At 57.6% G+C, this 230,686-nt stretch carries 198 protein-coding genes, 1 tRNA gene and 5 pseudogenes (1 of these 204 cut by a window edge); 118 read left to right on the top strand and 86 right to left on the bottom strand.

What is annotated here, in order from left to right:
- The 14 genes from ACR0FB_RS04295 to ACR0FB_RS04230 form a co-directional block, all read left to right on the top strand.
- On the top strand, positions 1-513 hold the 3' portion of the coding sequence (locus ACR0FB_RS04295) for an ABC transporter substrate-binding protein (RefSeq protein ID WP_171723789.1). 846 nt of this gene lie to the left of the window's left edge; 513 of the gene's 1,359 nt are visible here — the last part of the coding sequence; the start codon falls outside the window, past its left edge; its stop codon occupies positions 511-513.
- A gap of 55 nt (positions 514-568) precedes the next feature.
- A complete protein-coding gene (locus ACR0FB_RS04290; RefSeq protein WP_171723788.1) occupies positions 569-1,576 on the top strand; it encodes a carbohydrate ABC transporter permease in 1,008 nt (335 codons plus the stop codon).
- A gap of 3 nt (positions 1,577-1,579) precedes the next feature.
- Positions 1,580-2,728, top strand: coding sequence for a carbohydrate ABC transporter permease (locus ACR0FB_RS04285; RefSeq protein WP_480620194.1), 1,149 nt, complete (start codon positions 1,580-1,582; stop codon positions 2,726-2,728).
- 9 nt (positions 2,729-2,737) lie between these two features.
- Positions 2,738-4,393 carry an alpha-glucosidase gene (locus ACR0FB_RS04280; protein WP_480620193.1) on the top strand — a complete coding sequence of 552 codons (1,656 nt, stop codon included), beginning with the start codon at positions 2,738-2,740 and terminating at the stop codon, positions 4,391-4,393.
- A 3-nt stretch (positions 4,394-4,396) separates the two neighbouring features.
- Entirely contained in the window at positions 4,397-5,479 is a 1,083-nt protein-coding gene (locus tag ACR0FB_RS04275) for an ABC transporter ATP-binding protein (RefSeq protein WP_480620192.1), read from the top strand.
- Between the two features lie 71 nt (positions 5,480-5,550).
- Entirely contained in the window at positions 5,551-6,300 is a 750-nt protein-coding gene (locus ACR0FB_RS04270) for a sugar phosphate isomerase/epimerase family protein (RefSeq protein WP_480620190.1), read from the top strand.
- Positions 6,300-7,346, top strand: a complete 1,047-nt coding sequence (locus ACR0FB_RS04265; RefSeq protein WP_480620189.1) for a LacI family DNA-binding transcriptional regulator — start codon at positions 6,300-6,302, stop codon at positions 7,344-7,346. The genes ACR0FB_RS04270 and ACR0FB_RS04265 overlap by 1 nt, the downstream gene beginning before the upstream one ends.
- Before the next feature lie 22 nt (positions 7,347-7,368).
- The gene (locus tag ACR0FB_RS04260; protein WP_209833898.1) at positions 7,369-8,118 is read left to right on the top strand and encodes a basic amino acid ABC transporter substrate-binding protein; all 750 of its coding nucleotides are present in this window, start codon (positions 7,369-7,371) and stop codon (positions 8,116-8,118) included.
- 64 nt (positions 8,119-8,182) lie between these two features.
- Complete coding sequence (locus ACR0FB_RS04255) at positions 8,183-9,829, top strand: amino acid ABC transporter permease (RefSeq protein ID WP_480620187.1); 1,647 nt, start codon at positions 8,183-8,185, stop codon at positions 9,827-9,829.
- Positions 9,826-11,790: a beta-galactosidase gene (locus ACR0FB_RS04250; RefSeq protein ID WP_480620185.1), complete on the top strand. Its 1,965-nt coding sequence runs from the start codon at positions 9,826-9,828 to the stop codon at positions 11,788-11,790. Before ACR0FB_RS04255 ends, ACR0FB_RS04250 begins: the two co-directional genes overlap by 4 nt.
- 147 nt (positions 11,791-11,937) lie before the next feature.
- Positions 11,938-13,062, top strand: coding sequence for an extracellular solute-binding protein (locus ACR0FB_RS04245; RefSeq protein WP_480620183.1), 1,125 nt, complete (start codon positions 11,938-11,940; stop codon positions 13,060-13,062).
- A gap of 116 nt (positions 13,063-13,178) precedes the next feature.
- A complete protein-coding gene (locus ACR0FB_RS04240; RefSeq protein WP_171636122.1) occupies positions 13,179-14,291 on the top strand; it encodes an ABC transporter ATP-binding protein in 1,113 nt (370 codons plus the stop codon).
- Between the two features lie 12 nt (positions 14,292-14,303).
- Positions 14,304-15,224 carry an ABC transporter permease gene (locus ACR0FB_RS04235; RefSeq protein WP_171119259.1) on the top strand — a complete coding sequence of 307 codons (921 nt, stop codon included), beginning with the start codon at positions 14,304-14,306 and terminating at the stop codon, positions 15,222-15,224.
- On the top strand, positions 15,221-16,492 hold the full coding sequence (locus ACR0FB_RS04230; RefSeq protein ID WP_209833903.1) for an ABC transporter permease: 1,272 nt from the start codon (positions 15,221-15,223) through the stop codon (positions 16,490-16,492). The genes ACR0FB_RS04235 and ACR0FB_RS04230 overlap by 4 nt, the downstream gene beginning before the upstream one ends.
- A gap of 40 nt (positions 16,493-16,532) precedes the next feature.
- Here the strand turns inward: ACR0FB_RS04230 and ACR0FB_RS04225 are convergent, their stop codons facing one another.
- From ACR0FB_RS04225 to ACR0FB_RS04180, 10 genes are all read right to left on the bottom strand, one after another.
- A complete protein-coding gene (locus tag ACR0FB_RS04225; protein ID WP_171723779.1) occupies positions 16,533-18,449 on the bottom strand; it encodes a beta-galactosidase in 1,917 nt (638 codons plus the stop codon).
- Positions 18,446-19,306 carry an SMP-30/gluconolactonase/LRE family protein gene (locus ACR0FB_RS04220; RefSeq protein WP_480620180.1) on the bottom strand — a complete coding sequence of 287 codons (861 nt, stop codon included), beginning with the start codon at positions 19,304-19,306 and terminating at the stop codon, positions 18,446-18,448. The genes ACR0FB_RS04225 and ACR0FB_RS04220 overlap by 4 nt, the downstream gene beginning before the upstream one ends.
- Positions 19,303-19,908, bottom strand: coding sequence for a 2-dehydro-3-deoxy-6-phosphogalactonate aldolase (locus tag ACR0FB_RS04215; RefSeq protein ID WP_480620179.1), 606 nt, complete (start codon positions 19,906-19,908; stop codon positions 19,303-19,305). The genes ACR0FB_RS04220 and ACR0FB_RS04215 overlap by 4 nt, the downstream gene beginning before the upstream one ends.
- The gene (locus ACR0FB_RS04210) at positions 19,905-20,798 is read right to left on the bottom strand and encodes a 2-dehydro-3-deoxygalactonokinase (RefSeq protein WP_480620177.1); all 894 of its coding nucleotides are present in this window, start codon (positions 20,796-20,798) and stop codon (positions 19,905-19,907) included. Before ACR0FB_RS04210 ends, ACR0FB_RS04215 begins: the two co-directional genes overlap by 4 nt.
- A gap of 4 nt (positions 20,799-20,802) precedes the next feature.
- Positions 20,803-21,567 (bottom strand): SDR family NAD(P)-dependent oxidoreductase, encoded by a 765-nt coding sequence (locus tag ACR0FB_RS04205; RefSeq protein ID WP_171636111.1) that lies wholly within the window; start codon positions 21,565-21,567, stop codon positions 20,803-20,805.
- Positions 21,567-23,273, bottom strand: a complete 1,707-nt coding sequence (locus ACR0FB_RS04200) for an IlvD/Edd family dehydratase (protein ID WP_480620175.1) — start codon at positions 23,271-23,273, stop codon at positions 21,567-21,569. Before ACR0FB_RS04200 ends, ACR0FB_RS04205 begins: the two co-directional genes overlap by 1 nt.
- 58 nt (positions 23,274-23,331) lie before the next feature.
- Complete coding sequence (melA, locus tag ACR0FB_RS04195) at positions 23,332-24,672, bottom strand: alpha-galactosidase (RefSeq protein ID WP_480620173.1); 1,341 nt, start codon at positions 24,670-24,672, stop codon at positions 23,332-23,334.
- Positions 24,669-25,517, bottom strand: coding sequence for a carbohydrate ABC transporter permease (locus tag ACR0FB_RS04190; protein WP_480620171.1), 849 nt, complete (start codon positions 25,515-25,517; stop codon positions 24,669-24,671). Before ACR0FB_RS04190 ends, melA begins: the two co-directional genes overlap by 4 nt.
- Position 25,518: 1 nt before the next feature.
- Positions 25,519-26,445, bottom strand: a complete 927-nt coding sequence (locus ACR0FB_RS04185; RefSeq protein ID WP_171636104.1) for a carbohydrate ABC transporter permease — start codon at positions 26,443-26,445, stop codon at positions 25,519-25,521.
- A 92-nt stretch (positions 26,446-26,537) separates the two neighbouring features.
- On the bottom strand, positions 26,538-27,797 hold the full coding sequence (locus ACR0FB_RS04180) for an ABC transporter substrate-binding protein (RefSeq protein WP_480620169.1): 1,260 nt from the start codon (positions 27,795-27,797) through the stop codon (positions 26,538-26,540).
- 141 nt (positions 27,798-27,938) lie between these two features.
- Here ACR0FB_RS04180 and ACR0FB_RS04175 point away from each other — a divergent pair, with 141 nt between their 5' ends.
- The 3 genes from ACR0FB_RS04175 (at position 27,939) to ACR0FB_RS04165 (ending at position 32,332) form a co-directional block, all read left to right on the top strand.
- Complete coding sequence (locus tag ACR0FB_RS04175) at positions 27,939-28,745, top strand: IclR family transcriptional regulator (protein WP_480620167.1); 807 nt, start codon at positions 27,939-27,941, stop codon at positions 28,743-28,745.
- Positions 28,742-29,800, top strand: coding sequence for an ABC transporter ATP-binding protein (locus ACR0FB_RS04170; protein WP_480620165.1), 1,059 nt, complete (start codon positions 28,742-28,744; stop codon positions 29,798-29,800). The genes ACR0FB_RS04175 and ACR0FB_RS04170 overlap by 4 nt, the downstream gene beginning before the upstream one ends.
- Positions 29,801-30,118: 318 nt before the next feature.
- Positions 30,119-32,332 carry an NADP-dependent isocitrate dehydrogenase gene (locus tag ACR0FB_RS04165; RefSeq protein ID WP_480620163.1) on the top strand — a complete coding sequence of 738 codons (2,214 nt, stop codon included), beginning with the start codon at positions 30,119-30,121 and terminating at the stop codon, positions 32,330-32,332.
- Positions 32,333-32,917: 585 nt separating this feature from the next.
- Here the strand turns inward: ACR0FB_RS04165 and ACR0FB_RS04160 are convergent.
- The 13 genes from ACR0FB_RS04160 to ACR0FB_RS04100 all read right to left on the bottom strand — a co-directional run bounded on the left by ACR0FB_RS04160 (position 32,918) and on the right by ACR0FB_RS04100 (position 50,078).
- On the bottom strand, positions 32,918-33,880 hold the full coding sequence (locus ACR0FB_RS04160) for a glycosyltransferase family 2 protein (RefSeq protein ID WP_480620161.1): 963 nt from the start codon (positions 33,878-33,880) through the stop codon (positions 32,918-32,920).
- Between the two features lie 265 nt (positions 33,881-34,145).
- Entirely contained in the window at positions 34,146-35,255 is a 1,110-nt protein-coding gene (locus ACR0FB_RS04155) for a LysM peptidoglycan-binding domain-containing protein (protein ID WP_171723770.1), read from the bottom strand.
- A 44-nt stretch (positions 35,256-35,299) separates the two neighbouring features.
- Complete coding sequence (locus tag ACR0FB_RS04150; RefSeq protein ID WP_171636090.1) at positions 35,300-36,562, bottom strand: transporter substrate-binding domain-containing protein; 1,263 nt, start codon at positions 36,560-36,562, stop codon at positions 35,300-35,302.
- A 21-nt stretch (positions 36,563-36,583) separates the two neighbouring features.
- Entirely contained in the window at positions 36,584-37,366 is a 783-nt protein-coding gene (locus ACR0FB_RS04145; RefSeq protein ID WP_171723769.1) for a PP2C family protein-serine/threonine phosphatase, read from the bottom strand.
- 3 nt (positions 37,367-37,369) lie between these two features.
- Positions 37,370-38,407 (bottom strand): FHA domain-containing protein, encoded by a 1,038-nt coding sequence (locus tag ACR0FB_RS04140; RefSeq protein ID WP_209833918.1) that lies wholly within the window; start codon positions 38,405-38,407, stop codon positions 37,370-37,372.
- Between the two features lie 201 nt (positions 38,408-38,608).
- Positions 38,609-40,795, bottom strand: a complete 2,187-nt coding sequence (locus ACR0FB_RS04135) for a serine/threonine protein kinase (RefSeq protein ID WP_480620159.1) — start codon at positions 40,793-40,795, stop codon at positions 38,609-38,611.
- A 341-nt stretch (positions 40,796-41,136) separates the two neighbouring features.
- Positions 41,137-42,423, bottom strand: a complete 1,287-nt coding sequence (locus tag ACR0FB_RS04130) for a dynamin family protein (RefSeq protein WP_209833922.1) — start codon at positions 42,421-42,423, stop codon at positions 41,137-41,139.
- Positions 42,420-44,462: a dynamin family protein gene (locus ACR0FB_RS04125; RefSeq protein ID WP_171723765.1), complete on the bottom strand. Its 2,043-nt coding sequence runs from the start codon at positions 44,460-44,462 to the stop codon at positions 42,420-42,422. The genes ACR0FB_RS04130 and ACR0FB_RS04125 overlap by 4 nt, the downstream gene beginning before the upstream one ends.
- A gap of 68 nt (positions 44,463-44,530) precedes the next feature.
- A complete protein-coding gene (locus ACR0FB_RS04120) occupies positions 44,531-45,403 on the bottom strand; it encodes a hypothetical protein (RefSeq protein ID WP_480620157.1) in 873 nt (290 codons plus the stop codon).
- Positions 45,404-45,426: 23 nt separating this feature from the next.
- Entirely contained in the window at positions 45,427-45,828 is a 402-nt protein-coding gene (locus tag ACR0FB_RS04115; RefSeq protein ID WP_171636075.1) for a hypothetical protein, read from the bottom strand.
- A 52-nt stretch (positions 45,829-45,880) separates the two neighbouring features.
- Positions 45,881-47,632 (bottom strand): dynamin family protein, encoded by a 1,752-nt coding sequence (locus ACR0FB_RS04110; protein ID WP_480620155.1) that lies wholly within the window; start codon positions 47,630-47,632, stop codon positions 45,881-45,883.
- Between the two features lie 8 nt (positions 47,633-47,640).
- On the bottom strand, positions 47,641-49,653 hold the full coding sequence (locus ACR0FB_RS04105; RefSeq protein ID WP_171636071.1) for a dynamin family protein: 2,013 nt from the start codon (positions 49,651-49,653) through the stop codon (positions 47,641-47,643).
- Positions 49,654-49,655: 2 nt separating this feature from the next.
- Complete coding sequence (locus tag ACR0FB_RS04100) at positions 49,656-50,078, bottom strand: hypothetical protein (protein ID WP_209834092.1); 423 nt, start codon at positions 50,076-50,078, stop codon at positions 49,656-49,658.
- An 833-nt stretch (positions 50,079-50,911) separates the two neighbouring features.
- Here ACR0FB_RS04100 and ACR0FB_RS04095 point away from each other — a divergent pair.
- From ACR0FB_RS04095 to ACR0FB_RS04085, 3 genes and pseudogenes are all read left to right on the top strand, one after another.
- Positions 50,912-50,996, top strand: a tRNA-Leu gene (locus ACR0FB_RS04095).
- A gap of 114 nt (positions 50,997-51,110) precedes the next feature.
- Positions 51,111-52,136: pseudogene (locus ACR0FB_RS04090) on the top strand (IS30 family transposase).
- Positions 52,137-52,536: 400 nt separating this feature from the next.
- Positions 52,537-53,328, top strand: a complete 792-nt coding sequence (locus tag ACR0FB_RS04085) for an inositol monophosphatase family protein (RefSeq protein WP_209833936.1) — start codon at positions 52,537-52,539, stop codon at positions 53,326-53,328.
- Between the two features lie 3 nt (positions 53,329-53,331).
- Here ACR0FB_RS04085 and ACR0FB_RS04080 read toward each other — a convergent pair whose 3' ends face one another.
- The 5 genes from ACR0FB_RS04080 to ACR0FB_RS04060 are packed head-to-tail and all read right to left on the bottom strand — an operon-like array spanning position 53,332 to position 58,689.
- Positions 53,332-53,898, bottom strand: coding sequence for a histidine phosphatase family protein (locus ACR0FB_RS04080; RefSeq protein ID WP_171636067.1), 567 nt, complete (start codon positions 53,896-53,898; stop codon positions 53,332-53,334).
- A complete protein-coding gene (locus ACR0FB_RS04075) occupies positions 53,899-54,969 on the bottom strand; it encodes an ABC transporter ATP-binding protein (protein WP_171723761.1) in 1,071 nt (356 codons plus the stop codon).
- Positions 54,966-57,182, bottom strand: coding sequence for an ABC transporter permease (locus tag ACR0FB_RS04070; RefSeq protein WP_209833942.1), 2,217 nt, complete (start codon positions 57,180-57,182; stop codon positions 54,966-54,968). Before ACR0FB_RS04070 ends, ACR0FB_RS04075 begins: the two co-directional genes overlap by 4 nt.
- Positions 57,183-58,208 carry an ABC transporter substrate-binding protein gene (locus ACR0FB_RS04065; RefSeq protein ID WP_171723759.1) on the bottom strand — a complete coding sequence of 342 codons (1,026 nt, stop codon included), beginning with the start codon at positions 58,206-58,208 and terminating at the stop codon, positions 57,183-57,185.
- 58 nt (positions 58,209-58,266) lie between these two features.
- Complete coding sequence (locus ACR0FB_RS04060) at positions 58,267-58,689, bottom strand: NUDIX hydrolase (protein ID WP_253285020.1); 423 nt, start codon at positions 58,687-58,689, stop codon at positions 58,267-58,269.
- A 286-nt stretch (positions 58,690-58,975) separates the two neighbouring features.
- Between ACR0FB_RS04060 and ACR0FB_RS04055 the strand changes: the two genes are divergently transcribed.
- The 6 genes from ACR0FB_RS04055 to ACR0FB_RS04030 are packed head-to-tail and all read left to right on the top strand — an operon-like array spanning position 58,976 to position 64,202.
- Positions 58,976-59,785 carry a DeoR/GlpR family DNA-binding transcription regulator gene (locus tag ACR0FB_RS04055; protein ID WP_480620152.1) on the top strand — a complete coding sequence of 270 codons (810 nt, stop codon included), beginning with the start codon at positions 58,976-58,978 and terminating at the stop codon, positions 59,783-59,785.
- 58 nt (positions 59,786-59,843) lie between these two features.
- On the top strand, positions 59,844-60,818 hold the full coding sequence (gene phnD / locus ACR0FB_RS04050; protein ID WP_171636055.1) for a phosphate/phosphite/phosphonate ABC transporter substrate-binding protein: 975 nt from the start codon (positions 59,844-59,846) through the stop codon (positions 60,816-60,818).
- A 60-nt stretch (positions 60,819-60,878) separates the two neighbouring features.
- Positions 60,879-61,673, top strand: coding sequence for a phosphonate ABC transporter ATP-binding protein (phnC, locus tag ACR0FB_RS04045; RefSeq protein ID WP_170651922.1), 795 nt, complete (start codon positions 60,879-60,881; stop codon positions 61,671-61,673).
- Positions 61,670-62,485, top strand: coding sequence for a phosphonate ABC transporter, permease protein PhnE (gene phnE, locus ACR0FB_RS04040; RefSeq protein ID WP_210092898.1), 816 nt, complete (start codon positions 61,670-61,672; stop codon positions 62,483-62,485). The genes phnC and phnE (ACR0FB_RS04040) overlap by 4 nt, the downstream gene beginning before the upstream one ends.
- The gene (gene phnE, locus ACR0FB_RS04035; protein ID WP_171120783.1) at positions 62,485-63,300 is read left to right on the top strand and encodes a phosphonate ABC transporter, permease protein PhnE; all 816 of its coding nucleotides are present in this window, start codon (positions 62,485-62,487) and stop codon (positions 63,298-63,300) included. Before phnE (ACR0FB_RS04040) ends, phnE (ACR0FB_RS04035) begins: the two co-directional genes overlap by 1 nt.
- Positions 63,264-64,202, top strand: a complete 939-nt coding sequence (locus tag ACR0FB_RS04030; RefSeq protein WP_480620150.1) for an HAD-IIA family hydrolase — start codon at positions 63,264-63,266, stop codon at positions 64,200-64,202. The genes phnE (ACR0FB_RS04035) and ACR0FB_RS04030 overlap by 37 nt, the downstream gene beginning before the upstream one ends.
- A 530-nt stretch (positions 64,203-64,732) precedes the next feature.
- Here the strand turns inward: ACR0FB_RS04030 and ACR0FB_RS04025 are convergent.
- Both ACR0FB_RS04025 and ACR0FB_RS04020 read right to left on the bottom strand, forming a co-directional pair.
- The gene (locus ACR0FB_RS04025) at positions 64,733-65,911 is read right to left on the bottom strand and encodes an acyl-CoA dehydrogenase family protein (RefSeq protein ID WP_171723752.1); all 1,179 of its coding nucleotides are present in this window, start codon (positions 65,909-65,911) and stop codon (positions 64,733-64,735) included.
- A 193-nt stretch (positions 65,912-66,104) separates the two neighbouring features.
- Positions 66,105-67,124, bottom strand: a complete 1,020-nt coding sequence (locus ACR0FB_RS04020; protein WP_480620456.1) for an AraC family transcriptional regulator — start codon at positions 67,122-67,124, stop codon at positions 66,105-66,107.
- A gap of 397 nt (positions 67,125-67,521) precedes the next feature.
- Here ACR0FB_RS04020 and ACR0FB_RS04015 point away from each other — a divergent pair, with 397 nt between their 5' ends.
- From ACR0FB_RS04015 to ACR0FB_RS03990, 6 genes are read left to right on the top strand one after another with little or no spacing between them, the layout of a single operon-like run.
- On the top strand, positions 67,522-68,814 hold the full coding sequence (locus ACR0FB_RS04015; protein ID WP_171723751.1) for an amidohydrolase family protein: 1,293 nt from the start codon (positions 67,522-67,524) through the stop codon (positions 68,812-68,814).
- Between the two features lie 48 nt (positions 68,815-68,862).
- Positions 68,863-69,846 carry a BMP family protein gene (locus ACR0FB_RS04010; protein ID WP_209833956.1) on the top strand — a complete coding sequence of 328 codons (984 nt, stop codon included), beginning with the start codon at positions 68,863-68,865 and terminating at the stop codon, positions 69,844-69,846.
- 16 nt (positions 69,847-69,862) lie between these two features.
- Positions 69,863-71,221, top strand: a complete 1,359-nt coding sequence (locus tag ACR0FB_RS04005) for an amidase (protein WP_480620148.1) — start codon at positions 69,863-69,865, stop codon at positions 71,219-71,221.
- Positions 71,218-72,738 (top strand): ABC transporter ATP-binding protein, encoded by a 1,521-nt coding sequence (locus ACR0FB_RS04000; RefSeq protein ID WP_480491235.1) that lies wholly within the window; start codon positions 71,218-71,220, stop codon positions 72,736-72,738. The genes ACR0FB_RS04005 and ACR0FB_RS04000 overlap by 4 nt, the downstream gene beginning before the upstream one ends.
- Positions 72,728-73,771 carry an ABC transporter permease gene (locus ACR0FB_RS03995; protein ID WP_480620146.1) on the top strand — a complete coding sequence of 348 codons (1,044 nt, stop codon included), beginning with the start codon at positions 72,728-72,730 and terminating at the stop codon, positions 73,769-73,771. The genes ACR0FB_RS04000 and ACR0FB_RS03995 overlap by 11 nt, the downstream gene beginning before the upstream one ends.
- On the top strand, positions 73,768-74,709 hold the full coding sequence (locus ACR0FB_RS03990; RefSeq protein ID WP_480620144.1) for an ABC transporter permease: 942 nt from the start codon (positions 73,768-73,770) through the stop codon (positions 74,707-74,709). Before ACR0FB_RS03995 ends, ACR0FB_RS03990 begins: the two co-directional genes overlap by 4 nt.
- 255 nt (positions 74,710-74,964) lie before the next feature.
- On the opposite strand, the gene ACR0FB_RS03985 is transcribed toward ACR0FB_RS03990, so the two are convergent.
- The 4 genes from ACR0FB_RS03985 to ACR0FB_RS03970 form a co-directional block, all read right to left on the bottom strand.
- Positions 74,965-75,780 (bottom strand): hypothetical protein, encoded by an 816-nt coding sequence (locus tag ACR0FB_RS03985; RefSeq protein WP_480620142.1) that lies wholly within the window; start codon positions 75,778-75,780, stop codon positions 74,965-74,967.
- 156 nt (positions 75,781-75,936) lie between these two features.
- On the bottom strand, positions 75,937-76,827 hold the full coding sequence (locus ACR0FB_RS03980; RefSeq protein ID WP_480620140.1) for a cation diffusion facilitator family transporter: 891 nt from the start codon (positions 76,825-76,827) through the stop codon (positions 75,937-75,939).
- A gap of 164 nt (positions 76,828-76,991) precedes the next feature.
- The gene (locus ACR0FB_RS03975; protein WP_480620138.1) at positions 76,992-77,900 is read right to left on the bottom strand and encodes a c-type cytochrome; all 909 of its coding nucleotides are present in this window, start codon (positions 77,898-77,900) and stop codon (positions 76,992-76,994) included.
- A gap of 13 nt (positions 77,901-77,913) precedes the next feature.
- A complete protein-coding gene (locus ACR0FB_RS03970; protein WP_171636035.1) occupies positions 77,914-78,381 on the bottom strand; it encodes a c-type cytochrome in 468 nt (155 codons plus the stop codon).
- Between the two features lie 86 nt (positions 78,382-78,467).
- On the opposite strand from ACR0FB_RS03970, the gene ACR0FB_RS03965 reads away from it, so the two are divergent.
- The 3 genes from ACR0FB_RS03965 to ACR0FB_RS03955 all read left to right on the top strand — a co-directional run bounded on the left by ACR0FB_RS03965 (position 78,468) and on the right by ACR0FB_RS03955 (position 81,612).
- Positions 78,468-79,313 carry a LysR family transcriptional regulator gene (locus ACR0FB_RS03965; protein ID WP_171723745.1) on the top strand — a complete coding sequence of 282 codons (846 nt, stop codon included), beginning with the start codon at positions 78,468-78,470 and terminating at the stop codon, positions 79,311-79,313.
- A 251-nt stretch (positions 79,314-79,564) separates the two neighbouring features.
- Positions 79,565-80,968 (top strand): sensor histidine kinase, encoded by a 1,404-nt coding sequence (locus ACR0FB_RS03960; RefSeq protein WP_480620136.1) that lies wholly within the window; start codon positions 79,565-79,567, stop codon positions 80,966-80,968.
- Positions 80,965-81,612, top strand: coding sequence for a response regulator (locus ACR0FB_RS03955; protein WP_171636032.1), 648 nt, complete (start codon positions 80,965-80,967; stop codon positions 81,610-81,612). The genes ACR0FB_RS03960 and ACR0FB_RS03955 overlap by 4 nt, the downstream gene beginning before the upstream one ends.
- 237 nt (positions 81,613-81,849) lie before the next feature.
- On the opposite strand, the gene ACR0FB_RS03950 is transcribed toward ACR0FB_RS03955, so the two are convergent.
- A complete protein-coding gene (locus ACR0FB_RS03950; RefSeq protein ID WP_480620134.1) occupies positions 81,850-82,773 on the bottom strand; it encodes a LysR family transcriptional regulator in 924 nt (307 codons plus the stop codon).
- A 117-nt stretch (positions 82,774-82,890) separates the two neighbouring features.
- On the opposite strand from ACR0FB_RS03950, the gene ACR0FB_RS03945 reads away from it, so the two are divergent.
- From ACR0FB_RS03945 to ACR0FB_RS03935, 3 genes are read left to right on the top strand one after another with little or no spacing between them, the layout of a single operon-like run.
- Positions 82,891-83,517, top strand: coding sequence for a pyridoxamine 5'-phosphate oxidase family protein (locus tag ACR0FB_RS03945; protein WP_171636030.1), 627 nt, complete (start codon positions 82,891-82,893; stop codon positions 83,515-83,517).
- A 59-nt stretch (positions 83,518-83,576) separates the two neighbouring features.
- Positions 83,577-84,557 (top strand): alpha/beta fold hydrolase, encoded by a 981-nt coding sequence (locus ACR0FB_RS03940; RefSeq protein WP_480620132.1) that lies wholly within the window; start codon positions 83,577-83,579, stop codon positions 84,555-84,557.
- A 55-nt stretch (positions 84,558-84,612) separates the two neighbouring features.
- The gene (locus ACR0FB_RS03935; RefSeq protein WP_480620130.1) at positions 84,613-85,524 is read left to right on the top strand and encodes a PhzF family phenazine biosynthesis protein; all 912 of its coding nucleotides are present in this window, start codon (positions 84,613-84,615) and stop codon (positions 85,522-85,524) included.
- Between the two features lie 177 nt (positions 85,525-85,701).
- On the opposite strand, the gene ACR0FB_RS03930 is transcribed toward ACR0FB_RS03935, so the two are convergent.
- Positions 85,702-86,922, bottom strand: coding sequence for an adenylate/guanylate cyclase domain-containing protein (locus ACR0FB_RS03930; RefSeq protein WP_480620128.1), 1,221 nt, complete (start codon positions 86,920-86,922; stop codon positions 85,702-85,704).
- A 348-nt stretch (positions 86,923-87,270) separates the two neighbouring features.
- Between ACR0FB_RS03930 and ACR0FB_RS03925 the strand changes: the two genes are divergently transcribed.
- The 9 genes and pseudogenes from ACR0FB_RS03925 (at position 87,271) to ACR0FB_RS03885 (ending at position 98,177) form a co-directional block, all read left to right on the top strand.
- On the top strand, positions 87,271-88,296 hold the full coding sequence (locus ACR0FB_RS03925) for a LacI family DNA-binding transcriptional regulator (protein ID WP_480620126.1): 1,026 nt from the start codon (positions 87,271-87,273) through the stop codon (positions 88,294-88,296).
- Between the two features lie 94 nt (positions 88,297-88,390).
- Positions 88,391-89,695, top strand: a complete 1,305-nt coding sequence (locus ACR0FB_RS03920; protein WP_480620124.1) for an ABC transporter substrate-binding protein — start codon at positions 88,391-88,393, stop codon at positions 89,693-89,695.
- A 109-nt stretch (positions 89,696-89,804) separates the two neighbouring features.
- Positions 89,805-90,671 (top strand): carbohydrate ABC transporter permease, encoded by an 867-nt coding sequence (locus tag ACR0FB_RS03915; protein WP_171636017.1) that lies wholly within the window; start codon positions 89,805-89,807, stop codon positions 90,669-90,671.
- 12 nt (positions 90,672-90,683) lie between these two features.
- The gene (locus ACR0FB_RS03910; protein WP_152460301.1) at positions 90,684-91,514 is read left to right on the top strand and encodes a carbohydrate ABC transporter permease; all 831 of its coding nucleotides are present in this window, start codon (positions 90,684-90,686) and stop codon (positions 91,512-91,514) included.
- A 12-nt stretch (positions 91,515-91,526) separates the two neighbouring features.
- Entirely contained in the window at positions 91,527-92,531 is a 1,005-nt protein-coding gene (locus tag ACR0FB_RS03905) for an ABC transporter ATP-binding protein (RefSeq protein ID WP_152460302.1), read from the top strand.
- Positions 92,528-93,301 carry an L-iditol 2-dehydrogenase gene (locus ACR0FB_RS03900; RefSeq protein ID WP_480620122.1) on the top strand — a complete coding sequence of 258 codons (774 nt, stop codon included), beginning with the start codon at positions 92,528-92,530 and terminating at the stop codon, positions 93,299-93,301. The genes ACR0FB_RS03905 and ACR0FB_RS03900 overlap by 4 nt, the downstream gene beginning before the upstream one ends.
- Complete coding sequence (locus tag ACR0FB_RS03895) at positions 93,301-94,800, top strand: mannitol dehydrogenase family protein (RefSeq protein WP_480620120.1); 1,500 nt, start codon at positions 93,301-93,303, stop codon at positions 94,798-94,800. Before ACR0FB_RS03900 ends, ACR0FB_RS03895 begins: the two co-directional genes overlap by 1 nt.
- Positions 94,801-95,276: 476 nt before the next feature.
- A pseudogene (locus ACR0FB_RS03890) lies at positions 95,277-95,717 on the top strand (matrixin family metalloprotease); the annotation flags it as partial.
- 30 nt (positions 95,718-95,747) lie between these two features.
- Entirely contained in the window at positions 95,748-98,177 is a 2,430-nt protein-coding gene (locus ACR0FB_RS03885) for a M10 family metallopeptidase C-terminal domain-containing protein (protein ID WP_480686166.1), read from the top strand.
- Between the two features lie 365 nt (positions 98,178-98,542).
- Here ACR0FB_RS03885 and ACR0FB_RS03880 read toward each other — a convergent pair whose 3' ends face one another.
- Positions 98,543-99,175: a GntR family transcriptional regulator gene (locus ACR0FB_RS03880; protein WP_480491265.1), complete on the bottom strand. Its 633-nt coding sequence runs from the start codon at positions 99,173-99,175 to the stop codon at positions 98,543-98,545.
- 188 nt (positions 99,176-99,363) lie between these two features.
- On the opposite strand from ACR0FB_RS03880, the gene ACR0FB_RS03875 reads away from it, so the two are divergent.
- From ACR0FB_RS03875 to ACR0FB_RS03865, 3 genes are all read left to right on the top strand, one after another.
- Positions 99,364-100,365: an AbrB family transcriptional regulator gene (locus tag ACR0FB_RS03875; RefSeq protein WP_348539730.1), complete on the top strand. Its 1,002-nt coding sequence runs from the start codon at positions 99,364-99,366 to the stop codon at positions 100,363-100,365.
- A gap of 211 nt (positions 100,366-100,576) precedes the next feature.
- Positions 100,577-102,316: a type I secretion system permease/ATPase gene (locus ACR0FB_RS03870; protein ID WP_480620118.1), complete on the top strand. Its 1,740-nt coding sequence runs from the start codon at positions 100,577-100,579 to the stop codon at positions 102,314-102,316.
- On the top strand, positions 102,316-103,632 hold the full coding sequence (locus ACR0FB_RS03865) for an HlyD family type I secretion periplasmic adaptor subunit (protein WP_480620116.1): 1,317 nt from the start codon (positions 102,316-102,318) through the stop codon (positions 103,630-103,632). The genes ACR0FB_RS03870 and ACR0FB_RS03865 overlap by 1 nt, the downstream gene beginning before the upstream one ends.
- 11 nt (positions 103,633-103,643) lie before the next feature.
- On the opposite strand, the gene ACR0FB_RS03860 is transcribed toward ACR0FB_RS03865, so the two are convergent.
- The 3 genes from ACR0FB_RS03860 to ACR0FB_RS03850 are packed head-to-tail and all read right to left on the bottom strand — an operon-like array spanning position 103,644 to position 106,655.
- Positions 103,644-104,651, bottom strand: a complete 1,008-nt coding sequence (locus ACR0FB_RS03860) for an ABC transporter substrate-binding protein (RefSeq protein ID WP_171723733.1) — start codon at positions 104,649-104,651, stop codon at positions 103,644-103,646.
- On the bottom strand, positions 104,630-105,997 hold the full coding sequence (locus ACR0FB_RS03855; protein WP_480620114.1) for a sensor histidine kinase: 1,368 nt from the start codon (positions 105,995-105,997) through the stop codon (positions 104,630-104,632). Before ACR0FB_RS03855 ends, ACR0FB_RS03860 begins: the two co-directional genes overlap by 22 nt.
- Positions 105,987-106,655 (bottom strand): response regulator transcription factor, encoded by a 669-nt coding sequence (locus tag ACR0FB_RS03850; RefSeq protein WP_171636003.1) that lies wholly within the window; start codon positions 106,653-106,655, stop codon positions 105,987-105,989. Before ACR0FB_RS03850 ends, ACR0FB_RS03855 begins: the two co-directional genes overlap by 11 nt.
- Before the next feature lie 107 nt (positions 106,656-106,762).
- On the opposite strand from ACR0FB_RS03850, the gene ACR0FB_RS03845 reads away from it, so the two are divergent.
- The 5 genes from ACR0FB_RS03845 (at position 106,763) to ACR0FB_RS03825 (ending at position 111,746) form a co-directional block, all read left to right on the top strand.
- Entirely contained in the window at positions 106,763-107,743 is a 981-nt protein-coding gene (locus ACR0FB_RS03845; RefSeq protein WP_171636000.1) for a Bug family tripartite tricarboxylate transporter substrate binding protein, read from the top strand.
- 66 nt (positions 107,744-107,809) lie between these two features.
- Positions 107,810-108,292, top strand: coding sequence for a tripartite tricarboxylate transporter TctB family protein (locus ACR0FB_RS03840; protein WP_152460311.1), 483 nt, complete (start codon positions 107,810-107,812; stop codon positions 108,290-108,292).
- Between the two features lies 1 nt (position 108,293).
- Positions 108,294-109,805, top strand: a complete 1,512-nt coding sequence (locus ACR0FB_RS03835) for a tripartite tricarboxylate transporter permease (RefSeq protein WP_171635998.1) — start codon at positions 108,294-108,296, stop codon at positions 109,803-109,805.
- Positions 109,798-110,982, top strand: coding sequence for a CaiB/BaiF CoA transferase family protein (locus tag ACR0FB_RS03830; RefSeq protein ID WP_480620112.1), 1,185 nt, complete (start codon positions 109,798-109,800; stop codon positions 110,980-110,982). Before ACR0FB_RS03835 ends, ACR0FB_RS03830 begins: the two co-directional genes overlap by 8 nt.
- On the top strand, positions 110,979-111,746 hold the full coding sequence (locus ACR0FB_RS03825) for a citryl-CoA lyase (protein ID WP_171635993.1): 768 nt from the start codon (positions 110,979-110,981) through the stop codon (positions 111,744-111,746). Before ACR0FB_RS03830 ends, ACR0FB_RS03825 begins: the two co-directional genes overlap by 4 nt.
- Before the next feature lie 4 nt (positions 111,747-111,750).
- Here the strand turns inward: ACR0FB_RS03825 and ACR0FB_RS03820 are convergent, their stop codons facing one another.
- The 7 genes from ACR0FB_RS03820 to ACR0FB_RS03790 all read right to left on the bottom strand — a co-directional run bounded on the left by ACR0FB_RS03820 (position 111,751) and on the right by ACR0FB_RS03790 (position 122,176).
- A complete protein-coding gene (locus ACR0FB_RS03820) occupies positions 111,751-112,947 on the bottom strand; it encodes an acetate/propionate family kinase (RefSeq protein ID WP_171635991.1) in 1,197 nt (398 codons plus the stop codon).
- Complete coding sequence (locus ACR0FB_RS03815; RefSeq protein ID WP_480620110.1) at positions 112,944-114,341, bottom strand: bifunctional enoyl-CoA hydratase/phosphate acetyltransferase; 1,398 nt, start codon at positions 114,339-114,341, stop codon at positions 112,944-112,946. Before ACR0FB_RS03815 ends, ACR0FB_RS03820 begins: the two co-directional genes overlap by 4 nt.
- Before the next feature lie 172 nt (positions 114,342-114,513).
- A complete protein-coding gene (locus tag ACR0FB_RS03810) occupies positions 114,514-116,691 on the bottom strand; it encodes a Tex family protein (protein ID WP_480620109.1) in 2,178 nt (725 codons plus the stop codon).
- Between the two features lie 163 nt (positions 116,692-116,854).
- A complete protein-coding gene (locus ACR0FB_RS03805; RefSeq protein ID WP_480620107.1) occupies positions 116,855-117,595 on the bottom strand; it encodes an aspartate/glutamate racemase family protein in 741 nt (246 codons plus the stop codon).
- 39 nt (positions 117,596-117,634) lie between these two features.
- Entirely contained in the window at positions 117,635-118,873 is a 1,239-nt protein-coding gene (locus tag ACR0FB_RS03800) for an NAD(P)/FAD-dependent oxidoreductase (protein WP_171635983.1), read from the bottom strand.
- Position 118,874: 1 nt separating this feature from the next.
- Complete coding sequence (locus ACR0FB_RS03795) at positions 118,875-121,088, bottom strand: TRAP transporter permease (protein WP_480620105.1); 2,214 nt, start codon at positions 121,086-121,088, stop codon at positions 118,875-118,877.
- A gap of 80 nt (positions 121,089-121,168) precedes the next feature.
- Complete coding sequence (locus ACR0FB_RS03790; protein ID WP_171635979.1) at positions 121,169-122,176, bottom strand: TAXI family TRAP transporter solute-binding subunit; 1,008 nt, start codon at positions 122,174-122,176, stop codon at positions 121,169-121,171.
- Positions 122,177-122,320: 144 nt separating this feature from the next.
- Between ACR0FB_RS03790 and ACR0FB_RS03785 the strand changes: the two genes are divergently transcribed.
- A complete protein-coding gene (locus ACR0FB_RS03785; RefSeq protein WP_253283270.1) occupies positions 122,321-123,250 on the top strand; it encodes a LysR family transcriptional regulator in 930 nt (309 codons plus the stop codon).
- Positions 123,251-123,294: 44 nt separating this feature from the next.
- On the opposite strand, the gene ACR0FB_RS03780 is transcribed toward ACR0FB_RS03785, so the two are convergent.
- From ACR0FB_RS03780 to ACR0FB_RS03745, 8 genes and pseudogenes are all read right to left on the bottom strand, one after another.
- Positions 123,295-125,508: a hybrid sensor histidine kinase/response regulator gene (locus ACR0FB_RS03780; protein ID WP_209833994.1), complete on the bottom strand. Its 2,214-nt coding sequence runs from the start codon at positions 125,506-125,508 to the stop codon at positions 123,295-123,297.
- 3 nt (positions 125,509-125,511) lie between these two features.
- On the bottom strand, positions 125,512-126,681 hold the full coding sequence (locus ACR0FB_RS03775; RefSeq protein ID WP_171723722.1) for an FIST N-terminal domain-containing protein: 1,170 nt from the start codon (positions 126,679-126,681) through the stop codon (positions 125,512-125,514).
- Between the two features lie 46 nt (positions 126,682-126,727).
- Positions 126,728-127,411, bottom strand: coding sequence for a response regulator (locus ACR0FB_RS03770; RefSeq protein ID WP_480620103.1), 684 nt, complete (start codon positions 127,409-127,411; stop codon positions 126,728-126,730).
- Positions 127,412-127,553: 142 nt separating this feature from the next.
- A pseudogene (locus ACR0FB_RS03765) lies at positions 127,554-129,309 on the bottom strand (PQQ-dependent methanol/ethanol family dehydrogenase).
- Positions 129,310-129,732: 423 nt separating this feature from the next.
- Positions 129,733-130,323: pseudogene (locus ACR0FB_RS03760) on the bottom strand (YVTN family beta-propeller repeat protein); the annotation flags it as partial.
- Positions 130,320-130,490 (bottom strand): hypothetical protein, encoded by a 171-nt coding sequence (locus ACR0FB_RS03755; protein ID WP_480620101.1) that lies wholly within the window; start codon positions 130,488-130,490, stop codon positions 130,320-130,322. The gene ACR0FB_RS03755 and the pseudogene ACR0FB_RS03760, both read right to left, overlap by 4 nt.
- A 25-nt stretch (positions 130,491-130,515) precedes the next feature.
- Positions 130,516-131,058: a type 1 periplasmic-binding domain-containing protein gene (locus tag ACR0FB_RS03750; protein WP_480620099.1), complete on the bottom strand. Its 543-nt coding sequence runs from the start codon at positions 131,056-131,058 to the stop codon at positions 130,516-130,518.
- A 22-nt stretch (positions 131,059-131,080) separates the two neighbouring features.
- Positions 131,081-131,377 carry a hypothetical protein gene (locus tag ACR0FB_RS03745; RefSeq protein WP_480620097.1) on the bottom strand — a complete coding sequence of 99 codons (297 nt, stop codon included), beginning with the start codon at positions 131,375-131,377 and terminating at the stop codon, positions 131,081-131,083.
- A 316-nt stretch (positions 131,378-131,693) separates the two neighbouring features.
- Between ACR0FB_RS03745 and ACR0FB_RS03740 the strand changes: the two genes are divergently transcribed.
- The 6 genes from ACR0FB_RS03740 (at position 131,694) to ACR0FB_RS03715 (ending at position 136,918) form a co-directional block, all read left to right on the top strand.
- Positions 131,694-131,870, top strand: coding sequence for a hypothetical protein (locus tag ACR0FB_RS03740; protein ID WP_480620095.1), 177 nt, complete (start codon positions 131,694-131,696; stop codon positions 131,868-131,870).
- Positions 131,871-131,959: 89 nt separating this feature from the next.
- Entirely contained in the window at positions 131,960-132,481 is a 522-nt protein-coding gene (locus ACR0FB_RS03735; RefSeq protein ID WP_480620093.1) for a transporter substrate-binding domain-containing protein, read from the top strand.
- Positions 132,482-132,553: 72 nt separating this feature from the next.
- The gene (locus tag ACR0FB_RS03730) at positions 132,554-133,078 is read left to right on the top strand and encodes an SRPBCC family protein (protein WP_209834000.1); all 525 of its coding nucleotides are present in this window, start codon (positions 132,554-132,556) and stop codon (positions 133,076-133,078) included.
- Positions 133,079-133,106: 28 nt separating this feature from the next.
- Complete coding sequence (locus ACR0FB_RS03725; RefSeq protein ID WP_152460328.1) at positions 133,107-133,589, top strand: (2Fe-2S)-binding protein; 483 nt, start codon at positions 133,107-133,109, stop codon at positions 133,587-133,589.
- A gap of 80 nt (positions 133,590-133,669) precedes the next feature.
- Positions 133,670-136,030, top strand: a complete 2,361-nt coding sequence (locus tag ACR0FB_RS03720; RefSeq protein WP_480620091.1) for a xanthine dehydrogenase family protein molybdopterin-binding subunit — start codon at positions 133,670-133,672, stop codon at positions 136,028-136,030.
- 96 nt (positions 136,031-136,126) lie between these two features.
- Positions 136,127-136,918 carry an FAD binding domain-containing protein gene (locus ACR0FB_RS03715; RefSeq protein ID WP_210092870.1) on the top strand — a complete coding sequence of 264 codons (792 nt, stop codon included), beginning with the start codon at positions 136,127-136,129 and terminating at the stop codon, positions 136,916-136,918.
- Positions 136,919-136,966: 48 nt separating this feature from the next.
- Here the strand turns inward: ACR0FB_RS03715 and ACR0FB_RS03710 are convergent, their stop codons facing one another.
- The 7 genes from ACR0FB_RS03710 to ACR0FB_RS03680 form a co-directional block, all read right to left on the bottom strand.
- Positions 136,967-137,845 (bottom strand): FAD:protein FMN transferase, encoded by an 879-nt coding sequence (locus ACR0FB_RS03710; protein WP_480620089.1) that lies wholly within the window; start codon positions 137,843-137,845, stop codon positions 136,967-136,969.
- A complete protein-coding gene (locus ACR0FB_RS03705) occupies positions 137,842-138,297 on the bottom strand; it encodes a hypothetical protein (protein ID WP_480620087.1) in 456 nt (151 codons plus the stop codon). The genes ACR0FB_RS03710 and ACR0FB_RS03705 overlap by 4 nt, the downstream gene beginning before the upstream one ends.
- Positions 138,298-138,310: 13 nt before the next feature.
- Positions 138,311-138,643, bottom strand: a complete 333-nt coding sequence (locus ACR0FB_RS03700) for a 4Fe-4S binding protein (RefSeq protein WP_480620085.1) — start codon at positions 138,641-138,643, stop codon at positions 138,311-138,313.
- Positions 138,644-138,652: 9 nt separating this feature from the next.
- On the bottom strand, positions 138,653-139,417 hold the full coding sequence (locus ACR0FB_RS03695) for a hypothetical protein (protein ID WP_480620083.1): 765 nt from the start codon (positions 139,415-139,417) through the stop codon (positions 138,653-138,655).
- A gap of 174 nt (positions 139,418-139,591) precedes the next feature.
- Positions 139,592-139,903, bottom strand: coding sequence for a hypothetical protein (locus ACR0FB_RS03690; RefSeq protein ID WP_480620081.1), 312 nt, complete (start codon positions 139,901-139,903; stop codon positions 139,592-139,594).
- Positions 139,904-140,256: 353 nt separating this feature from the next.
- Positions 140,257-142,083: a BCCT family transporter gene (locus ACR0FB_RS03685; RefSeq protein WP_171723715.1), complete on the bottom strand. Its 1,827-nt coding sequence runs from the start codon at positions 142,081-142,083 to the stop codon at positions 140,257-140,259.
- Positions 142,084-142,508: 425 nt separating this feature from the next.
- Positions 142,509-143,453, bottom strand: a complete 945-nt coding sequence (locus tag ACR0FB_RS03680; RefSeq protein WP_480620079.1) for a PDR/VanB family oxidoreductase — start codon at positions 143,451-143,453, stop codon at positions 142,509-142,511.
- A 140-nt stretch (positions 143,454-143,593) separates the two neighbouring features.
- Between ACR0FB_RS03680 and ACR0FB_RS03675 the strand changes: the two genes are divergently transcribed.
- The 4 genes from ACR0FB_RS03675 (at position 143,594) to ACR0FB_RS03660 (ending at position 147,333) form a co-directional block, all read left to right on the top strand.
- Complete coding sequence (locus ACR0FB_RS03675; RefSeq protein ID WP_480620077.1) at positions 143,594-144,499, top strand: LysR substrate-binding domain-containing protein; 906 nt, start codon at positions 143,594-143,596, stop codon at positions 144,497-144,499.
- Positions 144,500-144,602: 103 nt separating this feature from the next.
- Positions 144,603-145,760: an aromatic ring-hydroxylating oxygenase subunit alpha gene (locus ACR0FB_RS03670; protein ID WP_480620075.1), complete on the top strand. Its 1,158-nt coding sequence runs from the start codon at positions 144,603-144,605 to the stop codon at positions 145,758-145,760.
- A 256-nt stretch (positions 145,761-146,016) separates the two neighbouring features.
- Positions 146,017-146,256, top strand: a complete 240-nt coding sequence (locus ACR0FB_RS03665) for a hypothetical protein (protein ID WP_171119331.1) — start codon at positions 146,017-146,019, stop codon at positions 146,254-146,256.
- A gap of 45 nt (positions 146,257-146,301) precedes the next feature.
- Positions 146,302-147,333 carry a GlxA family transcriptional regulator gene (locus ACR0FB_RS03660; protein WP_480620073.1) on the top strand — a complete coding sequence of 344 codons (1,032 nt, stop codon included), beginning with the start codon at positions 146,302-146,304 and terminating at the stop codon, positions 147,331-147,333.
- On the opposite strand, the gene ACR0FB_RS03655 is transcribed toward ACR0FB_RS03660, so the two are convergent.
- The 9 genes from ACR0FB_RS03655 to ACR0FB_RS03615 all read right to left on the bottom strand — a co-directional run bounded on the left by ACR0FB_RS03655 (position 147,292) and on the right by ACR0FB_RS03615 (position 157,727).
- The gene (locus tag ACR0FB_RS03655; RefSeq protein ID WP_480620071.1) at positions 147,292-147,855 is read right to left on the bottom strand and encodes a sarcosine oxidase subunit gamma; all 564 of its coding nucleotides are present in this window, start codon (positions 147,853-147,855) and stop codon (positions 147,292-147,294) included. The genes ACR0FB_RS03660 and ACR0FB_RS03655 overlap by 42 nt on opposite strands.
- Positions 147,848-150,802: a sarcosine oxidase subunit alpha family protein gene (locus tag ACR0FB_RS03650; RefSeq protein ID WP_480620069.1), complete on the bottom strand. Its 2,955-nt coding sequence runs from the start codon at positions 150,800-150,802 to the stop codon at positions 147,848-147,850. Before ACR0FB_RS03650 ends, ACR0FB_RS03655 begins: the two co-directional genes overlap by 8 nt.
- Positions 150,799-151,086 carry a sarcosine oxidase subunit delta gene (locus tag ACR0FB_RS03645; protein WP_152460339.1) on the bottom strand — a complete coding sequence of 96 codons (288 nt, stop codon included), beginning with the start codon at positions 151,084-151,086 and terminating at the stop codon, positions 150,799-150,801. The genes ACR0FB_RS03650 and ACR0FB_RS03645 overlap by 4 nt, the downstream gene beginning before the upstream one ends.
- 12 nt (positions 151,087-151,098) lie before the next feature.
- A complete protein-coding gene (locus ACR0FB_RS03640) occupies positions 151,099-152,349 on the bottom strand; it encodes a sarcosine oxidase subunit beta family protein (protein ID WP_171723708.1) in 1,251 nt (416 codons plus the stop codon).
- A 213-nt stretch (positions 152,350-152,562) separates the two neighbouring features.
- The gene (locus ACR0FB_RS03635) at positions 152,563-153,807 is read right to left on the bottom strand and encodes a molybdopterin molybdotransferase MoeA (RefSeq protein ID WP_480620067.1); all 1,245 of its coding nucleotides are present in this window, start codon (positions 153,805-153,807) and stop codon (positions 152,563-152,565) included.
- A complete protein-coding gene (locus ACR0FB_RS03630; protein ID WP_171723706.1) occupies positions 153,800-154,147 on the bottom strand; it encodes a hypothetical protein in 348 nt (115 codons plus the stop codon). The genes ACR0FB_RS03635 and ACR0FB_RS03630 overlap by 8 nt, the downstream gene beginning before the upstream one ends.
- 326 nt (positions 154,148-154,473) lie before the next feature.
- Positions 154,474-155,904: an NAD-dependent succinate-semialdehyde dehydrogenase gene (locus ACR0FB_RS03625; protein ID WP_480620065.1), complete on the bottom strand. Its 1,431-nt coding sequence runs from the start codon at positions 155,902-155,904 to the stop codon at positions 154,474-154,476.
- Positions 155,905-155,985: 81 nt separating this feature from the next.
- Positions 155,986-156,951 (bottom strand): LysR substrate-binding domain-containing protein, encoded by a 966-nt coding sequence (locus tag ACR0FB_RS03620; protein WP_171635933.1) that lies wholly within the window; start codon positions 156,949-156,951, stop codon positions 155,986-155,988.
- 2 nt (positions 156,952-156,953) lie between these two features.
- Positions 156,954-157,727: an aspartate dehydrogenase gene (locus ACR0FB_RS03615; protein WP_210092861.1), complete on the bottom strand. Its 774-nt coding sequence runs from the start codon at positions 157,725-157,727 to the stop codon at positions 156,954-156,956.
- A gap of 146 nt (positions 157,728-157,873) precedes the next feature.
- Here ACR0FB_RS03615 and ACR0FB_RS03610 point away from each other — a divergent pair, with 146 nt between their 5' ends.
- The 8 genes from ACR0FB_RS03610 (at position 157,874) to ACR0FB_RS03575 (ending at position 166,888) form a co-directional block, all read left to right on the top strand.
- Positions 157,874-158,827, top strand: a complete 954-nt coding sequence (locus ACR0FB_RS03610; protein ID WP_480620063.1) for a dihydrodipicolinate synthase family protein — start codon at positions 157,874-157,876, stop codon at positions 158,825-158,827.
- A 105-nt stretch (positions 158,828-158,932) separates the two neighbouring features.
- Complete coding sequence (locus tag ACR0FB_RS03605) at positions 158,933-159,475, top strand: 3-hydroxyanthranilate 3,4-dioxygenase (RefSeq protein ID WP_152460347.1); 543 nt, start codon at positions 158,933-158,935, stop codon at positions 159,473-159,475.
- A gap of 23 nt (positions 159,476-159,498) precedes the next feature.
- The gene (locus ACR0FB_RS03600; RefSeq protein WP_480620061.1) at positions 159,499-160,473 is read left to right on the top strand and encodes a TRAP transporter substrate-binding protein; all 975 of its coding nucleotides are present in this window, start codon (positions 159,499-159,501) and stop codon (positions 160,471-160,473) included.
- A 63-nt stretch (positions 160,474-160,536) separates the two neighbouring features.
- Entirely contained in the window at positions 160,537-161,070 is a 534-nt protein-coding gene (locus tag ACR0FB_RS03595; RefSeq protein ID WP_209834020.1) for a TRAP transporter small permease, read from the top strand.
- Positions 161,067-162,326 carry a TRAP transporter large permease gene (locus tag ACR0FB_RS03590; protein WP_171364398.1) on the top strand — a complete coding sequence of 420 codons (1,260 nt, stop codon included), beginning with the start codon at positions 161,067-161,069 and terminating at the stop codon, positions 162,324-162,326. Before ACR0FB_RS03595 ends, ACR0FB_RS03590 begins: the two co-directional genes overlap by 4 nt.
- Positions 162,327-162,446: 120 nt before the next feature.
- Entirely contained in the window at positions 162,447-162,995 is a 549-nt protein-coding gene (locus ACR0FB_RS03585; RefSeq protein ID WP_171723701.1) for a thioredoxin family protein, read from the top strand.
- Between the two features lie 3 nt (positions 162,996-162,998).
- Complete coding sequence (locus ACR0FB_RS03580) at positions 162,999-163,376, top strand: VOC family protein (RefSeq protein ID WP_171635920.1); 378 nt, start codon at positions 162,999-163,001, stop codon at positions 163,374-163,376.
- A 191-nt stretch (positions 163,377-163,567) separates the two neighbouring features.
- Positions 163,568-166,888 (top strand): ATP-binding protein, encoded by a 3,321-nt coding sequence (locus ACR0FB_RS03575; protein ID WP_480620059.1) that lies wholly within the window; start codon positions 163,568-163,570, stop codon positions 166,886-166,888.
- 85 nt (positions 166,889-166,973) lie between these two features.
- Here the strand turns inward: ACR0FB_RS03575 and ACR0FB_RS03570 are convergent, their stop codons facing one another.
- A complete protein-coding gene (locus tag ACR0FB_RS03570; RefSeq protein ID WP_480620057.1) occupies positions 166,974-167,981 on the bottom strand; it encodes a D-cysteine desulfhydrase family protein in 1,008 nt (335 codons plus the stop codon).
- A 205-nt stretch (positions 167,982-168,186) separates the two neighbouring features.
- Positions 168,187-168,879, bottom strand: coding sequence for a Crp/Fnr family transcriptional regulator (locus tag ACR0FB_RS03565; protein WP_171635915.1), 693 nt, complete (start codon positions 168,877-168,879; stop codon positions 168,187-168,189).
- A gap of 187 nt (positions 168,880-169,066) precedes the next feature.
- On the opposite strand from ACR0FB_RS03565, the gene hemA reads away from it, so the two are divergent.
- A complete protein-coding gene (gene hemA, locus ACR0FB_RS03560) occupies positions 169,067-170,290 on the top strand; it encodes a 5-aminolevulinate synthase (RefSeq protein WP_480620055.1) in 1,224 nt (407 codons plus the stop codon).
- A gap of 53 nt (positions 170,291-170,343) precedes the next feature.
- Here hemA and ACR0FB_RS03555 read toward each other — a convergent pair whose 3' ends face one another.
- Genes ACR0FB_RS03555 through ACR0FB_RS03530 form a run of 6 tightly spaced genes read right to left on the bottom strand, consistent with a single transcriptional unit; the run spans position 170,344 to position 175,760 of the window.
- The gene (locus tag ACR0FB_RS03555) at positions 170,344-170,631 is read right to left on the bottom strand and encodes a cytochrome C oxidase subunit IV family protein (protein ID WP_480620053.1); all 288 of its coding nucleotides are present in this window, start codon (positions 170,629-170,631) and stop codon (positions 170,344-170,346) included.
- 4 nt (positions 170,632-170,635) lie between these two features.
- A complete protein-coding gene (locus ACR0FB_RS03550) occupies positions 170,636-171,184 on the bottom strand; it encodes a cytochrome c oxidase subunit 3 (RefSeq protein ID WP_480491317.1) in 549 nt (182 codons plus the stop codon).
- Positions 171,181-173,103, bottom strand: coding sequence for a nitric oxide reductase activation protein NorD (locus ACR0FB_RS03545; RefSeq protein WP_480620051.1), 1,923 nt, complete (start codon positions 173,101-173,103; stop codon positions 171,181-171,183). Before ACR0FB_RS03545 ends, ACR0FB_RS03550 begins: the two co-directional genes overlap by 4 nt.
- Before the next feature lie 8 nt (positions 173,104-173,111).
- On the bottom strand, positions 173,112-173,921 hold the full coding sequence (locus ACR0FB_RS03540) for a CbbQ/NirQ/NorQ/GpvN family protein (protein ID WP_371732252.1): 810 nt from the start codon (positions 173,919-173,921) through the stop codon (positions 173,112-173,114).
- A gap of 5 nt (positions 173,922-173,926) precedes the next feature.
- Positions 173,927-175,294 (bottom strand): cbb3-type cytochrome c oxidase subunit I, encoded by a 1,368-nt coding sequence (locus ACR0FB_RS03535; protein WP_152460361.1) that lies wholly within the window; start codon positions 175,292-175,294, stop codon positions 173,927-173,929.
- A 16-nt stretch (positions 175,295-175,310) separates the two neighbouring features.
- Positions 175,311-175,760, bottom strand: a complete 450-nt coding sequence (locus ACR0FB_RS03530; RefSeq protein ID WP_152460362.1) for a c-type cytochrome — start codon at positions 175,758-175,760, stop codon at positions 175,311-175,313.
- A gap of 267 nt (positions 175,761-176,027) precedes the next feature.
- Between ACR0FB_RS03530 and ACR0FB_RS03525 the strand changes: the two genes are divergently transcribed.
- Positions 176,028-177,140 carry a Hint domain-containing protein gene (locus ACR0FB_RS03525; protein ID WP_253285008.1) on the top strand — a complete coding sequence of 371 codons (1,113 nt, stop codon included), beginning with the start codon at positions 176,028-176,030 and terminating at the stop codon, positions 177,138-177,140.
- An 18-nt stretch (positions 177,141-177,158) separates the two neighbouring features.
- Here the strand turns inward: ACR0FB_RS03525 and ACR0FB_RS03520 are convergent, their stop codons facing one another.
- Positions 177,159-178,355, bottom strand: a complete 1,197-nt coding sequence (locus tag ACR0FB_RS03520) for an NnrS family protein (protein WP_209834035.1) — start codon at positions 178,353-178,355, stop codon at positions 177,159-177,161.
- 245 nt (positions 178,356-178,600) lie between these two features.
- On the opposite strand from ACR0FB_RS03520, the gene ACR0FB_RS03515 reads away from it, so the two are divergent.
- The 28 genes from ACR0FB_RS03515 to ACR0FB_RS03380 all read left to right on the top strand — a co-directional run bounded on the left by ACR0FB_RS03515 (position 178,601) and on the right by ACR0FB_RS03380 (position 205,639).
- Complete coding sequence (locus ACR0FB_RS03515; protein ID WP_171635900.1) at positions 178,601-180,277, top strand: cytochrome D1 domain-containing protein; 1,677 nt, start codon at positions 178,601-178,603, stop codon at positions 180,275-180,277.
- A 124-nt stretch (positions 180,278-180,401) separates the two neighbouring features.
- Positions 180,402-182,186 (top strand): NapC/NirT family cytochrome c, encoded by a 1,785-nt coding sequence (locus tag ACR0FB_RS03510; RefSeq protein WP_480620049.1) that lies wholly within the window; start codon positions 180,402-180,404, stop codon positions 182,184-182,186.
- Between the two features lie 55 nt (positions 182,187-182,241).
- The gene (locus ACR0FB_RS03505; RefSeq protein WP_171635896.1) at positions 182,242-182,643 is read left to right on the top strand and encodes a cupredoxin domain-containing protein; all 402 of its coding nucleotides are present in this window, start codon (positions 182,242-182,244) and stop codon (positions 182,641-182,643) included.
- A 198-nt stretch (positions 182,644-182,841) separates the two neighbouring features.
- Positions 182,842-183,603: a uroporphyrinogen-III C-methyltransferase gene (gene cobA / locus ACR0FB_RS03500; RefSeq protein ID WP_171228836.1), complete on the top strand. Its 762-nt coding sequence runs from the start codon at positions 182,842-182,844 to the stop codon at positions 183,601-183,603.
- Positions 183,596-183,979 carry a c-type cytochrome gene (locus ACR0FB_RS03495; protein ID WP_171723690.1) on the top strand — a complete coding sequence of 128 codons (384 nt, stop codon included), beginning with the start codon at positions 183,596-183,598 and terminating at the stop codon, positions 183,977-183,979. Before cobA ends, ACR0FB_RS03495 begins: the two co-directional genes overlap by 8 nt.
- Complete coding sequence (locus ACR0FB_RS03490) at positions 183,976-185,121, top strand: cytochrome D1 domain-containing protein (RefSeq protein ID WP_209834039.1); 1,146 nt, start codon at positions 183,976-183,978, stop codon at positions 185,119-185,121. The genes ACR0FB_RS03495 and ACR0FB_RS03490 overlap by 4 nt, the downstream gene beginning before the upstream one ends.
- 3 nt (positions 185,122-185,124) lie before the next feature.
- Entirely contained in the window at positions 185,125-186,114 is a 990-nt protein-coding gene (gene ahbB, locus ACR0FB_RS03485) for a siroheme decarboxylase subunit beta (protein ID WP_171635890.1), read from the top strand.
- Positions 186,111-186,560: an Lrp/AsnC family transcriptional regulator gene (locus ACR0FB_RS03480; RefSeq protein ID WP_171635888.1), complete on the top strand. Its 450-nt coding sequence runs from the start codon at positions 186,111-186,113 to the stop codon at positions 186,558-186,560. Before ahbB (ACR0FB_RS03485) ends, ACR0FB_RS03480 begins: the two co-directional genes overlap by 4 nt.
- Positions 186,557-187,039 carry a siroheme decarboxylase subunit beta gene (ahbB, locus tag ACR0FB_RS03475; protein WP_171723688.1) on the top strand — a complete coding sequence of 161 codons (483 nt, stop codon included), beginning with the start codon at positions 186,557-186,559 and terminating at the stop codon, positions 187,037-187,039. The genes ACR0FB_RS03480 and ahbB (ACR0FB_RS03475) overlap by 4 nt, the downstream gene beginning before the upstream one ends.
- A gap of 3 nt (positions 187,040-187,042) precedes the next feature.
- Positions 187,043-188,257, top strand: a complete 1,215-nt coding sequence (gene nirJ, locus ACR0FB_RS03470) for a heme d1 biosynthesis radical SAM protein NirJ (RefSeq protein WP_171635883.1) — start codon at positions 187,043-187,045, stop codon at positions 188,255-188,257.
- Complete coding sequence (locus ACR0FB_RS03465) at positions 188,232-189,785, top strand: nitrite reductase (RefSeq protein WP_171635881.1); 1,554 nt, start codon at positions 188,232-188,234, stop codon at positions 189,783-189,785. Before nirJ ends, ACR0FB_RS03465 begins: the two co-directional genes overlap by 26 nt.
- Entirely contained in the window at positions 189,742-190,005 is a 264-nt protein-coding gene (locus tag ACR0FB_RS03460; RefSeq protein WP_171169778.1) for a hypothetical protein, read from the top strand. The genes ACR0FB_RS03465 and ACR0FB_RS03460 overlap by 44 nt, the downstream gene beginning before the upstream one ends.
- A gap of 89 nt (positions 190,006-190,094) precedes the next feature.
- The gene (locus ACR0FB_RS03455; RefSeq protein ID WP_216600140.1) at positions 190,095-190,559 is read left to right on the top strand and encodes a DUF2946 family protein; all 465 of its coding nucleotides are present in this window, start codon (positions 190,095-190,097) and stop codon (positions 190,557-190,559) included.
- A 44-nt stretch (positions 190,560-190,603) separates the two neighbouring features.
- Positions 190,604-192,727 (top strand): NosR/NirI family protein, encoded by a 2,124-nt coding sequence (locus tag ACR0FB_RS03450; RefSeq protein ID WP_245218076.1) that lies wholly within the window; start codon positions 190,604-190,606, stop codon positions 192,725-192,727.
- A gap of 14 nt (positions 192,728-192,741) precedes the next feature.
- A complete protein-coding gene (gene nosZ, locus ACR0FB_RS03445) occupies positions 192,742-194,649 on the top strand; it encodes a TAT-dependent nitrous-oxide reductase (RefSeq protein WP_171723686.1) in 1,908 nt (635 codons plus the stop codon).
- Positions 194,650-194,652: 3 nt separating this feature from the next.
- Positions 194,653-195,909 (top strand): nitrous oxide reductase family maturation protein NosD, encoded by a 1,257-nt coding sequence (locus tag ACR0FB_RS03440; RefSeq protein ID WP_171635875.1) that lies wholly within the window; start codon positions 194,653-194,655, stop codon positions 195,907-195,909.
- On the top strand, positions 195,899-196,792 hold the full coding sequence (locus ACR0FB_RS03435) for an ABC transporter ATP-binding protein (RefSeq protein ID WP_480620047.1): 894 nt from the start codon (positions 195,899-195,901) through the stop codon (positions 196,790-196,792). Before ACR0FB_RS03440 ends, ACR0FB_RS03435 begins: the two co-directional genes overlap by 11 nt.
- Positions 196,789-197,610: an ABC transporter permease gene (locus tag ACR0FB_RS03430; RefSeq protein ID WP_480620045.1), complete on the top strand. Its 822-nt coding sequence runs from the start codon at positions 196,789-196,791 to the stop codon at positions 197,608-197,610. Before ACR0FB_RS03435 ends, ACR0FB_RS03430 begins: the two co-directional genes overlap by 4 nt.
- Positions 197,607-198,122 (top strand): nitrous oxide reductase accessory protein NosL, encoded by a 516-nt coding sequence (locus tag ACR0FB_RS03425; protein ID WP_209834050.1) that lies wholly within the window; start codon positions 197,607-197,609, stop codon positions 198,120-198,122. The genes ACR0FB_RS03430 and ACR0FB_RS03425 overlap by 4 nt, the downstream gene beginning before the upstream one ends.
- Positions 198,119-199,015, top strand: coding sequence for an FAD:protein FMN transferase (locus tag ACR0FB_RS03420; RefSeq protein ID WP_480620043.1), 897 nt, complete (start codon positions 198,119-198,121; stop codon positions 199,013-199,015). Before ACR0FB_RS03425 ends, ACR0FB_RS03420 begins: the two co-directional genes overlap by 4 nt.
- A 129-nt stretch (positions 199,016-199,144) precedes the next feature.
- A complete protein-coding gene (napF, locus tag ACR0FB_RS03415; RefSeq protein ID WP_171635864.1) occupies positions 199,145-199,660 on the top strand; it encodes a ferredoxin-type protein NapF in 516 nt (171 codons plus the stop codon).
- Entirely contained in the window at positions 199,657-199,950 is a 294-nt protein-coding gene (locus ACR0FB_RS03410) for a chaperone NapD (RefSeq protein ID WP_171723681.1), read from the top strand. The genes napF and ACR0FB_RS03410 overlap by 4 nt, the downstream gene beginning before the upstream one ends.
- Entirely contained in the window at positions 199,947-202,439 is a 2,493-nt protein-coding gene (gene napA, locus ACR0FB_RS03405; RefSeq protein ID WP_171723680.1) for a nitrate reductase catalytic subunit NapA, read from the top strand. Before ACR0FB_RS03410 ends, napA begins: the two co-directional genes overlap by 4 nt.
- A gap of 27 nt (positions 202,440-202,466) precedes the next feature.
- A complete protein-coding gene (gene napG, locus ACR0FB_RS03400) occupies positions 202,467-203,285 on the top strand; it encodes a ferredoxin-type protein NapG (protein ID WP_480620041.1) in 819 nt (272 codons plus the stop codon).
- Positions 203,282-204,199: a quinol dehydrogenase ferredoxin subunit NapH gene (gene napH, locus ACR0FB_RS03395; protein WP_480620039.1), complete on the top strand. Its 918-nt coding sequence runs from the start codon at positions 203,282-203,284 to the stop codon at positions 204,197-204,199. Before napG ends, napH begins: the two co-directional genes overlap by 4 nt.
- Positions 204,200-204,211: 12 nt before the next feature.
- Positions 204,212-204,649, top strand: a complete 438-nt coding sequence (locus ACR0FB_RS03390; protein WP_480620037.1) for a nitrate reductase cytochrome c-type subunit — start codon at positions 204,212-204,214, stop codon at positions 204,647-204,649.
- 29 nt (positions 204,650-204,678) lie between these two features.
- Positions 204,679-205,368: a NapC/NirT family cytochrome c gene (locus tag ACR0FB_RS03385; RefSeq protein WP_210092839.1), complete on the top strand. Its 690-nt coding sequence runs from the start codon at positions 204,679-204,681 to the stop codon at positions 205,366-205,368.
- 13 nt (positions 205,369-205,381) lie between these two features.
- On the top strand, positions 205,382-205,639 hold the full coding sequence (locus tag ACR0FB_RS03380; RefSeq protein ID WP_152460390.1) for a hypothetical protein: 258 nt from the start codon (positions 205,382-205,384) through the stop codon (positions 205,637-205,639).
- A 69-nt stretch (positions 205,640-205,708) separates the two neighbouring features.
- Here ACR0FB_RS03380 and ACR0FB_RS03375 read toward each other — a convergent pair whose 3' ends face one another.
- The gene (locus ACR0FB_RS03375) at positions 205,709-206,491 is read right to left on the bottom strand and encodes a DeoR/GlpR family DNA-binding transcription regulator (RefSeq protein WP_480620035.1); all 783 of its coding nucleotides are present in this window, start codon (positions 206,489-206,491) and stop codon (positions 205,709-205,711) included.
- A gap of 150 nt (positions 206,492-206,641) precedes the next feature.
- Between ACR0FB_RS03375 and ACR0FB_RS03370 the strand changes: the two genes are divergently transcribed.
- The 7 genes from ACR0FB_RS03370 to ACR0FB_RS03340 all read left to right on the top strand — a co-directional run bounded on the left by ACR0FB_RS03370 (position 206,642) and on the right by ACR0FB_RS03340 (position 218,696).
- Entirely contained in the window at positions 206,642-209,065 is a 2,424-nt protein-coding gene (locus ACR0FB_RS03370) for a GcvT family protein (RefSeq protein ID WP_480620033.1), read from the top strand.
- Between the two features lie 11 nt (positions 209,066-209,076).
- Positions 209,077-210,009, top strand: coding sequence for a choline/ethanolamine kinase family protein (locus ACR0FB_RS03365; RefSeq protein ID WP_171723674.1), 933 nt, complete (start codon positions 209,077-209,079; stop codon positions 210,007-210,009).
- Between the two features lie 522 nt (positions 210,010-210,531).
- Positions 210,532-213,732, top strand: a complete 3,201-nt coding sequence (locus ACR0FB_RS03360) for an adenylate/guanylate cyclase domain-containing protein (RefSeq protein ID WP_171635853.1) — start codon at positions 210,532-210,534, stop codon at positions 213,730-213,732.
- A 52-nt stretch (positions 213,733-213,784) separates the two neighbouring features.
- Entirely contained in the window at positions 213,785-214,666 is an 882-nt protein-coding gene (locus ACR0FB_RS03355; protein ID WP_210092833.1) for an encapsulin, read from the top strand.
- Positions 214,667-214,680: 14 nt separating this feature from the next.
- Positions 214,681-215,505 (top strand): DUF3237 domain-containing protein, encoded by an 825-nt coding sequence (locus ACR0FB_RS03350; protein WP_480620031.1) that lies wholly within the window; start codon positions 214,681-214,683, stop codon positions 215,503-215,505.
- Positions 215,498-217,621 (top strand): hydroxysqualene dehydroxylase, encoded by a 2,124-nt coding sequence (locus ACR0FB_RS03345; RefSeq protein WP_171635849.1) that lies wholly within the window; start codon positions 215,498-215,500, stop codon positions 217,619-217,621. Before ACR0FB_RS03350 ends, ACR0FB_RS03345 begins: the two co-directional genes overlap by 8 nt.
- Positions 217,622-217,625: 4 nt before the next feature.
- Complete coding sequence (locus tag ACR0FB_RS03340) at positions 217,626-218,696, top strand: polyprenyl synthetase family protein (RefSeq protein WP_216600139.1); 1,071 nt, start codon at positions 217,626-217,628, stop codon at positions 218,694-218,696.
- Here the strand turns inward: ACR0FB_RS03340 and ACR0FB_RS03335 are convergent.
- From ACR0FB_RS03335 to ACR0FB_RS03320, 4 genes are all read right to left on the bottom strand, one after another.
- Positions 218,687-219,157 carry a hypothetical protein gene (locus ACR0FB_RS03335; RefSeq protein WP_480491346.1) on the bottom strand — a complete coding sequence of 157 codons (471 nt, stop codon included), beginning with the start codon at positions 219,155-219,157 and terminating at the stop codon, positions 218,687-218,689. The two genes, ACR0FB_RS03340 and ACR0FB_RS03335, sit on opposite strands and share 10 nt — an antisense overlap.
- Before the next feature lie 72 nt (positions 219,158-219,229).
- Positions 219,230-220,009 (bottom strand): carnitinyl-CoA dehydratase, encoded by a 780-nt coding sequence (locus tag ACR0FB_RS03330; RefSeq protein ID WP_171635845.1) that lies wholly within the window; start codon positions 220,007-220,009, stop codon positions 219,230-219,232.
- 3 nt (positions 220,010-220,012) lie between these two features.
- The gene (locus ACR0FB_RS03325) at positions 220,013-222,028 is read right to left on the bottom strand and encodes an acetate--CoA ligase family protein (protein WP_480620029.1); all 2,016 of its coding nucleotides are present in this window, start codon (positions 222,026-222,028) and stop codon (positions 220,013-220,015) included.
- A gap of 2 nt (positions 222,029-222,030) precedes the next feature.
- The gene (locus tag ACR0FB_RS03320) at positions 222,031-223,191 is read right to left on the bottom strand and encodes an acyl-CoA dehydrogenase family protein (protein WP_152460401.1); all 1,161 of its coding nucleotides are present in this window, start codon (positions 223,189-223,191) and stop codon (positions 222,031-222,033) included.
- A gap of 80 nt (positions 223,192-223,271) precedes the next feature.
- On the opposite strand from ACR0FB_RS03320, the gene ACR0FB_RS03315 reads away from it, so the two are divergent.
- Positions 223,272-224,219, top strand: a complete 948-nt coding sequence (locus ACR0FB_RS03315) for a GlxA family transcriptional regulator (RefSeq protein ID WP_480620028.1) — start codon at positions 223,272-223,274, stop codon at positions 224,217-224,219.
- A gap of 54 nt (positions 224,220-224,273) precedes the next feature.
- Here ACR0FB_RS03315 and ACR0FB_RS03310 read toward each other — a convergent pair whose 3' ends face one another.
- Complete coding sequence (locus ACR0FB_RS03310; RefSeq protein WP_171635839.1) at positions 224,274-224,876, bottom strand: helix-turn-helix domain-containing protein; 603 nt, start codon at positions 224,874-224,876, stop codon at positions 224,274-224,276.
- 147 nt (positions 224,877-225,023) lie between these two features.
- Between ACR0FB_RS03310 and glyA the strand changes: the two genes are divergently transcribed.
- The 6 genes and pseudogenes from glyA to gcvT form a co-directional block, all read left to right on the top strand.
- Positions 225,024-226,277, top strand: a complete 1,254-nt coding sequence (gene glyA, locus ACR0FB_RS03305) for a serine hydroxymethyltransferase (RefSeq protein ID WP_480620026.1) — start codon at positions 225,024-225,026, stop codon at positions 226,275-226,277.
- An 11-nt stretch (positions 226,278-226,288) separates the two neighbouring features.
- Positions 226,289-227,671: a dihydrolipoyl dehydrogenase gene (gene lpdA / locus ACR0FB_RS03300; protein WP_210092827.1), complete on the top strand. Its 1,383-nt coding sequence runs from the start codon at positions 226,289-226,291 to the stop codon at positions 227,669-227,671.
- A gap of 13 nt (positions 227,672-227,684) precedes the next feature.
- Positions 227,685-228,629 (top strand): lipoyl synthase, encoded by a 945-nt coding sequence (lipA, locus tag ACR0FB_RS03295; RefSeq protein WP_480620025.1) that lies wholly within the window; start codon positions 227,685-227,687, stop codon positions 228,627-228,629.
- Positions 228,630-228,653: 24 nt separating this feature from the next.
- Complete coding sequence (locus ACR0FB_RS03290) at positions 228,654-230,027, top strand: alanine/glycine:cation symporter family protein (RefSeq protein ID WP_171119391.1); 1,374 nt, start codon at positions 228,654-228,656, stop codon at positions 230,025-230,027.
- A gap of 78 nt (positions 230,028-230,105) precedes the next feature.
- Positions 230,106-230,528 (top strand): universal stress protein, encoded by a 423-nt coding sequence (locus ACR0FB_RS03285; RefSeq protein ID WP_171723662.1) that lies wholly within the window; start codon positions 230,106-230,108, stop codon positions 230,526-230,528.
- Between the two features lie 16 nt (positions 230,529-230,544).
- Positions 230,545-230,686: pseudogene (gcvT, locus tag ACR0FB_RS03280) on the top strand (glycine cleavage system aminomethyltransferase GcvT); the annotation flags it as partial.

The following is a 230,686-nucleotide window of genomic DNA, read 5'->3' as shown; positions in this document are numbered from 1 at the left end:
GATTTCCGTGACAGCCCCAAAGGTCTTTTCGATAGCCCGCCCGCTTGCATGATGCATCGTCAGGCTTCGTTTATTCCCGCCTATTTTCCGGAAGGCACCGAATTGGGGGTGGATGCTGATTTCTTCTACTTCCCGGCTTATGCCGAAAAAGACCTGGGGACACCGGTACTTGGGGCAGGGACATTGTTCACAATCACCAACCCAAACCCTGCTGCCGAAGCCTTTCTGGAGTTCCTCAAGACACCTTTCGCCCATGAGATCATGATGTCGCAGGACGGTTTCCTGACGCCACATCTGGGTGCGGACCCGGCGAACTATTCGAATGATTCACAGCGGGGACAGGGTGAAATTCTGACCAACGCAACGACCTTCCGCTTTGACGGGTCCGACCTGATGCCCGGTGCAGTCGGGGCAGGTACGTTCTGGACCGGGATGGTCGATTACTCGTCGGGTGCAAAAGATGCAGCCACCGTGGCACGTGAAATCCAGGCCTCCTGGGACGCAATCAAGTGACCAACTCATGGGGCGGTCCTGAGGCCGCCCCGTTTGCCAAACGGATGGGCGTATCATGACACCCGCATTACAAGGCCTGCTGACGATCGCCATCGGCGTGTCGGGTTGCGTGGGCTACTTCTATCTTTCCAACCAGTTTCTGGACAAAGTCCTGTTTCCGCCGCGCGGGCCAAAGGCGGGCCGAAACATCAACCGTGCGAACTTGATCCGCCCGTGGTTGTTTCTGTTCCCGGCGCTTGCTGCATTGGGGCTGTATCTGGCGTATCCGGTGGTTGAAACCTTGCGCCTTTCGCTTACGGAACGCGTGCCCGGTGGCGGATACCGTTGGGTTGGCCTGGACAACTATACCCAAATGGCGGCGGAGCCGAAGTTTTGGGAAGCCATGCGCAACAACATGTTCTGGCTGATCGTCGTGCCGGCCATGTCAACGGCTTTTGGTCTTCTCGTGGCGCAACTGACCGACCGCATCCGCTGGGGCAACTTTGCCAAATCCCTGATTTTCATGCCGATGGCCATTTCATTTGTTGGTGCATCGGTGATCTGGAAACTGGTTTATGATGCGCGACCAGCGGAACAGGACCAGATAGGCATCCTGAACGCGCTGTACATCTTCTTCGGCGGAACCGAACCCAACACTTGGTTAACAATCCCCTTCTGGAACAGTTTCTTTCTGATGGTTGTCCTGATCTGGATACAGACGGGTTTCGCGATGGTCATCCTGTCGGCGGCCTTGCGCGGTATTCCCGAAGAAACCATCGAGGCGGCCATTTTGGATGGGGCCAATCCCTTTCAGATCTTCTTCAAGATCAAGGTACCGCAGATCAAAACCACGATCCTTGTTGTTTGGACGACGATCACGATCACCGTTCTCAAAGTGTTCGACATCGTCTTTGCCATGACGAACGGCCAGTGGGAGACGCAGGTGCTGGCAAACTACATGTACGACAAGCTTTTCCGGGCCAATGACTGGGGCGTCGGATCCGCCTCGGCCATGGTGATCATGTTGCTTGTTACGCCGATCCTCGTCTGGAACGTGCGCAACGCGCGCAAGGAGATGGAGTAAGCCATGAGCGATATCGCCGGAACCAAACCCGCGCTCAGATGGGTGGTGCATCTGTCAGTCATCTTCCTGGTGGCTATTTGGGTCATTCCTACGCTTGGCTTGTTGATTTCGTCCTTTCGGACGGCAGATCAGATTTCGTCCAGCGGCTGGTGGCGGTCGCTGTTTCCCTCTGAACAAAACCTGACGCTTCGCAGTGCCGCGCCCGAGACGCAGGTGCTGGAAAACGGACTGTATGTCATTCAGGGGGCGTTGTTCGGCGAAGATGAGCAAGCAACGATTTCCAGATGGGGGATCAGTTCGCGCGAGGTTGATGCATTTGAACCGGGCCAAACAGCCGAGCTGCGCCGAGGTGGTACGATCACGGTGGATGCGGCGGGCAACTATCGTATGGAAAACACCGAGGAATTCACCGGGAAACGTGGTGCGCGCATCTTCGTAACAGCGGAACTGCCACCCGAGTTCACTTTGGAAAACTACCGAAAGGTTCTTCTGGATCAAAGCAGTACGGACAGCATGGCCAAGGCGTTCTTCAACACGCTGACGGTGACCATCCCTGCAACAATCATCCCGATTCTGGTTGCCGCCTTTGCGGCTTATGCGCTGGCGTGGATGGAGTTTCCCGGGCGCGCCCTGCTGATTGCGGCCGTTGTTGGCCTTTTGGTCGTTCCGCTTCAATTGGCCTTGATCCCGTTGCTGAAATTTCACCTCAATATCGGGATCGGCAAAGGCTATCTGGGAGTCTGGCTTGCGCATACAGGCTTTGGGATGCCCCTGGCGATTTACCTGCTGCGCAACTACATGGCCGGATTGCCGCGTGATCTGATCGAAAACGCCCGCGTCGATGGCGCCACAGAGTTTCAGATCTTTACCAAACTGATCCTGCCACTCAGCTTCCCGGCGCTGGCGTCTTTCGCGATTTTCCAGTTCCTGTGGACATGGAATGACCTGCTTGTTGCCAAGGTTTTCCTGATCGACGCGACCGGCCAGACAACCGTGATGACGAACCGCATCGTCGAACTGCTGGGTACACGTGGCGGCAATTGGGAAATCCTTGCCACCGCTGCCTTTGTCTCGATCTTCGTGCCGCTGGTCGTCTTCTTCGCAATGCAAAAATACCTGGTCCGGGGCCTGCTGGCCGGATCTGTCAAATAGAGGCGTCTGATGAACGTGCAGAACAACCCTGAACAATGCAAAGCAACGAAACTGTCTTCGGACTGGTGGCGCGGTGGTGTGATCTATCAGATCTACCCACGCAGTTTTCAGGACAGCAACGGGGATGGGATCGGTGATTTGAAGGGCATCACTGCGCGACTGGATTACATCGCCTCGCTGGGCGTTGATGCAATCTGGATCTCGCCGTTTTTCAAATCGCCGATGAAGGATTTTGGTTACGACGTCAGCGATTATCGCGACGTCGACCCCATGTTCGGAACGCTTGAGGACTTCAAAGAGCTTCTGGATCAGGCGCATGCCAAAGGGTTGAAGATCATGATCGATCTGGTTCTGTCGCACACGTCGGACCAGCACCCTTGGTTCAGCGAAAGCCGCAGCAGCCGTGAAAACCCGAAATCCGATTGGTATGTGTGGGCTGACCCCAAGCCGGATGGCACGCCACCAAACAACTGGCTTTCGATCTTCGGCGGCTCGGCCTGGCAATGGGATGCCCGACGGCTGCAATATTATCTGCACAACTTCTTGACATCGCAGCCGGATCTGAATTTCCACTGCCCGAATGTTCAGGATGCGTTGCTGGACGTGGCGCGGTTCTGGCTTGATCTGGGAGTGGATGGCTTTCGGCTGGATACCATCAATTTCTATTTCCACGACAAGGCGCTGCGCGACAATCCTGCGCTGCCGATGGATCAACGCAACGCCACGATCGCACCGGCCGTGAACCCCTACAACCATCAGGACCACCTGTTTTCAAAAAGCCAGCCCGAGAACATCGCCTTCCTCGAAAGACTGCGGGCCTTGACGGACGAATATGAAGGCCGGGCTTGTCTGGGCGAGGTCGGAGATGCGCAGCGTGGGCTCGAGATCATGGGCGAATACACATCCGGGGATAAGCGGATGCACATGTGCTATGCCTTCGAGTTCCTGGAAAAACGTGCATTGACGGCCACTTACACCAAGCACGTTTTCGACCAGTTGGAAGCGAAGGCAGGTGACGCATGGCCATGTTGGGCATTTTCCAACCACGACGTGCAGCGTCACGTCTCGCGCTGGAATCTGGATGACGCCGCAACCCGCCAGCACGCGGTTCTCATGATGTGCCTGCGCGGCTCTGCCTGCCTTTATCAGGGCGAAGAACTGGGCCTGCACGAAGCGGATGTGCCGTTCGAGAAACTGCAAGACCCCTACGGCATCGAGTTCTGGCCCGAATACAAGGGCCGCGATGGCTGCCGCACACCGATGGTTTGGGCGGCACAAGATGAACAATCGGGTTTCAGCACAGCAGAGCCCTGGCTGCCGGTAAGCGCACAGCAGGCCGGGCAGGCGGTGGACCGATTGGAGGCGAATCCAGGCTCGATGTTGAACCACTACCGTCGCGCCATTGCCTTGCGGCATGCGCATCCTGCTTTGGCAACGGGGGCGCAGACCGGCATGACGGAAACGGGTTCGATTCTGTCTTTTATGCGTGAGGATTCGCATAAGCAGATATTCTGCGCGTTCAATCTGGGCACGGATTCTGCCGCGTTCAAGCTGCCCGAAGGCAGTTGGCGGGTCATGGGTCAGGACCTGGGCGGTGTCGAAGGAAGCGGCAACGTTGTCCTGAACGCGGCGCAGTTCATCCTGATGTACAGGAAAAAGGGATAAAGCATGTCTGAACTCAACCTTACGGATGTCGCCAAGTCCTATGGCCCTGTCGATGTTTTGAAGAGCATCAACCTCGACATCGAACAAGGCGAATTGATCGTTTTTGTCGGTCCTTCCGGATGCGGCAAGTCCACCCTGCTGCGGATGATTGCCGGGTTGGAGAAGATTACAGGCGGCACGCTGGAAATCGAAGGGCAGGTCATGAACGATGTTCCGCCTGCACAGCGGGGCATCGCGATGGTGTTTCAAAGCTATGCCTTGTATCCCCACATGACCGTTCGCGAGAACATGGCCTTTGCCCTGAAAATCGCGAAGATGCCCACGGCCGAGATTGATGCTGCCGTAGACCGTGCCGCTCAAATCCTTCAGCTGGAACCATTCCTGGACCGCCTGCCAAAAGCTCTTTCCGGAGGGCAGCGTCAACGGGTTGCCATCGGGCGCGCGATCGTACGTGACCCAAAGGTGTATCTGTTCGACGAACCCCTCTCGAACCTCGACGCGGCACTTCGGGTGGCCACGCGGATCGAGATCGCGCGTCTGAAAGAGGCCATGCCTGACAGCACCATGATCTACGTGACCCACGATCAGGTCGAGGCGATGACACTGGCCAGTCGGATCGTGGTATTGGCCAACAAGGGCATCGCGCAGGTCGGGACACCGCTTGAACTGTATGAGGCGCCTGACAACGAGTTTGTTGCGCAGTTCATCGGTTCGCCGTCCATGAACCTGTTGTCCGGCACAATCACCGGAACCGGCGAAACGACCACCGTTGAACTGTCATCAGGCGGGATTGCAAGATCCGCGGTTCCAACTGAAGACAATGACCTTGGGAAAAAGGTCAATATCGGGGTGCGCCCCGAAGATTTGGCGATGACGGAAGACTCCGCGATTCTGTCCGGCAAGGTGGATTTCACCGAAGCCCTGGGCGAAGTCACGCTGCTGTATTTTGAGAAAGCCGATGGTGCGGATGCAGTCATTGCAAAGCTGCCGGGGGTTCAGCGGAACCTGCGCGGCCAGACGGTCTCGGTCACGGCCTCACCGGACAAGGTGCATCTGTTCCACAATGGATTGTCCATGCGCAAATAGCAGCGAAACGCAGTTCTTGACAGAATTGCGTTTTGTGTTTCACCATAATTGAAACGTTTCAATGGTGAAAAATGCGGGTATCGGCGCAGCTTTACACGGTTCGGCAATACGGTGACCTCTCGGACCAACTGAAGTTGGTTTCCGCTTGCGGGTTTTCGGATATCGAAACTACCGGTCTGCATGACATGACACCGCAAGAGATGGCACGCATCGTCCATCAATCAGGTCTTAACCTTCGTTCTGCACATTTTGATTGGGAGGAGTTCCACGAGCGTTTCGACGAGATCGTTGAAGTACTGCACCTTTTGGAATGCCAGGTGGCGGTCATGCCTTGGCTGGCGCCACAGGTGCGGCCCGGCACTGTCGAGGGATGGAAGGCAGTGTCGGGCCAGTTGTCCGATTGGGCAGAACAACTAGGAGATCACGGCGTCAGTTTGGCCTATCACAACCACGACTTTGATCTGTTCGGCGCGCCGGGAAAAACACCTCTTGAACTGATTCTGGCGCAAGAAAACATCTATTGGCAGCCCGATATCGGTTGGATTGTCGCGGCCGGTCAGGACGTGGCTGACCTGCTGGTGCGCCATGCGGATCGCATCCTGTCGGTTCATGCAAAGGACGTGGATCCGCAGGGCGGATCAGGCGACAGGCGCTGGCGCAATCCGGGTGAGGGTGTTGTCGATTGGGACGCCACGATACGAGCCCTTTCAAGCACCAAGTGCACCGACCTTTTCGTCGAGCATGATGAAACCGCCGATCACAGGCGCACCTTGCAAATGGGGCGGTTGTTTTTGACTGAACGGCTTGGGGGTATCGGCTGATGGCGCGGGCAACGATCAAATCGATCGCCCGTATGACAGGCTATTCAGTAGGCACGGTTTCAAACGCCCTGCGCGGCGCTTCGTCGGTTAAACGGGAAACGCGGGAAGAGATCCAAAAGGCGGCGTCCGAGCTTGGGTATCGGGTCAATCTGGACGGCCTGAAGCTGCGCACCAATAAATCCTACAGGATTGCGGTATTGGTCAGCGTTTCGGGCAGCGCCGCTGAAGAGTGGGAGGGTGTGGAGTTCACCCGGATCCTGGCCGGAATATCCGACGCGGTTCAAGGGTCACGCTATGAGTTGAGTGTCTTCAGTGTACGAGATGTTAAAGCCGCATTGCAGACCCTGCATTCCATTGTACAGGAAGGGTTGGCAGACGGCGTAATCTTTTCGGGAACTCGGGTGAATGACCCGCGTATCGCCTATCTGCAAGATGAGGGATTTCCGTTTGTCACATACGGGATGAGTGACAGTGCCCAACCACATCCTTACGTGGATCTCGACAGTCAGGCTGCGGCTTTTGATGCAACGGCCCGGCTGCTGGCATTGGGGCACAAACGGATAGCGCTTATCAACCCGCCGGATGACCTGATCTATGCCCGTCAACGACTTCAGGGATACTCTGATGCTTTGTCGGCAGGTGGCATGGAGTTTGACCCGGCCCTTGTTCTTCCCGGCCCGACCACGGCGAAGACCGGGCAAAGGGCCTTTGCGGCGCTCATGCGAATGCACAACCGGCCAAGCGCCATCATTTGCGCCAACGAGGCGATGACCCTTGGCGCATTGTCCGCCGCCGCCGATATGGGCGTTCAGGTCGGCAGGGATGTCGTCGTCATTTCAAACGACGATCTGAAACTCAGCCAGTATTTCGTCCCCCCACCCAGCACCTATTATTTGCCAATCGGCGAGACCAGCCGCCTGCTGGGTGAATTCATGCTAAAAACACTGGACGGCGTTGATCCGTCGGAAACGCAAAAAAAGATCAGGGCCACATTGATCGAGCGGCAACCTGACACCCCGGCGCCGGGTATGGCGCAGACCAACTGAGCCAACAGAGGAGAAACCGAACATGTTCAAAAACCTATTTGCCGTTGCAACGCTTGCAATGCTGACAGCGCCTGCGGCCTTTGCCGCCGATCTGGAAGGTCGCGTTCTCAAGATCGGAACGGATGCGACCTATCCCCCGATGGAAACCGTCGACGAAACAACTGGCGAAATCGTAGGCTTTGATGTCGATGTGATGAATGCAATCTGTGAAAAGATCAATTGCGTTCCGAATTTCGTAAACACCGCTTGGGACGGCATCTTTGCGGCGCTTCAACAGGGTGAGTTCGACCTGGTCATCTCGGGCGTATCGATCACGCCCGAACGTGAAGAAACTATGGACTTTTCCGAACCGTACATCGTTGTCAGTCAGGCCATTTTGCTGCAAGTCGACAACGCGGATTTGACGCTTGAGGATTTCAAAGCGGGTGGCCAGAAACTGGCGGCACAAACCGCGACGACCAACGCCCAACTGGCGGAAGAGCTTGTAGGGCGCGAGAATGTCAGCCTCTACGACAATTTCTCGGCGGCTATCCTGGCGCTTCAGAACGCAGATGTACAAGGGGTGATCATCGATGGCACCTCTGCCGCGGCCTACGAGCAGGAGTTTGCTGGAGAACTGACCGTAGGCATCACAGGCCTGCAATCCGATCCATTGGGAATCGTGTTTCAGGAAGGTGACCCGACGGTGGATGCAATCAATGCCGGTCTTGCCGCCATTCAGGAAGACGGCACGCTGGACGCGCTGAAGGCCAAATACTGGGGCACAAACTGATCCTCCAAGCCCTTCTGGGCCCGGCGGCAGTCGTTGCCGGGCCATGTTTCAGCGGAGAAGTTCCATGTCGCGTCTCAGCACGATCCGCCCGAGCAATCTTGTATTGCTCGCAGCCGCTCCCTTCATCGTCTATCTGTTCGCCACGTCCTCGAAATATCTGCGATCTCTGATTGCAATTCTGGGGATCGGCAACAATGCAAGGCCGATTTTCGTCGGCTTTCTGCTGATCGTCTCGGTTGCAATCCTTGGATATCTCTGCGCCCGGTATGCACGTTTTGCCAATCACGCCCCCGGCTGGTTGCGCGCTTCGGCCCTTGCGGCGCTGCCCGCGTCAATTGCGCTTTTGGTCATAAGCTTTTTATCTCCACAGCTTTTGATGCCCTTCGCGGAATCCGTTTTCTTTCATACGCTCAGCGAGAACACATCAACCCTGATCGACCGGTCCAGTCAGACGTGGGTGTTGTATCCCGAAATCGTGACCCAGATTCAAACAGGACTGCAAGTTCTTCTGGCCGCATACACAGCTGTTGTCGCCTTGAGCCTGCTGTCGGCGCGGTTGCAACCCCCTTGGCGCAGGCGCGTTCTTTTGGGTCTGGAATGCCTTACAGGTGCGGTTTTGTTCTATCTGATGTTCATGGCCCACTGGCAGTTCGCGACGGGCGTTGCCATTACGTTTCGCGCAGCCATCTTCGCCTATATCTTCTCGGCCATTCTGGGCTTGATCTGGGTGGGGCTGCAATCGTTCAAACCACGGGCGCGCACCACGATTCTGTATGGTTCCATCAGCCTGTCATTGCTTGCGATATCAGCCTTTTTCTTCATGCAGCCGCAGGTCAGTTACGTTCTGGTCGGAAGCACCGAAGGGCGCATTGCCATTGTGCGCGGTACACCACAGGCGCAGGCTGACATCATCCGGTTTGGAGAGTTCGACGGTGCCGGCGAACAACAATACCGCATACGCAGCGCCACTGATGCAGCGGCCGCTCTGGAGCAGATTGAAACCGTCGACAGCGTTTCCGGAGCGTTTGTTCCCGTGGATGCTCATTCACAAGGCTATCCGGTTCTGTGGCAGACCAGTTTCTTGCCTGACAAATACCGGAATCCCGCACTGGCTTTTGCTGTTTTCGGCTTTCTGCTGCTGACGCTGACCATTGGCGGCGCACAGCACAAGCTGCATCCTTTGGCGGTCGGGGCCGAATTTTTCGTGGACACGATACGCGGCATTCCGATGTTGGTGATCATTCTTTACATTGGCCTGCCCTTGGCGGGCGCGGTCAAGGATGCCACGGGGGGCGGCATTGATATGTCCAACATGACACGCGGGATCATCGCGATTTCGGTCGGGTATTCGGCCTATATGGCCGAAATATTCCGATCTGGGATCGAGGCCATCCCGAAAGGGCAACTGGAAGCAGGCAGTTCGCTGGGCTTGTCGCGCTGGCAGACGGCGCGGCTGATCGTTCTGCCGCAAGCCCTGCGGATCGTCACCCCGCCATTGGGCAACGAATTCATCGCGATGATCAAGGATACCTCGTTGCTGTCCATCCTGTCCGTCCGCGACATGACCCAAAGGATGCGAGAGTTTCAGGCAGCAAGCTTTCTGCCCTTTGCGCCATTCAATACGGCAGCAATTCTGTATGTGGTACTCACCCTCTGTTGCGCAAGCTTCCTGAAATGGATCGAACGGCGCACGGCAAAGGACAACCGATGAGCAAACTGGAGCTTGGGGTTTGCTACTACCCCGAACAATGGGACCCGTCCCAGTGGCGCAGTGACGCCGCGCGGATGGTCGAGTTGGGTTTGGATTGGGTTCGAATCGCCGAGTTCACCTGGGGTCTGATTGAACCGGAACGCGGCCGGTTTCATTGGGACTGGTTGGATGACGTCATCGAGATTCTGGGGCGGGCCGGCCTGCGGGTCATGATGTCGACTCCAACGGCTGCGCCTCCCAAATGGCTGATTGATGAGCACCCCGAAATTCTGCCGGTTGGCCCGGACGGCCGGGTCAGGGGTTATGGTTCCCGCAGACATTATTGTTTTTCCAGTGACGTGTACCTGGCCGAGGCGCAAAGGATCGCCACGGAATATGCCGCCAGGTATGGCCAGAACCCGCATGTCCATGCCTGGCAGATCGACAATGAATACAATGACCACGACACCGTTCTCAGCTATTCCGATGCCGCACGGGCGGGCTTTCGGCGCTGGCTGGCAAAACGATACGGCACAATTGACGCATTGAACGAGGCCTGGGGGACTGTGTTCTGGGGGAGCCTTTATTCCGGCTTTGACCAGATTGAACTGCCCAATGGTCTGGTCGCTACACCCAACCCCACCCATGCCCTTGATTTCAGGCGCTATTCCTCGGACCGGGTGCGGTTGTTCAACAAGACACAGGTGGACGTGCTGCGCGAACATGCGCCGGGTCGAGATATCACGCACAACTTCATGGCCGGCAGTTTCGAATTCGATCACCACGCAGTGGCCGCCGATCTGGATATCGTCGGCTTTGACAGCTACCCGCTGGGTAATCTGATGGGCTCAACCCTGTCAGAGAAGGAAAAGCGCCGTTATCTGCGAACCGGCGCGCCTGATTATCAGGGATTTCATTGTGACCTGTATCGCAGTCAGGGGCGGGGGCGGGTATGGGTGTTGGAACAGCAGCCGGGGCCGGTGGACTGGGCGGCACAAAACCCTTCCCCAGCCGAAGGGATGGTTCGGCTTTGGACCTGGGCCGCATATGCACACGGCGCGCAAGCTGTGATGTTCTTTCGATGGCGACAGGCAAAGTTCGCGCAGGAGCAATACCATACAGCCTTGCTGCGCTCGGATGGCAGTGTGGATCAAGCCGCGCTCGAACTGGCTCAAATTGTGAAGGATCGTGAAAACCTTCCGCCGACGACGCGCGGAAAAGCCTCGGTGGCGATGATGCTGGATTACGCTTCGATCTGGGCGGCCGATATTCTGCCGCATGATGATGACTTCCCCAATTTCCATATCTTCCGTGAATGGTACACTGCCTTGCGCAGTCTGGGGGTGGACATTGATTTTGTGGGTCCCCAGGATGGTTTGGAAGGTTACGCCCTGATCGTGCTGCCGCAAAGCATGATCGTGACCCCGGATCTGGCCGCAAGACTTGAGGCTTCGGGGGCAAAGCTTTTGATTGGTGCCCGGTCCGGCAGCAAGACGGCTCAAATGCAGACGCCTTCAAATCTGGCGCCGGGTGCGTTGGCGGATCTGACCGGCGTCCGTGTCGTCCGTGTCGAATCGCTGCCGGATATTGCAAGAGAATCCGTGCTGTTGCAGAACGGTCAGCTTTTTGACTTTGCCGGTTGGCGCGAAATCATCGAGACCGAGGCAAATGTCCTGGCGCGCTTCAAAAGTGCCTATTGCGACGCCAGCCCAGCGGTTGTCCGGTCGGATCGTGCGACATATCTGGCCATGGTGCCCTGCGGTGCGCTCTTGCACGAGATTATGCGCGATGTCTTGGAATGGGCAGGGCTGAAGCCTCTGGACTGCGATCCAGACTTACGTGTAACCCGCTTCGGTACGTTGCATTTTGCCTTCAATTTTGGTGACATGTCCAAACCCCTGCCTGGTGGTGGGTCACGACGAATTTTGATCGGCTCTGATCCGGTCGGCGCGCACGAATTCACAGTCTGGCAGGTAAACTAACGCCCTGAGATTCAACCAAAACGTGTCAAAAACAAAAACTGGATATAAGATTTCCGCAAACTGTCACTTTTGGACTGACGAACGGGCACAGAAAGTCCTATGAATATAAAGACAAAAATAAACTCATCCAACAACGGGAGATCACCTATGGCTAAACATTCGTCACTTTCGAGACGCTCTGTGTTGAAAGGCGCAGGTGCTGCGGCACTTGCGGCACCCCTTTACAGCAAGAGCGCTCTGGCGTCGTCGGGCGAAATCAACATTCTGATGTGGTCGGACTACCTGCCGCCCAGTTTCATCGAAGAGTTTGAGACTCTGACCGGAATCAAGGTGAACTATACCGGCATCGGCTCGAACGAAGAGATCATCAACAAGATGAAGGCCACCAAGGGCCAGGGTTTTGATATCGTTTCACCGACCAACAACCGGTCGTTGCAGTGGGAACCGCTGGAGCTGCTCCAGCCCTTCGACATGAACAAGGTTCCGATCGATCTGGTGAACCCGGCCATGGCAAAGATTGGTACTGATGCGTGGAACTTTGGCGATTCAGGTGCGCACTGGCTTCCGCATATCTGGGGTACAGAAGGTATTGCTTATCGTACTGACCTGTGGCTGCCGGATGGTGATGCGCCGTCCTATGGCGACGTGTGGTCGGAAGCGAACGCTGGCAAAACCATGGGCCGCGCGCATTCCATGATGCTGGGCGCCGGCCTTTATATGGAACGCGTTGGCGAGATGGAGCCGGGTTCGGTCTGGGCGGCATATGGTGATGAAGACACCATGCGCAAGGTTTGGGGCCAGATCACCGACTGGTGCATTGCACGCAAGGACCGCATCAAGCTGATCTGGAACGACGCCGACACACAGAAGAACGGTCTTCTGAACGAAGGCGTTGTCGTTGGCCAAACTTGGGACGGCCCACCCCTTGCACTGAAATCCGCAGGTGAGCCGGTGCACTATCAGGCACCCGTCGAAGGTGCGATGGCTTGGGTGGATGGTATGTCCATGCCGACTGGTGCCGCGAATATCGATCAGGTTTACGCCTTTATCGACTTTGCCTATCAGGCCAAGCCGGCCGGTGTCGCCATTGACAGTCATGGCTACAACTCGCCGGTATTAGGGGCCGACCAGTATTCCGGCGACACCTACAAGAAGAACTTTGCCGAGGCCTATCCGGGCGACTCGCTGGCCAACCTCAATCCGTGGCCTGCAGAAGCGCCGTGGTATGCTGAAACCCGGACCGAGTTCGTCAACAAGTTCAAAAGCGCTTAAGCGTTCCGAACCTTCGCCCTCCGCATCCTGCGGGGGGCACCCATCTGCGCGCCGTCCCGGCGTGGCGGACGCTAATACTGTGTGGTGACAACACGCACCTCAGGGAGAAACCAAAAATGAGTGCAGGGGTCGGAGTCGATCTGGAAAACCTGTGGATCCGTTTCGGTGACTTCGTCGCCGTGCGCGATGCAAACGTCAACATCAACGGGGGAGATTTCTTTTCTTTCCTCGGGCCATCGGGCTGCGGAAAAACAACCATTCTGAGGGCAGTGTCCGGCTTTCTTGAACCAAGCGAAGGCAACGTCCTGATTGGTGGCAACAATATGCGTGGCATCGGGCCCAACAAGCGCCCGACGGCGCTGATCTTTCAGAACCTCGCATTGTTCCCGCTGATGAAGGTCTGGGAAAACATCACGTTTTCCATGGAAATCAAAGGGGCCAGTGCTGCCGAACGCCGCAGGCGCGCCGATGAGCTTCTGGACATGATTGCGTTACCGGGGCAGGGGGACAAACTGCCAAGTGAACTGTCAGGTGGTCAACGTCAGCGTGTTGCTATTGCCCGTGCTCTGTGCGCCGAACCGGACGTGCTGTTGCTGGATGAGCCTCTGTCGGCACTTGACCTGAAGCTGCGCCAGCACATGCGGACCGAGTTGCGTGAAATTCAACAGCGTGTCGGCATTACTTTCATCTACATCACGCACGATCAGGGTGAAGCGCTGACCATGTCGGACAATATCGCCGTCATGCGTGCCGGTGTGATTGATCAAATTGCCGACGGGAAGACGATTTACAACGATCCCAACACGGCTTTTGCGGCTTCATTCGTTGGCGAAAACAATGTGTTCCGCGGTAAAATCAAGCAAGTGATGGGCAAGGAAGCTTTGATCTCGACCAACCGTTCGGGGGATCTGGTGGCAAGGATTTCGACGGCCAATCAGGGCAAGATGAAAGAAGGTGATGACGCGATGATGTTCATCCGCCCTGAGGCCTTTGCAATTGCCCCCGATGGCGCAACGGGCGATCACTTCGTCACCGCCCGGGTCAATCATGAAGAGTTCGAAGGCAACGTCTTCAACATCTTCACCGAAGGCGAAGGCGGAAAGGAAATCAAGGTCTCGATCCCCAACCATGGGCAATCCTTCGAGGACCACACCGGACAGAACATCACGCTGGAATACGAGACGCATAATGCCGTCGTCGTTCCCGCGGGTGAGCTGGCTGCGGAATAAGGGGAACAGTTCATGCCCCGATTTCTGAAAGAATTCTTCAATCGCAACGGCACCGGTATGGGTTTGGCGATCCTAGGTCTGGTTTTGTTCTGGACAATCGGCCTTATTATCCTGCCGCAGCTGTCGATGCTGGATTTCTCGTTCCGTCCAAACCTGCCCCCACCAGAAATTGGCGGGCCGAAGGACGTCTATACGCTGGAGAACTACAAGTACCTGATATACGGCCCCGAAGGTGGCAGTCAGGATTACAACACGGTTGACCTGCGGGTGTTCTTCCGCACCCTCGTGGCGGCCGTTTGCGTCACGATTTTCAACCTGATCATCTGCTATCCGATCGCCTACTATCTGGGGCAGTCCGAAGGCAGCCATATCCGCATCTTCGCGATCATGCTGATCATCCCTTACTGGATCAACGAAATCCTGCGCGCCTTTGCGTTGCGCATTATCTTCGGTGAAACCGGTGTTCTGAACACGCTGTTCGTGGGACTGGGGGTCTGGGATACGCCGTTCGACTTCATCCGAAACGATATCGCACTCTATGCCGGGCTGGGCTATGCCTATATTCTGCTGATGATCTTCCCAATGTATAACGTCATAGAAAGCCTGGACAAAAATCAGATCGAAGCCGCGCGCGACCTTGGCGCGCCGTGGTGGCGGATACATTGGCGTGTGGTCATTCCTTATGCCAAGCCAGGGATCAGTTCGGGCTGTACGATGGTGTTCATGCTGTCTGCGGGCGCGCTGGCGGCACCGCAAATCCTGGGCGGGCCGTCGTCGCTGTGGTTCACACAGCTGATCTATCAGCAGTTCAACGATAACAACGACTGGCCGCAAGGGGCTGCTTATGCGATCGTCCTGCTGGTGACCTGTATCCTGTTCGTGCTGGCCATGATGCGCCTGTTCAAAGTGAACATGGGGGATATCGGGAAATGAACAATTCCTTTCTCCGCATAAGCATCTGGGTCTATCTGGCGATCTTCTTCCTGTATCTGCTTGGCCCGCTTGTGATCATGTCGATCACCGCGTTCAACTCGTCCGGCTTCCCGCGGATGAGCCCGTGGGAATGCCTGACCTTCCAGTGGTTTGGCGAGTTGTTTCAGGATCAGCGCATCCTGAACGGTATCAAGAACTCACTGATCATCGGGATCGGCACGGTCATCCTGTCAGTGGCCATGGGTCTGGCGGGCGCATTGATGCTGACCCAGATCTGGCCAAAGCTGCGGGCGACTTACTATACGATCATTATCGCTCCGATCCTGATCCCGGGTGTTGTTCTGGGTATCTCGACGCTGGTGTTCTGGGATCGTATCAACCGGATGCTGGGACTGGGGGCGGACAGCTTCCTGTCAAATGGCATTTTTCTGACGGTGATCGGCCAATCCACCTTTATCGCCAGCTACTGCATGCTGGTGTTGGTGGCACGCTTGCAGCGCTACGACGTGGCCCTGACCGAGGCGGCACTGGACCTTGGGGCCAGCCACGCCCAGGCCTTCCGCAAGATCCTGTTGCCGTTCATGCGTCCGGCGATTGCATCGGCAGCGGTGTTGGCGTTCCTCGCATCGTTCGAAAACTACAACACCACCACCTTTACCTTCGGTGAATACCCGACGTTGACGATCGAGCTGGCCCAAAAAGTCCGGTATGGCATCACACCCGCGATCTCGGCGCTGGCCTTCATCATCGTGGCGCTGACAGTGTTCTTCGCTCTGCTGAACGAAGCCAAGCTGAAACGTCAGGAACTGGTGGCAGCGGCGCGCAAGAACGCGACGGTTGAGGAACTGGCCGGCAAGATCAAACTGCCCAGCTTCTTTTCCGGCAACATGGCAGCGGTTCTGTTGGTTGTATTTGCCGTCGCAACGATCACAGTTGTCGGCACTGCGGCCACCTACAATCCGGCGCAGTGTATCGCCGATATTCGCGAGCAGAAGCAGCTGGAAGCGGAACAGCGTATTCAGGAGTTGCGTAAACAGCGTGAAGAACGCCGCAAGCAACGCGAAGCTGAAGAAGCGGAACAGGGCGGTGCGCAATCCACCCCGAAACCGACGAACAACAGCGGCTTTGGCAATGTTTTCGCTCCGAACTCTTTAGGGGGCGAGGAAAGCGAAGGCGCTGATAGTGGGCCTGAATCCGAAAACGCTCCGTCCAATAACAGTGGTTTCGGCGGGGTGTTTGACCCCAATAGCCTGCAAAACGACGAATAGCGGCGCAGGTTCGTAGCCTCGGCATCCGCCCGGACTGACCTCAGGTTTGTTCGGGCGGATTGCGTTTCAGGATTTTGACGTCACAACCTTCGACGGTGAGCCCGTTCCAATCCACCGGTCCTGCGTTGTAGTTGATCAGGAAGGCATGATCGGCCGTCTCGCGCAGTCGCAGGCCTTGCGGCATCCTGCGCAATGTCAAATCGGCTTCTTCCGCCGCCATGGCTATAACGCGGTCCCAAAGGTCTGCATCGGGGAAGCCGGCCAAGTACCAGATTCCGTCCCCTGCCTTGAGAGCAGGTGTTCCGTCTTCGAAACTCAGCAAGTCTTTGGCCGTTCCTGACAATCGGTCGATCCAATGCCGCGCCGCGCCGCCACCCTTGACCGCGCGTTCAACCGTGGGCGGCAGAGTTTCGACCAGATCAACATCGCAATCGATCCTTCTCAGACCGGGTCTGCCCTTTTCAGGAATTTGAAAATCGCGGGTGATCGCGCCGCCGCGCGGTCCCAGAATGGCAAGATCGCATCTCTCTGCCAAACGTTGTTCCAAATCAGGATCCATTGTGGCCAAACCGGGCGCAAAGATCACCGAGTAATCACCGGGAATGTCCTTCGCCGAAACAAAGTCTACCGAAAGACCGGCCCGTCGCAGCGCGCGGTAAGCCGAAAAAACCAATCGGAAATAATCAAATCCCGCGCCTTGTGGTTGTGTGGTCCACGCCCAGTCCGAGGCGTAATCAAACAGAATGGCCACTTTGGCCTGTATCTGTTGCACCGCGCCCAACGTGTTCAGGTCATCTGCGGTCTGGCGGGCCTCTGCCAGTGCAGCAGCAGGGTGATTGTTCGATGTCAGCAAGCCCGCATGCATTTGCTCTTGCGCAAACGGGGCTTGCCGCCATCGGAAATAACTCACCACCTCGGCACCATGAGCCACGGCTTCCACGGACCAAAGACGCACCATTCCGGGCAGGGGCGCCGGATTATACGGTGCCCAATTCACCGGGCCGGGTTGTTGTTCCATCACCCACCAACGGCCGCGCCCGACCGCCCGGTAGAGATCATGGTGAAACGCCTGCATGTCCGGATCACCCTGTTGCAAAAAGGCGGTCTTGTGCGCGTCGTCGGCATCCAGCCGGTCCGACAGAAAACCGATCGGATAACTGTCCCAGGTGGCGATATCCAGATCCGCGCCAACCTTGAAATGGTCGAAGTCCAGAATACGGCCCATGTAATTGTGCAAAAGCGGCGCATCAGTCAACGGGCGCAGCGCATCCACCTGTGCTTTGTTGAAAGCCGCGACCTGATCCGAACTGAAGCGCCGGAATGCCAGTACATGAGCCGGGTTCGGCTCGGTCACCGTTTGATTGGGCAGGTCGATTTCGCTGAAGTTGCGATATTCCATCGACCAGAACACATTGCCCCACGCCTGGTTCAGCGTTTCAATTGTTCCGTACCGTTCGGCCAGCCAATGGCGAAATGCCTGTTGAGCAGCTGCGCTGTAGCTGAGAGTGGTGTCGTGACACCCGTATTCATTGTCAATCTGCCACGCGACGACATGCGGGTTCCTACCGAACCGTTCACCCAATATGCGTGCGATGCGGGTAGATTCGTCGATATAGCCTTGATGGCTAAAGCAGTAATGCCGCCGTGATCCGAACTTGCGCGGGTTGCCGTTTTCATCGGCGGCCAGCATATCCGGGTGTTTGTCCAGCATCCAGCGCGGCGGTGTTGCGGTTGGCGTGCCCAGCACGACCTTCAATCCGGCTGCTCCGAGTGTCTCAATCGCGCGATCTAGCCATTCGAATTGAAAAACGCCGGATTGCGGCTCGATGCGGCTCCACGCGAACTCGCCAATGCGCACCCATGTCAGGCCTGTTTCGACCATTTGCGCGGCATCGTCTGCCCACATCGCCTCTGGCCAATGTTCAGGATAATAACAAACGCCCAGTTCCGGCTTCATAAGATGACCTTGTGTTCTGCCTGACCCTGACCTGCATTTCGCGCGGCAAAGGTCATGCCGTTGGTCGGTTGGCTGTCTATTGTTTCTGCGTTCAATCCCTGACGGGCCGTTGTGCAGAAAAGCGTATTCAGTTCATCGCCCCCGAAAGCGGGACATGACGTATGGGATGCGTCAAATGCAACGGCCTTCAGAAACATGCCGTCGGCCTTGTATACCGCAATTCGGCTGGCACCCCATTGTGCAATCCAGATATTCCCCTGGGCATCGATGACCGCGCCATCCGGGTTCAGACCTTCTTTGCGCAAATCCAGAAAAACTGCGCTGTCGCCTTCCGGCCACCCGGTTTCGGCGTTCAGACGCCAGCGCCTGACTTGTTTCGTTGCGGTGTCGCAGAAATAGGCCACCGAACGATCGGGGGCAAAACAGATCGCGTTGGAGATTGTCACATCCGGAACCAATCGTCTCAACTCGCCTTTCCAGAAGCGATAGATTGATCCGGCCCCGGGTTCTGCCTGCTTGCCCATTGTGCCGATCCAAAACCCACCCCACGGATCGGCGCGGCCATCGTTTGAACGGGTCACGGGGTTGTCGGCTTCCAGAGGCGTGATCAAGTTCCGCTTTCCGGATTGCAAATCGAGACGCCACAGCCCCGTTTCCGACGCCATAAGAAGCGTATCGCGATCCACCCAGCCCGCGGCCGAAACATGTTCATCGAAGCTCCAGCTTTTGGGCATTCCCCGCTCGCGGGTCATCAGAAGTTTGCCTATGATATCGAACCAGAAAAGCTGACGTCTTTCAGGATGCCACAACGGGCCTTCGCCCAACTCGCAGGGGCGGTCGTCAAAGATAGTGCTCATCCGGCGGCCTCGTCATAGGCCGTAACGATATGCCGGGCGCGCTCGGCGATTTCGGCGACATCCATTCCGGGTTTGTAAAGTGCAGAGCCTATCCCAAAGCCATCTGCGCCCGCTTTGATCCATTGCCCGAAATTTTCGGGTCCGGCACCGCCAACGGCAAAAACAAGCGAGCCTATGGGCAAAACCGGACGTAAGGCGGCCAAACCCGCCGGACCAGCCATCACCCCCGGGAACAGCTTCAAACCGGTGGCCCCGGCCTTGAGGGCTGCAAAGGCTTCGGTTGGGGTGTAAACCCCCGGCCAGCTTTGCAGGCCCAACGCGACGGAACGCTTGATGACCTCGGCGTCATAGTTGGGCGATACGATCAACTTGCCTCCGGTGGCCGACACAGCGTCCACCTGATCGACTGTCAAAACAGTGCCCGCGCCGATCAGGGCCTGGTTTCCAAACGCATCAACCAAAGTGCCGATACTGTCGAGCGGATCCGGAGAATTGAGCGGCACTTCGATCCGGTCGATGCCGGCATCGATAATGGCGCGGCCAACGGCTTTGGCTTCGTGTGGTTGCAATCCACGCAATATGGCGATGATGGGACGGCTCATGCGGTTTGCCTTGTCATGTTTCGGGCCAGCGCAAGCCCGGCCAGAGTTGCCTCGGTGGCGTTTGCGGTTTCCACGAATGCGCCTTGCCGTTGCAAGGCTGTTGCATATGTCTGCGATACGCCTTCTGCTCCGATAATGGCCAGTTGCTGCCCTAGCCAATAGGGCCGTGTCGCGGCCAGTTCGGCCCCGATCAACAATCCGGAAAGGCGCGCGCGTGCGGTGGCTTTGGCCTGACCTTGCAGCAAGTCCGCCGCTCGCAAGTTAAAAAGACGCGCAGCCAATTGTTCGGGCTTTGATAACGTATCCGCAACCGCCTCGGCGAAAGCGTCTTCGTCCCAGCCCGGGCCTACAGAGTGCCGCAGCACGGACTGACCACATAGCAGGTCGAACAACTCACCCGTCATGAAGGTACGAAAGCTTACAACCTCGCCAGCGCTTACCTGAACCCATTTCGTGTGGGTTCCGGGCAGGCAGATAACGCCGTCCCAACTCTGGCGCGCGCCCAGAAATCCGGCAATCTGGGTTTCCTCACCCCGCATCACATCCGGCGGAGTTGTCTGTTTCAGACCGGGTATGACAAAGGCCCGAATGCGCGGGTCTGATCCGGGTACGCGGATAGGGACATCCGGCAAGGGGTCCGACGGCACGGTCGAATAAGGGGCTTCCACCCAGCCCTGTCGTGCGCCGACCATTCCGCAAGCGACCACATCCACCGGCGCGCCGGGCAACCAGTTTTCGATCAAATCCAGCAGGGCGGCTTGAAACCCGTCAGGCCCGACATGCGCCATGCCCTTGTCGGATTGCGCATGGTCCAGCGCAGTCGAACCCTGCATGGCCCAGGCCCGTAAATGAGATGTTCCCCAGTCGACGGCGATCCATTCAGTGTTCATAACATTACCCCGAAACCACAACACCGCCATCAACAGCCATACATTGCCCGGTCATCGCATGGCTGGCCTTGGACGCCAGAAAAAGTGTTGGTGCTATCATATCCTCGGGCTTCAGGTGCTCTTTCAGACATTGCCGGTCCAAATGCGCCGCCAGATCCTCGGGCGTGGCCCATTTATCCAACTGTTTTTGCGTCAGAACCCAGCCGGGGGCCAGAGCGTTGACGCGGATTTTCCTCGGCCCCAGTTCTCGTGCCAATGACCGTGTCATCCCTGTAATCCCGGCATTCGAGGTCGTATAGATCGGATAGCCAGCATTGCCCATCATGTAACTGATCGAGCTGAAATTGATGATCGACCCGCCATCTTTCATTTGCCGGGCGGCTTCCTGACACGCGAAATAATAGGCTTTCAGGTTCACCTCGATCATCCAGTCCCAGAATTCCGTCGTGGTTTCCTCAAGCGTATGACGTTGATCGTTGGCTGCATTGTTCACCAAGACGTTCAAAGGACCATGAGCCTCGGCAGCTTTGGCCATCGTCGCGTGCAGTAGTTCGGTATCCGTCATGTCGCCTTGCAGGAACAGCGGCGCGCGGCCGTGCTTGTCGCGCATCTCTTCGACAAAACCGCTGGCATCCGACCGACCAATGAAGGCCACATTGGCCCCCTGTGCCATGAATCCATCTGTCAGCGCCGCACCAACGCCCGAGCCGCCGCCGGTGATATAGACGGAGGCCCCGTTGAGATCGTGGAATGTAGCTGGTTGGGTCATCAGTGGCTCTCTCTGGTCACGAGGCGCGTGTCTTTGCCAACAAGGAAATCCAGATCCGCCCCCTGATCCGCTTGCAGCACGTGGTCGATGTAAAGTTTTGCATATCCGCGTGTGTAGTGCGGATCATCCGGTTGCCACGCGGCGCGGCGGGCGTTCAGTTCGTTTTCGTCCACAAGCAGTTCCAGTTCGCCGCTGCTGGCTGAAACACGGATGCGGTCTCCGCTTTTGACCAGCGCCAGCGTGCCACCCGCCTGTGCTTCGGGGCTGACATGCAAAATGACGGTGCCATAAGCTGTTCCCGACATGCGGGCATCCGAGATCCGAATCATGTCTCGCACACCCTCTTTCACCAATTTCGCCGGAATTGGCATGTTGCCGACCTCGGGCATGCCCGGATACCCCTTGGGGCCACACCCTTTGAGCACCAGAATGCTCTTGGCTGTGACCGGCAGGTCTTCACGGTCGATATTGGCCTTCAGATCTTCGATGTTGTCGAACACAAAAGCCTCGCCCTCGGTTTCAAGAAGCGCGTCAGTGGCCGCCGAAGGCTTGACGATTGCCCCATTCGGCGCAAGGTTGCCGCGCAGGACTCGCAGGCCCGCAGCGGGCTTTACAGGATCATCGAAGGGACGGATGACGTCCGAGTTGTAACACTCGGCCCCTTCGTAATGTGCTGAGATATCCTTGTTCAGAACCGTCTTTGCCGGGCGCAGGAACGATTTGAGTTCATTCAGTACAACCGGCATGCCGCCTGCGTAGCAGAAGTCTTCCATCAGGTATTTGCCCGACGGCATGCAGTTGACCAGCAGCGGTATTTCGGATCCGATTTCAAAGTCTTTCAGGGTCAGGTCAACCCCGACACGCCCCGCCAGCGCCAGCAGGTGAACCACAGCGTTGGTCGAGCCTCCTACGGCGGCATTGGCGAGGATGGCGTTCTCGAACGCCTCTTTGGTCAGGATGTCCGAGGGCTTGAGGTCTTCGTCGACCATCTCGACGATGCGACGGCCGGTCATGTGCGCCAGCGCCATGCGGCGGGCGTCGACCGCCGGAAGCGCGGCATTGGTGGGCAGGCTCATGCCCATCGCCTCGACCAGCGACGCCATGGTGGATGCGGTGCCCATGGTCATGCAGACGCCAGCGCTGCGCGACATGCCGGATTCGGCGTTCATGAAATCCTGCAAGGTCATTTCGCCGGCCCGAACCGCTTCGGAAAACTTCCAGACGTCGGTGCCGGACCCGATATCCTGTCCGCGGTATTTACCGTTCAGCATCGGGCCTGAGCTGACGACGATCGAAGGCAGATCGACTGACGCGGCCCCCATCAGTTGCCCCGGCGTGGTCTTGTCGCAGCCGCCCAGCAGAACGACCCCGTCAATACCATAGGCGCGGATCGATTCTTCGACATCCATGGCCAGCAGGTTGCGGAACAGCATCGCGGTGGGTTTCATCTGGGTTTCACCCAGCGACATGACGGGGAATTCTACCGGAAAGCCTCCCGCCTCCCATACGCCGCGTTTTACGCCCTCGGCCAGGTCGCGCAGGCCCGAGTTGCAGGGGGTCAGTTCCGACCAGGTGTTGCAGATGCCAATTATGGGTCGTCCGTCAAAAGCGTGGTCGGGAAAGCCCTGGTTTTTCATCCACGACCGGTGGATGAAGCCATCCTTGTCGAGTTTTCCATACCAATGCTGTGAGCGGCGTTTTGTCATGTCTGGCTTTGTTTTTCTTGGCTGAAGTTGGATCTGAGTATTTGTAAAATGATGAAGATCAGGCGGCGCGGGCCGGTCGGCACCAGTCGGGTAGCCAATCGTTATGGGCCGTCAGCAGATCCGTGACAAGGTTTCGGATCTGGCGTAGGTCCAGTTCGGAGGCGGTGTGCGGATCCATCATCGCGGCGTGATAAATATATTCGGGGTTCTGTTCTGTCAGGGCCCGAACAGTCAGTTCCTGTACGTTGATCTGGGTGCGCATCAGGGCAATCAACTGCGGCGGGATGTCGGTCACGACAGAAGGCTGTACGCCGTTGCTGTCGACCAGGCAGGGGGTTTCGACCGCCGCGCCCATGGGCAGTTGCGGGATCTGGCCGGTGTTGGGCAGGTTGCCATAGGCCATGTAGGGCGTGTTCGTTGCGATCGCGTTCATCAGGTCGGCGGCGAATTCGTGGCTGCGCGTGACATCGATATTGCGCCCGTCGGTCAGGGTCTTGGCCTGTTCCTTCCACATCTCGACCTGCTCGACGCAGCGGGTGGGGTATTCGTCCAGTGGGATCGAGAATTCCTCGATCAGGTCCTGTCGCCCGTCCTTGATGAACCACGGCACGTATTCGGCCAGGTGTTCCGAGCTTTCCGTGCAGAAATAGCCCAGGTGATCCATCACCTCGTACCGCACCTTGTTGGGGCAGCGCGGCATCAGCAGCGGTGCCTTCGGGAATTTCCCCGCGTGATAGCCCCGTCGCAGTGCCGGATACAGGTCGCGGCCCTGATGTTCCAGTTTCAGAAAGAATGCCACGTGATTGACGCCCGCGACTTTGTAGCGGAACTCATCCTTTGGCAGATCCAGATCATGGGCCAGTTCCTCGACCGTATTTTGAACCGAGTGGCAAAGGCCCACATGTTTCAGGGAAGGGAAGCGTTCGGCCAGTGCCCAGGTGTTGATGGCCATCGGATTTACATATTGCAGCAATGTCGCGTTCGGACAGAGTTGCATCATGTCCCCTGCGACATCCCAAAGCACCGGAACCGTGCGCAGGCCCCGCATGATTCCTCCGACGCCCAGCGTATCAGCGATGGTTTGACGCAAGCCATACTGCTTGGGGATCTCGAAATCGGTGATCGTACAGGGCTTGTACCCCCCGACCTGAAAGGCGGTGATGACGAAATCGGCCCCGTCCAGCGCCGCACGGCGGTCGGTATGGGTCGAGACAGTCGCCCCGGCCCCGACCGAGCGGATCATGGAGCGCGCAACTGCTTCGCTTTCCGCAAGGCGCTGGGGGTCGATATCCATAAGCGCAAAGTGACTGTCGGCCAGCGCAGGGGTCAACAGAGCATCTCCAACGATGTTCTGCATGAAAATTGTGGACCCGGCACCGATAAAGGTAATTTTGGTCATTTCACAGCTCCGAGGGTCAAACCCGCAATGAAGTGTTTCTGCATCAGGAAGAACATGGCCACCGGTGGCAGAGCCGCCACGATGGAGCCCGCGCTCATCAATTGATAAGCGGCGCGGAATTGTGCGTTGAAACTGGTGATTCCGGCAGTTACAGGCTGGCTTTCCGCGCCTTGCGTCAGGACGACGGCCCAGAAATAGTCGTTCCAGATGAAGGTGAAGATCAGCACGCTGAGCGCGGCGATCGCGGGCTTCATCAGCGGCAGGACCACGTACCAGAAGATGCGCCATTCGCTGATGCCTTCGACCCGTGCTGCCTCGATCAGTTCAAAGGGCAGGGCGCGGATGAAGTTGCGCATAAACAGGGTGCAGAACCCGGTCTGGAAGGCGATGTGAAACAGGACCAGCCCGGTCTTGGTGTTGTAGAGCCCAAGTTGCAGGGTCAGATCCCGAACCGGCACCATCAGGATCTGAAAGGGCACGAAATTCCCAGCCACGAACATGAAAAAGATCCAGAGGTTCGACTTGAACTTGTAAATGCCAAGCGCGAAGCCGGTCATGCAGCTGAGCGCCACCGCTCCGATCACGGTAGGGACGGTGATCATGAATGAATTCAGCAGGTATCGGGGCATGTCCGAATTAAAGAACACCTGACCATAGTTGAAGGCGCCTTCAAAGCTGGACGGCATTCCCCAGTAATTCGCGTTGGTGAAGTCAGCAGCGGGTTTTACCGAGAAAAGAGCAACCGCCAGCAGGGGACCCAGCCACAACAGAAGGGCCAATGGAAGCATGGCTTGATACGTGATCTGCGCCGCGCGGGGTCGTTTTTCGATGGGTTTGGGAAACATCTCAGCGCCCCTTCTCTTCACGGTACATCGACCACAGGAAGTAGGCGATGAAGCACAACATGATCAGGAATAGGATCACGGCGATGGCCGCGCCATAACCCATGCGGAAGCCATATTCGGACAGGGCGACCTCGAACATGTAATAGGCCAGCACGCGGGAGGATCCGAAAGGTCCGCCTTGTGTCATGATCGAGATCAGGTCGAATGACCGTAATGCGCCGATGATGGTCACGACAAACGCGATAAAGGTTGCGGGCCGCAATTGTGGGATGATGATGTGCCAAAGCATCTTCCAACCCTTGGCCCCGTCCAGGCGTCCCGCTTCGATCTGTTCCGGGTCCACAGCGTTCAGGCCGGTGAGGTACAGGATCATGCAATAGGCGGTTTGTGGCCAGAGGCCGGCGAAGATGATGCCGTAGGTCACAAAGCGCTCATCGCCAAGCACGTTCAGGGGACCAAGGCCGAAGAGGTCGAGGAATTCGTTCAGCAACCCGAAGGTCGGATCGTAGAACCAGGTGAACACCAGCCCCACCACGACCTGAGAAATCACGAAAGGAAAGAAAAACAGGGACTTATACAGGCGGATGCCCCAAACTGTCTGATTCAGGAACAGAGCGATGAACAAACCTGCCGGAATCGCGGCCAGGTACAGGATCAGCCAGATCAGATTGTTCTTCATCGAGATGTAGAAAGCATCCCGGTCTACCCATTCCCAATAGAGGTCTTCGTAGTTGCGAAAGCCGACGTATTCCGCAGCGCCCAGGCCGTCCCACTCGTAAAGCGACAGGTTGAAGGACTGGAATACCGGGATAATCACATAGACCAAGAAGAACAGCATCCCGGGGGCCAGAAACAGCCAGGGTGCGATGCGTTGTTGATTGCGATGGAACCAGCTTTCCTGTTCTGAGGCGTCGGCTGCAACTGTCATTGGAAACTCGGGTCTGTTGGAGCAAGGCGGGTCGGAACCCGCCCTACGATTCAAAGGAGCGTGGGCCGGGCTTTGGCCCGACCCTTGCCTGATCAGTTATCGTAAATACGCTCGCGCGCGCGTTCGAGTTTGGCCAGTATCCGGTCCAAGTTGTCGGGTTTGACCATGAATTCCTGGAAACCTTCCATGGACACTTTGGCCATTTCCGCAGGCGCGTCGCGGTCCCAGAACTGGGCTACCCCACCGGGGCTGTTGGACGAAAGCATTTCAAAGCCCTGTTGCAGGAACTTGTCGTCATCCACAGCGGATTGCGCGTTGACCGGCAATTGGCCGAGATTCGCGCCGTTGTTGATTTCGGTCTGTTCATCAGCGGAGACCACAAAACGCAGGAATTCGCGCGCAGCTTCCTTGTTCGAAGCATTGGCCGGGATGTGGAACGTGTCGGTCGGGGCGTCTTCGGCCAGCTCAACATCGGGATTGATCGCGACGAACTGGTAGAAATCCAGCTGGTCATCTGTCAGGCCCGCATCGCGAAGCGGTGCCACTGCGAAGTTGCCCATCAGATAGGCCGCTGCCTCACCATTGACCATGAAGGGCAGGGCTTCCTGCCAGCTATATGTCTGGTGATTGTCGATGAAGGCGCCCATGTCGATCAACTGTTTCCAGTTGGCGAAAGTCTCTTTTACCCGGTCATCTTCCCAGCTGACTTCGCCGTTGGCAAGCTGCTGGTGGAAGTCGAAACTATTCGTTCGCATGTTCAGATAGTCAAACCAGCCACCGGCGGTCCAAAGGAACTTGGTGCCAATGGTATAGCAGGCGCGTCCCGAATCGACGATTTTCTGGCAGTTGGACAGTTCTTCTTCCCAGGTTGTCGGCTCGCTCAAACCCAGTTCATCAAAGATATCTTTGCGGTAGTAAACACCCCACTGATAGTAGGTATAGGGTACGCCCCATTGCTTGCCGTCTATTGTCAACGCGCCCTTGGTCGAAGCGAGGTTTTCGGCGATCTCAGGCTCTGCCCACAAGTCCGACACATCCTCGAACAGACCCGCCTCGACATATGGTTTCATACGGTTGGCCGCGTACCACGTGGCCACGTCCGGGGTGTCAGCCGTCAGGAAGTTCCGGATCTGCGTTTTATAGGCTTCGCGGTCGATGACGGTTGTTTCGATTTCCAACCCCGGATGCTGTGCCCCGAACCGTTCGATCATCGCCTCCATTGTCGCGCGTGGCGCCGGGTTCGATGTGTCCAGAAAGATCCGCAGCTCTCCGGTGAGTTCCGCAGCTGCTGGTGCCGCCATCGCGACACCAAGCGCCAGCGCAGCCGTCGTGCGCTTGAAAGTTGAATACATAGTTTCCTCCCTGTTTCTCTCCAATAAGGTTCCAAATAGTGAAACCTTGTTTTATATATTGAAAACTACACATCGACTCGGTTACTGTTGTCAAGACCCTCGTGAGGATGGCGAGGGAAAATCGGAGGAGAATGATGGCCCGTGTCAGGTGACGGAACTATAGGCAAAGCATGTGATGTGCTGGATCACGTGGCATCGTTCGAGCGCCCCGTTCGATTCGCTGAACTTTTGGAAAGCAGCGATTTTCCAAAGGCGACCCTGTATCGATTTCTGCAATCCCTCACCAACCAGGGAATGCTGTCATATGACCGCGACAGGCAGACCTATGCGCCCGGGATGCGACTGGTCCGGTTGGCCCATGCGGCATGGACGCAAAGCTCATTGGCCCCGATAGCGCGGCCTTTTCTGGATGCCCTCAGTCAAGAAACCGGTGAAACCGTGCATCTGGCGCAGCTTGATTCCAGTCAGGTTCTTTACGTCGACAAACGCAACGCCGCACAACCAATCGAGATGTTCTCTCAGGCTGGTAAAGTTGGCCCGGCCTACTGCACAGGGGTCGGCAAGGCGATGCTGGCATTTTTGGACGAAGATGCGTTGAACAGGGCGGCGTCGCAGCAAAGCTATCACCGCTTCACCAACAAAACTCTGACATCCGAAAAGATGTTGCGGGCTGATCTTGACAGAATTCGCAGCCGGGGATTTGCCATCGATGATGAAGAGCACGAGCCTGGCATCATATGCATCGCCTGCCCAGTTCTGACGTCGAACGGGCGGATGCTTGGGGCGATTTCGATAACTGGGTCCACCGAACGAATGGATTTCGATCAACTCGAAGCCTGGGTGCCGCGCCTGCGGCGTGTGGCTGAACAAATCGGAACCGAGGCACAAGCCTGGCGGTTTCCCGAAACAGGCCCAGGTTCGAAAAACGACAGGATGCTAATGACATGACAGGTGTAACTCTGAATCGGGCAATCAAACGGTACGGTCAGACACAGGTCATTCATGGGATCGACCTGCAAATCGAAGATGGCGAGTTCTGCGTTTTTGTAGGGCCTTCGGGGTGCGGAAAATCCACGTTGTTGCGGATGATTGCCGGGTTGGAAGAAACCTCGGAAGGTGAGATTCACATCGGATCGCGCGAGGTGACACATATGGACCCGGCCAAGCGCGGCGTGGCCATGGTGTTCCAGACCTATGCGCTCTACCCGCATATGTCAGTGGCCGAAAATATGGGATTTGGCCTGCGCATGAATGGTGTCCCAAAAGCCGAGATCGACCAGAAGGTGCAGGAGGCTTCGAGCATTCTGAAGCTTGATCCCTATCTCAAGCGCAAACCCAAGGCCCTGTCCGGGGGGCAACGGCAAAGGGTTGCAATCGGGCGGGCGATTGTACGCGGGCCCGAGGTTTTTCTGTTCGACGAACCCCTGTCCAACCTGGACGCCGAATTGCGTGTCGAGATGCGCGTCGAAATCGCGCGTCTGCATCAGGAAATCGGCGCAACCATGATCTATGTGACCCATGATCAGGTCGAAGCCATGACGATGGCCGACAAGATTGTGGTGCTGCGCGATGGCCGGATCGAACAGGTCGGCGCCCCGATGGATCTGTACCGTGATCCTGACAACCGGTTTGTTGCAGGTTTCATCGGTTCGCCCGCGATGAACTTTCTTGATTGCGAATATACTGACGGCCATGTCACCCATCCCGCTTTGGGCCAGCCATTGCCGGTCTCGGCAACTGTTCCTGCCGGAACGGGCAAGGTGACGTTGGGGATGCGCCCTGAACATATTCACATCGACCGGTCTGCCGACACCTGCACTGTGGACCTGACCGAAGCGCTTGGGGGTGTATCCTACTCGTATTTGCTGACGCCAAATGGGGACAAACTGATTGTGGAAGAGCGGGATGACCAGCGCAGCAAAACCGGCGACCGGATTGGCATATCCATTCAACCTGACCGTGCCATGGTATTTGATCCCAAGACAGGGCAGAGATTTCGGTAATCCTTGGCCGCAACCCGAAAAAATTCGTGGGACCAGCCGGGCAGCTTCATGGAAAACATGTGGCGTGACCTGAAGGGAAACGCCAAAGACAGCCGGGTGAAACGTTGAGCTGATGACATCAAAAGCCATCCAAGCCCAGCCCGTGGCAAAACGCGCGGGCACAGATGATTGATTCCCAGCGTAACGTGATTTAAGGGAGGCCCTGTCAAAACAGAGTCACCCAGGGGCGGTATCGTGATCGCGCCCCTCCCGCGCCACGCTGAAGTGGCTTCAACTCTTGGATCGCACGCCCCGAAAGGCTTAAAAAGGTAAAAGAATATGGCAGATAAATCGAACTTCGACATATTGTATACCATTGTAGACGAAGCGCCCGAACTGGCCAGCGCCTCGTTCCTGCCCATCATTCGCAAGTTCGCTTCGGCTGCTGGCGTCAGCGTGGGCACCAAGGACATTTCACTGGCCGGGCGCATTCTGGCAGCCTTCCCCGAAAACCTGACGGATGAGCAGCGTGTCTCGGACGATCTGGCAGCATTGGGTGAGCTGGTAAAAACCCCGGACGCCAATGTGATCAAGCTGCCGAACATCTCGGCATCGGTTCCGCAACTGGTGGCCGCCATAGAAGAGTTGCAGTCGCAAGGCTATGATATCCCGGCCTATCCCGAAGAACCTTCGACCGACGAAGAAAAGGCGATCCGTGCGCGTTATGATGCCATCAAAGGCTCGGCCGTGAACCCGGTTCTGCGTGAAGGTAACAGTGACCGCCGTGCGGCGCGGGCTGTCAAAAACTATGCCCGCAACAACCCGCATTCCATGGGCGAATGGACCTCGGACAGCAAAACCAAAGTCTCGTCCATGTCGGGCAACGATTTTTACGCCAATGAGAAATCGTCCACCATCACCGCTGCCCAAGCGGGCGATGCAAGGATCGAGTTTGTCAGCAAAGACGGCAGTGTGACTGTCCTTAAGGACGCGTGGCCGCTGGACGAAGGCACCGTGGCTGATGCGACCTTCATGTCAGTCAAAGCACTGTCATCCTTTCTTGCAGAGGCCATCGAGGACACCAGGAAAGACGGCACAATGTTCTCGTTGCACCTGAAAGCCACGATGATGAAGGTCTCGGACCCAATCATCTTTGGCTATGCGGTCAAGGTCTGGTTGGCGCCGGTTTTCGACAAATTCGGTGCGGAACTGGATGCGCTGGGTGTGAATCCGAACTCGGGTCTTGGCGATTTGCTTGAGCGGGTACAAAACAATGCCGAGATCGTCGCCGCAATAAACGCGATCAAGTCTGATCGTCCATCCATGTATATGGTGGATAGCGACAAGGGCATCACCAACCTGCATGTTCCTTCCGATGTGATCATTGATGCTTCGATGCCAGCGGTGATCCGCGCGGGCGGCAAGGGTTGGGATGAGACCGGTGCCAAGGGTGATACAAATTGCGTCATCCCCGACCGGTGCTATGCAACTGTTTATGATGAAAGCATCAAGTTCTTCAAAGCCAATGGTGCATTGAATCCCGCCACTGCCGGTGCGGTCGCAAATGTTGGCCTTATGGCGCAGAAGGCCGAGGAATACGGCAGCCACCCGACCACCTTCGAGGCGCCCGCCGACGGCTCAATGCGCATCGTTCTGGCCAATGGCGAGGCCCTGCTTTCGCACGAGGTCGAAAAGGGTGACATCTGGCGGGCCTGCACCGTCAAGAAGGCGCCGATCGAGAACTGGATACAGTTGGCGATGGACCGTCAGCGCCTGACCGGATCCGAGGCGATCTTCTGGCTGGATGCGAACCGTGCCCACGACGCAGAGCTGATCAAATATGTCGAATCGGCGCTCGAGGCTGCGGGCGTGGCTGACAAGTTCCAGATCATGGCCCCGCGCGAGGCAACGCGCCAGACGCTGGAAACCATCACCGCCGGAAAGGACAGCATCGCCATCACCGGCAACGTGCTGCGTGACTATCTGACCGACCTGTTCCCGATTCTCGAACTGGGCACCTCGGCCAAGATGCTGTCGATCGTCAAGCTTATGAATGGCGGCGGCCTGTTCGAAACCGGGGCAGGGGGCTCGGCACCGAAACACGTGCAGCAATTGGTCGAGGAAAATCACCTGCGCTGGGATTCGATGGGTGAATTCTGCGCGCTTGGGGAATCACTGAACTTCCTGGCCGACGCCAAAGGAAACGCGAAGGCAGGTGTTCTTGGCGCTGCGGCAGAGGCCGCAACTCAGGGCATTTTGGACAACAACCGGTCGCCAAGTCGAAAAGTCGGCGAACCGGACAACCGCGACAGCCACTACTGGTTCGCGCGCTACTGGGCCCAAGCCTTGGCTGCCCAATCTGACGATGCCGATCTGGCAGCTGAAATGGCACCACTTGCAAAAGCGCTGGCAGAGAAAGAAGAGCAGATCTTGTCGGAACTGGCCGCAGTCCAAGGACCGTCGGTGGATTTGGGCGGGTACTATCACACTGACCCGGTCAAAACCGCCGCTGTGATGCGCCCCAGCGCTACGCTGAACGCAATCATCGGCTGATCGCCGTCGAACAGGCGGGCGAGTTTCGTCCGACATCAAAACACGAAGGGACCGCCTTTGTGCGGTCCTTTTCATGGAACGCGGGATTGCCCAAAGACCCGCCCCGAACCTTACGCCTGACGATCTGTAGCTTGCTGTGGCTGCGCCGTTAAAACCAACCTTGTCAGGTCCTATGAACGACTTGCGCAATGTGTGCCCGGTAAACATCTGCGCATCACGTTGGGTTCCAGCGCTTGGGCCGTCCGGACACCAGGCGCAAATTTCGATCGCTTTCCTGAAACTGCGAACAGGTGCGAACAGGGCGGTCAGCAAGGATCGAAAGATCCTGATTTTTGGAAAAATTTAAGATTTACGGGATTCCCCCAATAGCGCCGGTTTTCAGTCCGCGTTAGGTATTTGGGGACAAAGAATTTCACTGGTGAGGCCTTAGGGCTATATCACTCACTCAGAAAAATGGCCAGCATTTGGGGTGCTGGCCATTTGCGTATCTGGTTCACCAAATCCTTGAACAAACCAGCGTGTTCAGACGCTTACGCGCGAACAGGCCGTTCATTTGCCTAGCATTGAACTGGGGGTTGATTTTAATCAGCCAAATCGACGGGTTTGAGCCTCGACAAGCGATGGCTTGAGTTGGTCAACGCCTGACGCAGCTACACCTTTGTGCTGCAAATATGACAGACGACGTGCTTCCCTCCGGGCAAGAGCCAGAGATTCCAGAATCAAAGCGCAGACGATGGACAGCATTGTCGCAACAAAACCGGATACTGCGACGACGACAGACGGAATTCTATCGACAAGCCCTGTTTCCAAAAATTCCCGGAATACGGATGCAAACACAAAGAGCGAAGGCAAAAACATCAACACGGCCAATGACAGGAAAAACGCAACGGGCTTTTCATCCTTGATCAACAAGCCGATCATTTTGAGAATCCGCCACCCGTCGGAAAACGTCGCCAGCTTAGAGTTCGAATCCGGCAGGCGTGACGAATACCTTGTTTGAACCTCACCGATTGGCATGCGCATCTGCATCGCATGAACTGTTAGCTCTGTTTCAATCTCGAACCCGTTTGATACTGCGGGGAAGCTTTTGACAAAGCGTCTGCTGAAAACGCGGTAACCCGAAAGCAGGTCGTTGATTTTGCTGTTGAAGAAGAATTTCACTAGCCAACTGAACAACGCGTTGCCAAATTTGTGGCCGCGCCGATAGGCTTCAGTTTCTTCATTCACACGGGCGCCGTTGACCATATCCAGATTCTGCGAAACGAGCATGTCGATCAATTCCGGCGCCGCCGCGCTGTCATAGGTCGCATCCCCGTCAGCCATAACGTAGACATCCGCATCAACGTCGGCAAACATTCGACGGACCACGTTGCCTTTGCCCTGGTATGTTTCGGAATAGACCCGCGCGCCTGCCTCAAGCGCGACCTTGACGGAGTCGTCGGTGGAATTGTTGTCATATACGTAAATCGTTGCGTCGGGCAGGGCCGCGCGGAATTGCCGAACGGTTTCACCTATGGCAACGGCCTCGTTGTAGCAGGGCAAGATCACTGCAACGTCCAAATCCGATCTGGTCGCGGACGACGGTGAGTTATTCTGAATATTGAAGGCGCCCTGTATCATATGCAAATCACGCTCTTTCATTGGCATCAATTGAATGATGATCGTGCTTGGGGTTGAAGGTGCTGCGTATTTGAGGCTGTTATGAAGCAGATAAGAGGCCAAAATTTGTCATTCTGAAAAACCTCGTGTTTGACGCTGACAAAAAAGGGGCCGATTGAAGAACCGGCCCCAAAGTTTCAGCTGAACCGAGGGATCAGTTCGACGCTGCCATCAGTTTTTCGTTGTGCTCGCGCAGCGTGTCGGAGACGATCGCATACCATTCCCCGGTTTCGCGCATCTCGTTCAGGCCTTTGTTCAGCATCGCCAGGTATTGCTTGCCGAACGGATTGCTGCGGTGGCTGATAAAGCGCAGCGAGGAAAGCGAGGTCACGTACGGGTTCTCAACCAGGTCGTTTTGGTTCAGGCCCATTTCAACCATTGTGTCCGAGAACAGCTGAACTTCAAAGGTTGCAACATCTGCGGTGCCGGTCAGGACCGCGTCAAGGCATTCGCGTGCGGTGATCGGCTGCATCAGCGTCATGGTTTCACCGTTGTGCAGACCTTCCTGTTCCAGATCATGGATGAACCAGCCATCCATACGGCAGATCGTGGCGCCCTTCAGCTCTTCAAAGGTTGTCGCATTCGCATACTGGCTTTCCGGAATGGTGTAGAACCCGACGACAATGTCGTAGACCGGAACAGATGAATCGAACTGGGTGCAGCGCACCTCGGTTTCCCAGGACCATTCGTAGGTGCGGTTGGTGCAATCCGGCATGTTCCACGCCATGGACACGTCAAAGGCGCCAAGAGGCAGAAGAGTTTCCAAGTGCGAGTTCCAATCATCCACGAAGCTTACGGAATAGTCGCGCGCGTTGCCGCCACGCTGCAAAGCCGTGGTGCCCAGACGGGTGATTGCTCCGCCGCCGTTCAGCGATTCATCGGCGAAAGGTGCCCAGCCATTGCCGGTCACCAGCTTGATCGGTGGCTGGTAGACGCTCGAACGTTTGACGCTGGCCGCGCGTTGTTCTTCAGCTGCGATGATTTCCTGCGCGCTCTGACCATTGGGCAGGCTACCGTCCTCACAGGGAAGGGCCAGAACCAGACCTGGCTCCAGAGCGTTGGGGTTGGTGATTTCGTTCCGGTTCGCGTTAAAGATCGGCTGATAGTTCGACGTGCCGTAGGCTGCGATTGCAATGGTCGCCATGGTGTCGCCGTCTTGGACGGTATAGTTGGTGCAAGCTTCCTGTGCTGCAGCGGCACCTGCGCACAGAGCGGTAATAGCAGTTGCTGAAAGCGCTACCTTTTTCATCTTCTCGTTAAACATGTCCACTTCCTCCAGACTTTAGTTTGTCAGGCCAGATCGGGGCCTTATCCATTTTCCATTTGATGACGCAGGGCGGTTGACACGATGTCGCGCCATTCGCCTGATTGCTGCATGATTGCCAGACCCTGATTCAGCGTCTCAAGGATCGCTTCCCCATCAGGATTATCTTTGTGGGTCATGACGTTGAGCGACTTGATGGCCGCAAGGTTGGGGTTTTCGATAATCCGGTGCTTGTACCCAAGCCGTTCAATTGCCTCGGCTGCCAGATGTGCCTCGATGGCGACGATATCTGCGGTGCCTTCCATCAAAGCGTGAAAGCAATCATCCGGTGACGTTGGCCGCAGAAGTTTGATGACCGGTTCGTACAGGCTTACAGCGTCCATGTGAGACAAAGACCAACCCTCTGGCCGGCAGATCGTTGCACCGGCAAAATCGGCATAGGTCAATGTCTCCTCATAGCCGGAACCTTCGCGGGCGAAGAACGTATCCACGACCTCGTAGAACGGGTTTGAGAAATTGTAGGTCTCGCACCGATTGCGATCATCTTCCGACAGCGCAACGGCCTCTTCGCAATTGGGGCGCGACCAGGGGAAGGTGGCGTCAAATGCGAGTGTCGGCATCAACAGGTCCAGATGCGAAGACCAGTCATTCACGAACTGAATCTTGTAGGCCTGTTCGGGAGCGGCACGAAACATCGCTGTCTCAACCAGATGGGTATAGAGCCCCCGATTGGGCAGAGATTCATCGGTGAACGGAGCGTAGTTACCGCCAGTGATCAACAGCAATTGACGGTCCCGGATTTCGGGCCGTTCACCCGTTCCGGCATTTCGGATCAAAGCGGCAGCTTCGGCACGGGCGGCTTCGATCTCTTCCTTGGCAGCAGCGCGTGCTGCAACGACCGCCTCTTCACTCGCGTTCTTTGCCTCGGCTTCCGCTGCCGCAACGCGGGCTTCCGCTTCGGCCACGGCTTTCTCGGCGCGTTCTTCTGCGGCTTTTACCAGCTCTGCCGCCATTTCGGCGGCCAGCCGCTCTGCCTCGGTGTCAGCAAGCGCCGGAGCACGCCCGACATCTTCCAGACAGGGCAGTTCCAGAACGTCGCCGACGCGGATGATATTGGGGTTGGAACCGATAACATCCCGGTTCGCGTCGAAAATGATGCGAAAGTCCTCGGTCGCATACACTTCGATTGCCAATTCCCGTAAGCTATCGCCGCGTTGAATTTCATAACTTGAACACGCCTCTTGCGCAGATGCCGCGCCCGTGGCGGCAGCAAGGGCAAGGCTTGATATGAGTAAGTGCTTTATCATGGGTCCTGTTGCTTTGCCTGTTTAGGTTCTTGTGAGTTTCGCCACTGCGATAGAAAGATTGTCCTGATCCGGGTCACCCTTGGCCTGCACAGCCGTCAGCAATGCTTCGGCAATGTCTTGAGCCAGCCCCTGTTGATGATCCCGCAGAATGGCTTGAATTTCGGTGTCGCTGATGTACTGCAACCCATCACTTCCAAGGATCAGGACATCGGCGGGCGACACGATCAATGGATCTTCCGGGCAATCCACTTTGGGAATGGCCCCGCCTGTAACCACGGACGTTAATTGATTGCTGTCCATGTCCCGGGCCACCGCTTCGGTGATCTCGCCCGAAGCCACTTTCGACGCAATCACGGGTGCCATCGAGTGGTCTTCGTTGACCTGCGTCAACGCTCCGTCCCGAAACAGGTAAAGAGGGCTGTCGCCGATCGAAATCCAGAACACACGCCGCCCCAGAAGAAGGACACCCAACATGGTTGATCCCATGTTGAAGCCATGACCCCTGGCCTCGGTGTAGTTGGCGATCGCGGCATTGGCTTGCATGGCGGCCAAAGGAAGCGCATCTATCGCGGATCCTTCGTTCAGGGTTTCTGCCTCAAGTTCTGCGTCCAGCGCGTCGCGCCATGCAGCCACTACCATTTCCGAAGCTATTTCACCCGCCTCATGGCCGCCCATACCGTCCGCAATCACAACATAGCCCGCGTCCGACGCGTCAAACATGCGGGCTGCAATCGCGTCTTCCTGCGTTTCCCGCTGACCCTGGTTCAGGATCAGCGCAACATCATATGCCGGAGTTGCCAGCATTTATCAGGAATCCCGCCAATCAAAACCGTCGTCGCAGAAAGCCATGAACCGGATCGAGGTTTCGCTGATGCGGATCAGGTCTCCGTTGGACAGGGCCACGGTGCTGAGAACAGGTTTGCCGTTCAGGCGTACAAGATTGGCCTTGCCGCCATGGCCCAAGTAACACTTCCGGTCTTCGGGGTCATAGGCGATGACTGCATGGTTCGAGCGCGAAATGCCGGTATCGCCAAAATCCAACTGAATGGCCTGGTCATCGTTGCGCCCGATTTGCATCAGGCCTTCGGTGAGCGTAATGCTTGAACCTCGTCCCGGACCGGCTGTTACAACCAGCCAGCCCACCGGGAATGTCTCTTGCGCCGCTTCTGCTTTTGCTACGGGTTCGGAGGATTCGATCAGGTCCTGAACATGCGTGTCGGCGCGCTCAAATCCCAGAAATGTCGTTTTGACCCGTGAACGGCGATCCTCGACCGGGGCAGGGGCTGTTTCAACCTGCTCAATCACCGGCTCAACCGTGTCTTCGACCTGCTTCTCTTCTGGGGCCGGAGCTTCGGCAACCTCAACCTCGCCGACTTCTGGCTCGGTAGGTTCGGACACGACCTCAGCCGTTGCTTCCTCTGGCGAAGTCTCGGCGGGTGTTTCCGTCACATGCAGGGTGACAACCTGCTCGACCTCAACCAGTTCTTCGACATTTTCTTCCACCAGAACGTTTTTCAGAGCGTCGCCCTCTTCCAAGTTGTCTTCTTCCGAACTGTCTTCGGCAAAGATCGACTCCTCGGGTTCGGCCACTGCCTCCGGCTCGGCCTCGTCAAACTCGGGCATCTTTTCTTCGGGGATCAGTTCATCCGTTTCCTCATAGGATTCGGATGTCATGTTTCCACCGGCCAATGCGGCGCGCAAAGCGTTGAAATCCGCAATGGGTTCCTGCTTTTCTTCTTCGCTTACAGCACCGTCCACTGTGGCCGGTTTCTCGGCAACGTCTTCTTCTTTGGATTTGCCGGCACCTTCGAGAAGCCGGCTCAGAGGGCTTTTGTATTTGAACATGGTGTCGACACCTTCAAGTTAGTGACGCAGATAAGCCGCGTCGTAAGCTGCTACTGTTCCCTGCACGTCAGCGCAGAGCCACTCAATGGATACCCATGGGAACTGGTACATTCTGCGGCGGGCCGGTTCCCGCCAGGGTGGCACACCTTGATACCACCTTCAGCAAACACACACTGGCAGATCACTATCGAACCGGTCAGATTACTCCTGTGCAAGTTGCATGATTGCGGCCGTCTCGGCCCCATTGCGCAACACTGTCAGATTTGCCTCAGGCTGCTCGCTTGAAACGAGTGCGGCCAGCATCTCATCAAGGCTTTCCGAGCCGTCAAATGTGATGCCGGAATGGCTTTCATTCAGAAGGACATCGTCTTTTTGCAGGCTTACTGCCGCGTCAGCCGGAACTGCGTTCACCGTGGTTTGCCATCCGCTATTGCCATCGGCGCTCACGGTAAAGGTGTAACCATTTTCTAAACCAACGGATCGTATGGCGGGAAGGGCCAACAAACCATTTTGCGCCCGGGTCTGACCCAGCGGGCGATAGCGGGCAGCAACCCTTGTGTACCCATCGGCATCAACCTTCAGGTTATCCAGAACCTGCGCCGCAAAAGGTACATCCTGGCGGACCGGGCTGCCATTCAGGGTATAGATGACAGCGCCACGCTGTACCCAATCGCCGATCACGCTCATGTCCTGATTGGCGTCCACCCCCGTAACTGCAATGGTGGCTCCGGTCGAGCCGCGGCGGCGGGATGTCTGGAAGGGGATATCGACATCCCAATGCGCAAACGCCACCTGCTGTTCCGCCGGAACACCAGCGTTGGCGATTGCATCAGTCGCAGGTGTCTCGATCTCAGACACTGCTGCAATATCAGTCACTTCTTCCGACTGTGCCGGAATTTCGGAACGTTCAGTGTCTACGGAGGCTGTTTCTGTGGCAGCTGGCTCCGCAGGTACTGATTGTGCCTGCTCGACAGGCTCTTCCGGTTTGGGTTCGGGTGCAACGGCCACTTCGGGTTCGGGATCGGTGGCCTCTGTGACAGAAGGATCGGTAACGGGCGCCTCTGTCTCAGCGGACTGTGTGTCTGCCATGGGCTGCGCGACCGGTATTTCTGCCTGGTCTTCTGTCTTGTCGGCGGACATCACAAAGAAACCACCTGCGGCCAACGCAACTGCAACAACAGCCGCGCCTGCAATCAGCTTGCCGCTGCCGCCGGACCCGCTCTGAACCACTGTATCGACAGCGACCGGGGTTTCCTCTTTCTTTGAGATTTTGGTCAGATCGCTATCTTTTTTGTCTTCGTTGCCAAGAACGATGTCCGAGTTTCCGGCCAGTAGGGCCGTAACTACGGCTTCGGCGTTCTCGCTTTCGGCCTTGATCCGGGCCTTTTCTTCCTCTTTGTCTTTGCGATCCATGCCGACAATCACGGACACGGGCCGATAGGCGAATGTGTCGAACATGACGCCAGGGCCGCGGAACATGCGCAACCAATCCAATGCAGATTGAAGACGATCCGTGGCGTGAACTTCCATCGCCTTGTCAATCGCTTCGAGGAACCCGTCTGGGTATCCTTCGAAACGACCGGTCAATGGCGTGTAGGGGTCATCCTGCCCGTTGTTGAACGCGTTCAGGCGGCTCTGGCCGTCGATGGGGCGTTCACCGCTGATGGCGTGATAAAGCGTGGCGGCCAGAACATAAAGGTCGCTGCTGGGCCCTTGATCCGCGCCCCGCACATAGAATTCGTGCGGAGAGTATCCATCCTTGATCACGCGCAGTGTCAGCAATGCTGCCGATTTGTTCGCCGCTTGCTCGCGTGCGGCGCCAAAATCGATCAGGACGGGGTCTCCGTTTTCATCAATCAGAATGTTGTCCGGCGAAATGTCCCGATGCAACATGCCGCTCTGGTGAATGAAAGACACCGCGGACAACATTTTTTCGGTGACCTGAACGATGAAATCAGGGCCGCCGTCATTCTCCGGGTTTTCCACGTAATCCAGCAGGTCGCACCCACGGATGAGATCCATTGCGATATATGCGGTGTCATTGTCTTCGAACACCTGATGCACATCTACGATATTGGGATGTACCAGACGCGCATGATTGCGTGCCTCCTGAATAAAGAGGTCAATGATCGAGCGCAGGTCGTCCTTGAAGGACGGGTCGTTTGGTTCGACCAGATCACCGTTGCGGCGGCACAGCGCTCCGGGGAAGCACTCTTTGATAACGACGTCGCGCTCCAGGCTGTCGCGCGCCAGGTAAGTGATCCCAAATCCGCCGTTGCTGAGATAGCGGAGGATTTCATACTGCCCGCGCAACAGCTTTGCGCCTGGCTGCAATCCTTCAATTTTCGGTTCGTCGTGCGTCGCGCCGACAGCCTGGTTGTGGCTCATTTCAATCCGCCCGTTCTATTCATTTTGCGGCTTAGAAAAACCGGGCCGACAGCCCACGAACTCACAACCAAAAACAACCGCAGGACACTTGAGAACGGTTAGACGTTTCAAATTTGACTTTATTGGGGCCGCCTGATGGCTTCACTATGGATCGTTTTTCGCGTGATGGCATATGTTGTGCCTAATGGTATGTGCGGATCTATATATAGACAATGGGTATGGGCTGATTGAAAACTTAAACCCGAAATCAAGCGTGTTGGTCCACGAATTCGAAACAATAAAGGGCCGATTCCTCGGCCCTTCGAATCGCTGCAATGCAGCTCAATCTTGACGGGAAAGCGTCAGGTTCCGGTTTTCGGCTGCGCCGCTGCGACCGTGCTGCCAGCCCATGCAAGGTTGTCGCCCAGCTGCGCCAGAATGCTGATTGCGTCCTTCAATGGTGCGTCCCCGCTTTCGAATTGCAGCAACAGAAGCAAATCTGTCGCCTTTTCAAATTCTGCGGGAATCCAATCAGCTTCGGGGTCGATTTCGCCACCTTGTTCCAGCCGTTCCGCAAAATCTTCGACGATCTCCTGACAGCTGCTCAGAAACGCGGCCGGTTCGATATCAGAGGTTTCACGTAGATCTTCATAGATGCTTGCTATTGCGGCCAGCCAGTCCTCGAGAATGGGGTTGTTCAACGGGGGCAGGGCAGACCCAAGCGTTGACTGCATCGATGTGGTGTCATTCGAAACAGGTTCTGGCTCTGCGCCCTTCAGCGCCTCAAGATAGGGCAGGAAGTCCTGCTGCAAATCTTTCCGCGCAGCCTCGAGATCGCCACGGCGCCGGTCGGATGCCGCTTCCAGCACGTGTTCCGCAAGGTTCTGCCCGCCGCAGGTTTCCCAAAGCGCAAAGTCGGGCTCTGGCTCCTGCGCCATGGCACGCACGGCGACCGGCGTACCAATTGGGACAACGGCGCGGAACATTCCTTCTTTTTCCTTGTTCAGACGCGCAAGGACGCGGTCCAGGGCACCCTGCACCGGTGGCAGATCAGCATGTGTTACGGCGAGCAGGCTGTTGGCCCGAAGCTCCGGGGGCACCTGAGACCACAAGTGACGCTCGGTCTCGCGCCAGGCATTGGTTCCATTTGTGCACCAGATGGCACAATCGACGAATTTCAGCAGATCCAAAGTCGGCTTGTAGGTATCATCCAGAGCACCCGAGCCCGGAAGATCAAACAGCGATATTTCCTTGAGGGCCGGAGTATTGATACCGACCGATATGAAATCGGGCTCTTCCTGGGCCGCTTTTTCCAGCACTATGCCGGAGTATGTCTTTGGTTCCCTGTTCCACCAACCGACAGTCGTTTCGGGCGCATCCGCGTAGGCGACGATCACAAGCGGCAATTTCAGATGCTGCGGGCCGGTTGGCAGAATGTCCGCGCCAGCCAGCATGTTCGCCAGACTTGACTTGCCTGCGCCGAATTCCCCGGCGAAACCGATATTGACCGCGTTTGACAGACGTTCAGCGTGGGACAGAGCCCGCGCACGCATATCCTCCAACGCCTCGTCAGGCGTCAGGTTTTCAGTTGCGGTCAGGAAGCGCTCCAGTTGGCGTACTTCCTTTTCAGTTCCGGGAAATTCAATCATTCCGCAGCCTCTGCTTGTCTTTCATCCGCATCGGGTGTTCCAAAAACCGTCTCCAGCTCAGCTGCAATGCGACGTGCTTTGTCGAAGGCACCTTGCGCTTCCGCCTGGGCGTTCAGTTCTCCTGAGTTGGAACGGTGCTCAAGATGACCGGCCAGAAGGGCCATATAGTGGTCCAGAACCGTATTCAGCCGTTCCAACAGATCGTCGCGGGTCGTGTCGATCAGGTCATCCCCGATCAGCTCGAACTCCTGCACGATCAGCCGTTCTGCACGCGCCACAACGCTATTGCGCGAGATCAGACGCGACAGCCAGTTTACACGCAATTCAACGGTAATGCCACGGGTCAGGGCGGTGGTGTCCGGCCGGAACCAACGTACAGCACTGGTGTTCATGCGATTGTCGACCGGCTCTTGCCATCCCGGCAATGCCCGCAAGGCGGCATTGCAATGCATGTCGATCGCGTAAAGCTCGCTGAGCATGCGCTGCCGAACAACTTGCGATGCCCCCTGTACCAGTTCACGCATACGCTCGCGCAATGGCGTAAAATTAAGCTCGGTCTCTCCGCCTTTTGCCAGCAGAGGCGACTGGCCGTCCGGCCCGCGCACAACGATAGCCACCGATTCCGAGACAGTGTCATCCATGACCCCGCGCAGATTCGACAGGACATCATCCATGTCACGCGTGATCTCTTGCGTTTTTTCAGCAATCAGTTTCCGCAGGTCGCCAAGTGTCTTGTCGCTTTCATCGGTATTTCGGACATCCAAGCCGTCTTCATCTTGCAGCGCCCGCAAACGAACCTGAGAGCGCTCAAGCTCCCCGCGTGCGAAGCTGTCGAGATGTTGCCAGGCCATACGCAACTGTTCGTTGATCGGTCCGTCCGTCAAAGCCTGAGTGACATGACGGCGCAGATCGGGCAGGCCGGACGCAATCATTGCGGCAAAGCGCAGAACCGCTTCGCGGCTGATCGGTCCCGGGCCTTGTTTGATCTCGGCCACACCGTTGAGATATTGCTGCATCTGTTCCGGGTGGGCGCGCAGCCATGCCAGAACGTGGTCGTGGTTCACTCCGGTTTCATCACCGGTCAGAGCATAGTGCGCCCATTGCGCGCTGCCCATCAGGACATCGATGTTCGAGTTGCCGAGCGCCTTTTCCAACCCCTCCAATACATCCAGACGAACCTTGGCCGCGTCTTCGGCCCCGCCGCCCAGTTCATCCACACGGTTGATGAAGACGACGATCTGCCCGAGTTCCAGCGCTTGCATCAACCGGAACAGTTTCAGATCCGCGCGCGACAATGCCTGATGCGCGGACAGAACCACCACAAAGAAATCGGATTCCTTCAGATACTGTCGTGAAATTTCTTCACGGATCAGCAGGGGGTCATTTACACCGGGCGTGTCGGTGACCGTCAGCGGAAACGGAAAATGGCCCAAGTCAAAATAAACCTCGGCCTTGCGAGTGATGTCGCTGTAAAGGCCGCGATCGCTTCCGGGGTCCAAAGCCCCGTCCTCGGACGGATCATCCCCGGCACAGACATATCTGGCGAGGTCATCTGACGTCAGTTCGTCCAGATCGTGCTGTTGGCCCAGCAGCTGTTCATAGCTGTCACCCAGACGCCGACGCGCCCGGACCTTCATGGCCTCGACCTGTTCTTCGATCATTTCGCGCTTATAGCTGTCCTCGTCATCGGGAAACATGTTGCGCAGTTCTTCACCTTCGGCGATCAGCGATTGCCATTGGTAATTGTCGAAGAAGTGGAATTCGGCACCTTGGGTTCTGCGGGAAGGGTGCCCGAAATGCATGTCGGTTATAACAGTTGTCCAGGGGTTTACATCCGAAGGCAAATACTCTGCCTGACCGGTGAAGCCGTTGATTAGACGGGATTTTCCAGCCTTGATTTGCCCGACAAACGCAATTGACGGTTTCAGATTGCTAAGATCACCAATGATGCGCGAAATGAATTGGCGCGTTTCATCATTGCTTGCCCCGTTCATTTCTTCTGCTATGCGAATAAGTTCGCGGCGATGTGTTTCACTCATTACTCATTACCCTGATTACAATAATAAACAGATTGAAGTAGTCGAAAATTTGAATTCAACGGAGGCAATCATTTCTCGGCCTCCTGCAAAGAGGTCCACAGGTTGACGACCGCCCCCAGTTTGCGGGCTTCGTGGATGGCGACCGCGATCTGACCTTGGTCACTCAAGACGGCCAGACCAGCCCCTTTCCCGCCCGATGGCCGCATGACAATCAGTTGCGGGTCTTCACTCTCATGCTGAGAGTCGCCATCCCAGCCGGCAAGATCAGCCACAAAACGGGCCAGCGTGTCCTGGTCGGGATGCATCGGCTCAGATGGCTTGCAAACGCCTTCCAAAAGAGGTGCGGCTTCGTCCGAATTGTCCACGAACACACGACCCGAGGCAAAGCGGCTCGACGCTTCAAAAAAACGTTGGGCAAGTGTTTCCGCTGCATCGGGTGTTGCCTCGGCGGATGGAAAGTCATCAACAGGTTTCTCAGCACTCGGGACGACGGAAACAATCGGCTCGGACGGAAGCTCAATGGCAGCGCAGGCTTTCTCGATTTCACTGAAGGTGATACCCACGTCATCCACTTCAAGCGCTGTGTCCGGTCTGCCCGACGTCAGTTCAAGCGGAGCAGGCGAACCGGAGATGCCGGAGACCAATCCGGCTAGTTTCTCGATCAGTTCGGCGCGTGATTCCGTTTCAAAGTCCGGAACCTCACCTGCCGGAACCTTAAAAACATCCGTGATCCGGGAGCTGTTCACCTCGATTGCCAGACAATCCCCGTTTGCGGCGGTAAATTCCAACCGGCGCGGCAATACTGTGCCGCGGATTGCCCGCAATACCGCAGAACGGCGCGCGGCCGCTGTTTCCCCAGCGATCCGCACGGTCGGAGACAGCCGTGCGACCGAGGTCCGCCTGATATCTTCAAGCAGGTCGAGAATGTCCGTGTCCATCATGCCGTGACCCCCTCTGGTCCCGTTCAAACCGCGGCCGCGACCGGCCCCAGACTGAGATGTGATTTGGTAAGCGCCAGTCCGACATTCGCACTGTTGCGACAGATATAGCAGACCACATGATCAGGATATTCCTTGGTCCGCAGAAAGATGTTCAGCCTGTCCTTGGAAAAAACGGCGACTTCCCCGAAGCCAGCGTTTTCTTCGTCTGCACTGCCGGCCTGACGCAAGAGCGCTTCAAAGGCTGCAACCCCGCGCCCCTGAAACAGATTGGCCACAGCCACCGCCAAAACATCCAACGAATCCGCGCAGTCGGAATCAGAAACAGAGCTGCCCAAAAGCATCCCCGTCTCCATGTCGATATACCCGGCTGCTATACAGTCGGGTATCGTTTCCATGGCGGAGTTCAGTGCGGTTTGAATAGACATCTAATCCATTGTTTTCATTTATGAGTTTCTCATTACTTCGATTCGGACACCCTTACAACACATGCCATTCAGCACCGCTGTTTTCTTTGGCTTTCGGAATGGATCGAAGTGCCTCTTTGGTTTGCCTTTCGTTGTGTTCAATGGCGATCTGATCAAACTCGGCCAGAAAGGCCTTGAATACGTTCTTCAGCCCTGCTGCATCCTGCGGCAAGTCTTCATTTCTTGAAACCTCGTGCCACATATCCGACGCGCTGAGAGGCGATCCGACCGCAACTTCGTGCAGGTCACCTAGCGCGGCAACGTTTCTTTCAACTGCGTCAACCTGTTCGGTGGTGGCAGCTTCGATCAAACCGCTGGTTTCGGGTTCCGGCTCATACTCATCCGCAGTGTTGCCGGTTTGCGCGGCCATCAATGCCGTAATCGAGGATACAGAAACTTCTATGCCGCGATCTTCAGCCAAACCGGCCTGCTCGGATTCCTCTTCTGCGCCATCCGGCACGATCGGGGTCTCTCGCATCGAAGTGTTCAGCGAGGCAAGCACGTCATCGGAATTGTCAACAGCCGCAAGAGGTGCGGGGCTGATTTCCGCATCATCCAGAGCGCCCGTGTCGTCATCCAATTCGTCCTCCAGATCGGCGTCAACGGACAGCTCGAATTCGTCTTCGTCATCCTCAAGGCCCGCGACATTCGTCAATTCCAGCGGGTCGTTCGAGGTGTCTTTGAAAAAGGAACGCAGATCATCGCTTGTGTCGGGTTCAACGGGCAGCGGAACCGGCTCTGATGTCATCTCTGCGCGCAGCCGTTCAGCCTCTTCGGCATCGATCCGAACCCGCTCGGCCTCATCCGAGCGCCGCTCGACCCGGGCAGGTCGTACCGGGAAGCTGGTCACAACTGTTTCGCCTACAGCGTTCGATTGCCCGGCGGCCTCCAACGGGTTCACCAACCTCAAGGGTGTGGCTTCGTCTTTGGCTGTCGGCTCGTTTGATGAACGGGCAGGGCGCAAAGGTTTGACTTTGGGTGCGTCGGCTTGGCCCTTGTCGATCTGGTATCGAGCCAGCTGATCGGCACGGTTGTCCATAATCTGTTCCGTGATCTCCAGGAAACTGTCGATCATCTTGCCGCCGCCGCTGCGCGACCACATCTCGGCATCGCCTGTCTTGTCCCGGGCCGTGATCGCGTCGCGGGCCGAAAACAAAATGGACCGATTGAACAGGTGACCAGCTTCGCGGTTAACGCGGCGCAGTACTTTTTGACGGTCTTTGAGGCTCAGGGCATCTGCCCGCGTCACCAAAAGCAAAGAGTTGTGTTGCAACCTCTCGGGTAGGGAAACCCATGTCGCGCGTTCGGTTTCGCGCCAGGCTTGTGTCGCGTGGGTACACCACAAAACGCCGTTTGCCTGACCCACCGCGCGTTGCCACACATCCGTCGAGATCTTGGGGTCCGAAATGCCGGGTGTGTCAATCAGGTCGACAGCTTCCAGAATATCGGCCTCAAGGAAGATGCGGATGAACTGTGCGTCATTGACGCCAACGGTTTCAAGCTGATCCAGTTCGATCAGTTCAGTACTTCCGTCATGGCGTTTGATATAGGGCGCCTGATTGCCCCAGCTAAACCAGACCGGTGGCAACTGGGTTGCCGTCACCTGCGTCGGCAAGGTCTGCGTTCGCAGCAAAAAGTTCATCAACGTGGATTTGCCGGCGCTGAACTCGCCCATCAGGGCGAAAACCGGTTTGCGACGGGACCACTGCTCGATGCGTTCCCATGCCTTCGGAGAAACAAAGCGTGTTTGTGTATCTTTTGCCATTTTTCTACTTATGCCGCTTCGTTGCTTAGATCTTTCAGTATGTCACCCAGAATCTCGTCCTTGGATTTCTGTGGCTGCAAGCCCGCCATCGCCGCCGCAGTCTGACCCGGGTTCTTGTCGGCAGAAGACGAGATGCTCAGCAGAGTTTCCTTCTGCTCGCGCAGGAAATCCGTCAGGATCGCGCGAACGTTTTCCAGAACCGCCGCGATCTGGTTTTCCTCGATATCCTTGGTGATCGAATTTGCCTCGGACGCGATCAACCGCGTGTAATCCGCCGCATATGCCTCAAACCCCTTTCGGCGTTGCCACCAACGTCGCCACCAGGTGCTTTGCAAGTCCAGTGCGATCGTCCGGCCGATGCCGAGAGGCGGTGGAACACGGGGAACAATGGGCGCTTCGATGCTGAATTCGCCCAGATGGTTGCCGAGTATCTTATGATAAAGCGCTTCAACATCCGCAGCAGCGGTTGCGTACAACGCCCCGGCATCTTTTCGCATGGCGCGGGCGAAACTGAAATAGGCAGCTTTTTGCAACGTCCGCAAACCTGCTGGATCGTATTGCCATGTGCCTTGTTCGCCATTTTTTTCAAGATGCGCGATCAGAGAGTCCGTCGCGCGTTTGACGAAATTGTCCTCGGCTGACTTCAGACGCTCCAACACCTTGTCGCGCAGCGCATTTGTCAACTCGGCGACTTTCTTTTCGTATTCGGCTGACACCGTGTTAACCGCCTCTTCGGGCGATACGCCGTCAAGATCCCGTGCAACGCCTTCACCTTCGGAAAGATTCCTGGCAACCGCAGTCGCGCGGATCTGACTGGCAATGTTTCGCGCCCGATGGCGGACGCGGTCCATCAGTCGCGCTCCGGCACCTTCTGCAATGCGCTCATTCATGGCCAGTAGCAGATCGGGCAGACCGGACAGCGCCCAGATTTTATCGAGCGAGGCCGCCTGATCACCGAAACCGGCGGCCAGGTAGAACGTATTCAAAGCCTGGCGCGACTCTTCTGTCAGAATATCCGGGTTCCCGGTCAACGCCGCTTCGGCCCACAGCGCACTGCCAAAAACGACGCTGGTATTTGTGTCGATATTGTTCTGTTTCAGCGTGTCCTGAATGCGGTCACGGATCTCTGGCACCTGGCTCACAGGATCGGACAGCTCGTCGATCCGGTTGACGAACAGGATGATCTGCCGGTTCTCGAACTGCGCGATAATGCGCATCAGGGCCATGTCCATTGTCGTCAGGGCCTGGCTTGCCGCCAATACCACAACGCAGACTTCGGATCCGCGCAGGCTGCGCAGAGTGATTTGTTCGCGCACCATGAACGTATCGTTCACACCCGGTGTGTCGCACAGTTTCAGTGCGATGGGGTATTGCGGAATGTCCATATACAGCTCGGCTGATTTGGTGACATCTGCAAACCGGCCCGTTTTGGGATCAATATCGGGATCGTCTTCATCGCCCAGGCAGACATAACGCTGAATCAGTTCCTCATCGAAATGATCATACTGATGGCTTTGACCCAGGATCAGGTCGAAATGTTTGCCAAGACGTTCCTCTGACTTGGCCTTCATCTCACCAATCTGGCGGCGGATGTCTTCCATCTCGTCATCTGCGCCGGCGCGATTGGCCAATTCGCCAAGACGACCGCCACCGACCATCAGGTTGTCCCATTCTTCCTGCTCGAAGAACGTGAACTTGGCCTTTGTGTCACCGGGCGGGCGCGTGTTGATGTTCAACGTCGTAACCACCGACGTCCAAGGGTTGACGTCTGACGGAAGCAGGCCGGGATGCCCGGCAAGAATATTGACGATCGAGGATTTTCCGGCCTTGACCTGGCCCACCATCGTGACACTAGCGGTAAAGTTCTCCATCCGGGTCTTGAGGGTCGCCAGCCGTGCCGAGGAGCGCGCATCAGCCACCTCAGTCAGTTGATCAATCTGAGCCGTCAGTGAAGCCATGGTCGCCGTCATCGGTGCCAGTGCTTCGTTGCCCACAGACAAAAGGTGATCGTTGCGCGCCATACTTAACCTCCGGTTCCCGTTGCAGCAATTTCGGGTTCGTGAGCGACACGCCCCGCCGGAATGCTTGTCAGAGTGTCGATCCGCGCGATCAGGTCCAATGCATTGCCCAGAATTTCAGCTTCGGCCCGAGGTGAAATGGTCTCGTACGATTTGGAATCTGCCAGAACTTCGATCGAGCTGAAGCGGTCGCCGTTCTTGAGGCACGCAACACGGCGCCCGGTCGGGAAACCTTCGGATTTTGCGGCGGGCAACGGCATGCGTGCGTTCGCAAGCAGGTAATGTTCACCGGAATGCGTTCGAAGCGAAATGCCAAAGCCTGTATTCGGATGGTCGCGATTCAGAGTTTTGAGCTCACCAAGGAAACTCTCACGAGCGAAGAAGACGGCTTCTTGCTCGGCGGCAGCGGAGGGATTCAAATCGGTCACAGCAGAAAGCCTTGTATTGGAGTTGAGCAAAAAAAACTCGTACCGGCGCCAAAGTGGCAAAAAGACTCATTAACTCCTGATAAACAACAAGTACCTTCAAGGCGGTGTTATTTTGGCGCGAATAAGATTTTTTAGCGGTTGAATTGTGGCGGCAATGTGGTCGATCTCTCATAAGAATGCCTCAACCGACGCGAGTATCTCGATGAGGCAGATCAGACCGAGAAACGTCCGGCAAGCTTGTATGCATGCATAGTCGGCGCAGCCAAATGACGCGAAGGTGACGTCTTTTCAGGTGCATTCGAAAGATTTGGAGGTCGAAAACCTTTTGATTTCATACTTTCGAATAAAAACAGATATTTATGTTTCGTTGCTTTACCGAAAACACCGGATCTGGAGGATGTAACCATGTTCCGTGTCAGATCCAGTAACACAGTCTGCGACAGTTTTCCGGATCAGACTGCATCAACTCTGGTCCGTTGTGCCTTGATTCTCCATCAAGTCTGGCGGCACAAGTTCCGACTTGTAGTTCTGGCGTCTATTCAACGTTAGCGCGTTTTTAATGGCTTGATTGTGCCAGGCGTCAACCTGAGAACCAAAAGTCGAAAAGCAGCGTCATATAGCTGCTTGCAAACCGGTTGCAGGTAGGGTTTCAGACGCCTCTGGTTTCGCGACCGTTGCGTTGCTTGCGGTATCAACCAGGCCGAAAACAGGTTGCAGTTTTCAACCAGGCAGCCCGGCAAGTCACAAACTTTCTATTCCTCGAATTTTCCCTCTCGCACTCCGATGCAAGCTTTGTTATTGACCGCTTCATTCCAGCGCAAACGCGCTTGGTTGCGGGTGTGGCGAAATTGGTAGACGCACCAGATTTAGGTTCTGGCGCCGCAAGGCGTGGGGGTTCAAGTCCCTCCACCCGCACCATATGAATTTACCATAATCATCATTATACGAATTATAATTGCGCCCGGGTGCGCGCTACTTCCAAGTGCGACGCCTATTAGAAACCAATGGGTTATCTAATGAGGAGGTCATGGCGTGAGGACAGTGTATTTGCAACTCAGCATCGAAGAGCGCCGTAGAATTGAGCGCTGGAGGCAGGCGGAAGTTCCTGTTCGAGAAATGGCACGTGTGTTGAAGTGCTCGAAAGCCACCATCCATCGAGAGATCAAGCGAAACTTCTTCTCGGATCCTTGTCTGCCGAAATGCGATAGCTACTACGGCGCGTCTGCGCATCGGAAAGCTGCGGATCGGCGCGTCCGGCAACGTAAACTGATCCGCCATCCCGAGTTGCGCAAGCGTGTCGTCGAGCGGCTAAAGAATGGCTGGACGCCTGAGCAGATCGGCAACCGAATGATCTATGAAGGCGCAAAGCTACGCGTCTGTCAGGAAACGATCTACCGCTACATCAATTCCGGAGAAGGCATGGCCGACGAGCTCTGGTGGTATCTGCACGAGCATCGAATGTTTCGTCGGCCACGCCGCGCCAGAAAGCGCCAGCCCCCCAAGTTTGACTGTGATGTCAGCATCCTGTTTCGCCCGGATGACGTGGCGCATCGACGTCAGTACGGTCACTGGGAGGGAGATTTGATGCTGTTCAAACAGGCTCTTGGCTAGTCAAATGTCACGTCACTGGTCGAACGCGTCAGCCGGTTTACGGTGCTGCTGAAGAACCCGAACAAGCGCACGAGGCCCGTGATGGGCAAGATCATGAAGGCGGTGGGCAACCTGCCCCATCTGGTACGGAAATCCATCACCTTCGATCGCGGCACCGAGTTTGTCTCGTGGCCCAATTTGCAGGCCGAGATCGGAACGCAGACTTGGTTTTGCAAGCCGTCCTCACCCTTGCAGAAAAGCACGGACGAAAACACCAACCGCCGCGTTCAAAGATGGCCGCCAAGGAAGCGGGACATTATGGCCCTCACTGATCATGACTTGAAGGTGATCAGTGACCGCCTCAATGCGACGCCCAGAAAATGCCTGGGCTGGAAGACGCCCGCCGAGGTGTTCCGGGAAAAGATGATGGAAGAAATGGGCCGAGCCCCCTACCCTCAAAGGCAATAGGAGTCGCAGTTCAGGTATCGCTCACAGTCTTCGGATGTCGGAGTACGTAAGAGTGAGATCGAGCGACTGAGTCTCGTCTCACCTTGATTTCAACACCTCAAGATTCTTGCGCTTTTTGAATGTTTCGACGGTTTAAGCGCTTCAAGTCCACGTCAAACGGAAAGCCAGCAAACCTCTTCGCAACCTGGAAACCGGCGCAGAGTGTCTTACTTGAGCATAGTTGATCGGTAGAATCCCCTGCTCCGGCACTCTGGGCGCGAGGGAGATGGAATACACCAGCAACTGAAAGTTTGCGGAGTCAACAATGCCCCTGAAATAAACAAAAAGACTATCTGTCTTGCCTGGCCTTGGCTCGCCTGCAATGTTGCTGGGCAACTCTCCAACCGAAAAAGGAGCTCCTATGTCTCGACTTTCAGACCGCAGAGACTTTGCCACCGAAATCTGCGAGCAGGCTGGGGTAATGGCCAAAAAGTTCTTTGCAGATCGGGTCAATCTTGTCGTTGATCAAAAAGGCGCTCAGGACTGGGTCAGCGAGGCGGACAGGAGCGTCGAAACCTTCATTCGTCAAAAGATCTCGGAGGCTTGGCCCAAAGATGGCATTTACGGTGAAGAACATGGCGCGGTAGCGGGAGAGAGTGGCTTTGACTGGGTTATTGACCCAATTGATGGAACCACGAATTTCGTGAACGGTATTCCAGCGTGGACCATTGTTCTGGCTGGTGTCACCAACGGCCAAACGGAGATTGGCGTGATCCATGATCCAAGCGTGGATGAGACTTTTGTCGCAACGCGCGGAGAAACAGCAACACTTAACGGATCACCGATATGGGTCGCTTCAGGAGTGCCTTTGCGCGACGGAACCGTGGCCGTAGGATACTCGAACCGGATTGAAAGCCGTCATGTTTTACCCGTGATCGAGAATCTGATCGAGCACGGGGCGATGTTTCACAGAAATGCCAGCGGAGCGCTTTCGTTGGCCTACGTCGCTGCCGGACGCCTTTTGGGTTACGTTGAGGAACACATGAATGCTTGGGATTGTCTGGCTGGGCAATTGCTGGTCGCGGAAGCGGGCGGCGTTGTCGAGGATCAGAACGCCGATGCGATGATCCGAGACGGTGGGCGCGTGATCGCAGGCACGCCAGATGTGTTCGAGACGTTACGTGAGATCGCAGAGAACGCATGGAGCGCTTAACGTCTAAGTCAAAGAGACCCAACCTGAATCAGGTTTGAGTGTCGCTAGATCAGCCTGCCAGAAATGGCCTTGTGAGGGCTGGTCATACTTGCGGTCTATCGAACAATCCGAAAGTGCGCACCAAAGCAATGTGCCTACTGCCCCGTGTGTCGTGATTGCAAGATCCCCGGCATCATGCGTCTGGATTATCTCTGTTACTGCGCGATGAATGCGTCTCTGCGCCTCGACAGCTGTTTCCCAACCGCGATAGCTCGTATCCGGCTGCGCAAAGAAAGCATCGGCGGCGGCCTCGAAATCGTCCCGAGGCAAGTAACCGGTTGCGCTGCGGTCGTTCTCACCAAGACCCCAGTTGCAATTTACGGGTAACGCTTGTGGTGCAGCAAGAATCTCACCTGTTTCGCGGGCCTTCCGCTCGCCACTGGTCCATATCTGCGTCACGTTGGATAAGACTTCACTGGATGCAAATTCGGTAGCGCGTTTGCGGCCCACAGCGTTCAATCCCCACTCAGTTATCGGGACGGCCGGATCGACAGAGACCTCGGGGTGCGAGATGATAATGAGTTTCGGCATTTAATCCGGCAAAAGAACGGGGCCTTTGTCAGCAAAGCCCATTTTGGTTTTTGTGCCGGGATCAAGCGGCGTATCGACGTCATCGTGTACAGCAAAAACCTGACCGAATGCACCGGTCAGCGTATATTCCATCCGAACGCCAACATAGGTCGCCTTGGCCACCGTGGCTGGGATGCCTTGGTCTGAACCGATGACCAGACGCGAGGGGCGCACAGCGATGGTTGCAGGTCCTTCGGACAATCCGCGACGTGGTAGCGTGTGGCGGTAACCTTCTATTTCTATCGTTGCCGCGTCGCCGTTGATTTCGACGATTTGGCACTCCAAAAGATTTGCCTCGCCTATGAAATCGGCAACAAATCGGTCGTTCGGGGCATCGTAAAGCTGGCGGGGTGTGCCCATTTGGGCGATTGCTGCGTTGCGCATGACGACAATCTCATCCGAGACCGCCAGTGCCTCTTCCTGATCGTGGGTCACGTAGACAACTGTCAAACCAAGTTCTTGCTGGATTGCCCGAATATCCTCTCGCACCTGACGGCGAAGCTTGGCATCGAGGTTGGACAACGGCTCGTCGAACAGCAGAACCTGCGGCTCAAGAACCAGCGCGCGGGCGACTGCAACACGCTGTTGTTGACCCCCCGACAGTTCAGAGGGAAGACGGTTGTCGAACCCCTGAAGACCAACAAGTTCCAATCCATTCAGAGCGCGGCTGCGGGCTTCATCCTTTGCAAAACCCGAGAAGGTGAGGCCATACATCACGTTTTCCAGCACGCTCATGTGAGGGAAAAGCGCGTATGACTGGAACACCATGGATACGTCACGGTCGGTGGCAGGCAATTTGGTCACGTCCCGATCTCCGATCAGGATCTTGCCCGAGCTTGCCATTTCCAACCCGGCAATCATGCGCAGAGTCGTTGTTTTCCCACAGCCTGACGGGCCAAGCAGTGTGACGAGCTTTCCCGCCTCGACGTTCAGGTTGATGTTGTCGACAGCGACGACATCCTTGCCGAACACTTTCGACACGTTCTCAAAGCGTACCGGGGCAGCCTTGGAACCGATTTTGGTGTCGGTCATGGCGATGTCTCCGTTCCGTGCTGCGTGCGTCGGCCAATTTGGACCCGACCGACGAGAAGTTGCAATAAGCCGACCGCCGCGAGCATCACGAAGATCAGCGTCGTCGAATAGGCGATCGCAAGGCCATAGTCGTTGTTCTCGACCCGACCGATGATGTAGCTGGTCGCCATGTCATATTCTGCACTGACCAGAAAGATGACAGCCGAGATCGCCGTCATGGCGCGCACAAAGCTGTATACAAGCGCGGCAAGTATCGCAGGGCGCAACAGCGGCAGAATGATGTTTCGGAACGTCTGCCACGAGTTCGCACCAAGGGTCAGCGAGGATTCATCAAGGCTGCGGTCAAGCTGCGACATGCTCGCGATCCCCGCACGAACGCCGACCGGCATATTGCGGAAGATGAAGCTGACCACGAGAATGACACCCGTACCCGTGATTTCAATCGGCGGAACGTTGAAGGCCAGGATGTAGCTGACGCCGATCACTGTCCCGGGGATGGCGAAGGACAGCATTGTTCCAAATTCGAAAGCGTTCTTGCCTGCAAAACTTTGTCTTGTCAGCAGATAGGCGGTCACCAGGCCAACGGCGGCAGTCAACGGGGCAGCAATGGCCGCGATGGTTATGGTGGTCCAGAAACTGTCCCAAGCTGCCCCGGTCCAGCGAATACCCTCTTCTTCGAAGCGGACCGAGAATGCAGTGATATAGTGTTTGATCGTCAGCGAGTTATCGACGCCCCACAGCTCGACAACACTGCCGTAAATGATCATCGCGTAGACAACAATTGTGAACAGCGCCCAACCCAGAGCGACGAGCAGTACCGGAACAGAAAGGCCAGTGGGCATCAGTGGATGGACGCCGGCATCCCCTTTGCCGGTGACGGTTGTGTAGCTTTTCTTCCCCAGCCAGACACGCTGCGCGTAAAAGGCGGAAAGAGTAAAGAACAGCAGCACCATGGCCAGAACCGCAGCCCTGCCTTGATCGTACTGAGCGCCGACGATGGCAAAGAATATCTCGGTCGAAAGCACGTCGAAATTCCCGCCCAATACAAGCGGGTTTCCGAAATCGGCCATGCTTTCGATGAAGCCCAGAAGAAATGCGTTCGCAAGACCAGGCCGCATCAGGGGCAAGGAAACCGTCTTGAATGTCTGCCATCTGCTGGCGCGGAGCGTTTGCGCCGCTTCTTCCATCGACGGAGAGACGCCTTCAACCACACCAATCAGAACAAGAAACGCAATTGGTGTAAACGCGAGTGTCTGCGCAATCAGGATGCCCGGCATTCCATACAGCCAGCGTGTCGGTTGCGTGCCGAACAGTTCGGCAAAGAACCGGGTGACAGAGCCGGACAGGCCAAAAAGCAGGATCAGCGCCAGGCCGATCACGAATGGCGGGGTGATTATTGGCAGAACGGTCAGAGCCCGCAGCGCGCGCTTGTAGCGAAAGCCTGAGCGCGTCACGACAAGTGCAAAGCAAAGACCCAGGACCGTGGTGATGACGCCAACGAGGATGGCAAGGAACAGTGAATTCCAGGCGGCGCCACAACGCGCGCCCTGAAAACAACCCAGACCCCACAGTCGATCATCGAAAAACTTCGAGAAGAAGACCGCGATGGAATACGCGCCGTCTTCGGTGATGAAGGCAGCGAAAAGCATCTTCGCGATGGGAAAAAAGACAAACACGGAGACAATTGTAATAACGCCTCCGATGGCGCTTACGACAAAGACGTCACCGTTAATGGCACCCCTTGCCGCAATCCCCTGAGTAAGCAGGAACAGAAAGCTCGAGGCGCATATCATCGCGCCATAGCCCATGCCGAACTGACGGTCGCCAAGCTCGCCAAACATCGCCTCCAACCAATGAAAGTTGAAACCTCTGATGCCAATGCTGAACCCCTGAGCGATCAGCCAGCCAAAGCCAAGCGCCCCTGACAGGATCAGTATGCGGGCGTAAACTGGATCAGATTTGGTGCGCTTCAACACCAGAAGCGGCAGGGCCAGTGCGATCAAAAGCGGCGCGAGCCAAAGTTTTTCACCCTGCCCAATCAGAAACGCAGCGGGGGCGTAATCCTCATCGAATGGATAGCCGTCCAAAAGCCACCCGAATGACCAAAGGCCACCGTCGACCATATACCAAGGCAACAGGCAGAATCCGACCCACCCGGCCGTGATCCAGAAGATCAGAACCGGATGGGTCGTTTTTGAAGTCCGGTCAGTCATTTACTGCGGCAGAGTCGAAACTTCTTCGTCCCATTTCTGCAGCAGACGCTTCCGTTCGTCCGAGGACCCATACTTTTTGAAGTCATAATCAATCAGCTTGATCTGACTCATGTCTGGCGCGCTCTCCGAAGTTTTTGCGTTCTTGTTCGATGGCACCTGGAACGCGTTGACCTGCAAAGCAAGGTTCTGAGCTTCGGGCGAAAGAGCCCAATCATAGAACTTCTTCGCTTCTTCTTCGTTGCGGGCTCCGTCAATAATCGACATCGAGCCAATCTCGTATCCCGTACCTTCGCATGGCGCGACGACCTTGATCGGGAACCCGGAAACGGCCTGTTTCACGGCGTCATGCATGAAGACGATACCAATTGTGTTCTCGCCGCGACCGGCGGCCTTGATCGGCGCCGATCCGGATTTGGTGTACTGATTGATGTTCGAATGCAGGCCCTTCATGAACTCAAAGCCTTCATCCTCGCCGAAGATCTGCACCATCGACGCCAGCGTGGTGTAGGCCGTACCTGATGAGTTCGGATTCGCCATCTGAACGTGGCCCTTGTATTCGGGCTTCAGCAGGTCTTTCCAACAGGCCGGTTCGGGCAGGTTGTTTGCAGCGATAAGATCGGCATTGTAGCCGTAGCCAAGTGCGCCCGAATAGATGCCGATCGTTCTGTTACCCGCGCTTTCTGCCTGGGATATCGCCCAATCATGAAGCTGATCGCGCATTGGCGAAATGTATTCCATCGTCAGGCCCTCTTCGGCGGCCTGCAAATGCGGATCACCCGTACCGCCCCACCAAACGTCCCCTTTCGGATTCGAGCTTTCGGCGCGTATTTGTGCAAAGGTTTCCCCTGACGACTTCCGGGTCATGTTGACGTCGATGCCCGTCGCATCTTCAAAGCTGCGCGCCATCAGTTGGCACCAGTCTTCTTGCGCCGAACAATAAAATGTCAGTTTGTCGGCCTGTGCCGCCGACAGTGACGCAGCCAGGGCGATCACCGATCCAACCGTGGTGGATATCAATTTACTCATTTTCTTCCTCCCTTTGAGCTTGATGCGTCCGGGTTTCCCGGTTCTTTCATGCCCTTCCTCATGCAGCCTGTCGAAGTTTCTTTATGACAATTTTGACTTCTGGATTGTCTGTCAGATTGTTAAGCAAATCTGACAGGTCGCTTTCTTGAACCAACTTTGCGGCCTTTGCCGGTGAAAACCAGTGACGCGTACGTTCACCTTTTTCCTTCCAGCGTCGCTTCAGCTTTTCGACGACCATCGGATAAAGGGTGACGCGGCAGCGAACGCTGCTTTGCCCCTCGTATCGTTTATCATAGAAAAAATGACCGATTGGCCGTTTCGATATGGTGCCGACGGCGCCTGCTTCTTCTTGCGCTTCGATTTCAGCGGCTTGCCATGGTTTTTTGCCGTCCATCAGCCATCCTTTCGGGATAACCCACCGGCCGGTATCCCGCGAAGTGACCATAAGAACGCGCAACTTGCCAGCCTTGTCCCAGCGCATCGGAAGCGCCGCAATCTGATCTGCCGTTTCGCTGTCACTCATGCCGCCTCTCAATGCCACACGATCAAGAACCAAAAGGAAGCAGTCTTATTGGCAAGTTGGCCGGTCAACGCTTTGCCTTGGCTCGTATTCTGAATTTGATCAGCCTGTGCATCTTTGCTTTGCGCTTCGAAATACTTGTGTTCGCTCGAATTCTCACAACGTTCCGAGGGTTATGCAACAAAAAATATTGCATTATGACCGAAAGCCCACAAAAGTGGATTTCGAAACCTAGTCGGGTCGTCGGATGTCCAAAACTAAAACGCGCGGCAAAATGTCTGAAAAGAGCCACAGCCGGGTAAAGAAATCCGACCGGCGCCAGCAGATATTGCTGGAACTGAAGCTGCGCCCGCACGTTCGCATCAACGAACTGGCGCAGCGGTTCAACGTCTCCACCGAGACGGTACGCAGAGACTTCGATGCTCTGTCGAATGATGGCTTGATAGCGCGGGCACACGGGGGGGCATCGGCCGCCGCGCAAGGGCACTATCCGGGTTTGGATGAGCGAACAAACGCTCAGGTTGAGGAGCGTGAACGAATTGGCGCCACAGCGGCAGAAGTGATCCAGAGCGGTGAAACGGTCATGATCGATTCCGGCTCGACCACAATCGAAATGGCACGTGCACTGGCTTATATTGGCACACCTTGCACCGTAATCACCAATTCCATTCCCGTAGCCATGACCCTTGGCCATGGGGCTGCACAAGTGCTGTTATGCCCGGGGGAATACTTGGCAACCGAGTCTGCAACGATCGGAACCGAGACGCTGGAGTTTCTGTCCCGTTTCAACGTCGACAGGTGCATGATCGGTTCCTCTGGGTTTTCGACCGATGGACCTTCAGAAACAGTGCGCGGCTTTGCGGCAATAAAGAGGGCAATGCTGTCGCGAGCCGAGAAACGGCACCTTCTTGTCGATTCCGGGAAATTCGGCCGGAAAGGCCTGTCTCAAGTAGGGGACCTTGACGACCTGGATTCGATAATCACCGACAAAAAACCAACAGGAGAATTGCGTAACGCCATTGAAAGCGCCCGGGTCGACGTTCTCGTCGCCGGGTAGATATGAAATGACTGATTAACAGCGGATAAAAAGCACCGCACTTGACTGGGAGGAAAACATGAAGATCGATATCAAACTATTGCTTGGGGCATCTGCAATCGCGCTCATGTCGATAAGTGGAACGGCGTCGGCGCAGGATTGTCCACGCGGTGACTTGGACGAGCGTTTTTGTGATGCCGACGGGGATTTGATCGCGGATATCCCCACAGATCCTTCCGAGCAGATAGATCCCGACACTTTGATTTTTGCCTATACGCCGGTTGAAGATCCCGCCGTATACAAAACCGCGTGGTCAGATTTTCTTGACCATTTGAAAGCAGAAACTGGCAAGGACGTCGTCTTTTTCCCTGTTCAAAACAACGCGGCCCAGATCGAGGCGATGCGTTCGGGGCGTTTGCACATTGCAGGCTTCAACACCGGTTCCAACCCACTGGCGGTAAACTGCGCCGGGTTCCGCCCCTTCACAATCATGGCTTCGAAGGACGGAAATTTTGGTTACGAGATGGAGATCATCACCTATCCAGGTTCGGGCATCGAAAAGGTCGAAGACATCAAGGGGAAACAACTGGCTTTCACATCGCCTACATCCAACTCGGGATTCAAAGCGCCCTCGGCGATCCTGAAAAGCGATTTTGATCTTCTGCCCGAACGCGATTTCGAACCTGTCTACTCGGGCAAGCACGACAACTCGATCCTGGGTGTCGCCAACAAGGATTACCTGGCGGCATCCATCGCGAATTCGGTAAAATCCCGGATGATCTCGCGCGATGTGATCAAGGAAGATGATGTCGTTACGATCTACAAGTCGCAGACCTTCCCGACCACAGGGTTTGGCACCGTTTACAACCTGACGCCCGAGTTGCAGGAAAAAATCCGCAATGCGTTTTTTAGTTTCGAATGGGAAGGCACGACACTGGAGGCGGAGTTCTCAAAATCGAACGAAGGCCAATTCCTTGAGATGACCTATCAGGAATTCTGGGACGTCATTCGTAAAATTGACGCGGCAAATGGCGTCTCTTACGCCTGCCAGTAATTTTTGGCTCATCCGGCGGGCCTGAAAGGGCCCGCTGTTCACCCTAATCTGGGACATTTCATGCTGCGTCTTCAAAAGCTGACGAAAACATACAAGACCGGAGATCAGGCGCTGAAGGCCATCGATCTTGAGGTTCCAAAAGGACAGGTTCTGGCGTTGATCGGGCCCTCGGGCGCGGGCAAATCGACCATGATCCGTTGCATCAACCGCTTGGTTGAACCTTCAAGCGGCGGTGTCCTTCTGGATGAGGTTGACCTGACCAAGCTCGGATCGGGCGCGCTTCGGAAAGCACGCCGCGAAATGGGTATGATCTTTCAGGAATATGCGTTGGTCGAACGCCTCACGGTGATGGAAAACGTATTGTCCGGCAGGCTGGGATACGTGGGATTCTGGCGCAGTTTCCTGCGGCGGTATCCGCAGTCGGATGTGGACGAAGCCTTCCGCTTGCTCGATCGGGTCGGGTTGTTACACATGGCTGACAAGCGGGCAGATGAGCTATCTGGTGGTCAACGCCAAAGGGTGGGCATTTGTCGAGCATTGATTCAAAACCCGAAACTGTTGCTGGTTGATGAGCCAACCGCGTCGCTGGACCCAAAGACCAGCCGTCAAATCATGCGGCTGATCACCGAGTTATGTCAGGAACGCGGATTGGCGGCCATCATCAATATCCATGATGTGGCGCTCGCTCAGATGTTTGTTCCCCGTGTTGTGGGACTCCGATTTGGCGAAATTGTGTATGATGGGCTTCCCACCGGCCTTACCCCTGAGAAGCTGACCGAGATCTATGGGGAAGAGGACTGGGAGGCAACCATCGAAAAAGTGGACGAAGATGAAGATGTCGAGGCCGCAGAATGAGCCATCGAGAATTGGACGACATGCTGGGAAAAGGCTGGCGTAAGCCTGCCTTTGTCAAGAACCCAGTGCTCCGCTGGGCATTGCTCCTTGGATTTCTCGCCTACCTGATCGCAGCCTTTATGACCATCGAAGTCGATTGGGGTCGTGTCTATGAAGGGTTGGATCGCGGTTGGGCGTTTGTGCTTGCATTCACCAGCCCAGACTTCATTTCACGGTGGTCAGATATTTGGAGCGGCCTTCTGGAAAGTATCGTGATGACAGTGGCCGCGTCGGTCGTGGGTATCCTGATATCGATCCCGATTGGGCTGGGGGCTGCCCGCAACATCGCGCCATTGCCAGTCTATATGATTTGCCGAGGTATTGTTGCGATAAGCCGGGCATTGCAAGAGATCATCGTTGCCATATTGCTTGTGGCGATCTTCGGCTTTGGCCCGTTGGCCGGATTTCTGACGCTTTCCTTCGCCACCATAGGGTTTCTTTCGAAACTTCTGGCCGAAGATATCGAAGCCATGGACAAGGTTCAGGCCGAGGCGATCAAGGCCTCTGGAGCGCGTTGGCCACAATGGATCAACTATGGAGTTCAGCCGCAAGTGATGCCGCGACTTGTGGGCCTTTCCATGTATCGGATCGACATCAACTTCCGGGAAAGCGCGATCCTCGGGCTTGTGGGGGCTGGTGGAATTGGTGCGACTTTGAACACCGCATTCGACCGCTATGAATACGACACCGCGGCGGCCATTCTCATTCTGATTATCGGCATCGTGATGGCTCTGGAATACCTTTCGGGAATTATTCGAGCGAGGGTTCAATAATGCCGATACTTGAACGCGACGATGCGCAAATCTGGCGTCGCCGGACAACCGGTCAGAGCTTGGTTCGTTGGTTCGGCTGGCTGTTGGGCGTGGCGATCTTTGTTTACTGCTGGCAGCTGATCTCGGAATCGACCACTTGGTTTTTCGTCTGGGACGCGCCCCGCATCGCCAATGATATCTGGACACGGGCAACGCCCCCTAAATGGGAGTACATCACCCAACTGGGCCGCCCGATTTGGGACACGCTAAATATCGCCACATTGGGAACAATCATTGCCCTGTGCATGGCAGTGCCCGTCGCCTTTTTGGCGGCCCGTAACACAACGCCATCGGCCTTGTTCATCCGGCCGATTGCCCTGTTGGTCATTGTCTCGACTCGCTCTATCAACTCGTTGATCTGGGCGCTTCTTCTGATCGCAATTATTGGTCCCGGAGTTTTCGCCGGTGTCATAGCAATCGCCATTCGTTCAATCGGGTTTTGCGCAAAGCTTCTTTACGAAGCGATCGAGGAGATTGATCACACGCAGGTCGAAGCAATCACGGCAACCGGTGCTTCACGCTGGCAGGTCATGGCCTATGGGATCGTACCGCAAATCCTGCCCGCGTTTGCAGGCATTGCTGTTTTCCGTTGGGATATCAACATCCGCGAATCCACGGTGCTCGGGCTGGTTGGAGCCGGAGGTATCGGGTTGCAATTGTCGGCTTCGCTCAACGTTCTGGCTTGGCCACAAGTCAGCCTGATCCTGATTGTCATTCTCGTCGCGGTTATGATCAGTGAATGGGTTTCGGCGAAAGTACGAGGGGCCATCATTTGACCGGTTTCTCTGTGCAAGAAGCTTTTGACGCCTACGAGGCTGTGCGACATCGCCTGCCGCAAACCAGATCTACCGAATTGAGCTATCGCCAGGCGGACACGCTGGAGGACATAGCTCATGAGTTTGACGTGTTCCTCCTCGATGCTTTCGGGGTTCTCAATATTGGTGATACGGCGATCCCGGATACGCCAGATCGGGTCAGGTCGCTGACAGCCGCCGGCAAACGTGTTCTGGTCGTGTCGAATGCCGCCGGGTTTCCCCACGCAACTCTTATGGAGAAGTACAACAGGCTTGGTTACGATTTTGCACCACAAGACGTGATCACCAGCCGGGCCACGTTGTTGTCTGAACTGAACGGCCAAAGTGATTTGCATTGGGGATTGATGGCGGCCCCCAGTGCCGGCCTTCGCGATCTGGAGGGGCTGAAACTGTCCTACCTGGAGGATGACCCGAAGCCCTACGAAACCGTCGACGGGTTCTTGTTGATCGGGTCAGCGGTTTGGAATGAAGCGCGACAAGCCATGTTGGAGGCCACTTTGCAAGAGCGTCCCCGCCCGGTATTGGTCGGCAACCCTGACATTGTCGCTCCGCGCGAGTACGGTTTTTCCAAGGAACCCGGTCTTTACGCGCACCGGCTGGCAGACCGGACAGGCGTCGCCCCTCAGTTCTTTGGAAAGCCTTTCGCCAATATCTATGATATTGCTTTCCAACGTCTCGGACACATCGACAAGTCCCGGGTTCTGATGGTTGGCGACAGCCTTCACACCGACATACTGGGCGCACGAGAAGCAGGCATAGCTTCCGCACTCATCTCGGGATACGGTTTCTTCGCAGGGCATGATGTTGAAGCAGCGATCATGAAGGCAGGGATAGCACCGAACTTTGTTTTAAACCGGCCTTGATGTCAGGGCGTTCCGCTTAGATACGTTTTCCTGTTAACTCGAACATCCGGTGAATCTGCGTTGCGAACATGCCGCCGAAGTGCATGAAGCGCCGCGTGTGAACGGCGGCTTTGGAAAACCATCCTCAAAAACTGAGCTCTGAGCTCATGTCCGGCTTGGGCCGCATTCCGACCTGTGCAAAGCCCGCTTTATGCGCAAGGCCGTCGTCGGCTTAACGGAGCATGTCTGCCTTGAAAGGCTTCCGGTTCGTCAGATTGCAATGTTCCGTAATCGCGATTGGCATGTTTCGGGCTGGATGGAGAGGTCGGGATTATTGATGCGCCCGACTCCCCTGCCCCCACCTTTCACCGTCCCACATGTCAGTGTCGTCAGAAAGCAAAACTTCATACGCTTTGCGCGACCTTGTTCATGGCGAGTTAGCACCACGGTCAACCATTCAGGCAACCGGCCGCAATAATGCGGTACCTTTTGATCTTGCTGATGTCTGCGCAGAATCTCAGATTTGCGCCCATCGAACCGGTGCGGGACATTCAGTCGGTCTCGCCAAAACCTTTCGGTACCGGCAGATCAGGCAGAGTTGCCGCGCGTTTTTGCAAGGCCCGCCCGATGACCACACGGCTGATTTCTGTCGTCCCGTCCACGATCCGCAGCATTTGCGCGAGGCGGGACAAGCGATCCAGGCCGTAGGGTTGCAACAGCCCTGCACCACCCAGGACCTGCGTACAGGTGTTCGCAGCCTTTACTGCGGCATCTGGCACAAACCGTTTGGCATGAGCGGCCATCAAGGGGCCTTCGGGCGTGCCAAGGGAGTCTGCTGCCTTTCGGTAGAGAAGCTTTGAGGCTTCAAGGTCGGTTGCAACCTCGCCCAGCATCCACTGGATCCCGTCCAGATCAAGGTTCCTGCCGCCAAACATCTTGCGGTTCTTGGAATAGGACAACGCCGTATCCAACGCAGATTGCATCAATCCACAGCATCCTGAGGCAATCGAAACACGGGCAATGTCGATGGCCATGAGCGCGCCTTGAAGACCCTGACCAATGGGTAGGATGATGTTGGTTTCATCGACCACGACCTTGTCCATGTACATTTCGGCCAGGGGCAGGAAGTTGTAGGACGGGGTATCGTAAAGCGGCCCAAAGCTGAGGCCCGGTGCGTCGGCGGGAATGGCGATCATCGCCATGTCCTTGTGGCCGGGTGTGTCGCTGGTCTTGACCACAGTGAAATAGATGTCCGCCTCGGTCGCGAGGCTAACCCATGCCTTCGCGCCGCTGATCGTCCATGTGCCGTCGTCATTGACCACGGCGCGTGAATACATGTTTGTTGCGTCCGATCCGGATTGTGGTTCGGTCAGTGCAAAGTTCGCCAGCTTGCGACCAGATGTCAGGTCCCGCGCCCACTTTTCCTTGAAGGCATCTGTGCCATAACCGCAGCCCGCGAAGGTGCAGATGTTATGCATCGACAGGGCAAAGGCATAGGCACCATCGCCCCGTCCCAGTTGTTCATAGACCTGAATGCCTTGCGCCAGCGGCAAGCCCTGACCGCCAAACTCTTCGGGGGCGTAGAGGCCCGCCAGGCCAGCGGCTCCGGCCTTGTCCGAAGCATCGCGCGGCCACTTCTTCGCGGCGTTCCAGGCATCCACATTGGGCAGGATCACCTGCACGGCGTGGTCGCGTGCGGCTTGGAGTATGGTGTCGAGTTTGTCTGACATTGGCGGATCCTTTCACGACGGTCATTCTCAGATGGCGCCACAACCGGGAAGCCATGGATTAGCGGAACGATGAGTTTTTGAGGGCAAAACTTCCGAAAAGAAGTTTTTCTACAGCAAGATCTAGCGATCCTGCCCGCTGGGGACCATCTCGTGCAATGACAGATCATTGTCCAAAAGTGACAAGTCGGGCGCCCTACATTTGCACCCTGCGGTATGAGCTTGGCGTGCTTCCGGTCCAGCGCTGAAAGGCCCGGTGGAAATTGGCCGCCGACGAAAATCCGACATCATGTGCGATGGCTTCAACGCTTTTGCGACCCGCCTGAAGATCACGGATAGCGATATCACGCCGCAGGGCATCCTTGATGGCCTGAAACGATGTACCATCCGCATGCAGCCTGCGGATCAGGGTGCGGGGGGTCATGTGCATCGCGGATGCCGTCTGGGTCAGGGTTGCCGCGTCCCATCCCGATTGGACCAGATAGGTGCGCACCCGCAGCGATTGGGTGTGCTCTCGCGAACTGGTGAAGATCCAGTCTCGGGGCGCGTTTTGCAAAAATCTGTCAAGGTCATTTGTGCTGCGCGCCTGCACCGGACCCAACGCATTCGGATCGAACGAAATCGCGGTGGCACCTTGGCCGAACCGTAGCGGTGCCGGAAAGATGACCGCGTAATCCTGATCAAAGTCGGGGCGCTCAAACACGAAATCGACAGCCTTGACCGGAACTTCGTGCCCCGCCAGCCAAGACATGAGCCCGTGGGCAAGTTTGAGTATCAGCATGTGCCCGAACCGCTGAACTTGAGCCGCGCCCCGTGGCTTCAGCGTAAGCACCAACATGTTATCGGCGTCATCCAGATCAAACTGGTAGTCATCCAGCAACAAGTTCCAGAAGGTCGAAAAGCGATAAAGTGCCGATGAAAGAGACGTGGCTTCCCGGACTGTCGTCAAAAGATGTTGCAGGGCTCTCGGCCGGATTGGGCGGCTCCAAAGCCCCATCATCTCATCACCGGTCTCAACTGCGGCAAGTTGATAGAGACACACGATTTGATCCAGCGTGACGCGACCATGAGGGTGACGCGTATCCGCGACCAAACCCGACCGGGCGAGAAGCGATGCCATCTGAACCTCGGGACATAGCGTACGCAATGCCGTCAGCCAGTCATCGATAAACTGGCTGGAAACCGTGGAAAGGATCGTTGGCGCGACATTGGTCATGACGTGCAAGGAGGTATCACCAATTCCGGTCGAGATGAAACACGGCGAATGTAGGTTGCGGATTGGCAATGTCTTCACCAATCAACGCTCCGGTTGAGCTTTTTTCAGTGGGCTGTCGCCCCTGTTCGCCGCACCGGTCATCAAATATTGCTGTGCGGTGGCGGGCAGAGCTTTTGTTTGCATCGGCAAGCAATCTTGCGGTTGTATTGGGCGCTCTTTTGGCTCGGGGCGTTCATTGCCCCAAATCCCGGGCTGTAGACGGCCAAAGTTTAATCAGTCGGGCTTTGATAATGAGCAGCTGAGAAGCCGTCACAGGCACCAATTCCAAAACATCGCAAAAATAAATAGCAATTTTTTTGAATACTTTTACCATGTGGTCAAATTAGGGGGCAGATGAATGTTTGACATCATCATCAGAAAGGCCAGCTTGCCGGATGGCCGCGAACCGGTGGATATTGCGATCAACGGCGACCGTGTTGCAGAAATTGCCGCTGACATCATGGGTGAGGCGCGCGAAGAAATTGATGCAACGGGCCGCCTAGTTTCACCTCCGTTCGTCGACCCGCACTTCCATATGGACGCCACCCTTAGCCTCGGGTCGCCACGTATGAATGTTTCGGGCACGCTTTTGGAGGGCATCGCGCTTTGGGGAGAACTAAAGCCCCTTCTGACGCCCGAAGCGGTGATCGAGCGGGCCATGCGATATTGCGATCTGGCCGTGTCGCAGGGATTGCTGGCCATCCGTTCGCATGTGGATGTTTCGTCAACTCCGTTGGTGGGTGTCGAAGCTTTGCTGGAAGTGCGCAAGCTTGTTGCCCCCTATATTGACCTGCAATTGGTGGCATTCCCGCAAGATGGCCTCTATCGATCAGAACATGCCGAAAAGAACCTGATCCGGGCGCTCGATATGGGGGTCGATGTGGTGGGCGGTATCCCGCATTTTGAACGCACGATGTCGGAAGGCGCTCGATCGGTCACGAGGCTGGCCGAGATTGCCGCGGATCGCGACCTGATGCTGGACCTGCACTGTGATGAAAGTGACGATCCGATGTCGCGCCATGTGGAAACCCTCGCCTATGAGACCACACGCCTTGGGCTCGGGGGTCGTGTGACTGCAAGCCACGTCACGGCGATGCATTCATACGACAATTACTATGCCTCGAAGCTTGTTCCGCTGATCGCGGAAAGCGGCATGAACGTCGTACCGAACCCGCTTATCAATATCACGCTGCAAGGCCGCTCGGACACTTATCCGCGCCGCCGTGGCCTGACCCGCGTACCAGAATTGCGTGCAGCAGGTGTGAACGTTTCCTTCGGGCAGGATTGCACCATGGATCCATGGTATTCTCTTGGGTCCGCCGACATGCTGGAAGTGGCCCATATGGGCGTGCATGCGGTGCCGATGACATCCCGCGAAGCGATGGAATGGGCTTTCACATCCGTTACCCAGAACGGTGCCAAGACCATGGGTCTGCCTGACCCGACAATTCGCAAAGGCGGCCCAGCCAACATGGTTGTGCTGCAAGCGCGTGACCCGATTGAAGCTGTTCGTATGAAAGCCACACGTCTTGCCGTCATCAAAAACGGCAAGGTGCTGGCGCGTACCGAACCAAGACTGGCCGCGCTTTCCTTGCCCAGCCGCCCCTCGACCCTGGATCCCGCGGATTACGCGCCCAGGCCCAATATTTAGGAAGCCCAAGAACAAGAATAGTTGCCACCAACAGAAGAGGATACTCCGATGAAACTCACCACTACACGTCGTCAACTGATGGTCGGCGCCGCGGCCATGCTGGCCCTGCCGGCTTATATCCGCCGCGCCAATGCACAATCTGCAACCCGCGTCGCTGGCGTGCATATGTCTCCGGTCGAAAATGCATGGAACAGCCGGATCCACGTGGCGATGCAGGAAGCCGCCGAGGCTGGCCTGATCGAATATGAGTTTTCAGAGGGTGTGGCTCCGACCGACTATCCCCGTGCGATGCGCGAATACGCCGAAGGCGGCGCGCAAATCATTTGGGGCGAGTCTTACGCGGTGGAACGCGAAGCACGCGAAGTGGCGGGTGATTACCCCGATACCGCGTTTTTGATGGGGTCCTCCGGCGGACCGGAGGGCGACAATTTTGGCGTCTTCGGCACCCGCAACCACGAGGCGGCCTATCTGGCCGGAATGCTTGCCGGCCAAATGTCGGAAAGCAATGTTTTTGGTTCCGTCGGCGGTTATCCGATCCCCGAGGTGAACCTCCTGATCAATGCTTTCCGGATGGGCGTCAGTGAAGTGAACCCTGACGCCACTTTCCTTAACGGTTTCATCGGAGCATGGTTTGATCCGGCTCGCGCGCAGGAAGCCGCGATTGCCCAGATCGACGCGGGCGCGGACATCCTGTTTGGTGAACGCATTGGCACCGCTGACGCCGCTCAGGCGCGCGGCGTGAAGGCCATCGGTTCACTGATAGATTATACACCGCGCTATCCCGGCACGGTCTTTGCCAACGCGATATGGAACTATGGGCCAACCATCGAAGCCATCGTGGCGGATGTTCAGGCCGGCAATCCCACCGGGCGCAATTATACCGAATATTCCTTCATGGCTCATGGCGGCAATGAGCTGATCTATGTCGCCGACGAAGTGCCTGCCGACGCCGTCCCTGCGATGGAGGCCAAACAGGCCGCGATCCAATCCGGCGAATGGGACGTTCCGATCGACGAAAGCGAGCCCTCCTGATCCCGGCGGCTTTGACGTGACCGATGCCACGGCTCTTGCTGCTGCCGTTTCTGCGGGGCAGATCACTGCCACCGATGCGATGGAAGCAAGCCTTTCCGCCTGCCACGCGCAGGCGGATCTGGGCGCAGTGGTGTTCCTGGACGAAGACATGGCCCGCGCCGGCGCGAGGGCGGCAGATGCAGCGCCATCTGATCGACGTGGGCCCTTTCACGGGGTTCCGTTCCTGGTCAAAGACCTCGGCGGTTCCGCCAAGGGACTGCCCGCTGCTGCCGGGTCCGCGGCAATCCGCGCGCAAGGGCGAAAATCCGAAAGTGACAGCTGCCTGTTGCAGGATTTGCGCCAGACCGGCCTGATCCCTTTTGGTGTCTCGGCAACACCGCCATTCGGCCTTTCCCTGACATGCGAACCAGATGGCATGGCTGCGGCCCGCAATCCGTGGAATCCCGCGTTGACGCCCGGTGGCTCATCTGGCGGCGCCGCGGCTGCGGTTGCAGGCGGCATCGTCGCTATTGCTCATGCCACGGATGCGGCCGGATCTATCAGAGTCCCAGCCGCGTGCTGCGGCTTGACCGGGCTCAAGCCGTCTCGTGGTGCGGTGCCCGGGGGCCCTGATTTCGCCAATCACCTGATGGGGATAGCGTCAGAACTGGTTCTGGCGCGGTCCCTACGCGATGTGGAAACCGCCTTTCAAGCCGTAGCCCAGCCCATGGCCCCGGTACATCCGGCGGACCACCCCCGCATTGCATTGGCACTGCCCGAGCGTTGCGGAACTGACCAGTGCAAAGCCGCCAAGGATGCGGCTGACGCTCTGCGCGATGCAGGCTGCGAGGTGCATGACATTTGTACCCCGGACGAGATGGGGGCCGAGGCTCATGCAATTGCCCGAACGATACTGGCTGTTTCGCTGGCCGAGTGGCTCATTGCACTCAGGATATCTGATGACCAGGTTCCACCGCTTGCCGCTGCCATGGCTGCCGAGGGCCGTGCCACATCCGCCACCGCGCTTTTTGCGACCTCAAGACAGCTTGCGCGCCTGACATATCGTGCTCGCAAGATTTTCAGTTCTGTGGATGCTGTCCTGATGCCGATCCTATCGCTTGCGCCGCCTGTTATCGGCACTTTGGACCTTTCTGGCGCCTCCGCGGATGAACACATGGCGCGGTTGGAGGCCTTTGCCCCAAACGCAGCACTTGCCAATGTCGCGGGCTTGCCGGCTTTGGCATTGCCCTTTGGAATGGCAAGTGGCCTGCCAATCGGTGTGCAACTGATGGGACCACCCGGCTCGGATCTTGCGTTGCTGAAACTTGGCGCTCTGATCGAGGCGCGTGCGCCCGAACTTACCTTTCCGTCTCCAATCGCAGGCCTGCCCACATGAACAAGGTTCTGGAACTTCACGGCATAACAAAGCGTTTTGGAACGCTTACCGCCAATGATGATGTGACCCTGTCATTGGCCCAGGGTGAAATCCTTGCATTGTTGGGTGAAAATGGCGCGGGTAAGACGACGCTGATGAACATCCTGTTCGGCCATTACGCAGCCGACGAAGGCTCTGTCAGGGTGTTTGGCAAAGCGTTGCCTCCGGGTCTGCCCCGCGCAGCGATCGAGGTGGGTGTGGGCATGGTACACCAGCACTTTACGCTTGCGGGCAACCTCACGGTTCTTGAAAACGTCATGCTTGGTTCAGAACCCCTGACACGCGCACGGTCCGCACGTGGCGAGGCGCGCGCAAAGTTGTTGCAGATCGCGGATCGGTTTGGTCTGCCCGTGAACCCCGACGACAGGATCAAGTCCCTTTCCGTGGGTGAACGTCAACGCGTCGAAATTCTGAAAGCGCTGTACCGAGACGCGCGCATACTGATCCTGGATGAACCCACGGCCGTTCTGGCCCGACCCGAAGCAATGCGCCTGTTCGAGACGCTGCGCGACATGACGAAAGAGGGTCTGTCGCTTATCTTCATCAGTCACAAACTGCATGAGGTCATGGCGGCCTCTGACCGTGTGGCCGTTCTTCGTGGCGGTAGGTTGGTCGCGGAACGCAGGACCTCTGAAACCACCCCCGGAGAGTTGGCGGAATTGATGGTTGGCCGCAAAGTGGAACGGCCCGTTCGTCAAGACCACGAGATTGGCGCGCCGGTTCTGGTCGCAAACGATGTGCGCGTGGAAAAAGACGGTGAATTGCGGCTGGATGACGTGTCATTCACTGTCCACGCTGGCGAGATCCTTGGTATCGTCGGCGTATCAGGCAATGGTCAGGCCTCGCTTGGCGGGCTGTTGTCTGGGCTGATCCACCCTGGCGCCGGGAAGTTGACACTGCTGAACAAGGATATCGGCCATCTGGGCCCGCGCGGCATGATCCAAGCTGGCGCAGGCAGGGTACCGGAAGACCGCCATGCAGAAGGTGTCGTGGGTGAATTGAGCCTGTGGGAAAATGCAGTTCTTGAACGTCTGCGCACACTAGAGTTTTCGCGCCGAGGCTTTGTCCGACAACGCGCTGCCCGAGAATACACCGCAGGGCTTATCGAACGATTTGATATCCGAGGGGCCAGTCCCGACACGCGCACACGGCTGCTGTCTGGCGGCAACATGCAAAAGCTGATCCTGGGGCGAGTCCTGACCAACGGACCGCGTTTCGTGCTCGCCAACCAGCCGACGCGGGGCCTTGATGAAGGGGCAATTGCCGCAGTTCATGCCGAGCTTCTGGCCGCACGGGCCGAGGGTGCTGCGATCCTGCTAATTTCGGAGGAACTGGAAGAAGCCGTAGCTCTTTCAGACCGGATACAGGCCATCGTAAAGGGTCGATTGTCGAAACCGATATCCGCTGATGAGGCTGACCCGCAACGCCTTGGCCTGATGATGGCAGGTGTCTGGAAGGAAGATGATGATGCGGCTTGAACGACGCACATATGTACCGCTGTACCTTGTGGTCATTGCTCCGCTGGCCGCGATCTTTACCGCGTTGTTATTGGCTGCGGGTCTAATCGCAGCGGCAGGTGTGAACCCGCTGACTGCCTATGGTGAAATGCTGACCGGCGCGCTTGGTTCGCGCCTTTCGATCACCGAGATGCTGACCCGCGCCACGCCGCTGATATTTACCGGGCTTGCCGCGGCCGTCGCCTTTCGGGCGCGTCTTTGGAACATCGGCGGCGAGGGGCAGTTCTTCGTCGGCGCGCTGATTACCGCGTGGATCGGGCATTCTCTCGGGGTTTCCGGATGGATCGGGATTCCGATTTTGATGCTGGCGGGCATGGCGGCGGGTGCGGCCCTGTTGGCGGGCCCCGCTTATTTGCGCCTGCGTTTCGGGGTGGATGAGGTGGTGACGACCCTACTGCTCAACTTCATTGTGATCCTTTTCGTCGGCCTCATGATCGAGGGTCCGATGCGCGATCCGATGGCCTTTGGCTGGCCTTCCTCAGTGCCCGTGAGCGGAGTGTACCGCCTGCCGGATCTTATTCCCCGCACACGCCTTCATATCGGGTTGCTTTTTGCCATCGCGGCAGCAGGTGTTGTTTGGCTGATCCTGGCCCGCACGGTTTTTGGTGCTGAAACACGCGCCGCAGGCTTGAACGCCAGTGCCGCCGCCTTTGCCGGAATTTCCCTTCCAAAAACGATCATGGGTGTGGCCCTGCTGTCAGGCGCTTTGGCAGGGCTGGCAGGTTCCGTCGAAGTCATGGGTGTTACAGCCGGGGTCACGACAACCATGAGCCCCGGATTCGGCTATGCCGGCATCGTCGTCGCAATGCTGGCCGCATTGCATCCGGCGGGTGTGGTCGCCGCCGCGGTTTTCGTCGCCACCGTTTTTGTCGGGGCCGATGCCATGAGCCGCGCAACCGGCGTTCCCAGCTTCATTGCCGACGTGATCGTGGCGCTCTGCCTGCTCACCATGATCGTGGCCCTTCTTTTCACAACTTACCGGGTGCGCCGATGAGTGATGCAATTGACCTGCTGCTGAATACCAGCCTCTGGGCGTCCGTGCTGCGTATCGCAACGCCGCTTATTTTCGGAGTCCTCGGCGCGTTGCTCTGTGAACGTTCGGGTGTTCTCAATCTGGGGATCGAGGGGATTATGACCATGGGCGCGATGAGCGGTTGGCTTGCCGTCTACATGGGCGCGCCTTTGCTGGTTGGCCTGATGATAGCGGCACTTTGCGGCTCAATGTTGGGATTGCTGCACGCCATGCTAACGGTCCCGCTTGGATTGTCGCAACATGTCTCGGGGCTTGGCATCACGCTGTTTGCATCCGCGCTGGCCTACTACCTTTACCGGTTGCTTGTCGAAGTGGGCGATCTGCCCCCGACGATAGTACCTTTCCAGCCACTCGATGTTCCGGGTGTTTCCGATATCCCCATTTTGGGTCCGATCCTGTTTTCCCAGGCTCTGCCGACCTACCTCGCTCTGTTTGCGGTGGCTGTGATGGCCTACGCCCTTGCCCGGACACCGCTGGGGCTGGCCATTCGCATGACCGGTGAAAACCCGCACGCGGTTGAGGCGCAGGGGCTGAACCCCATTCGCATTCGCATTGGTGCAGTGGTTGTCGGATCAGCGTTGATGGCAGTGGGTGGCGCGTTCCTTACGACAACGGCGTTCAACAGTTTTTTCCCGGGCATGGTTCAAGGACGCGGGTGGATCTGCATCGCACTGGTTGTGTTCGCAAGTTGGCGGCCTGGCAAGGCGTTGATCGGTGCCGTGCTGTTTGCTTTTTTCGATGCATACCAGTTGCGGCTGCAAACGGCGATTGAAGGCGTGCCATATCAACTCTTCCTGATGGCGCCCTATGTGCTTTCCATCGTCGCGCTCGTTCTTGTGGCCCGCAGGGCCGAGGTGCCTGCCGCGCTGATGGCACCCTATCGGCGCGGTGAACGTTAGGATCAGGGTTCACAACCAGAGGATGACTGGTCGTTGCAAACGCGAAAGGGCAGGAAATACATGACACATCGCCAATAGCGGATTGCGGAATTGCAGCCTGTGCCTTTCATGTTGGGTGGGACCTTGAGCCAACACCTTGGGCAAGAAGCCATTGTTCCCAATGCAGTACGCCGATATCCGCTGGCAATAACGTAAATGAAAGGCGGCTTCTGACAATGAGAGGCCGCCATTTGTCTTTCGTTCTGACGTAGTTGCCTAGTTGCCTGCCGACTGCAATCTCCGACGGTCAGCGGCGGTTGCATTTCTCTCAACGACAGTCCGGTTGTATGGGTCTTTCAACTCATAACGGCCAAACTCGATCTCTTCTTTCCAGCCATTGGCATAGTTCACTTCGATATTATTGCCCTGACGTTCAACTTTCGTCGGGCGGCTTCCCGCAGTACCTCCTTGGCCGGACGAGCGCACGTTGTCGATGGAGATACCATCTGCCAATGACCGGAGCCTTGAGACATCGGCGCCTGTCGCCAGCCGTTCTTCCACAGTGCGGTTCTGAGCATTCTTCCTTTCATACCGACCGTTTTCGATTTCTTCCTTGGTTCCATCGGCATAGCGCACTTCGATGCCGTTGGCGTTCGTCTCAACCTTCGTTATGCCGGCAGAGCGCGATGACCCGCCGCCTAACCGGGATTGATCCTTTTTGCCGCTGCCTCGATTTGAACGCTTCGAGTCATCATCGTCGTCATCGTCATCGTCGTCGCGACCACCTTTGCCGGATCCGGAATTGTCGTCCCGATCATCGTCGCGGTCATCGTCCCTGTCGTCGTCGCGATCACCACCGCGACCACTGTTGCCCGACCCCGAGTTGTCGTCCCGTTCGCCGCCACGATCATCCCCTCGGTCGTCATCGCCTCCATCCCCGTCTTTTCCGCTGCCACTTTTGGCAAAGGCATAGGCTGGTTCAAGGTGCAGGCGACCTTCCGCGTCAAACTTCGGCACGTAAGGCGTCGCGGCAATCAACGAAGCCAGTGCTGCTGTGCTGAGAAGCTGGCCCAGTTTTCCTTGAAGTTTCATTTTTTCGCCTCCGGTTCTGTTCGACCCAACTCATGGTGTCGGTGACAGGTTATCCGGGGCTTTGCGTCCCAACATCGGGCTTAGGTCTGATGGATTGCGGGCCGAACGTCCCCGCCAAAACCACGACTTCGGTCGTAGTCGATTGCACCAAGTGGTTTAAGAAACCTGGTTCGGTTGTGCTCCGTTACCCTTCAGCTCGTCATCGGGTTCGAGATGAATGACAAAAACAGAACCCGGATAAAGACGTTCCAATGCGTGTTCGATTTCATTGCAGATGTCATGGGCTGCGCTGACCGGCATTGCGCCGTCCACAACAAGGTGAAACTCGACGAAGATGACATTCGCGGATCTGCGCCCCTTGAGGTCGTGGTATTCCAGCGCAGCGCCCCGATTGTTTTCAATGGTGCTGGAAACAACCTGCAAGTCATGTTCAGAAAGGCTCACATCCATCAGGCCGTCAACGGACGCACGAATGACTTTCCAACCTTCCCACAGGATGTTCAGCGCGACCAGAATTGCAAGGATCGGGTCAAGGACAAGCCAGCCGGTGACAAGTGCAAGTGTGAGCCCCGCGATGACACCAACTGACGTCATGACATCTGTAAAAATGTGCCGCGCGCTTGCCTCCAATGCAGGTGAACCCTCGCGCCTGCCGACTTTAAGCAACAGGTAGGCCCATGCGCCATTCACGCCCGTTGCAATGACATTGACGGCGATTCCAAGAAAAGGCGCATCCTCAAGATGTGGATAGGGAAGGGCCAGCACGGCCTCTCTGATGATCAAGAACGCCGCCAACACAATCAATGCGCCCTCGACGACAGCGGAAAGATACTCGGCTTTCTTGTGGCCAAAGGGGTGGTTTTCATCAGGGGGCTTGTTTGCGACCCGAACCGCAAAATAAGCCAGCAGGGCCGCTGCGACATTGACGGTGGATTCCATCGCGTCCGACAACAACGCCACCGAACCTGTCAGCCACCAGGCCAGCAGCTTCAGGGCCAGTACCGCCAGGGATATCGGAATGGACCAAAGCGCGATTTTTTGTGTCATTTGGCCACGACCCTCAATCAATCCTGAACAGAAACGCGGGCGTGTGCTGCGTTCCGGTGCCCAGAACGTAAAACAGGAGTTTGGCGAAAAGGGAATAGGCCTTGCGGCTTCGTGCTGACGGCTGGCAAGGACATCTGGCATCGGCCGCATGGCGCCAAAGAGGGTTACTCTGACGGCGAGTCTGTCGGTGACGCGGGCACGGCCTTGAGATAGGCCGCAATCGCCAGACGGTCGTCATCCGTAAGGCGGGATGTGTTTTCGATGACTTCGACCATCTCACCACCCGCGCTATCATAATCCGGCGTGAAACCGGATTTCAGATACTCGGCAATATCAGCCTCGGACCAATCCAGTTGGGCAGAAGTCAGCCCGGGGATGCGTCCCTTTCCGCTGGGGTTTGGTGCACCTGTCAGCCAGAGATCGCGTTTCAGGCCCCCTAGCCCGTTACGCGGCGTGTGACATTCTGCGCAATGTCCCAACGCCTCTACCAGGTATCGGCCTTGAATTTGCTGGTCAGTCAGATCGCCTTCCACAACCCAGCACGGTTTCAGATACAACAGCTTCCACCCGCCCAGCCCGCGTCGAATATTGAAAGGAAAGCCAACCTCGTGCGCTGCGCTTTGGCTTGGAACCGCCGGCAGAGTGCCGAGGAAGGCATGCAGTGAAACAACGTCCTCGGCTGACATGTTGGCGTAGGACGTATAGGGAAATGCGGGGAAATAGTGCTGTCCTTCGGGCCCGGTCCCGTGAAGCAGAGCATTGGCCAGATCTAATGAGGACCACGATCCGATGCCGGCAACCGGGTCACTGGATATGTTCGGGGCTACGAAGGTGCCGAAATCCGACGCAAACCGACGACCGCCAGCGAGTACCAGCTTTTCCTCACCCGTTGCGTTCGGAGCAGAATGACAGGACGCGCATCCAGCCGCGTAAAACACTGCCTCACCTCGACTGAGATCAGGGACAATCCCGTTCAGTTGTGTCTGGTCAACTGTTTTCGGACGGGTCAGCACCAAACCGACCAGCCCGACCAGTACAGCGATACCTGCGGCGAAAATGAACAAACGCCGCATGGCCAGCGCTCCTTTAGTCTTTCGGTGCCCTGTAAGCCTTATGACATGCCGAGCATGATCCGCCCAGATCACCCATCGCCGCCTTAAGGGCATCAACATCCTGGCCTGCCGCCGCCTGCATCGCAACGGCGGCTTCCGCCATGGCCTGACCTTTTGCGCTTACATCCGGAAAGTTCTCCCAGATGGCTGGCAAGGCCCGGGTGGACGGGTCGGACGCATTGTCGGATCCGGCAGGCCACATCGCAGATTGATCGATCTGCGTCAGAACAACCAGGTTATTTGCGGCCCGTGTTGCTGCCTCGGCATCATATTCAATCTCTCCCTTGGCCATGCCGCCCAACGTGCCAAGATTGAAGGCATAGAGCTGCATGATTGAGGTCCGAGCCTTCACCGCAGGATTTTCGCTTTCATGGGCGATGGCTGATCCAATAACGGCTACCGACAACAAACCTGCCGCAACGGCCGGGATTTTCTTGATCATTGTGCGTCTCCCTGTTCAATGCGTCGAATACTAGCCTGAACATTTTTTCTTGTAATTGTTTGTTATTTGTTGCTCCTTGTTAATTTATGCACAACCAAAACTGGGATGATCTTCGATACGCGCTGGCCGTAAGGAAACACGGATCACTGAATGCGGCTGCCGGGGCGCTTGGTGTCACTCATGCAACGGTGCTGCGCAGAGTCGCCGCGCTTGAAGACCGTTTTGGATGCGTGATCTTTCAAAAACACCCGTCAGGGTACACTGCCCTACCCGAGGCCAGAGCTATTCTTTCGGCGATGGAAAGCGTTGAAGAGGCCGTACTTTCCGTAGAGCGGGCAATTGTGGGGGCAAACCGGTCCCCTGCGGGTCAGGTCCGCATTGCGTCTACGGACAGCCTTTGTCAGTTTGTATTGCCCCAAATTCTGACTGAGATATCGCGGCTTTATCCCGATTTGGAGCTGACTTTGTTAAGCGGCAACAGCCATCATGATCTGTCAAGGTTGACCGCGGACATCGCAGTGCGACCCTCGATCAAACTTGAAGAAGGGCTTGTCAGCGAACGTGCGGGAACATTGTCATTCGGCGTTTTTGACGACGGTTCCCCAAACCGAAAATGGATGAGGCTTGATGGAGCGTTGAGCCGCTCGCTTCCCGCCAAATGGCTGGCCGAACATGTCAGCGCCGATGAAATGACCAACGGGGCAGACAGCTTTTTGGTGCTTCAACAGATGGCAGCATCCGGGGTGGGCAAAACGATCCTGCCCTCGTTTATTGGGAACGCGGATCCTAGGCTTCATCGGTCGTCAGAAATTGATCCCAGAATAGATGTCCCGCTGTGGGTGGCGGCTCTGGACGAGATAGCGCGCACTCCGAGATTTGCCATCGTGCAAAGAGCTTTGGTTGAACGCCTTTCCATTGTTCTGCCGGGGTGACAAATCAAAAATCTCGCCCGTAGGTATGGCTCCTCCAAGGACGGCTTTGGGCCGATGCGCTGATCGTCTGGACGGAGTTTTGAGCGAGCTCCGTGTACTTCCTGCAAGGCCACGCGTGCTTTCTGTCTGCCGCCTGCGCGATTGCGCGACCGAGGGTTCTGACATGATCCGAGTTCCGAATCCGAACGCTGGTGAGTTCAGACCAAGGTCGGTGGCGCGGTCAGGGAATGTCGTTCATAGTTGATCACGAAATGAGACCCGAGATTTCTGATCTGTCAGTTCGCAATTGGTCATTGTCGCGCGTTTTTCTTGCGGCTTGCATTGTCGTGATGGGAACGGCCATCGCGATAGTTGGCGCATGGGTGTCAAATCGGATCGAGAATGCAGTTGTCCAAAATTCTGCCAATTCCGCAGCGCTGTATATGGAGAGCATCGTATCCCCTCTCAGCCAGGAACTTGCATACGGGGATCGTCTTTCCGATCAAGCAAGGCGGGCGCTGGACGAAATATTCATGACCCAGCCGATGCGGGACCGCATTGTGTCTTTCAAGTTTTGGAAACAAGGCGGCGTGATCGCGCACGCGTCGGATCCAACCATCATTGGACGCCGTTTCGACCCGACTGATGATCTGAGCCGAGCCTGGAGCGGAGCGATTTCGGGTTCTTTCGAAGATCTCGACCATGCCGAAAGCGCCGCAGAAGCAGCACTTGGGATCCCGCTACTTGAAGTGTACAGCCCGATCCGCGAACTCTGGTCAGGCGAAATTATTGCAGTTGCAGAGTTTTACGAGAAAGCCGAACAGCTGGAAGTTGATATGGCCAAAGCCCGCCGGACAAGCTGGCTGGTCGTCGGGTCAGCATTTGCAGCAAGCACAATCGTGCTGTTTTCCATCGTGGCAATCGGTGACAACACCATTCGACGTCAGGGGCGCCTGTTGGAGCGGCGTCTGAAAGAGAGTGAGCAGATGGCAGAGCAGAACGCCAGGCTGCGGTCGCGCGTGGTCGAAGCGTCGGAACGATATGCCACGCAAACAGACCGGTTTCTGAAGAAGCTTGGTTCCGAGCTTCACGACGGTCCCGCTCAATATCTGTCCCTCGCGGCCCTCAGGTTGGAGGCGGCGTTCTCGGACAGGCATGAAAAGCCTGCTGAGGCCGAGGAGATTCAACAGTCTTTGCAGAAGTCCCTGGCCGAAATTCGCGCGTTGTCGCGGGGGTTGTCCGCTCCGGACATCGACAATCTGGCGCTGATTGATGTGGTGAAAAGAGCGATAGAAGATCACTCGGAACACAGCCCGTTACGGCCGGATGTTTCACTTCAGGGAAGCCAGACGATCGAGTTGTCCGTGTCCGACAAGCTGTGTGTTTTCCGGTTCCTTCAGGAAACGCTTTCCAACGCCGCCAGGTATGCTCCGAATTCTCGATGCACGGTCATTTGCGAGGCGCATAACGATCGGGTCGTCATTCATGTCAACGATGACGGGCCCGGATTTGACCCCTCGGACGGAAAAGTACTGCGTGACGATGGAGGCCAGGGGCTCTTGGGTTTGCGAGATCGGGTTGAGAGTATCGGCGGCAGGTTCGAAGTCAGGTCAAGCCCTGGCAAAGGTACCTCTGTCACAATGATACTATTTCCCAGAAAGATGAGTACGTCATGACAACATCTGTCGTAATAGCGGATGATCACCCGATTTTCAGGGACGGTTTGCACCGGACATTGGACGAAGCCGATGGGTTCGAAGTTCTCGCTGCCGGCTCGAGCGCGGATGAGGCAATTTCACTTGTCAGCATTCATCAACCTGACATCGCCATCCTCGATCTTTCGATGCCCGGGGGCGGCATAAATGCGACGCGAAAAATCGCGGCCATGGCAAACCCGCCATTTATCGCGATATTGACGGTCTCGGAAAACAACAGTGACGTTGCGGATGCTTTGGAAGCAGGGGCAATCGGCTACATCGTCAAAGGTGTGACGGCTAGCGAACTGACGGCCTCACTGCGCAGCATCGCCGCAGGTGAAGGATTCGTGTCACCCGGGTTGGCCTCGCGCGTGCTGCTTCAGATCAACAGAGAGGCAGAAGCTTCCAAAGACAGTGATGTTCTGGATGATCTCACACATCGCGAGGAAGAAATACTTCGACGTGTGGCGAAGGGGATGAGCAATCGGGAGATCGCAGATCAACTGGATCTTCAGGAAAAAACCGTAAAGCACTACATGACGGCAATCCTCTCCAAGCTCCACGCCCGAAACCGGGTCGAGGCCGCGCTGATCGCGCACGATGCCTGGGGCAAGACCGACTAAACCATGGGTCAAACGTGATTGCATGCTCAATGCTGGCCCTATCGCTTCGAAAAGCGTGTGCACCCGGGATCTGAGATTTCAGTTTCGTGCCGGCAAATCTAGTTGGTGGCAAGCTTTGTTGCACATGTTCGCCCTTGCGCTGTACCACCTCAAAGCGCATGCCCAAAGTGATCTGTCGGTCAGGGCCTTGGCGACCCTGGCCGCGACCGGATGGTGTGGTTCGGCAGATCTTTTGGCCTAACTCTCAGGCCTGTGCCGGAATCCATGCAAATAGGGGTCGGATTTGAGACGCTTGGCCGCAAAATCGACAAAAGCGCGCACTTTTGCAGACACGGTGCGGCCCTCTTGATGCACAAGATGGATGGGGATTTCGGGTGGTTCATACGAATTCAGAACGGTCCTGAGCCGCCCGTCCGCAACGTAGGGTGCAACCTGATAGGATAAAAGCCGCCCGATGCCATGCCCTTGCAGCGCCAGCTCGATCACCGCGTCATTGGTGTTCATGCTGATGCGTGGATTCACGCGCTTTGTCACGACCGTTTCGCTTTTTTGAAAATGCCATTGGGCCGAGGCGTGCAGGGCGGTTGAGTTTATGATCGCGTGATTGGCCAGGTCGTCGGGTGTGTCTGGTTCGCCGCGCGCATCAAGATATGCCGGAGCGGCAAACACGACCTGCCTCACCGCGCCACATCTCACCGCCATCAGGCTTGAATCTGCAAGGTTTCCAATCCTGATCCCGACGTCGAGGCCTTCATCCACCAGATTGACCACGCGGTCCACATAGAGAGTGCGCGCAGAGAGCTTTGGATGCAGTTCCAGAAATTCACCCAGAATCGGAGTGACGAACATGCGGCCGAACAACACCGATGCGGTCACGCTGAGTTCCCCGGTCGGTTCGGCATAGGATCCGACGGCGGCACGCTCTGCCTCCTCGAGATCCACCAGAATGCGTCTGGCATCTTCAAAGAACCTTCGCCCGCTGTCCGTCAGCATGACTGATCGCGTGGTGCGCACAAAAAGACGAAGCCCCAGGCTGTCCTCCAGCATGGAGACCAGTCGGGTTACCGTTGGTGGCGACATATTGAGGTGGCGCGCTGCGGCCGCGAAGCCTTTCAGCTCGGCCACCTTCACAAAAACGCTCAGAGCGTGAAATCTATCCAAACTACTATTCCATATTTTGGAATAATATATTGCCAATTAGGGATATTCTGCAACACCAAGGCTTGGACTAGCTTCACCTCAACCCCAGGGCTCTGCCCGGCTGAGATGGAGAATTCAATGTCACGTCCTTTTGCAGAAATCACTTTTACGCCTTCCGTACGTGCAACACAGGCCAAGAACAAATCGGCTGAAGGTTATGCAAAGTTTCTGGCCGGCGCTGTTCAGGAAGACCTCATCAGCCCGGTCGAGGCCAGCTTCATCGCACAAAGGGACGGCTTCTATCAGGCGACCGTCTCTGAAACCGGCTGGCCTTATGTTCAATTCCGCGGCGGACCGGCAGGCTTTCTGAAAGTGCTGGATGAACGGACGCTGGCCTACGCAGATTTTCGCGGCAACCGGCAATATCTGAGCGCAGGTAACCTGCTGAACAACGACCGCATTTCTCTGATCCTGATGGACTATCCCAACCGGAGACGCCTCAAGATCTGGGGCCGGGCGAAACTTGTTGATGGCGCGGATGATCCGGCCCTGACGCAACGTTTGAGTGACCCGAATTACAGGGGCCACCCGGAGCGGGCCATTGTGATCAAGCTTGAAGCGATGGACTGGAACTGCCCGCAGCACATCCCCCAACGCCTGACCCTGGAAGAGTTTGAAGAGCATATGGCACCGCTTCGCGATGAACTGGCGGAACTGAAAGCTCAAAACACAGAGCACAAAGAAAAGCCCGGCCAGAAACGCTGACCGATGCTGAACCCCGCGCGTTCAGACGCGCCCCCAAAACCCCAAGAAAGGAAATACCCATGTCGCGCAATGTGAAATCCATCCTGAGCGCAAGTCTTCTCGCGCTTACCATCGCGGTGCCATTAACTCCGGCCCCTGCAATCGCAAGTGAGACCGGCATTGAAGCCACCCAAGCGGTAAATTTCCGCGCAGAAAAAATCGGCGAGGTCAATATCGCCTATCGTGAGGCCGGAGACCCGAGCAGGCCAACCGTTCTTTTGCTTCATGGGTTTCCGACCTCGTCACATATGTTCCGCAACCTTATCCCCGAACTGGCCAAGAACTATCACGTGATCGCGCCCGATTTCCCCGGATTTGGGGCCTCGGACATGCCGCAAGCCGAAGACTTCGAGTATTCCTTTGCGAATATCGCCGAAATCATGACGTCTCTGCTGGATCGGAAGGGTGTCGATCAATACGCGGTCTATCTGATGGACTATGGTGCCCCGGTTGGATTCCGAATGTTTGCCGAACAACCCGAACGGGTCACTGGCTTCGTCATTCAGAACGGCAATGCGTATGAGGAAGGGCTGCGCGAATTCTGGGACCCGATCAAAGCCTATTGGGCCGACCCCTCGAAAGAGAATGGCGACCAGCTTCGAGGGTTTCTTACTCTGGATGCGACCAAGTGGCAGTTCACCCACGGTGTACAGAGGCTGGAACTGATCAGCCCGGATAACTATTGGCACGTCCAATACCTGCTTGATCGCGAAGGTAATCAGGAGGTGCAACTTGAACTTTTCCTGGACTACGGCACCAACGTTGCCGAGTACCCGAAATGGCAGGCGTTGTTTCGTGAGCATCAACCACCTGCGCTGCTGATGTGGGGTAAGAATGATCACATCTTTCCGGCCGAAGGCGCCCTGCCCTATCAACGCGACCTGAAGGATCTTGAGTTTCATCTGCTTGATACCGGACACTTCGCGCTGGAAGAATATGGGTCTGAAATTGCGGAACAGATGACTGCATTCCTGAACCGCATCACCGCCGCCGGCAACTGATGCGCAACTGGCCGCGCCTCGATCAAGGGCGCGGCCTCATGTTTGGAGACGATCAATGAATACGCAAACAAACACTGCCAGGGATGTCACGGTTGAAATCGTGCACGGGTTTGTCGACGGTGGCACCGGAGGAAATCCCGCAGGCGTCGTTCTGGACGCTGATGATCTGAGCGCGCAAGATATGCAAACCGTGGCGGCAAGAGTTGGAGTGTCCGAGACGGCGTTTGTCTCGCGGTCCAAGACGGAAGGCTTCAAGCTGGATTTCTTCACACCGAACCGGCGCATCGCTCATTGCGGTCATGCAACAATCGCCGCCTTCTCTCACCTTGATGCGTTGGGTCGGATCCCCAAACCCGATACGTCGAAGGAAACTATTGATGGCCCCAGGCGCATATTCATGAAAGACGGCGCCGCCTATATGGAACAATTGGCCCCACGCTACTCGGGTGCTCAGGAATGGATCGAAAAGGGCATGAAACTCGACGATGTGCTGAGCTCTCTCGGGGTCGACAAAACTGACCTAGATCAGAGGTTTGCTCCGGTTCTGGTCAACACCGGCAACAGCTTCATCGTCGTTGGTCTTTCGGATGCGGCGGGCTTTGCCAAAATCAGACCAGATTTGGCCAAAATCAAGCAAATCAGCGAGAAACTGGATCTGATTGGCTATTACGTATTCACGAATGACCCTTCAATCACCAGCCGGGACGCCACAACCCGTATGTTCGCACCCAGATACGCGATAGATGAAGAAGCCGCCACTGGGATGGCGGCCGGGCCACTTGCATGCGTGTTGCACGATTTCGGCGGCACGTCTCAGCGATCATTTGAAATCGAACAGGGGGTGTTTATGAACCCGGCAAGCCCGAGCCTGATAAAGGTCGATCTGGATATCGAGAATGGCGCAATCACGGGCCTCATGGCGGGTGGTTACGGAAAAGCCATGACCTCGGCCCGGATTGCTTTGTGACGCGAAAAGGCCAGGTGTGTCCGCAGCATCAGCTTCGGATGCGCCCAGGTCCTTGAGCGCGAATACATTTCGTCCAAGGGTCCTGCGACGGGACCTTAATCAGCGCAGTGCGCGGCCTCGTCGCCCGCAGCCCAAATCGAAACCGGCCATTGCGGACAATGTAGAAGCTTGCGATTCTCAATCCATGTTGTCCGGACCCATGTGGCGATCCGGCATGGGGCTGGCTTGAGGCTCCTTTTCGACGAGAGAGTACAACTCGATGGATTCGGCAAGCCCTCGAACTTCGTGAAACCCACAAGCTGAGAACAGTTCAGGCGAAGCAGCGGCAACGGCTGACGTCGCCAGAACTCTGTGGCCCAGGGATTTCGTCAACCCCTCAATACGGCTTGCGAGGTTGACCGCTCTGCCCAGAACAGTGAAATCCAGCCTGCCGGGACTGCCGATGTTGCCATAGCTGACCTGCCCGACATTGATCCCGATGCCTATGTCCAACGGCGGCTTCTGAGCCTCATCGCGGCGATGGTTGAGTGCGGCCAAACCGGTCAAAACACTTTGAGCGGCCTGTGCTGCCCTTTTGCATTGGGCGTTCAAACCTTCCTGTGTCTCGACAGTGAATATCGACAGAATGCCGTCGCCCATGAACTTGAGAATGTCGCCGCCATTCTCTTCGACAGACTGCACGACCAGATCAAAATATCCACTCAACATGTCGAAAACGTCTTCTTCGGATGCCCTGTCTGAAAGAGCGGTGAAACCGCGCAGGTCAGAGAACATGACAACTGCGTCAAGGGTTGTGCGTTCCCCTCGCTTGATCCGCCCGTTCCACACAGCATCAGAGGGCCCATCGCCAAGATAGGTTCTCAGAAGACCTTTGGACGACTTGCGCATGGTGACAGGTTCAAGAGCAGAGGACAGAGCGGGCAATGCACCCTCAATCATTTTCAGATGCCGGGGCGAGAAGCCTTCTGGCGACCGGGTGACAAAAGTGCAGCCGTGCAGCGATCCGTCTCCGTAATAAAGCAGCGTAGCATAGTAATCGGTGCCACCCAGCTCAGCGAATTCAAGATATGATAAGTGCTCGGTCTTGGGATCCAATTGCCGCAGACTTTTGTGAAGTGGCTTACGGTGTTCAAGAATGTATTCGAATGAACTGCCGACATACCCATCCGTCAGCATGGTCTCATGTGTCACGTCATAGCTTTCGGTGCCATCCGGTGTCCAGACGATCCCCCATGCGATGAGCAGCGGATTGGCGAAACGCTGACCGATATTGACCCGCCAGAGCGGCACACCCGCCTCGATCAGAGACGAACAGAAATATGACACAACTTTTTCCGGGTCATCCGAACGACGCCCCTCGGCAATCATCCAATTGGTCAGTTGGGCAATAGCATCCATAGTTTAAAACCAATCGCTTAGATAAGATCGTCAAGAATTTGGGTTTAGTGTTCGATCATAATATTCTAGCCTTTTTCTTACCCCGTCCAAGCCTGCTGTTCAGTCCACAGTTCTCGGCCGTAAGCGCCGGCCAAGCTACACACAGACCTTCCTGGATACGTTTCGCCAGCCTTGTCATCAATTTGAATGAATCTTGCCAAAAGGGCGGCGTCGCTCTCGAAACCCTTTGAACGCCTTGTCGCGGGCTGGTTGCGTGAGGCCGCTCTGGCTATTGATTTATTAGCGCGCGCAAAGAATATGTAAATCTATGATAAGTTCACGACGAACAATACCAGCAGGCAGACTGGCATGACCAAGATAAAGAACATGGAAGAGTTTGCAGCGCTCAGCGGCATCTCGCGCCCTACGGTTTCCAAATACTTTCACGATCCCGACAGCGTTCGCCCCACGACGCGGGCCCGAATCGAAGAGGCGCTGGAACGGTTCGACTATCGCCCCAACATTTACGCGGTGAACCAGAACCGAAAGCTTACCAAGAATATCGGAATCGTCGTGCCCTATCTGGCGGACCCGTTCTTTGTCGAGATTGCACGCTATCTGGAACAAAGTTGCATTGCGGCAGGTTATCGGCCGTCCCTGTTCAGCTCTCATGGCGAGCAGAAGCTGGAGAACGAAATTCTGGACGGCTTGCAATCGATGAAACCCGCCGGTGTTCTTTTGGCCCCTTTGGGCCGAATTTCGGACAGATCTGCGATCGAGAAATTCTGTGCCAATGTGCCGACCGTTCTGTTCGACAGCAATCTTGATGGTCTGGGAGCAGCCTTTGTCGGATCGGATAACTTTAGCTTTGTGTCGCAAACCGTCGAATACATGACCCGCACTGGTGAACCCCCGTCCTTCTTCGAAATGCGAACACCCGCGAACCCCAATGCCAACAAACGGCGCAAGGCGTATGTCGAAATCATGGAGCGCCTCGGACATGAGCCGCATATTCTCAAGGTTGATGGCAAAGGTTGGGCGTTTGAAGAAATTGGACACAGAGGCACGATGAAGATCTTGGAGGAACGTCAATTGAGGACGAACTCGGTTCTGTGTAGCAATGACCGGCTTGCCATCGGCTTTCTTGCCGCTTGCTACGAACAGGGGATTCGGGTCGGTCGGAAAGAGGACTGCACGTTGCGTGTAGCTTCGAATGATGGGCACCCGTTCGCAAAATTTACATGTCCATCCCTGACAACGGCAGCGCATGACTATGATAATGTAGCGGCGCGCAGTGTCGAAACCCTGTTCCAACTCATTGAAAGTGGCGGGAAACTTCAGGCGCGATCGGAAACGCTATTCCCCGCAAGACTGGTTTTGAGGGATTCTGCGTAGCTTCATTTTTTAACGCGCGTAAAGTTTTTATTGACGCCGCGACAAATTACGCACTACTTTCCGAGTACGGCATCCAAGCTCAGGGAGGACAAGGATGTATTTGAAGAATGCACTTCGTGCGGCGACGGCATTGACCTTTGTCGCAACGGCCGCGGCCCATGCAGAAACGATCACGATCGCAACCGTCAATAATGGCGACATGATCCGGATGCAGGGCTATACCGACAACTTCACCGAGGCGACTGGTATCGACGTGGAATGGGTGACGCTGGAGGAAAACGTCCTGCGTCAGCGTGTTACCACCGACATCACCACCAAGGGCGGTCAGTTCGATATCATGACCATCGGCATGTACGAAACGCCGATCTGGGGCGCAAATGGCTGGTTGGTTCCTTTGGGTGGGCTGTCTGAGGAATATGATGTCGGCGACCTGCTTCCTGCGATGGCGGGTGGCCTGAGCCATGACGGCACGCTGTATGCAGCACCGTTCTATGGCGAAAGCTCGATGATCATGTATCGCACCGACCTGATGGAAAAGGCCGGGATGGAGATGCCTGAGGCGCCAACATGGCAGTTCATCCGCGAGGCGGCGGCTGCGATGACGGACCGTGACAACGACATCAACGGCATCTGCCTGCGCGGCAAGGCGGGCTGGGGTGAAGGCGGTGCCTTTATCACTGTGACCGCGAATTCCTTTGGTGCACGATGGTTTGATGAAGATTGGACACCTCAGTTTGATCAGCCCGAATGGAAAGAGGCGCTGACCTTTTTTGTCGACATGATGAATGAATCCGGCCCTGCCGGTTACGCGACCAACGGCTTCAACGAAAACCTTTCGCTGTTCCAGCAGGGTAAGTGCGGAATGTGGATCGACGCCACTGTTGCGGCGTCCTTTGTGACAAATCCGGATGATTCAACTGTCGCGGACAAGGTCGGGTTTGCTCTGGCACCAAATTCGGAAGGCGTCGACAAGCGCGCCAACTGGCTGTGGGCCTGGGCACTGGCCATTCCGGCGGGAACCCAGAAAGAGGATGCAGCCAAGCAGTTCATCGAATGGGCGACCTCAAAGGATTACATCGAACTGGTGGCGGAAAACGAAGGTTGGGCCAATGTCCCTCCGGGCGCGCGCACCTCGCTTTATGAGAACGCGAACTACAAGGACATTCCGTTCGCAAAGATGACGCTCGAGTCGATCCTGTTGGCCGACCCGCAGAACTGCTGTGCCAAGCCAACACCCTATACTGGCATCCAGTTCGTTGCGATCCCGGAATTCGCGGGCATTGCCACACAGGTCAGTCAGGAATTCTCGGCGGTTTATGCCGGACAGCAGACTGTAGATGAAGCGCTTGAAAAGGCGCAGGCCTTTACAGCTGAAGAAATGGAAGCCGCAGGGTACTGAGGCATCCCTCCCAGTAGGGGACAGGTGATCTGTCCCCTGCTCTCTCCACTTCCACAACTCGCGTTTTTCTCGCAGGCTGAGTTACGCCTGAACAGAGAGGGTTTGCGTAATGGCTACTCAACACTCCCGATCCGTTGCTCGCCTGATGATGGCACCCGCAGTGGTCCTGCTGCTTGGCTGGATGCTCGTGCCATTGACGATGACGCTGTACTTTTCTTTCAAAAAATATCTGCCTCTGCGCGGGGGTGATCTGGGCTGGGTCGGGTTCGACAACTACGTCCGCTTTGTCTCGTCCAGTACATTCTGGCCCGCGGTGCAGGCAACACTGGTCATTGTTGGCGGTGTTCTGATCATAACCGTCATTCTCGGAATTCTGCTCGCCATGCTGCTGGATCAGCCGATGTGGGGGCAAGGCATTGTCCGTATCCTTGTCATCGCGCCGTTCTTCGTGATGCCCACCGTGTCTGCGCTGGTGTGGAAGAATATGTTCATGGACCCGGTCAATGGTTTGCTGGCCCATCTGTGGCGTTTTTTCGGGGCCGAGCCGATCTCGTGGTTGTCCGAGGCGTCGATGACCTCGATCATCATGATCGTTTCGTGGCAATGGCTGCCCTTTGCAACGCTGATCCTGTTGACCGCAATTCAGTCGCTGGACAGCGAGCAACTGGAAGCAGCCGAAATGGATGGCGCACCGGTTCTGAAGCGCTTCTACCACATCATTCTGCCGCATCTGAGCCGCGCGATCACCATCGTAATCCTAATCCAGACAATATTCCTGTTGTCGATCTTCGCCGAGATCTTCGTGACCACCGGCGGCGCATTCGGCACCCGTACACTCACCTACCTGATCTTCCAGCGTGTGCTGGAGAGCCAGAATGTTGGTCTCGGATCAGCCGGAGGTGTCTACGCAATCATCCTTGCCAATATCGTTGCGATCTTCCTGATGCGCATCGTCGGCAAGAACCTGGACGCGTGAGGAGGAAAACCCATGGCCCGCGCTGTCACATCCCGACGCAAATCGCTGAACACCGCCCTTGCCTGGGCCGTGGGACTGCTGATTTTCTTCCCGATCCTCTGGACGATCCTGACCAGCTTCAAAACCGAAGCGCAGGCCATTGCCAGCCCTCCGTTGTTCCTGAACTTTGACTGGACGCTGGAAAACTACGCCATCGTGCAGGAACGCTCGGACTATATGCGGTTTCTGTGGAATTCGGTGATCATCGCCGGTGGGTCGACCATGCTGGGCGTGATCATCGCCGTGCCCGCCGCCTGGGCGATGGCGTTTGTTCCGTCCAAACGAACCAAGGACATCCTGTTGTGGATGCTGTCCACCAAGATGTTGCCGGCCGTAGGTGTGCTGTACCCGATCTACTTGCTGTTCATCCAACTGGGCCTTCTGGATACGCGCGGAGGGTTGGTCGTGGTGCTGATGCTGATCAACCTGCCGATCATCGTCTGGATGCTTTACACCTATTTCCGCGAAATTCCGGGTGAAATTCTGGAAGCCGCACGGATGGATGGGGCGACGCTGAAAGAGGAAATCCTCTATGTCCTAACCCCCATGGCCATTCCCGGCATCGCTTCGACCGTCCTGCTGAACTTTATCCTTGCGTGGAACGAGGCATTCTGGACCCTCAATCTGACCGCTGTTGACGCGGCACCGCTCACGGCCTTCATCGCCAGCTATTCCAGCCCCGAGGGCCTGTTCTTTGCCAAGCTCAGCGCGGCCTCGACCATGGCAATTGCACCCATCCTGATCCTTGGCTGGTTCAGCCAGAAACAACTTGTCCGCGGCCTGACCTTCGGCGCTGTGAAATAAGGAGCATTCCTCATGGGACGCATACAACTCAAGTCCGTGACCAAAAGCTTCGGCGACGTTCAGGTCATCCCTCCGCTGGACCTGACCATCGAAGATGGCGAGTTCACCGTTTTCGTCGGCCCTTCGGGCTGTGGCAAATCCACGCTGCTGCGCCTGATCGCCGGGCTGGAAGACATCACCAGTGGCCACATAGAAATCGATGGAGCAGACGCAACAGACGTGCCACCCGCCAAGCGGGGGCTGGCAATGGTGTTCCAGTCCTATGCGCTTTACCCGCATATGACCGTTCGCAAGAACATCGCATTTCCGCTGCGCATGGCGAAACTGGATCAGGCTGAAATCGACAAGCGGGTTGAGGGCGCGGCCAGTGTCCTGAACCTGACCGATTACCTGGATCGCCGCCCGGGCCAGTTGTCCGGTGGTCAACGCCAGCGCGTCGCCATTGGTAGGGCTATCGTTCGTGAGCCAGCCGCGTTCCTGTTCGATGAACCCCTTTCAAACCTCGACGCAGCGTTGCGGGTGGGCATGCGGTTGGAGATCAGCGAGCTGCATGAACGCCTCGCGACAACGATGATCTACGTCACCCACGATCAGGTCGAAGCCATGACCATGGCGGACAAGATCGTTGTGCTCCAGGCTGGCGTGATCGAACAGGTTGGCAGCCCGCTGGAACTGTACCGAACGCCACGCAACCTGTTTGTTGCGGGGTTCATTGGCTCGCCCAAGATGAATTTTATCGAAGGGCCCGAAGCGGCAAAGCATGGCGCACAAACGATCGGCATTCGACCGGAACACATCGCGGTGTCGGACTCCGAAGGAGAATGGTCCGGGCGCGTCAGCGTCTCTGAACATCTTGGTTCGGACACATTTTTCCACGTCCACGACACCGGACTGGCCGAGACAATCACTGTTCGTGCCGATGGCGAGGTTGGTTTCCGCCATGGGGATCGCATTCATCTGACCCCACGCGCCGATGTGATCCACAGATTTGACGCAGACGGTCTGCGGATCGAATGAAACGTCTGACGGGCAAAACCGCCCTGATCACAGGGGCTGCGCGGGGCATTGGATTGGCATTTGCCAAGGCCTATGTGGCAGAGGGCGCGCGGGTCGCAGTTGCCGACATCGACATCCAGCGCGCACAGGACGCGGTCGCTGAAATTGGCGCGGCAGCTTTCGCTGTCGAAATGGACGTGACCGACCAGCAGAGCATCGATAGGGCCATAGCCAAAACCGCGACGCAATTCGGCCCAATCGACATTCTGATCAACAACGCGGCCATCTTCACCGCCGCACCAATCGTCGAGATCGAGCGCGCCGACTACAATCGCGTTTTTGACATCAACGTCGCGGGCGCGCTGTTTACGATGCAGGCCGTCGCCAAACATATGATCGAGCACGGAACCAAAGGCCAAATTATCAATATGGCCTCGCAGGCCGGGCGAAGGGGTGAACCTTTGGTCGCTGTCTACTGCGCCAGCAAGGCGGCGATCATATCCCTGACCCAATCGGCGGGGCTGGACCTGATTTCTCATGGGATCAACGTAAATGCGATTGCCCCTGGTGTCGTCGATGGCGAACACTGGGATGGTGTGGACGCCTTTTTTGCAAAACACGAAGGCAAGCCCCTTGGCCAGAAGAAGCGTGAAGTGGCGTCAGCTGTTCCATATGGCCGCATGGGGCGCGCGGAAGACCTGACAGGCATGGCGGTTTTTCTGGCCTCTGATGAGGCCAGGTACATCGTCGCGCAGACTTACAACGTCGACGGCGGAAATTGGATGAGCTGATGGACCCTGTGGCGAACGCAAAAACCCCTGCACGGCTGCGGCAAGAGAGTCTGTCCAAGCTGCCAACCACCGTGAAGACCCCGATGTACGAACGTTCGGATCTGACGCCGGGCATCGTTCATATTGGATTGGGTAATTTCCATCGCGCGCATCAGGCCTGGTATGTTCACAAGCTCATGCAGCAGGGGCTGGCCCATGACTGGGCAATCGTCGGAGCGGGTGTGCGAAGCTATGACGCTGTCATGCGAGAACGATTGCTGGCGCAGGATTGCCTCACAACGCTGATCGAGTTAGGGCCAAACGGAATGTCCGCCGAGGTGGTTGGCCCGATGATCGACTACCTGCCGATCGAGGAAAACAACGCTGCCCTCATCCACGCGATGGCAGATCCGGCCACCCGGATCGTTTCGCTGACTGTTACCGAGGGGGGTTATTTTCTGGATGCCAACAGCGGAGCATTCGATTTCGATCACGCAGTTATCCGTCATGACGCAGAAAACCCCAATCAGCCCCGTACGGCTTTCGGTGCGATGGTTGCGGCGCTCAGACGACGGCGCGCCGAGGGGTTGACCCCGTTCACGGCGCTCAGCTGCGACAATCTTCAGGGCAACGGAACGATTTTGCGAAACTGTGTTGTGGAATTGGCGCGCATGTCTGACTCGGAACTGGCCGACTGGATCGACAGGCATGGCGCGTTTCCCAACTCGATGGTGGATTGCATCGTACCAGCGACCACCGACCAATTGGTATCGCAATGCCGCGCCCTTGGCGTCGATGACAGAGCGCCCGTCTCGCATGAGAACTTTCGCCAATGGGTCATCGAGGATGCCTTCTGCGCCGGGCGACCGCCCCTCGAAAACGTCGGAGCAATACTGACCAACAACGTCCATGGTTACGAGACCATGAAGTTGCGCATTTTGAACGGAGGTCATCAACTGTTGGCGAATGTCGGAGAAATACTGAGTGTTTCGACGATTGCCGACTGCATGAAGGACCCGGACATCGTGGCGTTTTTTCGAAAAGTGCAGGTCGAAGAAATCCTTCCGCATGTCGAAGCGGTTCCCGAAACCACTGCAAATGAGTACCTTGAGTTGATCGAGAGCCGATTTGCAAACACGGCGATTCACGACACCACACGCAGGGTTGCATTCGACGGATCGGCAAGACATCCCGGATTTTTGCTACCGTCGCTCCGCGATGCATTTGCATCAGGGTCTTCTGCAAACGGGCTCGCTCTCGCCGAAGCGTTCTGGTGCCGGATGTGTGCGGGTATTCGTGAGGATGGCTCCGAGATCACTCCCAATGATCCCCAGTGGGAAGGCCTGAACAGCACCGCAAAAGCGTCCAAAACTGATCCTGAGCTTTGGCTGGAACAGGGGTTCTACAGCGGTGACTTTGGGATCAGTACACAGTTTTCCAACGCCTTTGCCCGCTGGCTGACCCTGATATGGCAGCGTGGCAGCCGGGCCGCCATTGCTGAGTATGTCGCGAACGGTTAACGTAACAGATCATTAACGAGGCTCAGTTCGCTCGGTGCCTATGCGGTGCGGTATCTGGCCCTTGGAGCTTTGTCTGACGTTGGCGCAAATAGGGCCTGCAATCTGCCGAAAATGGCATGGATGTTACCCTCGGCGGTTCTGACCGGTTCACCGCCTTGGGCAAATCCCCACTACAGAGTCCATGGAATAAGCGAAAGTTTGCCACCGGATCAAAAGCTCCGAGAACGGGTCCAAAAAAATGAAAAAATACTTGGCAGAATGCCTAAACCCTAAACGGTCGCAGATGCCCGGTTCAGCCAAGGAACACGGGTTTCTGTTGCACTTATGAGACGGTTCTGCCGTTGAAAGAAAGTGTCATTTGAAACATTGTGCACCTGCTGTTTCAAAAAGATCGGTGCATAGTAGTTTGTCATAAAAAGAACAATTTGAGCGTGCATCCGAGTGCAATCTAATCTTCCGAGGTACAGGGCTGAGCAATGGCAACTACGACTATAATACCAAGACCTTCCGCTTCTTCGCCGCTCAGTCCAATACAAGGTTATGTTGCCTACGTTGACGGCAATCCTTCGACCACCACAATTTCTTATCACTTCGAACAATACGCGGGCACACAAGCGTGGACTGCCGAATACAAGGCGGAATTCCGAGCGGCTCTTTCTGCCATCGAGGCCGTCGCAAATGTGACTTTTGTCGAATCCGGCAGCGCTTCCGCCGACTTGGTTGAAGTTATTGCGCCCACAAGTTTTTTTTCAAATCCCAGAACGCTTGGCTACCACTATACGCCATCAAGCGGTCCCTCCGTAGGCGCTTTCAACACCGCTTACTGGACTGCCGGAACAAATGGAAACGGCGATCCGGGCGGGTTTTTCTTTACTACGTTGCTCCACGAACTGGGCCATGCGCTGGGATTGGGTCATCCCCACGACACCGGTTTGGGTACAACCGTGATGAATGGCGTTACATCGCCATTTGACTCTTTCGGGACCGGCAGCCTGAATCAGGGTGTCTACACGGTGATGTCGTATAATGATGGCTGGACCGAAAAGAACGGAATTCTCTCTGTCAACGCGACTTATGGTGGTTCAACTGGGCTCGGCGCACTGGACATTGCTGCGTTGCAGGCGATGTATGGCGCCAATACCAGCCACAACTCTGCCAATAATACCTACACGCTTCCTTGGGCAAACGTCGCGGGTACCGGCTATCAGTCTATTTGGGATACTGGTGGAAACGATACCATCCAGCATGTCGGCAGTTCGAAGGCGCGGATCGACTTGCGGGCCGCAACACTGGATTATTCCGAGACCGGCGGCGGCGTAGTGTCTTACGCAGAGGGTATAAAGGGCGGCTTTACAATCGCGCATGGCGTTGTGATTGAAAACGCGATCGGTGGGACCGGTGACGACGTGATCGTCGGGAATACCGCTCAGAACGTTCTGAATGGCAACTATGGTCACGACAAAATCTATTCAGTGTCCGACGGAACCAACAACAACACCGTTTATGGCGGTTTGGGGAACGACACCATTTATCTGGCGAACGGTTCCGGTGCAGACCAGGTTTTCGGCGGCCAGGGCGACGATTGGGCCATTGTGACCAACAATGACGGCTCGTTTTCCGGAGGAAGCGGTACTGACACAGTCCGATTTGTCAGCGCCATCAGCAGCTATCTGTTCATTAAAAACGGCACGAAATACGAATTTGTCGATGCCGTTTCACGTATCACCTTCACGGTGGAAGATGACGTCGAGGCCATTCAGTTCCTGAATGGATCACAGGCGTATACTCGTTCGAATATCGAAGCTGCCATGCAGCTTTCGGATATCGAGACGACCGGCACCACACTGAAACATGCAAGTCAGGGCATTTACGTTCTGGATGCAGGCAGCTCGAACGTGACGCTGGTATTTAATGGTCAGGCTGTTGGTCAAAACACGATCGCCGGCTGGCAGGCCATTCACGCCGAGGCTTCGGGCGGCGGTTACAAAGTGCTGTGGAAAAACGTGGATGGGACGTACGGGGAATGGACCGTAAATGCCAATGGTCAGTTCCTCAGCAGCAGCAGCATCAGCAACGTGGCTGATGTTGAGACCTTCTATGGCGCTGATTTGAACAATGACGGGCTGACGGGGCATGGTACGGTCACGGTTGAAACCAACGGCTCCACGACGCTCGTTTCGTCAAGCCTGGGTTCGTATTTGATTAACGGCACCATTGAACTGACCCTCAACGGTGTCAAAGCCGGCCCGGGCAGTATTCCCGGCTGGCAGGCCATTCAGGCCGAGGCTTCGGGCGGCGGTTACAAAGTGCTGTGGAAAAACGTGGATGGCACGTTTGGGGAATGGGTGACGGATGCCAGTGGTCGTTTTGTCAGCAGCCGCATCATAGACGACGTTAGGGATGTCGAGGTCTTCTATGGCGCAAATCTGAACAATGATGGGCAAATCGGCCATATCACGACCAGCATCGAATCCAACGGTTCCACGACGCTGGGATCGTCAACCAATGGCGCATATGTAATCGGCGGCAGCATCGACTTGACGCTCAACCAGGTTAATGCCGGTCCTGGCAGCTTCGCGGGCTGGCAGGCCATTCAGGCCGAGGCATCCGGTGGCGGCTATCGGGTGTTGTGGAAGAACTCGGAAGGGTCCTACGGTGAATGGACGACGAATGCGGCCGGTGAATTCCAGAGCAGCACAACAATCAGCAATGTTGCGGATGTAGAGGTCTTTTATGGCGTTGACCTGAACAATGACGGGCTGACGGGGCATGGAACAATCAGCATTGAATCCAGCGGCGCGACAACGCTGGGGGCGACAACCCAAGGTGAGTATCTGATTGGCGGCACCACCAAGTTGACATTCAACAACGCCACCGTCGGACCGAACAGCTTCTCCGGCTGGCAGGCCATTCACGCCGAGGCTTCAGGTGGCGGCTACCGGGTGCTGTGGAAGAATGCGGATGGGTCCTACGGTGAATGGGTCACGGATTCCAATGGTGTATATGTCAGTTCCAACACCGTCGCTGACGTGGTGGCGGTCGAATCCTTCTATGGTTTTGATATCGATGGCAGTGGAACTGTGGGGTACCAATTGCCCAAGCTCGCTCGGCTTTCGGAAGGTGATCAGAAAGAAGTATTGGGAGAGACCGATTGGGATGAAACGGTCGATTATCTGAAGTTCGCCCCTGATCTTGAGGCGCCCGAAGACGCAGAAGACGTCTACACGCTGGTGAGCTTGCATCAGGCTCAGGACACAGCGCTTTCCGTTTCCGAAGACGCATTGGCCGCCGTTCCGAGTGGCAATGTGGACGTCGAGGGTGACGAGATCAGCCCGGCACTGATGCCCCTTTTGGAAGAAGACAGCTTTTGGATATAGATGTGCATTGGCGCTGGAGGCGGCCCGTTCTGTCAAACTGACGGTGCAGTTTCTGGCGTAGTTCGCTGCTCAGGCTTGCGATTTCGATCAGTACCCCGGCCTTCCGGGCCCGCGTTGTCAGCTCTGTCGAACCTAACAGCTGGACGAAAGCAAAAACGCCAGCCCAAGCTGACGGGTCGCCAGGAATTGGGTCGGGCTTTTGCCAGAGCGGAGCCGCGGCAACACACCCTGCCGCCAGCAAGGCAGCACCGGAGTTTCCAGGCGGGTCTGGCAACGTCCAAAACCCATAGGGTGCCGCGCGAACTGCCGCCATCGATCACGGTGATATTCCAGGCAACGTTTCTTGGAGGAATAATCCGTTGGTTCTATTGGTCCTGATCGGCTGTGCGGTCGCGCTCCTGAAGGGCGCGAATGCGCATCCTCTGGCCGGCTTGAATATGTGCTCGCATTTCCATCTCGGCGGCAGCACTATCACGCGACTTGAGGGCTGCCATAATGCGCCTGTGTTCCGCGACTGCGGCATCCGCCCGTTCATTGTCCAACAGTTGCGACGGTCCGAGTATCAGCAGCGCTTTTTGCAATGAAAGCATGGATTTCGCCAGAAACCGGTTTTTGGCCACATCCAACAGGGTGGCGTGAAATACCCTGTTGATCCGGGCGGCCTCTGGCCCCGTACCTGCCTGGGCAAGTTGGTCGTTCAGAACCTCAAGTTCGTCCAATTCGATATCTGACGCGGCTCGGGCCGCCAGACGGGCCGCAGTGCCTTCAAGCACGGCACGCATCTCATAAAGCTCCATTACCTCGGCATAACTCAGGCTTCGGACCGTTGCGCCCTGCCTTGGCACATGCGTGACAAGCCCATCCGCCTCGAGCTGTCGGATCGCTTCGCGGACAGGAGTTCGGCTGACGCCCAACCGATTGGACTGGTCAATCTCTCTCAAGCGATCGCCGGGCAAAAGCGCCCCTTCGCGAATCTCGTCCAGCAACCGTTGATACACGGAATTGCCTTGGGGGCCTGGCTGAATTGAGTCGTCCTGAAAGGTCATCATGTTCTTGCTTGCACTTTGTATCCAAAGGAATACAGTTGAACACATTACGGGTCAATGGCAATGGAATTCAGGTTTTGCTCATCTTGAAGAACCACCCTTCCCCCCTTGTAAAAAGGTCGGTGACGTTTGGAATTGCAGTGCTTGGCACAGCGGTCTTTTGGGTGTTGGACCTGCCGCTGCCGTTCTTGTTCGGCCCCATGGCAGCTTGCCTGATCGCCGCGCTTGCCCAGGCGCCAATGCAAGGGTTTGGGCAGATTTCCGTTGCCGCCAGAACGATTCTGGGCGTAGCAGTCGGTGCCTCGATCACGCCGGCACTTTTCGTCGAACTGCCCAAGATGGCCACATCGATCATGCTGGTTCCCGTCTTCATTATCCTGATTGCTTTTGTTGGTGTGCCGTTTTTTCGAAAAATCTGGGGATTTGACGAAAAAACCGCATTTTACGCAGCGATGCCGGGCGGTTTGCAGGACATGATCATTTTCGGCGCCGAAGCCGGAGCCGACCCAAGAACCCTTTCCCTGATCCACGGTACGCGCGTGTTGATCATCGTCACTTTGGCGCCGTTGTTCCTGACGCTTTTCTACGATGCGGAACTCACCAATCCCATAGGACAGCCGGCGCGTGAGCTTCCTGTTCATGAACTGCTGCTGATGGTTCTGGCGGCTTTCATCGGCTGGAAAGGCGGAGAGAGAATAGGGCTTTTCGGCGCATCCATCCTTGGGCCGATGATCCTAACGGCGGCTTTGTCGTTGGGGGATTTCATTCATTCTCGCCCGCCGCGCGAAGCCGTGCTGGTCGCGCAGTTTTTCATCGGTTGCGCGATTGGAGAAAAATTTGTTGGCGTAACCTGGGGGGAGCTGCGCCGGGTTGTTGCTGCGGGCGTTGCATATGTTTTCGTACTTGCAGTTCTGGCAGCAGGTTTCACTGCCATTGTCACGTCTCTTGGTTTGGGGCGGCCCGTCGAAGCCTTTCTGGCTTTCGCACCGGGGGGGCAGGCCGAAATGACGGTTCTGGCCATCGTCTCGGGCGCTGATCTGGGCTTTGTAATCAGCCATCACCTAACGCGGATCGTGCTGGTCATCATCGGCGCGCCCGTCGCCGCTAACCTGATCTTGCGCTGCTCCAGACCTCGGAATTAGCCAGGTGTTTTGGGCCGCGACCGCATAGTTTCCGCGCGCCGGAAGCACCGCGTTCAAAGGTTGAAACACTCTTTGTGGCATTGGCCAAAAAGTGCTTCTTCCATCCCGCTGTCTGCGGTTTCTTGCTCAAAAAAACATGTGCAAACTTGGCAATGCTGAACTAACTTTCTAAATGCGGCGATGCCTGTCCGAATGATGTGGAATGTAAACTGTGAAACCTAAACACCGCCTATCAGCGGCCCCTCGCCATGAATTGCGCAACGTGCGCAATCAGGGCATTGCCTTTCTGGCCTTGGCGTTTTTGTTCAGCATCTTCGTCAACCTGCTCATGCTGACAGGTCCGCTGTTCATGCTGCAAGTATATGATCGGGTTCTTGGTTCTCGGGCAGTTGAAACTCTGACCGCACTGTTTTTGCTTGTCGCTTTGCTTTATGCGCTGATGGCCATGCTGGATTATGCGCGCGGTCGCATCGTTGCCCGCTTTGGTGCACGGTTCCAGTCGCAGCTGGATGAGCGCGTTTTCGAAGCCACGATGCGCCGGTCTCTGGTGCCCCAGGTGCGATCGGCTCCGGCGACTGCATTGCGGGATCTCGAGACCATTCGCACCTTGTGCTCTTCGCCCGTGCTGCTTGCAATTATGGATATCCCGTGGACGCCTGTCTTCCTGGGGGCGATTTTCATTTTTCATCCTCTGCTTGGCTGGTTGGCCGTTGCAAGTGGCGTGCTGCTTGTGCTGATCGCATTGCTCAACCAGGCCCTGACCAGTCGCAAGGTGGCCGAAGCACAATCCGCGGCGGCGCGGGCGAATGCCTTTTCCGAACACGCAAGGCAAGCAGCAGAGGTTGTGCGCTCTCAGGGAATGCAGGCGGACGTGACCCGGCGGTGGTTGAACCAGCGTTCCGAAGCTTTGCGTCAAAGCATTTCCGCTAATGACTGGACTGGTAGCTTCACGTCGCTGACGAAATCGCTTCGGCTTTTTCTGCAATCTGCCATGCTGGCTTTGGGCGCGTGGTTGGTATTGCAAAACGAAATGACGCCCGGGGCGATGATTGCGGGCTCGATTCTCTTGGGACGGGCTTTGGCCCCGGTGGAACAGGCTGTCGGCCAATGGAGTTTGGTCGAACGGGCCCGCACGGCCTGGAATTCGCTGAACCGGTTTCTGGACCAGACACCGCCAGAGGAACAGCGGATTCGTTTGCCGATCCCAAAATCCCAGTTGGAAGCCAAGTCCCTGACGGTAATCCCTCCGGGTGCTTCTGCGCCAACCTTGCGAAATGTGAACCTGAAACTGGAGCCGGGAAAGGCGCTTGGTGTGATCGGCAAAAGTGGGTCGGGCAAAACGACCCTGGCCAAGGCTCTGCTTGGGCTTTGGAGACCGGCAGCTGGCGAGATCCGGTTGGGCGGCGCCACGTTGGACCAATACGATCCCAACGATCTGGGCAGCCACATAGGATACTTGCCGCAGCAGGTGACCCTGTTCAACGGAACCGTTGCTGAGAATATTGCACGGATGTCGGAAAACCCGGATTCAGAAGCGGTGGTGGCGGCGGCCAAGAAGGCCAAGGCACACGAACTGATTCTGTCATTGGAAAAGGGTTACGGCACCTTTCTTGAAGGCAATGACAGTCAGTTGTCGGGCGGCCAGAAACAGCGTATCGCGTTGGCCCGAGCGCTGTATGGCGACCCGGTCCTTCTCATTTTGGACGAGCCGAACTCGGCCCTCGACGCAGATGGCACCGAAGCTTTGAATGCTGCCGTGCGCGGCCTCAAGGAAACGGGAAAGGCTGCCATCATTATGACGCACCGCCCGCAGGCTATTTCGGAATGTGACGATCTTGCTGTTGTGGAAAAAGGCCAGGTGGTGAGGTTCGGCAGTCGCGATGAGGTTTTGAACGCAATGGTCCAGAATGCGGGCGCGATTAAGCGCAAGCTTAGCCCCGTAGGTGAATAATGGCGAAAAAATCAACCAAGACACCCGTCCCCGTCTGGGGCATCAAAATACCTGCGTTGGTGGGATTTCTTGCCCTTGGCATTCTGGTCGGCGGGTTGGGCCTTTGGGCCGTGAAAACGCGGCTGGCCGGGGCGATTGTATCTTCGGGTGTCATCGAAGTTCAAAGCAACCGTCAGGTCGTTGAACATCCTGACGGCGGCGTGGTTGGCGAGATTTTCGTGCGCGACGGTGATACGGTTGCCTCGGGCGATTTGCTTTTGCGGTTGGATGACACATTTCTGTCTTCGGAACAGACGATTGTAGAATCTCAACTCTTTGATCTTTTGGCCCGCCGGGCCCGGCTGGAGGCCGAGCGGGATGGCCTGACATCCGAAGAATTGGCGGCGCGCCTGGCTGAGGTTCAAAAAGAACACGATATCGATCCGGACCTGATTGCAGGGCAACAGAACCTGTTCGATGCCCGGTTGGAAACGCTGTCCAAGCAGGACGAACAACTGCGCAAACAGTTGGTTCAGATAGAAAGCGAGATCGCAGGCACGCAGGCTCAGTTGGTCTCGTTGCGCCGCCAGACAGAGTTGATCGAGGCGGAGTTGAAGGATCAGCAAAGCCTGTTGAGCAGGGGTCTGACACAAAACAGCCGCGTGCTGGCGCTGCAACGCGAAGAAGCCAGTCTGACAGGCGAAATCGGCAAACTGGAAGCCTCCGTTGCGCGCCTTAAAGGACAGATTGCATCAACCGAGATCAAGATTGTCGAACTGACCGCGACCCGGCGGGAAGAAGCGATCACCACTTTGCGGGACGTTCAGGCGCAGGTGGCAGAGCTTTGGGAACGACGTTTGTCCCTGGCGGAACGTCTGGCCAGGCTTGAAATTCGCGCACCTGTCAGCGGAACGGTTTACGGCAGTCAGGTCTTTGCCCTGCAATCGGTCATTCAGCCGGGTGAACCCATGATGTATGTGGTCCCGCAGGATACGCCGCTGTTGGTGGCAGCGCGGGTGGATGCGATCCATGTGGATCAGTTGCATGTCGGGCAATCCGTTGCCCTGCGCTTTCCGGCGTTCAATCAACGCGAAACGCCCGAACTTGAAGGACAGGTCAACAACGTCTCGGCGGACACGTTCACGGATGAACAGTCCGGTTTCACCTTTTACCGCGCCGAAGTGGTGCTGAATGACGGTGAGATAGACCGGCTCAATGGCCAGGAGCTTTTGCCGGGTATGCCGGTTGAGACATTGATCAAGACCGACGAACGCACGCCGTTGTCCTATCTTGTGAAACCGATGGCAGACTACTTCAACCGCGCGTTTCGCGAATGATGCGGACGCGGTTATCGCTGGATGACCGCGTTTTCCCATTCAGCCAAAAAACGGCGGCGTTTCAGCCTGTCCAGAAATGTCATGAGCCCTGGGTCCAGCCCAATCGTTTCCCGATCGGTGCCAGTTTCGTGTGGGGCCAAGGGCGGCAAGGTAACGGGGTCGCCTACCCGTTTGGTTTGGTTGGAAATCAGGTGTTTGAGAAAAGACGTGGCCGCGTCCGGTTGAGGGGTGCCATTCAGAACCATGGCCGTGCGCATCATGGTCGTCTGGAAATCCGACGGCAGAATGATTTCCACCGTGTCCTTGCTTCCAGCGCGGGCTTCGGCATAGCTGCCCAGAACGTTGTAAGCCACTGCAATCTCACCTTTGACGAGGTCATCGATCATATCCGCCGAACAACAGTAAAGGCGCACGTCCAATCCACCCATCACCTCCATAAGCCGCCAATACGTCTCGGACGCGCGGGCATCCTGCGTTGCGAACAAATATCCCAGACCGGATTGACGGATGTCATAGGTGCCCACACGGCCCCTGAAATCATCGGGACGCAAACGAAGGATTTCAATCAGTTGTTGCCGGGTCTCGGGGATGGGGCCGCCAGCAAAGGCCGCGCGGTTAATTACGATTGTCGCCGGTTCCGATGTGAACGCGAAAAGGCTTTGATGCCATTGCGCCCAGGATGGCAGCGGTATGTCGTCGATGATACGCCCGAAACCGTCGTTTGCCAGCTTCAGTTGCAGGTCCATCGCGCTGGATATGACGACATCGAAGTCTTCCGGTGCGGCGCGGACTATTCGGTCAATATCTGCGGTGCCGGTCACTAGGTATTCGACAGAGATACCGGGGTTTTCTTCGATGAAACCCGCAATCAAGGGTTCGAACAGAAAGGTGTCCGTGCTTGAGATCACGCGTAGATGCGCCTCATCCGCCGAGGCGTTGAAAACCTGCCTGTCCTCCCAGGTTTGGGCGGCAGCAACGACAGGAAGACTGAAGATAATTAAAGCGATAAGATAACGCACGCGCCGCCCCCCTGTCGATTGGTCAATTCCAGTGTGCCACCATGTGCAGATGCAACGTCCTGAACGATTGTAAGGCCCAATCCGGATCCGATGGTTCCGCTTGCGTTCTTCCCGCGCTCGAAACGGCGCGTCAAAGTGCCGATCTCGTCAGGAGGAAACCCCGGCCCACGGTCTTTGACAATTATCTGAATGCGTGGCTCCGAAACGACCTCGATGCGTACGACACTGTCGGTAGGGGCATATTTCAGAGCGTTGTCGATCATGTTGCGCACAGCGTTTTGAATAAGAATCGGATCACCCGAGTAGGAAACCTTTGGATCGCCACTCAGGGAAAGCGACAAGTCCTTCATCTCGGCGATTGGCGTGAGACGCTGCACCAGATCACGGACCAAAGCATTGAGATCAATGTCTTCGCGTTCCAGATGATCGGCGCGGAACGTGATCATCGCATGATCCAGCAATTGCCCCGCCGCGCGCGAGCTTTCATCAATCGCCCGCACCATCGAGCGCAATGCTTCGCGATTTTCTTCCTTTTCAACCCTCTGCAACGTGGCATCGGCATAAGATCGAACGGTTGCCAAAGGGGTGCGCACCCGGTGGGCCGCTTCGGCGATGAAATCTTCCGATTGGCTCAGTGACTGATCCAGTCGCCCCATCAAAGAATTCAACGACGCCACCAAAGGCGCCATTTCGCGGGGTACGGGCTTTTTGAACGGGCTCAGGTCCTGCGGACCGCGCCGGGTGACAGAGGTCGTAAGCCTGTTCAATTGGCCAATCGTGGACGAGGTGGCCCAGAATGACAGCGCAGCGGCAAGAGCAAAGAACCCGATGCCCAAAATCGCCGCGTTGCGTGAAATCTGGTCCAGAGTTTCCGCAAGCGCGTCCTGCGTTTGGCCCAACGCGACCTCGATGACGGTTTGTTTGTTCAGGCCCACCAGCGTTCGCCGAGCACTGACCTGACGTATGGTTTCACCCCGTATCCGACTGGTTTGAAAGCTCCACTTGCCGTCGAATTGCCCTGTGGCCGGCGGCAGATCTTCATATCCTGACAAAAACGCGCCATCCTGAAAAATCGCGTAAAAAACCCGGTCGTCGGACGGTGTGCTGAGCATGGCGAAAGCTGCATAGGGAATATCAACCTCCAACTGACCGTCGCGCAAGGCGGCTGCGTCCAGAATTGAGGTGACCGACGCCCCCAGGATGTTGTCTTGCCCTTGTTGCGCGACCTGTGCGGCATAGTTGCGAACCGCGATAAACAGAAGAAACGCCAATATAGCGGCACCGCCGATCAAAGTCAGGACCAGCCTGTTCCGAAGAGATCCTGACACATAAGGATCAGGAGGCATGATCCAGCCTGTATCCAAGACCGCGAAGCGTGGTGATCTTCAGGTCCGACGCTTCAAGATGTTTACGAAGGCGGCCAACGTAAACCTCGATTGCATTGTCCGAGACATCGTCATCATATGAAAAAAGCCGGTCGGTCAGTTTCTGTTTCGAAAAAACCTGACCAGGCGCGCTGATGAACAGTTCCAGAAGGCGCAGCTCCCGGTTGCGCAACGAAACAGTCTCATCCCCTACGGTCAGATGGCCTGCCAATGGATCAAAGACTATTCCGCCCACTTCAATCGTTGTCCGTGAATTCCCGGATTTGCGACGCAGAACGGCCCGGCAGCGGGCCTCGAGTTCGGCGTGGTCGAACGGTTTAGTGACATAGTCGTCGGCCCCCAGATCCAGCGAACCGATTCGATCCGAAACCTGGCTGCGTGCGGTCAAAACGATCACGGGGGTGTCCAGATGACCTGCGCGATGCCGTTTGAGAAAGTCGCGCCCGTCCCCATCCGGCAACATGATATCCAACAGAATAAGGTCGTATTCCTGAGTTTCGGTAAAGGCAGTCGCCTCGTCCAATTTAGACGCATGATCAACCACATGGCCGTCTAACCTCATGCGCGAACAGATGGCGTTCGCCAGATCAAGATTGTCTTCCACAAGGAGGAATTTCATGGGATTTTTGCTATTTTTTCTGCGTGACAGGTTGATGTCAGGTTGATGTGTTTTTGTTCCACCCAATCTGAGCCGCCATGCGGCTGGTTGTCAAATGGGAGGACATCATGACGACATTCACACTGGGCCGTCGCGCCCTGATTGCAGCTGTGGCTGCCTTTGGTCTGGCCGGGCCGTCCATGGCTGAAGATCAGGTCGTGGACAGCATTCACTTTCTGATCCCCGGTGGCGCCGGTGGCGGCTGGGACGGAACCGCGCGCGGCACGGGCGAAGCGCTGACAAAAGCTGGCCTTGTCGGCACGGCGTCATACGAAAACATGTCGGGCGGCGGTGGCGGCAAAGCCATCGGATATCTGATTGAAAATGCCGACAGCAATCATGGCACTCTGATGGTGAATTCGACGCCGATCGTGATCCGCTCATTGACCGGTGTATTTCCTCACAACTTCCGCGATCTGACGCTGGTTTCGGGCACTATCGGCGACTATGCCGCGATCGTTGTTGGCAAAGACAGCCCGATCAACTCGATGGCGGATCTGCTTGCCGCGTTTGATGCGGACCCAGGCGGCACAGCGATCGGTGGCGGCTCGGTTCCCGGCGGCATGGACCATCTGGTCGCCGCGATGGTGATGGAAGCAGCGGGCAAGGATGCGCTTGGCGTGAAATACATCCCCTATGATGCGGGCGGCAAAGCCATGGCGGCCCTGCTGTCGGGTGAAATCGCCGCCTTGTCCACCGGTTTTTCGGAAGCGGTCGATCTGGCGAATGCGGGTGAAGTCAAGATTATCGGCGTGACATCCGAAGAGCGCGTTGATGCGGCTCCTGACGCGATGACGATGAAGGAACAGGGTATTGATACTACCTTCGTGAACTGGCGCGGCTTCTTCGCGGCCCCCGGCCTGCCCGAAGAAAAGCTGGCCGCCTACCAGGAAGCGATTGCCAAGATGTACGACACCCCGGAATGGGAAGAGGTTCGTGCACGCAATGGTTGGGTCAACATCCACAACTCGGGCGCAGATTTCCAGACGTTCCTGGAGCAGCAGGAACAGCAGATCGGCGATCTTATGAAAAAGCTGGGCTTCCTCTAAGTCCATTTTCGGCAGAGCGGATCCGCCGCTCTGCCTTCCCACGAAAAGGAACAGGGAGGGGCTCTCATGGCGCTGGATCGCTGGATCGCGCTCATTCTTCTGGGTGTGTGTTTGACATATGGCTACGCCGCTTGGTTCACGATGGACGGCAGCCTGCCCCCTTTCATGCAACGAAATCCGATCTGGCCCAGCACCTTCCCCAAAGTGCTGTCGGTTCTGGGTGTCGTCACCACCACGATTATTTTGCTGGGCTTTGAAAAGGCGGAACCAAAGGAAGCCGATATCGATTACCGGCGACTGGGGGAATACCATCTTGATCAAGCGCTTATGTTGCTGGCCTTGATGGTGATTTACGCGCTTTGCCTGCGCCCTGTTGGGTTTCTGATCTCGACCTCGGCCTTTCTGATCCTCGGGTCTTTCATTCTGGGTGAGCGCAAATGGCACGTCATGCTACCCGTCGCGCTGATCGCCACAGGCGCGGTCTGGTATCTGGTTCAGGAAGTTCTTGGCATCTACATGCGCCCATTGCCGGGCATTTTCGGAGGCTGACATGCTCGAAGGACTTCTGATCGGTCTGCAAACGGCATTCTCAATTCAAAACCTGCTGATGGTGGTCGCAGGGTGCCTGATCGGCACGTTCATCGGCATGCTTCCGGGTCTTGGGCCGATGTCGATCATCGCCATCATGATCCCGGTGGCGATTTCCATGGGCGACCCGTCCGCAGCGCTGATCCTGCTGGCCGGAGTGTATTACGGCGCCATCTTTGGCGGTTCGACATCTTCAATCCTTCTCAACGCGCCGGGGGTCGCGGGCACTGTTGCGTCCAGTTTCGACGGCTATCCGATGGCCCGCCAAGGCAAAGCAGGCAAAGCGTTGACTGTTGCAGCTATTGCAAGTTTTGCCGGCGGTACGATCGGGGCCATTTTGTTGATGGTCTTTGCCCCTGCTCTGTCTTCGGTGGCACTGCTGTTCCACTCAGCCGAGTATTTCGCGCTTATGGTCGTGGGCCTGTCGGCAATCGCAGCCTTCGCAGGCACCGGTCAAGTGGCCAAAGCCGTCATCATGACGCTACTTGGGTTGATCATGGCAACGGTCGGTGAAGGTGCATTGTTCAACCTGCCGCGTTTCACAATGGGTATCATGGATCTGCAATCGGGCTTTGGCTTCATCACGCTTGCCATGGCCATGTTCGCCCTGCCCGAAGCGCTGTTTCTGGTACTCAAACCAAAGAACCTTCAGGGGGATGACGGCGAGATCAAGGACCTGCGCATCACAGGCAGTGAAGCCAAGGCCATCGCGCCGGTGATCGGCCGCCAATCTGTACAGGGCTTCTTCATCGGGGTTCTGCCCGGTGCGGGGGCAACGATTGCCAGCTTCCTCGGCTACGCGGTCGAGCGCAACATTGCCCCGAAAGAGGAGCAGGACGAATTCGGCAAAGGGTCAATAAAAGGTCTGGCCGCGCCCGAAACGGCGAACAACGCGGCATGCACCGGTTCTTTCGTGCCGCTACTGACACTGGGCATTCCCGGGTCCGGCACAACCGCGATCCTGCTTGGCGCACTAATTGCCCTGAACGTGACACCCGGCCCACGGCTGATGCTGGACGAGCCGCAGATATTCTGGGCCGTCATCATGTCAATGTTCATTGGCAACCTCGTTCTGCTGATCCTGAACCTGCCGCTGATCCCATATATCGCAAAGGTTCTCTCGGTACCGCGCAATTACCTGATCCCCTTCATTTTGTTCTTCACTCTGATGGGGGCCTATATCGGGCAGAACAATGCGACCGAGCTTTTGATACTTGTTGGCTTCGGTGTTTGCGCCACGGCGTTGAAATTTGCCGACTACCCGCTTGCGCCGCTGCTGATCGGTTTCATCCTCGGGGGGATGATGGAGGACAACTTTGCCCGCTCGATGCAGCTCTATGACGGTATTGCTTTCATCTGGGAACGTCCGATGACGCTGGGTCTGCTTGTTGTCGCGGTGCTGCTGGTGCTGTTGCCCAGCTATCGCGCACGCCGCGCGCGTGCCCGGGCCGCAGGGGTTGCCGACGGTGACTGAGCCACTGGCAGGAATACGGGTTCTCGATCTGACGAATGTCCTCGCGGGTCCGTATTGCTGCTATCAACTGGCGCTCATGGGTGCCGAAGTGATCAAGGTCGAACGCCCTGTCGGTGGCGACCTTGCCCGCGTCCTGGGTGCTGATCCCGCCAGAAACAAGGCCGGTATGGGCGTCAGCTTTCTGGCGCAGAATGCTGAAAAAAAGTCCATCACGCTCAACATGAAATCAGAACGGGGCAAGGCGCTCCTGAAACGCCTTGTCCAGACAGCCGACGTGTTGGTAGAGAACTTTCGCCCCGGTGTGATGGATCGGCTTGGACTTGGGTATGGCGTCTTGCGCGATGTGAACCCCAGCCTGATTTACTGTGCCATAAGCGGATTCGGTCAGGACGGTCCCCGCCGAGGCGATCCCGCCTATGACCAGATCGTGCAGGGTATCAGTGGCGTGATGTCTGTCACCGGCGGTCCTGACACCGCACCCTATCGCGTTGGCTATCCTTTGGCGGACACGATCGGTGGGATGACGGCTGCTTTTGCAGTGTCCGCCGCCCTGAACGCGGATCCTCGCGGGGCCTATCTGGATGTGGCGATGTCCGAAGCCGTGATCTCGACAATGGGTTGGGTCGTGTCGAACTATCTGATCGCCGGTGCCATTCCCGGGGCCCATGGCAACGAAAACACGACGTCAGCACCGTCGGGAACATTTGCAGCCTCTGACGCGCCCATCAACATTGCCGCCAACCGCGACGAACAGTGGCAGGCACTGGCCAGGCATCTGGGCCGGCAAGACCTGCTGGCCCACCCGGATTATGAAACGCGCGAAGACCGCAAGCGCAATCGCCATGCCCTGCGCGCGGCGCTGGAGGAGACCTTGCGGACCAAAGCGGCATCGGACTGGGTCAGCGAACTCACCGCAATCGGAGTGCCGGCCGGGCAGGTATTGACCGTGCCCGAGGCGCTTGATGACGAACAGCTTGCCGGTCGTGGCCTGATCGGATCTTTTCGAGTGCAGGGCGAAGACATGAAACTTGCAGGCAGCCCCATTGTCATGGACGGCGAACGGCAAATGCCCCAAACCGCGCCGCCTGAACTTGGAGCAGACAATAAAGCCATCTGGTCTGAAGTTGGGTTGACCGGCGCGGAAATGGACGCTTTGAGCAAGGAAGGCATCATATGAGCGATGTGTCCAATTGGTGGACGACTTCCATCATCGATATGGAACCGGGCCGGATCGACCTGCGCGGAGAGCCGATCCAGAATCTGATCGGACATCTCAGTTTCAGCGAGATGATCTGGTTCATGGTTCGTGGCGACCGACCATCTGGGGCGCAGGTCCGGTTGTTCGAGGCCGCGCTGGTTGCCGCCGTGGACCACGGACCTCAGGCCCCTTCCATCGCAACGGCGCGCATGGCCGTGACCTGCGGGCTGCCGCTGAACAACGCGATGGCGAGCGCTGTGAACATGTTGGGGGATATTCACGGCGGGGCTGGTGAGCAAGCGGTTATGCTGTACCATTTCGTGGCGCAACATCCTGGCCGGTTGGATCAAACGCTGGACGAGTGGATCGAGCGTGAAGGAAAGATATTGCCGGGTTTTGGCCATCGTTTCCACACGCCGACGGATCCGCGCGCACCACGTCTGATGGCGTTGGTCCGTGATGCTGTGACGGACGGGGCTTGTGATGGTCAGTTCCTACAGATCGGACAGGCGATCGAGGCAGAGTTGGCCCACCGCAAAGGAAAGCCTGTTCCTATGAACATAGATGGCGCCACCGCGGTGATCTATGCCGAGTTGGGCTTTGCGCCCCCACTGGCACGCGGTCTGTTTTGCCTATCCAGATCGGTTGGCATTCTGGCCCATGCGTGGGAACAGATGCAGCAAGGCGGCCGGAACAAGGGACCGACCCCGCCTGCCTATCGCTGGACCTATGTCGAAACTTAGATCGCTAGGCAGTTCTGAGCCGTGGGCGTTTGGCCAACAGGTCAGCCGCCGCACGGGCAATGACCAGTTCTTCATTGGTCGGGATTGCCATGACCACGACGCGGGACAGATCGGTTGAAATGATCCGGTCATTGTCCGCATTTGCATCAGGATTGAGCTCGATGCCCAGCCATCCCATCCCAGAGCACACCCGGTCACGCACGAGGCGTGAGTTTTCTCCGATCCCACCGGTAAACACCAAGGCGTCGATACCGCCGAGAATGGCCGCCATCGCGCCAAGCTCGCGCCGGATACGGAAGGTGAAATAGCTGATCGCCTGTCGGCTTTCGCGTGTGTCCGCCTTTTCCAGGGTACGCATATCGTTGGACAGCCCGGACAGGCCCAACAGCCCAGATTTCCGGAACAACAGGTCTGAGATTTCGTCAGCGCTCAGCCCTTCCTGGTCCATCAGATACAGGACCACGCCAGGATCAAGTTGACCACAGCGTGACCCCATCGGCAGCCCGTCCAGTGCCGAAAAGCCCATGGTCGATCCGACGGAACGCCCTCCGATCATCGCACACATCGATGCACCATTGCCAAGATGGGCCACGACCACGCGCCCTTCGTGCAAAAGCGGCGCTGTCTTTGCCATGTGATCCGAAATGAATTCATAGCTGAGCCCGTGAAAGCCATAACGCCGAACACCTTTGTCGTAATACTCGCGCGGCAAGGCAAAAACGTCATTCTCCCACGGATGATTGCGGTGAAAGGCGGTGTCGAAACAGGCGATCTGAACCGCATTCGGAAAACGTTCCATCGCGGCCCGGGCTCCGGCCAGATTGTGCGGCTGATGCAAAGGCGCGAACGGCGACAGCTTGTCCAACTCTTGAATGGACGCCTTGGTCAATGGCACCGGAGCGTCGATGTCAGGTCCACCGTGGACAACACGATGCCCGACCGCAGTCACGTCGCTGTTTGGAAATGAGCGCGCAAGCAGGTTCAAAACCCAGTCCAGCGCTGCGGCATGATCGCGTATTTCTCCGGCGGTGCCGCTGGCAAGGACACTTCCGTCGGAAGACTTCGCCTTGACAAACGGCTCTGGTTCTCCAATCCGCTCGACCGCGCCGGTGCACACCATGATCGGATCGTCATCGGTCAGCTCGAACAGACCAAATTTCATGGAAGACGATCCAGCGTTCAGTGTCACGACATGTGTCATGCGGGTGCTCCGGTGCGCGGTAAGGAAAAGGCTTCGTGCAGTGCCGCCACGGCACAGGATGCCAGCCGGGCTTTGTCGTCATCGGCGCGGCTGGTCAAAATGATCGGAGCTTTGGCCCCCATGACCAGACCGGCCCCTTCTGCATTGGCGATATAGGTCAGCTGCTTGGCCATCATGTTCCCGGCATCCAGATTTGGCACCACCAGAATATCGGTTTTGCCCGCGACATCCGACACAATCCCTTTGGAACGCGCAGCCGCAAGGCTGACGGCATTGTCCATGGCAAGGGGGCCGTCAACAAGCCCGCCCGTGATCTGACCGCGTTCCGCCATTTTCGACAGCAAAGCCGCATCAACCGAGGATCGGATCGCCGGATTGACGGTTTCGATGGCAGACAGAACACCCGCCCTGGGGTTTTCGATCCCCAGCGACAGGGCCAGGTCGATTGCGTTCTGGACAATATCAATCTTGGTTTCCAGGTCCGGCTCGATATTGATCGCCGCATCCGTCACCAACAAAGGTCTGGGTTGGCCGGGCACGTCCATGACAAAGACATGGGTAAAGCGGCGGCCGGTGCGCAGGCCGTTTTCACGCCTGAGCGCAGCCTTCAGCAATTCATCCGTATGCAGATGCCCTTTCATCAGCGCTTTCGCACGACCTTCTGCAACCAGATCGACCGCCGCATGGGCCGCGCCGACGTGATCGCTCTGCGCAATGATTTCAATCCCATCCAACGACGCTCCGATTTCGGCGGCCGCGTGAGAGATTTTGTCCGGGTTACCGATCAGAATGGGTGTGATGATCGTCTCATGCGCGGCCAGCAGCGCCCCACCCAAGGCGTTGGGCTCTTCCGGGGCTACAACGGCGGTCGGCATGGGCGGCAACGGGCGCACCTTTTCCAGCATGGCATCAAAGTGACGATGACGTTTCACCACCAGCCCGGGCAGATCCAACTCGGCGAACACCATCTCTTTCTCCGGCGCGATCACGACGGCCTGCCCGCTGACGATCACGGCACCGTCCGATGGGCGCGTAACGACCGTTTCAAATACAACTTCCCGGTTTGGTCGCTTTTCCAGAAGGGTGACTTTGGATACCAGCTCATCACCGGCATGCGCCCTTTCCACAAAATCAAATCGCTGCGATTTATAGAGCGTCCCTGCCCCCGGCAGAACGTTCCCTAAAACGGCCGAGATCAGGGCCCCCACGAACATGGCAGGGGCAACCGCTTCGTTGATGTGGTCGCCGTCGCCGTCTTCGCTGGATAGATGAAGCGGATTGTGATTGCCGGAATTGTTGGCGAACACATAGAAATCATCAACCGAGCACGTGCGGGCCAACTCGGCAGTATCACCGACCTGAAGCTTGTCGTAAGGCGTGTTGTGGTACTGCATGAACTGTCGTTTCCATTTCGATCCGTTTGGCGACACTGAGAGCTCTCTTGCTGATACCCAGTTCAGCGCGCAATGAAAACAACGCATGCCGGCTGCCCGTATCGGTCTGCACGCTATTTCCGGCGGGAAACGCCTTTATGTCGTTAAGCCTGGATAATGTGCGGATTGCAGATCAGGCGCGCCGATTTCCACCGCCGCCCTGTTTGCGCATCGAAAGCCCGATCCGTTTTCTGGGTACATCCACCTCGACAACGCGCACTTTCACGACTTGCCCGGCCTTGACGACCTCATGCGGGTCCTTGACGAAGCGGTCGGCCAACTGGCTAACGTGAACCAGACCGTCCTGATGAACGCCCACATCCACGAATGCCCCAAAGGCTGCCACGTTTGTCACGGTGCCCTCAAGAACCATTCCGGGCTTCAGATCGGTTATCTCTTCGATGCCATCCGCGAAAGTGGCCGTGACAAAGCTGGGCCGGGGGTCTCGTCCGGGTTTCTCAAGCTCGGCAAAGATATCCAGAACCGTGGGCAGGCCGAAATCTTCGGTTACGAATTGTTGTGCCCGCAACCCTTTCAAGGCCCCCTCATGGCCCATGATGTGCCTGATATCCCGCCCGCAGGCCGACACGACGCGGCGGGCGACGTCATAGGCTTCGGGATGCACCGACGACGCATCAAGCGGTTCGGCGCCGTCCCTTATGCGAAGAAACCCGGCGCATTGCTCAAAGGCACGCGGACCCAGCCCGACAACGGACAACAGGTCCTTGCGCGATTGGAACGGCCCGTTCAGATCGCGATGGGCGACGACGGCTTCGGCTTGCGCGGGGCCCAGCCCCGACACACGCGCAAGCAAAGGTGCAGAGGCCGTGTTCAGGTCAACCCCGACCGCGTTCACGACATCCTCGATCGCGGAATCCAGGGATTGCGACAGGCGGTGCTGGTCAACGTCATGCTGATATTGCCCCACGCCGATGGATTTCGGTTCGATTTTGACCAGTTCTGCCAAAGGGTCCTGCAATCGCCGGGCGATGGACACCGCCCCACGCAGCGAAACGTCCAGATCGGGAAACTCTCGTGCTGCCAGTTCCGACGCGGAATAGACCGAAGCCCCCGCTTCGGACACTACTACCTTGGTCGGTGCTTTTACCGCCTTGGGGAGCAGAGCCAAAGTATCTGCAACCAACCGTTCGGTTTCGCGGCTCGCTGTTCCGTTTCCGATGGCGATCAGTTCAATCTGGTGGGCCGAGATCAGGTTTAGGATGGTAGCCTGCGCTCCGCGCAAATCGTTTTTGGGTTGGAAGGGATACAGCGTGTCAGTGGCCACGACCTTGCCCGTTGCGTCAACCACCGCCGCTTTTACGCCGGTGCGGATGCCGGGATCGAGGCCCAAAGTGGCCTTGGCACCCGCCGGAGCAGCATACAGCAAGTCCTTAAGGTTGCGTGAAAAGACCTGAATTGCCTCGTCCTGTGCCCGACTGCGCAGTTCGGCCATCAGTTCGACCATCATCGACAGCGAAAGCTTGACCCGCCAGGTCCACCCGGCCACCTTGCGCAACCAGGCATCACCCGGTCCTTGGCCACGGGTTTGCAGATGCGCGGCCACGATGGATTCGGCCCGGGCTGCCCCTAACTCCAGTTCCGGCGCGATATCAAGTGAAACAATGCCTTCTTTTGACGCCCGCAGCATTGCCAAAGCCCTATGCGATGGAACATCCGTCCATCGTTCGGAATGGTCAAAATAATCACTGAACTTGGCGCCTTCCTTTTCTTTCCCGTCGACAACTCTTGCACTGAGCAGCGCCTCGCGCTGCATGAAGGCCCGCAACTCACCCAGCAGTGTCGCATTTTCCGTTAATCGTTCGGTCAGAATGTCCCGCGCGCCGTTCAGCGCGTCACGAGGGGTGGCGACAGCTTCGCTCAGGTATGCCCCGGCCAGTGTTTCCGGGTCCGCATCGCGATCGGCCAGAATGGCTTCGACCAGGGGTTCCAGCCCGTTTTCACGCGCGATCATCGCCTTGGTGCGCCGCTTGGGCTTGTAAGGCAGATAGATGTCTTCCAGCTGGGCCTTGGTTTCTGCCCGAGCTATCGATTTACTCAGATCTTCGGTCAGCTTCCCCTGTTCTTTTATCGACTTCAGGATGGTTTCCCGCCGTGCCTCAAGCTCACGCAGATAGGTCAAACGTTCGGACAGAAGGCGCAATTGGGTGTCGTCCAACCCACCGGTTGCTTCTTTCCGATAGCGGGCGACAAAAGGAACCGTCGCTCCGTCGTCCAATAGATTGATCGCAGCACCGACCTGATCGGGACGTGCATTGATCTCGGTGGCTATGGTGCGGGCGATACGGTCCAAGGGGGCCTCCTGAAACGGCAGTGGAAGGGCTTCTTAACCAGCCGTTTCAGCAAGGGAAAGTCCCTTGTACCGGTCCGTCCAAAGGCATCAGCGGATAGCAATTGTTTTCGCGGCTATTCGACGCTTCTGAGCCATTGAAAGGAAACACCAGCCTGCAAGGGCCTCACCCCCACGGCATCAGCCCGCAATACCCGGTGCGCGCGCTTACATTATGCGCCATTTGCGCCAGCGTCGTCAGGTCAAAGACCGGCAGTTTCAGGTCTTCCTGAATGCGTTTTGCATAAGGGGGAAGATCCGTGCATTCCAATACCACGGAGCGTATTTCGGGCGTATCGCGCTTCAGCCTGCGCGCAGCGTCCAGCACTTCGGCCTCGATCAGATCTGTGTCCATACGGGTGCGCGCGTTGCGCAGGATGACTTCGGCAAACTCGCTGGTGTGTTCCAGACCCTGTACGGCCACCGGAACACCCCCTGCTCCAACGCCTTCGAAATGGCGTTGCGTCAGCGCTGACGAATCCGCTGTAATCACCCCGACCGGTGCGCTGGCCCCGGTCATGTGAAAGGCCAACGGCACTTGTATCAGGCTCGAAGCGAAGACAGGCACCGATACGGCCGCGGCCAACTCTTTTTGGAACAGGGCGAGAAACCCGCAACTTCCGGTAATGGCGCGTACGCCTTCAGCCTCAAGCCGTTGCGCGCCTTTAATGAATGGGTTCAGCAGATCAGGCGTCGGATTGTTCAGCAGCGTTGGCACCGTGACGCCATCTATCATCTCGTACAGCACCGGGAACGGCAGGCTGGAAGGGTTCTTGATATGACCGGGAGGTTTGGGAAAATAGCTTTCCAGACACAAAACCCCGACTGAGGCTCCGCAGATATTCTGTCCACCCTGATAGATCGGCATGATTGGGTAATCCTTCTTAGAAACGGTGGTTGTTACGCGTCAAAATCGCGACAAGGCGATTGAATCCAATGGGATGTTGAGGCGCTGCCCTGACACCAGATCAGCCACCAGCTCGCCGGTTTTGGGGGCCATCATCAAACCGTAATGGGAATGACCAAAGGCGGTGAACAGGCCCTTGTGCCCCTCAACCGGACCGATCGCAGGCAAACTGTCGGGAAAAGACGGGCGTCGGCCCATCCAGAACTGTGTATCCGAGGTGTTCAGATCCGGCATCATTGCGCGGGCCTGTGCGGTCAGAAGCGACTGTTTGCGTGGATCTGGCGGCGCGTCGATGCTGCCGAATTCGGCCGTGCCCGCCACGCGCAGACCGTCCTGCATCGAACTGGCCACCACCTTGGCGTCCACGTCCATCACCGAGTTTTCCAGGCTGGCAGAGGGGGTCGGGAATTGGACATGGTATCCACGCTCGGCCACCAGTGGCACGGGCAAACCCAAGGGTTTCAGCAACTCGGCAGACCAAACACCGGCGGCCAGCACGACAGTATCGGCGTGAAGCGCGCCGGCCGACGAGGTCAAATGCCATTGGCCGTCTTCCGTGCGCTTTAGTTCTTTGACTTCTGTCCGCACGAACTCGGCGCCTTGTTGACGGGCCTTGTCGGCCAAAACCGCACCAACCCGGCCAGGAGACGTGACCCGCGCCTGTCCCTTGATCAGGATCGCAGCCTTGAAATCTCTGGATAACGCAGGTTCGATCCGGCGCAATTCTGGTCCGTCGATCCGCTCTAGATGTCCGCCTTTTTCCTGCCGGATCAGATATCCCAATTCTTTCAGGTCAGCCTGATCCGGGTTGCGAAACGCGTGGACATAGTTGGAATCAACAATAAGGTCTTCGTGCCCGGTATTTTGCAGATGTCTTCGGTACAGATCTATCGAAGGGCGGCACAGCACCTCCATTGCGTCCGAGATATTGCGTACGGATTTCACGCTTGAATTCTTCAGGAACCTCAGGCCCCAAGGTATCATCCTGGGCCAGAACGCAGGTCTGACGGTCAACGCGCTTTTCGGGTCCAACAGCATCCCGGGGATTGTTTTCCAGATACCCGGCGTGGCCTGTGGAATGACCGACCAGGGCGAGACGACACCGGCATTGCCGAACGATGTCTCCTGCCCCGGTTCTCCACGGTCGATCAGACGCACGGCAATACCGCGCTCCTGCAACGAGAGCGCACAGCACAGACCGACGATCCCGGCGCCGATGATGGTCACTTGTTCAGGCATGTCAGACCGTTGCTTGAATTCGGCTGCGGGCGATCACCTGTGTGATGATGACAGGAGACGCCACCGCCAATGCGATCAGGTCAGCCGTCAGCGTGGGCGCCACGAAGATAACCCCGGCAATGGCCATCAGGATGCGCGACACGAGGTTGAGTGGCTGCAACCAATACCCCACGACCGCTGCCGAAAGGGCGATGACACCGGCGATACAGCTGGCGGCGGTATAGGTGAATTCCCAAAGATCGAACCCGGTGGAAGACACGAACAGCAAAACCGGCGCATAGACGAACGCCATTGGCGCGATGACCTTGCCCAGTCCCAGCGTAAAGGCGGACAGCCCGGTGCGGAACGGGTTGGAATTCGCAATCGCTGCCGCCGCATAGGCCGACGTACAGACCGGAGGTGTGATCTCGGAGACCACGCCATAATACAACACGAACAGATGGCTGGCGATGGGTGGAACCCCCAACTGCGCCAGCGCAGGCTGCGCCACCGAGACGAGCATGATGTACAGCGCCGTGGTCGGGATGCCGGCACCCATCAGAATGCAGACGATGGCAATAAAGACCAGCGAGATAAACAATTGCAGGTCTTCCATCGCAAACAGTTGGAAACTGCCGAACGAGATCATGTTGTAAAGATCGGATGCCAGATTGCCCGCGCCCTGCGTGACCATGAAGCCGATGCGAAAGCCGATGCCGGTAGTGTTGATGACACCCACCACGATACCAACAGCGGCGGCAGCGGCCCCCACGGCCAGCGAGTACTTTACCCCAAGTTCGACCGCGGCCAACATCTCGGGCACTTCTATCCGTTTCTGCGGGTTGAGCGTGGCAATCACCGACAATCCGCACAGAATCGCTGTCATGGACAGGTCAAACCCACCGTCGGAGAACTTCCAAAGCACGAACGCAAGAAACGCCGCCGCGTAGATCAGTGTTGGCGGTTGCTTGATCCGCGACATGCCCGCGATAACCGCCAGCGAAATACCGCAGAAGGCCGACATGAACGGCGTGTAGCCGGTAAACAGGACGACCAACAAACCGATCAACGGAACGATATTGGCCCAACCCTCGGCCCAGACGGCCTTGAGCTGTGGCAATTGCTCTTTCGCCAGACCTTGCAGGTTCAGCTTACGCGCCATCAGGTGCACCACGGCAAAGACGCCGACATAGTGCAGTATCGCCGGAAAGATCGCTGCGATCACGATGGTGGTATAGGGCACCTCGAGGAACTCGGCCATGATGAAGGCCGCAGCGCCCATGATGGGCGGAGTGATCTGACCACCGGCCGAAGACGCGGCCTCGACCCCGCCTGCAAAGTGACCGGGGTATCCAAGGCGCTTCATGTTGGGAATTGTCAGCGCGCCGGTCGAAACGGTGTTGGCCACCGAAGAGCCCGAGATCGTGCCGAAGAAGGCCGAGGATACCACCGACACTTTGGCCGGACCGCCCGTATAGCGACCCGCCAAAATGGTTGCGTTATCAATGAACAATTGTCCAAGCCCCGTTCGCTGAGCGATCACGCCGAACAGGACAAAGTGGAACACGATGGTCGAAACAACCCAAAGCGTCACGCCATAGATTCCTTCCTGCGGGAAGTACATCGACGACACGAAGGTTTTGAAGTTCACGCCCGGATGTTGCAGCAACCCGGGAAAATAGGGACCCATCAGCGCGTATGAGATGAATACGCAGATGATCAACGGCAATACCCAACCCAGCGTGCGGCGCGCAATGTCCAGTACCAGAAGGATGATGATGACGCCGAGGATCACATCATAGCTGTTTGGGTTGCCCATGCGGAAGGTTTGTTCCTCGATCCCCAGGAACGGGATGCCGCGCCAGGCGAAACCAACGTAAAGCGCGGCGACGATGCCAAGCGCCATGAACACCAGATCATAAAGAGGGACGTTGCCGATGCGGAAGCGACTGACTTTGAGAGCATAGAGACTTTTGGTCCCGACAATCGGGATCGTGGCGTAGACCAGAATGAACAGCAGAGCCAGATAGATGCCCATATGCCAGTGGTCGGCCGGCAAGCCGAACCCAGCCGTGAAGAATTCGTAGAATGCAAAGATCAGGGCGACGACACGCAACACCTTGCCTGCCGTGGGCGTGACCTGCCGGACAGCGGCGCCTTCGTCGAACTGTTCTTCGATGGCCGCCAGCTCCTCGGCCGTCAGTTCGTGGTCATCAAGTTTCTGGGTCTCGGACATGATGGCCCCCCGATTTCGCAAAATTCCAGAGTGCGGTGCCCCAAGAAGGGGCACCGACGACAGGTTTCAGTCAGGTGTGGTTATTGAAGAAGACCGGCTTCTTTATAGAACTTCTCAGCACCCGGATGCAGCGGAACACCCAGCGCCTCGACGCCGTCGAGGGCAGTATCAGGCGTGATCTGCTTGCCCTTTGCGTGGCCGTTGTCCAGCAGCTTGCGCGTGTTGTCGTTCCACAGGGCCTTGGTCAGCTGATAGACCAGATCTTCGGACAGATCCGATGACACAACCAGCATTGCGCTGACCGCAGGGGTCTTGGTTTCGGAATCGATGCCTTCATATACACCGCCCGGGATAGCGGACGGGATATAGGCAGGAATGATCTCGTTGATCTTTGCCAGATCTTCATCGCTGAAGGAATGCAGGTTCATGCCCTTGGTCGATGACAGCTGCACCATTGCGGCAACCGGCCAGCCTGCTGCGTAGAAATAGGCGTCAAGCTGACCGTCGGCCAAACGCTCGGCGCTCTGACTGTTGTTCAGCTCGGCCTCGTCCATATTGTCGCGATTGACGCCCCAGGCGTCCAGCATCTGCAAAACGGCCACCTGCGTGCCGGAACCAGCCTGGGCAATACCAACGCGCTTGCCTTTGAGATCACTCAGATCGTTGATCGTCTGACCGGCTGGCAGCACCAGGTGCAGGTCTTCCGGGAACAGGTTTGCGACGATGCGCAGTTTCGGGTGGGGTTTGCCTTCAAACTTGCCCTCACCCAGATACATCGAACGGGTTACATCTGCCGCGGCCAGGCCGGCCTCAAGCTCGCCGTTTTGCACGGCGGCATTGTTGAAGACTGACGCAGTTGTCGACTGTGCAATCGCGATCAACCCGGGCACGCCGCATTGGCCGCCCTCTTCGCAGGGGCGTGAGCCTGGAGGGGCCGAAATTCCGTTGGCGATGGTCCCGCCGATCGGGAAATAAGTGCCGCCTGCACCGCCGGTGCCGATGCGAAAAAAGGTTGGGTCCTGTGCAAACGCCGGTGCAGCCAATGCACCCGCCAAAGCCAAACCCGTCAGGCATTTCATCAATTTCATCGTAAGCTCCCAGTTGTGGATCATTGGATTCGGTTTGTTCGAATTCTGATCCGTTCAGCCTATGGAGTTTTAGCATAAATACAAATTTGTTATATTTAACAAAATGAAAGTTTAGCTTATGTTTTAGATATGAACCTTGCTCAATTGACAGTTTTTCGTGAGGTGATGGAAACCGGGTCCATCTCTCAAACCGCGAAGAAGCTGAACAGGACACAACCCGCGATCAGCCTGGCAATCAAGAACCTGGAAAGGAGTCTGGGACTGACCTTGTTCGAACGAAAAGGCCGGCGTCTGATCCCAGTGCCAGAGGCGCATTACCTGTTGGCAGAAACCACCGGAATACTGGACAGATTATCTACGGTTTCCAGTACGATGCACGGTCTTCTTAAAGGAAATTCAGGCAGCCTGAACATTGCCGCCATGCCGGGACCGTCCATTTTTGCCTTCCCGAATTTCATAAGCCGTTCAGTTGGCGGGAATCCGGACATCCGGGTTACGCTGTCCACCCGCAGTTCGCCACAGATAATGGAACTTGCAGGCACTCAGAACATTGATTTCGGGTTTGCTGATTTCGAACACCCGGTCGGAAAGAAGCCACAATTTACGGCAGAGATCATCAGCGGAGACTGCTTTTGCGCAATGGATCGGGACAATCCGTTGGCGCAAGAAAAGGCTGTGACGATTTCGGATCTCGATGATGTGCCAATGGGTGGACTGTATGACACCCACCCTTTTCAGAAAAAAGTGCAGCGCGCTTTTCAGATGGTTGCCGCCACTTACAAACCTAGTGTGACGTGCCAGTATTTTCTTCCGCTCATTCCGTTTGTTGGATCGGGGCAGTGCTGCTCGATTGTCGATCCGTTGACTGTTGCGACGGAACGGAAGCTGAATATCTCGCATGGCCGTGTGGTATTCCTGCCTTTCAAGGACCCCCTCAGATACGAATACGCCATCCTGTCGCCGGATCACCGCCCCCCTTCGCAATTGGCGCTGAAAATAAAAGCGGGATGGAAGGCGGAAGTTGTGTCGATGCTGGATCAGACCAACGCCAACCCGCGGACGGAAGACTTCTGAAAGACACCCGGCCGAACTTGGAAATGTGCGACAACCGGAAAAACTCAGATGACGCGCGCGACCGAGGCCTCCAGCGTCGATTTTAGCAGTTGCGGATCTATCGGTTTGTAAAACAGCGGCAGCTTTGCTTGTTTGCACTGCTGAACAAGCTCTTGTGATCGATTGGCTGAGATAATACAGCCGGGCAAATGCCCGAATTCATCCGTCAGGGCGCGCATGGCGTCCGTGCCTGTTTTTCCGTTGTTCAATTGATAGTCGGCGACAACAAAGTCTGGCAGGATGCCTATTTCGCGCAGAAGGCCAATCGCTTCGCTTTCGCTTTCGCATTCCAGAACCTCGACGCCCCAGGATTCGATGGTCATGGTCAACGCGCCGCGCAGGTTTTCATCGTTTTCGATCAACAGGGCGACGGTGTTGCCCAGCACATTCAAGTTTGGTTTTTGTACCACTGAAGAGCAGAGAGAAACCTCTGGTTTCACCCGGGCCAAAGGTATTTCGACCGAAAACCCCGTGCCCTTTCCAACTTCGGAAAACAGGTGGATGGGGTGTTGTAGCAACCCGCAGGCCCGCTCGACAATCGCAAGACCCAACCCCATTCCTTCGGCGGCGCTGGCATCTGAATGCAAACGCTGAAATTCCTGAAACACGATATCTCTTTGATCTGATGCTATGCCAATGCCCGTATCCCAGACTTCCAAAGCAATTGCGTTCTTGCGATGCCTGACACCAACAAGAACTTTGCCGGTCTCGGTGTACCGGATCGCGTTTGACAGCAGATTCTGCAATATACGCCGAAGGTAACTGGCATCGCTTGTGACCAGAGCCTTTGTGTCAACAAAACGCAAACTCAAACCCTTGGCCTGGGCGACGGGCTTGAATGCGTCTTCCATCTGCAAGAAAAGCTCGCCCACCGACACTGTGGACAGATGCGCCTTGGCCCGCCCGGAATCCAGCTTTGAGATGTCCAGCAGGGCTTCGAGAATGTGTTCGACACTGTTCAGGGCGCTTTCTGCTTTTGCTGCAACGGTCCGGGCGGTGTCAGTGTCCAAACCGCTGCCCAGTGACGCAACATAGAGCTTTGCAGCAGACAGAGGCTGCAACAGGTCATGGCTGGCGGCGGCCACAAAACGCGATTTTGACGCGTTCGCCCGTTCAGCCTCGTTCAGCGCATCCGCAAGCTCCATTGTGCGTGACGCCACACGTTGTTCCAAAAGTTCCTTGGCTTCATACAAGGCCTGCGCAGACCTCCGTTCCGCAGTTACATCGGTAAAGGAAATCACAAAGCCCCGGTCTGGCATTTCCTGCGCAAAGACCGACAGGATTTTCGATCGCCCCTGATGCATCTGGAACTGAAGAGGGCGGCGGTAGGTTGGTCGGCTGACCCAATCCAGCAGATCCGCCTCGGTTATGCCTTTCTGAAAGCTGATGTTGTCGCCCAGGCGATTGGACAGGGTTTCAAACCGCATGCCCATCTGAAACTGAGTGATCGGTATGGCCAAAAGCTCGCTTGCGCGGGTGTTCCACCCGATCATGCGGTGCTTGTTGTCAAAGATACAGACGCCCTGATCGATATGTTCAAGCGTGGCGCGGATCAGCCGCGCCTTGTCGTCAAGAATGCGATCCCTTTCTTGCCGTTCGATCCGCATGATATCTGTCACGTCGGTTTGCAGGATCACGGTGCCCCCGTCTGGCGTGCGGTGTTCTGACACTTGCGTCCACCGATTGCCCGAAAGACGAACATTGAACACCACGTGGTCATCTGCGTGACGATCCAGACGGCTTTTGGCCCAGTCCTCTGGGCTCATTGTCTCTGGCAAGGACAGGAACCTGGATCGGCTGACCAGTTCCACGTAGTCGGCAAAACACAAGCCGGGGTTCAGCTGTTCCTGAATATCGGGCATATGCATCCCGAACCTGCTGTTGCACAGCACCAGTTCTTCGTCACGATTGAACAGGGCAAAGCCTTCCTGCACCGTTTCGATCGCATTTGCCAAATCTGCGCGCGCTGCTTCGGTTTCCTTGTTGGCCTGCGCCAACCTGGCGTTGGAGTCATTCAGAAGTTCAAGCGCGCGCTCAAGGTCATCCGTTCGGGCGCGAACCTCTTGTTCAAGCACCGCCGCCCGTTGGAACTGAGCATAAGCCGCGCCAGAGGCATTGGTGGATTCTTCGACCCGCCGCATCAGGGCTTCGGCAATTTTCCTGAGTTTTTCGTTCTGACGTTCAAGGGAGTCCGAGGGGTCTGTGAGATGCTCGATCATACCTTACTCTTTCTCGGGCGGGTATATCGCCACGCCGGTCAGGGTCTGGTTCACATGGATCGAATTGAATTGCTCTCCATAGGTCGAGAAACCGACCACGTGATGGCGAGACAGGATGTCCGAGATCGCGTGCGTCTTCTGCTTTTGCTGGGCCTCCAGCCGGCGAAGGATGCAGTCACAACCCAAAATGGTGTCGGGTTGCTGCTTCTCGGTCAACAGGCTGATTTCTTCCTGTAGATGTTCAACCATGTCCCGAGGTTCTGCCAGCGTCAGGACCAAGCCTTCGTCAATCGCCGAAAAAAAGACGAGATCGCCATTTCCCGCTACCTGCTGGATCGCGCGGACATGGTGTTGCCCGCCTATTTGCACAACGACTGGATGGGCCGCGAATGTGAATGTGGTGAGCTGTTCCGGGTCTTTGCCGAGAATACGGGCGTATTCGCGGGCAGCGGGTTCGGCATTGATTTCCTGAACGATGCGTTTTGCCGGGTCTGCCTTGGTCACGACCATGCGATAGGCGGTGGGCAGAAGGTGATCGGTCTTGAACACCTTGATCGGACACCGCGTGCGAACCTGCGTGAGTACGGCTGCGTTGCTTCTTGCCTGCCCCTGATACAGAACATAAGTGCGCCCGAATTTGGTTCCATCCCCGGCCGAACCGCCGAACAATGGCACCGGCCCCAGCCCCACAGCCAATTCCGACGTCAGTTCATCTTCTTTTGTCGACAACCCGTCAATCATCAGGAACGTGAATTCATGGCTCCAGTCGGGTGCGTTCGCCATCATCGTATTTCTGTTGTGGATCATCTCTTTGATGATGCTGTCGGACTCGAATTCGTTCAGATCCGGAACAAGAACCGTGCGTATGTCGAAATGGGATTGCGGCAGGCCGATCGCGACGATCTGATCTTCGCAATACCCACTATCCGCCAGCTCTCCGGCGGTGGTGCAACCAACAATCGGGGTCGGCGCAAAGGCGCGCTCGGCATCCGCGATCACCACGGATGCATCGGCGTTCGGGCTGACAAAAAGAATGACAAGCGCAAGTGGGTCATCACCCAACTGGCGTCTGAGGGTCTCGATCGACTGCCCGGTGTCGTGGCGTGCAAAAGCCGTTTTGACGATGCCTGGCGTGCGGGCCCGGGCTGTTGCCCACCCGACTGCTTGGTCCATCGTGCCTCCTCCCTAAAAGCGCGACGATGACGTGAGAGTATGACGCTTAGCCTTGGTCTTGCAAGACACTGGCAAAGGACGCTTTCTTGACGATCAGAACCGCCTGCGTACGACTTTGAACACCCAGTTTTCGCATTATTGCTGTCACGTGCGCTTTGACCGTCGTTTCCGAAATCGACAAGTCATAGGCGATTTGCTTGTTCAGTTTGCCTTCGCAGATCAGTTGCAGGATGCGCGCCTGTTGATTTGTCAGTGTCGCCAGTCGTTTGACCGCTTCGTCGTGTTCGTCCTCTTCCTCTGTGTCAATCAAAACACAGCCCTCTGGCACGAAAACGTCACCGGCGTGCACTGTCTCGAATGCAGTGCGGAACACGTCGCGCTGACTGTGCTTGGGGACATAGCCTGATGCGCCGGCCTGTATCACCTGGCTGACAACGCGGTTGTCCGTCAGCGACGACACTACGATCACCGGTGCGTTTGCGGCAGCCTTCAAGCGGATCAAACCTTCCAGGCCGTCCACATCCGGCAAATTGAGATCCAGCATGACCGCATCGGGTTTCAGCCCACTTGCCAGCAGATCCAAGGCGTCCTCCAGCCGGTCTGCCGTATGGATTTTCCGGATCTGAGCCACACTTTGCAAGGTCATCGACAAGGCGTCGCAAAACAATGGATGGTCATCAACGATCAGCACGTTTTCGAAATTATTGCGCGCGGCGGATTCAGCAAGCATCTGGTATAGCCTTTTGCATTCAAATGGTCTCCAGCCTAACCAATCCTAGCGATGAATGAAAACCACGCATACTGGCGGAAGGTCGTATAGTAACGCGCACCCCGGATCAGAGGTACGCATCAGGGTTTTGCTGGATCCCGTGTCAGTTCGCCGATGCCAGTTCCTTTGGCGGGCGGAAGGTCCACAAGGTACCACCCTGGTTCAGATAGTTGACCTTCTTGGCCACCTCACCCCCCCAGAGCGGTGCAGTGCCGCCCCAGCTGGAAATGATCGCGACATATTGTTCACCATCCTGTTCCCAGGTCACACGCTGCCCGAGCCGGTCTGGAACGACCACAGCTTCTCGCTGGTCTCGTCGTCCAGCGCGATAAACTCACCTTCAGGCGCGCCAAAGAACACCAGGCCACCGGCTGTTGCCATCACGCCTGACCACAGCAGCGCGTTGTTCTTGTATCCCCATTCCCATTCGCCGGCATCCGGATCGATGGCCTTGAGAGACCCAATGTGATCTTCGTAGTTGGGTTTGATCGTAAAGCCTGCGCCCAGATAGGCGGCACCCTTCTTGTACGAGTTCGGTTGGTTCCAGATATCCATGCCCCATTCGTTCGACCGTACATAAAAATTGCCGGTACGTTGCGAAAAGGACATCGGCATCCATTTCTTGCCGCCAAGGAAAGAAGGCGATGCAAAGATCACTTCACCCTTCTTGTCATCAGCCGCTGACGACGGATCCCCGGGGCGGTTTTCTTCGACAAAGACCGGTCGGCCGGTCTCATCCACGCCGGACGCCCATGTTATGTCTTTGACAAACGGATTGGCCGATACAAAGGCACCGTCTTCGCGGTTCAGAAAATAGAAATACCCGTTGCGATCGGCGGTTGCGTAACGCTTGTTTCCTTCACGGTCGGTATAGGCAACAACCTCGTTTACACCGTCATAGTCCCAACCTTCGCGCAGCGTGGTCTGGAAATGCCATTTGATTTCGCCGGGTTTCGGATCGATTCCGATGCGGCTGGCCGCGTAAAGGTTGTCTCCGGCGTTACCTTCCGTCGGCGTGCCCGCATTGCGCAGCCACGAGTTCCACGGCGCCGGTTTTCCGACCCCGAAAACAAGCGTATCCGTGTCCGCGTCATAGGAACAACCCAGCCAGGTTGCGCCACCGCCGGTCTTCCACATGTCGCCGGGTCACGTCGCATTCAACTCGCCCGTCATGGTGCTTTCTTCATCGTTCAGCGTCTCCATATGGCCTTTTATGACCGGGCGTTCCATACCGGATCACCGGTGTTCACGTCCCGTGCCTGCACAGCGCCAACGATGCCAAACTCACCACCGGAATTTCCGGTGATCACCAGCCCGTCAACGATCAGCGGAGCTGCGTTGTAAGAATACGCCGCCTTGTAGTCCGCGATTTTATCACGCCGCACGACGTCGCCGGTGTCTTTGTTCAGGGCCACAATCCGGGCATCAAGGGTGCCGAAAATCACCTTGTCGCCGTAGATGGCGGCACGCCGGTTCACCACGTCACAGCAAGGCAGAATGCCTTCGGGCAGGCGCGCCTCGTATTGCCAGACCTCTTTGCCGGTTTCCAGATCAATTGCATAAAGGCGCGAATACGATCCAGTGATATACATCATGCCGCCATAGATCAGCGGCTGGGTATCCTGCCCGCGCTGTTTTTCGCCACCAAGGCTGAACGCCCAGGCCGGCAACAGGTTCTTGACGTTGTCTTTGTTCAGCATGTCCAACGGGCTGTAGCGCTGCAAATGGCGCCCCATGCCGTCTGTTACGACTTGGGTCGCAATTGACTGGTCGTTGGCCAGATCGTCCTCGGTAACTTCTGCATGGGCCGTGCCCACTGCAATCACGCTTGCAACTGCCGCCATTGTGAACCGGTTCATCGGTGTCCTCCCTAGACTTGTGTCTTCCCTCCGCACCGAATCGCCGACAGGTCAGAGCTGTTGGCACGGCAACTATTCGCAGGCGGGTCTGTCGGCGAAATTGCACAATGGTCGTGGGGGCAATTCGCGCATTTTATCCGGGCTCCACACTCATGGTTTCGGCGGCACCAGCGGTGACTTATCGGACCACTTTCGGGCATCTGTCGCAACGGTTTGCGACGCGGCGCCGATCCTTCTCCCGGACGAACATGATCTTGATACGGTTGCGCCATTTGGCCCTGCACGTGTCGTTCGGAACGGGTCTGTCCCGCGACGTCCCGCCCAGAATGCAGGGATATGTTTCCTTGACCTTTCAGGCCGCCCAAAAATCTACCGACCACCATTGCCGCTGAAATTCAGGAGCTTGATTCAGTTTCCGGCGTCGATTTCAGAGCTGACCCAAGGTTCGGTTCCGCCCTTGACGAATTCCGCGTGGCGCGGGCGCGAGTCCACCAGGGCGTTGGCGAACAACTCCTGTGTTTCAGTATCGATCCAATGAGCCATATTGATGGTCTCGGACGTGGTGACAGCGATCGTGCCGTCTGGTGGAACCGCCATCCCTTCCGGCTCGATACCCACGTCTATCTGGGCAATTACGGTCCGCGATACCGTGTCGACGACAGTTGTTATCGCGTCATCTTCGTTGGCGATGTACAGATGCCGATCATTCGGGTGCAAAACGAACTGTTTGGGGTCTTCGCCCGACGGCAGATCATAAAGGACTTCTCCGGTTTCAGGATCCATGACCTGCACCGAGTCATTATCTGACGCGCAGATGTAGAGAACCGAGTAGTCCTTGGAAAATGTGATCCCGCGTGGTCATTCTCCGGTTTTAAGGGTGCGGATCACTTCAAACGTTTCGATATTGATCACGCTGAGCGTGTCGTCTTTTTCATTGCTGATCCAAATCTCGTCCGAAACCGCCGGAGTGCAAAATGCAGCAGCGGCCAAAAAGACGGAAAACTTTACCTTCAGTCCTCGCTAAAGGCCGTGCACAGGCATTCGGCCTGGTCAATTCCCAGAGTGTCCAGTTCAGTCCTGTGGTGCAGGAAACCCGCGAGCGGTGCGAGGGCCACAACCGCTCGATCCGTCATCAGCGGGATGGGTTGGCGCAACTGACCGTTCCAGGCGCGGAAACTCATCGCCCGGCCCTTGAAGCCTGCCAGTTCAAAATTTTTTCAACAGAATGTAGTCCCGCAGAACCGCGGGATCGCCAGATTGCGTTCGGGCCACGGCCTCGCCCAAGGACCGAAACGCAGCCCATGCCGCATAGTCGATTGGCCTCATCGACCGGCCTGCTTGATCGGCGAACCGGCTCTGCAACTGAACCGCGCCCCATTGCTCGACCACAGGCGACCACGTGACCGGTCGCAACCCTTCCGAACCTGCGACCGGCCTGGGTTCCCATGTGTTGAACGGTATATATCTTGCGAAGTCGCCCAGCTCATCCGCGACCAACGTGACATCGTAGTCCACGAAATCCTTTGTGAAAACAGGAACTTCCTGCGCCGCATTGTGCCTCATGTCAGCATCGAAACGCCAGGTCTTTTCCGCCCGAATTTCCAGTCCGAATTTGGTCAGGGACAGTTTCATTGCGTCAGCAAAGGCCATGTCCGACTGGTGTTCTCCGGCGACCAGAACCAGATCGTCCCAGCGCCTTTTGACCAGAAATTGTGCCAGAGCGTCCGTGCGCATCGCATCGGACGGCATGGTGTGCAGCAGGTTGGCACGGCTAGGCGGTATGTCTTAAGTCGCGGTCGCGGGCAGACGCGTTGAGCAAGACGGCGTCGGCGGCCTCGGGAAGATCAGCGACCGCCAGTTGCGCCTGCGCCGGAGCGTCCAATATCAGGAAGCTTGTCTGGGACAAGGCCCGGCGCGCCGTATCAAGCCAATTCCCGTCTTCCGGGACGGTCAAAACTGTCAGTTCATACGTGTGGCCCAGAAACTTGGCCGTTGTCAGGTTGTCTGACAAAGCCAGTTCTGCACCTGCCGTGCCCAGATCGTCGGGCAATGGGTCAAGGTTCGACAAAACCGGTGGTCGTCTGACCTGTTGATGAAGATAGACAGCAGATACAGAGACCTCAGCCGCAGCAACCATTGGCAACAGAACAAGAGTTGCAAAGACGCAAAAAACATGGCCGTGTTTGCTCCTCCTCCGATGCTGCTCCACTAAAATGAGTCCTTGGGCGGCATGCCATTCGACCTTAGTCGCACGCAGCGGCTCATCTGCAAACAAGGTCGAATTTCACGATGGTTTTCCCTGAGCTAAGACCAGAGCCAGCATCAGAAGGAGGAGACGATGGGTCTTGTGTTTTTCAACACAGCGCTGGCTGGCCTGACCGCAGGTGGCATGGCGTTTTCGCACGGAGACGTCGCCCCGCGACCTGCTGGCCTCGATGGCCGACGGTGGGGAAGGTGATGCCGCAGCGCTTCAGTCGGATCTCAGCCAGATTGCCGGCACCGTGGAAACAGGATCGGGCGCCCTGCGGCTGACAGCGTGGCCTTTCGCGCCGCTGTTCTGATCTCGGGCGACAGCCCTGATTTCTCATAGGCGGCGGAGCAACTGACAATTAGATTGTCTGCCGCGCAATAGGACGGCAGACTGAGACACATGATCGGACGCACATTTTTTTTCTCCCTGTTGGCTGCCACTCTTTCAACCGGAATGGCGATGGCCCGATGCGAGGATCGTGTGCCTCAACCCAAACCACAAAACGCCAGCCGGGATATCGTTGGCGCTGATCTCGATACCATCGTCGCGCGCGGCTATATCAAATTTGCGGCTTATGACGACTTTGCCCCGTGGTCCTATGAGAAAGACGGCAAGAGACAGGGCGTGGATATCGACACCAGAACATTGATCGCCGAAGAGCTGGGTGTTGACGCGCGTTTCAATCTGGTGGCTGCCGGCGAAAACCTTGAGGCCAGGCTGACGCCAGAGCTTGACATCCATACCCCACCCCTGCCCTGTTTTGCCGTCAGTCCATGGACCACTGGCGTGGCCGTTCATTTCGCCTATCGCGGCCTCGGCTATGCTGTGGACGATGCCATTTACGCGGCGTTGCAGGATGGGCGCATCGCCGAAATCTTCAAACGTCACGGCCTTACACATTCGCCGCCCATGCTGCGGTGACTACACCCAAGGTCTTATAGGCAAGGCTGCGAACACCGCGTAGCGTAACAAAAATATACTTGGAGAAGTGAAATGGAACTCAATGACAGCCGCGTCATCGCCGCGCCGCGTTCCAAAGTCTGGGCCGCGCTTTTGTCGGCTGATGTTCTGAAGGAATGCGTGCCGGGATGTCAGGAGATGACAGGCTCGGTCGAAGACGGGTTCGAGGCCACCGTCGTGCAGAAAGTAGGCCCGGTCAAAGCGACGTTCAAAGGCTCTGTGACCCTTTCTGATCTCGTGGAGCTTGAAAGCGTGAAGTTATCGGGTGAAGGTAAGGGAGGAGCCGCCGGATTTGCCAAGGGTGCGGCCGACGTCACCTTGTCGGATGCCCCCGAAGGCACACTACTGACCTACGCGGTCGATGCACGCGTCGGTGGCAAGCTGGCTCAGTTGGGGGGGCGCGTGATTGATGGGGTTGCCAGAAAAATGGCCGACCAGTTCTTTGAGAACTTCCAGAACGCGGTCGAACCTCAGGATGTGCCCGAGCCCGAAACCTCGGAAGAAGGCGAGACCGGCGAAGAAAAGAAAGGTTGGATCAAGCGCGTTTTAGGCGGTTGATCCTTTGGAATTCAGGGAGGAGAAAGTCATGAAAATTTCCATGACCGTGAACGGCAAAGCCGTAAGCGGAGACGTCGAGGGCCGGACATTGTTGTCCGGTTTTCTGCGCGATCATCTGTCTTTGACGGGCACGCATGTGGGGTGCGACACCGCGCAATGTGGAGCTTGCGTGGTGCATGTGAATGGCGAAGCGGTGAAATCGTGCAACATGCTGGCCGCCGAAGCAGATGGGGCCGATGTCGGCACGATCGAAGGCCAGGCAACAGCGGATGGCTCACTGAACGTGATACAGCAGGCGTTTCAGGATCACCACGGTCTGCAATGCGGATTCTGCACTCCGGGCATGGTGATGAGCGCCGCCGCGCTGCTGAAAGAGAACCCGCGCCCAACCGAGGCCGAAATCCGGAAGTATCTGGAGGGCAACCTGTGCCGCTGTACTGGGTATCACAACATCGTCAAAGCGATCATGGCCGCATCCGGCCAGGACGTGGGCAGCATCGCTGCGGAATGATGCCGCTGCGGGCGTCGGAAACACGCCCGTGGGATGAGTGAGGGATGCAGCAGCATCCGTTTATGGGAGGAGAATAAGCAATGCCCAAAGACAGTGGCATCGGAGCCAGTTCCAAGCGGCGCGAGGACGTACGCTTTCTGACCGGAGCAGGCAATTATACCGACGACATCAACGTACATGGCCAGGCCTATGTGCATTTTCTGCGGTCCGACATCGCGCATGGCCGGATAAAATCCCTGGACACTTCGGCGGCCGAAGGCATGCCGGGCGTGATCAAGGTTTTTACCGGCAAGGATTTCGAAGGCGTGGGCGGCATGCCCTGCGGCTGGGAAGTCACCGACAAGCACGGCGCGCCGATGCAAGAGCCGCCGCACCCCATTCTGGCGCAAGGCAAAGTGCGCCATGTTGGCGATCCGATTGCTGCCGTTGTGGCCGACAGCCTTGAACAGGCGCGCGACGCGGCTGAGGCAATCGATGTGGATATCGAAGAACTGCCCGCGGTGATCGACATGAAGGCAGCCGCGCAGGATGGCGCGACGCTGGTCCATGACGATCTGAAGAACAACATCTGCTATGACTGGCAGTTGGGTGAGGCGGACGATGCCAAGGTGAACGAAGTGTTTGCCAACGCCGCGCATGTCAGCACGCTGGAACTGGTGAACAACCGGCTGGTCGCCAACCCGATGGAACCGCGCGTGGCCGTGGCGGAATACAGCCGGGGCACGGATGAGTATACGCTCTATACCACGTCGCAGAACCCGCATGTGATCCGGCTGCTGATGTGCGCCTTTGTGCTCGGCCTGCCCGAACACAAGGTCCGCGTCGTTGCACCGGATGTGGGCGGCGGTTTCGGCACCAAGATTTTCCACTATGCGGAAGAGGCATTCTGCACCTTTGCCGCCAAGGCCTGCAACCGCCCGGTCAAGTGGACGGCCAGCCGGTCCGAGGCGTTCATGTCGGATGCACAGGGCCGCGACCATGTCAGCAAGATCGAGCTGGCGCTGGATGCCGACAACAATTTCGTCGGCCTGCGTACCAACACATATGCCAATCTGGGCGCGTATCTATCCACCTTTTCCAGCTCGGTCCCGACCTGGCTGCACGGCACGCTGATGGCGGGCAACTACAAGACGCCGGTCATTCAGGTAAACGTGAAGGCGATGTTCACCAACACGGTGCCGGTGGACGCCTATCGCGGCGCGGGCCGCCCTGAGGCAACATACCAGTTGGAACGTGTGATCGACAAAGCCGCGCGCGAACTGGGTGTCGATCCGATCGCCCTGCGGCGACAGAACTTTGTCACCCAGTTCCCCTATGACACGCCGGTGGCGCTGACCTATGACACCGGGGATTACAACGGGACGATGGACAAGCTTGAGACTGCGGCTGATCTCGCGGGCTTTGCAGCACGACGCGCGCAGAGTGAGGCCAAAGGCAAGCTGCGCGGTCTCGGCGTCAATTGCTATATCGAGGCTTGTGGTATCGCGCCTTCGAATATCGTCGGCATGTTGGGAGCCCGTGCGGGTCTTTACGACGCGGCGACAGTTCGGGTGAACGCCACCGGTTCGATAAGTGTGATGGTTGGCGCACACAGCCACGGGCAAGGCCATGAAACAGCGTTCCCGCAGGTCGTGGCCGACATGATCGGCATCGACGAGTCAATGGTCGAGATCGTGCACGGTGACACCTCGAAGATCCCGTTTGGCATGGGCACCTATGGCTCACGCTCGCTGGCGGTCTGCGGCTCGGCTATGGTCAAGGCCACCGAGAAGGTGATCGACAAGGCCAAAAAGATTGCAGCCCATTTGCTGGAAGCGTCCGAGGCAGATATCGAACTTAAGGACGGTCAGTTCAGTGTTGCGGGGACCGACAAGTCGGTGGCGTGGGGGGATGTGACCCTTACGGCTTACGTACCGCACAACTATCCGCTGGAAGTTGAACCGGGACTGGAGGAAACCGCGTTTTACGACCCGGCCAACTTTACTTTCCCGGCAGGGGCTTATGCCTGTGAGGTCGAGGTTGATCCAGACACAGGTCAGGTCACGATTGAGAAATTCACGGCTGCGGATGACTTTGGCAATATCGTCAATCCAATGATCGTTGATGGCCAGGTGCATGGCGGTATTGGTCAGGGCATCGGTCAAGCCCTGCTGGAGAACTGTGCCTATGACGAGAACGGCCAGCTGCTGAGTGCGTCCTTCATGGACTATGCGATGCCGCGTGCGGATGACGTGCCATTCTACGGCGTAGATCATTCCAGCCAGACGCCGTGTACGCACAATCCGCTTGGTGTGAAGGGTTGCGGCGAGGCCGGTGCGATCGGCTCACCGCCTGCGGTGGTCAACGCGGTGCTGGATGCGTTGAACTCAGGTGGAAGGGCTGTTGATCATATCGACATGCCGATGAGCCCGTCACGCGTTTGGACGGCGATGCATGGTTGAGAGGTTAAGGTGCGAGGGGCCAGCCCCTCGCGCTCCCCGGGATTTTTATAGCCAGATGAAGGGCGGATCAGCGCCTTTTCGGAAAGGAAGAACGAAATGTACAATTTCGAGTTTGAGAAGCCCTCGACCATTGCTGACGCGGTTGCAGCATTGGCAGCAGAGGATGCGCAGGCGTTGGGAGGCGGACAGACGCTGATCCCAACATTGAAGCAACGGTTGGCGGCCCCGTCCAAGTTGGTGTCGGTGAGCGGAATTCCCGAGATGCAAGGCGTTTGCATCGAGGATGACGGATCGGTGTCGATCGGTGGCGCGACGCCCCACGCTGTCGTCGCCCGCGAGGCCGTGGGCTCGTATCCAGCGCTTGCAGCGCTGGCCGGTCAGATTGGCGATCCGGCAGTTCGCAACCGCGGGACGATTGGCGGCTCGGTTGCCAACAATGACCCTGCGGCCTGTTATCCGGCAGGGGTATTGGGATCAGGGGCGACTATCGTGACCAATACCCGCCAGATTGCCGCCGATGACTTTTTCCAGGGAATGTTCACGACGGCGCTGGATGAGGGTGAAATCATCACATCGGTCCGTTTCCCGGTGCCGCAAGCGGCGAGCTACCGGAAGTTCCTTCAGCCAGCCTCGCGTTTTGCGCTTGTCGGGGTCTACCTGGCCCGCTTTGCGGACGGAGTGCGCGTCGCGGTAACCGGCGCGAGCGAGGACGGCGTTTTCCGGTGGTCCGAGGCTGAACAGGCGCTGAACAAGGAATTTCGCCCTGATGCCCTTATGGACCTGCGCGTAAACCCGGCGAACATGATTGCGGATCTGCATGGGAGCAAGGAGTATCGAGCGCATCTTGTTTCGGTCATGACCAAACGCGCGGTTGAAGACTGCTTGTAAAGAATTGTTCGGGAAAATCGAAAAAGCCCCGGTGTGATACGGGGCTTTTTAACCTTGAAGCATGACTACTTTCCCATTGGGGCGAACACAGATCGCGATGCCATCACCTGCTGCCTGCGCAAGGGTCGCTGCTATTTCAGCCTCGGAAGCATGACGGAATGCTGTTGAAAGCGCGTCTGCCGTCGTAGCATCCGGTGCCTGGACACTGACCGTTGACCAAAGCGGTACGTTTCCGCCCATCGGGTCGATGATGTGAGCGCCGCCCGACCGCAGGCGCATGACGTCAGCGCTGGACGTAGCAATGGCGCGGTCCTTCAAATGCGTGACTTCGACAAGTCGGTGCACTGGATCCGTGACGCCCAGCAGCCGCTGACGACCACTTGCATAATATTCTCCGATATTGACCAGAACCTTTTCCCACCCGGCTTTGCGCAAGGCGCGAACGACCAGATCGGTGGCGAAACCTTGAGCGATGACGTCCAGGATAAGCGCTTGATCAGGGCCCAATTGCACGAGTTCCTTAGTTAGACCTACGCGGTTCCATCCGATCAGCCTTCGCGCGTGTTGAGCCTCATTCTCGGACGCGGCAAGCCAAATTGGCTGAACTGTGGGATCAAAGCGACCATTTGTGAGGTCGTAAGCCGCGCTGCACGCTGTCAAAAGAGACACAAAAGCGGGATCGGGGCTTTTGAGATACCCTTTCCGGTGGAGCTCCGACAGGGCAGAGTTCGGGCGGTACAGGCTGAAGAGCGCCTCGCATTCCTCCAGAATGGATCGCAGAGCGGCAATGGCATGTTCTGCCTCCACAGGGTCAGCATCCAGTGTCAGGCTGATTTCGGCCCCCATGGCGCAGCCACGCCGACGGATAGGCTGTGCATGAGACGGAGATGCCAGTGCTGCGGCAGGAAAGCGGCGACGGTTGATCATTCGGCTGCAACCTCTCTCGTGCGGCGGCGAGCCGCGACGATCAGGGGAACACAGCGGTTGCGGTCGTTATATATGGCGACGCAGTCGAGATACTGAAAACACTCATCAAACTGAATTTGCCCGGCTTGCGTGATCGCGCCAAATTTGCATTTGACCTCGCGTAGCTGACAGGGTGACCCGCATTCGGCGCGGCGTTCGATACAGTCGCGGCCCCGAAGCAACCCACCGATCGCAAGGAACACGCACAAGGGGCAGGCATATCGGCAGAAGCCCTTGAACACCGCCATTCCCAGAACCAGCCAGAAGATGGCGTAGGCGACATAATACCATTCGCGAAAAAAGAAGGTCGTGATCGCTGTTTTGAAGGGCTCAACCTCTGCCGCTTTATCGACCTGATCAGGTGCGGCAAAGACAACGCAAGCACGGCCGTCAGTACCGCGTATTTCAACCATTTCAGACGGTTGCCTATTTTTTTGACGGTTCAATCCGAGGGATACGAAGGGCTTTGTCCAGATGATGTGCGAATTCCTGAAGGGCACCGAAAGGGCAGAGCCATCCGCAGAACAATCCCCTGCCCCAAGCAATCAAACCCGCAAGGGTCACGGCCCAGATCAGCAACGAGAACGGATCATAGAACAGGAAGGCAGAACTGCCGCCGTCCAATGCCGTACGCAATGCCCCCAAGACCGTGACGATCCATAGCTGCCCTTGCCCCCACCAACCCACGAAAACTGTGACAAGGGCAAGAACGCCAAGACGTACGGGAGTGAACAATGGTCGCGCCGCAAGGGCATTCATTCGCAGGGCCTAAACGGCCAACAGTGCTGCCAGAAACACACCCAGGAAAACCAGATCCAACTGGCGATTTCGCAGCGCTTCAAGCCAGGGCTGTGCCGGAACAATCTGTTCTGGTCGATCAAAGAACCTTTCAGGTGAGATATGTGCACCATCCAAAGTGACGGATCCTGTTTCAGGCTGGAACATGCCATGTTCGCGAACTGCAAGAACCTTCAACACCCATTCTCGGGAAGGTTCGAACCCCAGGCGCCGGTCGGTGCGCAGGATCATGGCAACGCCATCTGGCATGTTATCCGCCAACTCGACCAGCAGATCGGCATCACGCAGAGCGACCGGCAATCCGCTCTGCTCGGCCGAAATCCAGTCCGGCGCGGTATTGCGTACAAAGTCTTCGCTGACCGGACCATGGCGCACCGTTTCGATCACAAGGATCGGCTCGTCATTGTCCGAAATTTCCATGAAGCGCTGCACCTCTTCATAACTGTACGTGGTCAAGGCAGCGTGAGCGATGGCTTTTGGGCCCACATCCACGACCCACAGATCCAGATAAGGGTCGTCGGGACTGTACTGCGGCTCGGGATCGTCATCTTCCCAAAGGGAGCCATTGAACAGAGCGTCAACTTGCGCATTCGTGTAGACCTTGCATGTGGCGATGCCCTGATCGATCAGATCCTGCCAGTTGAGTTCTTCTTGATAATCGGGATCCGGAAATGCAGGCGGCGCGGTTGCCAATCCCTGCATTTTCTCGCGCGCGACTGTCAAAGCAGCGCCCATGACCGATTCATGCACGATCCGCACAACTTGCCGTCGCCTTTGTAACCCCGTCCAGATAGACCAATGACGACCCGCTTGCTGCACCGCCGTACGGGGTTCCAACAACGATGGAATCCGAGATCGAAAGGCCCCTGTATTGCTCGAAGAATTTGTGGAAAGGGGCTCTCCGAGCCCTTAAACAAAGAACGGTTCGTTATGTTCAATCAACTGCACGTCAAGAAAACGCCCTTCAAGATCCAGCACGATCAACATGTTGATTGGTGCGCCTGAAAAACCGGGCAATGGCGCCATGGGTTTCGATTCAAAGACATAGCCTGCATCGGCCCCGCCGGAGTTCAGCAGACTGTAGACGCCGTTTTCGTACAACGCCGCCCCCAATGCGAACGGCGCGCGGATGTAGGATTCGATATCATCGCGCGACACAGGTTCAACCAAAATCACCAGGCCGCCGAAAAGCAGCATTAGAATGCCTGTGAGTACGCGCATGATCGAAAGACTAACTTTCCACCCTTCGCCGGGACATTCGACGAAAGTTCTAAGTCCCTGCCCGCGGCCCTAAGGCAGTCCTGCATCCAAAGTTGCAGCCGCAAGGAAATCGACCGTGACAGGTGATGCGGCCCTCGCCGGTCCGGTGCGCAAACCGTCACCTCAGCAGCCAGAGGTGGCGGAAGTACGGGGTATTCGGCCGGTCGGTAGGGGGCAGACCTGGTTCGCCGTTCATTACGGCATTAGCCCCGGGGTGATATTGGGGTTTTTCACGTCAAAGGCGACGCTTTACCGAAAAAGAACAGGCCGCCCAGTTAGGGCGGCCTGACCAGGTTTTTTCTTGTGCCTACGCCTTACTCGGCTGCCTGCGCGCTGTTGGCAGAGTGCTTGTCACGCTGACTGTCGCGGAACAGCGCCTTGGCCAGCGATACGCACATCAGGCCCATCACCATGGTGAACGGAAGCGCGCCGATGATCATGGCATTGCGCAGCGCATCCATAGGGTTGTTTTCACCCGCCGCCAGGATCAGCGCGCCGATCACTGCCGTCAGGATCACACCCCAGATGATGCGGTGCTTGATACCGGTTTCCTGGCTACCACCCGACATGATGGTGTTCATCACCAGAATACCCGAGTCCGCCGAGGTTACCAGGAAGGTCATGATCAGGATCACGCACATAACGTTCAGCATGGACAGCAGCCCACCATCGATCATGAAGGACAATGTCGTGAACAGCTTGTTGGTGTTCGATGCGCCGATGATCGCACCTTCTGCCGCGCCTGCCAGTTCCAGATCGATCGCTGTGCCGCCCAAAACGGTCATCCAGGCAAAGCACACCAGCGCAGGCGCGAACACGCAGCCCAAGATGAACTCGCGGACGGTCCGACCCTTGGAGATGCGCGCCAGGAAAAGCCCCACGAAGGGCGAGAATGCGATCCACCACGCCCAGTAGAAGGTGGTCCAGCCTGCCTGCCAGCCAAACTGACGACCTTGCTCACCCGCAGCGTAGGCCGCGGCCAAGGTTGCTTCGTCCAACTCGGCCGCTGCACCTTCCAGACCGCTTTTGAAGCCGTCGAAGCTACCCCAGGCATTGGTCGCCCCACCCATCAGATCTGCGGCATGTGCTTGCGCCTCGGCCGGCAGAGCCGCTGCGAATGCTTCGGCCGACAGCGGGCCATAGGCATTGAAGCTGAGCGACAGGAAGTGCAGGATGTAGTCGATCATCGCAGTGCCATAAGTGGTCATGGCAAAGACAAACGAACCGAAGACCACGAAAGTGCCCAGCAGGATGATCGACAGCACCAGGTTCAGGTTGGACAGGTACTTGACACCCCGGCCGACACCGGAAACCGCCGAAATGATCGACAGGCCCATGATAACGACCAAGCCTGAAATCAGACCGACCTTGCTGGGGGTCGGCACCTCGCCGCCCAGATCCATGATCCACTGCATGCCGGTGATGGCATAAAGGCCGTCGATGAACTGGCTGACGCCATAGCCGATGGTTACGGACACGCCGAGGATCGTTGCGACAACGCCCAAAACGTCAACCACGTGGCCGAAAAAGCCGTTGACGAAACGGCCAAACAACGGTGTCAGCGCAGAGCGGATCGTCAGAGGCATGTCGCGTGTATAGGCGTAGTAGGCCAGGGACAGGCCGGTTACCACATAGATCGCCCAGGCGTGAAAGCCGTAGTGCAGGAAAGTGAAACGATAAGCCGATTGAACGGATTCAGGGTCATTTCCTGCAACTTCACCCGACAAAACCACAGGGTTAGACCCCCAAAGGCCCAGCGGTTCTGCTGTGGCGAAAACCATGAGCCCCACACCAAGACCGGCACCAAACATCATGGAGAACCATGAGAAGTTCGAAAACTCGGGCTTTTCCCCCGGCGTTCCCATGATCCTACGACCCGTGGACGGAATGATCGCAACAACGGCAAGGAAAAAGAAGAAAAAACCGACAATGACGATGTAGAAGCTGTTGAAGACTTCCAGCAACTGGCTGTTCAGGCTGCCCAATGTGCTGTTTGCATTCGCTGGGAAAACCAGGGCCCACAGCACCAGCCCGACCATGATGGCTTTGCTGATCAGGGCAATTGGGACGCTGTAGTTTTCATAGAATCCGGAATCAGCCGTTTCTATTTCAACGTCCGTGAAAGGTTCGGGTATCGACATATCGCACGTTCCTCCTCGAGTGTGTCGTTCTTTGTTCTTCTGAAAAAATGCTGGAAAACATCGCGTTGCACGACGTGGACAATCATGCACGATGCACGAACCGATGTTGAGTTGTGTTCAGCCCAAACTTGGGCTTGCAGTAACAACGCTTGCTCCCATTACGTCTCTTACTGCAAATTTCCTCCCGATTGCTCGCTGCCTGCTGTCATCACCGATCCCGGTGATAAGTCAGCGTGTGGTTGAATGTCGTCGCAGCATCTTAAGTGGTTATTGGGTTTCCAGTTTCGAAAAACCTATAGCAAGGGTGAGATGTTCTAACCTGAGAATCCGACACTTCGATCACATGAAGCGACCACCGAATTCACTCGATTGCGATGTTAGCGAGAACAATGCGACGACATGATTTGTTGTGACCACTACGTCCTTCACAGCTTCAGGACCAGTTTATCGGACTTGGCCCGCGAAACGCAGGTGCACAGGAATTCGTGGCTTTCCTGCTCTTGCGGTGTGAGTATTCCGTCGCGGTGATCGACCTGCCCTGACACTACGTCAACAATGCATGACCCGCACAACCCTTCAGAGCAGCCGAAATCGACCTGCACGCCGTTGTTTTGCAATACTCCGAGAATAGTTTCCTCTTTTCCGACCGGGTAGACCGCGCCGGTTGACTGAATTTCGATCTGAAATTCCGCGTTTGGATCGTGGTCGATGTCAGAAGCGGGTGCAAATCGTTCAAAATGGATTGCCCCGCCACGCAAGGATGCACCTGCTTCCAGAACAGCGTTCAGCATCGGTTCAGGTCCGCAGGTATACACATCCGCACCGACGGGCATCGATTGCATGACCGATGCCAGATCAAACCAGCCGTCTGTGTCATCGCAATGCAAATGATACCATTCATCCAGCCCAAGGGCCCTGAACTGCGCGTCCATCGCTGCAAATTCTCTTGACCTTACAAGGTAGTAGACCCGAAAATCCTGCCCGCGGTTCATCAATTCCCGCGCCATTGCAACCAGCGGAGTTGCCCCGATGCCGCCTGCGATCAACGTGACATACCGATCGTGGTTTTCGAGTTTGAAGTGATTCCGCGGCCCGCCGATTTCGACCATCGCCCCTTCTTGAAGCGCGTGCATGGCCACCGAGCCGCCACGCCCTTCATCTTCGCGTTTGACGGCGACATTGATTACGCAGCCGTCCTGACTCCAGCTCCACAGTGAATACTGCCGCACCAGATCGTCGGCCAGATGGATATCGACATGTGCGCCGGGTTGAAGGCTTGTGAAGCGGCCGTTTTCGATTTCAAAGCAAAAATCGGACGTGTCCGGGCTTAGCCGTGTTTTGCGCACGAGGCGGGCAACTTGTGTATCCATCACACATCCTGTTCGTTCTCGGTCGACTTTGGTCCTGTACCCGATCGCAAACAGCAGGAAAAAACATAGATTTCAATTGCAAAATTTCTCACATTCGGATGAATGTAACTCACCTCTACCTTTTGAGCAACGCAGCAACCATGTCACGACGCCACTATAATCTTCCACCTCTCACGACCTTGTCGGCCTTCGAGGCCGCCGCGCGGCATCTCAGCTTCAAAGAAGCGGCCAGCGAACTGTCGGTTACGCCGGGCGCTGTCAGCCACCAGATAAAGGCGCTGGAAAGTGAACTGGGTTCGGCGCTGTTCGTCAGAAAGCACAGGGGCGTGGAACTGACCGAGGATGGCCAGGACCTGTTCGAGGTGCTCGGTTCGTCGTTCCGGCAGATATCGAAGGTGCTCGAAAAGATTCGCAGCGGCGATTCAGAAAGTCCAGTGACGGTCGGGTCCACTACCGCTGTGGCGGCGTTGTGGCTTTCTCCGTCGGTCATCCGGTTCTGGCAGGACTACCCGCACGTGAAAGTGAACCAGATGGCACAGGACAAGCCATTCTCGGACAGGCCGGATATCGACTTTTTCATCCGCTACGGTCGTGACGTGAACTCGCAGCTGAACCATACTAAACTGTACCGCGATACTCTGACGCCGGTCTGTAGCCCCGAGATGGCCCTGGAACTGAAGGGGGCAAGCCTGGAAGACCTGGTCGAACGTCGCCTGATCCACCTTGAAACGCAGGACAACACCTGGACCACCTGGCCATCTTGGTTTCACGACCTCGGATATACCGGAGTTGTACCGGTACAGTCGCGCGTAAACAGCTATGCTCTGGCGTTGCAGTTGGCCCGCAAAGGGGCCGGGCTTGCATTGGGGTGGCAACGCTTGATCCAGCCCATGCTGGCATCAGGAAAACTTGTTGTGCTAGAAGAATTCAGCATCCCTGCCCCGAACAACTTTTACCTCGTCGGTCGCCCGGACGACCAGCTGACAGAAGGTGCCCTGGCGCTGAAAAACTGGTTGCTGGATGAATTGTCCGGCGGTTCGGTTTAGTCTGCCTCAATCGGCCATGAGGTTTTTTGATATTGAATGAAGCCGGCTCGACCGGCCAATGGGGGTAACGTTCAACACATTCCGAATTACTCAGGAGCAACCGATGAACAAGCATTCAGCGCTTTCGTCTGTTCTGACCCCGGTAAACACCGCCAAGGGCCTGCCGAACGAGCATTATATCGATCCCGATATCTTCGCCGAGGAACGGGAGGCGGTCCTGTTCGCGAACTGGTCGGGCATCGGTTTTGGCAAGGACATTCCCGAAGCGGGTGATGCCTTTCCGATCGACTTTCTCGGCGTGCCGCTTCTGATGGTGCGCGACCGTGACGGACAGATCGGCGTTTTCCAGAACACCTGCCGCCATCGCGGAATGATCTTGGTCGACAAGCCGCAGAAAATCCGCGGCGCGATCCGTTGCCCCTATCACAGCTGGTGTTACGGCCTGAATGGCGAGCTGCGCACGGCGCCGCATGTCGGAGGCCCCGGACAGAACACGCATGAAGATCTGGACTTTGCTGAACTGGGCCTGATCCGCATACGTTCCTATGTCTGGCGCGATGTTGTCTTCGTGAATGTGGATGGCAACGCCCCGGAGTTCGAAGAGGTTCATGGCGAGCTGATGGAACGCTGGAAAGATTTTGAACAGCCCATGTATCATGGCGGTGCCGGCGCGTCTGTCCGGCTCGAGCTGAAGTCGAACTGGAAACTGGCGGTCGAGAATTTCTGCGAAAGCTATCACCTGCCCTGGGTTCACCCGGGTCTCAACAGCTATTCGCGCCTGGAAGACCACTACAACATCAATGAACCGGGCAAGTATTCGGGTCAGGGCACCTATGTCTATCGCCAGTTCGAAGGTCAGAACGGCGAAAAACTGGATGACTTCCAGAATCTCAGCGAAAAGTGGAACGAAGGGGCGGAATACATCGTCGTGTACCCGAACACCTTGCTGGGTGTTCAACGCGACCATGGATTTGCCTTCATCATCGATCCGATCACGCATGAACGGTCAAACGAAAGGATCGAGCTGTACTACGCCAAAAAACCGGAAGACGCACCCGAGCACGAAGCGTTGCGCGCAAAGAATGCGCAGCTTTGGAAAACCGTTTTCGAAGAGGATGTGTTCGTGGTCGAGGGCATGCAGAAAGGCCGTCACGGTGTCAAATTCGACGGCGGCCGTTTTTCGCCCGCGATGGATGGCCCAACGCATTGTTTCCACCACTGGGTGGCCACTCAGATCGAAAAAGCCCGTGCCGAGGCATAGGCGGCTTTCCGGCCGGATCATGGGCTGAGGGCGCCACGGAAGTATCCTGCGCGGTCATTTGCAATCAGGAACATCGCAGATGCAGGCGATGTTCCAAGATTGCGCAAAGACGCGTGCGGATGCGTGTGATGGGTTCATCAAGGGCCGGTCCGCATCGTTGACGGCGCTGGGAAATCAGGATTCAGGCGCAAAAAGGTAGAAAGCGTATGATTGCGTACAGGCCAACACACTTCGCGTTTCCGGTAAGAGGCTGACCTTGGATCTGCAAGAACTCGACAAGCACCTGTTGCAGGCTCACGCGGATAATGATGTGCCTGCGCTGATCCGGCTGTACCACGAGGCAGCCGACCGGGCCGAGCAAAACCAGGATCTCGACGCTGCTTGTTTTTACCTTACACATGCGTTTGTGTTCGCGCTGGAATACGGCGCGCCCGAAGCGGATGAGTTGAACCGAAAACTATACGAGCGCGGCCGCGCCCATCGTTTGGTGTTCTGACGAAATCGGTGTAGTTGGGGTATCGTGCTGGCAAAGAGACAAAGCATGACCCATTTTACCTTTCTGTGCCTCGAAGATTTCCCGCTTGCTGCCCTGTCCATGGCCATCGACCCGCTGCGCGTGGCCAATGAGATCAGCCGCAGCGATGGTCTTGGCTGGACTGTCGTTTCGGAAGATGGACAACAGATCATGTCCAGCTCACGCCTCAGCATCAACCCTGACAAGGCATTGTCCGAGGTGGAGGAAGCCGACGTCGTGCTGGTCTTTGCCGGGGCCTCAGCCCGGTTGAAGGATCGCAAGGCTTCGGGCGGAGCGCTGCGACGGCTTTTGTCCCGTGGCGCGCGGATCGGTTCGGTCAGCGGTTCACTTTTTGCGCTGGCGGAAGAAAAGTTCTTCGATGGTTACAGCTGTAGCGCGCATTTCTGCTATACCGCTGCTTTGAAGGAACAATTCGACAGGGTGAACCTGTGCGACACGCTCTATACGATAGATCGCAACCGAATGTCCTTTGCCGGGACTTCAGCGGTTTTTGAATTCATGCTGGGCGTGATTTCGGATGAGGTGTCCGATGCGGTTGCCGTCGAAACGGCCTGCTGGTTCCAATACGCGACTTTGCGTGATGCGGATACGTTGCAGGTTTTGCCGGGCTACAGCAAAAATCAGACCCGCAATGCCCTGCCGCGCCCGGTGCGGCGGGCCATCGAGTTGTTTGCAAACAACATCGAAAACAAGATCTCGATCGAGCAGGTTTCGAAACGCGTTGGCATGTCCATCCGGCAATTGGAGCGGCATTTCAAGAAGGAAACCGGGATCAGCCCCGGAGGGTACTATCGCAGACTGCGACTGGATGCGGCGCGGCAGAAGCTGCTTTACACCGATCAGCCTTTGCAGGAAATCGCGCTTTCGGTCGGGTATGACAGCGCCAGTTCGTTTTCAAGCAACTATCGGCGCGCATTCGGTCTGCCGCCAGCTCAGGAGCGCAAGGAACGAAGCCGCGGCGCCAGACACGCGGCTTTGTCCTTAGGACACCGTCCTTCACAGGGCCCTGGCCACCTCAATCAGCATGTGGTGAACTGAAATCGCATAGCTGCGTGGCGCGTAGATCGAAAAATCCGTTCTCGCCTCATTGCAGCGCAGCAGGCACCCCACATGATGGATTGCGGTGCGGTTGAAGGCTCCGGCCTGCATCTGCTCGACATCCAGAACGGTCAGGCGTTGCAGCAAGACTGTGGCACCCTGCCCGGTCATGTCGATGCGTGTGAACGCGTCCGACTGATCGGTCACCGACGCCATGCCGACCAGCTCGGTTTCCATACGCCTGGCCAACTCCAACGGGCCTGCAAAAGCTTCTTCGCATAGGTACTGATCCGGGCCCAGCCAGTGCAGGCTGCTGGTTTCGCCCTTTTCCCACCGCCCCGCCTCAGGCACCGGGATTCCGCAAACGGTTTGAAGTTTGGCTTTGACGGTTTCCTCGTGTCCCAGCCTGGCTGAGACGGATGCCAGTGCCACATCCTCTCGTTCCTGAAAGGTCAGAGTTCCGACCACGTCCCGTTTGGGTTCACTGCCGCTAATGGCGGTCTTGGCAACAAAATCACGCACGGAGCCGTTCTCCTTCGGGGTCAACGAAATGCGCGCTGACAAGCGTCGCTTTGATGTTGGTGTCATCCACCGGGCTGACAATCTGCACGGTGTCGCCCAATCGCTGCGCCCCGCGTTTTACATAGGCCAGTCCGATGCTGCTGGACAGGTGCGGCGAATAGGCAGCCGATGTGACATAGCCCAGATCGTTTTCCGGCAGGTGTGGCGCATCCTCGTCGAACACATGGCCTCCGGCCAGCACGGCATCGGCGTTGTTGACCGGCTGAATGCCGACCAAAGCCAGACCATCCGGATCGGTCAGAGCTTCGCGTGCGCTGAGCGTCGCACCGATACTGTCTTTCTGGGTTGAGACCATGCGCCCCATGCCCAAATTGTGGGCGCTGGTGGTTCCGTTCAGTTCGTTTCCGGTGGCATGGCCCTTTTCAATCCGCAGAACGCCAAGCGCTTCGGTGCCATACGGCGTTACGCCAAAGGGCTCTCCAAGCGCCATCAGATGTCGGATCAGCGCGTCACCGTACCGGGTAGGAACAGCCAGCTCATAGGCCAACTCACCCGAGAACGAGATGCGGAACAGCCGCGCCGGGACCCCCCCGGCAATGGTCACCTCGCCACACGCCATAAAGGGAAAACCTTCGTTGCTGATGTCATGGCCGTCATCAACGACCCTTTGCAGCAACTCACGGGATTTCGGGCCCGCTATGGCATATTGTGCCCAGGCGTCGGTGGTCGAGATCATCTGCACATCCATGTCCGGAAACAGGCATTGATGCACGAACTCCATGTGGCGATAGACACCAACCGCGTTTGCGGTTGTGGTGGTGACCACAAAGTGATCTTCGGCCAAGCGGGCGGCAGTGCCGTCATCCATGGCTATGCCGTCTTCGCGCAGCATCAAGCCATAACGGGTTTTGCCCACCGGCAGTTTGGCAAAGCCGTTGCAATAGATCTTGTTGAGGAATTCCGCGGCATCCGCGCCCTGCACGTCGATTTTGCCCAGCGTGGTCACGTCGCAGACGCCGACACCGCTGCGTACGGCCAGAACTTCGCGATCCACGGATTCGCGCCAATGGGTCTCACCAGCCTTGGGGAACCATTGCACACGCAGCCATAGGCCCACCTCGACGAATACCGCGCCCTGTTCTTCGGCCCATTGATGGCTGGGCGTCAGTCGCGTGGGTTTGAATTCTTTTCCGACCGAGCGCCCGGCCCAGGCCCCCATCGCCACGGGCGTGTAGGGTGGCCGGAAGATGGTCGTGCCGGTTTCTGGAATGCTCTTGCCGGTGATCTCGGCCATCACGGCCAGCGCGCCGACATTCGCGGTTTTGCCCTGATCGGTCGCCATGCCAAGGGTGGTATAGCGTTTCAGATGCTCGACACTGCGGAAGCCTTCCTGTTCGGCCAGTTTGACATCCTTGACGGTCACGTCATTCTGGAAATCCAGCCAGGCGCGGCCTTTGCCGGGCACATGCCACAACGGGGTGATGCGGATCTCATCATCCTCGGCTTTCGGCAGGTCGACCGGGCAGGCCCTGATCCCCAGCCCGTCAAGCGCCGCAAGTGCCGCATTGGTGCCCGAGGCGATCGCCCCGTGGCTGGTCAGGTTGCCAGCGGCGGCACCGGCGACACTCATACCCTTGGGCAGTTCGGCAGGTGGGATGAAGGCTGCAAGCGGTTCGAACCATTGCGGGCGGCCGCGCTGATGGCATGTCAGTTGCACATTCGGATTCCACCCACCCGAAACGCCCAGACCGCTTACTTCGATGGGGCGGGTTTGACCATCGGCCATCTGCACGGTGATCGATTTCAGCCCCAAACGGCCCTGCGTATTCGTGACCTGCGCCCCGGCCAGCAATTCACATTCGGCAATGCGCGGTGCATCGTGGCGCGGGTCGATCACGGCAACAACATTGATCCCGGCTTTGATCAAATCCTGTACGGCGCGGTGTCCTTCGTCATTGTTGGTGAAGATCGCCACGCGCTGGCCCGGTGTCACGGCCCAGCGGTTTGCATAGGCCCGCATCGCGCCCGCCAGCATTATGCCCGGTCGGTCGTTGTTTTCGAAAGCAATCGGACGTTCGGCAGAGCCGGCACAAAGCACCGTGTGCTTCGCGTAGATGCGCCACAAAATCTGGCGTGGTTTCCCCGCCTCGGGCACCGCAAGGTGATCCGAGGCCCGCTCAAGCGCGCCGTGAATGCCGTGATCATAGGCGCCGAACACGGTGGTGCGCGTAAGAAGGCGCACGTTGTCCATCGATGCCAGCTCTCCCAGTGTCTGCGCGACCCAATCGGCATTCGAAATGCCCTCGAACCGGTCACAGTCAGACAACAAACGCCCACCCATCCGGCTGTCTTCGTCGGCCAGAATGACCCGCGCGCCAGACCGCGCCGCCGTCAACGCCGCGATCAGGCCGGAGGGACCGGCGCCGATAACCAGGACGTCGCAATGCAAATAGCCCTTGTCGTAGATATCCGGGTCGGCCTCCTGCGTCAGGCTGCCCAGACCGGCCGCCTTGCGGATCATCGGCTCATATAGCTTTTCCCAGAACGCCTTAGGCCACATGAAGGTCTTGTAATAGAAACCCGCCGTCAAAAAGGGCGAGAGCCGATCATTGATCGACAGCGCATCGAAGGCGAGCGAGGGCCAGCGGTTCTGCGATGTCGCCTCGAGCCCGTCGAACAGTTCGACCGTGGTCGCGCGTGTGTTGGGCTCCTGCCTGTTGCCTGTGCGCAGCTCGACCAGCGCGTTGGGCTCTTCCGAACCCGAGGCCAGCACACCGCGTGGACGGTGGTATTTGAACGAACGGCCAACCAGGCGCACGTCATTGGCCAGCAGCGCCGAGGCCAGCGTATCACCCTGATAGCCTTCGTAGGATTTGCCATCGAAGGTAAAACGCAGCTTTTTGGACCGGTCGATCAGACCGCCCTGCAAACGATTGTTCTGGGTCATTTTCCCCGTCCCGTCTTGCGGGCTACATCCCGCGCCAGTTCTGTAGCCAGAATTTCATGGGTCAGCGTGTCGCGTGTCACAACCAGCCACGAGCGGTCGCCCTGCTCGTGAAACCACAGCTCTCGGTGGGTTCCTGCCGGGTTGTCGCGCAGGTAGACATAGTCGTGAAACTCGGCGGCGGCCGTGTCGGATTGCCAGTCGGGCCGATTGATCAGACTCGCGTCGCCCAGATAGGTGAATTCGGACGCGTCACGCGGGCCAAGCAGTGGATGATTGATGATCATGTCCGGGCCTCCTCAGTGCAGGTTGGGCTGTGCGCCCACGCCTTTTTCGTCAATCATCTGCCCGGTTCTGAACCGGTCCAGACGATAGGCAGATGCAACGTCATGCGGTCGGTCGGTGGCCATCAGATGCGCGAAACAAAAACCAGATGCTGGCGTTGCCTTGAACCCGCCGTAGCACCAGCCACCATTGAAATAGAGCCCTTCAATTCCGGTGTGATCAATGAACGGCGAACCATCCATCGACATATCCATCACGCCGCCCCACATCCGCAGCAGGCGCGCGCGACCGATCATCGGCATCAGGGACATGCCACCTTCGGCCACGTCCTCGACCACAGGCAGGTTGCCGCGTTGTGCATAGGTGTTGTAGCCGTCGATATCGCCGCCAAAGACCAGACCGCCCTTGTCCGATTGGCTGACATAGAAATGTCCGGCGCCATACGTGATCACCCCGTCAAGCACCGGTTTCAGCCCTTCGGTCACAAAGGCCTGTAGCACGTGGCTTTCGATCGGCAGGCGCATCCCCGCCTGTGCCATCACGCGACCGGAAGACCCGGCAACCGCCACGCCCACCTTCTTGGCGCCGATGTAACCCCGTGTGGTTTCAACGCCCAGCAGTTTTCCGTTTTCGATGCGGAACCCGGTGACTTCGCAATTCTGGATGATGTCGACCCCCCGTTGATCCGCGGCACGGGCATAGCCCCAAGCGACACCGTCATGACGCGCCGTACCACCGCGGCGATGCAACAGACCGCCTTTGATCGGAAAGCGCGCATCGTCAAAGTTCAGGAACGGATACATGGCGCGAACGCCCTCTGCATCCAGCAGTTCGGCCCCAGAGCCGGTGAACATCATCGCGTTGCCACGACGACGATACGCGTCACGCTGCGCGTCCGTATGACAGAGGTTCAGAATACCGCGCTGACTGACCATCGCATTATAGTTCAGGTCCTGTTCAAGATTTTCCCACAGTTTCAGCGACAGCTCATAGAATGGCTGGTTGCCATCCAACAGGTAATTGGCGCGAATGATCGTTGTATTGCGCCCGACGTTGCCGCCACCGATCCAGCCTTTTTCCAGAACGGCCACCTTGGCGGCGTTGTGTTCCTTGGCCAGATAATATGCCGTCGCAAGGCCATGGCCGCCGCCGCCAATCACGATGAAATCATAGCTTGATTGAGGCTCGGGATCACGCCAAGCCGGTGTCCAGCCCCGGTGCCCGTTCAAAACCTGCCGCATGATCGCGAGTGCCGAATACCGCATGAATTTGTGTCCTTAACCCTCAGTGCGCCGAAGCATCATGTGCCGCCGGAAAAGCCCCAGTCACGACGTAATCCGTCACGGAGTTTATCGGTTGCGACAATTTTCAGACCGGTATTGGGATTGATTGGCGCGCGACCGGGCAATTTTCCGGGTGCCCACCATGACCGCAGCGTTGAGGTTGCAGGATAAAAAGCAACGCACCTGGTGCGAAGATCAGAACCTCAACAATTCAATCGAATGCCCGGCGGGCAGGTCTTCGATCTCGGCCGGTATGATCGCCAACCCGTCTGCCTGCGCCAGCAAGGCAACACGGCCACTGTAGGAGGGCGCCATCAGACGTACATTGGGAAGGCCACGCGGCGAGGTACCGTCAATCTGGACCGGACGATATTCCTGCCGACCCGCGCGACGCTGCACCGGTTCGGCCAGCACGGCCTGAACAGGTACCTGAGGTCTGTGGCACAAGCCTGCGCGCCGCGCCATCATCTGCGACCCGATTATCTGCCATGTCACATAGGCTGACACCGGGTTGCCAGGCAGGCCAACGTAAAGAGCACGCCCGCGCCGCCCGAACATGACCGGTTTACCGGGCTTCATCGCCACTTTCATGACATCGGTTTCGCCGCCAATCGCGCTGAACAGCCGGGGCATGTGATCTTCATCCCCGACGGACACGCCCCCGGTCGTGACGATGAGATCCGAGGCAACGCATGCCTCGCGCAGAACCTGTTCCAGACGGGTCGGGTCATCCACGACCGGTCCCCGGTCGATCAGTTCGATCCAGGGTTTTTGCAACAGCGCCAGCAGCATATAACGGTTCGAGTTGTAGATTTGGCCGGGGTCGAGGGGTTCGCCCGGTTGACGCAGTTCGCTGCCTGTCGAAAAGATCGTGACCTTCAGTTTTCGAAACACCAGGACCTCACCATACCCGGCGGATGCCAGGGCGGCCATCTCGCGCGGTCCAATTTCACAGCCGCGTCGCAGGATCGGACCCCCGGCACAAAGATCTTCCCCTGCGCGTCGGATATGCTGGCCGGGTTTCGGGCGGCGGCTGAATCGAATCCTGTCGATCAAAAGATCGCAATCTTCCTGCATCAGCACGGCATCGAATTCAGGTGGCACCGGAGCGCCCGTGAAAATGCGCAAAGCGCTGCCTTCGGGTGCATCATGGTCGCCGCAGTCACCCGCAGCCACGCGCCCGGCGATGGGCAGCTCGAACACCGGCCCGTCACCCAGATCACCGGTGCGGATGGCATAGCCATCCATGGCCGAGTTGTCGAAGGCAGGCATATCAACCTTGCTGGCGCAATCCTCGGCCAGAACCCGGCCTATAGCCTGTTCCAGCGGCAAAATCTCGGTTTCGGCAACAGGATCGGCGACGGAAAGACCGCGTTCAAGGGCGTCCTCGACAGTCAGATACATGTCGGCGTGGCGGTCACAGGCACATCCATCAGCCATTTTGAATCTCCGAAAATATTAAGCGTCCTGCAAATCCCGGCTGTTCGTCCGGATCCAGATTGGGCAGGCCGTCGTTGAATTTTTCCAAGTCCGAGCTGGGATCAGCAACGACCGGCAGCGTACCCACGTTATGCCGACCATGTGCGGCGCGACCTGTGCCGTCATCGCCTTCTTTCACGGACGACAAATCCTGCTCGGGTTGGCCGCAAAGCTCAGACACGCGCGCGCAGTCAGAGTTCATGCCAAAGGTGGACGTTACGGTGGGCAGCCCAGCCATTCTCTCGAAGCCCTCGGTATCCTTGGCAGGGATTGGTGCAGATAGCGTCAGCCAAGTGTTCATCCGTCCCTCCGGAGCTCAGGCCACCCGGCGGGAAACCCCCCGCAGGTCAGCCAAAACGCTGATCATCACCGGCAAAAGGACGCGATGGTTTTGTCGCACGGTCCGGCCAGAAATTCCCGGCCAATGGACAGCAAGGCGGGTTTACTGTCATTGACATAGGTCATGATCCGCGTTCGGGCGTCCCATCAGAAAGGGCACATTGTCACGTCTTTCGGTTCCGCAAGTAATGAAATCACAATCGCAGCGCTGGCCCTTTGGTCGATTTCGAAAGGAAAAAGGCTGGCTTGGTCGCGAAAAGTCGACAAGTGCAGGTGTCGGGATCTTTTTCAGCAGATCCTGGCCGAATGCCAGACGTTCTTGACCGTCATGTAATTCTCAAGGCCTTCGGTTCCGCCTTCCCGACCATAGCCACTGGATTTCACGCCCCCAAAGGGCGTTTCCGGCATGGATGCTTCAAGTGTGTTGATCGAGAGATTGCCGACCTCGACCTCGTCGATCAGACGGTCGATGTAATCCGCCCGATTGGTGAAAGCGTACCCCGCCAGCCCGTAGGGAACTGAATTCGCCAGAGCGATCGCCTCATCCAGCGAAGCCACCGGGTTGATCACCGCAACCGGTCCAAACGGCTCTTCGCGCATGATCCGCGCCGCTTTAGGAACGTTCAATAACACCGTGGGTTTAAAGAAATATCCCCGCTCACCCAGCCGCGATCCACCTGTGGCAAGCGTTGCCCCCTGCGCCACTGCGTCTTCAACCAGCTCTGACAAGGCTGGCACGCGCCGGTCGTTGGCCGTTGGGCCCATTTCAACGGTTGCGTCAAGCCCATTGCCGACAACTGTGGCCTTGGCCCTCGCAACAAATCCGGCCGCATAGGCGTCAAAAATACTCTCATGCGCGAAGAAACGGGTTGGGGATGTGCAGACCTGACCGGCATTGCGCATTTTGCGGACCGCGCCTGAAACGGCCGCCGATTGCACATCCGTATCTTCGCAAACGATGACCGGCGCGTGGCCACCCAACTCCATAAGCACTCGGGTGTCGTGCCGGGCCGCCAAAGTGGTTAAATGACGCCCGACGGTTGTCGATCCGGTGAAGGCCACCAAGCGAACGGGGTCCTGCGGGATCAGATGACCGGATATCTCGGATGGTTCACCGAACACCAAATTCAGAACCCCTGCCGGCAGACCGGCATCTTCGAACGCTTTTGCTATGTGCAAAGCGCCGGCAGGCGTTTCTTCTGCCGCTTTCAGGATCACTGAACAGCCCGAGGCCAAAGCACCCGCGATTTTCCGGGCAGGTTGGCTCATGGGGAAGTTCCACGGAGAAAATGCCGCGACAACGCCGACAGGCTGGTGATGAACTGCAAATTTGTGACCCTGCGCCGCCGGAATGATCCTGCCATAGGTCCGCATCGCCTCGCCCGCATCCCATTCAAAGAACTCGGCGCCTCGAATGACCTCCAGCCGGGCCTGCTTCAAAGGCTTGCCATGCTCCAGCGTAATGGAATGCGCGATTTCTTCCTGCCGCTGACGCATGAGGGCTGCCGCCCGCAGGATCGTATCCGCGCGTTCCCGCGGCGATGTGCGGCGCCACAGTCGAAAGCCTTCGACGGCCGCTTGCAGCGCGTCGTCCAGGTCTTTCGCCGATGCGCAAGGCAACCGACCGAGTTCTTCCTCGGTTGCCGGGTTGACAACCGGGATATCGCGCCCGGTTTTTCGCCACGTGCCGCCAATGAACAGCCTGAGCTCTGGATACATGAAACTGGCGCCTCCATTTGCCTTGATTTTTGATCGCGCGATGCCTCGCATGAGTTCAAGCGCATTGCGCGAATACGGATATCAAATTGGCGGATATCTGGTCTGTCTGCTCTGCGCCGCCCGATGCAGGGCCGTTTTGAAAGCGCGCCCAGCGGGCGACAGATCGTCGTCGGCGCGGAAAGACACTCCAATTGGTCCCTGCCCGAACGGAACCTCCCAGGTGAGCTGGGCAAGATGGTTGTTTTCGATATCCTGGACGACGACTTCGGCCGGCATAAGGCCGATCAGGTCGCGGGATTGCAGCAGCGCCCGGTTCGTCAGGTAGGACACGGATTCAATGGCGACCGGTGGCACGTATTGCTGCTGGCCGACGAAAAAATGATCCGCCTGACGTCGCAACGTGGTCTCTTGCGGGGGAAGAATCCAGCCAAACGGCTTGGTTTGCGCAAAGGTCACGGCGTCCCGCTCAGCAAGCGGGTGTTGAGGGCCGACAATGGCCAATATCCGATCCTCGAACAGTTTTTCCTGTCGAATCTTGTCGCGATGCCGGTGCGACGGCAGGCGTCCTACAACCATGTCGATCTCACCCGACAGCAGCCGGGGCATGAGCACCTCGTTTGTCCCTTCGCTGATCTTGACCGCAACGTTCGGGCGGTCTTCCAGCAGCAGTTCAATGGCGGCAGGTAGCAGGCTGGTTGACGCCGCAAGCAGTGTTCCCACCACGACACGGCCGGAATTTCCTTCGTTCAGGTCGTCCAGTTCCTGCGCGGCATTGGAAACCTGAGCAAATATCAGTTTCCCGTGACGTATGAGAGTTTCGCCAAAAACCGTTGGCACAACGCCTCGGTTGGTGCGCGTGAACAGCTTGACTTCGAAATCCAGTTCAAGATCCTGAATCATCTTGGTTGCCGCTGGCTGAGATATTCCCAGCTCACGCGCAGCATTCTGAATGTTTCCATGCGCGCCAACTGCAACCAGCAGACGCAGCTGCCGCAGCTTCAGGCGGGTCAAGGCGCGGTCAACGATGCGAGAGTGACGCCCAACCATGGCTACAGCACAATCGGCTTGCAAAGCTGATCCAGCTTGGACAGCACACTCATGGCCGCAAGCGCCGAGCTTCGCGGGTTGTCGGGCAGCGCGGTACCGCTGATCCGGAACTGAAACGTGCCGAAATCGCCCTCGGCCTCGACCTCGTGAATGTTCTTGTGGATCGTCGGATCGGCGATCAGACGAACCTGTGTGTTATCGAACCCCACGCCCGCCAAGGCGACGGCGGCGGCGACATTTGCGTTCTTTGGGTAAGCCAGCGCCGCCTCTCTTGCGGAACCTTGAAAATGGGTTTCAGCCGCGGTGATATTGCCGAGGTCAAGACTGTGTTCGGCAAGGGATCCCTTCCACCCCGCCGGCGGCTTGCGCCCCACATATGTGACGGATTTGAGCGGCCCGACCGCTGCGGCGCTGAGACAGTCCAGCCCACCTATGGCACCGCTTGCCAGATGCAGCCGCGCCCCGCCCTTTCGCGCGGCCCTGTCCAGCCGATCACTGACCTGCTGATCCGCAAGTGCGCCGGCAGAGACACTGATGATATCCAGCCCTCGTGCCAGAATGTCCGGACCCAAACCGGCCAGTGCCTCGTGCCCCGCGCAATCCAGAACCATTTCGATTCCGGCCGGCAGGTCATCAACCGAACCAATTGACTTGGGCGATTTTGGATCAACGCGGTGTGGTCTGACCAGAATGGCTGCCAACTCATGCCCATGTTCTGGCAACATGCGCTGCACAAACTGCGCGATTGCGCCGGTTCCGATGACTGCGATCTTCATGTCTGGACCCTAGACCAGCATTGAAAAAATCTGAATTGGTAAGTTTGTGGTATATTTTTTTCAGATATCCATTTCCCTGAAATGGCACTGGACCGACCCGCCTGGTGTGTTTTGTTCCTGTTGAAGCCACGGGGACCACGTTGGAAATGAAATACTCAAAACACGACGCGAAGGCCTATGCCCGCGAACATATGACTGGGATATGGGCAGCGGCACTGAACCCGTTCAATGATGACCTGTCTCTGGATGAATCGGGACTGCGCGCCAACATCCGCCATTGGATCGACGATCTGGACATCCAGGGCCTTTTCGTCGCCGGCAAACAGGGCGAGTTCTTTTCGATGAGCATCGAAGAGCGCAAGCGCAACTTCGAAATTGCCGTTGACGAATGCGCAGGCAAAGCCGGTGTCATCGTCTCGGTCTCGGACCAGAACATGAATACGGCCTTGGACCTGGCGCATCACGCACAGAATTGCGGCGCGGATTACATCGTTCTGCACGCGCCGGTTCTGAGCTTTGTGCAGGATCGCGGAGAGGTTTTGTACCAGTACTACAAGCGTTTTTGTGACGAACTGGATATCGGCATCGCCATGTGGAGCCATCCAGACAGTGGCTATTTGATGCAGCCCGAAGAATGCGCCCGCATCGCGGACTTACCCAATATCGTTGCGATAAAATACTCGGTCCCGCGTGAGATGTACGTGAAGCTGACCCACATGGTGGGCGACAGGATCCATGTCTCGACCTCGGCCGAACATGAATGGCTGGACAACATATTGGAACTGGACTGGAAGTTGTATCTCTGCTCGTCCCCGCCCTATCAGCTGCAAAGCAAGGTTGATCAGCGGATGAACGAATACACGCGTCTGGCCTTTGCGGGAAAGGCCGATGAAGCGCGGCGTGTCTTTGACAGTCTGAACCCGGTCCGCGACGCGATGAAACGCGCGCGCCCTGCGGGCAAACCCACTGCATTCGGAAAGTACTGGCAAGAGTTGCTGGGTCAGGTCGGTGGCCGCGTACGCCCGCCGATGCTGGAACTGACCGAAGCGGAAAAAGCGATCATTCGCAAAGCATTTGAAGAAAGCGGGCTGCGCGTCTGAGCAGGGTGAGGCCGGGCAGTATAAGGAAATCGGATAGCGAGATGCTGATAATTTCTTTGCGGTCATGGAAAAACGCGCCAAACTTTCAGGGATAGGGAGTGGGACATGTCAAAACTGAAAGCGTTCAACTTTAAGGCCTGGATCGACGAGCATCGCCATCTGCTCAAACCGCCCGTAGGGAATCGTCAGGTTTGGGAAGACGCCGATCTGATGGTCACCGTTGTGGGTGGCCCGAACAAGCGAACCGATTACCACGATGACCCGGTGGAAGAATTCTTCTACCAGCTTGAAGGCGACATGGTGCTGAAAATCTATGACGGAGAGGAGTTCTATGATGTTCCGATCCGTGAGGGCGAGGTTTTTCTGCTGCCTCCGCATGTACGCCATTCGCCACAGCGCCCTCAGGAAGGCTCGATCGGGCTTGTGATTGAACCCAAGCGCCAGACCGGAGAGCTGGACGCCATCGAATGGTATTGCTTTGAATGCGGATCACTGGTGCATCGAGCGGAAATGCAGCTAAAGTCCATCGTTGATGACCTGCCTCCGGTTTATCAGAAGTTCTATGCCTCGGAACAAGACCGCACCTGCCCCAATTGTCAGGCTGTGCACCCGGGAAAGGAACCGCCCGAGGGCTGGGTCACGTTGTAAAACAAGATCAAACAGGGGAAGTAATGAGACATTTCGCAAAAATCGCCGCCTCTGCGGCTGCGTTGGCACTGGCGTCTGTTGCCGCTCACGCCGAAGAGTTTCGGTTAGGTCTGATCACGCCGCCACCGCATATCTGGACCAAAGCCGCCGAAGCGTTTGGGGCCGAGTTGAATGAGGCCAGTGGTGGCGCGCATTCGGTATCGGTCTTCCCGGCCCGCCAGTTGGGGAACGAGGCAGAAATGCTGCAACAATTGCAGACCGGCGCGTTGGACATGGCTTTCATGACGGTGGCCGAGGTTTCCAACCGCGCGCCCGAGTTGGGGGCGTTCTATGCGCCCTATCTGGCAGATGACATTGGGCACGCGGGGCGCATCCTGCGATCCGATACGGCCAAGTCCATGCTGGAACCCTTGCCGGGGCAGGTTGGTGTCGTTGGACTGGGATATGGGATGGCAGGATTGCGCCAGATCGTCAGCCGGGGCGAGGTTTCCTCCGCCGAAGATTTATCAGGCCTGAAACTGCGTATCACGCCCTTCACACCGATTCTGGATTTCTACAACGCGGTGGGGGCAGCACCCACGCCCATGCCCTTGCCTGCCGTCTATGATGCGCTGGCCAATGGTCAGGTTGACGCCATCGACATGGATGCCGAGCTGATCTGGGTTCTGAAATATTATGAACACGCCGACACGATCGTGCAGTCGGATCACATGATGTTCCCGATGGTCGGGCTGATATCGGCCAAGGTCTGGGCTGGTTTGTCCGAAGAAGACCGCGCGATTATCGCGGAACTCATGGCCAAACATGTGGACAGCACCATTGATGCCTACGTCGAAAACGATGCCAAATGGCTGGAGCAGATCGAGGGCACTGGCAAAGCCTACAAAAAGGTCGATGCCTCGTTCTTTGGCGACGCGATCGAAGAGTGGAACGGGATCTGGTCCCAGAAGACCTCTTCCCTTGACGCTTTGCGGCAGACTGCGGCAGAAACAAAATAACGAAAACGGCATGACGAAAGGGGCGCAGCTCGATCCTGCGCCCTTTTTCACGGGAGAACAGCGATGTTGTATCGGCTGTCGGCAGGCTTGGCGCGGGTCGAGTTGTGGTGCGCTGCCTTTCTGGCAGTCTGCATTACGGTTCTGATCTTGTTGAATGTCGTAACGCGAACGGCGGGCAACGCCCTGTTCTGGGTTGATGAGCTGGCGATCTACGCGATGGTCTGGATGACCTTTCTGGGCGCGTCTTCCGCATTGCACCATCGCAGTTCTGTGTCGATCTCCATCGTTTCCGACAACGTGCCCGAACGCGCGAAACCATTGATCCGCAAGGGTGTGGACGTGGTCGTGTTTGCTTTTTCCCTTGCGATGCTGTGGTTCTGCTGGCGCTGGTTCCTTCCGCTGGACATCGCCAGCAGCGGATTTGACGTGGCGGCGTTTCAAGGTCAGACATTCAATTTCATCTACGCCGAGCCCACGCTGACCTTGGGCCTGCCAAAGTACCTGTTCTGGTTGGTGATGTGGCTTTTCGCAGTGGGCGCGACGCTACATTCCACCATGCATCTGCTGAGCGCCCCGGGCAAAGGGGCACAGCCATGAGCCCCATCGTCTTTCTGGCCACTTTACTACTGTCCGTGCCCGTGGCGATCGTGCTGGCAATCACGGCCATCTGGTACATCTGGGAAAGCGGCAACACGGTTCTTTATGACAGCTTCGCGCAGAAAATGTTCGGCGGTCTCGAGAATTACGGCCTGCTGGCAATTCCTCTGTTCATGTTGACCGGAGAATTGATGAACGAAGGCGGCATGACCCGGCGCCTTGTCGCGCTGGCCCGGGTGTTTGTCGGCGGGTTTCGCGGCGGGCTGGCCTATATCAACTTGCTGGCAAACATGTTCATGGCGGCCATCATCGGGTCTGCGACGGCGCAGATCGCGGTGATGTCGCGCGCCATGGTCCCCGCGATGGAGGAGGAGGGCTATGACAAGGGTTTCGCCGCTGCCACGACGGCCGCGGGCGGGCTGCTGGCTCCGGTCATCCCGCCGTCGATGATGTTTGTCATCTTCGGTGTTCTGGCTCAGATCCCGATTGGTGACATGTTCATTGCAGGAATCCTGCCCGGTTTGATCCTTGCCGGGGCGTTTGCATCGGTCATCACCCTGATCGGGTGGTGGCAGAGCTTTCCGAAAGGGCATTGGATGACGCGTGCCGAAGCCGTCCAGGCCTTGATCAGCGCGGCCCCTGCCCTGCTGATTCCGATGTCGATCATAGGCGGCATTCTGTTCGGGATCGCCACACCGACCGAATCCGCTGCAATCGCGTCCCTGATCGCGTTTCTGGTGGGCTGGTTGGTTTACGGGGACCTGAAGCCGAGCAACCTGGCACAGATGTTCAAACGCACGGCGGCCAATGCGTCGATGATCCTGTTCATGATCGCGGCCGCCAGCGTGTTCGGCTGGGTCATCATCTATGAGGAAATACCGCAGCAACTGGCTGGGTTAATCACCTCGGTCACCTCGGACCCGTTCGTGTTCCTGCTGATCGTTAACCTTGCGCTTTTGCTGGTTGGAATGGTGATCGATGGCATCGCCGCGATCATCCTGATCACTCCGATCCTGCTGCCGATTGCAACCGGTTCATACGATATCAGCCCCTATCAGTTCGGCATTGTTGCCTGCCTGAACCTTGTGCTTGGGCTGCTGACGCCCCCAGTCGGGATCGGATTGTACATCGCCTCGTCCATGAGCGGCACATCGCCCGGTTCAATCCTGAAATCGCTTTGGCCTTTCCTGATCGCAGTAACTTTGGTGTTGCTTCTGCTAAGCTATTACCCAAGCCTGTCAACGCTGCTGATCTGAACCAGATACGTTTGCAGGCGCATTCCGTCGCAAACATCGTGCCGGAAATCACGCTCTACTTGTTTGCGCCCGTAAGCTAAGCTGGCCTGAACATGCCAACTGGTCACAAAAAGGACAATCATGCTGCTCGACACTCCGATCTGCGATTTCGGTTGGGAAGCCCCGGACTTCACGCTCAAGGACCCGAACGGTCAGGCCTTCAAGATGTCCGATCACCTGCAAAACGGGTTGCTAATCGCCTTCATCTGCAATCATTGCCCCTATGTCAAAACGATCACGGACCGGCTTGCCCAGGACACGGACCTGCTGATGTCCAAGGGGATCGGCGTGTTGGCGGTCATGTCGAACGACTATCGCGATTACGCCGAAGATTCGCCGCCAAACATGTTGGAATTCGCACGGCAGAACGGCTTCAACTTTCCATATCTCGTGGACGAGGATCAATCCGTAGGAAAGGCTTATGGTGCTGTCTGCACTCCGGATTTCTTCGGATTGAATGCGGATGGAAAGTTGCAGTACCGGGGCCGTCTGGACAATCTGGGCCGCGGCCAGACAGGCAAGCGCGAACCAGAACTGGTCAATGCGATGCTGCAAATTGCCGAGACCGGGCAAGGCCCCCAGGACCAGATTCCATCAATGGGATGTTCGATCAAATGGACCCGAGGCTAGGCCATGGAGATCACGTCACTGGATCATGTCAACCTCCGCACCACGCGTTTGGACGAGATGATCGATTGGTACTGCAACTTGCTGGGGATGCGGGTCGGGCCACGCCCGCCCTTCCCTTTTCCCGGAGCCTGGCTTTATGTCGAAGAAAACGCTTTCGTGCATCTGGTCGGTGTCGAGGCCGAGGCCACGGGTTCGGACGCAGACCTAAAGCTTGAGCATTTCGCTTTTTCGGCGACAGGGTTGGATCGGTTCGAAGCGCATCTTAAAACAAATGGCGTCTCCTATCGCCGTGTAGAACTGACGGCGATCGACACCGTTCAGTTGAACGTCTGGGATCCGGACGGCAATCACATTCACATCGATTTTCGGACCGACGAATAGAGATGGCAGGCTCCGATACAGTTTCGTGCAATGAAATTTCCTCACCCTTAAATTGAACACTTGACCGGAATTCGCGGGTCGTCCTTGATAGAACTGTGTTTTCCCGGACTATGCCCGGGGCTGGTCCTTTTAACCATAGGGAAATGGGGAATGCTTGGATCCGCCTGGTTGCGGTCATGCATGGTGGTCAAATGGCTGACATTGATGAATGGCTGATCCGAAACGGCTTGTCCAAATATGTCGATGCCTTCTCCCGGCACGAGGTCGAACTGGGTGATCTGCCGGAACTGAGCGACGATGACCTTGTCACGATCGGCCTGCCCCTTGGACCCAGACGCCGCTTTCTGAAAGCAATACGGGATGAAACCGGGCAGGCTGCGGGATCACATCGCGCGCATCAAGAACCCAACATCATTGCAGAGCGCAGACAGCTGACGGTCATGTTCATTGATCTTGTTGGATCGACGGCGATATCGCAAAAGCTGGATCCTGAAGATCTGGCCGAGGTTCTGAGGCTGTTCAAAGAGACCTGCGCCGCTGCTGTCGCCGCTTTTGACGGGCATATCGCCAGTTACTATGGCGACGGTATCATGGTGTTTTTTGGCTTTCCGCATGCGCATGAAGACGACCCGGAACGCGCCATTCATGCAGGTCTTCGGATCGTTCGCGAAATTCCGGAACTCCGCACGCATGCACATCTTGAAGTCCGCATAGGGATCGCGACCGGCCTGGTTGTCGTCGGTGACCTGCGTGGAGAGAAGATGTTCGAGGATGGCACCGCCATGGGCGAGACCCCGAACCTGGCCGCACGGCTTCAATCGATGGCTGATCCGGGGACAATGATCGTCGCGCCGACGACGCGGGAACTGGCGGGTGATGCGTTCGAATATGTGCGCCGGGGCACGTTTCAATTGAAAGGCTTTGCCAAAGAGGTCGAAGCCTGGCAAGTCACCGGCACGCGCCAGACTCTCAGCCGTTTTCTTGCGGCAGACGACGCCCGGATGAGTTCATTGGTCGGGCGCGCGCAGGAGCATGAAACCCTTCAAAGCAAGTGGAAGCTGGCCCGTCAGGGTCAAGGTCAGGTGGTGCTGGTCTCGGGCGAGGCGGGCATAGGAAAGTCCAGGCTGATCGAAGAGCTTCGCCGCACGATCCCGGATGCAAAACACCGACAGCTTCGATTTCAGTGTTCGCCCTTTCATGACGCAAGCGCGTTGTATCCGATCATACGCCAGCTTGAAAACGCGGCCGAACTTCGGGCCGGTGACAGTGCGGACAAAAAATTGAACAAGATCAACGGCGTTCTGGGCGATCCTTCTGAAGGGTCACTGAAACTGGCTGCGGCACTGTTGTCGGTCCCGTTTGAAGACAGGCTTGGCCCGCTGGATCTGACCCCTGAGCAGATCATGAAGCAGACGCTGGACATGCTGGTCAACCATGTGATCGGCATGGCGCAGGAAACCCCGACCCTGTTGCTGTTTGAAGATGCACATTGGATCGATCCAACGACAAAGACTCTGCTTGATCAGCTTGTAACCCGGATAGAGGACGCGCGCCTGCTGATGGTCATGAGCTATCGGACAGGCTTTGATCCGGGTTGGCCACAATCACGCAACCTGATGCACGTCGCGCTTCAACAACTGGATTTCGCGCAGGTCAAAGAGATCGTGAACGATGTTGCCAAGGGCAAGACCGTCCCTGACGAAGTTCACCATCTGATTGCCGCCAGATCCAACGGTGTCCCGCTGTTCGTAGAAGAGGTGACGAAGGATCTGCTGGAATCCGATCTTCTGACCGAACGCGCCGACGCCTATACGATCGACCGGTCCACGCCATCAGCCACTGTGCCGAAGACACTGCATGATGCCTTGATGGCTCGTCTTGATCGACTGAGCTCGGCCAAGGAAGTGGCACAGATCGGCGCTGTCATTGGCCCGCAATTCTCTTATCCGATGATTGCAAGCGTGTCCCGTTTTGATGAACGGGCGTTGCGTTCCGGTCTGGATTTGCTGGTGGATGCCGGGATCGTGATCGTTTCAGACTCAGAGCCCGAGGAAACGTTCAGTTATCGTCACGCTCTCATTCGCGACACCGCTTACAACAGCCTGCTGAAACGCGAGAGGCGAACGCTGCATGCGCGTGTGGTCCAAGCACTGAACTCTGCCTCGTTGCACGAAAATTCTGCCGGTCCGGAAATTCTGGCTCATCACTACACGATGGCAGATATGCCGGACGAAGCGATAGAACACTGGTATCTGGCCGGGCAACGTGCCGTTGAACGCTCGGCCGGGATTGAAGCAGCCACTCAGCTGGGGCGTGCGTTGGCGTTGCTTGAACAGCAGGAAGACTCGGTTGACCGCGACCGCATGGAAACCAAGATCCAGACCTTGCGGGCCGGCGTTCTGCGCTCGACCGCTGGCATCGCGGCCGATGAAACGGGGGCGGTGTATGCCCGGATCCGCGACCTGTGCAATCGGCTGGGCGAAACCGAACAATTGTTCCCTGTGCTCAATGGTCTCTATGCGTATCATCTGGTCCGCGGCGAATACGACCTTGCCAAGGACGTCGCGGCGCAGTTGCTGGACCTGTCCAAGCTGACCGACGAAACGCATCACATAATGATTGCCCATCGGGCCATGGGTGCCGTCTTGTTGCATATTGGGCAGCAGGACGCCGCCTATGCACATCTGCGACAAGCGTTGCACTTGTATGATCCTCAGCAGCACAGCCGTCTTGCCTATGTCTACGGCACGGATCATGCTGCCATTACATCCTGCTTCCTGAGCATGACGGTCTGGTTGCGCGGAGAACCCGACCGCGCGCTCGAGATCCAGCATCAGGCGATCTCGGCGGCGCAGAAACTCAATCACGCTCATAGCCTGGCACAGACGCTGACATATCTGTGTATGTTGCACCTGTTGCGGCGTGAACCTGAACAGGTTTACGACGTTGCCGCGCGCCTTGAGGAACTGGCAACCAAACACACCTTCCCCTTCATGACACTGACGGCGAATGTCTGGCGGTGTTGGGCGGACGCGCAGATCAAGCCAGGCCCGGAAACGATCCGAGCAATGCGCGACGCGTCCGAAGCCTGGTGGGCCAGCGGGGCCGGAAACTACAAACCGGTGTTCCTGACGGCCCTTGCTGAAGCTTCATTGAAGGCGAACGACCCGAAGGCGGCTCAGCGCCTGCTGGATGAAGCCCGTGAACAACAGGTTCTGACCAATGAAGCCTGGGCTCAGCCCGAGACGGATCGGATACAGGCGTTGGTGCGCTCCATGGGCACTGCCGCAGATGATCTGTTCACGGAGGCTCTTGAAACCGCACGCAAACAGCAGGCAAGAATGTTCGAACTGCGCACAGCGGTGGATTACGTGCAAACCTGCGACCGCTTTGGCTGCTCACCGGCCTCGCCGCCGGATCTTGGAAAGATTCTGGCTATGATCGTTGGCGGCGCGCAGACCCGCGATGTCGCGCGGGCCATGTCTTTGCTCAATCAATCGAAAGTGTCGTAGAGTACTTACCCGGCCAGTTCTGCGGGCAACACCTTTCCGTTCATCCTGTCGCCCCGCAGGACCAAAGGCAAAATGCTGCGCTGTTTCAACTCGGTTGCAACTCGTCCTGGTATCCGAACAACGCAGGTTGACCACCCGTGTGCAGCAGAACAACTTTCTGACCTTTTTTGATGATGCCTTGTTCAAGCAGTCCAAGAAGCCCCGCAAAGGTTTTGGCAGAATAAACAGGGTCAAGAAAGATGCCTTCGGAGCGCGCCATCAGGGTCAACGCCTCGCGGGTTGCTCGACCGACCCGCCCATATCCGGGTGCCAAAGCGCCGTCCCAGGTACAGATGTCTTCCATGACCAAAGCAGGGTCGAAACCCATCATGGTCGCCAATCGCCTCAGGACCTTTTGCAGACGCGCGTGCTGCTGGTTCTGATCGCGACGCACGCATATGCCGTAGACCGGCGCAGACTGCCCGACTAAACGCAATCCGGCCAGGAACCCGCCATGGGTTGCCCCGCTTCCAGACGGCACCACTGCGGCGTCGAAATCGCTGATCTGAGTATGCAACTCGGCCGCCCCCGCCACATAGCCCAATGCCCCCAGCGGAGGGTGATCGATGCCCAGATGGATCACGTATGGTTTTCGACCCATAGCAACCAGATCCTCGGCACGTTCGTGAAGAGCGCCGTCAGCGCCCGCCTCGTCCTCACCCCTGGGATAGCCAATATGTTCCGCCCCCAGAAGCTGTGCCAGAAGAACATTTCCGGATCGATGGTAGTATTCGCCCATATTCGTCACGCGGTCCTCCAATTGAAGAACGGATGACATTCCCAGCTTTGCCGCCGCAGCTGCCGCAGTGCGCACGAAATTGGATTGCACGGCACCTGTGATCAGGATGGTGTCCGCCCGCTGCCTCAGCGCCTCGCCCATATAAAATTCCAGCTGGCGGGTCTTGTTTCCGCCGAAGCTGAGCCCGGTCAGGTCGTCGCGCTTGATCCACAGGTCCAGCCCCAGTTGGTCAGAAAGACGCTCAAGCCGTTCGACCGGTGTGACCGATGTCATCAACCTTGCGCGGGGATAGTTTGAAAGCGCTACGTCTATCATGGACCAGGTGCCCTTCATTTTCATGCAAAAGACTCGTGCCGATGGATGGCACTGCTGATCAGGATAGTGAGGTTTTGGAAAGCGTGGAAGACAGCCGGTCACGCGCAAAAGCGTCCGACTGGAGCCCCCGTTGAAGCGGGCCAGTTTCGGATCACGGGCTTTCCGTGAATTTGCAACGTCAAAGGGTCCGGTCGACGGTGATCAATCACCTCTCGCTGGTGTCGCTTTCGGCGTAGTTGCGCAAATCGTCCATGTCGGCGATATCCGCGTGGTTCCTGTTGATCTTGACGCCAATGGGTTTCAACCGCGAAAACGCGCGGCTCAGGCTTTCGGGCTTCATCCCCAGACGTCCGGCGATCAGCATCTTGTCGTAAGGCAGTTCCACCTCGCAGCGACCGGACTCGCGATCGCACAGGTTCAACAGAAACTCTGCAACGCGTTGCGCCCCGGTTTGCGCCTTCAATTGCTCCAGCTGCGCCACCAGAGCATGCAGATGCGTGAACGTCGCAGCCAGAATTGAAACGCCGATTTCCGGGTCTTCCTTCATCAGGGACAGCAACACCGGGCTGGGAATATGCATCACTTCACAGGCTGAGACGGCTTCGGCGGACACGGGATACGGCACGTTGCGCAGCGCAACGGCCTCACCGAAGCTTTCTCCGCGGGTGAAAACGCTCACCACCGCTTCTGCCCCGGTCGGAGAGATACGGAACAGCTTGACCCAACCCGCCAGCACGACGTGCACGGCCTTGGCTTCTTCCTCTTGCAGAAAGATCGTCTCGCCACGGTCATATTGCCGCCAAATCGCTTGCCGCAGCAATGTATCCACATGCTGATCCGGCAAGCTGCGCAGAAGCAGAGACTGCCGCGCAATCGCCTTTTGTGCCTCGTGTGACATGAAGGCACTCCCTTCTTCATCCAGTCCGGGCGATGGCCCGGGATATCATCCCCAATGCCCTGCTATGCCAAAGCCGGCGTGGCAGTGCCAGCCTTTTTCTTGAAGATCAACTTGACAATTGTCATGTCACGGGGCCCGTCGCTGTCCTAGGTTCGGTTCACAGCCAGTTATCCGGGGAGCATGTCAGATGGATTTCGAGCGATTTTTCAGCCAGAGCCTCGACGCTTTGAAAGATGAAGGGAACTATCGGGTTTTCATCGACTTGCAGCGACGTTGCGGAGCCTTCCCGAACGCTCGCCAGACCGATGGTTCGATCCAGCGGGATGTGCGTATCTGGTGCTCGAATGACTACCTTGGAATGGGGCAACACCCTGCGGTCATCAACGCCATGCACGATGCGCTGGAGCGTTGTGGCGCCGGTGCGGGCGGAACGCGCAACATTTCGGGCACGACGCATGACCACGTTCTGCTTGAGGCAGAATTGGCAGATCTCCATGGCAAAGAGGCCGCTTTGCTGTTCACCTCGGGCTATGTATCAAACTGGGCCGCTCTGGGAACGCTGGCTGCGAAGATCCCCGGTCTGATCGTTTTCTCTGATGCGCTGAACCATGCCTCGATGATCGAAGGCATCCGCCACTCACGGGCGCAGAAGGTGATATGGAAACATAACGACCTTGCGGATCTGGAGACCAAACTGGCCGCCGCCGACCCCGACGCGCCCAAGATGATCGCCTTTGAATCCGTCTATTCCATGGATGGTGATATCGCGCCGATCAAGGAAATCTGCGACCTGGCCGAGAAATACGGCGCGATGACCTATCTGGACGAAGTTCACGCCGTCGGCCTCTATGGCCCGCGCGGTGGTGGCATTGCCGAGCGTGAGGGCCTGATGGATCGCCTGACCGTGATCGAAGGCACGCTGGGCAAGGCCTTCGGCGTGGTTGGCGGCTACATCGCAGCCTCCGCAGCGCTGTGCGATTTCGTTCGCAGTTTTGCCAGCGGCTTCATCTTCACCACGGCCCTGCCGCCTTCGATCGCGGCCGGTGCTGCCGCATCTATCCGGCATCTGAAACAGTCAAGCGCCGAGCGTGATCTGCAAAAAGCCCGTGTGGATCAGGTGCGCGCCCGTCTGGATGCGGAAGGGATACCGCATCTGCCGAACCCCAGCCATATCATCCCGGTGATGGTGGGCGACCCGCTGAAGTGCAAGTTCATCTCGGATACGCTTCTTGAAGAATTCGGCATCTATATCCAGCCGATCAACTATCCCACTGTCCCCAAAGGCACCGAACGTTTGCGGATCACGCCGTCCCCGGTCCACACAGATGAGGACATCGATCATCTGGTCGGTGCTTTGTCAGCGCTCTGGCAGCGTTGTCAGATCGCGCGGATCCCACAGGCCGCTCAGTAATCAGACCCCCCTTTGCTTGACTTATGCCGCCTCTCGGGGCGGCATTTTTTGCCTCAGATCAGGTAGAGCGCAAAGATCACTACTGAAAATCCCGTCAACACCATGGTGAACCCACGCAGCCAGCTTTGGCTGTTCTCCAAATCCAGATAGTGTTTCAGGATCACGCGAGCCTTGATCAGCGCCAACAACAGGATACCGCCAGCAATGATCGCGGTCGGTGCCCCAATCAAGGTCAGCAGCGCGGATCCCACGCTGAGTGCCAAAAGCCCAAGCCACGCCTGGGTCAGAGAGTTCGGCGACCTCTGACGTGAACTGTTCGTCAAAGATGAAGGTTGGGGCATCCGACTATCCCAGCAGATAGATCACTGGAAACAGCATGATCCAGACCAGGTCCACCATGTGCCAGAACTGCGCGCCCGCTTCGACGTTACTGGGGTCGTCGCGCCAGGACACCAGCAACAGAATTCCAACCCCGGCGAGGACATGCGCGGCATGAAAGCCGGTCAGCATATAGTAGAACAGAAAGAATGGATGCGTTTCGTATCCTATCCCCTGAGACGCCTTGTCGGCGTATTCCGTACCCTTGATGATCAGGAACACGACACCCAGAAGCGCGGCAAAGATCAACGCCAAACGGGCCCGCAAACGTTGCATGCTCCGCCGCCAATGCAACGCCTGTGCGGCCAGATAGCCGGATGTCACCAATACCGCCGTGTTCAAGGCCGCACCCGTGCGATGCAGATGCGACTGCGCCTCGGCAAAGCCCGCCGGATCGGTCAGACGTACCCCCATGAAGGCGATCATCCCCGCGCCAAAGACCAGCAGTTCCGAAATGATCAGAACCCACATCAGGAACTCGCCCGGCAGTTCGTCGATCAGAGGGGCATCACTCATCCGCCGACCAACTGGCGATAGATCTGCGGCAGGGCCATGGTCAGGCGATGCGGATCTGGAATGACGGCGAAACCGCCCTGCCCGAACATGCGCGGAAACCAGCTTTTGCCGGTTTTATCGATGGTAACGCCGAACACCGACTGTCCGGCCCGGCGCGCCTCGCGTATGGCCATGCAGGTATCTTCGATGCCGTGGCGCCCCTCGTAGTGATCCAGGTCGTTTGGCTTTCCGTCGGTAATGACCAGCAGCAATCGGCGCTTGCGGGACTGGCTGGCCAGATCTGCTGAACAGTGTCGGATTGCCGCGCCCAACCTTGTATAATGTCCGGGGCGCAGCGACGCGATGCGCTGTTCAACTTTGGTTCCCATCGGTTCGTCAAACCGTTTGCAACGCTGCACATAGACGCGCTGACGCTTGAGGGAGCTGAACGCATGAATGGCGAAATCGTCACCGCAAGCATTCAGGCCCCAGGCCAAGGCCGCCAGCGCCTCGCGTTCGATATCGATCACGGCGCGGCCTGTGACCGCGCTTTCGGTGGATCGGCTGACATCCAGAAGGATTGACACCGCCAGATCGCGGGCCTCGGGGCGGGATTGCATCCAGACGCGTTCCGTCCCTTCACCATTTGCGCAGCGGTCAACCTGCGCCCGAACGGCGGCTTCCATATCCAGCTGGTCCCCGTCCAGATGGCCCCGGGTCATCACGCGCCCCGGGCGCAGTGCCTCGAATTGGCGCTTGACGGCACGAATGCGCCGCGCAGTGGCCGGATCCTTGCCGAACTCGGCAGCATCGTCGCGGATATCGGCATCCGAAAGCAGAACGTTCACATGATCCGGCAGGTATTGACCCGTCCGCACGTCCCATTCGGGATATAGAATACGGCCTGACAGGCGTTCGCGGTTGACGTCTTCGGGCGCCAGATCAAGGTGAAGCTTCAACCTGGTAGGCGGCGCCTTTGAGATCTGACCAAGACCGATCTCTTCCTGATCGTCAGCCGCCTTCTTGGCGTTGTCGGGATCGTCGTCATCGATGCGGCGGTTGATATTCAGAAACTCGGCCCAACTGAGGATGGCTTCGAACTTGTGCAGAATGAAACTGTCGCTGCGCTCGGCCTGATCCGATTTGCGGCGCCGGGCACGGTGTGTCTTTTCGCCAGATTCCTCTGGCGGGCCTTCGGTATCGGGGTTTTCAACCTCGTTGTGTTCCGAGAACCCAACTGCGCGCAACTCCGGCCACAGGGGAACCGGGCGCAACGGCTGATAGCCGCGCGGGGCGATCAGGTCGTCGTCAAGTGCCAGAAGGTGCTCGGCCTGACCCGACAGGGGCTTGGGATCGCCCAGCATATGACGGATCAGTTCTTCGACCGCGGCCTCGGCAGGCGGCAGGCTGGGGATGTCGCGCTGATACAGCACACCCTTGCACAGCTCGGTATACAGCGGACGCAAGCCTGGCGCATCGTCCAGAGTCGCCTCGACCATATGCCGGGCGGCGATCAAGGCACGCAGGTCGGCACGCAGAGGATCTTCTTCGTCAATTCGGGTTCCGGCATGGGCCGCGGCGGCGGCCAACCAGACATAGAGCGCGCCGTTTGCCTCGCGCGCGGGGAATACTGCCAGACGGTCGGGCAGACGCAAAATCTCTCCGTCGAACGAGGCGCGCGGCATCAATTCCACTTCGGTTGCAAGTTTGCGGCGCCAACTCAGGCGGTGGCGCGAAACCTCGGGTGAGACCGGGCGCAATTCAACGCCCGGACTACCCCCAAGCCCCCGAAAGAGGACTGCCAGCCGCCCCGCGACCTCGGAAAGGTCGACCGCGGCTCCAACATGCACCTGGGGTGCATCGAGGCGGCTGGCAAGGGTGTGCCACAGTTTCCCGATGGTTTCTTCGGGTTCCCATGGCTCAAAGTCGATCCTGACCATCGCCGGCCTCACCCAAAGACGGCGGTGACAAGATCGAGGAGCCCGCGTTTGATATCCTCGTCATCGGTCAGAGGTTCGATCATGGCGGCAAGGATGGCGCGGTCGGTGGACATGCCCTGCGCGATCAGCGTCGCAGCATAGACGACCAGCCGGGTGGACACGCCTTCCTCGAGGTCCTGACCCTTGAGCCCGCGCAGCTTGCCCGCCAACCGCACCAGCGGCTTACAGCGTTCCAGCGGCAGGCCGCTTTCCTGCGCGACCACTTCGGCTTCCATCTGAGGCGAGGGAAAGTCGAACTCCAACGAGATGAACCGTTGGCGGGTCGAAGGTTTCAGGGTTTTCAAGATGTTCTGATAGCCGGGGTTGTAGGACGCCACCAGCATGAAACCGGGCGCGGCCTCAAGCTCTTCCCCGGTGCGGTCGATCGGCAGGATGCGCCGATCGTCGGTCAGCGGGTGCAGCACCACGGTCACGTCCTTGCGGGCCTCGACCACCTCGTCGAGATAGCAGATCGCACCTTCGCGCACCGCGCGGGTCAGGGGGCCATCGACCCAGACGGTTTCGCCGCCCTTCAGCAGATAGCGCCCGATCAGGTCGGCGGCAGCGAGATCGTCGTGGCAGGCCACTGTATAAAGCGGGCGGCCAAGCTTCGCGGCCATATGGGCGACAAACCGGGTCTTGCCGCAACCCGTCGGGCCTTTCAGCAGAACCGGCAGGTCGTTTTTGTAAGCGGCGTTGAAGACGTCGCACTCATCGCCCTGGGGCAGGTAGAAGGGGGCGTTTGCCGCCCCCTCTTTCAGGTTCATGGAGCCATCCATATCCATCACTCCGCAGGGGTTTCAGCCGCGCCGGGTTCGATGACCTCTTTGCGGGGAACCCAGATCGAATAGATGAACAGCAGCGCCCCGAGGACAACGACCAGACCAGAGCCAAGACGCATCCAGTAGAAGATCGCGATCTGGTCCTGTACGTCCATGAAGTAGTCTCCGACCACGCGCTGCATATGTGTCTGCACGGTGCCGCCGAAGGTCAACACGAAGGTCATGAAGACCATGCCGCTGGTCATCAGCCAGAACGAGCCCATGTTCAGAACCTGATTGTAGGGATCACGGTTCTTCAGGATCGGCATCGCATAGCTGAAGATCGCCAGGTTGAGGCAGACATAGGCGCCGTAGAAGGCCAGGTGACCGTGGGCTGCGGTGATCTGCGTGCCGTGGGTATAGTAGTTCACCCCGTGCAGCGTGTGCAGGAAGCCCCAGACACCGGCACCGAAGAACGCAAGCGTAGCACAGCCCAGCGACCACAGCAGCGCGGCCTTGTTGGGGTGGTCACGACGGCCTTTCCAGACCATGACGAAGGCAAAGGCCATCATCGCAAAGAACGGGATCACCTCGAGGCTCGAGAAGATCGAACCGATCCACTGCCAGTATGCAGGCGTACCGATCCAGTAATAGTGGTGACCTGTGCCAAGGATGCCCGAGAACAGCGCGGCGGCGACGATGACGTATAGCCATTTTTCGACTACCTCACGGTCCACACCGGTCAGCTTGAGCATCAGATAGGCCAGGATCGAGGCCATGATAAGTTCCCACACACCTTCGACCCACAGGTGGACGACATACCACCAGTATTGCTTGTCCAGCGACAGGTTGCCCGGGTTGTAGAAGGCGAACAGGAACAGCAGCGCCAGACCCCAAAGGCCCAGAAGCAGGATGTTGGTAATGGCTGTCTTCTTGCCTTTCAGAACGGTCATCGACACGTTGTAAAGGAAGATCAATGCAGCCACGACGATACCGGCCTTGACCCATTTGGGCTGTTCCAGGAACTCACGCCCTTCTTTGCCCAGCAGCCAGTTGCCTTCGAACAGGTTGAAGACATAGGTGACGACCACGCCCAATGTACCGACAACAAGGATGATCAGTTGCAGATAGGCCAGCTTGGGCGAGTGGATCTCGCGCTCGGCTTCTTCCGGGATCAGGAAGTAGGCCGCGCCAAAGAAACCCAGGATCAGCCAGACGATCAGAGAGTTGGTGTGCAGCATCCGCACGATGTTGAACGGCAGAAGCTCACTCAGGAAATTGGGGAATACATAGATGAAACCGGCCAGAAGGCCGCCGATCACCTGTATCGCGAACAACGCCATGGCTACCGCAAAGTAGGCATAGGCGATTTTTTGGGATTCGTATTTCATTGTTTCGTTCCCTTTCTCAGCCTGCCTCGTTGGGCGGCCAGCCCTGCGCGTCGATGTTGTCCGTCCAGATCAGGAAGTTGGTCAGGTCACGGAGTTCTTCGTCGCTGAGGTTGAAATTGGGCATTTGCCGACGACCGGGAATGCCGGTCGGTTGTGCTTCCATCCAGCCCTTGAGGGATTCAAAGGCTGATTCCGGGTCGTCCAGCACGCCCCAGCGGGTCATCACGTTGCCGACTTCCGGAGCAAAGTAAGCCCCTTCACCCAGAATCGAATGACAGTTTACACACGCGTGTTTTTCCCAGACATGCTTGCCCCGGACCACACTGTCATCCAGCTTTGCGGCATTTTCGGAATTGACGATATACCAGTGGGAATGGGCCGAAAGGGCCAGAAAGATAAGAATGAAGAACAGTGACCCGCCATAAAAAATATTGCGGGCCATGCTCTTTGTCATGACGTCTCGCATTGCGCTCTCCTTTGCGCAGATTAGCTAGTGTCAGCAACATGACGGGCGGGACGCGGCAGTGCCTTAACGAAAGTCAAGACTTCTCAAGTATGCTCTGGAACGAGGTCAGATGCCTGACAAACAGCAAGAACCACGAAAAAGCCTGGGGTTCGCCTTGATATCTTAACCAATCGTGAGGAATGTCGCGTCGACATTTTAGTATGGCAGAGCTATCCAAGCGCTTGAGAGAACAAGTGTAAATTCCGCGTCAAAGAGTGATGGGTTAAAATGGCAAACTATTCCTATATCGGTTATACGCCCGGCGTAATCACGGTGAATACGATTGGGCCGGATACGGTTACATTGGATGTCAATTTTGATCCTGACACGGATCGTCGTTTGTTCAGCGTGACAGACGCAGCCGGTGGATTTATTCAAAACGGCGGCGGACCACCCATTGTCGATACTGGCGATGTTTTCAACGGTGACCGCTTCGACAACGAAGACGGCGATGATCTGACGCAGACCGGCACCATCACCACCCTTGATGGCTCGACCACCTTTCTTAGTGGCCCAATTTACCTGGAAGAATCCTATATTCTGTCCAAACCAGGCGGGGGTACGATTACAGTTTATCGTGTGGAAGTTGCCGGAACTTTGGGTGGTTACATAACCTCTGAACCCCTTGTGCCCGGCACGACATACTCGATGAACATCGTGAATGTTACGCCGACCAATGCTCCTGACACAACAGATCCGACTACTATCATTGACGTGCCGTGCTTCGTAGCCGGAACATTGATAATGACTCCAAAAGGTCCGAGGACTATCGAGGATTTGAAGGTGGGTAACGCGGTCGTCACCGCGGACAACGGACTGCAACACATACGCTGGATCGGCACGCGGCATCTGGACCAAGCAGCGCTTCGCGCCCGTCCCAGGCTGAAGCCCATCCGGATCCAAGCCGGTTCACTGGGTGATCACTTGCCCCAGCGTGATCTTTTCGTGTCACCGCAACACCGTATGCTGGTCCGGTCGCCGATTGCCGTCAGAATGTTCGACGCCGAAGAGGTTCTTGTTCCTGCTCACATTCTTGTCGGCGTGCCCGGCATTTCAATCGCTGATGACACCTGTGCTGTGACCTATGTCCATCTTTTGTTCGACCGTCACGAAATCATCTATGCGGAAGGCGCACCCTCCGAAAGCCTGCTTACCGGCGCGCAGGCCTTGTCCAGTGTTCACCCGGACGCACGGGCGGAAATTCTTGAATTGTTCCCCGAATTGGATCAGTGCAATTACGTTCCGCTGGCCGCACGACGGATACCGGAAAAAGGGAAACGCGCTCGTGCCTTGGTCCATCGTCATATCAAGAATGAGCGGCCTCTGATTGCTAAACGATAAGCGCCGCCCGAACAGACTTCAGGACTGTTGCACGGCGCGGGGGCCGGTCAGGGCAGGCCACATGGCAAACAGATACAGCCCCATTGCTGCGATCCAAAATCCATCCGCAGTCAGCATCGCCGTCATGTACCCTCCTGTCATGTCGGATCCCAGCCAACGCACAAGCGCTGCAACCGCCATCAAGCCATAGGCAATCGCCATGGGCTTTGGCGCGACAAGGGGGCGGCCGCTGTGGCCCAAGGCGGCGCGGCTCATTACGGCAAGGGTCATGCCGCCAACGCAACCAATGCCCAGAACGTGGAGCGCGCCGATCTCATTTCCCATCCCGATGGCAGCCAACCCCCAGAGAATCAGACCCAGCGCCAGCATCCCGAGACCCAGATGCAGCGCGATCAGGATCGGTTGACGCAAGGCCCAGCCTGTTCTCCAACGCGCCATGCGCATCAGTTGAACACTGCCCATCACCAAAGCAACGGCCCCCGCAACAGGCCCGACATCAAGTGCAAGCACAAGCAGGGGCAGCAACAGCGCCAGAATCATCGTCGCCCTGTCCAGCCTGGCCACGGATACCGGCCACGATGCTTCGGGTTGACCCGCTCTTTTCATGGCATTGCGTGTAAAAGCCGGCGTAATCCGGCCACCCAGGATCGCGATCATCGAACACAAGGTCAAAAGCCCGGCCCGAATGCCGGTGTTCAGCGTATCCACCGTGACCCCCATCCATTCCAAATGAACCATAACGTTCGAGGCCAACATCAGAACCAGAAGATACAGAAACACCATATTCTGGGGCTTTGGCCGACGAACCAGTTGGCTGGCAATCTTCAGCGCCAGAATGGGAACAAAGCTTAGGTCCACAACAGCGACGAACAAGGGTGGCAACACTCCGGAAAACCAGACCGCCAGACGCCCGGCCATCCAGATCAATGCGACAAGCGTAATAAAACGGGCCCGCGCCTCGGGCGCACCGGTCCAGTTCGGCACGGCGGTCAGAAAAAACCCCCCCAAGGCGGCCGTTGCATACCCGAAAATCATCTCATGCGCGTGCCACATCACCGGGGGCATCGCGTAACTCTGTTCCATGTAGGGCATCAGCCCGTCGAGCGACGCCAACCATACGCCCCACGCGACCCCTGCAAACATACCGTAAAGACCCGCCGAAAGAAAAAAGACCCGGAACCCTTCACTGAAAACACGCGCGATTACAGCTGTCATGCCTGCTCTCCATAGCTTTTTCCGCCGTTGAACAATGTGTAGTGCCCACAAGACCCGGCGCCCTTAACCAAAATCAAGACCGGGCTTAAACATGTGTGAAAAACACAAGTTTTATTGGGGGTTTTGATCCGTATTTTCTGTCCAAAGTGCCTGGTCTGCGCCCTTCCCGTTGACTTTGGTCAAGGATGACATCCACGTGATGTTTCACTCTCGACACCGCCTCACCACGCATATGGAGAGTGATCATGTCACTTGGAATCAGCTACAACAAACCCGGCCGCGCCTTCGGGGTCGGATTGGCAATGTTGTTGGGCAGCGTCGCTGCTCCGACTTTCGCCGAAGAGCCAACTTTGAGCGAAGAAGCCTTTGAATCGTCTAAACAGCTCTATTTCGAACAATGCGCAGGCTGCCACGGCGTCTTGCGCAAAGGTGCCACGGGTAAAAACCTGGAACCGCATTGGAAAAAGACCGCAGCCGACGGCACAGTAACAGAAGGCGGCACCCTCCAACTGGGGCAGGAACGTCTTGAAAAGATTATCGCCTGGGGTACCGAAGGCGGCATGAACAACTTCTCGGACATCATGACCGAGCAGGAAATCAAGGATATGGCGACCTACATCATGATGGAGCCGCCAAAACCACCTGAAATGTCGCTGGAACAGATGATGGCGACGCGTAAGGTCTATGTCGAAGAAGAGGACTATCCGACCGAGCCGCTGCACGGCCGCAACTGGGAAAACTTCTTTGTCGTCATCGAACGTGACGTCGGCAAGGTGGCCGTGATCGACGGCGACACCAAAGAAGTGCTGACGCACATCCCCACCGGTTATGCAGTGCACGTTCTGAAAGCATCCGAGCACCACTCGCTGGAAGAGCCTGAACAGCCTGGCCGGTTCTGGTACACCATGGGTCGCGACGGCAAGATGACCAAGATCGACCTTTGGCAGACGCCGGACAAGATGTTGGTATCCGAAGTTAAGATTGCATATGACGCCCGTGACGTCGCCGTTTCCGGCGATGGTAAATACGTCATCGGTGGTGGCTACTGGCCGCCGCACTTTGCAATCGTTGATGCCCAGACCATGGAACCGGTCAAGGTCGTATCGACCCGCGGCGTGAACGTTGACGGCGAGTATGTGGAAGAAGCCCGGGTGGCTGCCATCTACACCACTCCGAACGAACCCACCTGGATCGTTGCAGTGAAAGAACTGGGACAGCTGTGGCAGGTCGATTATACCGATCTGGACAACCTGCGGATCGACAAGATCGACAGCGCCAAGTTCCTGCATGACGGGTTCTTTGACCCGACAGGCCGTTACTTCCAGATCGCCGCAAACGCGTCGAACAAGATGGTGGTGGTCGATACCGAAACCCACAAGCTTGAGGCGATGATCGACACAGCCGCGTTGCCGCACCCCGGTCCCGGCGCCAACTGGGTCGACCCGAACTGCGGTCCTGTCGCTGGTACAACCCACCTTGGCGTTGGCACCGTGACTGTCTGGGGGAACGATCCGGAAAACCGCCCGGATGATGCCTGGAAGATCTGCTACGAAGTGGAAACCGACGGCCCCGGCCTGTTTGTCCGCACCCACCCGAATTCGGACTACATCTGGGCTGACCAGACCAAGCACCCGGAGCCTGAGATTCAGCAATCTGTGCAGGTCATCTCGAAAGAGACCGGTGAGATCGTGAAAACCATCCAGATCACCGAAGACGAAGGCAGCGCCGCTGTTCACTTCGAATTCAACGCGGATGGCACCGAGGTCTGGGTCTCTAAGTGGAACCTGTCAGACTCGAAGGAACCCAACGGTCAGATCGTGATCTTCGACGCGAAGACGCTGGAAGAAATCGGTCGGATTGAGGGGCTTTACGCCCCGACCGGCAAGTTCAACGTCTACAACCGGTCGAACCACGTCACCTGACGAGGTCAGGACGACTACAGGAAAGGGCGGGCCCCTCGCCCGCCCTTTCCTTGTTTGAGTCATCAGCCAAACTCACCGGCCTGCCACCAAGGGCCAGACAATACAGCCAAAACGGAGCCCGGATATGACCTCCGAACCGGAAAAGAAAAAACCGATCTGGCGCCGGTATTTCCTATGGGGAATGCCTGTGGCCGGTATCGCCGGGGCCTTTGCCGCCGGCATCATCTTCTGGGGCGGGTTCAACACCGCAATGGAAGCCACAAACACCAAGGAATTCTGTATCTCATGTCACGAGATGCGAGATTTTGTTTACGAAGAATACACCGGCACGATCCATGACGTGAACCGGTCGGGCGTGGGGGCTGTCTGTTCCGACTGCCACGTGCCCAAAGACTGGACCCATAAGATGATCCGTAAGATCAAGGCGTCCAAAGAGCTGTATGGCAAGATGGTCGGTACCATCAACACCCGTGAAAAGTTCGAGGCCAAACGTGTACATCTGGCCATGAACGAATGGGAGCGGATGAAGGCCACAGACTCGCGCGAATGCCGCAACTGTCACGATTTCGAATCGATGATGCCCGAATTCCAGAAACCACGCGCCCGTCAGCAGCACCTCAATGCGATGACTGTAGGACAAACCTGTATCGACTGCCACAAGGGGATTGCACACTCGGATGCACGCGACCGGGCGGACGAAGAGTATCTGGAAAAGCTTGAAGCACCGAACCCGGACTTCATCCGGCCCATCCCTCCGGAATATCTGGCCAGTCTCGAAAAGATCGAAGCCAAAGAGGCCGCTGAAGCAGAAGCAGAAAAAGCCGCCAAAAAGGCTCAGCAAGAGGCCGTTCAAGCCCAGATCGCAGCGGCTGTTGACGCTGCTTTAGAGGAAGAACGCGCAAAAACCTCCGGTGAAGACGCCGCGGCGCCCTCTGGCGGAGCAAGCGACGTTGGGTCCAACATCGACTGGAACGCAGTGGCCGCGGCGGATCTGAAACTCTTCTACCCTGGTCAGGCCTCGTTTGAATGGGTCCAGAATGGCAAGTTCCATGGTGGCGCGCGCCCCCTGACCAAAGGCGGGGATCAGTGCACCACCTGTCACGCCAAGGAACTGGACACCATCGGCAACAAGATCGTTGCGGGTGGAGATCTTGAGCCAACCCCGATTCCGGGCAAACGCGGTGTCATCGACGCAACCGTTCAGGCGGCGCATGACGACGAAAACCTGTACATTCGCCTGCAATGGCCGGACGCGGGTCACAACCCTGCCCCGTTCGTCGATGGCGGCAAGATGGACCCGGACAACCAGATCAAGGTTGCCATGATGATTACCGGCACTGGTATCGAGCTTGGCGATCAGGTGGGATGCTGGGCTTCGTGCCACGCCGACAACACCTATATGCCTTTTGCGCCCGAAGCGGATGCGATCGCCGCCAATGCGGATGTTACCGGTCGCCTCAATGCCACGGACACCGTTACCAAGTACATCAGCGAAAGCCGCACGGATGTTGAGATCAAAGGTCGCCGCGGCAAGGCCCTGGGGGGCTGGGACAAGCTGAAGGCCGAGGAACAGATCGAGCAGTATCTGGCCGACGGCACCTATCTTGACCTGATGCGTGTCTACGCCGACGGAAGCGCCACCAATGGCTATCTGTTGGAGCAGCGCGTGGTCAATGATGGTGAAATCGCCGCATCGGCCGAACTGTCCGGTGGCATGTGGACCGTGGTGTTTACACGCCCCCTGAATTCGGGCGCGCCCGGTGATGTGCCATTGGAGGCGGGCAAAACCTATACCGTTGGCTTTGCCATCCACGACGATTTTACCGCCGCACGGTTCCACCACGTGACGCTGAATACCAGCCTGGCGCTGGATGATGACAGCGCGTTCATCAACGTAGTCAAACAATGACGGATCGGGGCCGGGTAAACCGGCCCCGGCCACTTTTGGAAAGGAGACATGGACCATGAAACCCCTTCGCCTTCTTCCCGCGCTGCTGCTTCTGGCCGCGCCCGCCTGGGCGGACGAAACCGCCGAAATCTGTGCCGAGGCCGAAGAGCGCTATGTCGAGTTGTTCGGTCAGCCTTCGTCGGCCGTCGAAGACGCCGAAGTGGTGCTGATGTACAAATACAATTTTTGCCCATCCGAATTGACGGTGAAGGCAGGCACAACTGTCCGATGGGTGAACGTCGACAAACGCACCAGCCATTCCGTTCTGTTGAAGGATGGCAGCCAACCTGAAAGTGATCGGCTGTTCCCCGAGGAATCGGTTGAACTGACCTTTCTCACGCCCGGCCCACAGGACTATCTGTGCGGCCCGCATTGGGAGACACAGAACATGATCGGAATGATCACCGTCGAACCCTGAAACAAGGCACAATACAGGCAAGATGAAGGAGCGCGGGCGCAAATCCCGCGCTCCTTAACTTATGTCAAGGAGGTTGGTTTTCGATTGGGCCAATCTTCCCCCATGACACGCCCGGCCTACCCAGCAACGTCTTGCAAACGCAGCGGATCTGCATGGGATACCGGGTCTCGAAGACTTTCAGACCAAGCGAGTTTGCACATGAGCGGTAAGGTTTTTCTGATTGGCGCAGGCCCCGGCGACCCCGAGCTGATGACCCTGCGCGCACTGCGGATGCTGCAAGAAGCGGATGTCGTGGTTTATGACCGGCTGGTGTCCGCCGACATTCTGAACTTGCACGCGGAAGGCGCCCGGCTGATCCCTGTCGGCAAGGCCCCCAAATGCCACACCGTTCCGCAGGACCGCATCAACGAAATACTGCTTGAAGAAGCCAGCGCAGGTCACACGGTTGCCCGGCTGAAAGGCGGCGACCCCATGATCTTTGGTCGCGGCTCGGAAGAGGCTGCCTATCTGATGGCCCGCGGTGTCGCTGTCGAATACGCACCGGGCATCACGGCAGCCCAGGGGGCGTCTTGTTCGACGGGTGTGCCGCTGACCCATCGCGGGCTGGCGACTTCGGTTCAATATGTCACCGGGCATCGGCAGGCCGACAAAGTACTGGATCTTGACTGGAAACGTCTTGCCGATCCGGACTCGACACTGGTGGTCTACATGGGCGTCGCCAATATCGGTCAGATCGCCATGGGGTTGATGACCGAAAACCTGCCGGGCTCGACGCCGGTTCTGGCGGTGGGCAAGGCCACGACACCTGATGAGCGTCGTCTTGTGTCACGGCTTGACCAGCTGGCCACGGATGTTCGCGCGGCCGACCTGAAGGCGCCGACGCTGTTTATCATTGGCAAGGTGGTTTCGCTTTATGCCGAACGGCCTGTGGCCGAGCTTCTGGAACAGGCCCATGGCTAAGCTGGGAAGACGAGATCAGGGGATTGTCCAAACATGCACCGACAGATCGCCGGGGCGCTCGGGGTGGGCGGCGCGAACCTGTCTGACCATTGCCGTTCTGGCCGCGACCTCTGCTTTCGCGGCGGATGTCATCGATCCCGATACCCTGAAAAGACTTGTGCATCAGGATTGCGGTTCCTGTCACGGCCTGTCCTTGAAAGGCGGTCTTGGTCCCGATCTGCGCAGTGAGACACTTGAACATTACGACGCGGATGTTTTGACCAGCGTCATCCTTGACGGCATCCCCGACACCGCGATGCCCCCATGGCGGCCCCTGATCAGTGAAGAAGAGGCCGAATGGATCGCCCGTTACCTGCTGGAACAGGAGGCACAATGAAACATTTCATTCTTGGCCTTGCAGCCACATTGATGATCACCACAGCGCAGGCTGAACCGACCGCGACAGGCGACCTTGGTCTGGTCATCGAACGCGCCAAGGGCTCGGTGCTTCTTGTGGATCAATCCGACCGTGCAGCTCTGGCCCGGATCGAGGGATTGGGTGATCTGTCGCATGCGTCTTTGGTCTATTCGCCTGATGAACGGTTTGCCTATGTGTTTGGCCGCGACGGCGGGCTGACCAAGATCGACATCGTGACCCGCCAGATCGTGAACCGCGTCGTGCAGGCCGGCAACGCCATCGGCGGGGCGATTTCGGACGATGGCAAGCTTGTGGCCGTGTCGAATTACGAACCCGGCGGCGTGCGTGTGTTTAATGCGGACACGCTTGAGATGGTCGCTGACATCCCGACCGACAGCAAAACCATCGGCCTGGTCGATGCGCCGGGTCGGCGGTTCGTTTTCACGATGTGGGACACTGGGGAAACCTGGATTGCCGATTTCGCAAAAGGCACACCAGAGATCACCAAGATCCCAGACATGGGCAAGAACCCCTATGACGCGCTGATCACTGCCAATGGCCGCACCTATATCACCGGTCTGTTTGGCGAGGACGGCCTGACCGCGCTGGATCTGTGGGCCGAAACACCCGAACCGATCCGGGTTCTTCCCGATTACGGGCGTGGTCAGGAAGAAATGCCGGTCTACAAGATGCCTCATCTGGAAGGCTGGGCGCTGACGGGCCGAGAGTTCGTTTTGCCCGCTGTCGGCCATCACGAGGTTCTGTGGATCGACGCCGACACTCTGACCGAAACGGGACGGACCAAAACCCACGGGCAACCGGTCTTTGCCATGGCCCGCCCCGATGGACGGCAGGTCTGGGTGAATTTCGCCCACCCGCTGAATGACACTATTCAGGTGATCGACAGTGTCAGCAAACAGATCATCCACGAATTCAAGCCCGGCCCCGCAGTCTTGCACATGGAGTTCACGCCGCGCGGGCATGAAGTCTGGATCAGCGTGCGCGACGCCAACAAGGTCATGGTCTACGACACGCACAGTTTTGAAAAACTGCGCGAGATCGACGCCGACAGCCCGTCTGGCATCTTCTTCACCGCCCGTGCGCACAGAACGGGGCTGTAAACGATGCGACATATCACGGACCCGATCGACCGTCGCCTGCTGGACGAATTTCAGCGCGACTTCCCGATCACCGAGAGACCGTTCCAGATGCTGGGTAACGCACTCGGGCTGGACGAAGCAGAAGTCATTCATCGCTTGTCCCGGATGCGCGCCACGGGCCGTATTACACGGGTTGGCGCCACCATCACACCCGGCGCGGTGACGGCCAGCACCCTGGCTGCCGTGGCGGCTCCGGAAGATCGGTTGGAGGAGGTTGCCGCCCTGATCGATGCCGAACCCGGCGTGAATCACAATTATCAACGCGAAGACGCGTGGAACCTGTGGTTTGTTGCGACCGGACCGGACCGCACGCATGTCAACGATACTCTGGCGCGGATCAGTCGATCCACCGGATTGCAGGTGCTGGACCTGCGGCTGGTACGCCCTTTCAACGTGGATCTTGGTTTTCGCATGACTGGCGGAGTCAAAAACGTACCTACGGCGCGAAAGGTCGATGCATCCGTCATGCGCGAGGGCGATCGCTGCCTGCTACAGTCTCTGAGTTCCGGGCTGTCTTTGGTCTCAGAACCCTATGCCGCTCTGGCTCGTTCGCTGAAACGGGATGTGACCGACGTGATGGAGCGGGTCGAAGCCCTGCATGCCGCCGGAATAATCTCGCGACTCGGCGTCATTGTGCGTCACCGGGCGCTTGGCTGGTCGGCCAATGCGATGGTGGTCTGGGACCTGCCGGCAGAACAGATTGAAACCGCCGGTCCGGCTTTGGCCGCCTTCCCGGGGGTGACCCTGTGTTATGAGCGTAATCCGGTTCCCGATGTCTGGCCATATCGCCTGTATTCCATGATCCACGCCCGTACACGCAATGAGGCTTTGGATGTTCTGGCGGGTGCGATTGCATTGCCCGAATTGGCCGGCGCACGGAACAAGGTCCTGTTCTCAACCCGCTGTTTCAAACAGACCGGCGCGCTGATTCAGGCAAAGGAGGTCGCCGCATGACGCTGGACCAAACGGATCGAGCGATCCTGAATCGTATGCAAGAGGATCTGCCGCTTACTTCGCGCCCTTACGCAACCGTCGCCACAGAGCTTGGCCTGTCCGAGGCGGAATTGCTGTCGCGTCTGAGCCGCATGAAAAATGACCGCGTCATCACGCGGTTCGGTCCGTTTTTTGACGCCGCGGCCATGGGTGGGGCTTTCTGCCTTTGCGCAATGGCCGTTCCAGACGAAGAATTCGAAACCGTCCTGACCAAAGTCAATGCACATCCCGAGGTGGCACATAATTATGAACGCACGCATCGGCTGAACATGTGGTTCGTGCTGGCCACCGAAACGCCCGAGGGGATCGAGGCCACCGCCGATGCCATCGAACGGGAAACGGGGATCCGTGTTCTCCGTTTCCCCAAACTTCAGGAATTTTTCATCGGCTTCCGGGTGGCGGCATGATCGACGCAACAGACAGACAGATTATCGAGTCGCTCCAGGGTGGACTGCCCTTGGTGGTCGCGCCCTATGCGCAGGTCGCTGCCGATCTGGGCCTGAGCGAGGCCACCCTGCTGGACCGGCTGGCCGCGCTGAAGGCGCGCGGGGTGATCCGACGGATCGCGGCAGCCCCCAACCATTACAAGCTGGGCATGACGTCGAACGGCATGACCGTCTGGGACGTGCAGGATGACCTGATCACCGAACTGGGCGCTCATATCGGGGCACTGCCTTTCGTCACCCATTGCTATGAACGGCCCCGCGCCCTGCCCGACTGGCCCTACAACCTGTTCGCCATGGTCCACGGCAGCTCGCGCGATGAGGTCGAAGATAAACGCGGCCAGATTGCCGCGATTCTGGGATCGGCCTGCTGCGGCAGCGACATCCTCTATTCCACGCGCATCCTGAAAAAGACCGGGCTGCGCCTGAAACAGAAAGGCTGAAACATGTTCCGCCTGACCGAATACATGCATCAGCTGGTCAAGCCGACACCGGTGCGCAAACGGCGCCCCGGTCCGGTAAAGCCGGTTGTTATCTGGAACTTGACGCGGCGCTGCAACCTGAAGTGCCGCCATTGCTACACCGTCTCGGCGGATGTCGCGTTCCCAGGTGAGCTCAGCCATGAGCAAGCCATGGTAACCCTTGAGGATCTGGGCCAGTTTCGCGTCCCGGCCCTGATCCTCTCGGGTGGGGAACCGCTGGACCGGTTCGATTTCTTCGACATTGCAAAACGCGCCCGTGATCTGGTGCCAATGCTGGCCTTGTCGACCAACGGAACCCGGATTTACGACGAAACCGCCGATATGATCGCGGATGTGGGCTTCAACTATGTCGGCATTTCGCTGGACGGGATCGGAGCGACGAATGACTGGTTTCGTGGCGTCGAGGGCGCTTTTGCGGACGCCCTGCGCGGCGTGCGAGAGTGTAAAAAGCGCGGCATCAAGGTTGGCCTGCGGTTCTGCCTGACCGAAGGCACGCAACATCACTTGCCTGACTTGCTGAGCCTTTGTGATGATGAAGGTGTCGACAAATTCTACCTGTCGCATCTTGTCTATGCGGGGCGCGGCGACAAGAACCGGGGCGAAGATGCCGCGCATCAGCGCACGCGCAAAGGCCTGGATCTGTTGCTGGAACGCGCCTGGGAAGCCGCATCGGGCGGCCGTCCGCTGGATATCGTGACCGGGAACAACGACGCTGATGCCGGATATTTCCTGAACTGGATTCGCACGCATTTCGACGCCGAAAAGGCTGCACATGTGCGCGCGCACCTGGCTGCGTGGGGTGGAAACTCAAGTGGCTTGGGCGTTGCCAATATCGACAATCTCGGCCGGGTCCATCCGGACACTTACTGGTCTGACTACACGGTGGGCAACGTAAAGACCAAATCGTTTTCCGAACTCTGGACCGGCGATGATCCGATGCTTGCCATGCTCCGCACTCGCCCACGCCCGCTGAAGGGGCGCTGCGGAGCCTGCGAACTCAAGGACGTGTGCGGCGGCAATACCCGCATCCGCGCCCTGCAATTGACCGGTGATCCGTGGGCCGAGGATCCGGCCTGTTACCTGTCCAACCAGGAAATCGGTGTGGATGACGCAGGGGAACGCCTTCAGGTCACACCGTTTCGGGGGAAAAGCCATGATCCGGCGCATCAGTTCTTTTAAGACACTCACATTCGGTACGTTGTGCTCGGTGTTGCTGGCGGGCACCGCCTGGGCGGATGCCCAATCGGATTACGCCGAACATTGCGCCTCATGCCACGGCGAGAACCGTCTGGGCGGGGTTGGCCCCGCGCTGATCCCTGAAACGCTCAAACGCATGCGGGGTCCCCGGGTCGCTGCGGTAATCGCGGAAGGGCGCGCGGCGACACAAATGCCGGCCTTCTCGCACGAGCTGGATGCTCTGCAAATCGAAGAGCTGGCCGGTTGGTTGAAGTCGCCGTTGGAATCCGACCCCGAATGGGGCGAGGCCCAGATATTGGCCAGCCGGACGCTGGACGAGGAATATGTGCCGGTGGATGCGCCCGTCTGGGACAGCGACCCGATGAACATCACCTTGGTTGTGGAAACCGGCGATCACCATGTCAGCGTTCTGGACGGCGACACGTTCGAGGTTTTGGACCGGTTCGAAACCCCCTTCGCCGTGCATGGCGGCCCCAAGTTCAGCCCGGATGGGCGGTATGTTTTCATCATGTCGCGCGATGGCTGGGTCCAGAAGTACGACATTTGGGCGCTGAAACAGGTGGGCCGCGTGCGTGCCGGCCTGAACAGCCGCAACATCGCCATGTCGGGCGATGGCAAATGGGTGGCCGTGGCGAACTACCTGCCCAACAGCCTGACGGTGTTGTCCACCGAAGACCTTTCCGTCGCAAAGGTCATCGAGGTCAAAAGCAAGAAGGGCCTGCCCAGCCGCGTCTCTGCAGTCTACCAGGCCCCTCCGCGGGAAAGCTTTGTTCTGGCGCTGAAGGATGTGCCCGAGATTTGGGAAGTGTTCTACGGCGCCAATCCCCCGCAATCCGGGCTTGGTCATGATTTCCGCATCGAAGGCCAGTTCAAGAACCCTGATCCATTCCCTGTGCGCAAGATCACCACAGCTGACTATCTGGACGATTTCTTTTTCGACCAGAGTTATGAATATGTCATGGGGGCGTCCCGCGATGGCAAGGGCGGGCAAGTGATTGATCTGGTGATCGGGCACAAGGTGGCCGATCTGGATTTGCCCGGAATGCCGCATCTGGGCTCGGGGATCACATGGAAACACGGCGATACGACCGTGATGGCTACGCCGCACCTGACAGACGGCGCCGTGTCGGTGATCGACATGGAAAGCTGGGAAACCGTCAAACGGATCAAGACCGAAGGGCCCGGGTTCTTCATGCGCAGCCATGAGAATTCGCCTTATGTCTGGGCCGATGTTTTCTTTGGCCCCAACAAGGACGCGATGCACGTCATCGACAAGCAAAGCCTTGAAATCGTAAAGACCCTGCGCCCTGCACCGGGCAAGACCGTGGCCCATGTCGAGTTCACCAGAGATGGCAGCCACGCGCTGGTTTCAATCTGGGAAGATGACGGCGCAGTGATCGTCTATGACGCGCAGACACTGGAGGAAATCCGCCGCCTGCCGATGCGCAAACCTTCGGGGAAATACAATGTCTGGAACAAGATCACCTTCTCGGAAGGAACCAGCCACTGAGGGGAAATGGCCAGTTTGGAAACTGGCCATTCTGCTGTATCCGGCCACGGCGTTGACCGTGGCCATCAACCTGTTTTTGCTCGGGCTTATCCTGCACAGCGTCGGGTTCGGCGCAATCGAACCGGTGCCTGCAATCCTCTGGTCGATTCCACTGGGTATTCCTGCGGCATGGCTGGCCGGTCGGTGGCTGCGTGGATTGATGGATGAGGCCGACGGGTAGGTGCAAATTTTCAGGCACCTGACCTAAGTCAAGTTTCCGCCTGAAAGAATCCCCTAAGTTTCAGAAAAGAACGCCGAGCTGGATTCTCAATGCCTACCGTCCGCCCCCCGCATAGCCTGTTTGATCGCGTGTCCCGCGCGGTGTGCGGTTTGGTGGGTATTTTCCTGTTGCTTTTGCAGATGCTTGGCCCGGTGCTGGCGAGTCCCGGGGACAGCATGTGGATCGAGATCTGCTCGGAGGCAGGGGCGGTCTGGGTTGAAGTGGACCTTGAGGAAGGCACTGATGACCCGACCGCGCCTTGCCCGAAATGCGCCGATTGCGCGCTGTGCGCGGTGACAACGGCAGCCCCGCTGCCGGATCTGCCGCTGCTGATGCAATCCGAAAATGTACGGACAGTACCCGCTGCAATCGGGGATCTGTGCATTTTGTACAACTCAAGGCGACTGTGGCCCGAAACCCGAGGCCCCCCGTTCGCGACCCAAGAAGAATCTGAACGCGCCCTGCGCGCGTCCGTGGCGTCCACCCTAGCAACCGGAGGTGCGCCGTGGTCGTAAGTCGCGCAATCCATTTCCTGCTGGCTTTCACTCTGTCCTGCCTGATGGCGATCAGCGCCCATGCCGACAGCCTGGCCAGTTTCCTGCCCGACATCGAACCTGCCGATCTGGCCCCCGGCGCCGATGCCTTTGGCCCGGTGCGCGATGACGTCAAGGTCGCCCCCGTCCTGAAGGGCGGCGAGATCATTGCCTGGGCATTCCTGACCTCGGACTTTGTTGGCACGACGGGTTATTCCGGCAAACCGATCCACGTCGTTGCCGCCATCGACAACGACGCGGTGTTGACCGGAGTGCAACTGGTCAAGCACTCGGAACCCATCGTGCTGATCGGCATCCCCAATTCCCGCATGGTTGAATTGACCGAAGGCTATGCGGGCCTTGACCTTAAGGTTGAAGCCGAAACCGGGGGAGAGGGGCACGACCTCGACATCATCTCGGGCGCGACGGTCACGATCATGGTGATCGACGACAGCCTTGTGCGTGGCGGTATCAAGGTGGCGCGTGCATTGGGTCTGGGCGGCCTGTCACCGTTGCAGGCCGACGGGCCAAAGCGCGAAGTCGATATGGCGCAGAATGCGGTCCATGACTGGTCAACCCTTTCGGGCGACGGCTCGATCCGTCGGCTGACGCTGGATGTCGGGCAGGTCAATGCCGCCTTCGAGGCCACCGGAGACCAGCGCGCGATCAAGCGGCCCGAACCGGGTGAACCGGATGACACGTTCATCGACATGCATATGGCGCTTGTCTCGGTTCCGTCGATCGGCAAGTCACTGCTGGGCGACGCCGAGTACCAGAACCTTGTGAACTGGTTGGACGAGGGCGAACAGGCCATTCTGGTGCTGGGGCGCGGTGCCTACAGTTTCAAGGGGTCAGGCTATGTACGCGGCGGAATTTTCGATCGGATCCAGTTGATCCAGGGCGACAACTCGGTCCGGTTCTTCGACAAACAGCAAGTACGCCTTGGCAAGGTTGCAGCCCCGGATGCGCCCAGTTTCACAGAGCTGGACATCTTCAAGATCCCCGCCGATGCCGAGTTCGACCCGACCGAGCCGTTCCGCCTGCAACTGCTGGTACAGCGTGCCGTGGGTGCCGTTGAGAAAACCTTTCTGACATTCGATCTGGGTTACAAACTGCCCGACCGTTACCTGCTGCCCGTCGCAGCCTCTAAGGTTGTCGAGGATGCGACCGGCGAAGCCGCCGCCAAGGCTGCCCTGTGGCAGCGCATCTGGAAGGATCGCACTGTTGAAATCGCCGTTCTTGGCGTCATGCTGCTGGTCCTGACCGCGACGTTCTTCTTCCAGTTCCACGCGACAATGAATGCGCGGGTCTTCTACTGGTTCCGCATCGGTTACCTGACAATGACCCTGTTCTTCATCGGCTGGTACGCCAACGCGCAGCTGAGCGTGGTGAACCTGATGGCACTGGCAGGCAGCCTGCGCACAGGATTCTCGTGGGATGCGTTCCTGCTGGACCCGCTGGTGTTCATTCAATGGTTCGCCGTCGCCGCCGCGCTGTTGTTCTGGGGTCGCGGGGCCTATTGCGGATGGCTGTGTCCGTTCGGCGCGTTGCAGGAATTGACCAACAAGATCGCGCGGGCGTTCAAAGTGCCGCAATGGACTTTGCCCTGGGGTCTGAACGAACGCCTGTGGCCCGCGAAATACATGATCTTTCTGGGTCTTTTTGGCCTGAGTTTCGTATCGATCCCGCTGGCCGAGAAATATGCCGAGGTCGAGCCGTTCAAAACGGCGATCATTCTGAAATTCATGCGCGATTGGCCTTTCGTGGTCTTTGCGCTGGCCCTGCTGGGGATCGGGCTGTTCATTGAACGGTTCTATTGCCGCTATCTCTGCCCGCTGGGCGGCGCACTGGCGATCCCTGCCCGAATTCGCATGTTCGACTGGCTGCGCCGCTACAAGGATTGCGGCACGCCCTGTCAGACCTGCGCCAATGAATGCCCCGTTCAGGCGATCCACCCCACCGGTGAGATAAATCCGAACGAGTGCGTCACCTGCCTGCATTGTCAGGTGCTCTACCAGTCCGAGGACAAATGTCCTGTCGTTATCCGCCAGCTGAAACGGCGGGCCAAGACAGGGTCGGTCCAGATGAAGACCCCACTCGGACAACCACCGGCGAACCATCCGAACGCCAAACCGCAATCCGTTTCCTAAAAGGAGGAACGAACATGTCGGAACATGACAACAAACTAACCGTCACACGCCGTGGGATGCTGGGTGCAACAGCAACCGGTGCCGTGCTGGCCGGGACCGGTCTGGGCTCGACCCTGATGACCGCGAAGCAGGCGAGCGCCGCGGCCAATGCCAATCTCGAACCGGGCGAACTGGACGAGTATTACGGTTTCTGGTCCTCGGGTCAGACCGGCGAGCTGCGCATTCTGGGCTTCCCATCCATGCGCGAGCTGATGCGGGTGCCGGTGTTCAACCGCTGCTCGGCCACGGGCTGGGGTCAGACCAACGAGTCACTGAAGATCATGACCGAAGGGTTGCTGCCTGAAACCAAGGAGTTTCTCGCCAAGCGCGGCATGAAAACCTATGACAACGGCGACCTTCACCACCCGCACATGTCGTTCACCGACGGCACCTATGACGGCCGCTATCTGTTCATGAACGACAAGGCCAACACCCGCGTCGCGCGTGTCCGCTGTGACGTGATGAAATGCGACAAGATCACCGAGATCCCGAACGCCAAGGCGATCCACGGTCTGCGTCCGCAGAAATTCCCGCGCACCGGCTATGTCTTTGCCAATGGTGAAGATGAAACTCCGCTGGTCAACGATGGCAGCGTGCTGGACGATCCGTCGCAATACGTGAACATCTTCACCGCGCTGGACGGCGATACCATGGAAGTGGCGTGGCAGGTGATCGTGTCGGGCAACCTCGACAACACCGACTGCGACTATCAGGGCAAATACGCCTTCTCGACCTCGTACAACTCGGAAATGGGCATGAACCTGGCCGAGATGACCGAGAACGAGCTGGACCACGTCGTCGTTTTCAACATCGCCGAGATCGAAAAAGGCATCGAAGCCGGCGATTATCAGGAGTTAAAAGGCGTCAAGGTTCTGGACGGGCGCAAAGGGCAGAACAAGAAATACACCCGTTACATCCCGATCCCGAACTCTCCGCACGGCATCAACACCGCGCCAGACGGCAAGCACGTCTGCATCAACGGCAAGCTGTCGCCAACCGTCTCGATCATGGACGTCACCAAGCTGGACGCCCTGTTCGAAAGCGACGCCGACCCGCGGTCCTGCATCGTAGGTGAACCGCAGTTGGGTCTTGGCCCGCTTCACACTGCCTATGATGGCCAGGGCAACGCGTTCACCACGCTGTTCCTGGACAGCCAGATCGTGAAGTGGAACATCGACAAGGCCATCCGCGCCTACAATGGCGAGGACGTGGACCCGATCATCTCGAAGGTTGACGTGCATTATCAGCCGGGTCACAACTCGACTTCCATGGGTGAGACCAAGGATGCCGACGGCAAGTGGCTGATTTCGATGAACAAGTTCTCGAAAGACCGCTTCCTGAACGTGGGTCCTCTTAAACCCGAGAACGAACAGCTGATCGACATTTCGTCGGATGAGATGAAAGTGGTGCACGACGGCCCGACCTTTGCCGAGCCGCACGACTCGATCATCGTTCGCAGCGACATCGTGAACCCGGTCAACGTCTGGGATCGCAACGACGTTACCTGGGAAGACGCCCGCAAACAGGCCGAAGCCGATGGTATCGATCTGGAAGAAGGTGCGGAAGAACCGATCCGGGACGGCAACAAGGTGCGGGTCTACATGACCTCGCAGGCGCCGACCTTCAGCCTCGAGAAGTTCACCGTCAAACAGGGCGACGAGGTCACGGTTTACATCACCAACCTGGATGATGTGGACGACGTGACCCACGGCTTCTGCCTGGGCAACTACGGAATCGCGATGGAAGTCGCACCGATGGCAACCGCCTCGGTCACCTTCACCGCCGACCGTCCGGGCGTGCACTGGTTCTATTGCCAGTGGTTCTGCCATGCGCTGCACATGGAAATGCGCGGCCGGATGCTGGTCGAACCGCAAGGAGCCTGACCCATGCGCTGGCCCCTGCTCATACCGCTCCTGCTCGGCTCGCCCCTTTGGGCGGCGGACTGGGATGTGCCCAACCGGGCGGGGGCCATCAATGAAATACTGGCTCAGGCGGCGGACGGAGATACCCTCCGCCTGAGCCCCGGTGTTTATGCCGAACATCTGATTCTGGACCGGCCCGTCACGATCGACGGGCTGGGACAGGCCACCATTGACGGGCAAGGCACCGGCAGCGTCATCACCGTAACCGGCCCGGGCGTGACCGTGCGCGGCCTGACAGTGATCGGCTCGGGTTCAAGCCATGACGGGATCGACAGTGGCATCCAGCTTACCAAGACGGCCCGCGCGCCGGTGATCGAAGACAATGAACTGCTGGGCAATCTTTACGGTATCGACATTCATGGTGCCAAGGACAGCATTGTGCGTGGCAACCGGATCGAAGGGCGTCAGGACCAGCGGATGAATGACCGTGGCAATGGCGTCTATGTCTGGAATGCGCCCGGTGCGCGGGTTGAGGACAATCACATCCGCTATGGGCGCGACGGGATCTTCGTGAACTCGTCCAAGAAGAACACCTTTACCGGCAACCTGTTCCGCGATCTGCGCTTTGCCGTGCATTACATGTATGCCGACAATTCGGTGGTCAGCGACAATGTCTCGATCGGCAACGATCTGGGCTATGCAGTGATGTTCACGACCAATGTGAAGGTCGCAGACAATGTCTCGATCGGTGACCGTGAACATGGCGTGATGCTGAATTATGCCAACAAGAGTCAGATCACCGGAAACGTGGTGATCGGTGCCAAGGAAAAGTGCACCTTCCTTTATAACTCCAACAAGAACGAATTCACCGACAACTGGTTCCAGGGATGCGGCATCGGCATCCACTTTACCGCCGGTAGCGAACGCAACCGCATCGTTGGCAATTCCTTCATCGGGAACCGGACACAGGTGAAATACGTCTCGACCAAATGGGTCGAGTGGTCCGAAGACGGGCGCGGCAACTACTGGTCCGATTTTGCCGCCTATGACGTGGATGGCAACGGCATCGCCGATGCCCCGTATCGGCCAAACGACTCGATGGACCATGTGCTGTGGACCCAACCCGCAGCCAAATTACTGCTCGGCTCCCCCGCCGTGCAACTGGTGCGCTGGTCGCAATCCGCCTTCCCGGCCCTGTTGCCGGGCGGCGTGATGGACAGCAACCCATTGATGCAAGCCCCTGAACCCCCAGCTATGAAAAAGGTGCCTCATGACGGATAAGGCCCTGTCAATCGACCATGTTCTCAAGGACCGAGGAAAAACCCGCGTTCTTGACGATATCACCCTGTCTCTTGCCCCCGGCCAGCGCGTTGCGCTGCTGGGCCATAACGGCGCGGGCAAGTCGACCCTGATCAAATCCATCCTCGGCCTGACGCCGATCCATGGCGGAGCCATTCGGATCGGAGACGCCACCCCCGGTAGTGCTCAGGCCCGGCGCGAAACAGCGTATCTGCCCGAAGCGGTGTCGTTTCATCCCGCGCTAACCGGGCGTGAGCAGTTGACCCTGTTTGCGCAGCTTTCAAGCGCAAAAGCCGATGTGTCCGGTTTGCTGGATCGTGTCGGCCTGAGTGACGCTTTGGACCGTCGGATCGGAACGTATTCCAAAGGCATGCGGCAACGTCTGGGACTGGCGCAGGTGTTGCTAGGCCAACCGAAAGTGGCGTTACTGGATGAGCCGACAAGCGGGCTGGACCCGATCTCGCGGCAGGACCTCTATGCCATCATTGATGAATTGGCCGCGCAGGGTACCGCGGTGCTGATTGCCAGCCATGCGCTGACCGAGGTTGAGGCGCGCACCGACCGGATCGCTATCATGCGCAAGGGCCGGATGGTGGCTGATGACACCCTGAACAATCTGTCAGCGCTGGCCGGTCTACCGATCCGCCTGAAGGTACGCGCCAGTGCCAACCCTGACGCTTTGGCCGCTGAGCTGGGCGGCAGCCGGATCAACGGCGCATCCGTTGAATTGCTCTGCACACCCGAAGACAAGATGGAGGCCCTGCGCCGGATCGCCGGGCTGGGCGACGCGATAGCGGATTTGGAAATGACCCCGCCCAAGCTGGAAGACCTCTATCGCCACTATGCACAGGAGGATTTGCAATGACCCGCTTCCTCGCCATCACCCGAACTGAAATGCTGATCCTGCGCCGCAACCGCTGGCTGCTGGTTGCCACGCTGATCATGGTGCTGTTCGCCTTGGCGCTGACCTTTGCAGGCAGTGCGCCAACCGGAACGCTGGGCGTTGACATGCTGACCGTTTCGGTTGCGTCGATGACCACGCTGTCGGTTTACCTCGCGCCCCTTCTGGCGCTGATGATCTCGTTCGACGCCATCGCCGGAGACGTGGACCGGGGCAGCCTGTCGCTGTTGCTGTCTTATCCGGCCGGACGCGGAGAAATCCTGTTGGGCAAGTTCACTGCCCATCTGGCCGCTCTCGCTTTTGCCATGACCGTCGGTTTCGGCACCGCGGGCGCGGTGGCCGCGTTCTTTGGCGGGGCCGGACCGGAAAGCCTGATGGCACTGGTGCGCCTGATCCTCACCTCGATCCTGTTGGGCGCCGTGTTTCTGGCGCTGGGATACCTGCTGTCCGCTTTGGCAAAGGGGGCCACGGCGGCGGCGGGGATGTCGGCCGGGCTCTGGCTGGTTTTTGTCGTCCTCTATGATCTGGGCCTGTTGGGGGCCGTCGTCATGGATAAGGGCGGCAGCTTCACCCAATCCGTCTTTCCCTGGGTGATGGTCGCCAACCCGGCCGACGCGTTCCGTCTGTGGAACATCGCGGCGACTGAAGGCGTTGCCATGGCATCCGGCATGACAGGAGCGGCGCAGGCCCTGCCGGTCTGGGCTGCACCCGTCTCCCTGCTGATCTGGCCGGTGCTGAGCTTCGCCCTCGCCCGCCTCGCATTCCGTAGGGTCGAGCCATGAAGCGTCTCGCCTTGATCGCGCTGGTCGCGTTGGCAGCCTGCAAGGAAGACCTGGCCGAGGCCCCCGATCCGGTGGATCTGACCCCGGACGCGCTGAGCTATTTCTGCCAGATGAACATCGCCGAACATGGCGGCCCCAAGGGGCAGATCCATCTGGAAGGATATCCCGCACCGTTGTTTTTTGCGCAGGTGCGCGACATGGTGGCATACCTCAAAAGCCCTGAACGTGATGCCGACATCACAGCCGTCTATGTCAGCGACATGGGTATTGCGCCAAGCTGGCGGCAGCCGGGTATCTCGAACTGGATCGCCGCGGATGGCGCGACCTTTGTTGTCGGCGCCAATGTGGCAGGTGGCATGGGTGCGCGCGAAGTGGTGCCTTTTGCCGATCCTGCCGATGCACAGGCATTCATTGAGATTTACGGCGGAACGGCACTGGGCCTGCCGGACATTCCGGACACCGAAGTGCTTGGCCCTGTCGATCTTGAACTGTCGTTGGAGACCCCCGTATGACCGCCTTGTCGCGCCGCCGATTTCTGATCATCTCAGCCGCTTGTGCTGCGGCCACACCACTTGCGGCCTCGGACGCGCGCTGGCACGGGACCGCGCTGGGTGCCACCGCCAGCCTGCGCCTTGTGGGTCTGACGGACGCCGAAGCTGCACCCATCATGGCCGCCATGGAGACCGAGATTGCCCGGCTGGAAGACATCTTCAGCCTGTATCGTCCGCAATCGCAGCTCAGCCGGTTGAACCGCGATGGTGTGCTGACGGCGCCCGCTCCTGAATTGTTGAAGGTGCTAAGCCTCAGCACAGCGCTGCATCAGGCATCGGGTGGCGCATTTGATCCAAGCATTCAACCCGTGTGGGCGGCATTGGCTGCGGGCGCGCGCCCGGACGATCTGATTGAAGTTCAACAGGCAATAGGCTGGGAAAAGGTAATTTTCGACGCCTCGGCCATTCGCCTTCCGGTGCCCGGAAAATCGGCGCTGACGTTGAACGGTATAGCGCAGGGCGCGATCACCGACCGGATCGCCGACCTGCTGCGTGCTTATGGTCTGCGTGATGTTCTGGTCAATATGGGAGAGGTTGCCGCCCTGGGTGCACGTGGTGACGGTGCGCCATGGAAAGTTGGATTGGCGGCGCCGGACCAAACGGTTCTGAAGCGGATTGAATTGAGCGATCGGGCAGTGGCGACATCTTCAACGCTGGCGACTCAGCTCGGCCAAGGCGTCGGGCACATCATTACCTTGGATGGGCCTTCAAACCACGACAGGACCGTTTCGGTTTCTTCCCCGAAAGCGGCAATTGCGGATGGGTTGTCCACTGCGCTTTGCGCGGCATCCGCCGACAGAGCCAAAGAGATCCTAGCGTTCTTCCCCGACGCCCGTATCGAATTAAACGTTTAATGAAGAATTACAAATCTCAGACTGAACAAAAAAATCCGAAAAAGTATGATATAGGTCAATTCGTGCGCTGCTGAAAGCAGCTAGGAAGTAAGGACGCGAACCTATCAATCCAATTTCGAGTCGCCAGCTATGAGCCAGATGACCAGCAGACGCGCTTTTCTAAGCGCGCGTGTCCTGCGGGAGGACCCAGATGCGATCCGTCCGCCGGGGGCAGTAGCAACTGGCTTCAGCGATCTATGCACACGTTGCGAAGACTGCGCCGCGGCTTGTCCTGAAGACATCATCACATTCGACGATGCCGGTTTCCCCGTTCTGGACCTGTCCGCAGGCGGTTGCACCTTGTGTGGTGACTGCGCCGACGTTTGTCCGACCCCGGCGTTGCTGACCGAACGTGTTGCCGAATGGCCATGGCGCGCACGAATCGATGACACAAGCTGCCTGTCGACCAACGGCGTAAGCTGCCGCCTGTGTCAGGACAATTGTGAACAGGATGCCATCCGCTTTCGCCTGCAACTGGGCGGACGCGCGGAACCGGCGCTTGAAACAGAAACCTGCATCGGTTGCGGTAGTTGTTCCGCCGCCTGCCCCGCCGGGGCGATCGTGATGCACCGCCCCGTCCCACACCACCCGGAGGTGACCCAATGAACATCTGTGGCTGTCTGGTCCACATCGCCCCCGATTACACCGATGCCGCACGCGCGGCGATGGCCGAAACTCAGGGCGTCGAGCTTCATGCCGAAGCCGAGGACGGCCGTTTTGTAGTTGTTGTCGAGGATACGGCCGACAAGCTGGCCTCGGACACCATCATGGATCTGCACCAGATCCCCGGAGTGATCTCACTGTCACTTACTTATCACCATTTCGAAGATCTCGCGGAGACGGCTCCGCGTCCTGATGCTCCAAGCCAACCGTCCAGCAGGAGGCCCATGCAATGACCATCTCTGAATCCCGTCGTACATTTCTGAAAGCGTCCGCAGCGGCAGCCACTGCCTCGGCTGCGGGCATTCCCATGGCCGCAGGTCAGGCCAACGCTCAGGTCGGCGCGCCCGATATTCGCTGGGACAAGGCTGCCTGCCGGTTCTGTGGCACAGGCTGTTCGGTTCTGGTGGGCACCAAGGACGGCCGCGTGGTCGCCACGCAAGGTGACCCCGACGCACCGGTGAACAGGGGCCTGAACTGTATCAAGGGCTATTTCCTGTCCAAGATCATGTACGGCAAAGACCGCCTGACCACACCGCTTTTGCGCAAGACCAACGGCCAGTATGACAAGAATGGCGAGTTTGAACCGGTCAGCTGGGATGAAGCCTTTGATGTGATGGCCGCCAAATGGAAAGAGGCCCTTGCCAAGAAGGGCCCGACCAGCGTGGGGATGTTTGGTTCGGGGCAGTGGACGGTCTGGGAAGGCTATGCCGCCGCGAAGATGATGAAGGCCGGGTTCCGGTCGAACAACATTGATCCCAATGCGCGTCACTGCATGGCCTCGGCCGTGGTTGGTTTCATGCGCACTTTCGGCATTGATGAGCCGATGGGGTGCTATGACGACCTTGAGCACGCCGATACCTTCGTGCTGTGGGGATCGAACATGGCTGAGATGCACCCGATCCTGTGGTCGCGCCTGACCGACACCCGCCTGACGAAACCGGGTTGCGAAGTGCATGTGCTTTCGACTTTCGAGCACCGCTCGTTCGAGCTGGCCGATAATGGCATGGTCTTTGCACCGCAAACCGATCTGGCGATCCTGAACTATATTGCGAACTACATCATCCAGAATGGCGCGGTGAACGAAGAGTTCGTCAAGAACCACGTCAACATCACCAAAACCGCCACCGATATCGGTTACGGCCTGCGGGACAACAACCCCCTGCAACAAGAGGCTGAAAACCCGAACTCGGGCAAGTTGGAGCCGATCAGCTTCGAGGAATATGCCGAAGCCGTTTCGAAATACACGCTGGAATACACGTCGGAACTGTCCGGTGTTCCGGCGGACAAGCTGGAGCGTCTGGCCCAGCAATATGCCGATCCGAACCGCAAGGTGATGAGCCTGTGGACCATGGGCTTCAACCAGCATACCCGTGGGTCGTGGGTGAACTCGCTGATGTATAACGTGCACCTGCTGGTGGGCAAGATTTCGGAACCCGGCAACTCGCCCTTCTCGCTGACCGGTCAACCGTCGGCCTGCGGTACGGCGCGCGAGGTTGGTACCTTTGCCCACCGCCTGCCCGCCGACATGGTGGTGATGAACGACAAGCACCGCGAGATCTGCGAAACCGCATGGAACGTGCCCGCTGGCACCATTCCTGACAAGCCCGGTTTCCACGCCGTGCTGCAACACCGCAAGCTGAAGGATGGTGATCTGAACGCCTATTGGGTTCAGTGCACCAACAACATGCAGGCTGCGCCAAACATCAATGAGGAAGGCTATCCCGGCTATCGCAACCCGGAAAACTTCATCACTGTTTCAGACCCCTACCCGACGGTCACTGCGGTTTCCGCCGACCTGATCCTGCCCACCGCCATGTGGGTCGAGAAGGAAGGCGCCTATGGCAACGCCGAACGCCGCACCCAGTTCTGGCGGCAGCAGGTCAAGGCACCGGGCGAGGCCAAATCGGACCTGTGGCAGGTGATGGAGTTCTCGAAACGCTTCACCGTCGAAGAGGTCTGGGGCGAAGAATTGCTGGCCGCCATGCCCGAGCATCGTGGCAAGACCATGTATGACGTCCTGTTTGCCAATGGCAGCGTCGACAAGTTTCCGCTGTCGGAAACTGCCGAGGGCTTTGACAATGACGAATCCGAGCATTTCGGCTTTTACGTACAGAAAGGTCTGTTCGAAGAGTACGCCAACTTCGGGCGCGGCCATGCGCATGATCTGGCACCATTCGAAACCTACCACCAGGCCCGCGGTCTGCGCTGGCCGGTCGTGGATGGCAAGGAAACGCTTTATCGTTTCCGCGAAGGCTATGACCCCTACGTGTCCGAAGGTGCTGGCGTGGAATTCTATGGCCACAAGGATGGCAAGGCCAAAATCATCTTTGCGCCCTATGAACCTGCCGCAGAAGAGCCGGATGCGGAATTCGATCTTTGGCTGTGCACCGGTCGCGTGCTGGAACACTGGCATTCAGGGTCGATGACACGCCGGGTACCGGAACTGCACCGCGCCTATCCAAACGCTGTCGTCTACATGCACCCGCAGGACGCCAAGGATCGGGGTCTGCGCCGGGGTCAGGAGATTGTTCTGTCGACCCGCCGCGGCGAGGTCACCAGCCGTGTTGAAACACGGGGTCGGAACAAGGTGCCGCGCGGTCTGGTCTTTATGCCGTGGTTCGATGAGCACCAGCTGACCAACAAGCTGACGCTGGACGCAACCTGCCCGCTGTCGAAAGAGACCGACTTCAAGAAGTGCGCCTGCAAGGTTGAGCGCGCGTAACCAGCAAGGATCATACGGGTCGTTCCCATGTCTCTTGTCGATAAACCCCTTTCGCCGCAGCGGCGCCGGTTCCTGCAGGACTCGGCGCGGGCGGCGGGCGGCTGCGTGGTCGCCGGATCGTTGCTGGCCTATCTGGCCCGCGACGCCCGCGCCCTGCCCGCCGATGCATTGCGCCCGCCCGGCGCATTGCCCGAGAAGGAGTTCCTGTCGGCCTGCATCCGTTGCGGTTTATGCGTGCGGGACTGCCCGTACGATACCCTGAAACTGGCCGAGCTTGGCTCGGATGCGGTGGCGACGGGAACACCATTCTTCATCGCCCGGGATGTTCCCTGCGAAATGTGCGACGACATTCCGTGTGTCGCCGCATGTCCAACAGGGGCGCTGGACCCCGGGCTGGAGAATATCGACGATGCCGAGATGGGTGTTGCCGTTCTGGTCGATCAGGAAAACTGCCTGAATTTCCTCGGTCTGCGCTGCGACGTCTGCTATCGCGTCTGCCCCGTCATTGACGAGGCGATCACGTTGGAGACGGCGCATAATACCCGGTCGGGTCATCATGCTTTGTTCATTCCAACCATTCATGCCGACCGCTGCACCGGCTGCGGCATGTGCGAGAAAAGCTGTGTTCTGCCCGAGGCCGCCATCAAGGTTCTGCCGGCCCGGCTGGCGCGCGGCAGTTCGGCCGAGCATTACCGCAAGGGTTGGGAGGAAAAAGCCGCCAAAGGCGCACCGGTGGTCGAGGGGATCATCGATCTTCCGGACCGTTTGCCCGGACCGGGAACCGACAATCTTGCCGCGCCCGGCGGTTTTGCGCCTCAATATGATCTGCCGGGGGTGGGGCAATGAGTACTCGCACGCACATGCCCGTCGGTCAGGAGGCCGTTGAAGGCAAAGGGTGGATCGGGGCGCATCGCTTTTTGCTGATGCGCCGCGCAAGCCAGCTGTTCTTTCTGGTTCTGTTTCTACTGGGCCCGTGGTTTGGCATCTGGATTGTCGAGGGCAATTTGGCAGGATCACTGACGCTGGGCGTGCTGCCTTTGACCGATCCGTTCATCCTGATGCAAAGCTTGGTTGCAGGTCATTGGCCCGAAGTGACTGCGCTGATCGGCGGGCTGATCGTTCTGGTGGTCTATGCCCTGATTGGTGGCCGTGTCTATTGTTCCTGGGTTTGCCCCATAAACCCGGTGACAGACGCGGCCAACTGGGTGCACCGCAAACTGGACCTGCCGAAAGGCTGGCAACCCAAGCGCGGCACCCGGCTGTGGATTCTGGCAACCGTGCTGCTGGTCTCGGGCCTGAGTGGTGTGATCGCGTGGGAGCTGGTCAACCCGATCACCATGCTGCATCGCGGGCTGGTATTCGGCATGGGCTTTGTCTGGGCCATGATCGCGGCCATCTTCGTGTTTGACGTCTTCGTCTCACGCCATGGCTGGTGCGGCCATCTGTGCCCGGTGGGCGCGTTCTACGGGTTGATCGGGTCGAAAAGCCTGCTGCGGGTCAGTGCCGCCAATCGCACGGCCTGTGATGACTGTATGGATTGCTATGCGGTCTGTCCTGAAAATCAGGTGATCTCACCCGCGCTGAAAGGCAAGCCGGGAAGCTCGCCCCTGATCCTGTCACCCGACTGCACAAACTGCGGACGCTGCATCGATGTCTGCGCAGTCGACGTCTTCAACTTTACTCACCGGTTCGACGACCTTGTCGTTCAACCTTCCGATCCAGTTGCCGCGCCTGAGCCGCGCGCTGCCAGACCTATCTAGGGGAGTGCCAAGATGAAAAGATCAATCGTTACAGGCGGAATTGCCCTTCTACCCGTAGTTTTGCTGAGCGGATGGGCCTTTGCCCAGTCCGCTCAAGTCCAAACGCTGCGGGGCGCGGACGTAGACGAGCCGATCCCTTTGGATCAGATTCACAAAAATGTCGAAGGACGGATGCAACGTAATTATCGCCAGCAGCCACCGCTGATTCCGCATTCGATCGAGCAATATCAGATTGATGTGCGCACCAATCAGTGCCTGTCCTGCCATGACTGGTCCAAGGCAGGTGAGCGTAACGCGCCGACCCTTTCAATGACACACTATCTGGATCGCGAAGGCCGCGAATTGGATCGCGTCGCCGGGACCCGTTATTTCTGCAACCAATGTCACGTTCCGCAGGCGGACGCGCCGCCGCTTGTTGAAAACGTGTTCCAGCCCTCGACCGGCAACTGATTCAACACAAGATTGAAAGGAGCACCGACATGGCAGACTCCCCTGAAAAACGCAGCTTTCTGGGTCGCCTTTGGAACGCGATCTGGACGCCGGCGGTAATGTTCAGCTCGGGCTTTCTGATCCTTGCCGGATTTCTGGCCGGTATCCTGTTCTGGGGCGGATTTCACTGGACCCTGGAACTGACCAACACCGAAGAGTTCTGCGTCTCGTGTCACACGATGGAAACGAACCTGGGTGAGTATCGCGAGACGATCCACTACAACAACCACTCCGGCGTGCGTGCGATCTGCTCAGACTGCCACGTTCCGGATGAGTGGAACCACAAGATCAAAGCCAAGATCATGGCCGTGAAGGACGTCTATCATGAACTGGTGGGCACCATCAGCACACCCGAGAAATACGAGGATCACCGCCTGGCGATGGCCTCGGCCGTCTGGAAGAAAATGAAAGCGTCTGACAGCCGCGAGTGCCGCAACTGTCACAACTTTGACTACATGGACTTCACCATTCAGGAAACCCGCGCTGCCTCGGAACACCAACGCGCCATCGACAACGGTATGACCTGTATTGATTGCCACCAGGGTATCGCCCACAGCCTGCCACCCAACTATCTGGAAACATACGAAAAGGTGACTGCTGGATTGGAAGATGAAGTTGTGCAGGAGCACGCTGCCGCGGGTGACGACATCCGCGATTTCCTGAACAACAGCTCGAATTGATGTGGGGGCAGAGATGTTAGAGTTACTTGGAACCATCGGTGGCAACGTCCTGAGCTTGCCCGGCATACTCGGTCTGGCGCTAGGCATGATGACCCGCAAGCTGTGGCTGGGTGCGGCATTGGGCGGCGCAGTCGGCGTATTCGAAACGCTGGTTTTCGCAGGCTTCCGGTTTGCGCATGTAGAGCCACTGGAACTGATCATCGCTATTGTGGTCGGCGTCTGTGCAGGCAGCCTCGGCACTGCCATTCGCATCAAGGGCGCAACAGCCTGAAACACAGCCGGTTTCACCGTTTCGGTGGAACCGGCTAGTTACGTCGGGCCGGGCAGTGTCGTCACCAAGTCAATGACTGTCTTCTTGTGATTTCACGCCCGCTATCACCAATTCCGCATCTCCGGGCAAGGACTGGAAGGATGCGGGCAATGTGCGATCGGTGATGAGCACGTCTTTTTCTGTCAACCCGGGCAGGCGCAAAGCCGGGCTGGTCTGGGCCTCGTTGAATTTTGTGGAATCAACCGCCATAAAGGTTTGGTCCGCAATATCAGACATCGCGCGGGCCATATCAGCTTCGCATTGATCATAGACCATGAAGCCCTTGCTGGGATGCACCAGTGACGCCGACAATATGGCAGTCCGGGCCGAGAACCCTGCAATTACGTCATAGGCGACCCGGTCGAAAGCGGCGCCGTCGTGGTTGCGCAACTGCGTTCCCGCCATGAAGACCCTGTTGCCCTCTTCCATCGACAACGTGGCGGCGATGAAGGCCGAGTTTGTCACCACAGTGAGGTTTTTGCGCGCGCGAAGTGCCTGAGCGATGAAGCCCGAGGTCGACCCCGTGTCGATGGCAATGGCCGAACCGTCCGGTATCCGCGCCGCAACGGCGTCGGCAATCGCGACTTTGGCGGCACGGTTCTGCGCCATGCGGGCCAGAAACGGAGGATCCAGCACATTTTGAGTGCTGACCAATGCACCATGCACCTTGGACAGGCTGCCTTTGGCGACCATCGGCTTCACGATTCGCCTTACGGTCTGGTCCGACACGTTGAGAATGCGCGCCAGCTCCATGACCGAAATTCGCCCATGCAGGTTTACCGTGCTGAGGATGTCTTGCTCGTATTTCGACATGAAGCGCCGCGATATTTGTTGATTTCATCAGGTTACTTGCAAGGTTGACGCTGTTCAACCGACTAACTTCAACACATTTTAAACATTTTTGTTGCTTTTTGTTGTTTTGCGACTTTTGATGACAACATATCATTTGAAGTGGGTGGGCGCATGACAACGCATTCGGTCAGACATCTCATCATTGGCGGGGGCATCATCGGATGCTCTATCGCGTATCACCTCGCACGGTCCGGTGAAACGGATGTTGTTCTTCTGGAAAGGGCATCCCTGACCGAGGGGGCCACCTGGCATGCGGCGGGGCTTGTCGGGCAGTTGCGGTCATCTCGCAACACGACGCGGATGCTGAAACGGTCCGTGGCGCTGTATGATCGTCTGGCCGAAGAAACCGGGATGGAATTCGACTGGAAGAAAGTCGGAAGCCTGCGCCTGGCGGCAACCAAGGAACGGCTTCTGGAAGCAAAGCGCCTTGCGACAATGGCCCGCAGCTTTGATCTGGAGATGGAAATAATCTCGGCCGCCGAGGCCAAGGCGCTTTTCCCCTATGTCGACGCGAAAGGGTTGGAAGGCGCGGCCTTCATCCCGTCGGACGGTCATGTCGATCCCGCAGGCCTGTGTCAGGCAATTGCGTCCGGTGCCCGGATGCACGGTGCCCGGATCCGCCAATCCGTAGAGGTCACCGATTTTGAGATCCATAACGATCGCATCACCAAAGTGATGACATCGGAAGGGGACTATGAAGCGGACACCGTCGTTCTGGCCGCCGGAATGTGGAGCCGCGAGCTGGCCGCGAAACTCGGTGTCGTTGTTCCGGCCTGTGCGGTCGAGCACCAGTATATCGTCACCGAACCTATGCCCGACCCGGAACTTGTAAAACGCTTGCCAACCCTACGGGATCCCGAACGGCTGGTGTATTACAAACCGGATGCAGGCGGGAGGCTTGTGATCGGCGGGTATGAGGACAACACGCTGCCATTCGGCGACAGGGGTATTCCGGGCGCGTTTGTCCGGCAGCTTTTGCCCGACAACCTGGAGCGGTTTGCCCCCCTTGCCGAACTGGCAGGTCAGGTTACGCCGGTCGTCAACACGGTTGGAATCCGGCAGGTGATCAACGGCCCCATCCCTTATTCCGCGGATGGCGATTTTGTCATGGGATGGGCGCCTGAACTGCGAAACCTGATGCTGGCGACCGGATTTCTGTACGGCATCGCGGCAGGTGGTGGCGCAGGAGAGATGATCGCGGAGTGGATTGTCGAAGGCCGCCCGAGCCTTGATCTGTGGCCTCTGGACGTTCGCCGGTTCAGTCCTCATCACGCCACGCGCGCCTTCATGTATCCTCGCGCGGTCGAGCATTACGCGCATCACTACAAGATGCGATATCCGGGGCAGGAGGCGGAAGCGGCCAGAGACCTACGCCTGTCGCCCCTGCATGAGCGGCTGAAACAACATGGCGCGGTGTTCGGGTCCAAGAATGGCTGGGAGCGGCCGCTCTGGTTCGCTCCGGCCGGTGTAGAGCCGGTGGATCAGTTGGATTTCCTGTCGCCGGGTTGGAAAACCTATGCCGAACAGGAACATAAGGCCGCGCGCGACGGGGTCGTTCTGATCGATCAAACCAGCTTCTCAAAGTTCGAACTGATCGGCCCCGGCGCACTGGAGGCCCTTCAAAACCTTGCCGTTTCAAATATGGACAAGCCGGATGGCACGGTGATCTACACCCAATTGTGCAATAATCGCGGCGGGGTTGAAGCCGATATCACCGTCACCCGATTGGGGCGGGACCATTTTTACATCGTCACCGGGTCCGGATTCGGCGTGCATGACGCGGATTGGATCCGACGTCACCTGCCCCGCGATGGGCGCGCGCAGCTGATCGAAATGACATCGGCACGCGCCGTCATCAATATCTGCGGCCCCAAGGCGCGGGATGTGATGCAGGCTGTCGCGGAAGAAGACGTCTCGAACCATGCGTTTCCCTTTGCAACGGCCAGAGAGATCACCCTGGGAACGGCAAAGGTCCGCGCGATCCGCATAGGTTACGTCGGAGAGCTGGGATGGGAGCTGCATATCCCGACCGAGTTCGCCCTGCATGTTTATGACCTGCTTTGGCAAGTCGGTCAAAGCCATGGCATCCGCGACATCGGCTACCGCACCATCGAGTCCTTGCGGCTGGAAAAAGGCTATCTCTACTGGAGCGCCGACATCACCCCCGACTATTCGCCAATCGAAGCGGGCCTTGGCGCGCGGGTCCATCTGAAATCCAAACAGGGCTTCATCGGGCGACCGGTGCTGGAGGCGCAGAAAGCGACCGGCCCCGAGCGGCAGCTCTGCACGTTCATCACCGACGAGCGGCTGCCGATCACCGGAGGAGAGACCATACTGCATTCCGGCAAAACAGTCTCGCTGGCGTGCAGTGGTGGCTATGGGTTTACCGTCGGCAAGACCGTCCTCTACGGTTATCTGCCTGCGGGATTGGCTGGTGGGTCAGAATTCGAAGTGGAAGTGTTCGGAGAGCGTCACCCTATCCAGCATGTGGACGGACCGCTTTACGACCCGGCAAACAGCCGTTTGAAAGCCTGAGGGAGAGAGCGATGCAAACCGAGCCGAAACTTGAGATCATGCAGGCCCTTCGCAATGTGGCGGGGTTTGACACCCTTGCCGAGTCGGACCTTCGCACCAACCGGCTGGGCGGGTTGACCAATCTGGTCTACCGCGTCGAAGGCGGGCCAAGGACGGTGATCGTGCGCATCCCCGGCGAGGGCACCGAAGCCTATATCGACCGCGCGGTTGAAATCCACAACGCGCAGGTGGCCGCAAAAGCCGGGGTCGGCCCCGCAGTTCTGTGGGCAGACGCATCATCCGGCGTGATGATCAGTGATTGCGTGCCCGACATCGTGACGATGACACCCGAGATGTTTGCGACGCGCCCCGGGTCTGCCGCCCGCGCGGGAAAGGCGCTGAGGCAATTGCACGATGCCCCCGAGCCGTTCAAGTTTCGGTTCGAGCTGTTTTCGATGATCAACGACTACATGAAGGTGGTTGCGGACAAAAACGCGACCCTGCCGGACGGGTACGCGGACGTCGTGGCCGAGGCGGCCCCGATCCGCGAGGTGCTGCGGGACAAACCTGGGACATTGGTCCCGAGCCATTGCGACCCGCTGTGCGAGAATTTTCTGGATGACGGCCAGCGCATGTGGATCGTGGATTACGAGTATTCAGGCATGAACGATGCCCTTTGGGATCTGGGTGATCTGTCGGTCGAAGCCGGGCTGAACCACGAACAGGAACTGGAAATGCTAACCGCCTATTTCGACGGCCCGCCGAACGAGGCTCAGATCGGGCGCATGGTGATATACAAAGCCATGTGCGACCTGCTGTGGACGCTATGGGGATTGATTCAGCATGCGGATGAAAACCCCGCCGAAGATTTCTGGGCCTATGCCACGAACCGGTTCGAGCGGTGCAAGTCCCTGATGCTGGCCCCGTCTTTTGCGGCCCATGTAAGAGCCGTGGCCGAGGAATAGGGTTTCATCCACAGCCAGATCCGCCCTGGATACCGGATGTTTCCTAGCTTATCTCAGATCTTTGAGCCGCTTTCCCTGATACCTGTATCCCATTGAAGAACGGGCGGGCAAAATACGGGATGCGCCGGAGCGTAAGTGTATCTGCTCGTAGCGCGCTTCGGCTTCTTGCTGGTGCCGGGGTCGAGTCTGCTATTCTGCCCGGTATCTCATGTCGGCCACGGCACTTTTGAACCTCATTCAGCCGTGACGTGGCGTCAGGGGCAGACCGGCATATCCGGTCCCCCTAAAACCTTGCCAGTGAAGTCAACTTGAGACTTGAACCTTATGATATTCAAGGAAAAGCGCGTGACGGTGTGGTAATTATGAAGTAAATCGGTCAATCAATGTAACAAGTTAACAGTGCCATCTGTTCCTGCTATGGATTCAGCATGAATTCCTCTCTATTTTTGGATTATACATATACATTATGTTTATGTACTAAGGGGAAAACAGGGGGACAGTTATGGAAGGAGTCGCAAGCCAATGACGCGAGTCCTTGAGGCATCACCACGCATTTCAAAAGTCCTTCATCTGGCAGATCTGAATGACTATGCCACTCTGTTTCAGAGAGAGGGCGTGGACGACGACATTCTGGACGAATTGACTGATCCGGAACTGCGTGATCTCGGGTTGACGGTTGGTGAAAGGAAGCGCTTTCGAAAGGCGCAGGCCAGGCTGAAATCGCAGGAAGCGTCGAAGCGGCCCGAAGTCCAGTCCAAGGCCGAGCGTCGGCAACTGACTTTGGTTTTCTGCGATCTTGTGGGGTCGACACGGCTGGCTCAGCGATATGATCCGGAAGACCTGATGCAGATCATGAACCTGTATCTGGATACGGCGATCGGCACCTTGAAACAGCACGGCTGCCATCTGGCCTATCGGCAGGGCGATGGCATAATGGTGTATTTCGGATACCCGAAGGCCATGGAAGATGATGCCGAACGGGCCGTACGAGCCGTTTTGGAGACTATCGAGGCCGTTCAGAACCTTGAAAACGAGTTTGGAGAAAAGCTTGACCTGCGGGCAGGCATTGCGACCGGAATGGTTGTCGTGGGCGTTGTTTCTTCGAAAAGCTTGGGATCTCAGGACTTTCTGGTGGGTGAAACGGCGAATCTTGCATCCCGCTTGCAAGGGCTGGCCGAACCGGGTGAAGTGATCATTTCATCAGAGACCCGGAGGCTGACCCAGGGTGCCTTTGAATTCGAGCCACGCGGCAGCCACGAGCTGAAAGGCTTTGACAATCAGCGCAAAGTGTATCGCGTGGTGTCGGAAATCATGTCCACCAGCCGGTTCGACGCGCGGGTGGGTCAATCCGCGGTCGATCTTGTCGCCCGGCATGATGATCTTTCAACCCTGACCCGGCTTTGGAGCGAAGCGCAGGAAGGCTCGGGCCGGCTGGCGCTTGTCGGGGGGGCTGCGGGAATCGGCAAGTCGAGGCTGATCAAGTCACTGTCTGAAACAATCGGGGTCAAACCCTTTACATTGCAGTGCATCCCGCACCTGACCAGTCTTCCGCTGCACCCCATTGTCGGAGAATTGAGGCGCGTTTCCGGCGACAAATCAAATGACAGTATCCGGGCGGCGATTTCGGACTTCGTGCAATCGGCCTCACGGCTGAGTGACGCAGACTTGCCCGTTCTTCTGGATCTGGCAGGTATCGAGACCGGCGCCCCGTCAGAATCCGACCCGTTGAAGAAGGCGCGCAAATCCCTTGACGTGATGCTGCGCAGTCTGGGCAGCCTGTGTGACAGGCGCGGCACGTTGTTGTTGGTGGTCGAAGACGTTCATTGGGCCGATGCGACCACGTTGGATGTACTGGATGCGCTTGCATCCGCCTTGAGCAACTTTCCGGTACTGGTGGTTCTGTCGCACCGACCTGAATACGAACCTCCGGAACATTTCGAAAGCCGAGCCGCGCGCATTGATCTGTCTCCGCTTGGCAATACCGAGGCATCCGAACTGGTCCGGCGCGTGGCCGAGCCGTACAGCCTGCCTGTCATCCTGATCAGGCAGATCATCGAAAAGGCGGATGGCGTGCCGCTGTATATCGAAGAAATGACAAAGGCGGTTCTGGACCAGCTGCCCCAGGATGCCCCGATCAACGCCGAGGTTCTGGATGCGCTGAGCGTCCCGGCCACCCTTCAGGACTCGCTGATGTCGCGTCTTGACCGTATGGAACATGCTAAACCAGTCGCCCAGCTCGGATCGGTCATCGGGCGCAGTTTCACCGCTCAGATGATCCACGCGGTGGCGCATGAAGACATGGATGTGGAAAGCGCCCTCATGCAGCTTATGGCGGCTGGCGTCGTGCTGATCACCAGCGATTCAGGGTCGGCCACATACACGTTCAACCACGCGCTGGTTCAGGATACGGCCTATAATTCGTTACTGCGGGAAGACCGGCAGAAGGTGCATCTGAAAATCGCCCAAGCATTGCTGGACGGTCACAAAGCATTCGGCAGCCCGGCTCCTGATACCGTCGCGCATCATTGCGATCTTGGCGGATTGAAAGATGAGGCTGTCACGAATTGGGTCACGGCAGGTGAACTGGCGTTGTCCCGACTGGCAAACCTGCCCGCGATTTCCGCTTTCCGGGCCGCCCTGCGCAACATCGGAACTATGAAGGTCAACGCGGATCGCGATGGCTTCGAACTTCGGGTTCAAATGAACATTCTGCCCGCCTATATGGCGATTTACGGATGGTCGTCCGATCAGGTCGGCGAGACTGCCGCCCGGGCGATGGAACTGGCCCAGTCTTTGGGCGACGGCGAGACGCTTTTTGCCGCAACCTTCTGCCGTTGGACCCATTTCTTTGTTGCCGGTCAGATGAACCGAGCGATGGAAATGGGACAAGCGCTGGATATGATGGCCGGCATGTCCGACGACCCCGTCGCCAATGTGCTGGCGGCACGGGCGCTGAGCTTTACTCATTACTTCCGCGGGGAATTTTCGGAATGCGAACAACAGCTGGAACGCGCATTCGCTCTGATCACACCCGAGCTGGATATGGCCATGATGCCCATGACCCAGTCTTCCACGGCCGCGTCATTGCTGGCCATTCAGGGATGCCTGCTGTGGCAGCAAGGAAAGTTCGAAAAAGCCGAGGCCGCGCGTCTGGAATCCATTGAGGTCAGCAGAGCGCTGAACCACGCACCCAACCTTGTCTACGTGATGGGCGCTTGCAGCATGTTCCTGCCCTATGCGGGGGAATGGGACCGGCTTGACGTAACGATGAAAGAAGCCAGAAAAGTCGCGGATGAGGAAGGGTTTCTTTACCTTCACGCGATGCAGGACATCTATATGGGCCTCGCGCAGGCCGGAAAGGGCGATATCGCAGGTGTTCCGGAACGCATCGAGACATGCATGAACCTGATTTCCAAATCTGGTGGAAACTTTACTTTTCCTCAGAATCAGATTGTTCTGTCTGAGTTGATGATTGATCACGGAGACGTTGATCAGGCTTTGGACCGGCTGGAAACCGTTTGCATTCCCGGCTGGGAGCGCGGCGAGACGTTGAACAAACCTGAATATCACCGTGTGCGAGCAAAGGCTTTTGCCGCAAAGGGGGACTTGGACGCTGCAATCAGCGAGGCGGAAAAAGCGCTTTCGCTTGCGCGGGATTGCCGTGGAGTTGTTCAGGAGCAGCGGGCCCGCGATCTGCTGGGCAGATTGAAAGAAGAAAAATGAACAAGATTGACTGCCCCGCCAAATTGGGCAGCAGCACCGAGAGGGATTTGCAATGACCGATGCATTGGATTGGAATGAAGATCAGTGGAGCGCCGTGAAAAAGGCCGTCCATGATGAGGCGCTTCGCGCCCGAGTGGCCGCCAGTTTCCTGCCCCTGTACGGACCGCTGCCCGCTGACACGCAGTCCGTCCCGCTGAACAAGCTGGATCTGGTCGAGAACTCATCTGGTGCATCCAAAGAACGTCTTGACGTGAACGACTATGACACGCTGCGACTTACCACCGTATCGGTGAACGTGTACCTGAAAGGCGCACAGGTGGCTGATCCGGAACTGACGGCGGCTCAGATCATGTTCCGCCGAGCGGCCGCCGTTGTGGCACGGGTAGAAGATGACATCATTTTCAACGGTCAACCCGGCACCGGACAGGCCCCCAAACACGCCGGCGGCGCGCACGCCTCATTGCCGCAGATCTATACGATCAGCGGCGGTGGCAAATATCCGGGATTGCTTGAAGCGGGCGAAGGCAAAACCAAATCCACGACCAAAAAGAACTACAGCGGAACCGATGTTTTCGAGGCCGTCGTCGAGGGCATCAGCACGCTAGAAACGCATGGCTATCTGGGCCCCTATGCCTGTGTGATGGGCAACGGTCTGTTCCGTGCGGTCACGACCCCGCTGCCGAATTCGATGGTACTGCCACGTGACAGCATTCTCCCGTTCCTGGACGGGCCGTTGCTGCGTTCCAGCACCCTGCCCCAGGACAAGGCAGTGCTTGTGTCCCTGCTGGGTACACCGGTTGAAATCGTCGTGCCCTCGGATATCGCCGTGAAGTATCTGCAAACCTCTGCCGAGGGCGAGCACGTCTTCCGCGTGCAGCAGAAGTTCCATCTCAGGATCAAGGAAGCTAAGGCCGTCCGCACCATAACCTGTTGACCGGAGATCGGGTCGTGCGCGAGTTTTCAGATCGGGGCGTGACGCTGCGTTGGTCCGAGGCGATCAACGTAGACGGTCTCAGTCGGGTGTTGGTGGAAGCCGGTCCATCCGTGTCGTCGCATGACACGCTACGTCTGATCTGTTCGGAAGATGGCGGCCCCGAGCGTGCCATTCGCGGGTGGCCCTTGTTGCGGGACCCGCAAACCGGGTTTCAACAATTCGCAGCCATTCTGCCGTCGGTCAAACAGGAAAAAACCTTGTCCTGGCGTCCGGTGCTGACGTCGGGAGGGCGCGAGTTTGACCCCGGGCCCGAAAAAGAAATTGAACCTGCCGCGCCGGAACCGGCAAAAACCACAGTGACGTCGCCGGTATTGGAACATGTTGCCAAATTTCTGGTGCCGTTCGATAGCAGCTTTCATCCCTCGGGCGAGACGCCGGATGGGGTTTGGCTGCATTTCGCCATCAAAGAAGGGGGCACCGTCGAAGGCCCACATCTAAAGGGAACGATCGAGCCGATCGGAGGAGACTGGATGCGCGTGCGGCCCGATGGTGTGGGACTGCTTCATGCAAAGGCGCTTATCAGACCGTCCATCGGACAAGCCCCGATCCTATTCGAAGATACGGGTGTGTGTGACTTCGGCCCGGACGGATATGCGGCATTGTCCAAGGGCAATCTGCCCGCTTCGGCTCCGGTACGGCTTGCACCGCGTTACCTGACCTCGAATCCGCATTACAGCTGGATGAATCGGGTGCAGGGTTTTGGCATTGGCGAAGCCAGCCTGTCAGACATCACCCTGCGCTTTGACGTCTATTCCGCGAAAGGAATTTCCGATGCCTGACAAGGTTGTCATTCTTGGGGGAGGCGTGGCTGGCATGAGCGCCGCGCACGAACTGATTGAACGCGGGTTCGAGGTAGAAGTCCACGAACGCCAGCTGATCCCCGGCGGCAAAGCCCGCAGCATTCCCGTAATGAAGGGTGAGGGGGATCATGGCTCGAAAGCGAAACACATCAAGGCACTGGAAAAATGGGCCGAGATGGATGGAGCCAATTATCCGCCCGGCGTGAAACGGCCCTGGCTGCCCGGTGAACATGGGTTCAGGTTCTTTCCGAACTTTTATCGGCATATCACCGACACGATGGCCCGAACGCCGTATTACGACAAGGGCACATGCTTTGACAATCTTGTCCCGACCACGCAAGTTCTGGTCAGCCAGTTTGACAAGCCCGGCATCATTGTCCCGGAACGGTTCCCCCGCACGCTCAAGGATGTTGCGGATGCCTTCAAGACCATTGCCTTCGCGCTTTCGCCGAGGGACCAGATTGCGTATGAGGATGTCGAGCATTTTGTCGCCTGCATGTGGCGGATCGCGAGCTCTTGCAAGGAACGCCGGTTCGACGAATATGAACGGATCGGTTGGTGGGATTTCATCGGTGCGCAGGACCGCTCGGAAGCCTATCAGAAGTTCCTTGCCATCGGCCTGACCCGTTCGTTGGTGGCCGCCAAGGCCACGACGGCAAGCACGAAGACAGTGGGGGACATTGCGGTTCAGCTTCAGCTGGGCATTGCCACGCCCGAACCCCACTGCAACAGGCTGCTGAACGGGCCCACCAATCTTGTCTGGATTCAACCGTGGCTGGATTATCTGACAAGCAAGGGGGTCGTGTACAATTTTGACTCCAAAGTCACCGGAATCGAGTGCCGAAACGGTAAGATCATTGGCGCAACGGTCGAACAGGATGGTGAAGAAAAGCAGGTCACGGGGGATTGGTTCATCAGCGCCATGCCGATTGAACGCATGGCACCGCTTGTGACCCCGGAAATGATGGCGGTTGACCCTGCACTTGCCAAACTGCCTTTGCTGGCCGATGACGTGCAATGGATGAACGGCATTCAGTTCTATCTGACCAAGGATGTCGAGCTGACCCATGGCCACGTCATTTTCATCGACAGCCCATGGGCTTTGACGGCTGTGTCGCAAAAACAGTTCTGGCCGGGGATCAATTTCGAAAACTGGGCCGAAGGAAAGACCAAAGGCCTGCTGTCAATCGATATCTCCGAATGGGACAAGCCGGGGCTGAACGGAAAAACCGCGCGCGATTGCACCCGGGAAGAGATCGCAAAAGAGGTTTGGGAACAGCTCAAGCGCAGCATCAACGTGGATGGCCAAACCATTCTGCGGGACGAGGATATGCACTACTGGTTCCTCGATCCTGATATCGTTCAAGACCCGAACGACCCCAAGCGTCAAAGCAATGTCGAACCCTTGTTGGTCAACCGTATCAACAGCTGGCGCTTGCGCCCGGATGCGGCCACATTGATCCCGAATTTCTTCCTGGCATCGGATTACGTCCGCACTTTTACCGACCTTGCCACGATGGAAGGGGCGAACGAGGCCGCGCGTCGGGCCGTCAACGCCATTCTTCAACGCAGTGGATCGGATGCCGAGCCCTGCCAGATCTGGGACCTGCACGAGCCCGACATCCTGAAACCGCTGCGCGCTTATGATTACGCCCGCTATCAGGCTGGCCTTCCGTGGGACAACCGGTTCGCGGTTGCGGTCGAAGCCGCGCTGAAAATGGGTCAGGACACGGCAGGAGTTGATCGTGGCGGTGATGGCCCTCTTGCCGCCATAGGGGAACCGGCGGCGGAATATTCAAAACCCGGCGGCATCACCGAGGAGCCAGCCATTGCCGAAGCGCTTCGAATGATCTGCCCCCCGAAAGAGCTGTTCGACCTCATCGCGAACTACGAGCCCACCGCGGATCTGCCGATCCCGGGGGATGAGCTGGCGGAAGATGTCGCGTATGATCTGGGTCGGGACAGTGGTCAATCAGGTGCCTTGTCCAGGGCGTTGCCAATTTCTGACGAACCGCTTTCTGCGCTTGGCGCCGGTCCGGAACGATCCGGCGCGCGGGAAAACAAAAGCCGCGTGATCATCATCCAGAAGGGCTGAGCCTGTGAAATCCGGAACCGCGCATTTGGATCCTGCGGCGAAACAGGATTTTCTAAAAACCCTGACCTTCTACGGGGATCAGGCGCGCGAAACGCTTTTGGGCCTGTTGCCGACGGGTGAGCCTCAGGCCTATCTGTATGGCCCGATGCGCGATTACATCGAAACCTCGGGCAAGGGCCTGAGGCCTGCCCTGCTGTTGGCGACATGCGAAGCCTTCGGCGGAAACAGCGAGAATGCAAGGGTCTCGGCCGCGGTTCTTGAGCTGCTGCACAACGCTTTTCTGATCCACGACGACATCGAAGATCAAAGCGATTTCCGGCGCGGGCGCGAATGTATGCACAAGCGGCTTGGGGTTCCCCTGGCGATCAATACCGGCGATGGGATGCAATCGCTTGCCCTGCGTCTGCTGCGTCAGAACCTGGGGCCGTTGGGCCCGGAAACCGGTATGCGCGTGGTGGATGAGTTCGACCATCTGTTGCAGCAATCCATCGAAGGTCAGGCGCTGGAGCTTGGCTGGATCCGCGACAATCGTTTGAACGTCGATGCATCAGATTATCTGAGGATGTGTCTGAAAAAGACCTGCTGGTACAGTTTCATTCACCCGATGCGCATCGGGGCCCTGATTGCGCGGCCACATGATGTCGCGTCCGGTGCGCTGAATCTGGATGATTTCAACGCCTTCGGCTTTTTCCTGGGTGCAGCGTTTCAGATTCAGGACGACGTCTTGAATCTCGTCGGCTCACAGGACAGTTACGGCAAGGAAATCGGCGGCGACATCTATGAAGGCAAACGCACGCTGATGCTGGGCCAGCTTGGCCTGAAAGCGGAAGAGCCTGAACAGGCACGGTTGGCCGAGATGTTGTCAAACCCGCGTGATGCCCGGTCGACGCAAGATGTCGCCTGGGTGCTGGAGCGCATGAACCACTACGGCAGCATCCGCTATGCGCAGGACGCAGCGAATGATCTGCTGGCCGCGGCCCGGAATGAGTTCGCGCGGGTGTTCGCGGGCACAGAAGACGCGCCGCGCGCATTTCTGGGACAGTTCATGGACTATCTGGTGACCCGTCAGGTCTGAGCGCCCGCCACCTCGAAAATCACCACAACCGAGGTCTGGTCCGTTCCGGTACAGGCGATCCGACCATGATATTCACCGGGTTTGGAGAGGTCGGGTATAGTCACCGCAACAGCAACATCCGTTGCTTCCCCCGGTTCAAGCTGGATTTGTGGCGGGATCACACTGATGCGGTTGGCCGGCAGAATGTCGCCGTTCGGATTGGTCAGATCACCCGGTTCGAACTGCATCTGAACAGGTGCCGCGCCTTCGGGTGCTTCAAAGGACAGCAGAATGGTGGCGGTGCTGCCGGGGTGACAGGATTTGCGACACCTGAACGGACCGTCCAGATGTTGCCGCGGGCCCCGCTCTGTTTCGAGCACGCGGCGCGCTATATCGGAAATCAGTTGATCGTCGGGCTGCGGCGCAATCGGGCTGACCGCCCGAGATGCACTAACATATGGTTTTCGTTCGAAATACGGCATGCCTAACTGTGCACGTGCCGTGCGGATCAGTAAATGGTAAATTCACGCTCTGCGATCACGGTAAACGTCTGCCTATTTCCCTTTCCAGACCGGGTCTCTTTTCTCGGCAAAGGCGCGCGCGCCTTCCAGCTGATCTTCGCTGGCATAGAGAACGTCCACGGTTCTGAGCTGACGCTTGGTGATGCGGTTCATGGCATCCTGAAACTTGGCATCTTCGGCATCGCGTACGATTTCCTTGATCGCGGCATAAACCAGGGGCGGTCCCGAGGCCAACAGACGGGCCAGTTCCCAGGCGCGATCCATCAGTTGATCCGCGGCGACGATCTCGTTCACCAGACCCCAGCGATTGGCTTCCTTTGCGTCGAACCACCGGCCGGTAAGCAGCAACTCCATCGCGATGTGGTAAGGGATGCGCTTGGGCAGTTTGACGCTGGCCGCATCCGCGACAGTCCCCGAGCGGATTTCCGGCAGGGCGAACGTGGCGTGGTCGGCGGCAAGGATCATGTCGGCTGACAAGGCCAGCTCCAGCCCGCCGCCACAGGCGATACCGTTGACGGCCGCGATCACGGGTTTGTTCAGGTCGCGCAGCTCTTGCAAGCCGCCGAACCCTCCGACGCCATAATCCCCGTCTACCGCATCCCCGTCGGCCGCTGCTTTCAGGTCCCAGCCCGGGCAAAAGAACTTCTCTCCGCCGCCCGTCAGAATGGCCACGCGCAGCTCTGGATCGTCGCGAAACGCGGCGAATACCTCACCCATCCTGCGGCTGGTGACAAGATCGATGGCGTTGGCCTTGGGCCGGTCCAGAGTCACCTCAAGGATCGCTCCGTCGCGGCGGGTTTTGATCGGGTCCATATCTCAGGCCTTTCTTATCAGAGCATCCACGGCAACGGCCTTGTCCGGCGTGCACAGGAGCGGGTTAATCTCGACCTCGCCAAGCGTGTCGGCATTTTGCATGACATAGGCCTGAACGGCCTCGACTGCGGCGATGATTGCATCCATATCAGCCGCCCGTTGGCCGCGATAGCCCGCCAAAAGCGGGGCAATTTTCAATTTGCCAAGCGCGGCACGGATGTCCTCGTGCGTGCTTGGCACCAGCACCGACGCCGTATCGCGCAGGATTTCGGTCAGTACGCCCCCCGCCCCCAATGTCAGGACAAACCCATGCGCCGGGTCACGGACGACACCGACCAGCAATTCGGCAACGGTTCCGGTGATCATCTCTTCGATCAGGATGCTATCTGTGCCAATTTTGGCTGCGACATCGGCCACATCCTCGGCCTTGATCCCCAGCCGAACAGCGCCGTGTTCGGATTTATGCGCAAGCCCAACACCTTTCACGACAAAGGGGGCTTCCATGTCCTGCGCGGTCGAATGGGCCTCTGCCGGGCCGCAAACCGTACGGCTTTGCGGAACGTGCAGGCCGCATTCGGCCAGCGCCCGTTTCGATTCGCCTTCGGTCAGGGTTTGGGTCGCCTCAGCCGTTCCAGGCAACCAGACAGGATGCGCGGACGGGGGCGAAATCTGACCCGCAGCGCGCGTGGCCGCCAGTGCTTCGCGCAATCCCATGAATGGAACGACACCACCGGTCATCAGGTCTTGCGCGACGTCTTCAGACAGAAGTTCAGGCAGCGTCGCAACAATCGCAAACCGGGCGCCGGTTTCGGCGCGCACTCTCAACGCAGCTCGGGTCGCGCAACTCCAGTCGGTCGGATCCGTCGTCGGATAGTCTACGATCGAGAACGTCAGGTCGATGTCGTCACCCGTCATGCCCGACCAGGCCTGTGCCATCGCCTCTTCATCGCGCCAGATATACGTGTGATAATCCAGCGGATTGTTCAACGCGACCATAGGGCCAAGCGCGTCACGCAAGCGCGCCCTTTTGTCATCGCTCAACTGTGGAAAACTCAGGCCGGTGCCGACGGCCATGTCTGCGATCAGGCTCGCCTCACCCCCCGAACAGCTGATCGACGCGATGTTACCCCCGGGGAGCGGCCCGTAGCAGTGCAGCAGTTTCAACGTTTCTAGGAAATCCGGCAACGTCGAAAGACGCGGGATGCCCAATCGGTCCAGCAGCGCCTGCGCGCCTGCATCACTGCCCGCGAGAGACGCGGTATGAGAGACGGTTGCGGCCTGTGCCTGTTCGGATGCACCGACTTTGAGGGCGACCAGCGGGATGCCCTTTTCGTGGGCCTTCGCGGCCAGCGCCTCCCATTCCCGGATGTCCTTGAACCCTTCGATATGCAGACCCACGGCGGTTACGCGCGGATCATCGATCAAGGCCGAGGCGATTTCGGCCTGGCTGGTTTGGGCCATGTTTCCGCATGCCATCATGTAGGCAATCGGCAACCCACGTTTCTGCATGGTCAGGTTGATCGAGATGTTCGAACTTTGCGTCAGGATCGCCACGCCCTTGTCCACAGGGGTGGCCCCGTGCTGGTCCGGCCACAACAGCGCCCCATCCAGCGCGTTGATGAAGCCATAGCAGTTCGGGCCAAGAATGGGCATGTCACCGGCTGCGGCAATCAGTTGATCCTGCAAGTCCCCACCGGTGTCATCTTCGGCAACGGCCTCGGAAAAGCCCGATGCAAAGCACACCGCCCCACCTGCGCCCATACTGGACAGGACACGAGCGGCCTCGATGGTGGCGTGGCGGTTGATCCCGATGAAAACCGCATCCGGGGCTTCGGGCAGGTCTTCGATGTGGGCATAAACCTTGTGTCCTGCAATTTCAGACGCTTTGGGATGCACCGGCCAGATTTGACCGGCATAGCCCATGCGTTCGGATTGCAGAACAACCTGCTGACACCACGCGCCGCCACCGATGACGGCGATGGATTTCGGGCGCAGCAGCCGGGTCAGGTCTTTGTTCATGGTCAGGCGCCCAAGGGACGCAGAAGATCGCGGCTGATGATGTGGCGCTGAATTTCGCTGGTGCCGTCCCAGATGCGCTCGACCCGGGCATCGCGCCAGAACCGTTCGATCGGGAAATCGTCCATCAAACCCATACCCCCGAAGATTTGCAGTGTGGTATCCGTCACCCGCGCCAGCGTTTCCGAGGCATAGAGCTTGGCCGAGGCAATCTCGCGGTTTGATGGCAGATTTTGGTCCAGACGCCACGCGGCCGCGAGTGTCAGCCAATCGGCGGCATCGATCTCGGTAATCATGTCGGCGATCTGGAATCCGACGCCCTGAAACTTACCAATAGGCTGGCCGAACTGCTTGCGCTCGGCCGCATAGTTCAGCGCATAGTCAAAGCAGCGCCGCGCGCGACCGACCGAGAACGCCGCAACCGTCAGGCGGGTTGCGTAAAGCCATTCGTTCATCACGGCAAAGCCGCCATCAACCTCGCCCAAGACCTGTGCATCGGGCAGACGGCAGTTGTCGAAATACAGGATATAGTTCTTGTAGCCCTTGTGGCTGACCGAGTTGTAGCCCTCGCGCACTTCAAACCCCGGCGTACCGCGATCCACCAGGAAAGTGGTGATGCGTTTCTTCGGGCCCTTGGGGGTTTCGTCCACGCCGGTCGCGATGAAGACGATGAAGAAATCCGCATGTTCCGCGCCCGAGATGAAATGTTTCGATCCGTTGACAACCCAGTCGCCGCCATCGCGCACCGCCTGGCATTTCATACCACGCACATCCGAACCCGCATCCGGTTCGGTCATCGCCAGGGCGTCCATCTTGTCACCACGTACGGCAGGCAGAAGATACCGTTCGCGCTGCTCGTCGTTGCAGGCCATCAGGATGTTCTGCGGGCGCCCAAAGAAATGCGTCAGTGCCATTGACCCGCGGCCAAGCTCGCGCTCGACCAAGGTGAAATCCAGATGAGACAGACCTGCGCCGCCGACCTCCTCGGGGAAGTTGCAGGCATAAAAGCCCAGATCGATACATTTCTGCTTGATCTGCTCACCCAGCTCAGGAGGCACGGTTCCCGAACGCTCGACCGCGTCTTCATGCGGGTAGATTTCGTTTTCAACAAAGCTTCGGACCGTCGAGACGATCATGTCCTGTTCTTCTGTCAGACCAAACTGCATGGCGCGTGTTCCCTGGATCGGTGGTTGACCAACCAAACGCCATCGCTCAAGGTCACGGCATGCAAAGTTGATATCAAATCATGCCAAATTCGAAAATTTTGACGCGACAATACAACATCCTGCTCTTCAACGGGTTTTCGAACCATTGCCTTGCAAACATGGTCGAACCGCTCAGGGCTGCGAACAACCTGTCGAGGCAGATTTTGTATTCGTGGTGTTTCTGCTCCATTGACGGAGACCCCGTTCAAAGTTCCAGCGGCCTTGTCGTTACACCGAATGGTTCAATCTTGGATCAGCAAGGCGACGTTCTGGTGGTCATGCCGTCTTATGGGTATCGCAATTTGGACACGCGATCGACCACGCGCACCGTGCTGGCTGCGACCCGAAAACACCGGCAAGTGGCCGGATTGGATACCGGCAGTTGGCTGCTGGCCCGCGCCGGTTTGCTGGATGAGCACCGGGCGACCATTCACTGGGACGAGCTTTCCCGGTTCGAAGAAAGTTTTCCGGCCGTGAATGCGGTGCAGGAACGTTTTGTCATCGATGGCAACAGGCTGACCTGTTCTGGGGCGATGGCCGCGTTCGATCTGGCCTCGGCCCTGATCCGCAAGGATCACGGCCCCCTTCTGTCCATGGAAGTCGGGCATCTTCTGATGAGCCGAAATGGGCAGGATCATTACCCTTTGCCTCTGAAGTCCGAAGACACTTTGGTCAATCGCGCACTGGCTGTCATGCAGGCGAACCTTGAAACACCTCTTTCGATCAGGGAACTGGCCCGCAAGATCGGGTGTTCACAAAAGCGGATCGAAATGCGCGTTCAGGCAGAGCTCAAAACCACGCCGCAGGCGCTGTATCGTCGGCTGAGGCTTAACCTTGCACGCAATCTGGCAGAAGATACCGAGCAGTCCATCGCCGAAATCGCCGGTCGTTGCGGATATGAAAACGCCAGCGCCATGACGCGAGCGTTCAAGGCAGAATTCGGCCAGACACCGACGGCGTTTCGCCACCGAAGCTTGTCTGACGGCTGAATGGGGTGCGCATGGCGATGCCCGCTTTCCTGGAAAACCAAAGAACCCTGGGGGCTATTCCAGCGAAACCCACAGCACCTTTGCGTTTTCTTCGCTGGTCGAAATACACCCATGCCCCATTCCGCTGTCATAATAAAGCGAGTCACCGGCCTTCATTGGCAAGGGGCGGTAGTGTTCAGACACGAAGATAAGTTCACCGCTGAGCACATACATGAATTCTTCTCCGGAATGTCGGATCCACGTCTCGAATTCCGACAGGTCACGCGCCTTGATAGTCGCGATATAGGGCAGCATCCGCTTGCTGGTCAGTTCGGGGCAAAGCAGTTCATGCAGGTAAGTGGGCGTATTCTTGATTTCCCCCTCGCCTTTCGGAGTGAAATCACGGCGGCCTGAAATGCCGGATTGACCCGACTGAAGAAACAACTGCGGGGTGCTCATATCCAGGGCCTGAGTCAGACGCCGTACGATGTCAAAGCTTGGCTTTGTCTGGTTGTTTTCGATCTTGGACAGCGTCGACCGCCCGATACCCGCAGCGCGGCCGGCTTCTTCCAGAGTCCACCCTTTCGCGCGCCGAGCATCGCGGATGGACCGGCCCAGAGCCTCTCCTTCATCCAGATCTTCCTGTCCGGAAACATCATTTCTGCTTTCGTCGCCCATTTAATTCCCCCTGTTTTATCAAAGGTTACATGCCTCCCGGTAAATACGCAACTTCTTGAATAAGAGATTTTTGTTGCCCAAAGCGCATTATTTCCCTTATAGGAAACAAAGTTTCGTACTAAGGATTCGGGGCAAAAGGAGGAGACCATGTTCAAAACGTCGCTGATTGAGGCAGATCCCGTCATTGCCGCGTCCATTTCGCGCGAGGGTGAACGCCAGGCGGAACAGATCGAGTTGATCGCCTCGGAGAACATTGTCTCGAAGGCCGTGATCGAAGCTCAGGGTTCGGTCTTGACCAACAAATACGCCGAAGGCTATCCGGGCCGCCGCTATTATGGCGGCTGCGAATATGTCGATGAGGTCGAAGTCGAGGCGATCGAACGCCTCAAGAAGCTGTTTGGCTGTGAATATGCCAACGTTCAGCCCCATTCCGGCGCACAGGCCAACGGGGCCGTCAAGTTGGCGTTGTTGAACCCGGGCGATACCATTCTTGGCATGTCGCTGGACGCAGGTGGCCATCTGACCCACGGTGCGAAACCGGCGCAGTCCGGCAAATGGTTCCGGCCCGTGCAGTACGGCCTGACCGATGCAGGGCTGATCGATTATGATCAGGTTGCCGAATTGGCGCGGGCGGAAAAGCCCAGGCTGATCATCGCAGGCGCATCCGCCTACTCGCAAAAGATCGACTTTGCCAGATTCCGTAAAATCGCGGACGAGGTTGGCGCATGGTTGCTGGCTGATATGGCTCATATTGCCGGATTGGTGGCGACCGGCCTGCACCCCTCGCCTGTAGGGCACGCACATGTCGTGACCTCGACCACGCACAAAACGCTGCGCGGGCCTCGTGGTGGCATCATCCTGACCAATGACGAGGCGCTGGCGAAAAAGATAAATTCTGCCGTCTTCCCCGGCCTACAGGGTGGCCCGCTGATGCACGTCATCGCAGGCAAGGCGGTGGCTTTTGGCGAGGCGCTGAAACCCGAATTCAAGGAATACATGCAGCGCGTCGTTGACAGCGCATCGGCCTTGGCAAGCGTCATGATGGCGCGCGGATGTGATATCGTTTCCGGCGGCACCCAGAACCACCTGATGTTGGTCGACCTGAGACCTTTGGGCGTCACCGGTAAGGACGCCGAAGCCGCGCTGGAGCGCGCCGGGTTTACCTGCAACAAAAACAGCGTTCCCGGAGATCCGGAAAAACCCACCATCACCAGCGGCATCCGTCTGGGCACCGCCGCCGGGTGCAGCCGTGGCTTTGGCCCGGAAGAGTTCCGGCAGATCGGCCATCTGATCGGTGATGTTCTGGAGGCGCTCGCGCAGTCGCCGGAAGGTGACGAAACCGTCGAACAGGAAACCCGCAAACAGGTTCGCGCACTTTGCGCAAGCTACCCGATCTACTGAAAGTACGCGAAATGAATACCTATGACCTCATCGTTATCGGGGGCGGACCGGGTGGCTATGTTGCCGCGATCCGCGCGGCTCAGCTGGGGCTGAAAGTGGCCTGTGTCGAAGGGCGCGGCGCACTGGGCGGTACCTGTCTGAACGTGGGGTGCATCCCCTCCAAAGCGTTGCTGACCTCCTCGGCCAAATATGCCGAGCTTGCACATCTCTCCTCCCATGGCATTGCGGTCGAGGGGGCCAGCATCGACGTCAGTGCGATGATGGGGCGCAAGGACAAGATCGTCGGTGATCTGACCAAGGGCATCGCATTCCTGTTCAAGAAGAACGGCGTCGATCTGATCGAAGGATGGGCCAGCATCCCGGCCACTGGTCAGGTCAAGGTCGGCGACAGCACATACGAAGCAAAGAACATCCTGATTGCGACAGGATCCGAGCCGACCTCACTGCCGGGGATCGAGATTGATGAGCAGGATGTGCTCAGTTCGACCGGTGCAATCGCGTTGGAACGCGTGCCGGATCATCTGGTTGTGATCGGTGCAGGTGTGATCGGCCTGGAACTTGGGCAGGTCTGGGCACGTCTGGGCGCCAAGGTTACTGTGGTCGAATATCTGGATCGCGTTTTGCCCGGCATCGATGGCGAGATCGCCAAGCTGGCGCAGCGGGCCCTGTCAAAACGCGGTTTGAAATTCCAACTGGGCCGTGCTTTGAAGTCTGTCGATAAAACCGATACGGGTTTGTCGCTGACGGTGGATCGTGTTGGCAAGGACAAGGAAGAAGTGATCGAGGCCGACAAGGTTCTGATCGCTGTGGGCCGTCGCCCGGTGACGCGCGGGCTTGGGCTGGAAGAGCTGGGCGTGGCCGTGAACCCGCGTGGCTTCATCGAAGTCGACAGCACATTCCAGACGTCGGTGCCCGGTATCTATGCCATTGGTGACTGTGTTCCCGGCCCGATGCTGGCCCACAAGGCCGAAGAGGACGGTGTTGCCTGTGTCGAGAAGCTAGCCGGCGAAGCCGGTCATGTCGATTACAACACCGTGCCGGGTGTGGTCTATACCGATCCCGAAGTGGCCTCGGTTGGTCAGACCGAAGAGGCTCTGAAAGACGCGGGCGTCGAATATGTTGTCGGCAAGTTTGCTTTCATGGCCAATTCGCGGGCACGCTCGACAGGTGAAACAGATGGCGCGGTCAAGGTTCTGGCCGGTTCCGACGGCAAGATCCTCGGGGCTCATATCTGTGGTGCCCATGGCGGCGATCTGATCGCCGAGTTGGTTCTGGCCATGTCCAAAGGTGCCGCGGTCGCCGATGTTGCAGCCTCGTGCCATGCGCATCCTGCCATGGGTGAGGCGGTCAAGGAAGCCTGTCTCGACGCCATGGGGCGTGCGATTCACGCTTAACGAGGTTTGCCAGATGACAATCCAGCTTAGACCACGCCACCCGGAAAAGGCCAAAAAGGCCGACAGCGTGATCTCGCGTAAGCCCAAGTGGATTCGCAAGAAAAAAGGTGACAGCGCCGCGTATTACGAAACCCGACGTCTGATGCGGGATCACGATCTGGCAACGGTCTGCGAAGAAGCGGCCTGCCCCAATATCGGCGAATGCTGGTCCAAGCGCCATGCAACCATGATGATCATGGGCGAGATCTGCACACGGGGCTGTTCGTTCTGCAATGTGGCCACCGGCCGCCCCGATGCGCTGGACGCGTTCGAACCCGGCCGGGTTGCGGCGGCGGTCAAGAAACTGGGCCTGCGCCACGTGGTGATTACGTCTGTTGATCGCGATGATCTGGCCGATGGCGGGGCCGAGCATATCGCCCAGACAATCCGCGCCGTACGCCATCAGAACCCCGGCACCACGGTCGAGGTTCTGACCCCCGACTTCCTGGGCAAGGGCGACGCCGCAAAAATCGTCTTTGACGCAACGCCGGACGTGTTCAACCACAACCTGGAAACCGTCCCGCACCTGTATCCGACGGTTCGCCCCGGCGCGCGCTATTATGCCTCGCTGCGGCTGTTGGACGATGCCAAACGCTCGAACCCCGAGATTTTCACCAAGTCGGGTCTGATGGTCGGCTTGGGCGAAAGCCTCAACGACGTGCGTCAGGTGATGGATGATCTGCGCGCGGCCAATGTCGATTTTCTGACTGTCGGGCAGTATCTGCAACCGACGCCGAAACATCATCCGATTGACCGGTTCTGGTCGCCCGAGGAGTTCGCCCAACTGGAACAGATCGCTCGTTCCAAGGGCTTTTTGCACGTGTCAGCCACGCCGCTGACCCGTTCGTCGTTCCATGCGGACGAAGACTTTGCCGCCCTCAAGCAGGCCCGTCAGCGGGCCATCGCCACCGGGGCATAACCAAACGCAAATGGGAGGGAAACCATGGAAGCGTTAAATTCAATCGTAGGGGCCATCAATGGCGTCGTATGGGGGCCGATGATGCTGGTCCTCATCCTCGGCGTTGGCTTCTTCCTGCAGGTCGGGCTGAAATTCATGCCGATCCTGCGCATCGGCACAGGCTTCAGCCTGTTGTTCAAAGGCCGTGAAGGTCAGGGCGAAGGGCAGATCAGCCCGTTCAACGCACTGATGACTTCGCTGTCGGCGACCATCGGTACAGGTAACATCGCCGGTGTGGCCACTGCTGTCTTCCTGGGCGGTCCAGGCGCCTTGTTCTGGATGTGGATGACCGCCCTGGTGGGCATGGCCACCAAATATGCCGAAGCCGTCTGCGCGGTGAAATATCGCGAGAAAGACGAGCTGGGCAACTATGTCGGCGGCCCGATGTACTACATCAAAAACGGTCTGGGCGCGAAATGGGCCTGGCTGGGCGTGGCTTTCGCCCTGTTCGGCGCGGTTGCCGCCTTTGGCATCGGCAACGGTGTGCAGGCCAACGGTGTTGCTCAGGTGCTGGAAGCCAATTTTGGCCTGAACACCTCGGTCACCGGCGTTGTTCTGATGGTTCTGACTGCAGCCGTTATCCTGGGTGGTATCACCCGCATCGGTGCGGTTGCCGGTAAGCTGGTCCCCTTCATGGCCGTTGCCTATATCATCGCGGGCCTGCTGGTTCTGCTGATCAACATCGGCAACATCGGACATGCGCTGTCGCTGGTCTTTACCTATGCGTTCACCCCGTCCGCCGCAGAAGGTGGTTTCGCGGGTGCAGCCGTCTGGGCCGCCATCCGCTTCGGTGTGGCACGTGGTGTGTTTTCGAACGAGGCCGGTCTGGGTTCGGCCCCGATCGCGCACGCCGCTGCCGAAACCAAGGGTCCGGTCAACCAGGGCCTGATCGCGATGCTGGGTACGTTCATCGATACCATCATCGTCTGCTCGATCACCGGTCTGGCCATCATCGCGTCGGGGGCATGGACATCGGGTGAATCCGGTGCGGCGCTGACGAGCCACGCGTTCGAATTGTCGCTGCCGGGTATCGGCGGGTATCTGATCGCCATCGCGCTGTCGATCTTTGCCTTCACCACCATCCTCGGCTGGTCGTTCTACGGCGAGAAATGTGTCGAGTTCCTGCTGGGCGTGAAATCCCTGATGCCCTACCGCGTTCTGTGGATCGTGATGATCTACTTCGGCGCAACTGCGGATCTGGGCTTCATCTGGCTGCTGGCCGATACGCTGAACGCCATGATGGCCATCCCGAACCTGATCGCCCTGGCGCTGCTGAGCCCGATCGTCTTCAAACTGACGAAAGAGTTCTTCGCCTCGGGCGGCAAGTCCGAAGAGCCGGGCGGCACACCTGCCGAATAAGCTCGGCCCAACCAAAACGGGGGGCCATCCCGGCCCCCCGCCTTTGAAACCGAATTCAATATCTCGAGGAGAGACGTGATGGCCACTAAAATCCTGCTGCCCATTGATCACACCGACGACCGCTCGTGGAAACTGGCCCTGTCGACCGCCTTGGAACAGGCAAAATTCTACGGTGCCGAACTGCATGCGGTTGCCGTCATCCCCGAGATCATCCAGCTGCCGAACCTTCCCGCCAACTATGGTGCCGGCGCAAAGGACCACGTGCGGGGTGCGGTTCAGGCGATTCTGGATCATGCCAAGGCTTCCGACGTGCCGGTCCATGTCGAAGAAGGCAGTGTTTACCGCGAAATCCTGAAGCTTGCCTACAAGGAAGGCTTTGATCTGATCGTCATGGCATCGACCAAGGGCGATTTCCCGAACTACGAGATTGGCCCGAACCTGGCCCGTGTCGTGCGCAATGCGCATTGCACCGTCATGGTCGTCCGCGACCAGTCCCGCTGATTGAAAGGTTGAAGAAATGACCACACCGAAGCGCACGCCCTTGTATGACCTTCACGTCGAACTTGGTGGCAAGATGGTTGATTTTGCGGGTTGGGAGATGCCTGTTCAGTATCCTTTGGGGATCATGGGAGAGCATAAGCAGTGCCGTGAGAAGGCGG

The sequence above is a fragment of the Ruegeria sp. P10 genome (assembly GCF_056534925.1).
This window is presented reverse-complemented; position numbering and strand designations above follow the sequence as displayed.

Excerpts from the sequence above, each read along its gene's own strand:
- ACR0FB_RS04290 (WP_171723788.1), top strand. The coding sequence starts at position 569 with ATGACACCCGCATTACAAGGCCTGCTGACGATCGCCATCGGCGTGTCG.
- ACR0FB_RS04285 (WP_480620194.1), top strand. The coding sequence starts at position 1,580 with ATGAGCGATATCGCCGGAACCAAACCCGCGCTCAGATGGGTGGTGCAT.
- ACR0FB_RS04280 (WP_480620193.1), top strand. The coding sequence starts at position 2,738 with ATGAACGTGCAGAACAACCCTGAACAATGCAAAGCAACGAAACTGTCT.
- ACR0FB_RS04275 (WP_480620192.1), top strand. The coding sequence starts at position 4,397 with ATGTCTGAACTCAACCTTACGGATGTCGCCAAGTCCTATGGCCCTGTC.
- ACR0FB_RS04270 (WP_480620190.1), top strand. The coding sequence starts at position 5,551 with ATGCGGGTATCGGCGCAGCTTTACACGGTTCGGCAATACGGTGACCTC.
- ACR0FB_RS04265 (WP_480620189.1), top strand. The coding sequence starts at position 6,300 with ATGGCGCGGGCAACGATCAAATCGATCGCCCGTATGACAGGCTATTCA.
- ACR0FB_RS04260 (WP_209833898.1), top strand. The coding sequence starts at position 7,369 with ATGTTCAAAAACCTATTTGCCGTTGCAACGCTTGCAATGCTGACAGCG.
- ACR0FB_RS04255 (WP_480620187.1), top strand. The coding sequence starts at position 8,183 with ATGTCGCGTCTCAGCACGATCCGCCCGAGCAATCTTGTATTGCTCGCA.
- ACR0FB_RS04250 (WP_480620185.1), top strand. The coding sequence starts at position 9,826 with ATGAGCAAACTGGAGCTTGGGGTTTGCTACTACCCCGAACAATGGGAC.
- ACR0FB_RS04245 (WP_480620183.1), top strand. The coding sequence starts at position 11,938 with ATGGCTAAACATTCGTCACTTTCGAGACGCTCTGTGTTGAAAGGCGCA.
- ACR0FB_RS04240 (WP_171636122.1), top strand. The coding sequence starts at position 13,179 with ATGAGTGCAGGGGTCGGAGTCGATCTGGAAAACCTGTGGATCCGTTTC.
- ACR0FB_RS04235 (WP_171119259.1), top strand. The coding sequence starts at position 14,304 with ATGCCCCGATTTCTGAAAGAATTCTTCAATCGCAACGGCACCGGTATG.
- ACR0FB_RS04230 (WP_209833903.1), top strand. The coding sequence starts at position 15,221 with ATGAACAATTCCTTTCTCCGCATAAGCATCTGGGTCTATCTGGCGATC.
- ACR0FB_RS04225 (WP_171723779.1), bottom strand. The coding sequence starts at position 18,449 with ATGAAGCCGGAACTGGGCGTTTGTTATTATCCTGAACATTGGCCAGAG.
- ACR0FB_RS04220 (WP_480620180.1), bottom strand. The coding sequence starts at position 19,306 with ATGAGCACTATCTTTGACGACCGCCCCTGCGAGTTGGGCGAAGGCCCG.
- ACR0FB_RS04215 (WP_480620179.1), bottom strand. The coding sequence starts at position 19,908 with ATGAGCCGTCCCATCATCGCCATATTGCGTGGATTGCAACCACACGAA.
- ACR0FB_RS04210 (WP_480620177.1), bottom strand. The coding sequence starts at position 20,798 with ATGAACACTGAATGGATCGCCGTCGACTGGGGAACATCTCATTTACGG.
- ACR0FB_RS04205 (WP_171636111.1), bottom strand. The coding sequence starts at position 21,567 with ATGACCCAACCAGCTACATTCCACGATCTCAACGGGGCCTCCGTCTAT.
- ACR0FB_RS04200 (WP_480620175.1), bottom strand. The coding sequence starts at position 23,273 with ATGACAAAACGCCGCTCACAGCATTGGTATGGAAAACTCGACAAGGAT.
- melA (WP_480620173.1), bottom strand. The coding sequence starts at position 24,672 with ATGACCAAAATTACCTTTATCGGTGCCGGGTCCACAATTTTCATGCAG.
- ACR0FB_RS04190 (WP_480620171.1), bottom strand. The coding sequence starts at position 25,517 with ATGTTTCCCAAACCCATCGAAAAACGACCCCGCGCGGCGCAGATCACG.
- ACR0FB_RS04185 (WP_171636104.1), bottom strand. The coding sequence starts at position 26,445 with ATGACAGTTGCAGCCGACGCCTCAGAACAGGAAAGCTGGTTCCATCGC.
- ACR0FB_RS04180 (WP_480620169.1), bottom strand. The coding sequence starts at position 27,797 with ATGTATTCAACTTTCAAGCGCACGACGGCTGCGCTGGCGCTTGGTGTC.
- ACR0FB_RS04170 (WP_480620165.1), top strand. The coding sequence starts at position 28,742 with ATGACAGGTGTAACTCTGAATCGGGCAATCAAACGGTACGGTCAGACA.
- ACR0FB_RS04165 (WP_480620163.1), top strand. The coding sequence starts at position 30,119 with ATGGCAGATAAATCGAACTTCGACATATTGTATACCATTGTAGACGAA.
- ACR0FB_RS04155 (WP_171723770.1), bottom strand. The coding sequence starts at position 35,255 with ATGTTTAACGAGAAGATGAAAAAGGTAGCGCTTTCAGCAACTGCTATT.
- ACR0FB_RS04150 (WP_171636090.1), bottom strand. The coding sequence starts at position 36,562 with ATGATAAAGCACTTACTCATATCAAGCCTTGCCCTTGCTGCCGCCACG.
- ACR0FB_RS04145 (WP_171723769.1), bottom strand. The coding sequence starts at position 37,366 with ATGCTGGCAACTCCGGCATATGATGTTGCGCTGATCCTGAACCAGGGT.
- ACR0FB_RS04140 (WP_209833918.1), bottom strand. The coding sequence starts at position 38,407 with ATGTTCAAATACAAAAGCCCTCTGAGCCGGCTTCTCGAAGGTGCCGGC.
- ACR0FB_RS04135 (WP_480620159.1), bottom strand. The coding sequence starts at position 40,795 with ATGAGCCACAACCAGGCTGTCGGCGCGACGCACGACGAACCGAAAATT.
- ACR0FB_RS04130 (WP_209833922.1), bottom strand. The coding sequence starts at position 42,423 with ATGATTGAATTTCCCGGAACTGAAAAGGAAGTACGCCAACTGGAGCGC.
- ACR0FB_RS04125 (WP_171723765.1), bottom strand. The coding sequence starts at position 44,462 with ATGAGTGAAACACATCGCCGCGAACTTATTCGCATAGCAGAAGAAATG.
- ACR0FB_RS04120 (WP_480620157.1), bottom strand. The coding sequence starts at position 45,403 with ATGATGGACACGGACATTCTCGACCTGCTTGAAGATATCAGGCGGACC.
- ACR0FB_RS04115 (WP_171636075.1), bottom strand. The coding sequence starts at position 45,828 with ATGTCTATTCAAACCGCACTGAACTCCGCCATGGAAACGATACCCGAC.
- ACR0FB_RS04110 (WP_480620155.1), bottom strand. The coding sequence starts at position 47,632 with ATGGCAAAAGATACACAAACACGCTTTGTTTCTCCGAAGGCATGGGAA.
- ACR0FB_RS04105 (WP_171636071.1), bottom strand. The coding sequence starts at position 49,653 with ATGGCGCGCAACGATCACCTTTTGTCTGTGGGCAACGAAGCACTGGCA.
- ACR0FB_RS04085 (WP_209833936.1), top strand. The coding sequence starts at position 52,537 with ATGTCTCGACTTTCAGACCGCAGAGACTTTGCCACCGAAATCTGCGAG.
- ACR0FB_RS04080 (WP_171636067.1), bottom strand. The coding sequence starts at position 53,898 with ATGCCGAAACTCATTATCATCTCGCACCCCGAGGTCTCTGTCGATCCG.
- ACR0FB_RS04075 (WP_171723761.1), bottom strand. The coding sequence starts at position 54,969 with ATGACCGACACCAAAATCGGTTCCAAGGCTGCCCCGGTACGCTTTGAG.
- ACR0FB_RS04070 (WP_209833942.1), bottom strand. The coding sequence starts at position 57,182 with ATGACTGACCGGACTTCAAAAACGACCCATCCGGTTCTGATCTTCTGG.
- ACR0FB_RS04065 (WP_171723759.1), bottom strand. The coding sequence starts at position 58,208 with ATGAGTAAATTGATATCCACCACGGTTGGATCGGTGATCGCCCTGGCT.
- ACR0FB_RS04060 (WP_253285020.1), bottom strand. The coding sequence starts at position 58,689 with ATGCGCTGGGACAAGGCTGGCAAGTTGCGCGTTCTTATGGTCACTTCG.
- ACR0FB_RS04055 (WP_480620152.1), top strand. The coding sequence starts at position 58,976 with ATGTCCAAAACTAAAACGCGCGGCAAAATGTCTGAAAAGAGCCACAGC.
- phnD (WP_171636055.1), top strand. The coding sequence starts at position 59,844 with ATGAAGATCGATATCAAACTATTGCTTGGGGCATCTGCAATCGCGCTC.
- phnC (WP_170651922.1), top strand. The coding sequence starts at position 60,879 with ATGCTGCGTCTTCAAAAGCTGACGAAAACATACAAGACCGGAGATCAG.
- phnE (WP_210092898.1), top strand. The coding sequence starts at position 61,670 with ATGAGCCATCGAGAATTGGACGACATGCTGGGAAAAGGCTGGCGTAAG.
- phnE (WP_171120783.1), top strand. The coding sequence starts at position 62,485 with ATGCCGATACTTGAACGCGACGATGCGCAAATCTGGCGTCGCCGGACA.
- ACR0FB_RS04030 (WP_480620150.1), top strand. The coding sequence starts at position 63,264 with ATGGGTTTCGGCGAAAGTACGAGGGGCCATCATTTGACCGGTTTCTCT.
- ACR0FB_RS04025 (WP_171723752.1), bottom strand. The coding sequence starts at position 65,911 with ATGTCAGACAAACTCGACACCATACTCCAAGCCGCACGCGACCACGCC.
- ACR0FB_RS04020 (WP_480620456.1), bottom strand. The coding sequence starts at position 67,124 with ATGACCAATGTCGCGCCAACGATCCTTTCCACGGTTTCCAGCCAGTTT.
- ACR0FB_RS04015 (WP_171723751.1), top strand. The coding sequence starts at position 67,522 with ATGTTTGACATCATCATCAGAAAGGCCAGCTTGCCGGATGGCCGCGAA.
- ACR0FB_RS04010 (WP_209833956.1), top strand. The coding sequence starts at position 68,863 with ATGAAACTCACCACTACACGTCGTCAACTGATGGTCGGCGCCGCGGCC.
- ACR0FB_RS04000 (WP_480491235.1), top strand. The coding sequence starts at position 71,218 with ATGAACAAGGTTCTGGAACTTCACGGCATAACAAAGCGTTTTGGAACG.
- ACR0FB_RS03995 (WP_480620146.1), top strand. The coding sequence starts at position 72,728 with ATGCGGCTTGAACGACGCACATATGTACCGCTGTACCTTGTGGTCATT.
- ACR0FB_RS03990 (WP_480620144.1), top strand. The coding sequence starts at position 73,768 with ATGAGTGATGCAATTGACCTGCTGCTGAATACCAGCCTCTGGGCGTCC.
- ACR0FB_RS03985 (WP_480620142.1), bottom strand. The coding sequence starts at position 75,780 with ATGAAACTTCAAGGAAAACTGGGCCAGCTTCTCAGCACAGCAGCACTG.
- ACR0FB_RS03980 (WP_480620140.1), bottom strand. The coding sequence starts at position 76,827 with ATGACACAAAAAATCGCGCTTTGGTCCATTCCGATATCCCTGGCGGTA.
- ACR0FB_RS03975 (WP_480620138.1), bottom strand. The coding sequence starts at position 77,900 with ATGCGGCGTTTGTTCATTTTCGCCGCAGGTATCGCTGTACTGGTCGGG.
- ACR0FB_RS03970 (WP_171636035.1), bottom strand. The coding sequence starts at position 78,381 with ATGATCAAGAAAATCCCGGCCGTTGCGGCAGGTTTGTTGTCGGTAGCC.
- ACR0FB_RS03965 (WP_171723745.1), top strand. The coding sequence starts at position 78,468 with ATGCACAACCAAAACTGGGATGATCTTCGATACGCGCTGGCCGTAAGG.
- ACR0FB_RS03960 (WP_480620136.1), top strand. The coding sequence starts at position 79,565 with ATGAGACCCGAGATTTCTGATCTGTCAGTTCGCAATTGGTCATTGTCG.
- ACR0FB_RS03955 (WP_171636032.1), top strand. The coding sequence starts at position 80,965 with ATGACAACATCTGTCGTAATAGCGGATGATCACCCGATTTTCAGGGAC.
- ACR0FB_RS03945 (WP_171636030.1), top strand. The coding sequence starts at position 82,891 with ATGTCACGTCCTTTTGCAGAAATCACTTTTACGCCTTCCGTACGTGCA.
- ACR0FB_RS03940 (WP_480620132.1), top strand. The coding sequence starts at position 83,577 with ATGTCGCGCAATGTGAAATCCATCCTGAGCGCAAGTCTTCTCGCGCTT.
- ACR0FB_RS03935 (WP_480620130.1), top strand. The coding sequence starts at position 84,613 with ATGAATACGCAAACAAACACTGCCAGGGATGTCACGGTTGAAATCGTG.
- ACR0FB_RS03930 (WP_480620128.1), bottom strand. The coding sequence starts at position 86,922 with ATGGATGCTATTGCCCAACTGACCAATTGGATGATTGCCGAGGGGCGT.
- ACR0FB_RS03925 (WP_480620126.1), top strand. The coding sequence starts at position 87,271 with ATGACCAAGATAAAGAACATGGAAGAGTTTGCAGCGCTCAGCGGCATC.
- ACR0FB_RS03920 (WP_480620124.1), top strand. The coding sequence starts at position 88,391 with ATGTATTTGAAGAATGCACTTCGTGCGGCGACGGCATTGACCTTTGTC.
- ACR0FB_RS03915 (WP_171636017.1), top strand. The coding sequence starts at position 89,805 with ATGGCTACTCAACACTCCCGATCCGTTGCTCGCCTGATGATGGCACCC.
- ACR0FB_RS03910 (WP_152460301.1), top strand. The coding sequence starts at position 90,684 with ATGGCCCGCGCTGTCACATCCCGACGCAAATCGCTGAACACCGCCCTT.
- ACR0FB_RS03905 (WP_152460302.1), top strand. The coding sequence starts at position 91,527 with ATGGGACGCATACAACTCAAGTCCGTGACCAAAAGCTTCGGCGACGTT.
- ACR0FB_RS03900 (WP_480620122.1), top strand. The coding sequence starts at position 92,528 with ATGAAACGTCTGACGGGCAAAACCGCCCTGATCACAGGGGCTGCGCGG.
- ACR0FB_RS03895 (WP_480620120.1), top strand. The coding sequence starts at position 93,301 with ATGGACCCTGTGGCGAACGCAAAAACCCCTGCACGGCTGCGGCAAGAG.
- ACR0FB_RS03885 (WP_480686166.1), top strand. The coding sequence starts at position 95,748 with ATGAATGGCGTTACATCGCCATTTGACTCTTTCGGGACCGGCAGCCTG.
- ACR0FB_RS03865 (WP_480620116.1), top strand. The coding sequence starts at position 102,316 with ATGGCGAAAAAATCAACCAAGACACCCGTCCCCGTCTGGGGCATCAAA.
- ACR0FB_RS03855 (WP_480620114.1), bottom strand. The coding sequence starts at position 105,997 with ATGCCTCCTGATCCTTATGTGTCAGGATCTCTTCGGAACAGGCTGGTC.
- ACR0FB_RS03850 (WP_171636003.1), bottom strand. The coding sequence starts at position 106,655 with ATGAAATTCCTCCTTGTGGAAGACAATCTTGATCTGGCGAACGCCATC.
- ACR0FB_RS03845 (WP_171636000.1), top strand. The coding sequence starts at position 106,763 with ATGACGACATTCACACTGGGCCGTCGCGCCCTGATTGCAGCTGTGGCT.
- ACR0FB_RS03840 (WP_152460311.1), top strand. The coding sequence starts at position 107,810 with ATGGCGCTGGATCGCTGGATCGCGCTCATTCTTCTGGGTGTGTGTTTG.
- ACR0FB_RS03835 (WP_171635998.1), top strand. The coding sequence starts at position 108,294 with ATGCTCGAAGGACTTCTGATCGGTCTGCAAACGGCATTCTCAATTCAA.
- ACR0FB_RS03825 (WP_171635993.1), top strand. The coding sequence starts at position 110,979 with ATGAGCGATGTGTCCAATTGGTGGACGACTTCCATCATCGATATGGAA.
- ACR0FB_RS03820 (WP_171635991.1), bottom strand. The coding sequence starts at position 112,947 with ATGACACATGTCGTGACACTGAACGCTGGATCGTCTTCCATGAAATTT.
- ACR0FB_RS03815 (WP_480620110.1), bottom strand. The coding sequence starts at position 114,341 with ATGCAGTACCACAACACGCCTTACGACAAGCTTCAGGTCGGTGATACT.
- ACR0FB_RS03805 (WP_480620107.1), bottom strand. The coding sequence starts at position 117,595 with ATGCCGATCTATCAGGGTGGACAGAATATCTGCGGAGCCTCAGTCGGG.
- ACR0FB_RS03800 (WP_171635983.1), bottom strand. The coding sequence starts at position 118,873 with ATGCCTGAACAAGTGACCATCATCGGCGCCGGGATCGTCGGTCTGTGC.
- ACR0FB_RS03795 (WP_480620105.1), bottom strand. The coding sequence starts at position 121,088 with ATGTCCGAGACCCAGAAACTTGATGACCACGAACTGACGGCCGAGGAG.
- ACR0FB_RS03790 (WP_171635979.1), bottom strand. The coding sequence starts at position 122,176 with ATGAAATTGATGAAATGCCTGACGGGTTTGGCTTTGGCGGGTGCATTG.
- ACR0FB_RS03780 (WP_209833994.1), bottom strand. The coding sequence starts at position 125,508 with ATGATCGAGCATCTCACAGACCCCTCGGACTCCCTTGAACGTCAGAAC.
- ACR0FB_RS03775 (WP_171723722.1), bottom strand. The coding sequence starts at position 126,681 with ATGGACCAAGCAGTCGGGTGGGCAACAGCCCGGGCCCGCACGCCAGGC.
- ACR0FB_RS03770 (WP_480620103.1), bottom strand. The coding sequence starts at position 127,411 with ATGCTTGCTGAATCCGCCGCGCGCAATAATTTCGAAAACGTGCTGATC.
- ACR0FB_RS03755 (WP_480620101.1), bottom strand. The coding sequence starts at position 130,490 with ATGAGTTTCCGCGCCTGGAACGGTCAGTTGCGCCAACCCATCCCGCTG.
- ACR0FB_RS03750 (WP_480620099.1), bottom strand. The coding sequence starts at position 131,058 with ATGCCGTCCGATGCGATGCGCACGGACGCTCTGGCACAATTTCTGGTC.
- ACR0FB_RS03735 (WP_480620093.1), top strand. The coding sequence starts at position 131,960 with ATGATCGGACGCACATTTTTTTTCTCCCTGTTGGCTGCCACTCTTTCA.
- ACR0FB_RS03730 (WP_209834000.1), top strand. The coding sequence starts at position 132,554 with ATGGAACTCAATGACAGCCGCGTCATCGCCGCGCCGCGTTCCAAAGTC.
- ACR0FB_RS03725 (WP_152460328.1), top strand. The coding sequence starts at position 133,107 with ATGAAAATTTCCATGACCGTGAACGGCAAAGCCGTAAGCGGAGACGTC.
- ACR0FB_RS03720 (WP_480620091.1), top strand. The coding sequence starts at position 133,670 with ATGCCCAAAGACAGTGGCATCGGAGCCAGTTCCAAGCGGCGCGAGGAC.
- ACR0FB_RS03715 (WP_210092870.1), top strand. The coding sequence starts at position 136,127 with ATGTACAATTTCGAGTTTGAGAAGCCCTCGACCATTGCTGACGCGGTT.
- ACR0FB_RS03710 (WP_480620089.1), bottom strand. The coding sequence starts at position 137,845 with ATGATCAACCGTCGCCGCTTTCCTGCCGCAGCACTGGCATCTCCGTCT.
- ACR0FB_RS03705 (WP_480620087.1), bottom strand. The coding sequence starts at position 138,297 with ATGGTTGAAATACGCGGTACTGACGGCCGTGCTTGCGTTGTCTTTGCC.
- ACR0FB_RS03700 (WP_480620085.1), bottom strand. The coding sequence starts at position 138,643 with ATGAATGCCCTTGCGGCGCGACCATTGTTCACTCCCGTACGTCTTGGC.
- ACR0FB_RS03695 (WP_480620083.1), bottom strand. The coding sequence starts at position 139,417 with ATGGGCGCTGCTTTGACAGTCGCGCGCGAGAAAATGCAGGGATTGGCA.
- ACR0FB_RS03690 (WP_480620081.1), bottom strand. The coding sequence starts at position 139,903 with ATGCGCGTACTCACAGGCATTCTAATGCTGCTTTTCGGCGGCCTGGTG.
- ACR0FB_RS03685 (WP_171723715.1), bottom strand. The coding sequence starts at position 142,083 with ATGTCGATACCCGAACCTTTCACGGACGTTGAAATAGAAACGGCTGAT.
- ACR0FB_RS03680 (WP_480620079.1), bottom strand. The coding sequence starts at position 143,453 with ATGGATACACAAGTTGCCCGCCTCGTGCGCAAAACACGGCTAAGCCCG.
- ACR0FB_RS03675 (WP_480620077.1), top strand. The coding sequence starts at position 143,594 with ATGTCACGACGCCACTATAATCTTCCACCTCTCACGACCTTGTCGGCC.
- ACR0FB_RS03670 (WP_480620075.1), top strand. The coding sequence starts at position 144,603 with ATGAACAAGCATTCAGCGCTTTCGTCTGTTCTGACCCCGGTAAACACC.
- ACR0FB_RS03660 (WP_480620073.1), top strand. The coding sequence starts at position 146,302 with ATGACCCATTTTACCTTTCTGTGCCTCGAAGATTTCCCGCTTGCTGCC.
- ACR0FB_RS03650 (WP_480620069.1), bottom strand. The coding sequence starts at position 150,802 with ATGACCCAGAACAATCGTTTGCAGGGCGGTCTGATCGACCGGTCCAAA.
- ACR0FB_RS03645 (WP_152460339.1), bottom strand. The coding sequence starts at position 151,086 with ATGATCATCAATCATCCACTGCTTGGCCCGCGTGACGCGTCCGAATTC.
- ACR0FB_RS03640 (WP_171723708.1), bottom strand. The coding sequence starts at position 152,349 with ATGCGGTATTCGGCACTCGCGATCATGCGGCAGGTTTTGAACGGGCAC.
- ACR0FB_RS03635 (WP_480620067.1), bottom strand. The coding sequence starts at position 153,807 with ATGGCTGATGGATGTGCCTGTGACCGCCACGCCGACATGTATCTGACT.
- ACR0FB_RS03630 (WP_171723706.1), bottom strand. The coding sequence starts at position 154,147 with ATGAACACTTGGCTGACGCTATCTGCACCAATCCCTGCCAAGGATACC.
- ACR0FB_RS03625 (WP_480620065.1), bottom strand. The coding sequence starts at position 155,904 with ATGTATCCAGAGCTCAGGCTGTTCATTGGCGGCACGTGGCGAAAAACC.
- ACR0FB_RS03620 (WP_171635933.1), bottom strand. The coding sequence starts at position 156,951 with ATGGTTGGGCGTCACTCTCGCATCGTTGACCGCGCCTTGACCCGCCTG.
- ACR0FB_RS03615 (WP_210092861.1), bottom strand. The coding sequence starts at position 157,727 with ATGAAGATCGCAGTCATCGGAACCGGCGCAATCGCGCAGTTTGTGCAG.
- ACR0FB_RS03610 (WP_480620063.1), top strand. The coding sequence starts at position 157,874 with ATGAAATACTCAAAACACGACGCGAAGGCCTATGCCCGCGAACATATG.
- ACR0FB_RS03605 (WP_152460347.1), top strand. The coding sequence starts at position 158,933 with ATGTCAAAACTGAAAGCGTTCAACTTTAAGGCCTGGATCGACGAGCAT.
- ACR0FB_RS03600 (WP_480620061.1), top strand. The coding sequence starts at position 159,499 with ATGAGACATTTCGCAAAAATCGCCGCCTCTGCGGCTGCGTTGGCACTG.
- ACR0FB_RS03595 (WP_209834020.1), top strand. The coding sequence starts at position 160,537 with ATGTTGTATCGGCTGTCGGCAGGCTTGGCGCGGGTCGAGTTGTGGTGC.
- ACR0FB_RS03590 (WP_171364398.1), top strand. The coding sequence starts at position 161,067 with ATGAGCCCCATCGTCTTTCTGGCCACTTTACTACTGTCCGTGCCCGTG.
- ACR0FB_RS03585 (WP_171723701.1), top strand. The coding sequence starts at position 162,447 with ATGCTGCTCGACACTCCGATCTGCGATTTCGGTTGGGAAGCCCCGGAC.
- ACR0FB_RS03580 (WP_171635920.1), top strand. The coding sequence starts at position 162,999 with ATGGAGATCACGTCACTGGATCATGTCAACCTCCGCACCACGCGTTTG.
- ACR0FB_RS03575 (WP_480620059.1), top strand. The coding sequence starts at position 163,568 with ATGGCTGACATTGATGAATGGCTGATCCGAAACGGCTTGTCCAAATAT.
- ACR0FB_RS03570 (WP_480620057.1), bottom strand. The coding sequence starts at position 167,981 with ATGATAGACGTAGCGCTTTCAAACTATCCCCGCGCAAGGTTGATGACA.
- ACR0FB_RS03565 (WP_171635915.1), bottom strand. The coding sequence starts at position 168,879 with ATGTCACACGAGGCACAAAAGGCGATTGCGCGGCAGTCTCTGCTTCTG.
- hemA (WP_480620055.1), top strand. The coding sequence starts at position 169,067 with ATGGATTTCGAGCGATTTTTCAGCCAGAGCCTCGACGCTTTGAAAGAT.
- ACR0FB_RS03555 (WP_480620053.1), bottom strand. The coding sequence starts at position 170,631 with ATGCCCCAACCTTCATCTTTGACGAACAGTTCACGTCAGAGGTCGCCG.
- ACR0FB_RS03550 (WP_480491317.1), bottom strand. The coding sequence starts at position 171,184 with ATGAGTGATGCCCCTCTGATCGACGAACTGCCGGGCGAGTTCCTGATG.
- ACR0FB_RS03545 (WP_480620051.1), bottom strand. The coding sequence starts at position 173,103 with ATGGTCAGGATCGACTTTGAGCCATGGGAACCCGAAGAAACCATCGGG.
- ACR0FB_RS03540 (WP_371732252.1), bottom strand. The coding sequence starts at position 173,921 with ATGGATGGCTCCATGAACCTGAAAGAGGGGGCGGCAAACGCCCCCTTC.
- ACR0FB_RS03535 (WP_152460361.1), bottom strand. The coding sequence starts at position 175,294 with ATGAAATACGAATCCCAAAAAATCGCCTATGCCTACTTTGCGGTAGCC.
- ACR0FB_RS03530 (WP_152460362.1), bottom strand. The coding sequence starts at position 175,760 with ATGCGAGACGTCATGACAAAGAGCATGGCCCGCAATATTTTTTATGGC.
- ACR0FB_RS03525 (WP_253285008.1), top strand. The coding sequence starts at position 176,028 with ATGGCAAACTATTCCTATATCGGTTATACGCCCGGCGTAATCACGGTG.
- ACR0FB_RS03520 (WP_209834035.1), bottom strand. The coding sequence starts at position 178,355 with ATGACAGCTGTAATCGCGCGTGTTTTCAGTGAAGGGTTCCGGGTCTTT.
- ACR0FB_RS03515 (WP_171635900.1), top strand. The coding sequence starts at position 178,601 with ATGTCACTTGGAATCAGCTACAACAAACCCGGCCGCGCCTTCGGGGTC.
- ACR0FB_RS03510 (WP_480620049.1), top strand. The coding sequence starts at position 180,402 with ATGACCTCCGAACCGGAAAAGAAAAAACCGATCTGGCGCCGGTATTTC.
- ACR0FB_RS03505 (WP_171635896.1), top strand. The coding sequence starts at position 182,242 with ATGAAACCCCTTCGCCTTCTTCCCGCGCTGCTGCTTCTGGCCGCGCCC.
- cobA (WP_171228836.1), top strand. The coding sequence starts at position 182,842 with ATGAGCGGTAAGGTTTTTCTGATTGGCGCAGGCCCCGGCGACCCCGAG.
- ACR0FB_RS03495 (WP_171723690.1), top strand. The coding sequence starts at position 183,596 with ATGGCTAAGCTGGGAAGACGAGATCAGGGGATTGTCCAAACATGCACC.
- ACR0FB_RS03490 (WP_209834039.1), top strand. The coding sequence starts at position 183,976 with ATGAAACATTTCATTCTTGGCCTTGCAGCCACATTGATGATCACCACA.
- ahbB (WP_171635890.1), top strand. The coding sequence starts at position 185,125 with ATGCGACATATCACGGACCCGATCGACCGTCGCCTGCTGGACGAATTT.
- ACR0FB_RS03480 (WP_171635888.1), top strand. The coding sequence starts at position 186,111 with ATGACGCTGGACCAAACGGATCGAGCGATCCTGAATCGTATGCAAGAG.
- ahbB (WP_171723688.1), top strand. The coding sequence starts at position 186,557 with ATGATCGACGCAACAGACAGACAGATTATCGAGTCGCTCCAGGGTGGA.
- nirJ (WP_171635883.1), top strand. The coding sequence starts at position 187,043 with ATGTTCCGCCTGACCGAATACATGCATCAGCTGGTCAAGCCGACACCG.
- ACR0FB_RS03465 (WP_171635881.1), top strand. The coding sequence starts at position 188,232 with ATGATCCGGCGCATCAGTTCTTTTAAGACACTCACATTCGGTACGTTG.
- ACR0FB_RS03460 (WP_171169778.1), top strand. The coding sequence starts at position 189,742 with ATGTCTGGAACAAGATCACCTTCTCGGAAGGAACCAGCCACTGAGGGG.
- ACR0FB_RS03455 (WP_216600140.1), top strand. The coding sequence starts at position 190,095 with ATGCCTACCGTCCGCCCCCCGCATAGCCTGTTTGATCGCGTGTCCCGC.
- ACR0FB_RS03450 (WP_245218076.1), top strand. The coding sequence starts at position 190,604 with ATGGCGATCAGCGCCCATGCCGACAGCCTGGCCAGTTTCCTGCCCGAC.
- nosZ (WP_171723686.1), top strand. The coding sequence starts at position 192,742 with ATGTCGGAACATGACAACAAACTAACCGTCACACGCCGTGGGATGCTG.
- ACR0FB_RS03440 (WP_171635875.1), top strand. The coding sequence starts at position 194,653 with ATGCGCTGGCCCCTGCTCATACCGCTCCTGCTCGGCTCGCCCCTTTGG.
- ACR0FB_RS03435 (WP_480620047.1), top strand. The coding sequence starts at position 195,899 with ATGACGGATAAGGCCCTGTCAATCGACCATGTTCTCAAGGACCGAGGA.
- ACR0FB_RS03430 (WP_480620045.1), top strand. The coding sequence starts at position 196,789 with ATGACCCGCTTCCTCGCCATCACCCGAACTGAAATGCTGATCCTGCGC.
- ACR0FB_RS03425 (WP_209834050.1), top strand. The coding sequence starts at position 197,607 with ATGAAGCGTCTCGCCTTGATCGCGCTGGTCGCGTTGGCAGCCTGCAAG.
- ACR0FB_RS03420 (WP_480620043.1), top strand. The coding sequence starts at position 198,119 with ATGACCGCCTTGTCGCGCCGCCGATTTCTGATCATCTCAGCCGCTTGT.
- napF (WP_171635864.1), top strand. The coding sequence starts at position 199,145 with ATGAGCCAGATGACCAGCAGACGCGCTTTTCTAAGCGCGCGTGTCCTG.
- ACR0FB_RS03410 (WP_171723681.1), top strand. The coding sequence starts at position 199,657 with ATGAACATCTGTGGCTGTCTGGTCCACATCGCCCCCGATTACACCGAT.
- napA (WP_171723680.1), top strand. The coding sequence starts at position 199,947 with ATGACCATCTCTGAATCCCGTCGTACATTTCTGAAAGCGTCCGCAGCG.
- napG (WP_480620041.1), top strand. The coding sequence starts at position 202,467 with ATGTCTCTTGTCGATAAACCCCTTTCGCCGCAGCGGCGCCGGTTCCTG.
- napH (WP_480620039.1), top strand. The coding sequence starts at position 203,282 with ATGAGTACTCGCACGCACATGCCCGTCGGTCAGGAGGCCGTTGAAGGC.
- ACR0FB_RS03390 (WP_480620037.1), top strand. The coding sequence starts at position 204,212 with ATGAAAAGATCAATCGTTACAGGCGGAATTGCCCTTCTACCCGTAGTT.
- ACR0FB_RS03385 (WP_210092839.1), top strand. The coding sequence starts at position 204,679 with ATGGCAGACTCCCCTGAAAAACGCAGCTTTCTGGGTCGCCTTTGGAAC.
- ACR0FB_RS03380 (WP_152460390.1), top strand. The coding sequence starts at position 205,382 with ATGTTAGAGTTACTTGGAACCATCGGTGGCAACGTCCTGAGCTTGCCC.
- ACR0FB_RS03375 (WP_480620035.1), bottom strand. The coding sequence starts at position 206,491 with ATGTCGAAATACGAGCAAGACATCCTCAGCACGGTAAACCTGCATGGG.
- ACR0FB_RS03370 (WP_480620033.1), top strand. The coding sequence starts at position 206,642 with ATGACAACGCATTCGGTCAGACATCTCATCATTGGCGGGGGCATCATC.
- ACR0FB_RS03365 (WP_171723674.1), top strand. The coding sequence starts at position 209,077 with ATGCAAACCGAGCCGAAACTTGAGATCATGCAGGCCCTTCGCAATGTG.
- ACR0FB_RS03360 (WP_171635853.1), top strand. The coding sequence starts at position 210,532 with ATGACGCGAGTCCTTGAGGCATCACCACGCATTTCAAAAGTCCTTCAT.
- ACR0FB_RS03355 (WP_210092833.1), top strand. The coding sequence starts at position 213,785 with ATGACCGATGCATTGGATTGGAATGAAGATCAGTGGAGCGCCGTGAAA.
- ACR0FB_RS03345 (WP_171635849.1), top strand. The coding sequence starts at position 215,498 with ATGCCTGACAAGGTTGTCATTCTTGGGGGAGGCGTGGCTGGCATGAGC.
- ACR0FB_RS03335 (WP_480491346.1), bottom strand. The coding sequence starts at position 219,157 with ATGCCGTATTTCGAACGAAAACCATATGTTAGTGCATCTCGGGCGGTC.
- ACR0FB_RS03330 (WP_171635845.1), bottom strand. The coding sequence starts at position 220,009 with ATGGACCCGATCAAAACCCGCCGCGACGGAGCGATCCTTGAGGTGACT.
- ACR0FB_RS03325 (WP_480620029.1), bottom strand. The coding sequence starts at position 222,028 with ATGAACAAAGACCTGACCCGGCTGCTGCGCCCGAAATCCATCGCCGTC.
- ACR0FB_RS03320 (WP_152460401.1), bottom strand. The coding sequence starts at position 223,191 with ATGCAGTTTGGTCTGACAGAAGAACAGGACATGATCGTCTCGACGGTC.
- ACR0FB_RS03315 (WP_480620028.1), top strand. The coding sequence starts at position 223,272 with ATGCCAAATTCGAAAATTTTGACGCGACAATACAACATCCTGCTCTTC.
- ACR0FB_RS03310 (WP_171635839.1), bottom strand. The coding sequence starts at position 224,876 with ATGGGCGACGAAAGCAGAAATGATGTTTCCGGACAGGAAGATCTGGAT.
- glyA (WP_480620026.1), top strand. The coding sequence starts at position 225,024 with ATGTTCAAAACGTCGCTGATTGAGGCAGATCCCGTCATTGCCGCGTCC.
- lpdA (WP_210092827.1), top strand. The coding sequence starts at position 226,289 with ATGAATACCTATGACCTCATCGTTATCGGGGGCGGACCGGGTGGCTAT.
- lipA (WP_480620025.1), top strand. The coding sequence starts at position 227,685 with ATGACAATCCAGCTTAGACCACGCCACCCGGAAAAGGCCAAAAAGGCC.
- ACR0FB_RS03290 (WP_171119391.1), top strand. The coding sequence starts at position 228,654 with ATGGAAGCGTTAAATTCAATCGTAGGGGCCATCAATGGCGTCGTATGG.
- ACR0FB_RS03285 (WP_171723662.1), top strand. The coding sequence starts at position 230,106 with ATGGCCACTAAAATCCTGCTGCCCATTGATCACACCGACGACCGCTCG.